This window comes from Hanstruepera marina, from assembly GCF_019880635.1.
GTDB classification, from domain to species: Bacteria; Bacteroidota; Bacteroidia; order Flavobacteriales; family Flavobacteriaceae; genus Hanstruepera; species Hanstruepera marina.
Map to the genome: position 1 here is coordinate 173014 of NZ_JAINVX010000001.1, position 230686 is coordinate 403699.

Sequence of the window (230686 nt, forward strand, 5' to 3'; positions counted from 1 at the left end):
ATTTCGTTATGAAAAACAAATACAAGCATATTGATGTTGATGCTTACTATTTATGTGGTCCAGAAGCCATGATTCATACCGTAAAAGATGTTTTAACGGAGCACAATGCACCAAGCGACCGTATTAATTATGAATTGTTTAAAGCAGCTAAACCTGCCGATGTGTCTAACGATAGTTCAATTCCTGAAGGTAGAACCCAAATTACTGTTGTTGTAGATGATGAAGAAAGCACTTTTGAAATGTCTCAAAAACAATCTATTCTTGAAGCGGCTTTAGATGAAGATTTAGATGCGCCTTATTCTTGCCAAGGTGGTATTTGCAGCAGTTGTTTGGCTCGTGTAAAAGAAGGTGAAGCCACCATGCGCCAAAATAACATTTTAACCGATAACGAAGTTGCCGAAGGGTTGATTTTAACCTGTCAAGCGCATCCTACCACACCAACAATTGTCGTGGATTATGATGATATTTAGATATCCTGTGAAAACAGGATTCTCTTGATTTAAAATAATGGATTCCTGCCTACGCAGGAATGACAGATTTCAACTTATTTACTATCGTTTCAACAGCAATACTTTCAGCGGCATTTTTATAACCTTCAGGAAATTTATTGCCATAAACAGAGGTTGGAATTTTTGGGTATTGGGTTCTGTCTGCCAGTAAGCAATAATCCGCTGGTTGGTTAAAAGGTGCAAAACCAGCATAAGGATGTGTCACTCCCCAAATGGTAATTACTGGAATTCCAAAAATAGCAGCCAGATGTGCATTGCCAGAATCCATAGATAGCATAACATCTAAATTGGAAATAACATCCAACTCCTCATCAAATGAAAGCTTACCTGCTAAGTTAATAATGCCTTTATCTTCGGATTCAAAATAGTTTAAAATCTGTATTTCCTTTTTACCACCTCCAAACAACAATACTTGATAATCTACAGATAGTTTTTCAATAACCTGTTCCATTTGCTCCAATGGATACATTTTGCTTTCATGAGCTGCAAATGGCGCAATGCCAATACGTTTTTTGTTTGGTTTTCCAATAAGTTTTAAGCAGTTTTCGTTAAGCCGTGAGGCGACAGGAAATGTTGGGCCGCTCAAATCAATTGGATAGCCTAAGGTTTTAAAAACATCGGCATAGCGTTGATGCGTAGTTTTCAATGGCTTGAAATCTTTGCCTTTTATTAATCGCTTTTTTTCTTTTCTGCCTTTGTTAATTGTAGCCACTTTGCGAATACCCAACAAAGGCTTTAATACCCTACTACGTAAAACCTTATGTAAATCGGCCACAGCATCGCAATTTAGTGGTCTAATTTCTCTAGATAGTTTATAAAGTCCTTTTAAGCCTTTATGTTGGTCTTTTACATGGGCAGGATAAACAGATACATTTTCTAAATCGCGGAACAGGGGTTTAAAAAAATCCCGAGTTAAAACGGTTAGTTTAACATCGGGATATTGTTTTGTAAAAGCCCGCAAAACAGGAACTGTCATAGCAACATCTCCCATAGCAGAGAGACGAATGACTAGAATGTGTTTTGGTTTTGGCATCTCAACTTATATGATGAGATTCCTGCTTTCGCAGGAATTTTATTTCTGTGAACGAAGCACTGGGTTCAGCTCATCGTCGTTGTACATTTTCATTTGCTTGTACACTTTCATATACTTATCGCCTTTTTCAATATCCGATAATAACGTGTCAATAGCTGTCGATAAATCTACGCGTTGTTCTAGTAGAACATCTAATTTTTTCTGACAAGCTTCACGATGCGCTTCAGCAGCATCGGTTCGTGTTGCTTCTTCATTCATGTGATAGATTTTTAAAGCTAGAATGGATAACCTGTCAATTCCCCAAGCTGGACTTTCTGTATTAATTGTAGCGTTAGTTTTAGGAGTAACATCTTTATATTTTTCTAAAAAATAACTGTCAATATACTCCACCATGTCAGTTCTGTCTTGATTAGAAGCATCAATTTGACGTTTCAGCTTTAAAGCCGCAACAGGATCGATTTGCGGGTCGCGAATAATATCTTCATAATGCCATTGAACCGTATCTATCCAACATTTTCTATATAGTAAATGCTCTAACAAATTAGAATCTTTATCGTAAGGGTTTGTAAAGGGCTGGTCAACTGTGTTGATAATGTGATATTTTTCAATAACATCTTGAAATATTTTGTTCGCTTGTTCTGTAAACATGATACTGGATTTTAAAACGCAAATATAAACCTATTTATTAACTTTACGATTCATCTTAAACATCAAAAGCAACCATGCATATTCATAACTTATCTGATAAAAATTCTATACTCAATACCTTTATTGCAGAAATGCGTGATGTAGACATACAAAAAGACGCTATGCGATTTAGGCGAAATATTGAGCGTACTGGTGAAATATTGGGTTATGAATTAAGTCAATCACTTCAATATAAACACATGTCAACAAAAACACCTTTAGGCGAAGCGAGCACGTTATTAATTTCAGATGATATTGTGTTATGTTCCATTCTACGCGCAGGTGTTCCCTTGCATAACGGATTGTTGAATTATTTTGACACTTCTGAAAATGCTTTTATTTCGGCTTACAGACATCATAAACATAATCCTGAAAGTTTTGAAATAATTGTGGAATATTTGGCTTGCCCAACCCTTGAAGGTAAAACATTAATTTTAGCCGATCCTATGTTGGCGACAGGACAATCTATGTTAGCTACTTTTGAAGCTCTAAAACCATTTGGAACACCAAAATCTGTTCATTTGGTAAGCGTTATAGGTGCGCAACAAGGTGTTGACTTTGTTTCTAAACACTTTAGCTCTGAAACGCATTTGTGGATTGCTACCATTGATGAAAAACTGAATGAAAAGGGCTATATTGTTCCTGGTTTGGGTGACGCTGGTGATTTGGCTTTTGGCGAGAAGCTACAAAATTAAATTAACCAAAGCGGCTACAATTAATACCCATATCAATACTTCCTTAAACCACTTTTCTGAAACAATTTCTATATAATTTGCAACTATAATAGCCAATGGCGCCATAACAAAGATAAATTCAGAACCTGATTTGTTAGATGTGATAATAACTATTACAAAAGCAATAAGCGCCGCAAATAAAATAAGTAAATATGACGGTCTGTAGCTTTTAGATTTGTTTTTTAGGTTGTTCAAGTAATAGAATAAAGACCATAAAAAATAACTGAATAAAATAGTTGCTCCAATAATAATATTTCTTTGATTAAGACTACTGAAATCGAAACTTATATAGGTGTTAAACCGCAAACTATAATCTGATAGGCTTATGTTAAATACGATTAATGTTGCATAAGCAATAACAGCTACTAATATGACTCCAATTAGCGGAATAAACCAATTTTTAATATCAGAAATTTTATAAAGAAATAAAGCTGCAAAAATCAAAATAAAAAACAGCACACTCCAAAAATAAAGTAGTGTTGCAAGGCTAATCCAAATGGCAGCATCTAGAATTTTCTTTTTTTGATATTTTTTTGATCGTAAGCTAATAATACGCCTTAAGGCAAAAAGCACTAACAAGTTTGCAAGTAGTAAATTAGACTTTAAAAAAACTTGGGGTATTAACGTGCAGAATAATGCAAAAAACAGAATTTGATAACTATTCTTTTTGGTAAGCTTATTTTTAGAGACCAAAAAGTCTAAAATAAAAACAGAAAACAGTACAATTCCAAAAAGAGCAATTTGTTTTAAAACATACCAAATATCAATGGTTACACCTTCTAAATAATCGATTTTTATTGCAGAAAAAACTAAAAAAAGCACCACAGCAACAATTACAAAATGTATGGGGTTTGATTTACTAAAAAACTTTGCAATCATATAATTGAACAGGTTTCTGAAATTCTAACTAGAATTAGCATCGGTAAATTACTAATATTCTTCTCAATTTATTAAAATTTAAATTTAAAAAAATGTAATTTTGCCCAACATTAGATAGTTAATTATACGCTTTACACTCAATAAAGCCATAAATTGAAATACAATGAAAGACTTTTTTTACGCTATACAAGATTTATTTGTTAATGTTTTATTTGCGCCTTTTGATGCCTTAAGAACATTAGAATTAGACAATTGGTTCGCAGCAAATTTTGTTAGCTGGCTATTTATAGTTGTAGGTTTTGTTGCCTTTGTATATTGGATGTTACAACTTAAGTCGTTTAACGATAATAACGAAGAAGATAAGAGCATTACATCACACTCTTATCTATAAATCAAAACCGATATCTCTACGATAATACATCTTATCAAAATGTAGTTTTTCTATATTTTGATAAGATTTTTTTATGGCCTCATCGTAGGTTTTACCATAACTAGTAATAGCCATAACACGACCTCCTGATGTTACAGTTTTTCCTTCATTAAGTATTGCTCCCGCATGAAACGGAATAGAACCTTCAATATTCTCCAAACCTGAAATTTCTTTTCCTTTTTCATAGCCCTCTGGGTAACCACCAGAAACTAACATAACTGTAGTTGCAGCACGTTCATCAATTTCAATATTAATACTATCTAGTGTTTGATTGGAGATTGCTTGAAAAATCTCAACTAAATCGTTTTTTAATCTCGGTAAAACGACTTCGGTTTCAGGATCTCCCATTCTAACATTGTACTCAATAACTTTTGGATCATCACCAACTTTTATCAAGCCAATAAACACAAAACCTTTATATGGCAAGTTGTCTTTTTGCAAACCAGATATAGTTGGCTTAACGATTTGTTCTTCAATTTTGTTTAAAAAATCTGGTGTTGCAAAAGGAACAGGAGAAACCGCTCCCATCCCACCAGTGTTTAAACCCGTATCTCCTTCTCCAATACGTTTGTAATCTTTTGCAGTAGGTAACATTTTATAGTTTTTCCCATCTGTTAAAACAAAACAACTTAACTCAATGCCGTCTAAAAATTCTTCAATGACAACTTTAGAACTTGCACTTCCAAATTTGGCATCAACCAACATGTTTTTTAATTCAGTTTTAGCTTCATCTAAATCATTGAGAATTAAAACGCCTTTACCTGCCGCTAGGCCATCTGCCTTCAACACATAAGGTGGTTTTAATGTCTCTAAAAATGCAACGCCTTCATTAACATTAGTAGCATTAAAGCTTTGGTATGCCGCAGTAGGAATATTATGGCGCATCATAAACTCTTTTGCAAATTCCTTGCTCCCTTCCAACTCCGCAGCAGCTTTTTCAGGACCTATAACGGCAACATGCTTTAAATCTGAATCGTTTAAAAAGAAGTCATGAATACCTTGAACCAAAGGGTCTTCTGGACCAACTACAACCATGTTTACTTGCTTGTTTAAAACCAACGCTTTAACTGCAGGGAAATCGGTTACTGAAACATTTATGTTTTCTGCTATTTCAGCTGTTCCAGAATTTCCGGGTGCTACATAAAGTTTGTCACATAAAGCACTTTGTGCTGTTTTCCAAGCAAATGTATGCTCTCTTCCTCCTGATCCTAGTATTAAAATATTCATGTTGTGTTTTGTTTGATGCAAAAATAATTGCTTTTACGCTGAAAAAATAATTAGTTTTGGAAAAAGATTTTATGCCTTTTTATAACGCTGTACTAAAACATCTTATCTTGCCAATTGGTGATGTGGTTTTTGGAGGCACCTATTTAAAGTACCTAAAGACTTGGAGTGAATACGACCAAAAATCGGAATCTGAATTACTATCAATCCAAGAGCAAAATTTAAGCGTTATTTTAGAATATGCAAAAAATCATGTCCCCTTTTACAAACAAAGTAAAGCAACAGATTTAAGCGAGTTTCCCATTCTTACAAAATCTATTTTAAGAGATTCAAGCAAGGAACTAATTTCTGATGAATATAAAGTTGAAAAATTAGATAAGCATTACAGTAGTGGTAGCTCTGGTATTCAATCATTTACATACATGACCAAAGACCATACGTTTTTTTTACGTGCCTTGCAGACACACTGGTGGCAATGGAGTGGTTACAGTATAGGAAACAACTTGCTGCAATTTGGAATTTCTCAAAAACGTTCTTTTTTAAAAACGCTAAAGGATGTATTTTATAAATGCACTTATGTTAAAGCTTTTGGATTATCTGAAACTGAATTGAAGGAAACACTTATAAAAACATCAGAAAAAAAGCAACTGTTTATTGCTGGGTATCCTTCAGTTATTAATCAGTTGGCCAAAGTTGCTATTTATGAAAATATAAAAACTGACATTTCGGGAATAATCTGCTTTGGTGATAAACTATTTGAGTCTTACAGAAAAAATATTCATGAGGCGTTTGGTAGTAACACTAAATTAGTGGATACTTATGGCTGTGCTGAAGGGTTGTTAATGGCTTGTAAGCATGAATTAGATTGTTATTACATTATGTCTCCTCATGTTTATCTGGAAATTGTTGATGACCTTGGCAATCCTGTTCAGGACGGCAACATGGGCCATGTTTTGGTAACTTGCCTAACCAATAAAGCTATGCCATTAATTCGCTATAAACTAGGTGATTTGGCCATTAAACTTCCAAAAGAACATTATCCTAAAAACAGAACTCTAAACTACCCGCTATTGCAAAAAGTAATAGGCAGAGAGACTGATGTTATTAAAACCAATAAAGGCATTACACTTAACGTACATAGTTTTACGGGTGTGTTAGAATATTATCAGTCTATAAAACAGTATAAAATAATTCAGGACAATTTAAAAAGCATCATTATTGAGTATATTGTTGATGAAAAATATAATTTTAATGATTCTGTTTTAGTTGATATAAAAAGTAAACTAAATTCGTTAACCCATAATTGTTTAGACATCAATTTTAAAAAGGTTTCAAAAATAAAGCCTACAAAATCTGGAAAACCTCAAATTATTGAATCAAATTTGACCTAAATGAATATTACTATAATAGCCGGAGCAAGACCTAACTTTATGAAGATAGCACCAATTATTGATGCTATTATACAAAAGCAAAATGAAGGTTTCAATATACATTATCGTTTAGTACACACTGGCCAACATTATGACAAAAATTTAAGTGGCACCTTTTTTGAAGAATTACAAATTCCCTATCCTGATATAAATCTTGAAACAAAAAGCGGGACACAAGCCGAACAAACTGCTGCTATTATGATTGGTTTTGAAAAGGAAATTAATCAAAATCCTTGTGATTTAGTTATGGTTGTAGGCGATGTCACCTCAACCATGGCATGTGCTATTGTTGCAAAGAAAGCAGAAATTAAAGTTGCTCACGTAGAAGCAGGAATTCGATCTGGCGATATGCGAATGCCTGAAGAAATTAATAGAATTGTAACCGATAGCCTTACAGACTATTACTTTACAACATCGCATCATGCTAATGAAAATTTATTGAACCTTGGTGTAAATAATGACCATGTTTTCTTTGTTGGAAATGTTATGATTGATACACTTTTAAAGAACATGCCGCGTTTTAAGAAACCAGATATTTGGAACCTGTTAAATCTAAAAAAGAAACATTACTTGGTAATGACTCTTCATAGGCCCAGTAATGTTGATGAAAAAAAGCAACTTAAATCACTAATTACACAAATTGCATCATTAGCAGAAAGCTATCCTATTGTCTTCCCTGTTCATCCTAGGACTAAAATAGTACTTGAAAAATTAAATCTAAAATTCCAAAATTTGCACTTTGTAGACCCTTTAGGGTATCTTGAATTCAATTTTTTAGTAAAAAATGCCCTAGCAGTAATAACCGATTCAGGAGGCATAACCGAAGAAGCAACAGTTATGAAGGTGCCTTGTATTACTCTTCGCGAAAATACAGAAAGACCTGAAACTTGTGAGATAGGAACAAATATCCTTGTTGGTTCGGATAATAAAAAAATAGAAAACGCATTCAAAACCTTACTTTCCAATAAATGGAAACAAGGACAAACGCCCGAACTTTGGGATGGTAATTCCGCCAATAGAATTGTAAATCATTTAGTTGAAATTTACAACTTACAATGAAAGAGGTTCTTATTATAACATCATATTATCCACCAGAAACTGGTGCTGCTTCCAATCGCATTTTTCAACTAGCAAAAGGCTTAAAAAAACATAATTTTAATGTTAGTATATTAACACCTTTGCCCAATTATCCAAAAGGCAAAGTTTTTGATGATTATAAAGGCAAAGTAAGGGTTACTGTAATAGAAAACAGTGTCACAGTTCATCGGTTATGGATTTATGCGAACAATTCAAAAAATAAGCTTTTGCGCTTGCTTTCAATGTCTTCTTACAGCTTAAGCCTAATTTGGTTTTTCGTTTGGAATAAAATTCCTGAAAAAGTTATTGTGCAATCACCTCCTTTACTTGTTGCGTTTACCTGTATGCTTTTTTTAAAGAAAAAAAAACGAAAACTAATTTTAAATGTAAGTGATTTGTGGCCAATGGCTGGTTTAGAATTAAGTGCTTTTAAAAAAAATTTCAGTTATAAATTGCTAGAAAAAATTGAATATTTCAATTATAAAACAGCCGATTTGATTTTAGGTCAAAGTGAAGAGATACTATCACATATTAAGAATAAATTTCCTAAAAAACGAACTTTTCTTTATAGGAACTACCCTGACTTTGTTCCTCCTAAAAATAGATTCCAACAACCTTCAGAAGGTAAAATAAAATTGGTTTATGCCGGCTTGTTAGGTATAGCTCAAGGTATTTATAAACTCTGTAAAGAATTGGATTACAGTAATTTAGAGTTTCATATTTTTGGCGCTGGTCCTGAACAAAAATTAATTGAAAGCTTTGTTCGTAAAAATGATAAAACGTCCATTTTTTATCATGGTGAAATATCAAGGAATGAATTACATTCCAAACTTGCTAAATATGATCTAGCTATTATTCCATTGCTCAATCGAATTTATGGTTCAGTACCTTCAAAAATATTTGAATACGCTACATTAGGGCTTCCTATGGTTTATTTTGGGGGTGGTGAAGGCGAAAGTATTATTAAAGAAAATGCTCTAGGTTGGGTTGCCGAGTCTGGAAATTATACACAATTAAATAAATTAATAGCTTCAATTAATACATCAGACCTTCAAATAAAAGCTAGGGTTCAAAAATCCGCTATCAGGACGTTTAATTTTAATGCTCAACTCGAGGAATTATCAAAAGAGATTTAATAAGCCTTATCCTCTCCTCTGACTGCATTAATAAAAGTTTTGAGTATGATTTTTAAATCTAGAAGCAAAGACCAGTTTTCTATGTAAAAAATATCATACTTCACACGACCAATAATATCTTTATCCGTTTCAACCTCGCCCCTAAATCCACTAATTTGAGCAAGCCCTGTTATACCTGGTTTCACAAAGTGGCGGACCATAAACTTATCTATTTTTTTAGCATACATATTAGTATGGCTAACCATATGTGGCCTTGGCCCTACTACGGACATATCACCAAACAATACATTAAAAAACTGAGGCAATTCGTCAATGCTAGTTTTTCTTATAAACTTACCCACTTTTGTTACGCGCTGATCACCTCGTGTAACTTGATATATATGGGCATCTTTATTAGGCATCATAGACCGAAATTTGTAACAATCAAACTCCTTGTAATTAAAACCGTTCCTGGACTGTTTAAAAAACACAGGCCCTTTTGATTCTATTTTGATTAAAATAGCAATAAGAGGTGTTAGCCATGAGAGAATGAAAATAATGACAAACAATGAAAACAAAATATCAAACGTCCTCTTTAAAAACTGATTTACAGAATCGTCTAAAGGGATGTCCCTTAACGAAAGTATTGGTATGTAATCGTAATACTCGTATTTAAGTTTTTTGGAATAAATCTCCTTATTATCTGGTAAAAATTTTAATATTTTTAAATTATTATCAGCAAAGTGAATTATTCTAGTCATCTGCTGGTTTGTGATTTCAGAAATTGAACAGTAAATTTCATCTATTGATTCTTCTATTAAAAATTTAAAACAAGTCTCTAAATCAAATTTATTTTTATCTCTTACATTAAACGTTTTTTTATGGGTATAACCGTATTCGGGGTTTTCATTAAAAAAATTTTCTAAAGCAATAGTTTGTTTGTTTTTTCCTATTATAGCTGTTATTCTATAATTTCCTCCAAAGGCAGTTCTATACTTTTGTAAAAGATAATAAAAGGTGAATTTAAATAGTCCAATTAAAGAAAATGCTAAAGCCACATACTTTAGAATGGTTTTGGGTTGAATATTTAGCTCATAATAAAACCCTGAATAAGCTAACATAATCATAGTGAACAAAACAAATTGCCGTAAAATTAAAGACAAGATTGTTATTTCTCTGGTATAGCGGTAAACCTCATAAAATTTTGAATATAGGGAGAGTAAAACCCATGATACAGATATAATAAGACAAAACTTAATTGGGTTAATAAAGTCAAAAAACCAAAAAACAGCCAAGCCATTTATAATGCCTAAATCTATTGTATAAGAAATAGGTCGAATATAAATGGAATATCTACCATGTCTTATTTGACTCATCAGTTCTTTATATGTTTTGAAAAATCTTTATGCTCCCTTTTGTTAAGTTCTTCAGGGGAAAGCTTTTTAAAATACTCAAATGTTTTTTGCATACCCTCTTCTCTACCAATTTTAGGGATCCACCCTAACAATTTTTTAGCTAAAGATATATTTGGTTGGCGTTGTAAAGGATCATCAACAGGTAATTCTTTATAAATTATTTTCTGTTTAGTTCCTGTTAATTTTATAATTTCTTCCGCAAAATCTTTAATTGAAATCTCATTAGGGTTCCCGATATTAACTGGATAAGAATAATCGCTTAAAAGCAATCTAAAAATACCTTCAACTTGATCATCGACATAACAAAACGATCGTGTTTGAGAACCATCACCAAAGACCGTCAAATCTTCACCTCTTAATGCTTGACCCATGAAGGCTGGAATAACCCTACCGTCATTAAGCCTCATTCTTGGGCCATAGGTGTTAAAAATCCTAACTATTCTGGTTTCTAAACCATGAAACCTATGATATGCCATGGTTATCGATTCTTGAAATCGCTTGGCTTCATCATAAACACCTCTGGGGCCAATGGTGTTAACGTTCCCATAATAGTCTTCCGCTTGCGGATGAACTAAAGGATCTCCATATACTTCAGATGTTGAAGCAATTAAAATTCTTGCCTTTTTAGATTTGGCTAGTCCAAGAAGGTTGTGTGTGCCTAAAGAGCCTACTTTAAGTGTCTGAATTGGAATTTTTAAATAGTCTATGGGGCTTGCCGGAGAGGCAAAATGCAGTATATAATCTAGATTACCGTCAACTTTGACAAACTCTGTAACATCATGTTCAAAAAATTCAAAATTAGGATTACTAAATAAGTGAGAAATATTTTTTGAGTCACCTGTTATAAAGTTATCCATACCAATGACTTGAAATCCTTCATTTAAAAATCGATCGCATAAATGCGAGCCCAAAAAACCGGCTGCTCCAGTAATTAATACTTTCTTCATTAACCTACTGTTTTTCTACCTATAGAACTGTAATAAAAGCCTTCTTTTTGCATATCGGAAATATCATAGAGATTTCTACCATCAAAAATAACTGTTTCACGCATAAGCTGTTTTAATCTATTAAAGTCGGGTGTTCTAAATATACTCCATTCTGTACAAATAATCAAGGCATCAACATCTTCAATAGCATGGTACATGTTTTCAGCAAATTCAATTCTATTTTCAAACTTACGTGCCACATTCTCCATAGCTTCAGGATCATAAACTTTTATTGAAGCTTCCCTGTTTAATAGTTCATCTATAATGTATAGTGCTGGGGCTTCTCTTATATCATCTGTCTCGGGTTTAAACGCCAAACCCCATACGGCTATTTTTTTGCCTTTTAAATTTCCTTTAAAATACGCATTAATACGGGGTACTAAAATACGTTTTTGCGTATCGTTTACCTTTATAACAGCATTCAATATGTCAAAATCAAAACTGTTTTCTTGACCTGATTTATAGAGTGCTTTGACATCCTTTGGAAAACAAGAACCTCCATAACCAATACCAGGAAATAAGAATCGCTTTCCTATTCTGGAATCAGTTCCCATTCCGATACGTACTTTATCAACATCAGCACCAACTTTTTCACAAAAGTTAGCTATTTCATTCATAAATGTAATTTTTGTTGCTAGAAAAGAATTAGCTGCGTATTTAGTTAATTCTGCTGATTTCTCATCCATTACAATAATTGGGTTTCCAGATCGAACAAAAGGTTTATAGAGCTTTTCCATAAGCTGTGTTGCTCTTTCAGAACTAGAACCAATAACAATGCGTTCAGGTTTTAAAAAATCATCAACAGCAAAGCCTTCACGTAGAAATTCAGGATTTGAGACCACATCAAATGGCACACTAGTTTCATTAGCAATAGTTTGTCTAACACGTTCTGCCGTTCCTACAGGTACGGTGCTTTTATCAACTATAACTTTGTATTCCTTAATAAGCTTGCCAATGTTTTTTGCTGCTCCTAATACGTAAGATAAATCAGCAGAACCATCCTCGTCTTCTGGCGTGGGCAAAGCTAAAAATATTATGTCGCCATGATCTAGACCTTTTTCTAACGATGTTGAAAACTTAAGCCTCTTAGCTTTGATATTTCTCTCAAACAATGAGTCTAAATGAGGCTCATATATAGGAACCTCTCCTGATTGCATTTTTTTGACTTTATCTTGGTCAATATCTATGCAAAGGACTTCATTTCCTGTTTCTGCCAAACAAGTTCCTGTTACCAAACCTACATAACCTGTACCAATTACTGATATTTTCATTTATGTTTTTTTGTTAATTTAAAAACCATTTTTTCAATGTCTTATCTAAACTACTTGAATAAATTATATTATTTTCTACCTTCTTTATCTTGATAATTGCTCTTTTATGAAGTTTATATGTTTTGTTCACAGAAAAGTTATCTAAAGTTACGATAAAAACTTCACCGCTCCATGCTCCACAAACTAATGTATTGTTATTAAACCGCATAAAAGTATTGATAAAAGTGTTTTTAATGTTTATTATTTCCTTTTGATTTGTTTTTAAATTTATTTTTATGATTTCACCATCTATATTTGCATAAACCAGTATACCGTTTTCAATTTTAAAATCTGTTATAAGCGCCTTGCTTCTGTAAATCAGTTTTTTTTCATAATTACGGTAGTCATATTCAAAAATATCTCCTTGATCTGTAGCAAAATAAAGTTTATTATCTTTATTTATTAGCTTTCTTGATAAGGTGTTTAAGTTTAGCTCAATTGTTCTATAAAACCTTGGTTTATCTTGATAATCAACAAAAATAATTTTTTTATTGGTTAAACTTAAAATGAAGAGTTTTGATTTAGGCAATAATAGAAAATCTAATATCTTACCTTGCTTATAATAAAATACATCATCAAATTTTCCTGTTTCTTTGTTGTAAAATCTTACAGATGAAACATTTCTTACCAGCTCGTTTGACGCTGTTATTATTTGATTTGTGTTTTTTGATGTAATCAGTTCTAGTCCATAACCTCCAATAAAATAATCTTTAGATAATTTGGTTTCAATGTCATATAAGTGAACATCCCGTTTTTTAATATAAATAATTGAATCTTGTTGTATGAAAAAATCTCGAATCACAAAATCAGCTTCTATAACAGTTTCTGCATTTTGACAAAACACTGGAAAAACTTGAGCTGATAGTATAAAAAAAAGTAATCTCTTAATTCTCATTATTCTCTATTTCAACTAGATAGTAATTATAAAAGAAAGTAATGTATACTATTCCATGATGTCTATCAAAAACGTTTTCAATATAACAAACCGATAAAGCAATAACCAAGAATCCTAAAAACTCTTTGATGCTCGTCTTACTGGTTCTTTCAGAAACCTTTTTATAAACATTTACTAAATAAAAAAATAGTATTGAAAAGCCTATCAATCCAAATTTCATAAGAATAGACAAGTACTGATTATGGCTATTTAAATCAGAATCTAAAAAATAGTATTTCCCATTTAAATAATGTTTATAGTTCAAAATATCTTTTTCGGGTGATGAAAGATTTCCAAAAAAAGGACTACTTTCAAATGTATTATAAGACACTTCCCATATCTGAAGCCTGAAATCTAATGCCTTTTCATAACTTACATTTAGCTGCTGGCTAAATGAGAAAACTATGGTAAGTAAAACCATGAACGCTGCTGCATAAATAGGAACATTGTTTTTTGAAACTACAGGAAATGCATGAACTATAAAAAGCAATAATATTATAAGCATAGATACTTTACTACCTAATATAAACATAACGCCCAAATAAACTAAAATCACCAAAAATAATCCTAATTTTATGGTCTCTTTAAGTTTCTTGAACTTACTGATTAATAACAGCATTGTAAAGTTTATGAATGCTAACAAATACATAGAAAGATAAGTATGGTGAATATCTAATGTGTTCAAGAAAGCCTGCCTATTATAAGTGGTTTTGGTAGCAATAGCGTAAAAAAAGACATACATGACTGCAATTACTGAACCCAAAAAAAATGAAAAAAGAAGTAGTTTGTTTTCTTTTTTACTTCTTAATAAAAAAGGAGTTAAAAAAAATAACGCATAATGTGCATAACTTTTTTCAAAATGCACAATGGTTATTTCGAACCCTACTTGAATAACAGAATTTACGATAATGTATATAAAAAAAACTAATCCGACAATGGATGAGTTTTTAAGCCCTTTTGTCGAAAAAAGCTTGTTTCGCTTCAACAATACCTGAACCATTTTAAGCAATAGAGATGCTAAAAATGTAAATGTGCTTAAGTTTATTGAAATTGGGAGCAAGAATAAAGAAAGAGAAAACATCAAAAAAGAAAAATCTCTTTTTGAAATTATTTCTTTTAAAATAACTCTTATGATCTTAAGCATTCTTTTGCTTGTTTTTTTTGTTGAAATATTTCAACCTATAAACTTCTATTAAAAATAAAGGTGTTGAGTACAGATAACGCTTTGTTAACCTCCAAGCGGTAAAACTTCTATACAACCACTCAAGTCTTAAATTAATTATCCATTTCGGAGCTCGCTTTTTAGTTTCGGCTACAAAGTCAAAAACGGCGCCAATTGAACATATAATATTAGCATGAATACTTTCCTTATTATCAAAAACCCATTTCTCTTGTTTAGGAGCCGTCATTCCAACGAACAACACATGAGGCTTAAAGTCATTAATTGCAGATATCATCTTATGGTTATCATCTTGAGAAAAGGTTTCCTTAAAAGGCGGGGAATAAAAACCAAAATCAATATTACTATACTTTTTGGTCTGTTTTTCTCTAATTATATTTAGTGTTTCTTCACTAGCTCCCAAGTAAAAACATTTAAATCCGTTTTCTTCAGATATGTTCAAAAGATAATCGTGAATATCTGCCCCTGCTATTTTTTTGATTACTTCTCCTTGTAATCTTTTTGCCATAAGGACAATACCTTCTCCATCAGGAAGTAAAATATCACTGTCTCTCAATGATTTTTTAAACTTCTTGTCCTTTTTTGCTACAATATATGAATGTGCATTTATGGTATTGACAATTGTTTTTTGTTTACTTTCAACACCAATTTCAGAAATGTTGGAAGCAAAAACAGAAAAGTCCTCTATTTGAACCAATTCATGCATTAATTATTTGTTAGTGTTGATAATAGATTTTTCTCAAAAACCTCAACAGTATAGTTGTTTAGGTATTCTTCTCTACAAGTTTTATAGCAGTTTTCTGTTTGACTATTTCCAATCATTCTCTTAAAATCATCAAAAATACGTTCTTTATTACTCATGACACCTATTTTGTCATTGATTATTTCAGAAATGGCACCTGTATTAAATGTTAAAATTGGCAACCCGTATGATAATGCTTCTAATAATGACAGCGGGAAAACTTCTTTTTTGTATTGGGAAGGAAAGACAAACAAGGTTGCTTGTGAAAATAATTTTATCTTTTGATTTCCATGTACTAAACCATTGTAACGAACAATATCATCAAGTTTGTTGTCAGCAACATATTTCATAAAGTATTTTTCATCTTCTTTAGTACCCCATCCTCCGGCAAAATTAAATTCAATATTGGTAATTTGATCTTTATAACATTGATTTGCAAGTTCTAAAACTGTATTATACCCTTTGTCCTTCATCATATTTGAAAGGTATAAAACCGAAATCATGTTATTAGCCTCTCTCTGCGACAAAATATTTTTAAAAAAATCTTCACTCAATGTGTTTTCCACACCGTTGTTTACATAAAATACGTTTCTAAAACTATTGATTTGATTGAGTTCATCTCGCATCAATTTAGAAATCAATAATACATTAGTATTTTTTAAAAGAAAATTAGTGAGTTTTAAGTTTCGGTTAGATTCAGATACGAAATCATTAATTCCTTTAGCGTGGTAGTGGTAAAAAATACTTGCTTTATTTAATTTAGTATAAATTTTTATGGGCAATGATACCAATAAGTCTCTATAGAATGCGAACCCAAAAGGAGATGCTGTATAATAAATTTTTCTTGGTCTAAACCATATTAATACCCAACAAACTTTAAAAAACAATTCTACGAAGTATATTATTTTTTTAAAATTGAATTTACCAATAACGTCGATACTATCAGATGATTTTATTTTGATGAATCTGGAGTTGAGATTTTCCTTAATTATTGAGCTATTTAAAATAGAATCACCAACTTTAGATGCACCATGAACTGGCGGTGATAGGTGTAGTATGAATAGGGCTTTATTCACTTAATAAATGTAAGGTTATCGTATTAATTTCTCCAAATATCTAAATTCTTATTTAATATCAACTCAAGGTTTTTAATATCTTTCTCAAAATAAGGATTTAACAAATCAATATCACTCTGCGTTATTTTGACCTCATTAATATTGGCATAAGAAATGCTTTCCTTTATTTGTTTTGGTATCATTTTTTTTACCAGCATAATAAGAGGGTTTTTGTTCAAAACTAACTTTTGCAAACCAACTGATTTGGGATTCCCTGATTTATTATGAACTTTTTCCAAGTTAATAGTTTCTTCTTCAAGACCAAGAAAATCTAAAAGATTTTTAAACTCATTATCTATGTCGCTTACAAATTCCTCAAAAATGATGATTTTAATGTTTTGAGGGTCAAAGCTTTTTAAAAAAAACTCTACTTGCTTTGAATACAAGGCCATTTTTGAGTATTGCCAAACCCATTCCCAATTACTTAATTGCCTTTCTTCTTGAGCTTTAAGGGCGTCTTCAAGTGATAATCTTTCCCGTAAATCTCGTTTTAAGTGAGTATACATTGAAAATGCACTTCTTACGGGGTTCCTTAAAAGTATAATCATTTTTGGTGGGTTGTTGCCGTAATACTTTTTTATATTTTTAGTTGTCTCCTTAAAAAAGTAAAAATAATCAACTGAAGCATCACACGAGATTTGGTTCGTTTTGGCTTTTCCAAAAAGATCGGAATAATCCTTGATGTTAGTAATCATTTCGTTATTTACAACATAATCACCTGGTCCCTGAAAATTTGGTTCCATTCCTGAAAGAAACCTGCATTCTTTTAATTTGGGTATATATACTTTAGAATGCTCGGACAAATACTGACTCAAGGAAGTTGTTCCGCATTTTGCAGCTCCTAAAATTAGAACATCAGGTAGTGTATAAATTGAGTTTTTAAAATTTACTTTCATGTGAAAAGATATTTATAGACTTCTGCATTTAATCTAAAAAACATTCCAAAAAGGCACTGAAAATGATTCATTCCTGATAAATGTCTGGCTTTGTAATTTTCAATTAAAACTTTTTTAAACTGTAAGCGACCACTTATACCTCCTAGTCTAAAATTTGAAATTACTTTTGGTACATAGTAAAAGACGTTTCCCTTATCGTTTAATACTTCTAAAACAAATTGATAATCTGATAAAGAGGTTAATTCAATATTATATTTATGATCTTTATATAATTCTTTATGGACAAACATGGTAGGATGGTTCATTATCATTGCATAGTATTTTAAAAAAAATGTTGAAGTTCTACCTTTTTTTACATGTATTCCACCTTTAGGTTCTATACAGTTTTTATCAGCATGAAAAATTAATTTACTTGGGTTGTTTTTAAATGCCTCAACAATTAATTCTACAGCATTATTTTCATACCAATCATCACTATTTATTGTACCTATTAAAATACCATTGGCCATTTCAGCGCCTTTATTCATAGCATCATAAAGGCCTTTATCAGGCTCACTAACCCATTTAGTCACGACATCATTGTTATCTTTAATTATGTTAACTGTGCCATCTGTTGAGCATCCGTCTACAATAATGTACTCAATGTTTTTATAGGTTTGATTTCTTATACTATCAATTGTTTGCTGAATATGTTGCTCTCCATTGTATACTACAGTTATAACACTTATTAGTGGGTTCTCTTTCATTAATTTATTTTAATTAAATTATTGACTTCTTCATCTGTCATTAAACGATTTTTTTTGTTCAAGACTGTTCCAATTGCCATCCATAATAAAATGAAGGTTGGTGTGAATGCTGGGCGGAATGATATTAAACTTAAAACAGATATAATAAATATGTACAAACCTAAACGTTTAACAAACTTGTTATTTGACTTAAAGATGCCTAAATAGCTAGCTTTTAACATGAAATAGGCTGTTAAAATAAAAAGTATTAAACCTCCTTTTAAAATCATTTGTAAATATCCTACCTCAATAGTAATTCTTGTTGAAGAGTCACCCCACCACTCATAGTTTAAAACATTTACGGTATAGTGTTTCGTGTGCTCCATAAAATAGCTATAATATGTGCCTAAAGAGCCTCTACCAGTGATTTTTTCAAAGGTATTCAGGTTTTCAAATAATTCATTATACAGAAAAACTCTTGTGTCTTGAAACTCTACTATGCTCATGATTAAATTATTTAAATTTTCATAACCATATGTAAATATTGCTATTGTTAATACCAATGCACTAAAAAAAGATAATTTAAGCAAATCCTTTCTTAATTTAACTTGAGATAACTTATCTATAAAAATTAACCCTAGCACCATTGTTAGATAAATGAATTCCAAGCGTTGTTCTGTTAGAACAGCAATTATAATGTATACTAAAAGTGTAATATAAATTAGAAATCTAATTGATGCTTTAAATCCAATAATCCCTCCTGTTAACAAAACAAAATTAATTGGTCTTAATAACCAAGACCATTCAGTCTTTAATTTTCCAGCAGTAAGATGGAAAGGCAAGAAGAAAAGACTAATAACCATTAAGCTAAACATAAAGAAAATTGCTTGAAAAAAGATTCTCCAATTATCAATCTTTTGACCTAGCACAATCAATATTGGTGTAAACCAAGCTAAAGCCATATATACATTGCCAAAATTTGTTACCCAATCTTGAATGCTTAAGGAAAAGCTCCTAAAAACAACAACAGTGCTCCAAAACATCAATAAGTAAAATAGTCTTCTAGTATTCTTTGACAAGTTTTTTAGAAGTTGGATGTTTCTAAAACAGATAGCAAAAGTTCCAAAAACTGAAAAAGCCAGAAAACTAGAAATAAATATCTTCTCTAAATTTATACCATCTGGTCTAAATAAAAATAAAAGAGATATATATATGGCATTACAGTATAACGCATATTTAAGCAATGTTTTTTCTTTTATATAAAGCATTTCTATGAAATAAATCGATTTTTAAACCACTTGTAATCCTTTATAAACAACAAGTTTAGCTTAAAAGTTGCAATTAAATAGCTTTTGAAAAAATCAACAACATCAATAAGAAAAAGTTTGTTGTTCTTATTATCAATTGATTTTAAATCTAGTATTAGCTCATGCTTGTTAAAACCTTGTATTTCAAAGTCTTCAGTATCAATATGTTTAAAAACGTTAAGAACTAATTTTTTTCTATAAATGGAATTTAAGGTTCTTTTCCATTTGTATAAACCTTCTTTAGAAATATTAGTATAAAATTTTGTCCCTGTAGGGTCACCTAGTTCACCTTTGGTGTTTTGTTTGCTAAAATTAATTAAGCTGCTAGTTTCAAGTTTCAAGTTTAAATATCTAGAAATTTTATCAAGCTCTTTTTCTGGGTTGGAAACAAACTCTTCATATTTAATACATATGCTTATATCTTCATGTTTTTTATAGCCATCACTCAAAGCACTAAACCCTTTTATTAAATCCCTATTGTTTCTATGAATCTTATTAAGCCTTTTGTTTCCCCAAGTGTCTATTATTGAAGCGTAAACATGCAATGGGTTCCTAAATAAAAAAATAAACTTTGCGTCAGGAAATAGTGCTATTATTTCATCAATAATTAAATAATATCTTGGTGTTTTGTCTAAAAAATATCTTTCACCATTTTTACATTGTTTGCTATATAAATCTAAAATGAAAGCTCTTAAAGAGTCATTATAATCTATATCTTTATTAGGTAAATTCTTAATGAAGTCCGTAATGGCTTGGTATGCTGTTAAACTTGAAAATTCAGAAATAGTTCCTTGTTTTTTTAACATGTATATTTGCGGTAAAAGCACCCAAGGCTCTGCAACACTACAAATTTCAGAATCTGTCATTAATACCCTTTGTAACAATGTGGAACCAGACCTAGGTAATGAAAAAATAAAAATAGGTGACTTCATTTTTTTCTATTTAACAATAAAAGGAATGTAAAAGGTCCAGAACCCTAAACGTTTTTTAATAATTATAACTAATGTAACATTCCAAAAAACTATAGCTATACATTTTGAAACCGCAGCACCTAATATGCCAAATCTAGGAATTAAAATTAAACTTAATATCAAATTAATGATAAATGCTAAAAACACAACATTTTGAAAAGTTTTTTGTTGTCCCGTCATTTGTAGCAAATAACCAACAGAGCCAGAAATAGAACTAATAAATCTTCCTAAACACAAAAAAACCAAACACCAATAGCCCACAATAAATTCTGATCCATACAGGCCTAATACAGGTTTGCCAAAAACTATTAAAATAAGTAAAAGCGGGGCTGTAATGAAAAAAATCATTTTTGTAGATTTTTGCATAACAGCTTTTAGTTCATGAATATTGTCCTTTGAATGGGCTTCAGCAAATTTAGGAGCTGCGATAGAATTTACCGCTATTAATGCAAGGTTTGACAATGCGGCTAACTTTTCAGCCGAATCATATATACCTACACCAAACTCACTTATAAAATACCCTAAAAGCAAAACATTGACCCACCCTAATAACAACGCAAATGAATTAGAGAACAACATAGGATAAGATATATTAAATATATCCCAATTTTTATAGTTAAATAGACGTCCTTTTTTAAACGGTATCTTTTTTAAACTAGTGAAAACAAAAAATACAGCAATAATTAAAGTAATATACGAGGCTCCACAATAAAGCATCATGATTTCGCCATAACTGTCAAGCAAAAAATAGTTTAAAACTAAAAATCCAACAAAAACAACATTTATCAATGCCGTCTTAAATAGCATGTGCTGGAAGGTTTTTTTTAAAGCTTGGTAAGTTCCACTAGCAATAACAAGTAGTGTCGTAGGCACAATTGCAAAAGATGTAGCAATTAAAGGGTTAGTTAAATTAACATTCTTAAAAATATGAGTAGAGATATAACCAGAACTAAAATATAATATGATAGAAGCTAGGATTGCCAAACCCAACGAAAATACTGATGTTCTCTTTAGCACTGAAATAAAATTTGTTTTATTTCCCTTTATAAGAACCTCATTAAGAATTTTTATTAATGAGTTATCAAACCCAAATTTAGGTATGAGAACCACTAAACTTAAAACTGTTAAGCATAATGAGTATATCCCTAACTCTTCCGCTCCATATTTATTTGCAATAAAAATTCCGGCAATGTAGCCAAAAGTCATTCCAAGTATTTTACCTAAAAAAGAAGTGAGGCTTCCTTTTATAAGTTCAATAAAATCAAAATCATTTTTTAAATGGCTTATTTTTTTTTTTAGCTTATACATTTATTTTTATAACCAAGGTTTTTTCATGTCAAAAATTTCCTCCTTATTGTAAAAATGCTTTATGATATTTGAATCATATAGTTTATCTAACATTTGGTGGGTTGGTTTATACTTGTTTTTAAACTCTTTATATAAATCTTTATACCATTTTTTATCTCCTATATTACTATTATTTAACTTAAAATCTTGAATTTCTAGAAAACCCCCTAATTCTTTTTCTAAATGATTTATTTTGTCTGTAACACATAAAAAAACTTGAATGTTATCTTTGTTTATTATAGAATAGCCTTTTTCTTTTTCAAAAGGAAAATTAAAAATATTTATCCCCAGTCTCTTATTAAACTCTAAATCAAACCAGTTGTTAGGTGTATTATGAATTTTGTGAGCCTTATTGAACCTCTCTTCTAAAATACTATAATCAAGGTTTTTTAATTCTGATCTTTTGAAATAAACATCTAAATTTTGAAAAAAAGATGAAATATTTCTAGATAATGGGTCTCTATAAAAAGTGATTATTTTTACTTTTTCACCTTTTAAAAACTTATTGAATGTTGATCTGTTTTTAAGTTTATGAGGAAGTAGTTTTAATTTCATAGGTCTCTCTAAATCTGTAAAAAAAAACCTGTGTATATGTAAAGCTGGAATATTATTCTCTTCCAAAGATTTTTTTAGAGTAGAAGAACCCACTTTTCCCATTTGGTATACAATAACTGGATTCATAACACTTTTTCCTATTATGCCTTGCTTCTTATTTGTTTTGGTAAAATATTATCAAAATTTATTTTTACTTGATTAGCTTTAAAAGTTGATCCTTTTTCAAAAAGACAACAGGATTTAGTTTTCCACCAACTTTTTTTGTTGTTATAATATTCGTATCCTTGTTATATGAAGTAAACCTATTAAATGTAAGATATTTGTTCATTTCATCTTGAGTGACATTTATATTCTTATCACCATAAGAAAATTTAATGTTGCTCAACTTTACCTCCTTCTCTTTTGTATTTCCTAAAGAAAGTGCTAAATTAAAATCTGGTTTCACATTTTCAGGAAACTCAAAAACAACATGCTTTGATGTTTCGTTACTGTTTATTTTTTGAATTACCCTTAAATTCATGAATTGACCGTTGTTTAAGAATATTTCATTGGAAAACAACACTAAATCTTCTGGTTGAGTCATCTCAACATCTAGTTCTAATACAAGCTTTTTAGGAGCTTCTTTTTTCTCAACACTAGTAGTGTTTTGAGGTTTTACCTCTGCTTTTTTTGGCTGCTCATCTTTACATGAAGTTATTGCGAATAGTATTGCAAATAATAATATTGTTTTTTTAATCATGATATAAGGTTTTATTTTATAAATGTTTTGCTAATATATAACTTCTATTTCTTAATGTTAGGTTTTTACTAACTATCCAATATAGTACAAATACTATCGGAAAAAATATCGCAAAATCTAATGAGTTAAATAGCATGCTTAAGCAGTATATTAAACAATCATCCCTGCGGCAACGGTCTCATTGGTCGCATCGTCTACGAGAATAATGCTTCCCGTTGTGCGATTTTCTCTGTAGGGATCTATCATTAAAGGCTTTGTAGTGCGAATTTTAACTTTAGCAATATCATTCATCGCTAAATCACTGTCTTCAGAGTTTCGCTCTAATGTATTGATATCATATTTGTAAACCACTTCCTTAATCATGGCTTTTTGATCATTAGATGTATGCTTAATCGTATATTTAGATCTTGGTTTTGCAGGGCTATTGTTTAACCAACAAAGCATTACTTCAATATCTTGAGAAGGCTCTGGTTTATTGTTAGAACGCACAATCATATCACCACGACTAATGTCTATATCGTCTTCTAAAGTAATAGAAACTGACATTGGTGCATAAGCTTCTTCTAATTCTTTATCATGAAGGTTTATGCTTTTTATTTTTGAAGTAAAGCCTGAAGGCATTACGGTAACGTCATCACCTCTTCTTAAAATACCACTTGCTACACGACCTGCATAACCTCTATAATCTATAAAACCTTCACGTTGTGGTCTTATTACAGTTTGTACAGGAAAACGCGCATCTACTTTATTAATATCACTACTAATATGCATAGTCTCTAAAGTATGTAGCATTGGAGCACCTTGATACCAAGGCATGTTTTCTGATTTGTTTACCACATTATCTCCTAAAAGCGCTGACATTGGTATAAAACGAACATCTTTAACCAGCATTTTTGAAGACACTTCTTCAAATTCAGAAACAATATTATTAAATACTTCTTCAGAAAAATCAACCAAATCCATTTTGTTTACACAAACAATAATATGTGGTATTTGCAATAACGACGCTATAAATGCGTGACGTTTAGTTTGCTCAATCACACCATGTCGTGCATCAATTAGAATAGTCGCTACGTTAGCTGTTGATGCTCCAGTAACCATGTTTCGCGTATATTGAATATGTCCTGGTGTATCAGCAATAATAAATTTACGCTTTGGTGTTGTAAAATATCTGTAAGCAACATCAATAGTAATACCTTGCTCTCTTTCGTCTCTTAAACCATCTGTAAAAAGTGCTAAATCTACACCTTCATGACCTTTTTTCTTACTTGTGTTTTCAATAGCTTCTAGTTGGTCTTCAAAAATAGATTTAGAATCATATAGCAAACGCCCTATTAATGTACTTTTTCCATCATCTACACTTCCTGCAGTTGTAAAACGTAATAATTGATTGTTGTCTAACATGTTATCTTTTTATGAGATGCCAAATTGTATTTGGCATGACAGTTAATTTTTTATTTAATTTTGATTAAAAGTATCCTTGGCGCTTACGATCTTCCATAGCAGATTCTGATCGCTTATCATCACTTCTGTTTCCTCGCTCTGTATTACGCATACCAGCAACTTCTGCAGCAATTTTCTCTAATGTATCAGCATCAGATTCTACACCACCAGTAATAGTAATATCACCTAACGTTCTAAAACGTATCTTTTTAGTCACTACTTCTTCATGGTCTTCTAACACTAAAAATTCAGAGTTAGGAATCCAAGAGTCTTGTCTCCAAACTACTTCGCGTTCATGTGCAAAGTATAATGATGGAATTGCAATATTTTCGCGTTTTATATAGTTCCAAACATCCATTTCTGTCCAGTTACTTATTGGGAATGCTCTAAAGTGCTCGCCTTCAAAGTGCTTTCCGTTGAAAATATTCCACAGTTCTGGTCTTTGGTTTTTAGGATCCCATTGTCCAAAATCATCTCTATGAGAGAAGAAACGCTCTTTGGCTCTTGCTTTTTCTTCGTCACGACGTCCACCTCCTATAGCACAATCTATCTTATTTGCCTCTATAGCATCAAGTAGTGTTGTAATTTGAAGTGCATTACGCGTAGCGTTTTTTCCTTTTTCTTCGGCAACACGACCTTCATCTATAGATTCTTGTACAGAACCAACAATAAGTTGTGCTCCTAATTCTTTAATAATATCATCTCTAAACTGAATAGTCTCTGGGAAATTATGACCAGTATCAACATGCATTAATGGAAATGGTATTTTAGCAGGGTAAAATGCTTTTTTCGCTAAATGCGTTACCAAGATTGAATCTTTTCCTCCTGAAAATAAAATTACTGGGTTTTCAAATTGTGCCCACACTTCGCGTAAAACAAAAATTGCTTCACTCTCTAATTCATCTAAATAGTTTAAATAGTACTTACTCATTGTTGCTTTGACAATTTTGGTGTAATATAATCTACGATTCGTTGTGCTGCAGCTTCAACCGATTCGCTTTCTGTTTTTATCTCAATATTAGGGTTTTCTGGTGCTTCATAAGGCGCTGAAACCCCTGTCATGTTTTTTATTTCTCCAGCGCGTGCTTTTTTATAGAGCCCTTTTACATCGCGTCTTTCACACTCTTCCACGCTAGTATTCACAAATATCTCAACAAAGTTAACATCTTTAACGATACTTCTAATGTTCTCTCGGTCTTTTTTGTAAGGCGAAACAAAAGCTGCAAGTGTCACTAAACCAGCATCAACCATTAAATTAGCCACTTCTGCAATTCTACGGATATTTTCAGTTCTATCTTCTGGAGCAAAGGTTAAGTCTTTATTAATTCCTTTTCTGATGTTGTCGCCATCTAGTGTGTAGGTTTTTATACCTAGCAGAAATAATTTTTGTTCAACAACATTTGCAATTGTGGATTTCCCAGAACCTGAAAGTCCTGTAAACCATAATAAAAAAGAGTTATGCCCATTTAACCTTCGTCTATCATCAAAAGAGATTTGATAATCGTGTGGAATAATGTTCTCTTCCATCTTATTCGTTATTTCTTTTACTTAAACCAAAGTTAATTTTATACCAAGTGCGCTCATGAAAATAATACAATATCATTTTGGTAATCACTTCAGCAAAACCTATTTGCAATGCCGCGAGTGGATTTCCTGAAATTATCCATGCTAACGTCATTGTGTCTAAAGTACCTATAAAACGCCATGTAATTGTTTTTGCAATATGTCTTTTTCTACTTTCAAGGAGAACACCATCTTTTGATAAGTTGATTTTGTACCAAACACGCTCATGCAAGTAATATAATACTGATTTAGTAGTTACTTCTGCAAAACCTATTTTAAGACCAGCTAAAGGGTCTCCTGTAATTATCCAAGAAAGAATTATTGTGTCTATTGTTCCAACAACTCTCCAAGTAATTGTTTTGGCTATATGTCTCTTATAAGATACGTCTGCCATTTACTTACTGACTAAAAAATAGCTGTTTAATAGATTTTGTTTATTATAGGCTAATGGTTTATTCGTTTCTTTTGAAATAACCTTTAAGCCCACGGCGTTACATATAGCTTGTCCTGCTGCTGTATCCCATTCCATTGTAGGCGCATAACGAGGATAAACATCGGCATTCCCTTCAGCTACCAGACAGAACTTTAAAGAGCTTCCTTTTGATACAATTTGAACTTCTTTACCCTCCGCCTTTAAGTTTTCTACAAAATCTAATGTTTCTTGATTCATATGAGAACGACTACCTACTACCTCAACCTTGTCTGAATTATATGTCTTTGGTTGTATTGGTTGTGCTAGTTGAAATATAGACCCGACTGCTGTATCATGAGACTCTAAATTTGCTTTAAATGCTTCGTTATTTTTAACATTGGCAAAATATATAGTCTTAATTACTGGTACATAGATAACACCTAAAACTGGTTCCCCATTGGTTACTAAAGCAATGTTTACGGTAAACTCTCCGTTGCGCTTTATAAACTCTTTGGTACCATCTACTGGATCGACAACCCAACACGTTTCCCATGTTTTTCTAACAGCGTAATCCGTTTGCTTGTTTTCTTCAGAAATAATTGGAATTTCCGTAGGAATCAGGTACGAATTAATAACATCATTAGCTTTCTTATCAGCCTCTGTTAAAGGTGATTTATCATCTTTTATTTCTACATCAAAAGCTGTATCATATACTTGCATGATTACTTTTCCTGCCTCTAATGAGGCTTTGATGGCTGTTTTTAGGTTTTCATTTATTAACATACCAATCGTATACTTTTTTAATTCCGTCTTCTAATTCAACTGAGTGTTTCCAACCTAAATTGTTCAGTTTAGAAACATCTGTTAATTTTCTCATGGTTCCGTCAGGTTTATCAGTATTAAATACCAAGTCTCCTTTAAATCCTATAGTGTTTTTTATGGTTTTAGCTAATTCTTTAATAGAAACTTCTTTTCCTGTACCTATGTTGATATGGGTATTTTTAATTTCGCTATCATTTTCGGAATACGTGTCTGAAAACTCTCTGTTTTCCATAATAAAAACACAAGCATCTGCCATATCTTTGGACCATAAAAATTCACGTTTTGGAGCTCCTGTTCCCCAAATTTCTACACTGTTTTCTGATACTCCAAATTTGGAAAGGTATGTTTTTGCTTCTTCAATAGTATCAAAACCAGTATCACTAATAACAGCATCTAAATTGTTTTCATTTAGCGCTTTTGCTAAATATATTTTTCTAATTAATGCTGGTAAAACATGTGATTTTTCTAAATCGAAATTATCGTTAGGACCATAAAGATTGGTTGGCATAACCGAAATAAAATTTGTACCATATTGAAGATTGTAACTTTCACAGGTTTTTATTCCAGCTATTTTTGCAATAGCATAAGGCTCATTTGTATATTCTAAAGTATCTGTCAATAAATACTCCTCTTTCATTGGTTGTGGAGCGTTTTTAGGATAAATACAGGTACTTCCTAAAAACAACAATTTTGACACGCCATTAAGATAACTTTGATGAATAACATTGTTTTGAATCATCATGTTTGCGTAAATAAAATCGGCTCTGTACACACTATTAGCAACAATACCCCCCACTTTGGCTGCAGCTAAAAAAACAAACTCTGGTTTTTCGTTATTAAAAAAGGTTTCAACAGCAACTTGATTGGTTAAATCTAATTCAGAATGTGTTCTAGTAATTAAGTTTGTATAACCTTTACTTTTTAGGTTTTCAACAATAGCACTGCCTACCAAACCTCGATGTCCAGCCACATATATTTTAGAATCTTTTTTCATAACTGCTTTTTATTCAAAGTAGTTATTGATTCTGTAACCTCCATCTTGCAAATATTGTTGTTTTTGCATTAGTTTTAAGTCACTAGACATCATATCATCAACTAAATTTTGAAGATCATATTTAGGAACCCATCCTAATTTTTCTTTAGCTTTAGTAGCATCTCCAATCAGTAAATCAACTTCTGTTGGTCTGTAATATTTTTCATCTACTGATACTATTTCTTTACCTATTTCAAGGTTGAAATCAGGATTAGTGCAAGACTTTACAAATCCTTTTTCGTTAGAACCTTCACCTTTAAACTCTAATTCTACACCAATATGCTTAAAACACATTCTTACAAAGTCCCTTACTGATGTTGTCTTACCTGTTGCTATTACCCAATCTTCTGCTTGATCAGCTTGAAGAATCATCCACATCATTCTGACATAATCTTTAGCATGTCCCCAATCTCTCTTTGCATCAAGATTTCCTAAATACATTTTATCTTGTAAACCTAATGCTATTCTTGATGTAGCTCTTGTTATTTTTCTAGTAACAAATGTTTCTCCTCGAATTGGAGATTCGTGATTAAATAAAATTCCATTACAAGCATACATACCATAAGCTTCACGATAGTTTACTGTGATCCAATAGGCATACATTTTTGCTACTGCATATGGGCTTCTAGGGTAGAAAGGTGTTGTTTCTGTTTGAGGCACCTCTTGTACTTTTCCGTATAATTCAGATGTTGATGCTTGGTAAATTCTTGTTTTATTTTCAAGGCCCAACATTCTAACAGCTTCAAGTATTCTTAATGTTCCTATTCCGTCTGCATTGGCTGTATATTCTGGTGTTTCAAAAGATACATGCACATGACTCATAGCCGCAAGGTTATATATCTCATCTGGCTGTACTTCCTGAACAATTCTAATAAGGTTTGTACTATCCGTTAAATCACCATAATGAAGAAAAAAGTTTTGATTTTCAACATGAGGGTCTTGATAAAGGTGGTCTATCCTATCCGTGTTAAATAATGAAGACCTTCTTTTAACACCATGGACTTCATACCCTTTTTTTAACAAGAATTCACTTAAATAAGCTCCGTCCTGTCCTGTTACACCTGTAATTAGAGCTACTTTTTTTTGCATATTATAAATTTATTGTGGTCTCAAGTATTATTAATTTTAAAATCAGTTGGCAAACATAAGTCATTTATGACTTACATTCAAGAACTTGAAAGATATATGGTTTGTTAATCTAATATAGAAACTAAATCATTAAGCCTTTCTTTCCAATCACTGATTCTTAAATTTAGACATTTTATTGTTTTTTCCTTATCTAAAACACTGTATGAGGGCCTTTTAGCCTTAACGGGGTATGCGTCTGAAGGTATTGGTTTTACTTGGCATTCTGACTTAATTTCTTGAATAATAGCTTTTGCAAACTCGAACCAACTAATACTCCCAGAATTACTGAAATGATAAATGCCAAACTTTTGTGGATCGCTTTTAATAATTTCAAGAATAGCTTGAGCCAAATCAAGAGCATAGGTTGGACATCCTACCTGATCGTCAACAACAGTAATTTTATTTGTTTCTTTTGATAGACGCAACATAGTCTTTACAAAATTGTTTCCAAATTCAGAATACACCCAAGAGGTTCTAATAATGTAGTATTTATCTAGAATATCTTGTGCAAATTTCTCTCCCAGAAGCTTTGAGGCACCATAAACGTTTATTGGGTTAACAGCGTCGGTTTCTATATAAGGTTCTTTTTTTAATCCATCAAAAACAAAGTCTGTTGAAACATGAACTAGTATTGTGTTATGCTCCTTACAATTTATGGCTAAAAGCCTAACTGACTCGGCATTAATTAAAAAAGCTTTTTCTTCTTCTTCTTCAGCTTTATCAACGGCTGTATAGGCTGCGCAATTTATACAATAATCGAAAGTGTTTTCTTTAAAAAAAACTTCTAATTCTTTTTCTTTTGTGATATCCAGTAAATCTTTGTTGGCAAATACAAAGTCTAGGTTATATTTATTTTCTTCAACTAGTTTTTGAATGCTTTTACCTAACTGACCATCAGATCCAGTAACCAATATCTTTTTATTCATTTAAAAATGATTCTAGTGATGGTAATACTTTATCTTTTTCAGACAGCAGTAATTGATCTTCGGGTAACTGCCAGTTAATATTTAAGCTCGTATCGTTGTAAATTATACCTCCTTCTGATTCTTTGTTGTAAAAATTATCACATTTATAAGCAAAAAGTGCAATTTCACTTAAAACAACAAATCCATGGGCAAATCCACGGGGAACAAAAAACTGTTTCTTGTTCTCACCTGATAATTCTACCGCTTCATATTGCCCAAAAGTTTGAGAATTTGGTCTTAAATCTACAGCTACGTCCAAAACCTGTCCTTTAATAACACGGACAAGTTTAGCTTGAGCGTGTTTGCCTTTTTGAAAGTGTAACCCTCTTAATACACCTTTTGAAGAATATGTTTCATTATCTTGAACAAAATTAACGTTAAACCCCGTTTTGTAATGGAATGTTTTTAGATTAAAGGTTTCAAAAAAATAACCGCGTGCATCTTCATGAACTTTTGGTTCAATAATAAAACAGTCTTTTAATTTTGTTTCTACTACGTTCATTTTTTATTGTTAAGCATTCCTAAAAGATTCTTACCATAACCACTTTTTAATAAGGGTTTAGCCAGGTCAATAAACTGCTCTTCTGTTATATACCCCATTTCGTAAGCTGCTGCTTCTATTGATCCGATCTTTAAACCTTGGCGCTCTTCAATAACCTCAACAAATTGCGCCGCCTGCATTAAAGAGTTAAATGTTCCTGTATCTAACCAGGCCGTTCCTCGATCTAGAATGCTTACACTTAAGTTTCCTTGGTTTAGATAAACTTTATTAACATCTGTAATCTCTAATTCACCTCTATGGCTTGGCTTAATGTTTTTGGCAATTTCAACAACAGAATTATCATAAAAATAAATGCCAGGTACCGCGAAGTTTGATTTTGGGTTTTGAGGTTTTTCTTCAATTGAAATAACTTGTCCATTTTCATCAAAATCTACAACTCCATATCGTTCTGGGTCTTGAACTCTGTAAGCATATATAATACCTCCAACAGGATTGTTATTGCTTTGCAAAAGGGATGATAACCCTGAACCATAAAAAATGTTGTCTCCTAAAATTAGAGCTACTTTATCATCTTTAATAAAATCTGCTCCAATTATAAACGCTTCGGCCAAGCCATTTGGTTCTTCTTGTATGGCATACTCAAACCTACAGCCAAATTTTTGCCCATCTCCCAACAAGTGTTTAAATAGCGGTAAATCTTTTGGTGTCGAAATAATTAGTATTTCATGAATACCTGCATACATTAAAGTAGAAAGCGGATAGTATATCATGGGCTTGTCATACACAGGCATGAGCTGCTTGCTCACTGACAAAGTTAATGGATGTAACCGGGTTCCCGATCCTCCCGCAAGAATAATTCCTTTCATGTTTTAACTATATTGCTTTTGATAATATTCTTGATAAGTACCACTAGTTACATTTTGTAGCCATTCTTCGTTATCTAAATACCAATCTATTGTTCTTGATAACCCTTCTTCAAATGTTACAGAGGGTTTCCAACCTAGTTCATTTTTAATTTTTCTTGCATCTATGGCATATCTCAAATCGTGACCTGGTCTGTCTTTTACATAGGTTATTAATGCTTCCGAAGCCCCTGTTTCTTGATTTAATTTTTTATCCATTTGCTCACAAAGAAGTTTAACTAAATCTATGTTTTTCCACTCATTAAACCCACCAATGTTATAAGTTTCTGCATTTTCTCCTTTGTGAAATACTAAATCTATTGCTCTGGCATGATCAATAACATATAACCAATCTCTAGTATAATTCCCATCACCATAGACAGGCAATGGTTTTTTATTTAGTATGTTGTTTATAAATAGTGGAATTAGTTTTTCTGGAAATTGATTTTGACCATAGTTGTTTGAGCAATTTGTGATAACATATGGAATTTTATATGTTTCTCCATAAGCTCTTACAAAATGGTCTGAACTGGCTTTTGAGGCGGAATAAGGTGAGTTTGGATCGTAAGGAGTGGTTTCAGTAAAAAGTCCTTCTTCTCCCAATGTACCATAAACCTCATCTGTACTAATATGATAAAAACGTTTTCCTGAAAAATTGCCTTCCCACGTTTTCTTAAAAGCATTAAGTAAGTTCATTGTCCCAATAACATTTGTTTTTACAAAAGCCAATGGATCTTTTATTGAACGATCAACATGCGATTCTGCTGCTAAATGAATGACTCCTTCAAACCTGTGCTCTTCAAAAAGAGAATTAATAACCTTTTCATTTACAATGTCAGCTTTTATAAATGTGTAATTAGGTTTCTCTTGAATGTCTTTTAAGTTTTCTAAATTACCTGCATATGTTAAGGCATCTAAATTAAAAATATGGGAGTTAGGGTATTTTTCAACAAATAACCTTACTACATGAGATCCAATAAATCCTGCCCCTCCTGTAATTAGGATTTTTTTATGACTCATAGTCTTTAGCATACTGAACTATCTTGTTAGTTAAATAAATCAGGCATAATAATACAAACGCAAGGATTGGAAACATTAGCATATACTTTTGATACCATTCTTCATGTTTTGTTCCAACTTCTTGAAAGCCAGAAATAACATCAAAAACCACATCCTCATCAACTTTCTTTTCATCTAGGCTTTTTAATTCATTTCTTAATTCAATTTCTTTATTTAACAACTCATACTCTCTTGTATTACTCTTATCATTACTTAAAGAAAAGCCTTCACCTCCTAGGGTGATTTCTGTTGGTTTGGATTTAGATTCCTCCTCTAAAACCCTAATATATATTTTTTGAAGTGAATCTACTTGCGATAATTGTTCTAGAATATTTTTTTTCTGAATAGTGATCAACGAATCTCTTTTTTTCATCTTTTTAGATGAATATTTATTAGAAAATGAATTACTTAATCCCTCTTCAATATCCTTGAAAATATTATTTTTAATTGAAAACACGCTTATTTGAAATAAATCTCCGCTGTAAATACTTCTATTTTCTACATAGTCTTCAAAGCTAATTTCTTGAGCTCGAACACTATCAATAGATTTAATAAAATTATCATATTGGACAATTTTGTCATTTTCAGTTTCAGGTCCGGACTCAACTTCAAACGCAATTATTTCCTTTGCCTCTTCTAAATCAATATCAAAAACCTCGGCAAGGGATTCATAATTACCATTGCCAATAAGCGCATTGTAATAACCAATTTTATTTATAAGCTCATATTTAGAATCAAAATAAGGTCTAACTAACATTGAAGACGTGTAAACATTAGGGCTATATTTCTGTAGGGCAAACCCTATCACTGCGGCCAAAACAATAGTTGCAAGAATTATTTTAAAATTATCTATAATTGCTTTTATAGCATAAATGACAATAGAAAAAATAGATCTAAATACATCTTTAATAAAATTGAATAGGTTATTAAATGCTCTTCCAATAAAATTAAAAATAACCACTAAATCTATTTCTTCTGAATTATTGATGTTTTCGTTTTTATTGATGCTTTTGCTCATAATAGTTGTTAGTTATTGAATATTTGTTGCAATATTTTTCTAGTTATTAAATAGGTAGGTTTTACTCCTGATGTTCCCAATCCGCCTGATGCCAAAGTACTTCCGGTTTCCAGTGGGTTGTCGCTTGCATAATATGCGTAACGGACTTTCACGTTTGGGTTTATTGTTTTTCTAACTCTTGATGCTGCCTGAACAGCTTTTTGGTAATGTGCGCCTTCCATTTCCAAACCAATAACATTCCAGGTTGAATTATGGAAAAACTTTAAAATATCTTTATTCTGTAATGAAGTTCCTAAAACCGTAATCATGGTACCTTCAAAAACATCAACTCCATTTCCTTCTAAATCTGATTTACAGAGTTCGTTTTCAAATGGATAATTGTCAGCTGTGCCTTCAAAAATATGAGCGGAAGGAATCATAATATCACCCTTGCCCCCTTCTAAAATACCAGCCTTACCCATTATGGAAATTGACTCTACATTTAAACACGTGCGTTCTCCTTGTATTGAAAACGGCTTAAGCAACTCATCTATAGTCTCATAAGCTTGCTCTCCAAAGGCATAATCCATAACAAATATAATAGGGCTTTTTGAAGGCTTTGCTTGCCCTTCTAGCCCTAAATCACACAAAGAAATATCTAATTGTTCAGTATCAAAAATTTGAACATCTATATTGGTTCCTGATGTGTCTTGAATATATATCATGCCTTTTTGCAACGCTTCTTTTGTCACTTTATTGCGCAATGCTTCATTTTCTTTTTTGCTCAATTCCTCATAAACTTGAAAAATTGATTTTTTAGATAACATACTCTTTAAAGCGGTAGGCGCAAACAGAGTATTCATTACACTGTGCATGTTGGCACTAATAATATGTATTGGCCGCTCTAAAAGGCCTTTTTTCTGTAATATGCTCTTTATGTTGTCTGACCAGATTTCACCATGAATATGATGCCCAAGTCGCTCTCGTAAAACCGGACTAAATGTTACGGTTCGTTTATTGTTGTTTATAACTTCTTCTATAGCTAATTTTCCTAACCAATAAACCAAATGAAGTAAGCGTTCTGGTTGATTTGGAGTTTTAAAATGTCCATAAACTGAACTTAACTCATTAAATGTCCTGCCCAAAATGTTTGCTGTATGCGTAATAGCAACTTCTCGTTCGTTTTGGGTTAATTTCTTTTTGGTTAAAACAGCTTCCTCTAATTTTATCCAATCGCGAGTTGTATTGCCTTTTTCATCAATTAATACGCGTTTTGAAATTTTATGTGACTCTACAAACAGGAAGGTTAAATGTGTTAAAATATCATATATCTCTGATCGTCCACGAGTGATTTCAATATTCATTTGTTCCTCATCTATACGGTAGCAATTACGCCTCCTCTTTGGTGGGATAATTGGTTTAAAATGAGAGTTGGCATAACCTTCATCACTAGTGAGGTTAATAAAGCGGCATTCTTCTATGCCTTGTGGCAACCTGTCAATCACATAAAGTAACCCATCCAATTCTGCTTTTTCATCACCTATGGAACCATAAATTTCTGGGCGCAATAATAATAAGGCTTCGCGAAGTGTTTCTCCTGAGACTCCCATGGGCTTGTAAAAGCCTCGATTAAATAAGTGTCTCATAGTAATATACATTCTTTCAATCGCATTCGAGCTCTCTTGAGCTCTTGTTCTCGCATGATGTTTTTTACTACTCATATATTAAATTTGGACTCCAAAGATACTATTATTTAGTCAATTTTAAATCGTTTAGCGCATCAGCTATTTTACGATCATTTGATAGTCTTGGTAATTTATTTTGTCCTCCTAATTTCCCTATAGACTTCATGTATTCTTGAAAACCATTTTTCTTCACTTTAGTAATAACCAATGGTCTTAATACTTGCCCATTAATCAAATCAAAATAATAGGTGTTTTGACGCTGTAGCGATTCGTCTATTTGTTTTGAAATTTCTGATAAATCATCTACTTCAGCCTCAAATTCTATAAACCATTCATGATAGGGTAATCCGTTTGATGGATTTATTTGTGGCGCAACTGTAAACTCTGAAACCTGAACTTTTGAATTCGTTAACCCTTCTTGTAAGGCTTGCTCTACTTCTTTTCCAATTACATGTTCGCCAAAAGCAGAAATATAATGTTTAATCCTTCCCGATACAATTACACGATAGGGCTTAATAGAAGTAAATATTACTGTATCACCAAGATTATAAGCCCAAAGCCCTGCATTGGTAGAAATAATCATTACATAGTTGATATCTAACTGAACATCTTTAACAGTATATCGTTTAGGGTTATCGTTGTAAAAGTCTTCAGCTTTTATAAATTCATAAAAAATACCCGAATTAAGCTGTAGCAACATGCCTTTCTCGCTTTGTTTATCTTGGAAAGCAAAAAACCCTTCGCTTGCAGGAAACAGCTCTATGCTATCAACCGGTCTACCAATAAGGTTTTCAAATTTAGAACGATAGGGTTCGTAATTTACGCCTCCGAAAATAAACAGATTGAAGTTTTTAAAAACATCGCCGACCTTTTTGCCTGTTTTTTCTTGAATCTTTTCAAAATACATTTGAACCCAAGATGGAATTCCAGAAATTACCGTCATGTTTTCCGGCAGGGTTTCTTCTACAATAGCATTTACTTTCGTTTCCCAATCTTCAATACAATTTGTATCCCATGAAGGCATCCTGTTTTGTTGAAGATACTTTGGCACATAATGCGCCACAATACCTGATAGTCTTCCTAATTGGACGCCATTCTTGTTTTCCAGAATGGGGCTACCTTGAAGGAAAATCATTTTTCCATCTACAAATTTGGCATTACCTGTTTCATGGATGTATAATAGAATGGCATTTCTTGCAGCCTCAACATGAGTTGGCATGCTCTCTTTGGTTATTGGAATATATTTAGAGCCCGAAGTAGTCCCTGAAGTCTTTGCAAAATAAATAGGCTTGCCTTTCCACAAAATATCTTCTTCGCCTTGGACAACTCTATCAACATAAGGTTTTAAGCCTTCATAATCTCTAACCGGTACACGTTTTATAAAATCGGCATGATTGTTAACGCTTAAAAAATCATGGTCTTTTCCAAATTCTGTGGCTGCAGCAGTCGATATGAGATCCTGAAATACTTTCTCTTGAGTTTCTACAGGATTATTAACCCAATTTTGAGTTTTTATATAAACCCATTTAGCAAAAAGCTTTGCTAAAACTGATTTTATTGTAGCCATTAATTAAAATCTATAAAATTAGTTGGATTAATAGGGTAGCCATCACTCCAAAGCTCAAAATGCAAATGTGGCCCAGTTGTTAAGTCTCCTGTATTTCCTGTTGTTGCAATAACTTCTCCAGATTTAACCAAATCACCTTGAGTTTTTGTTAATAAACTATTATGCTTATAAACCGAAATTAAGCCTTTGCTATGCTCTATAATTATTACATAACCCGCTTCTGTTGTCCATTCCGCAAAAATAACCGTACCATCGGCCGTTGCCTTTACTGGTGTTCCTTTTTCGGTTATAATATCTACTGCAAAATGCTTTTCTTTAATATTGTAGTCTTGCGATATGGTTCCGGTTACAGGTGGAAACAATACAAAGCTTGTGTTTAATTTGGCTGAATCAAACAAGTTGTATTTATCTTCCTTTTTTACTTTTTCACGCAAAAGTGAATCGGCTTTGTTTGGTATTAAATCTTGTTGATCCACTTCACTTTTTGTGGCTTCAATAATAGAGTCTCGATTAAAGTCTACAGAACTCACTTCACCATAAAGCACCTTTTTGATGGATGAATAGTACTGCTCGTTAACGGCTATAACCTGCATTAATGAGTCTGTTTTATAATTCAACTCTGTAGCTTGTTTTTTAAGCTCGGTTGATGAGTATCCAGGAATGTATTCCCGTAGCGAGGTAAAAGCAATGAGAATAATCGTAGCCACAACCAAAAAAATTGACGATAACGAGATTAACACAAAAACGTTAAGTCGAGTTAATCTGAATGACAGGCGCTCCTCAAAAGTATCTTCGTTTAGTATAACCAAACGGTATTTATTGAGTAGTTTTTTTGTGAATTTTTTTGGTTTTTTCTTTTTGTCGCTCATGTTGCAAACAAAATTAATTAAAAATAAATCATAAGCCTGCCAACTTCATACTAAAGTTCCTGAATAAACGATTATATTAAACTTTAATTATTAACTTTGTAGCCTAAATTTTTATAAAATGAGTTTATATATTTTACCATTAGCAATCGGACCTTGGCAAATTGCCCTTATTGTTGTTATTGTGCTATTGTTATTTGGCGGAAAAAAAATACCTGAATTAATGCGTGGTTTAGGTAGCGGAATTAAGGAATTTAAAGACGCCAGTAAAGATGAAGAAAAAGATAAAAAGGAGTAGAATATCTCCTTTAATAAAATAAAAACCCAACTAGTCTAGTTGGGTTTTTTTATGGTTTTAATTGTTTTTTCTACTCGAATTTTATGGATTTAATTATAGATTCCAATTCAAACATATAATCGCGTTTCTCAACTGATGGTGCAAAAGCAAACCCCTCAACAACTAACAATCTGTTGTTTGGTTGATCGTCAATTATATAATTCACAAACGGCCCAGACATAAACGCGTTTTTCACATCCCAAAGTCCTCTGGTTTCAAAGGCTGGTTTATCATCAATTGTTGTTTTGGAAATAAATGGCGCATATTTGTTTTCGGTAATCATAAAAGACCCATCTAAAGGTCCTGGTATATGAACTTGTCCTATAGAATCGCGCATTCTTATAATTTGATTTACTAAACTATCATTTTCTGTAATAGAGCCATAAGGCATTTCATAAACCATTAAATTGGTTGTTCCTGTAGTAATATCTTTTCTTATCCAGTAAAAATCATCGTCTTCTTTTGCTATACGGTAAGCCGAAGGAAACTCTATAGAAATACCTAAATTTTCTTTTATAGAATTGTTTTTGTGAAGGGATATTTTAGTGCGTCGTTGTCTTTCTTTTATTTCTTCACTTTTTAGGGCGGAAACTATTCTGTTGGCATTTTCTTTTAATTGGTCTACTATTTCATAATCTGTTGTTCCTGAAACCACAACAACTTTTTGAGGCCTTGCAAAAACATCTTTTGCTATTTTAACATCGGCTTCATCTCCTTTTTCAATTTTTAATACAATTCTACCGCGCTTTGCAAATCCAGTGAAAACTGAAGGAGGCATCTGGCTTAAGTGAAATAACGGCTCATCTTGAGGTAAACCATAAACTGGAGCAGCCAAAACATCACGAATACCTTCTCCTACAGCACCTTCCCATAAGTCATTATCAACCACTACCGCCAAATCGTTTATTTTGCCTGAAGATTCTGAAAGAATGCGTTGATTTTTAGATTTGTCTTTTCCGCAGGAAACAATAATAAAGATTGAGGCAATAGCAATTAGAATGTTGCGCATAATATTTGTGTTTTTATATGGAAGCTAACTCTTTGATATTTTAAGTTTCATTCCGGGTTTTAATTTGTTACCGCTAATATCGTTCCAATCTCGAATATTTTGAACAGAAACTCCTGGAAATTTTTGAGAAATACTCCAAAGGGAATCACCGCTTTTCACGGTATACGTTTTTGAAGAGCCCGTGCTGCTGGAATTAGATGAGCCTGAACTTGCAGTTTGGCTAACCGCTACAGGCTTTCTTGGATAAATAGTTAATCGTTGGCCAATTCTTAAATTATTACTTCGCAGCCCATTCCATTGTTTAATCTGACTTACTCTTACACCATACTTCCTTGCTATTTTACCCAAATAATCTCCAGACTTCACACGATAACGTACTTTGCTATCGCTATCAAAAAATTGCGGCAATGGTTTTTCTCGTGCGTCAAATTCAGCTTGGGCAGCTGCATAAATAGCATTTTCATTATTTACAAAAACACCCACAGCAGAACGTGGTAAACGTAATGCATAATTTTCGCCTTTTATAAATGGAATAATATCCAATTTATATGACGGGTTTAAAAATTGTAACTCTTCCATGTTTACGCCAGTGGCTTCAGAAACTTGATCTAACGTAATCATCTGCTTAACCACTATTGTGTCTGTTTCTATATGATGAAAGGCTGGTTTTTCAGAAACAAAACCATGCTCTTTTGCATACTCCATAATATACATGGTTGCCAAGAAAGCAGGGACGTAGCCAGCTGTTTCACGTGGAAGATTGTGCCTAATGTTCCAATAATTTTGATATCCACCAGAGCGCCTTATGGCTTTTGACACATTTCCAGGCCCAGAATTATAGGCGGCCAAAGCCAAATCCCAATCGCCAAAAATAGTATATAATGCTGCTAAATATTTAGCAGCTGCCTCTGTTGACTTAATGGGATCGGAACGTTCATCTACATAGCTGCTAACATTTAAACCGTACATTTTTCCAGTAGTAAACATAAATTGCCATAGGCCTGTAGCGCCAACTCGAGATTTAGCACGAGGTTTTAATGCCGACTCTACAATAGCCAAATATTTAACTTCTAAAGGAACGTTGTAGTTATCCAATTCTCTTTCAAACATGGGGAAATAAAAATGGCTCAAACCCATTAACCTCTCAAAATATTGCCTCCTGTTCTTTAAAAAAGATTTAATAACACTCTCTAGTGATGGGTTATATTCTATATTAAATGGTGTTTTCGCATTAAGCAATGCTAATCGCGCTTTAAGTGTATCGGTTGGTAGTTCTGGGTAGTAAACTTCTTTGTAATCTAGTTCATTAATGACGTTGTAAATGGTATCGAAAAGGTCATTACTATATAGTTCATCTAACCACTTTTGGTCCAATTCAAGAGCCAATTCATAATCTTCCAGAGCTTTCATTTTAATAGAATCGGCCGCAATTTTAATTTGTTTTTTATAGAATTCCTTACCATCAATAATCGTATCTAATTCGTATTGCTCACCAGCAACGAGTTTTTCTTGAGGAATTCTATTTGAACTAGGGATAGAATCTTGTGCCGACAAATGGAAAGTCAGAACAAAATATAAAATACAAATTAACGTAGGTCGATACATTGCTATTAATTTAATTAACCATTAAACGTTTATGCTTCATAATTCTTATAAACCTAACGCTACAATGGGTTTAGACTGTTGAGGCTGAACGAAATATACTAAATTATTCTAAAATGGCAGCAATTCCTGGTAAGATCTTACCCTCAAGGCTTTCTAGCATGGCTCCACCGCCAGTACTTACATAACTTACCTTGTCTTCAAAATCAAATTGCTTAACAGCCGCTACCGAATCGCCTCCTCCTACTAACGAAAATGCACCGTTTTCTGTTGCTTCAGCAATTGCATAACCTAAAGCAATTGTACCTTTTGCAAAATTTGGCATTTCAAAAACACCTAAAGGCCCGTTCCATAATATAGTTTTAGAATCGCGTATCACATCTGAAAACTGAGCTTCTGTATTTGGTCCAACATCAAGACCCATCCATCCATCAGGAATTTGGTTCACTGGACATGTGTTAGTTTTAGCATCATTACTAAATCCATCGGCTATAATGGCATCGACAGGTAAATGTACTTTTACATTTTTCGCTTTAGCTTTTTCTAAAATTGAGTTTGCTAAATCCAATTTATCTTCTTCAACTAAAGAATTTCCTATTGATCCGCCTTGCGCCTTAATAAACGTGAAGGTCATTCCTCCTCCAATTATTAAATGGTCTATTTTATCGAGAATGTTGTCAATAATAGTGATTTTAGAAGATACTTTAGCCCCACCCAAAACAGCGCACACAGGTTTCTCTCCTGTTTCCATAACCTTCTTGATACTTTCTATTTCTTGCTGTAACAGGTATCCAAAACATTTTTTATCTGGAAAAAATTGAGCAATAATTGTTGTTGAAGCATGTGCTCTATGCGCTGTACCAAAAGCATCGTTTACATAAATATCTCCCAATTCAGACAGTTGTTTGGCAAACACTTTGTCTCCTTGAGTTTCTTCTTCATGAAAACGAAGATTTTCTAACAATAGAATTTCACCTGGCTGTAAATTATCGGCAGCTTCTTGAGCTTTGTCACCTACACAGTCTTCAACAAATTGTATTTCCACTCCCAAAATATCTTCTGCTTTATCGACAATATGCTTAAGTGAATATTTGTCTTCTCGCCCTTTTGGACGCCCTAAATGCGACATTAAAATACAGCTTCCACCATCTTCCAAAATTTTAATAATAGTTGATTTGGCAGATTTAATTCGGGTTGCATCAGTTACTTTAAATTCGTCATTTAATGGTACGTTAAAATCTACACGAATAAGTGCTTTTTTATTTTCGAAATTAAAGTCGTTTAGGGTTTTCATGGTGTAATTAATTAGATTGACAAATATAATTTTTTCATTTCAGAAAAACAGTAGTAAATCTGTTATCTTTACCCCATGTTATTTACTGAAATTTTAGGACAAGAACATATAAAAGCACACCTCACCCAAAGCGTGAATAATGGGCGGATAGCACACGCACAACTATTTGTAGGGCCAGAAGGCTGCGGAACTTTACCAATGGCCATCGCCTATGCACAGTACCTTTTGTGCAAGAATACCGAAAATGAAAATACAGGCGGCAATGAATCTTGCAATTTGAAGTTTAACAATCTATCGCATCCCGACTTACATTTTGCTTTTCCAGTAGCCGCTAATGGCGTTATAAAAAGTCATCCCGTTTCTAGTCATTTTTTAGTGGAATGGCGAGAACTTATTGAAGAGCAACCTTATGGCAATTTGTTTGATTGGTACAAAAAAATTGGTATTGAAAAAAAGCAAGGTCAAATAGGTGTTGACGAAGCCCAAGACATTGTAAAGTCTTTATCACTAAAATCCTATGAGGGTGGTTATAAAGTTATGATTATTTGGATGGCCGAAAAAATTAACACACAAGCGGCCAATAAGCTCTTAAAATTAATTGAAGAGCCGCCTAACAAAACTGTTTTTGTTCTTATTACCGAAGACGAGGAACAAATAATCAATACCATTAAGTCACGTTGCCAAGTTTTACATTTTCCTCCCCTTTCAGAGGAAATCATAAAGCAAGGACTAATAAATAAATATTCTATTGCCGAGGATGTAGCGGGCAAAATAGCCCATCAAGCCAATGGAAATTTCAACAAAGCTTGTGATTTGGTTTACCAAGACACTGAAGACACCCAGTTTGAAGAATGGTTTATATTTTGGATTAGAAGTGCCTTTAAAGCAAGAGGGAATAAAAATGCTATTCACGATTTAATTTCCTGGAGTGAAGATATCGCGAAAACAGGTAGAGAAACACAAAAACAATTCTTGCAATTTTGCCTTAACTTTTTCAGACAAGCGCTATTAATGAATTATAATGCTAGCGAATTGGTTTTTATGGAGCCTAAATCTGAAAACTTTCAATTGGAGAAATTTGCACCTTTTGTACACGGTAATAACATTATAGAAATTTCCGATGAATTACAGGACGCCATATATCATATAGAGCGCAATGGTAATTCAAAAATCATTCTAACAGATTTATCTATAAAACTAACCCGATTATTACACAAAAAAGCCAGTTAAAAAACTGGTTTTCAAAATTTTGTGTTAATTTTTAGTCTTTTTTGTAATTTTCGTTCAAAGCTTTTAATATGGTTTCAGAAATATCGTTTTCTTCTTTCCCATATAATACACTTGATGCAGCGTCACTGGTTCCTAACACATAAGTATAATTGTTTTCCTTACCGTGATTTTTAATAAATGTTTTAACCTTTGAAATTAATGAATCTATTTCTGTTTGACTCTCTTTGGCAATTTGTTGTTCTTCCATTTGAAATTGCTGTTGATACATTTGCTGTTTTTGCAACAACATTTGATACTCGGTTTGAGCTTCTTTTTCTGGAATAGATTTAGACTTTAATTGAAAGGACTGGTACTCCATTTGAAGTGCTTGACCAATACTATCTCGTTTTTTATTATACGCTTCAACTTTTACTTTGTATTTAGCCTCAATATCTTTTCTTTCTTGATATTCATTAATAACATAACTGTTATTTACAAAAACTATCTTGTCTTGATTACAAGATGTCAAAACAATAAAGCCTAATAGTGTTAATATTATTTTTTTCATGTTTAAAAATTTTAGATGCGCAAATGTAGAAAAGTAATTAGTATTTCAAATTTTTATGAAGAAATAATTAACTATAAGAAATAATTATTCCATTTAACAATTACAATAAGTATTAGCTATGAAATATAACTTAAAATAAAGCGATTTAAACGCGTTTTAAAAATTCGTCAACGGTTTGTGTTGTTCTGTTTAATAAAAAGCAACACATGTTCTTAAAACAAAAATTATTGCTTTTTAAGAATATAAACATGCGACGAATACTCTTTTGTAGAGATTCCCTTGATGTTTGATAGTAATCCAACACAAAATGCCCGTATGAGATTCATGGATCCTGATTTGTATTTTTCGGACAAAAGACTCACATAAAACGAATCGAACAACATAGGTTTAACTTTAACGACTGAAAAATTTTCTCTTTCAAATAATTTTGAAATTGCTGTTTTAGAAAAATGCCACAAATGTCTAGGCACATCATAAGCAGCCCAAAACGCTTTGTAGTATTTCGCATCGTAACTATTAAAATTAGGAACTGCTATAATCAGAGTACCATTAGGCTTTAATAATTTGTTGAAAACAGAAATATGCTTTTCTAAATTTGGCAAGTGTTCTAATACATGCCATAAAGTAATAACATCAAACTGGTTGTTTTTTAATTCAAACAAACTATTCGATCCCAATACAACATTATCTGTTTTTGAATTGGCAATTGCTCTTGCATCTTCATCAGGCTCAATTCCGATAATTTGCCAGCCATTCTTTTTTGCGGTCTGTAAAAAGTCACCTGTGCCACAACCAATGTCCAAAAGTGATTTTCCCTTTTTGGAATATTTGTTTATTAGTTTCACCTTACGTTTTAATGTAAATTGGCGAACAGTATGATACATATGTTCCATAACATTTCGCTTGGAGTCGGTGTGCGAAATATAATCATCAGTTTTATAATAAAGTCCAAGCTGTTCTTCCAGAGGTTGTGGATGTGTCTCCAACATATCGAGAGCAATATTATAAATCAACTGAAATTCTTCTCCTGTGACAGAGTGATCTTTTACATTAAGAAATTGCTTTTTTTCTTTCATTTATAGAGATGTTCCACGTGAAACATTAACGCCCCATATAGACTAAAAGCACCGAAACATCACTCGGTGAAACACCACTAATTCGCGATGCCTGTGATATGGTTACAGGTTGAATTTTACTCAATTTTTCACGCGCTTCCATACTCATTGATTTGAGTTTAGAATAGTCAAAATCCTTGGGGATTTTAATATTTTCCAATCTCGAAAGCTTGTCGGCGTTGTTCTTTTCTTTCTCGATATACCCTGAATATTTAACCTGTATTTCGGTTTGTTCAATAACCTCATCATCTAATTGATGATCTACTATATAGTTATTGACCGACTCAACTTTACGCATATCGTCAATTGTAATATTTGGTCTAGCAAATATTTTAAACATCTTATCAGATTGCTTCATTAAAGATGAAGCATTCTCCTCAAGAATAGGGTTTATCTCTTCTGGTTTAACACTAGTATCTCTAAAAAATTCCACAAAATCATTTGAAGCTTGCTGCTTTTCCTCCATACGCTTTAAACGCTTTTCAGATGCCAATCCAATCTTATAGCCTTTTGGCGTTAATCTAAAATCAGCATTATCTTGACGTAACAATGTTCTGTATTCAGCGCGTGATGTAAACATTCGGTAAGGTTCTTCAGTCCCTTTTGTAATCAAATCATCAATTAATACACCTATATAAGCTTCGCTTCTAGATAATGTAAAAGGTTCTTTTTCTTGTACTTTTAAACTAGCATTTATTCCAGCAATCAATCCCTGTGACGCAGCTTCTTCATAGCCAGTAGTTCCGTTTATTTGCCCAGCAAAATATAAGCCGTCAATAAGCTTGGTTTCTAAAGTATGCTGTAATTGTGTTGGCGGAAAATAGTCATATTCAATGGCATATCCTGGCCTGAAAAACTTAACGTTTTCAAATCCAGAAACAGAACGCAATGCTTTAAATTGCACATCTTCTGGTAACGAGGTTGAAAAGCCATTAACATAAACTTCAACCGTATTCCATCCTTCTGGCTCTACAAACAATTGATGTCTATCCTTATCTGCAAAACGATTAATCTTATCCTCTATTGATGGGCAATAACGTGGGCCCAAACTTTTAATTCTACCATTAAACATCGGTGAGCGCTCAAAACCTTCACGAAGCAAATCATGAACTTCTGGACTCGTATAAGTCATATAACAAGACCGTTGTTCTTTTAATGGTTTTGTAACATCTAAATATGAAAATTTTTGCGGGTTTTCATCTCCTGGTTGTTCAACCATTTTAGCATAATCAAGAGACCTGCCATCAACTCTTGGAGGTGTTCCGGTTTTCATTCGTCCAGAATCGAAACCTATATCAACCAATTGTTCAGTAATTCCTGTTGCGGCTCTTTCTCCCGCTCTTCCTCCTCCAAAATTTTTGTCTCCAATATGGATCAAGCCATTTAAAAATGTTCCATTGGTAAGCACAACCGTTTTGGCCCTTACTTCAATTCCTAAAGACGTTTTGACGCCAACTACTTTTTGGTTTTCAATAAGAAGCCCCGAAACCATCTCCTGATAGAAATCTAAATTAGGTGTGTTTTCTAAAAGCAAACGCCAATCTTCTGCAAAACGCATACGGTCACTTTGAACCCTAGGGCTCCACATGGCGGGTCCTTTAGATTTATTTAGCATTTTAAATTGAATAGCCGAAGTATCGCTTACAATACCACTATAGCCACCAAGCGCATCAATCTCGCGAACTATTTGCCCTTTAGCAATTCCGCCCATAGCAGGATTGCAGGACATTTGCGCAATGTTCTGCAGGTTCATAGTAATTAACAATGTTTTACTGCCCATATTAGCAGCAGCAGCAGCAGCCTCGCTACCCGCATGACCTGCACCAACAACAATAACGTCATAAATCTCGTTAAACATATTATTAGGTTTAATTACTATACTCAAAATTGTTTCACGTGGAACAATTTTATTCGTTTTAATTTAAGTGTGCAAATATACGACGAATTAGTCAATTCGTTCCAAGAGTTCTAAATACTCGTTTTCCTTATTTCGCATTTGAGCTGCTTCTGCTTCAGATTTATCTTTGTACCCACAATAGTGTAATACGCCATGAACCATAACCCGATGCAATTCATCTTGAAATTGTTCATTAAAATCTTTGGCGTTATCACGAACACGTTCGACTGAAATATAAATATCTCCTTGTAATATTTTTCCTACTGAATAATCAAAACTGATAATATCAGTTAAGGTATCATGATTTAAAAATTCAACATTAATTTTATGCAAATAATCATCGTTGCAAAAAATGTAATTTATGTCTTCGTACTTAAATCCTTCCGTTTCAATAACAGTTGCAATCCAATTAGACAAACGTTTTTCATTATCTAATTCAAAATCGTTTTCGTAGTTAAAACTTATCATCGTTTTGCTTAAAGTATTCTTGCACTTTCTTTTTATAAACTGGCTGCAAAGGTAAGGTCTGTCTGTTTAATATTTCTGTTGTATTGAAATATTCTTTAGCGGTTGGTATTTTGTTATTGGTATTATTATCAAAATCTGTTTTGTTGGTTTCAGATTTTCGCTTGTTATCCTGACCTTGTTGAAATGTAGCATTTTCTAGTTTTAACAGTTGATGTTGCAAATTCATCATCTTTTGAAGAGTTTGATTGGTAAAGCCCCTGTTCAACAAATCTAATTCAATTTGCTCCATTTGCTTGATTAAATTTTGCCCTACACCATTCTTACCTTCTTTGGCTAATTTATCTTCTAGCGCTTGCCTAATTTGCTGTTGCTTTTGGTAAATTTTAAACAACTCACCATTTAGTTCTTCGGAACCTTCTCCGTCTCCTTGTTGTTTGCCATCTTCGCCTTGTTTGCCGTTTTCACCATTTGGCGATTCTGGTCCGTCTTGACCTTCTTTTTCGCCTTTATCCCCTTCTTTACCGTCATCACCATCTTTAGGTTTTCCATCTTGGCTTTTTTTCATGCCGTCCTGCATTTTCTTATTGAGCTCTTCTTGGCTCATTATAATGTCGGGCAGTCCAGGCTCTGGCTGTCCACCGCTTCCTGAACCTGAAGCGCTCATTTGCATTTGCATATTATTTAGCATCTCACTTAAAAAATCAGCTAAATTATTTGCTGCCGTGATGGTGTATTGCTGATTGGCAATACCTTGGTACATACGGTTTTCTGAAAATTGATCCAATGATTTATCTATATTAAAAAACACATCGGAGATTTCTTTGTTTATTTTTTCTGAAATTTTTGGCTGTCGCAAGGACAAGGCAAACAAGCTGTCGTCTATATGGGAAAAATGCTCTCTTAAATTACTTTGCTTAACTAAATAGCTTGCATATTTATTATGATTAATCTCAATGCTCTTAAACTGATCCATTAAAGCTTCCTGGTCAAATGAGAAGAGTACCAAATTGTCTAAAATTTGACGCAACATTTCCATATCCTCCTGCATTTGTTCCGCACCACCCATTTGCATAGAGGCTTGCATTTGCTGGCTCATTTGTTTCATTTTTTGAGCGGCTTGCTTTTGTTTTTGCTTTGCCTTGTTGCCGCTCTCATTAGCTTTTTCTTGATCATTTTGTTCTTGATTCTCTTCTTTCTTTCCTAGCTCGTCTGATGCTTCTTGTTGGTCTTTATCAATAGATTCCTGTTGTTTTTCGTTGTTAGGCACATCTATAGGTTGTTTAAGTTCCTGATTGTCTTTTTCAAGTTGTTCCAGCTCCTTTTTGAAATCGTTAAACTTTTGGTTTAATGAGTCTTGAGCTTCTTTGGTGTTTTTTTCATCGGTAGCTTCAGAAAGCTCCTCCTGCTCTTCTGCTAATTTATCGAGTTCTTGTTGCAGCTTTTCTAGCTTTTTAGCCACATAATACCGTTTGGTTAACTCTAATAGCTGCTCTAAACTACGCTTTTGGTTTTTGTTTTGTTTAGCAAGTTTCTCCAGTTTTTCCGTAAGTTCTTCCTTATTAATTTTCTCTTGAAGCTTTTCTAACTCCTCTAGTAATTTTTCATCTTCCTTAAGCTGTGCTTCGTTTTCTTCCAAACGTTCTTTTAAATCTTCCTTAAACTGGTCGTCTTCCTGGTTTTCTTTTTGGAAATCTTCTAAATTTTCTTTTAACTTCTTGTTGAAATTTTGCATCATTTCTTCTTGCTGTTTTTGACGCTTTAGGAAATTTTCAAATTTCTTTTTATCGTTGAAATTTAGCTCTGATTTTTCTTTCTGTGTTTTAGAAAACTCTTCTAGCTCTTTCTCTCTGGTTTCCATTTTTTCCAAAGACTCATTTAAATCTTGAATGGTTTCGTTTTGCTGTTGAAGCTGTTTTTCTTCTTCTTCAGATTGAGTGAGCTTTCTATAGGTATATATGTTACTTTTTGTACTCTTGTAATTATTAATCGCATCATTATCGAATACCTGAAAATACAATTCGTAACTAATACCTTCTTCTAAATTAAGGTTGTTGGGAAATGTGGAAATGAAATCATCAATATTATCATTCGCGATAGGGATGGCTTCGGTTTTTACATTTTCAACATTGTTTAGAGGATAATATACAAGTTGTAATCTTCGCAGTCCATAATCATCACTAGCCTGACCGTAAAAATACATCGTTTGCTGGTCTATACTATCCAGTTCCATTTTTACATTGAGTTCAGGAAAATCATCTTTTATAACATCGATATTAAAATTCAAGCGTTCATAATCCTGTACAAAATCATTGCTCGTGGCAATGGTGTAATCAAATGTCGAGGCAGCACGCTTGGTTGTTTCGTAAACGTTTTCTGTATCCATATTAAAAACAACCGTGTCATTAGCATAAAGATTAACAATATTGGTTGATTTTGTTTTAACACGCCACGTAATTTGCGTGCCCTGTGGAACCGTAGCGTTTCCGTTGCCCTTTAAAGTTTCGTCTGCTTTTTTAGTATAGTTTGGATAATCTAAAACCATTTCGAAACCTAAAATTGTCGGCACTTCCGAAACCTTAAGCGTATAAGGTTTTGAGACTACTGTATTGGCTGATAAATTAAACTCTATGTCATTTTTTGGTTTAGTAAACACATATTCAAATGCTCCTGGTGCAGTTTGTTGCAAGAAATATGTTTCGTTGCTGTATTGAATTTTTGCGTTTTCTGGAACAACATTCCCTGCTGTTTTTACAATCAGTTTAAAGTCTTTGTTTTCAGTGGCATCTAAGTTTTCGTTTACCACAAAAAACTGAAATGGTGCTGGTGGCTCATAGGCAGTTTTATAATTTACCACACGCTCGTAACTATCACTAAACCAATTGAACTTACCCGAAATTACCGAGAACAAAATTATCAGAATGGGAATCGCGGCATATTTTAAATATTTCAGGTTTTGCTTGAAATTAATAGCAAACTTGAACGGAATTGGCTGTAGCTCAGCCGATTTTTGATTGATACTGGCCATCAATAATTCCGATTCGGTTTTGTTTTGGTTTAACTGAAGGACATTAAGTAGCTTATCATTGATCTCTGGAAAATGTTGTCCAATAATTTTGGAGGCTTCTTGATAGTCTATGCCTTTCTTTAGTTTTAAAAGTTGTGCTAAAGGGAAAAGTATAAACTTGACGAACAATGCCGCTTCAACAGCAACAAAAACCCAAAATAACAAGGTTCTTAAACCAGGGCTTAACCAAAAAATATATTCTACCCATAGGGTGAATAGCAGATAGAGCAAGCCAATGGCAACAAATAAAATACCTCCTTTAATTAGTTCGTTAGCATAATACCTCCTAATAAAAGACTCTAGTTTTTCTACTATGTTGTCAAAGTTTGCCACGTTATAATCCATTTAACTTACTAATCTACAATTTTATTTTATACCCTATTTCCTTAAATTTGATAACATTCTGTTAAAAATATAGTACCCTAATGAAAGATTTAAAATATTTAGCAGCACTTTCTATTCCTTTAACCGCTTTAATTGGATTACATTTTAAAGGTCTTTTGTGTTTTTTAACTCCTGTATTTTCTTTTTGTATAATCCCTCTATTGGAATTAATTCTACCCGAGGACAATACCAACTATTCGGAGTCTGAATTACAAAACAAAAAGGTTAACAAACTCTTTGATTGGATGTTGTACCTAAACCTCCCCATTGTATATGGCCTTGTTATTTGGTCGTTGGCAACGGTTACAACTGTTCCTCTGGAGGCTTATGAAATTATTGGCTTTGTTTTAAGCTTAGGCATGGTTTTGGGCACTAATGGTATTAATGTTGCTCATGAACTAGGTCATCGCCAAACCACCAATGAGCGGTTTGTTGGCAAGGCATTACTACTCCCGTCATTATATATGCATTTTTATATTGAGCACAACTTTGGCCATCATTTACATGCCGCAACAAAAGAAGATCCTGCAACAGCGCGATACAACCAACATGTCTATTCCTTTTGGTTTACCTCAACTATAAGGCAATATATTAGCGCATGGCACATTCAAATGAAGTTGGTTAAGAACAGTAACAAGTCCTTTTTCTCTTTTAGGAACGACATGCTTTGGTATAGTGTTATTCAGACCATGTATTTAGCAACTGTGCTTTTTGTCTTCGGGAGCACAGGATTGTTATTTGCAATTGCTGCCGGAGTCACCGGGTTTTTACTACTTGAAACCGTAAATTACATTGAGCACTATGGGCTTTTGCGTTTAAAAACAGCTTCCGGTAGATACGAACGTGTAAAAGAAAACCATTCATGGAACTCCAACCATGTGGTTGGCAGAATTGTGCTTTACGAATTAACACGCCATAGTGACCACCATTACAAATCTTCAAAAAAATATCAACTATTGGAGTGCCATGAAGAAAGCCCACAAATGCCATTTGGTTACCCTACATCCATGGTTTTGGCACTTATTCCCCCTTTATGGTTTAAAATTATGAATAAACGCGTGCCAACTTATATGATTTCGGCTTAAAGTTGCTTTAAAACTAATTAAGGTTTTATCTTTGCGCAAAATTTATTTACATGAGTAATCCGGTTCGTGTGCGTTTCGCACCAAGTCCAACAGGACCTTTACATATTGGTGGTGTTCGCACTGCCCTATTTAATTATTTATTTGCCAAAAAACACAATGGAACCTTTGTACTTCGTATAGAAGATACTGACCAAAACCGTTATGTTGAAGGCGCTGAAGAATATATAATTGAATCGTTGAATTGGTGTAACATACCGTTTGATGAAGGTCCAGGAAAAGCAGGAAAATTTGGGCCGTACAGACAAAGCGAACGCAAGCATTTGTATAAGCAATATGCCGATGAGCTTATAGCTAAAGGCAAGGCTTATTATGCTTTTGATACCGCTGAACAACTGGATGCACATAGAAAGGACCATGAAGCCCAAGGCAAAACCTTTATTTACAATTGGCATAACCGTGAAAAAGGTAGATTAGTAAACTCTTTGGTGCTTTCTGCTGAAGAAACCCAAGCTAAAATTGACGCTGGTGAAGATTACGTGATTCGGTTTTTATCACCTCAAGACGAAACCCTGCATCTTAAAGATATTATCCGTGGTGACATTAAAATAGATACCAATATTTTAGACGACAAGGTGTTGTTTAAAAGCGATGGCATGCCAACCTATCACTTGGCTAATATTGTCGATGACCACTTAATGGAAATTACACACGTAATTCGTGGTGAGGAATGGCTGCCCTCATTGGCACTACACTATCAATTATACGAAGCTTTTGGGTGGCAAGCACCTGAATTTGCCCACCTTCCCTTAATTTTAAAACCAACAGGAAAAGGTAAATTAAGTAAGCGTGATGGTGACAAACTTGGTTTCCCAGTATTTCCTTTGGAGTATATATCTCCAGAAGGCGATGTATCCAAAGGTTATAGAGAAGATGGTTATTTTCAAGAAGCTGTTATAAACTTTTTAGTCTTTTTAGGGTGGAATCCTGGTACCGAACAGGAAATTTTCAGTCTTGAGGAATTGGTAAATGCCTTTGATTTATCTAAAGTCAATAAATCTGGAGCGCGATTTGATCCAGATAAAATTAAATGGTTTAACCACCATTATATGCAAGAACAAAAGAATGATGATTTAGCAATGGCTTTTCAAAAAAGTCATGACCAATTACAGGAAATTGATGTTAACTATATAGCTCTAGTAATTGGATTAATAAAGGAACGTGCTACGTTTGTAAATGATTTTTGGGACTTAGGCCATTTCTTTTTTGAGGCACCAAAAACCTATGAAGAGAAAGCCTTTAAAAAGGCCATTAAAGCCGACACAAAAGACATTATGGGCACCGTAAAATCCATTATTAACGGTGTAGACAATTTTGAAGTAGAAACGCTTCAGAGGGCTGTTAAAGGCTGGATTACAGAAAACGAAATTGGTTTCGGTAAGGTTATGATGCCTTTGCGTTTGGCCTTGGTTGGAGACTTAAAAGGTCCTGATGTGTTTGATATTATGTTTATGGTGGGTAAAAATGAAACGCTTAACCGTATTGAATGTTTGGTGAATTCGTTGGGTTAACTACCAATGGCACCATTAAGTGAATGAAATAATTTTTTAATTAGTGATTATCTAGTGGGCTATTTATTTGTTTTTATTCTCTTTTTGTTTTCGTAACTAAATTCGTCTAATTCCTTTAATTCGATTAAGATTTTTTCTTTCCATTCGGTAAGCTTCTCTATATTTTGTCCGCTTTCGGTTTCATTTACCAACTCTAATCGGCTTTCAGAGAATTCTGCCATAATTTCGTTGCTAATTTGATTAATAATGTCAAATCCTTTTGCTATTTGACCTTTGTTTTCTAGAGCTCTTTTTCTAAACTTTCTTGCGTGAATTTCAGCAAGGTCAAATTGTACCTGTTGAAAGTCGATTTGTTTTTGAATATTATCAACTTTTGTTGTGTCAATCCATGAGGCATTACCAAGAAATATGTTTTCAATTTTCTGATTGAAATTACGTTTCATAAAATCAAATCCACTTATCATATGAGAAATCATAAACTGACTGTAAACCGCATCATTATGTTCATCGCTGATTTTTATTCTAAAGTCTTCAACTGTCAATTTTTGGTCAGCTTTCCATCGTTTTTGTCCTTCTTGTAAGTTTTGAGCAAAATTTAGATGTATTGAACTAATAATAAAAATAAGTCCGATTATTTTTTTTATCATTTAATATTTTGTTTGGGGTTTTTATCCTTAAAAAAATTTTAATATAGGTGATTTGTTAGTTTGTTAAAGATTTTATTAAAACGAAACCATTAAAGAAAACACAAACATAGATTGGTTGCCCTTAAATTTATTAGTGTTGGTACCTACATTTAGGTTCTTGCCATTCAACTTATCAAACGTATTCAGAAAGCCGTAAATATATGCTGCTTTTACCCTAAAATGACTGATTCCAGCAGACAGACCTACAGTACCATCAATATTGAATTTTGAAATATCAGAAATATCTTGGGCCAGCAAAGCATCGTAGTTTTTTATAAAGTAGTTTTCTTTGGTATCATCCTTTAGCTCCATCTCGCCATTATATTGTAGCATAGGGCCTAAATCTAATGTTAAATAAGGCCCAATAATTTTTACATGCATTAACAAAGCAATTTGAGCTGTAAAAATTTTATAATCCAAAAACTCTTCAGTTCCTAAAGGAACTTGACTTGCGGCAATGCCCACATTATTTTCGGCTATTTGAATCATGTAACTGATGTTGTACCATTTGTGCGGAATATCAACCGTTGCAGAACCCGCAACAGCCCAACCGTTTCCGGCTTTGGTTTCAAAATTATCGGTTTGAAAATCAAATTGCGTGATTCCTCCTGAAATACCTATACCATTAACAATAGGAATGGTGCCATGAGGCCGTCTTTGTGCGTAACCAGTTGTAACAAAACCTATAGAAATAGCTACTAATAAAATAAGTCGTATAAATTGCATGCTTATGAGTATGTGATTGCAACAAATATAACTTAAATTAGTACAACTTATTTTTTAACCATTAAATCTCATTGCTATGCCTTTTTATTTAGTTCCATTTTTAGTTTTTGGTCTCCTTATTTTAATATCATCGTTCTTTATTGTTAAGCAACAATCTGCTGCTATAATTGAGCGTTTTGGGAAATTTCAAAGCATCCGTCATTCTGGGCTACAAATGAAAATTCCTTTAGTAGATCGTGTAGCTGGACGATTGAGTTTGAAAATCCAACAATTGGATGTAATTATTGAAACCAAAACATTAGACGATGTATTTGTGCGCTTAAAAGTATCGGTTCAATATAAAGTGATAAAAGACAAAGTTTATGATGCTTTTTATAAGCTGGATTATCCTCACGATCAAATTACATCCTACGTTTTTGATGTGGTTCGTGCCGAAGTGCCCAAAATGAAATTGGACGATGTTTTCGTTAAAAAAGATGATATTGCTTTAGCCGTAAAAGCTGAATTGAATGATGCTATGTTGGATTATGGTTTTGATATTATAAAAACCTTGGTTACAGACATTGATCCAGACGCCCAAGTAAAAGCTGCTATGAACCGAATTAATGCGTCTGAACGTGAAAAAATTGCAGCACAATTTGAAGGTGATGCAGCCAGAATCCTTATTGTGGAAAAAGCCAAAGCCGAAGCTGAAAGCAAGCGTTTGCAAGGTCAAGGTATTGCCGATCAACGCCGTGAAATTGCTCGTGGTTTAGAAGAGTCTGTTGAAGTTTTAAATCGCGTAGGTATTAACAGTCAAGAGGCTTCTGCATTGATAGTTGTAACACAACATTACGACACCTTACAATCGCTTGGTGAGGAAACCAATAGTAATCTTATTTTGTTACCTAACGCTCCCCAAGCCGGAAGCAATATGCTAAATGATATGGTGGCTAGTTTTGCCGCTAGTAACCAGATTGGTGAAGCTATGAAAGAAGCTAGAAACAATAAAAAAGAAAAATAATTGTTATTCCATTTACAAAATAGTAAGCCTCTTTTTTGAGAGGCTTTTTTTAATGCTCTGCCTTGTATTTTTTTATTAAGCCTTTTAAGCTTTCCAGATAATCTTTAAGTTCACTCGCTTCTACTTTTGGGTGCTCCATGTTAGGGATAGTGACAGGGTTTTCATCTAAATATTGATATACTTCGGGGTAGTTTGTTTCTATATCTCGAGTAACTTGTGTGATTTCGGTAAGTAATTCCTGAACATTTTTCATAATATCTGTTTATATTATAAATACTGAAAACTAACAGGATATCAAAATCGTGTTTTAAAAAAATCTTTATACTATTTAAAAGGGTGGCGCTCCTCCCAATCTTGCTTTGGGTTCATCAATTTAAAAATTGCCTTTAAAAGTGTATTCATAACCCAATTGGTATGTTTTAAATACATAATCATTCTTTTGGGCTTGGCTCCTACCGAACTTTTAATAGCCATGGCTGTTCGCGCGTAAACTACTGTTTTAAGCTGGTTATCTATAGCGAATAGGAGCATGTCATACAACATATTTAAATACAATTGGTGTTGATATTGATACTTAGGGTTGTAACCTAAAAAGTAAGTTTCAAGATTATCGCTGTTTAGAATAAGGGTGTAAAAGCCAACTATTTGATTATCCAAATAATAAGCATAGACCCTAAAAGCCTTTTCTAAATGTAACTTAAACTCTAAAAAATGATTTTCAGGAAGAATAAAAGTGTTTATTTTGGCATGATCCGAAACATTTTTATACAGTGTGTAGAGCTGTTTAGAGTGAGCTTCGATATCTTGAGTATGAAGTTCCTTTTTTAAAACTTGTCTTGCTTTTTTTCTGGCTGTTTTATAACGGTCGCGATATTTTTTGTTTAACTCTGAAATATAATCATCAAAAGTATTCCAATGTGGCTTAACATCTAAAATCATGTTAGGCTGAACCGCAAGTTTATGGAAACCAAAAGTCTCTAGTACATCTGAATGTGAAGTTATAGGGTCATCAATAAAATAGTCTTTCATCAAATAAGCCCGAATAGTCTTATTGTATTGCGTTTTAATATCCTTTTTTAATTCTAATAAGGCTTGAAGCAATGCATTAATAAAATCTGTAGTAGAATAATTTGTAGTGTTGAAATTCACACCATGCTGGCCGGTATGGGTAATATTGCCAGCAACAAGTATATTCCCTTTTAAAACCTTTGAAATAAGATTCTTAAATCGTTCTTTAAAGCACGTATCGTTATGGTTTCTAAAAATGTCGTTTAAATAAAGTTCTACGCGCTGTACTATTGTTATGCCAATTAGTTCTGAATTGCTGTAAAAACCAATATAATATAGCGTTATGTTGTTGGGAGAGGCCTTTTCAAGGGCGTCTAAATAGGTTGTTTGTAAAAACAAATCATGATATGCAATAGCATTCCAGTTATTCGGTAGTTCGTTAACATGTTTAAAAATCTGAAAATCTATCACAATATCATTAAAAAAGACTGATTGGTTCAATCAGTCTTTTATATTTAAAGTTCATTACAAATTATTTCCAGGCACAAATAATTCCGCCCATTACTCCTAAAGTTACAATCCAATAACCACTATTAATGAAAATATATTTTGCGCTTTTACGCTCAAACAAGGCATTGGTTCCTATAATAGGAAGCGCAATAAAAACACCCGTTAATACTCCGTGTAAAACACCATGTTTAAAGGTTCTAAAAGCATCTGAATAATCAGTAACAAAAGCTTCATAAGAAGGAAGTGCCGCGGCAGGGTCACCACCCACTAAACTAAAAGCACCCATTTGATGGATTACAATACCAGGCAAAGCCGTAGACAACATAAAAGCAAATAGCAACGCTAGGCCAAATATTTTAGCCATGTTTCCACCTTTAATCTGCTCGTCTGTCATACCTGCGGCTTGCATCCAAGCATTACCAAAAACTTTTGGATTGTACCATATAAAGCCTACAACTAAAGCTGAAACAGCTGCAGCCAACATGGCAAGAGGATTTAAATACTCCATAGTCAATAAATTTTAAGTTAGTGCAATAAATATAACTTAAAAAACTGATTTATAGGATTATTTAACGTTTACAACACTAAATTATACTTCTTGAGCTTCAAACACTAAAAGTTCATTTTTATCTTCTAAAGCTCTAGAAATAAAATCATTAATTGCATCATTACGCTCTTGACCACGGCTTAACAACACTTTTAAAGCTATTATAACAGCAATACGTGTTCCGGTCTTTTTAAGCGCTGTATTAAACAAAGGTTCCAATTCCTCATAGGTAACCTCATTGGCCAATTCTTGGATTTCAGCTTTTACCTTTTGTTGTTTATCTTCAGGGTAATTCGTGTATTTTTTTCCTAATTGCTGAATAACACTAATAGCTTTTCGTTGTTGTTGATTGTTATTCTGCTTGGGCTGATCGTTTTGAGGTTTTGGTTTTTGCTTTGCCCAAGAATCACGCAATCCAACTGTTTTGTTGAATACTAGATGTTCTGAAGTTGAATCGTTATCAACATTAAAATAGCCTAAACGCTGAAATTGAAAGCGCTCTGCTACTTTAGCATCTTTCAAGCTTGGCTCAACAAAAGCTTCAATTACTTTAAGCGAATCTGGGTTTAAAAACTCCATAAAGTCTTTACCTTCATGGCTATCTGGTGCTTCATCCATAAACAAACGGTCATACTCTCTTACTTCGGCTTTAATGGCATGTTTTATGGAAACCCAATGTAATGTGCCTTTAACCTTTTTGGAAGTGTCTTCTGAATACGTGCAATGAATTTCAACTATTGAACCGTCAGGATTTTTAACAACGTTTTCAGCTTTTATAATGTAAGCATTCTTCAAACGCACTTCACCCCCTAGCTTTAGTCGGAAAAATTTGCTACTGGCTTCTTCTTTAAAATCAGCTTTTTCAATATATAACTCTCTTGAAAACGGTACTTTTCTAAAGCCAGCTCTAGCATCTTCTTGATTATTTTCAGCTTCTAGCCATTCTTCCTTGTCTTCTGGATAATTAGTAATAACTACTTTTACAGGGTCTAAAACAGCCATAACCCGAGGTGCTGTTTTATTTAAATCCTCACGAATACAAAATTCCAAAAGCGAAACATCAATAACGTTTTCACGTTTGGCCACACCAACCTTTTCTATAAAATTACGAATAGATTCTGGTGTGTATCCACGACGTCTTAATCCCGATATCGTTGGCATTCTTGGGTCGTCCCAACCATTAACAATACCATCTTCAACCAATTTAAGAAGCTTACGCTTACTCATAATGGTATAACTTAAGTTTAAACGCGCAAATTCACGCTGTTTAGGAAGCATTGGTAAGGCTTCTGGCTGATACTTATACACTTGTTCCTTAAACCAGTCATAGAGTTCTCTGTGAGGCTTAAATTCAAGCGAGCACAAGGAGTGTGAAATTTGTTCAATATAATCGCTTTCGCCATGTGTCCAATCGTACATAGGGTAAATACACCAATCATTTCCTGTTCTATGATGTGATTTTTTTAAAATGCGGTACATAATGGGATCTCGCATCAACATATTAGGGTGCTGCATATCGATTTTAGCACGCAATACATGGGTTCCTTCATTAAACTCACCATTTTTCATGCGTTCGAATAAATCCAGGTTTTCTTCGATGCTTCGGTTACGATACGGCCCGTCTACACCTGGTTGCGTTGGTGTTCCCTTTTGTTCTGCCATAACATCACTAGATTGAGAATCAACATAGGCTTTGTTTTCTTTGATGAGTAATACAGCCCAATCGTACAATTGTTGAAAATAGTCTGAAGAATACAGTTCATTGGCCCACTTATAACCAAGCCAAGAAACATCTTCCTTAATAGCATCTACATACTCCTGCTCTTCTTTAGCAGGATTTGTATCATCAAAGCGTAAATTAACTGGCGCATTATATTTTTCACCCAAACCAAAACTAATGCCAATAGCTTTAGTGTGACCAATATGTAAATAACCATTAGGTTCTGGTGGAAAACGAAATCGTAAGGCTTTTTTATCCAACCCATTAGCTAAATCGTCTTCTATAATATGCTCAATAAAATTGAGTGATTTTGTTTCTTCTGACATCATAATTTCTGCATCTAAAATGAGACGCACAAAATTAGTCATTTTTAGGTGTAATTGTAACATCTGGAACGTTTTTCACACTAATTAATAAAACCCTTTAAACATGCAACATAGAAACTACGAATGTCCTAAATGTCACAACCGTACCTATCAAGTCGATCAAATGCAAGCTACTGGTGGTTTGTTCACAAAATTGTTCAATATTCAAAATAAGCGCTTTACTACTGTAACCTGCGAACGCTGCACGTATACTGAATTTTACAAAACCAAAACCAGTACCATTACGAATATTTTTGACTTTTTTACCAACTAATTTTTCAATGGGCTATAATGTGACTAATTAAATTTCTTTTATATTATTGTTTGCGGTGACAACAGGAGTATTATTTTTGCGCCATGGGAATAATTAAAGTTGAAAACATACGTGTTTTTGCCAATCATGGTTGCTTAAGTGAAGAAACCAAAATAGGCAGCGATTATCGTGTAGATTTAGAGGTTAAAGCCAATTTACAACCTTCAGCAAAATCAGATCTATTACGTGATACAGTAGATTATGTATTTCTAAATCGTGTTATTCGAGAGGAGATGCACAAACCCTCACATTTATTGGAAACAGTGGCCAGACGTATTTTAGACCGTATTTTTAATGAAGATGTATTAGTTAAAAAAGCAACAGTATCTATTAGCAAAGTCAATCCGCCAATTGGTGGTGATGTTGAAATGGTAACGATAAAAATGACCGACAAACGAAAAAACTATAAGTAAGTAGTGTAAAAAACTTATTTTTTTTACATTTGCTGTCGAACAAGGTGTCGTGGCCGAGTGGCTAGGCAGTGGTCTGCAACACCATCTACAGCGGTTCGAATCCGCTCGACACCTCAAAAAAAGAGTTACTTTTTAGTGGCTCTTTTTTTATTTCTAATTTTTAAGAAAAATAATTAAGATGTGGATCTTGTTCAAAAACTTAATCCAAAGGATTAATTTGCTCTAGTTTATCCTTAATCATTTCCTTTTCTTTAGGGAAGAAGCCTTGTATAAGTAGTAATATTCCAAAGCCTAAAATAACCAAGGCAACAATTTTTTTTGTTTTAAAGATGCGTCGTGGTGTTAATTTGTTTTTAAGTGTTTTGGCTGCTGCAATTTTTAACAAGTCAACTAAAAAATAAACCGCTAAAATAGTGGCTAAAAATACCCAAAGTTCTTGACTCGTTTCGGTTAGTGAATTTCCAATAACTATAAAACCCAACCAACCCAACAGCACACCTATATTGATAAAGTTTAATAAAAACCCCTTAATAAAGAGTTTACCAAACTTTTTCTTTATTTCTACTGTATGAAAGTCACGAACAATGGACCGAAATGATTTTGAGGTTTTAACAAATGAAATAAAACCATAAACCGCTAATAAAACACCTCCAAAAATAAGAAAACTTGGATCGTCCTTAACTTTGTCCAATAGTTTGCTGGTACTGTAAAAAGCAACCAAAATAAAAAAGGCATCGGCTAAAATAACGCCTAAATCGAACATAATGGCACTTTTAAAACCTTTAGTAGCACTGGTTTCTAAAAGCACAAAAAAAACAGGTCCTATAGTAAACGATAGAATTATTCCAAAAGGGATAGCCGCTAATATGGCGTCAAGCATAAACGTAATTAGTTTTCACAAATTTATGAAAACTTGTAAGATTAATCCATACGTTTTACGGTTCCGCCCATAGCTTTACTTTCGTTTACTTCTTTTGGGTTTCCATAAATATAAATGCTTCCTCCTGCAGTAATCTTAAGATCGGCTAATTCTGTAGCATGAACAGAAGCATCACCTCCTGCTTTTACCTTAACTTGAGTTGTTTCTGTAATTAAGTTTTTAGCTTCGTAAATACCACCAGCAGACACCGAAACAGTTTGATTTTTTGAAGTTCCTTTTGCTTTTATATGTCCACCTGTATACGCTTTAATAGTAGCATAGGAAGACTCTAATTCGACATCAATTTTAGCACCTTCTTGTGCGCTTAATTCAATATCAAATTGTTTGATAACATCGTTTGAGTAAATAGAAGCCCCTTCGTTTGCGTCAATAACATCGCAACTAGTATAATAGAGTATAACTTTAGTATCATCTCCGTTATAGGCTTCTTTTATATCCATCTTAATTTTTAATTTACCGTTTTTGTTCACAAAAACAACTTGGTCTTTATGTTCTCCTGTAATTTCTATTTTGTTTTCAGAAGATTGAACCAATTTTACCTGTATTAAATCGTAAACTTTAAGTTCTTTAAATTCACCTATTTGTTTTTCAACAATGTCTTGTGAAAATGATACTGTACTTATCATTAAAAAGATAACAATGAGGGAGTTCTTCATGGTACTATTTTTTTTTCAAAATTAAAAATTATTCTCCATGCTTTCCAATTAAATTGAAGTCTAAATGTTTTTTTACCAAATCGGTATTTTTAACCTTTACAACAACTTCATCTCCTAATTGGTACATGTTTTTTGTATTTCTTCCTATTAATGCAAATTCGGTTTCATCAAATTCATAATGGTCATCGGTAATATCACGAACACGAACCATACCCTCACATTTATTAGTAATAATTTCAACATAAATTCCCCAATCGGTAACACCAGAAATAACACCAATGAATTCTTCGTCTTGATGATCCTGCATAAACTTAATCTGCATATATTTTATAGAATCACGTTCGGCTTTTGTGGCTAAATATTCCATATTGCTCGAATGGTTACATTTATCTTCATAAACCTCTTCATTTGCAGATTTTCCTCCATCTAAATAATGCTGTAGCAAACGGTGTGCCATAACATCAGGATAACGACGAATTGGCGAAGTAAAGTGACTGTAGTAATCAAAAGCCAATCCGTAATGACCTATATTATGAGTTGTGTATTCAGCTTTACTCATACTACGAATAGCTAGAGTATCAACTAAATTCTGCTCTTTTTTACCAACAACATCCTTTAATAAATTATTAAGAGAAGCTGAAGTTGATTTTCTATCCTTAAAGTTAAGTTTATACCCAAAACGACCTACAATATTTTGAAGTGCTCCTAATTTACTATCGTCAGGTTCATCATGAACACGATATACAAAGGTTTTTGGCGGTTTTTGCTTTCCTATAAATTCTGCTACTTTTCTATTGGCCAACAACATGAATTCTTCAATAAGTTTATTGGCATCTTTAGATGTTTTAAAATAGACACCAGTTGGATTGTTGTCTTTATCTAAATTAAATTTAACTTCTACTTTATCAAACGAAATAGCACCAGAACTCATGCGTTTTCTACGCATAATTTTTGCTAGTTCATCAAGCTTTAACACTGCAAAGGCAATATTTTTATCGGTTTGATATTCTTTTCCGGTTAAGGATACTTCTTTTGGAATGGTTGAATTAATTTGAGACCTCTCGACTTCACTCGAGGTGACATTTGGATTATTTTCAATAATAGCTTGAGCCTCTTCATAAGCAAAACGTGCATCACTATACGTTACAGTCCTACCAAACCATTGGTTAATTACTTCGGCTTTATCATTCAGTTGAAAAACAGCCGAAAAGGTATATTTTTCTTCATGAGGTCTCAATGAACACGCATTATTAGATAAAATTTCAGGAAGCATAGGTACTACCCTATCCACTAAATATACAGATGTGGCGCGTTCATAAGCTTCATCGTCTAAAACCGTTTCTGGTTTTACATAATGGGATACATCAGCGATATGGATACCTATTTCGTACAAACCATTATCTAAAATTTGAAAGGATAGAGCATCATCAAAATCCTTGGCATCTTTAGGGTCTATTGTAAAGGTTAGCACATCACGCATATCGCGACGTTTTTTTATTTCTTCTTTAGTTATTGAAGTATCTAATTTATTGGCATAATCCTCTACTTCATGCGGAAATTCATACGGTAAACCATATTCGGCTAAAATAGAATGTATTTCGGTATTATGCTCGCCTGGCTTTCCTAAAACTTTAAGCACGCGACCGTGTGGTGAGTCTTGTTTTTCTGTCCAATCATCCAACGAAACCAATACTTTATCACCTTCTTCAGCTTTGTTTATTTTATTGATAGGTACAAAAATATCTTTATACATTTTTGTACTGTCTGGAATCACAAAAGCATAATTGTCATGTACTTGAATAACACCAACATATTCGTTTTTAGCCCGTTTTAAAACCTGGGTTATTTCGCCTTCACGCCTACCACGTTTTAAACGTTTATAAACATAAAATTCTACTTCGTCACCATTTAAAGCCCGATTAATATTATTTGAAGCAATGTAAATATCATCTTCAAATTCATCAGTTATTATATAACCAGATCCTTTATGGGAAAGGTCTAAAATTCCTGTGTGATAATCTGTAGTAACAATAGCTTTAAACTTGCCACGTTCTACTTCTTCTATTTCCTTTTTAACCTTTAATTGCTGTAGTTTTTTTATAATCTGATTACGGCTACTAGCATCGTTAACACCTAATTTAGCAGCAATTTGTTTATAGTTAAAGGATTTATTGCGTTCTTTTTTTAATATACTTAAGATTGTATTTGTAAGGTTGGAAATCTTGTTTTTTGATGATTTCCTTTTTTTCTTTCTTGTCATGTAATTCTTTTCATATTCTGGTTCCAAAAGTCAGGAACGTGTAATTAATAATTTAATACCAAGGCGAAGTAAACTGTATTAAACTTCTACAAAGCTACGGTTTTAAAATTAAATCATATTTAGGTAAGATTAATTTAGTGTAAAAATACTTATCCACATATATTATTATATAATCTTTTTCTTTTTAAAAATTTTAAAAAATAATTATGATTATTATAGTTTGTTAATAACACGTATAACTTTTTCAAAGTTTGCTTTGATATCCTATTATTTACAAAAAGTTGATACGTAATTAACAGTATTTTAAATTATAAATGGTTCATTATTAATACTATTTTAATAACTATTAACAGCTGTTTATAACCTTTGTTAATAGCTTAATATTAATAAAAAAATAAATTTTACTGTTTATAAACCTGAATTTGGATGCTTAAAAATTACCTAAAAAAATTACCTAAAATTTTTGTCTATTTCAAAGTGATTTTTGCTTGTAATTTTTATTGAATTTTAAAAGTTTTTCTTTTAGAAAACAATAAATAGATATTAACAAGTTATGAGACTGTATAACTTAATTTATAAACAAAATAATTTATATGATTTAAAATCTGGCATTTTGTACCTTTACATCATAAACAACACGACTTAAAATGAAAATATCCATAGGAAACGATCACGCAGGAACCGAGTATAAATTCGCTATAATTAAACATTTGGAAGATAAAGGTTATACCATTACAAATTACGGAACCAATAGTAGCGATAGTGTAGATTATCCAGATTTTGTTCATCCTGTTGCACAAGATGTTGATAGTAATTCAGTAGATTTTGGTATTTTGATTTGTGGCAGCGCAAATGGTGTAGCCATGACTGCTAATAAATACCAACATGTTCGCGCTGGAATTTGTTGGATGAATGAAATTACAGAACTTACGCGTCAACATAATAACGCTAATATTATTTGTATTCCTGCACGTTATACAGCTATTCCTCAAGCTATAAAAATGGTTGACACATTTTTAGAAACTAAATTTGAAGGTGGGCGCCATCAAAATCGTGTAGATAAAATTCCTGTGAGCTGTTAATTAGATATTAAATACCAATATAGTATTGGTATATTATGGGACATTCGCATTCACATAATCATAATCATCCACAATTAAAAGATAGGAATCTTATAATTTCTATTTTACTAAATGTACTTATAACGGCATCTCAAGTAATTGGTGGTTTACTTTCAGGAAGTTTAGCTTTATTAAGTGACGCCCTACATAATTTTTCTGATGTTATTTCATTGGTTGTTAGTTTTGGAGCTTCAAAATTATCAAAGCGAAAAGCTTCAATACATAGAACTTTTGGTTATAAACGTGCTGAAATATTAGCAGCTTTTATAAATGCCTCTACTCTAGTGATAGTTGGTGTACTGTTAATTATTGAAGCTGTTAAACGCTACCAATACCCACAAGAAATAGAGTCTAATTTAGTTATTTGGTTGTCAGCAATTGCTATTTTGGCAAACGGCTTTAGTGTATTATTATTGAAACGTGACGCCAATTCAAACCTTAATATGCGTTCGGCATATTTACATCTTTTAACCGATATGATGGCTAGTATAGCTGTTTTAATAGGTGGGTTATTAATGAAATATTATAAGGTTTTTTGGGTAGATAGTGTACTTACGTTTTTAATTGCATTGTACTTAGTTTGGGTTGGCTATGATTTATTGAAGAAATCAACCAAAATCCTCATGTTGTTTACGCCAGATCAGGTTAACATTAAAGAGGTATTACGCGTTGTACATAGAATTCCTAAAGTAAACAAATTGCACCATGTTCATGTTTGGTGTTTGAATGATGATGAATTACATTTAGAAGCGCATTTAGATTTAGTTGAAGATATATCAATAACTGAATTTAATTCAGTTTTAAAACGAATAGAGGATGTTTTGCATGATGAGTTTGAAATTAATCATGTGACCATTCAACCTGAATTCAACAAAGCAGACTCTAAAGACGTAATAGTACAAGATTAATAATTACTTTAATGCTCCAGATTTATACAAAAATATTTAACGAATTAACAACTCAAGAATTGTATGATGTCTTGCAATTACGCGCTGAAGTTTTTGTGGTTGAACAAGACTGTGTGTATCAAGACGTAGATGGAAAGGACAAAAAAGCATTACATGTTTTAGGTTACAAAAATGATACATTAGTGGCTTATACACGAATTTTTAAACCAGGTGATTACTTTAAAGAGGCTAGTATAGGTAGAGTAGTTGTTAAAGTTAATGAACGTAAACACAAATATGGTTATGCTATTATGGAAGCGTCAATTCAAGCTGTAAAAGAAAATTTTAATGAAACTTTAATTAAAATTTCGGCTCAAACCTATCTTAATACATTCTATAATAATTTAGGTTTTAAAGCCATAGGAGAGGAGTACCTTGAAGATGGCATTCCACATGTGGCTATGGTTAAATTTTAATTACCTTCACCTACGTAAGTAACCAGTATTTCAACACGTCTATCAAACTTTGGGTCACCGCCTAAAGGGAATTTACGACGCATACCTACATATTTCATGCGACGTTTATCAACCCCTTTTTTAGCTAAATAATCGTAGATATACTTTGCTCTGGCTACTGATAAATTACGCTGATTGGTTTTTCTATCTACAGCATCTCGACTGTTTTGCGTACAACATACATGACCTTGAATAGTGAAATAAATATCTTCACGTTCTAAAAGGGTTTTTGCAATTTTTTCAAGAGTTTTTTTAGATTCAGGTAAAAGTATGCTATAACCAGTTTTAAAAAGTATGTTTTGCAATAAAAACTTATCGCCTGCTTTAATATCGCCTTTTATGGCTTCGGTAAATTCTTTTTGTTTTGGTTTTTTTATTTCTGCTTCAGTACGTGGAGGCGAATAAGGCTTAACACGAATTTCTACCTTGCGGTTTAATCCTCTAATTTTAGCTACATCTTCTTCTTTTACTAGTGTTAGTAATACTTCACCTTTACCGTCCACGTTGGTAATAACAGATTCGTCAAATTCGTTTCTGGAAAACACTTCCTTAATAGAATTGGCTCTATATTGTGATAATTGTAGGTTATAATCATCACTTCCACGATCATCACAAAACCCGTAAATGGATATTTTTTCAATATCCAACGATTCAATTTCGGATAGGAATAGCATTAACCGACTTTCTTCAGTAGGTACAATATTGTACCTATCTGTTTCAAAAAAAACAATATGTGTTCGCTCTTTTTCCTGTTCAGTTTGAGACCAAGCAATAGAACTCAGGCATAAAAAGAAAAGTGCTATTAATTGTTTCATAGTAGGCATTGAAATATAAATACAATATACTTATTTTTTTAAAACGCCCGATATTGTGGTTTATTATCTTAAATAACCTTTGTATTTACTAGGGTTTGATAGAATTTCAATAGCTTTCTTTATTTCTTGGTTATGCTCAACGTAATAATCATAGAGACCTTCTCTATATACATAGCGTTTTACAATTTCGTCTGTTAGTAAAGCTAAAATTTCATCTTTATTCTCGTCAATAGCTAATGCTTTAGAGTTATTTAGATTTGAAATAAGTGTATTAAAGTCCTTTTCTATATTATCGTCTAACTCTTCTTTTTCTGCACTTTCCATAACTTTAGTAAGTGCTTTTTCGGTTTCAGTTTCAAATGTAAAGTTGTTAGATTTTAAATAGGTTTTAAAATCTTCAAAATCTGAATTACCCAATTCTAAATCAGCAACATTAAGGTTAGGATGTTTGTAATAATAGTTGGTTGCATAGTCAAAAATTAAAAAGTCTTTTTGAATGGCTTTGGTTATTTCGGAATTCTTGGTAATATCTAAAGATTCGTCGGGGAAAACACCACCTCCATCAAAAACTGGCCGTCCGTTTTTAGTTTTAAACTCGTTATAATTATCCTTTTTTATACGAACGGCATTGCCTTTCTCATCACGATTCCAATAATCCAAAGCCTGAATACATCTACCAGAAGGTGTATAATATCTAGAAATAGTTATTTTAAGCTGCGTTCCATAAGCCACTGGTTTTGGACGTTGAACCAAGCCTTTTCCAAAGCTTCTGGACCCCACTATTACAGCACGATCTAAATCTTGTAAAGAACCTGATACAATTTCGCTAGCCGATGCACTACTTCCATTAATTAACACAACAACAGGTATTTCAGTATCTAATGGTTCGCGTTGAGTATAATAGGAACGGTTAAATTTTTTAACTTTTGATTTTGTGGTGACAACTAATTGACCTTTTGGTACAAATAGATTAACAATGTTTACAGCCTCCAACAACAAACCACCTGGATTACCGCGTAAATCTAAAATAATACGTTCTGCACCCTGAGCTTTTAAATCTTTTAATGCGTAACCCGTTTGAGAAGAAGCTTTGTTATTAAACTTATCTAGAACAATATACCCAGTTTTATCATCTACCATTGAGAAATGAGGTACAGCATCTATCTCAATTTCTGATCGCGTAATAGAAGTTGTGTATTCTTGACCTTGACGCAAATATGTGACGTTAATTTTTGAATTATTAGAACCATTTAACAAATCACCAGCATCTTCTTTGTAATCAGCTATTACGGTATTTCCAATTTTAATAATTTCATCACCTGCTTTTAAACCCGCTTTATCTGCTGGATAATTTTTATAAGGCTCAATAATAACCAATTTATCTTTCATGGTACGTACGTTAGCACCAATACCTGTATAATCACCAGTTCGTCTAATTTTTTCAGCTTCTACATCCTGTTCGTTGTAAAATTGAGTGTAAGGATCTAAATCTTTAAGCATGCCTTTAATGGCTGTATTCATTAAATCGGCAGGATTGGTATCATCAACATAATTCATGTTAACCTCTTTATAAAGCGTAGTAAATATTTCTATTTGTTTAGCGATTTCAAAAAAATCGTTTTGAAAAGCTGTTCCCGTAAACAATACAATTACAGCTAAAACAGGAATTATAATTCTTTTTTTAAGAAATTTTTTCATCATCAGGAAGTTTTTTAGTAGCCTTAACAAATTTGTTAAAAAGCTTTACTGTTGCAGACTCTATGTCGCTATATTTGGGTTTATCGTTACCAATGTACAAAATCATTAACGCATATTGTGTTGTAATGTTGTTAAAAATAATGGTCTTATTTAAGCGATAGGCTTCTCGCATTAAGCGTTTTATTCGGTTTCTGTCAGGAGCCTTTTTAAAATGGCGTTTGGATACCGAAACCCCAATATTTAGTTCAGCACTAGCATTCAGTTCAGTAGCTAAATAAACCATACGGAGCGGATAAGATGAAACCGATTTTCCTTCAGAAAACAGTTTGTCTATTAACTTTTTGCTTTTAAGTTTCTCTTTTTTGGAATAAGTACCTTTCATACGAGTTTAACAGATTACGAAAATAATAATTCCATTTTATTGCAAGCCTATTTAAGCCATGACATAAATCATATTTTAGTAGATTGATATAATGTAACTTACATAATTATTATGTTTTAAATATCAGGTTATGGGTAATTTAAATGTTACAAGACTAATTTCTAAAACAGAAAAAGCTGCTTTTATTCATCAACTTACGCGAGATATTGAGGCTTTAGAAATTATGCTTAAAGAAGGTTTAATTGAAACAGAACCTATTCGAATTGGAGCAGAACAAGAATTTTGCATTGTTAACAACGATTTTTATCCTAATGACAATTCGTTGACTGTATTAAATGATATTCAGGATAATCATTTTACAACAGAAATAGGCAATTATAATCTTGAAATTAATTCTGATCCATTAATCCTAAATGATGACTGCTTTTCTCAATTACACAAACAATTATCCAATCTTTTAGACAAGGCTAAAACCGTTTGTGAAAAGCATGACACAAAAATTATTCTTACAGGTATATTACCCACACTATCACTTAAGTATATATCGGAAGACAACATGACTAAAATTCAACGTTACAGTGTACTAAATGAAGCTATTAAAGATTCTAGAAAACAAGATTTTAGCATTCACATAAAAGGTGTAGATGAACTCAATTTATTGCACGATTCTGTAATGTTGGAAGCCTGTAACACGAGCTTTCAGGCACATTTGCAAATTCACCCCAACAATTTTATTGACGACTACAATTGGGCGCAAGCTATTGCTGGACCCGTGTTGAGTATTTGTACCAATTCGCCGCTATTATTTGGTAAAGAATTATGGAATGAAACACGTATTGCTTTATTTACACAAAGTGTTGATACACGAGCAAACTCATTTATATTAAATGAAAAACAATCTCGAGTTAGCTTTGGAGCTGATTGGGAAACAGGAACAGTAGTCGATATTTTTCGTGATAGTGTTTCGCGATTTAGAAGCCTTGTAACATCTGAATATGATAAAGACAGTGTAGATATGCTTAAAGCGGGAGAAATACCTAAATTAAAAGCTTTAAGCCTTCATAATGGAACGGTTTACAGGTGGAATAGAGTGTGTTATGGGGTAGGAGACGGAAAACCACACCTGCGCATTGAAAATCGTTATATTCCATCGGGACCAACCTTAACTGATGAAATTGCTAATATGATGTTTTGGATAGGGATAATGTTAGGCAAACCCAAAGAATTTGAAAACATTCATGAAAAATGGGATTTTAAAGATGTTAAAACCAACTTTTTTAATGCTGCACGATATGGTATGGGTACACAGTTTATTTGGAACGGAGATTATATATCCAGTCATAATTTAATATTGGATCATTTATTACCAATGGCTTATAAGGGGTTATACAAAGCAGGAATTTCACCAAAAGATGTTGAAAAATATTTAACCATAATTGAAAATCGTGTAAAATCGCATTGTGGTTCCCAATGGATGGTAAAGAGCTATAGAAATTTACAACTGAACTATAAACTGTATTCGGCAGCCCAAGTTTTGTTAGCTAGTATGTACAAGAAACAAGAACAAGATTACCCAGTTGGGAGTTGGAGTATTTTAAGCGGCAATGAGTCGTTAGGTTTTGATTCTGAAAAAACAGTAAAACACGCCATGAGCACCAAAGTTTTTTCAGTTGAAAAACATGATAGTTTGAAATTGGTTTTGAGTATTATGAAGTGGAAAAACATTCATCATATGCCAGTAATTAACAAAAAATTGAAACTTGTTGGATTGCTGTCGTGGAATGATGTTTTAAAATATATTGACGATGCGAATATAAATTCTATATCAATCGAGGAAGTTATGCATAGAGATCTCATAACAGCAACAGAATGGATGCCATTATCAGAAGCAAAGGCTTTAATGGAAACGAACAATATAAATAGTCTTCCAGTAATTAAAAATGATAAACTAATAGGAATTATAACTTCAAAAGATATGTAATTGTATGGTAGAAGTTAGCAGTCCAGTATTAAATAAAACCGTTATCATAAACCGAATAATAAGCAAGATAAAAGGCAATAACAAAGGGCCTACAATGGTTTTTTTTGGAGGTATACACGGTAATGAAACAGCAGGAGTTTTTGCTTTAAAACATGTTTTTAACACACTTAACCCAAAGGATATTTCAGGAACACTCTACGCTATTACAGGAAACACTGAAGCTTTAAAACAAAATAAACGCTATTTAAATAATGATTTGAACAGACTATGGTTTGAAGAGCGTATTGATGGTATTAAAAGGAAAACAGATCTAAACCATGAAGAACATGAATTATTGGAACTACATAAACTTGTTCATCAGATTATAGAAACAGAATCTGGACCATTTTATTTTATCGATTTTCACACCACTTCAAGCAAAACCATACCATTTATTACCATTAACGATGCCTTAATAAACCGAAAGTTTTCATCGTTATTTCCTGTTCCCATTGTGCTTGGTATTGAAGAATATTTAGAAGGACCTTTGTTAAGTTATATTAATCAATTGGGTTATGTATCTCTAGGTTTTGAATCGGGCCAGCATGATGAGAAAGATGCTATAACAAATAGTCAGGCTTTTATTTATTTATCACTCGTTTATGCCAAAGCCATAAAAGCTGAATCTGTTCTTGGTTTTCAAATGCATTACAAACAGCTACAAGAGCAGAGTTATAATATTCAAGATGCTTTTGAAGTTACGTATTTACACCGTGTTAGACCCGAAGACCATTTTAAAATGGTTGAAGGGTTTAAAAGTTTTGAAAAAATAAATAAAAAAATGGTTCTTGCTAATGATAAAGAAGGAGAGATAACCTCAAAATATAATGGTCGAATATTTATGCCTTTATACCAAAAAATTGGTGAAGAAGGTTTTTTTGTAATCCAACCTATTAAACCATTTTTCCTAAACCTTTCAGAATTTTTAAGACGTATTAAATTTGATAGTTTTTTAGTGATTTTACCCGGTGTTTCCTGGGCAAACAAACAAAAACAAGTACTTCTTGTAAACTTAAAAATAGCGAAGTTTTTTGCCAAGTCTTTTTTTCATTTGTTAGGCTACAGAAGTCAAAAAATTGATGCGACACACTTAAGACTCTCCAATAGAGAGCGTGCATCCAAAAAGGATATGTACAAAAACGAGGACTGGTATTAAAAAAGCCACTCGTTAAAGTGGCTTTATAGTATATTCTTGTAGTTCTTTTAATTCTTGATTTATTTTATTTCGCCACTCCGAAATTTCGTTTTTAGATTCCCAGCCATGGTTGGTGGCTTTGCTAAATTCAGATTGATACTCTAAACAGGCTTTCCATAGCAAACCATATTCGTAATTATACATTGAAAAACGCCTTTCCTTCTTTTCTTTAAGTTCTTCAAAACGCTTTCTAATTTTTCGGGCATATAGTTCTGCAATATCAAAAGTTAATTGTTCAAAGGGCAAATATTCTGCTTCATAATCTGGATCAAAATGAGATTTATCCTTATGAAATTCTGCTACAACAGTTAAATCTTCATAACCCTGTATATAATCGTTGGCATCAACCAAAACTTCTGATGGATAAAACTCTATTTTATAGGCTGTATGCGAGTAGCTATCATTTGCTTTTCGCGGTTTTTGAAAATCTTCAACACGCAAGCTGTAGCCATCTTGCCATTGTAGCACATTTTCACTGTTAACCAATTTATTCTGCGCTAAAATAATTTGAACAGAAAACAACAAAGAAAATAAAACAGATAAACGCATTATTTTTCCATAAGGTTATTATCGCGATTAATATCAGCCATCCCTTGCTTAGGATCTATATTAACCGATTTTACAGCTTTAGAAGCTTCAAATGAATAGTTAGGGTTTGCCCAAGCCCAATCTGAAATAATGGTTGCAGAGGTTGGTTTTTCACCACGCATCATTTGTAGCGGAATGTAAAAGTCCTCGCTTGTCCCATCGGCATAAGTAACGGTAACATCTAAAGGCATTGGCATAAAGCCTATTCGTTCCAACTCAATCATTTTGTCATTTATACTTTTCACACCATAGTCAATTGTATTTGTGGTTTGAGCAAAATCAATTAAATACCAATCCAACTCAAAATCGGTTACTTTTTCAGCAGAGCGAATAATATCTATAGGTCTTGGATGTTTAAAAGCAAAGTCGTTAAAGTATTTTTTAATGGTTTTCTTTAAGTTGTCTTCACCAATTACATAACCCAATTGTGCCATAAAAACAGCTCCTTTTGCGTACGCCGAAATACTATATGACCTATTAAACTCATAACGGTCAGCATGTGTTGTTAGGGGTTGTTCGGTTCCAGATTTAGCTAAATATAAATAGGCTCTGTAAGAATTGGCAGAAGGATTTTCTTTGTTCTCCTGCATAATTTCGTTCATGGCTAAATCACTAATATAGCTAGTAAACCCTTCATCCATCCATTCGTGTTTAGATTCATTTGTGGCTAAAAGAAATTGAAACCATGTATGAGCCATTTCATGAGCCGTTACACCTACTAGACCGCCAAAATTGCGCCCTCCCGTTATAAGTGTACACATCGCATATTCCATACCACCATCACCACCTTGAATAACGGAATATTGATCGTAAGGATATTTGCCAATATGTTCACTGAAGTATTGCATAAGCTCAACCGTTTTTGGTTGTAGTTTTTTCCAATTCTCTAAACTTTCAGCATCCATAGTGCTCTTGTAGTAAAAATTAAGCACGGGACCATTTGGGACTTGCATGGTGTCGTGTATATATTCTGGATCTGCAGCCCAGGTAAAATCGTGCACTTTAGGCGCCACAAAATGAAGGGTTTTTTTATTGCCCTTTGTTTTAACATCGTCTTGAAGATAACCAGTACCACCAACAACATAATTTTTATCGATAGTTAATTTTACATCAAAATCACCCCAAACGCCATGGAATTCACGACCGATATAAGGATCTGCATGCCAACCTTCAAAATCGTATTCGGCTAACTTTGGATACCATTGCGTCATGGATAACGCAACACCTTCTTTATTATTACGTCCAGAACGACGGATTTGAACAGGCACTTGTGCATCAAAATCCATATTAAAAGTTACAGATTCACCAGGTTGAATAGGCTTTGCTAATTCAACTTCTAATACAGTACCCACTGTTTCGTGTTTTAATCGTGCTCCGTTTTGCTTTAATGAGTTTACTTTAATATAACCTATTTCATTGGGTTGAAGTTTGCTAATTCTGTCACCAACTCGTCCATCAGGATCGGCAATGGTTCTTGAGCGAATATCCATTTCACTTCCTGGTTGGAAGGCGTTAAAGTACAAGTGATAATACACCCGATTTAAAACATCTGGTGAATTATTGGTGTAAACCAAAGTCTGTTTTCCTTTATATTGATAGGATTCCACATCCATATCAATTTCCATTTTATAGTCTACATGTTGTTGCCAATAACAGGTGTTATTATCATTTGTTGAGCTTTGGGCTATAACTTGAGAATTACTCCCGCACGACAGCAAAAGCATTAACCCTAATGTTAGAAATACTATTTTTTTCATTTGATTGAAGTTTAAAAAAAATCCTATCACATGAGGATAGGATTTTTTAAGTTTTTGAATTGTTTTATTTCATTTGGCTAGCCATGATTAATGCGTTGTAAGCATTTACCATTTTGCCAGATTTTGTTAAATCACCAAACGGTCTAACATCTTCAGGGTTTCCACCTACAACAACGTTAGTTTTAACCGCAAGTCCTGAATCTAAAATAACCTGTTTAACTTGCTCGGCAGATAATTTTGGATAGTAAGAACGAATTAAAGCAGCAACACCAGCTACAGCAGGAGCAGCCATTGAAGTTCCTCCTTTTGTATCATATTCATTTTCTGGTGTAGTAGAATATACTTTTGCTCCAGGAGCAAAAACATCTACATTATACTTTCCATAATTTGAAAACCCTGCAATCATTCCTGAACCATATTTTGGCTCTAAAGCGCCTACTGTAATAAATGTTTTAGAAACCTCTGGCCCTGTACCTATGGCATCGTTAGGATACACATCTTTTTTGTCGATATCAATACCTTCATTTCCTGCAGCATTAATAAACAATACATCGTTATCACTTGCATATGCAATGGCATCACGTACCCAATCGCTGTGAGGCGAGTAGTATTTACCAAAACTACCATTGATAATTGTTGCACCATTATCAACAGCATAACGAATAGCTAAAGCGATGTCCTTGTCATATTCATCACCATTTGGTACAGCTCTTAAGCTCATAATTTGTACATTATTTGCTACTCCATTTGCGCCTAAACCATTATTGCGTTCAGCAGCAATAATACCAGCTACGTGTGTACCATGGCTTTCTCCTTTTTCTGAAGGCAAAACATTACCATTACCATAACCAACATCAGATAAATCATCTGGATCATCACCAGTTTTTCTACCTTTAAGGTCTTTGTTCAGGTTGGCATTTAACTGATCTGTAAAGTATTCTACACCACCCTTTATAGCTTCAAGCGCAGCTTCTGTATCATCAAAACCATTGGCATACATGTTTTGAAGCATGGCTTTTGCTTGGTTTACAGTAGCATCGTCAGATGTAATACCACTTACATCTTCTTTTGTGTAATCTTCTTTGTTTAGGTGTTTTGATATGGTTTCGTCAGCGCTTTTAACCATCTCGTAAATCTGGTCGTAACGTTGTTTGTTAGCAAGTGCTTCTTGGTGCTTTTCCTCGTATTCAGCAACCGCAGCATTGTATTGTGGATTGCTTTTATCGCCTTTTACAATAATACGAACAAACTCCAATTGCTCATCGTAAGCATCGCCTAAAAAGTTCCAGCCATGAATATCATCAACATAGCCATTTTTATCATCGTCAATTCCGTTACCAGGAATTTCATCTTCATTTGTCCAAACCACACCATCTAAATCTTCATGTTCGATATCGATTCCAGAGTCAATAACAGCAACTATAACCGCTTTTCCTTTTTTATCTTTTATTATTTCAGCGTAGGCTTTATCAACGCTCATTCCAGGAATAGTATCGGTTACTAGATCTAAATGTCCCCAATTATGCTTTTCTTTTTCGGTTAGTTCCGTTTCTTTTAAAGGAACGTTATCAATGTTTTCAACTGGAGTTGATACTATGGCTGAACCACCACAGCTAGTTAATACTGTTGCAGTAATTGCCGTCAGTAAACATGCTTTAATTAATTTCATTTTTCGTTTTTTAGTTAAAAATCTCATTACAAGTATAAACGTTATCCAAACGCACGCCTTTTTCTGTGTTTTTTACTGTAATAATTTCATTGTGTGCATCGTGCTCCAAAAATAAGTAATAATTATTATTTGCAGCTAAACTTAAGAATTTTTCTTTTTCGTCTAAAGTTAGCAGTGGTCTAGTATCGTAGCCCATTACAAAAGGAATTGGTAAGTGTCCGGCTGTTGGCAATAAATCTGCCATAAAGCAAATGGTTTTATTTTGGTATTGAACCATAGGAATCATTTGCTTGTCGGTATGACCATTGGCAAAGAAAATATCAAATCCTAAATCAGATTTTTCTATTAAATCATTATTCGGAAGTGAAGTAAATTTTAACTGTCCACTTTCTTCCATAGGCAAAATATTTTCTTTTAAAAAAGATGCTTTTTCACGTTTATTAGGCTGTGTTGCCCATTTCCAGTGATCTTCGTTGCTCCAAAAATTAGCGTTTTTAAAAGCAGGTTCATAACCCGTTCGGTCTTTGTTCCATTGTACACTGCCTCCACAATGGTCAAAATGTAAATGAGTCATAAAAACATCAGTTATATCATCACGATGAAAACCATACTTTTTTAATGATTTGTCAATGGTATCATCTCCCCAAAGGTAATAGTAGCCGAAAAATTTCTCACTTTGCTTATCACCCATTCCGGTATCAATAAGTATTAATCTGTTGCCGTCTTCAATTAGCAAACAACGAGCGGCAATATCAATCATGTTGTTGTTGTCTGCAGGATTGGTCCTGGTCCATAACGATTTTGGCACTACACCAAACATGGCGCCTCCATCTAGTTTAAAATTTCCTGCGTTTATGGGATATAAATTCATAGTATTGCAAATTACTAAAAGCGTTAATATTTAAGAAACGAAAGTTAAATCAATAACTTCATTTTAACATTTAGCCTTAATTGTAATTATTTAGTATTTTCACAAAAATTAAAAACATGATAGAATTAGCTGGAATAATCATTTTAGGAATTTTAGCGCAATGGGTTGCATGGCGATTAAAAATTCCTGCTATTTTACCATTAATACTAATAGGGCTTTTGGTGGGTCCAATATCAGCTGAATTTTTATCGGAAGACGGCACGAAATGGATTGAACCGATTTGGAATGGGGAAAAGGGTTTGTTTCCGGGAGATGGGCTGTATTATTTTGTTTCGCTTGCTATAAGTGTTATTCTATTTGAAGGTGGCTTGACTTTGAAACGTGATGAAATTAGAAATGTTGGGCCGGTCATAACCAAACTAATCACACTTGGGTCTATTATTACATTTTTTGGCGGAGCTATTGTGGCTCATTATGTGTTTTATTTAAGTTGGGAGGTTTGTTTTTTGTTTTCGGCTTTAATTATCGTTACTGGACCAACAGTTATTACGCCTATTTTACGAAATATACCACTAAAGAAGGATGTATCAGCTGTCTTGAAATGGGAAGGGATATTAATTGACCCAATAGGTGCTTTGGTTGCCGTATTGGTTTTTGAGTTTATAAGTGTTGGAGGGGATAGCGGATTTACAAAAACTGCCTTTATTGAATTTGGTAAAATTATACTTTTTGGAACAACGTTTGGGTTTACATTTGCCCATGCTTTAAAGTTTGTCATAAATAAAAACCTAATTCCCCACTATTTATTAAACGTTGTCTCATTATCAACGGTTTTATTGGTTTTTGTGGAGTCCGATATTTTTGCTCATGAATCAGGTTTGTTAGCTGTTGTGGTAATGGGAATGGTTTTAGGGAACAGCAAACTTCAAAACCGAAAGGAACTATTATATTTTAAGGAATCTTTAAGTGTATTGTTGATATCCATTTTATTCATTTTATTGGCGGCAAACATAAGTGTTGATGATATGATGCTTTTGTATAATTGGAACACTGCGGTACTTTTTGGAATAGTTGTTTTTGTAATTAGACCGCTAGCGGTTTTTTTAAGCACAGCAGGATCTAAATTAAAAACCAATGAAAAGACCTTTATAAGCTGGGTTGGGCCACGCGGTATTGTAGCGGCTGGTATAGCATCACTTTTTGGAACAAAACTTATAAAACAAGGTGTTGATGGCGCAGAATATATTACACCTTTGGTATTTATGATTGTGTTGGGTACTGTTTTATTGAATGCCACAACAGCTCGTTTTGTTGCTAAAATTTTAGGAGTTTTCTTAACAAAAAGCGAAGGTATTTTAATAATTGGAGCTTCAAAATTTGCACGTGTAATTGGGCACTATTTGGAGTCAAACGGTAGACATGTAGTTTTGATTGACAACAACCAAACCAATATCGATAAGTCTTTAGAGTTGGGTTTAGAAGCCCTTAACGTGAATATTTACTCTGAAACACTTACAGATAATATAGAACTAAACGATGTGGGGTATTTAATGGCCATGACAGCCAACTCTGATATCAATAAGTACGCAATTAATAAGTTTAGTAAACAGTTTGGAGAAAACGGTAGTTTTAGACTAGTAACACGTGAGGAAATAAAAAACATTCACGATAACCCTAAAGAAGGCCTTTTTTCCTACACGGATGATTTTGTAAAACTAACCGAAGTAACTCGAAAAAACCCCGTTATAAATGAAATGCCTCTTAAGGACAAAGGCCACTACGATAAACTTATAAAAATAACTAACAGTGACGATGATATAGTTCCGTTATTTGTTAAAGATGAAGAAGGCGAACTTCACATTATATCGTCTTATAACAAGGATGCTAATAAAATCAATAAAAACTGTAGCTTGGTCTATTTAGGAAAAATGCTGAAAGCCGAAGACGTTTCGTAATTTAATCGTTTAATTTTAATACCGCCATAAATGCTTGTTGTGGAATTTCAACATTTCCAACTTGGCGCATTTTCTTTTTACCCTTTTTCTGCTTTTCAAGAAGTTTACGTTTTCTTGAAATATCACCACCATAACATTTAGCCGTTACATCCTTACGCAACGCTTTTATGGTTTCGCGAGCAATAATTTTTGCTCCAATTGCTGCTTGAATAGGAATATCGAACTGCTGCCTTGGTATTAGCTCACGTAGTTTTTCTGTAATCTTTTTTCCAATAGTATAGGCATTATCAGCATGAATTAATGCCGAAAGCGCATCTACAGGTTGAGAATTCAAAAGAATATCTACACGAACTAATTTTGACGTTCTCATACCAATTGGTGAATAATCAAAAGAAGCATAACCTTTAGAAACCGTTTTTAACCTATCATAGAAATCAAAAACAATTTCAGCAAGTGGCATATCAAAAGATAGTTCAACACGTTCGGTTGTTAAATAGGTTTGATTGGTTATCACACCGCGCTTATCAATACACAAAGACATAACGTTGCCAACAAAATCTGCTTTTGTAATAATAGTGGCTTTTATGAAGGGTTCTTCAACACGATTTAAGGTTGAGGGTTCAGGTAAATCACTAGGATTATTTACTATAATAACATCATCAGGATGTTTATTGGTAAAGGCATGATACGATACGTTAGGAACCGTTGTGATAACCGTCATATCAAACTCACGTTCCAAACGTTCTTGAATGATTTCTAAATGCAACATGCCTAAAAATCCACAACGAAAGCCAAAGCCAAGAGCGGCAGAACTTTCTGGAGTAAATACTAAAGACGCATCATTCAATTGCAATTTTTCCATAGAAGCCCTTAAATCCTCATAATCTTCAGTGTCTACAGGATAAATTCCTGCGAAAACCATAGGTTTTACATCCTCAAACCCACTGATAGCATTTTTAGTCGGGTTTTTGGCATCGGTTATGGTATCACCAACCTTTATTTCTTTAGCTTCTTTTATACCTGTAATTAAATAGCCTACATCTCCTGCTTTTATTTCTTGTTTTGGTTGTTGCTTGAGCTTTAGAGTTCCAACTTCATCAGCATAATAATTTTTATCTGTTGCAATGAACTTGATTTGCTGGCCTTTTTTTATGGAACCGTTAATGACCCTAAAATAGGTTTCTACACCGCGAAAGGGGTTGTAAACAGAGTCAAAAATTAAGGCTTGAAGTGGCTCATCTACATTACCTTTTGGCGCAGGAACACGTTCAATAATAGCTGTTAAAATATCTTCAATACCCAAACCAGTTTTTGCGCTAGCAGGAATTACTTCAGAGGGGTCACACCCTAGTAGGTCAACAATATCATCAGTAACTTCTTCAGGGTTTGCACTAGGTAAGTCTACTTTATTTAAAACAGGGATTATTTCTAAATCGTTTTCTAATGCTAAATATAAATTTGAAATGGTCTGCGCTTGGATACTCTGTGCGGCATCAACAATTAGTAGGGCGCCTTCACAAGCTGCAATTGATCGTGAAACTTCATAAGAAAAATCGACATGACCAGGTGTGTCTATTAAGTTTAAAACGTATTGCTCACCATTATGGATATAATCCATTTGTATAGCATGCGATTTAATGGTAATACCACGCTCACGCTCCAAATCCATATTGTCTAATAGCTGATTTTGTTTTTCGCGTTCTGTCACCGAACCTGTAAAATCCAACAAACGGTCAGCAAGAGTACTTTTACCGTGATCAATATGTGCAATAATGCAAAAATTTCTAATGTGCTTCATAACCTGTAATCTAGCATAACATAACTAGTTTGCAAATATAATTGTTTTATTATGCTTTAAATATTTAAAACCAACAATATTGTTGTACAATTTTCATTTACGGTAAAACCGTAATTAAAAGTTTAAAACAATTTTTATATTGCAATTCCAAACTAACTCAATGAATTTCACTTTCAGAATCAGTCTTTTCATTATCAGTGTTTTAGCGTCTTCTATGCTTTATTCACAAGATTTTTTGGTTTCTGGAAATGTAACAGATTCTCAACAAAACCCTGTTAGTTTTGCTAATGTGGTGTTGCTCTCTGTAACCGATTCTACGGCAGTAAAAGGAAGTACTACAGACAACAAAGGTCTTTTTGAAATTAAAAATGTTAGTTCAGGTTCCTATATACTAAAGACAAGCTTTATAGGTTTTAAAGCTGTATATCAAAATATTTCAGTTGAAAATAACGACATTCAGCTTAACAATATTGTTTTAGAAGAATCAGCTGAATCGTTAGAAGAGGTCTCTATTATTGCTAAAAAGCCAACGGTTAAAAAAGAATCTGATAGATTGGTTTTTAATGTTGAAAATACGGCTTTAAGTGAAGGTAATGTTATGGAGGTTATGAGAAGTACGCCTGGTGTATTGGTTTTAGACGGCTCGTTATCGGTTAAAAATGCTACGCCAACAGTTTATATTAATGATAGAAAGGTGCAGCTTAGCAGCAGTGAGCTAATGAATTTATTAGAAGGTTCACCGGCTAGCAGTATTAAGTCTGTTGAGGTTATTACAAATCCTGGAGCAAAATATGACGCAACTGATGGGATTGTTATAAACATTGTGATGGGTAAAAATCTCATTACAGGATATCGCGGCACTGTGTTTAGCAATTACACTCAAGGGGTTTATCCTAGATATAATGCCGGAACCACTAATTTTTATAAGAACAATAAAATTAATGTTTTTGCAAGCTATAGTTATAATAACGATAAAATTGCTCGCGTAAGTGACGAACAGGTTAATTTTATTGATAACAATGATGCTATTTACGAACGATGGGAATCGAATTTTGATAGAACAACCAAGTCACAAACCCATACCATAAACACCAATTTTGATTATTTTATAAACAACAATAACACGTTAAGCTTTTCGTCTAACTTATTATTTCTGCCCAAGTTTGATTATAAAATTAATGGACAAACCAATGTTTTTGACCCTAGTTATAATCCGTTATATAATTTTGACAATACCAACAACTCTTCTGATAACAAGCATAATTTAGGTTTTGATTTAGATTATGTAAGCAATCTTAACAACGGCAGCAAACTGTCTTTAAACGCCCACTTAACAACTTATGATTATAACAGGGACCAAAAAGTTAATAGTAACTATTACTTCCCTGACAGTAATCTAAATTTTTCAAATGCATTTGAAACCGTATCTAAACAAAACACCTTAATCAATACCGCTCAAGCTGATTACAGTTTGCCATTATCAGAAAACACAGGATCACTTTCTTTTGGAGTGAAAGGGTCTTTTGTGAATACCGATAGCGAGATTAACCAATATAGTATTATAAACGGAAACCCTTCTTTCGACCCCAATAACTCAAATGCATTTGATTATAAAGAAAATGTATTGGCAGCTTATAGTGAATTTGACAAAAGTTGGGAGAGGTGGGATTTAAATTTAGGCTTACGGGTTGAACAATCAGATATTGAAGGAAAATCAATTGTAACAAACAACACCTTAACACAAGATTATTTCAATTGGTTTCCAACAGCAAGCTTAAGTTTCCAGGCTTCTGAAAAAATAAGTGTTTATTCAAATTACAAGCGTAGCATTAAACGTCCAGATTATCAGTCGTTAAACCCGTTTAGGTTCTTTTTAAATGATAATACCATTGTAGCCGGAAATCCTAATTTACAACCAGCCCTTACAGATCACTTTGTCGTAGGAGGGTCTTTAAATTACAGTTTTTTTGTTGAAGCCTATTATAAAGACATCCAATCTAATTTTATGGAATTACCATTGCAGGACAATGATAATAACCTATTAATTTATACACCCACAAACCTAGAAAGCACTATAGATTTTGGTTTTGATTTTCTGGCTTATTTTAATTTTACATCATGGTGGAATGTGTACTTTGCAACGTCATTTTATAATATTGAAGAACAGGCCAGAATTAATGGCAGTCTTTTAAAAATGGATACTTGGTCAAATTATTCCGAATGGAGCAATTCACTTTCATTTTTAGAGGACAATAGTTTATCGTTTACATTTACATTGGTATACATTAGTAAAAACCAACAAGGCTTTCAAATTGTAGATGCACAGCTTTACAGTGATTTGGCCATAAAAAAGACAATACTTAATAAGCGTGGTTCAATAAGCTTATCTGCTGGCGATTTATTTAATCAACAGGACTATAAAGTTAGGGCGAAATATTTAAGACAAGATAATTCACGGTTTTTAAATATTGACAACAGATACGTAAAGCTAGGCTTTAGCTACAAGTTTGGTAATACCGGTTTAGAAACTAATCAAAGGACCAAGGATAAATCTGAACGTGACCGTTTGGAAAAATCTGATAACTAATTAATCTTGCCATTCGGCAATAAACAAATTGGTGTCGTGACCACCACCGTTGTTTCGGTTTGAAGAGAATATCAACTTTTTTCCGTCGTTAGAAAACACAGGGAAGGCATCAAAGGTATCACTATGGGTCACACGTTCTAAATTCTTGCCGTCGATATCAATCAAGTACAAATTAAAAGGAAAACCCCTTTCCGATTCAAAATTTGAAGAGAATAAAATTTTCTCACCGCTAGGGTGAAAAAACGGGCTCCAATTGGCATTGCCCAAATCTGTAAGTTGGCGTAAATCACTACCATCGGCATTACAAATATAAAGTTCCATTTGTGTTGGTTGAACAAGTCCTTCGGCAAGTAAATCTTTGTATTCTTTAATTTCTTCTTCGGTTTTAGGTCTAGATGATCTGAAAATAATTTTTGTACCATCTGGTGAAAAGAAAGCGCCACCATCATAACCCAACTCGAAAGTAATTTGTTTCACATCACTACCGTCAAGATTCATAGTGTACAATTCTAAATCACCACTTCTATCTGATGTAAAAACTATTTTGTCGCCTTTAGGTGAAACCGTTGGTTCAGCGTCATACCCTTTTTCGTTGGTTAATTGTGCTGTAATATTACCTTCTAAATCGGCGACAAATATATCATAGGTGTCATAAATTGGCCATATGTACTTACCGTTTTTACGTAATGGTGTTTCGGGGCATTCGTCTCCTCCTAAATGGGTTGAGGCATAAATAATGTGTTTGTTATCTGGTAAAAAGTAAGCGCAGGTTGTTCGGCCCTTTCCAGTACTGACCATAGGAGGCATGTTATCTTTAAAAGTTTCGCCAACATTCATCAAAAACATTTGATCGCAATTAACATTCCACCCTTCATTATTCGATTGAAATACGAGTTGCTTGTCATCAAAACTCCAATAAGCTTCAGCGTTATCGCCACCAAAAGTAACCTGTTTAATAGATTTAAAATGCGTTTCTTCAGGATAAATTAGAGAATCAACCCATTTTGTAGCACCAGAATCAGCATCTGTAGTTTTGCTTTTGTCAGTTTTACAAGAAACGGTTATGAGTAATATTAAGATATAAATATAATTTTTCATAAGGTTTTCAATTGATATATGTGCCAATTATTGCTTAATTTCGCCAAAAATAAGATTATTACCATGAAGAAAATATCGCTATTGGTTCTTTTTATAACGCTACTAGGTTGTAAGAAAGAGCATTTATATGAAAGTAAAATACTGGAAGATGTTACGTTTTTGGCTGATGACAAATTAGAAGGGCGCGAAACAGGAACAGTAGGTGAGCAAAAAGCTGCCGAATATATAGCGAAACGGTTTGCTGAAATGGGAATTGAACCTAAAGGAACTGAAAAGTATTATCAAGCTTTTAGCTTTAAACCTTCAAACGATCCTCATGGTGAAGTCGCCTTTACTAATGTTGCTGAAGATGGTACCGTAACAGGGACAAATGTTGTTGGATATATTAATAACAATGCTCAAAATACTGTAATTATTGGAGCACATTATGACCATTTAGGGTATGGCGGAGAAGGCTCTTTACATAAAGGTAAAAAAGCTATCCACAATGGTGCTGATGATAACGCGAGCGGTGTTGCCGTAATGCTAGATTTAGCTGGAAAACTTAAGGGTGTAAATACGGCAAACAACTATGTTTTTATTGCCTTTTCTGGCGAGGAAATGGGTCTTCTAGGCTCTAACTACTTCGTTAAAAATCCAACAATAGATACCAAAGCGGTGAGTTATATGATTAATATGGATATGGTTGGGCGTTTAAAGCAAGACAGCACATTGGCCGTTTATGGAACGGGAACATCACCGATATTTAAGCAGACATTAAGTTCGCACAATAACAACTTTAAACTAATTGAAAAAGAATCTGGTGTAGGCCCAAGTGACCATACATCATTTTATCTGGCCGATATACCAGTATTACATTTTTTTACAGGCCAGCATGAGGATTACCACAAACCAGGAGACGATTTTGATAAGCTGAATTATAAAGGGATGGCAACCATTTCAAACTACATTTTTCAAATTATATCCGATTTAAATGATAACGGCAAACTAGCTTTTAGAAAAACAAAAAATGAAAGCGAGGAGACGCCTCGGTTTAAGGTTGGTTTAGGTGTGGTTCCAGATTATTTATACGATGGTAAAGGTATGCGCATAGATGGTATAAGCGAAGATAAACCAGCGCAAAAAGCAGGATTAATAAAAGGTGATGTAGTCGTACAATTAGGTGATAGCGCTATTGTAGACATGATGAGTTATATGCGAGCCTTATCGGTTTTTGAGTCAGGAGATTCTACAGTTGTTCGTGTTGAACGTAAAAAGGACACATTAGATTTTACTTTAACCTTTAAATAATTGATAAAAATAGGCGACATAGAACTTCCTGATTTTCCATTGCTTTTAGCACCAATGGAAGATGTAAGCGACCCGCCGTTTCGTGCACTATGCAAAGAACAAGGTGCTGATGTCGTTTACACGGAGTTTGTTTCTAGTGAAGGACTCATTCGTAATGCAGCTAAAAGCGTTATGAAGTTGGATATTTATGAGAAAGAAAGACCCGTGGGTATTCAGATTTTTGGTGCAAATCTGGATAGTATGCTGCAAACTATCGATATTGTAGAAAAGTCTAATCCCGATATTATTGATATTAATTTTGGCTGTCCTGTAAAAAAGGTAGTAAGTAAAGGTGCTGGAGCAGGTATATTAAAAGATGTTTGTTTAATGGAAAGCCTAACGGCCGAAATGGTCAAACGTACGAACCTACCTGTTACAGTAAAAACACGCCTGGGTTGGGATCATGACTCCATAAAAATTGTTGAGGTTGCAGAGCGCTTGCAAGATGTGGGCTGTAAAGCAATCTCTATTCATGGACGTACACGCGCTCAAATGTATAAAGGTAGTGCCGACTGGAAGCCTATAGCTGAAGTGAAAAATAATCCTAGAATGCATATTCCAGTTTTTGGCAACGGTGATGTAGATTCTCCCGAACGCGCTATGGAAATGCGCGACAGCTATGGATTGGATGGATGTATGATAGGCAGAGCAACAATTGGAAATCCGTGGTTTTTTAAACAAGTGAAACATTATTTTAAAACAGGTGAACATTTAGCGCCAATTTCGTTAGCAGAACGCGTTGAGGCAGCTAGGCGTCATTTACAAATGGCAATAGATTGGAAAGGGGAGAAGTTAGGTGTTTTTGAAACCAGACGCCATTATACCAATTATTTTAAAGGTATTCCAAACTTTAAAGAATATAGAATGCGTATGGTGACCAGTGATGACTCAAAAGATGTCTTTAAGGCTTTTGACGATGTTCTTGAAAATTTCTCCGATTACCAATTTATCTAATTAGACACTAGGGTTTTGGTAATTCTTGACGAGGCAATTTTTGAAGCACCTATTCCTAAAACACTTATGGTTACAAACACTAAAGTTATATTTTCTATTTTTATTGAAACAGGATAAGGCAAAGATTGGGTAAGCATAACAAACCCAAAAGTTTTTTGTAGCCAAACCAATAACAGTGCAATTATTAACCCAACAGCCCCACCAATTAAAGTCATTAAACTACCTTGAAGAAAAAATATCCTTTTGATATCCTTAATAGTTGCTCCTAGATTAAATAAAGTGTGTAGTGTTTTTTTCTTGTCCAGTATCATCATAATAATTGAGCCCACAAGGTTAAAAAGCGCAATGATTAGAATCAGGGTAAATATTAAATAAACAGCTAAGTTTTCGGTGTTTAGCATTTTATGAAGCGCATCATTAAGTTCTGATTTGTTTTTTAAAACAATAGTATCACCTAGAACATTTTGTATAGCTTCACGGGTTTGATTTTCATCGGCATTTGGCACCAACTTAAATTCAATGGCTGAAATTTGATTACTGTTATAGTTTACTAAATGCTGCGCCATTTCAATAGGTGCGTAAATATATTTATCATTTAGAGTTTCGTTTACATCAAAAACACCAACATTTACAGCATTTACGGAATTAAAGGCTTTTTTAATATCTGTAATCTGTCCCCTTCCGGGTTTTGGTATGTATAAATCTACAGTTTTACCATAATCTAAAACACCAATAGACAATCGGTTGGCAATTCCCCAACCCGTAACAATTTGGTTGGTCTGATGGGACAGCCAACTCCCAATAGGAACAACAGAATCTATTCGCGTAACTTTTTCGTAATTAGAATCTACACCTTTTATAAACGCATTGGGATAGCTTTTACCATCAAAAGAGATAAAGACGCGCTCTTCCACAATTTTTGAAAATGAAACTATTTGTGGGATGTCATTTAAGGCTTTAATTTCGGTTTCAGAGAGGTTAAATGATTTGCCCATAGCAGATTCAGCCTTAAGATCCGGGTCGATTAAAGAAGTGAATTGCAACGTGAAATCTTTTAGCCCAGCAAATCCAGATAATACAACAAATAAAGATAACGCACCAATAATAACACTAAAAGCTGTTATAAGCGTAATAAAGTTTATAGCATTGTTACTGCTTTTTGAAAGCAAATAACGTTTAGCTATATATAAAGAGAAATTCAATTACGATTTTTTTCGTTTATCTAAAAGGTCAGGGTCATCAATTGGGTTGTCTGTGCCTTTTAGGGATTGCTCTATTTTGTCAATATATTCTAAAGAATCGTCAACAAAAAACTCCAAGTGAGGCATGCGTCTTAATTGATTTTTTGTACGCTGGGCTAGTTCGTGTCTAATTAAAGGGGCATTGGAACGAATACCAACTATTAGCTCTTGGGCCTTTTGGTTAGGAAAAATGCTTAGGTAAACTTTTGCCACAGACAAATCAACTGTAACTTTTACTTTAGAAACAGATATAAGAACGCCATGCATACCCCCTTGTGTGGCAGCTTTCTGTAGAATATCTACAAGGTCGTGCTGTAAAACCGATGCTATTTTCTTTTGTCTTTGACTTTCTTCCATGATGCAAAAATAACGGATATTTGAAGATTATCTTACTTTTGCAATCAAAATTCGTAACTTACTTATCATGAATAAGATTGAACATATTGGAATTGCAGTTAAAGATTTGAAAAACTCTAACGATTTATTCAAGAAATTGTTTGGAGAATCGCACTATAAAATAGAAGAGGTGGTAAGCGAAGGGGTGAACACCTCTTTTTTTAAGATTGGTGAAAACAAAATTGAACTTTTAGAAGGCACTAATCCAGACAGTCCAATTTCTAAATTTATAGAAAAACGAGGTGAGGGCATTCATCATATTGCATTTGATGTTGATGATATTGAATCTGAAATTAAAAGATTGGAAAACGAAGGATTTACAGTACTTAATAAAACCCCGAAACAAGGAGCAGACAACAAGTTGGTTACATTTTTGCACCCAAAGTCAACCAATGGTGTTTTAATCGAGTTGTGCCAAGATATAAAGAAATAAAAATTCTTGTAGAGTTTTAAAATATGTAGTAATATTGCACACTCTTTTAAGCAAGAGTGTATTAGCAAATAGCTAATAGGTCCTATAACTCAGTTGGTTAGAGTATCTGACTCATAATCAGAAAGTCCCTGGTTCGAGCCCAGGTGGGACCACTTCTTAAAGATTGTAAAGCCTTGATTGTCAAAAAGATATTCAAGGCTTTTTTGTTAATATCAAATAAATATAACACCTACATAAAATATTTGTTGGGTTTTTTTGGAGGCATCGAAAGAGTTGGAGAAACATTAGGTAAAATCTTGTCTTATGAGAGAATTGTATGTTATTTAACTAAAAGCCATATTTTTCTTTGCAGATAGAATTTTAACTAACAATTGATTAAAAAAAACAATTATGAGTAAAATATGGAATGCCTATAAGTATATTTATTACAGATTGTATAGTTTTAGTAAAAATAAAATAGGAGAGCGAGAATTGGCACCTTACAGCGCAATGTTTTTAATGTCTTTTTCATCGCTAGTAATTTTATTCATAATAAATGTTTCATTAATAATTTTTTTAAATATCGAAATCATAACTTCAAACAATGTAAGTATAATTGAAGTTGTAATAATTGCTTTAGTTTTACTTGCTATTCATTTTTTTCTGTTTATTCCAAATAAAAAGTATTTAAAAATCGAGAATGAATTTGTTAATGAATCTAAAAAATTGAGATTTAGAAATGGCGTATTTGTTCTCTTTTATCCTATTGGCTCTTTAGTGATTTATGCTATATTGCTTTTCTATTTAGCTAGTATAAATAGTATTTGAGTTATTTTAGGTTAATTCAAACTGTGAATAACATATCGACGATTAAGCTATAGTAATATTTTAAAACGCTTATTTAAGTTTTAATGAGAGTTATCACAATTTATTGATCCTTATAAAGTTTTTATAAAGACCATGATTACAATTATTTAAAACTTAAAAGGAAAATGTTATTTAAAAAAAATATATATTTGGATACGAATAGTATTAATAGCGAATTTAACAACAAAAATGCATTTAATCGATGTTTTTTACACTTAAAAGACATTAAGACTGTTTTTTTGTTTTGTTAAATCGCTTTTTTTTATACATTTACCGACCAATGAAAATGCAAAACAAAAAAATAGTTGCCTCAATCTTATTTTTGCTAATAAGCTTTGTTTGCGTTGCCCAAACTGGTCCACCACCACCACAGCCACCACCACCACCGGGATTACCTATTGATGGAGGTGTGATTTTCACTTTAATTTTAGGGTTATTTTATGGCGCTTTTAGAGTTTTAAAAGCAAAATAAGTATATCTTTAGTTATTAAGCTCAAACAGCTTTTTTACATATTTGCCCACAACATCAAATTCTAAATTTACAATACTGCCAATTTTTAAGTGTTTAAATGTAGTGTGTTCATAGGTGTAAGGAATAATAGCTACACTAAACATGTTTGTTTTTGAGTTTAATACAGTAAGACTAACGCCGTTTACGGTAATAGACCCTTTTTCAATGGTGATGTTATGAAGGGATTTATCGTAAGAAAACGTAAACAACCAACTTCCATTGGATGCTTCAATATGCTCACAAACAGCTGTCTGATCCACGTGACCCTGAACAATGTGCCCATCTAGCCTATCGCCTAATTTCATAGCCCGTTCTAAATTAATTGAGTCTCCAATAAGAAGACTATTTAAATTTGTTTTAGCTAAAGTTTCTTCAATTGCTGTTACAGTATATAATTTGTCTTTAATAGAAACGACAGTTAGGCATACTCCATTATGGGCAACACTTTGATCAATTTTAAGTTCAGGTGTAATATCCGACTCAATAGTTAGATGTACATTTGATTGGTCTTGAATCAATTCTTTTACTTTTCCAATAGTTTCAATTATTCCTGTAAACATCTGTTGAGATTATTTAGTTAAATTTGCGAAACAAAATTACAAACTTAAGTTACAATCTAAATGAAGAAAGACGAAAATGTTATTGTAGGTATTTCAATAGGAGATTTGAATGGTATTGGAGGCGAGATAATTTTAAAAACCCTTCAAGACAATAGAACACTTGAGCTTTTTACGCCTGTTATATTTGCTTCTGTAAAAACCATATCATTTTTGAAAAACCATTTTAAGTTTGATGTCTCTTTCAATGGAATTAATAAGTTAAGCGAAGTTATTCATGGTAAAATAAATGTATTTAACGCTTGGCAAGAACGCGTTGAAATTAATTTTGGCGAAGAAGATGTTAAAATGGGAGAACTCGCCATTAAGTCCTTAGAAAAAGCAACAAAAGCTTTAAAGGCAAATGAAATTGATGTTTTGGTTACTGCTCCAATTAACAAACACAACATACAGTCCGAAAAATTTAAATTTCCAGGCCATACCGATTATTTGACGCAAGAACTGGAAGGTGATAGTTTAATGTTTATGGTCTCTAACAACTTAAGGGTGGGTTTGTTAACGGACCATGTTCCTGTTAAAGATGTGGCTAATTACATTACAAAGGAACTTATTGATAAAAAAATTAATACAATTTATAATGCGCTTCAAGCCGATTTCAACATAAGAAGACCTAAAATTGCTGTTTTGGGCATAAATCCTCATACGGGTGATAATGGCGTAATCGGCAAAGAAGACGATGAGGTATTAAGACCAGCATTGCAAGCTTTAGTCGACAATGGCAAACTGGTATATGGGCCCTATGCAGCAGACAGTTTTTTTGGTTCAGAAAATTATAAAAATTTTGATGCTATTGTTGCGGCCTATCATGACCAAGGATTAATTCCGTTTAAGACACTTTCTTTTGGAAAAGGGGTAAATTACACTGCTGGTTTATCAAAAATCCGCACGTCTCCAGATCATGGTACAGCTTATGAAATTGCAGGAAAAGGTGAAGCTAACGAAAATTCGTTTAAAGAAGCAATTTTTTTAGCTATTCAACTTTACAATAACCGATTAGAAAACAAACGATTGAGTGAAAATCCTTTAAAAACAGGTCAAAAAAAGATATAAACAAAAAAATGTTTATAAGTAAGCATAAGCTAAAGAATATTTTATATATTTGCAGGCTCAAAATAGATGGAGAATGAAGGAATTGAAAACATTTACAATACCTTTTGTAGGGCTTAAAGAAGGAAAACATCAATTTGAGTATAAAATAGACAAAACGTTCTTTGATTTTTTTGATTATCAAGACTTTAATGACGCTTCACTAGAAGTCAAATTAGGGTTAAACAAAAAAACAACCTTGTTGGAACTGAACTTTGATATTTCTGGATATGTAAATGTACATTGCGATTTAACCAATGAACCCTACAATCAAGATGTAAAAAGTGATTTTGATTTAGTAGTTAAATTTGGTGAAGAATTTAATGATGAGGAAATAGATCTCTTGGTTTTGCCACATGGAGCATATGAAGTAAATATTCAGCAATATATTTATGAACTTATTGTTTTAGCTGTACCAGGTAAAAGAATTCATCCCGGAGTTGAAGATGGCACATTTGGTTCAGAAATACTTGATAAATTGGAAGAATTAAGTCCTAAAACGGATAAAATAAAAGATTCGGATTCTGAAACGGATCCAAGATGGAATACATTAAAGAAACTATTAACGGATAAACAATAATAAAAATGGCACATCCTAAAAGAAAAATCTCGAAAACAAGAAGAGATAAAAGAAGAACACATTACAAGGCAACTGCTCCGCAAATTGCAACGTGTCCTACTACAGGAGAAGCGCACTTATACCACAGAGCGCATTGGCATGAAGGAAAACTTTATTATAGAGGTCAAGTATTAATTGATAACTCTGAAGAGGTTGAAAATTTAGCATAAGTATTATGCATGCATATAATAAAACGCTCATTTATGGGCGTTTTTTTTATGATAAATTTTTAAGTAACGCAAAAACCACTTAATTTGCATTAAATTAGACTAGAATCTAGCTGGTTTTGTTGTTTTTCAAACGAAATCAGTGTTTTTTTACGATTTTAGTGAAATATTTATTTTAGTATGAGTAAAATCTCAGCGGCCATTACAGCTGTAGGTGGCTATGTACCAGAATATGTATTAACCAACCAAATTTTGGAAACTATGGTTGATACTAATGACGAATGGATAACTACAAGAACTGGTATAAAAGAAAGACGTATTTTAAAGGAAGATGGAAAAGGCACTTCATTCCTTGCCATTAATGCAGCAAACGACCTTATTAACAAAACAGGTTTAGACCCTAAAGAAATAGATTTGGTTATTGTTGCAACAGCTTCTCCAGATATGAAAGCTGCATCAACAGCGGCTTACACTGCAACTCAAATTGGAGCAACAAACGCTTTTTCTTTTGATTTGGAAGCGGCTTGTTCAAGCTTTTTGTTCGGTATGTCTACTGCTTCCAGCTATATTGAGTCTGGAAAATACAAGAAAATACTACTTATAGGTGCTGATAAAAACTCTTCATTTATAAACTATAAAGACAGGGCTACCTGTATAATTTTTGGGGATGGCGCTGGAGCCGTACTGTTTGAACCTAATGAAGAAGGTTTAGGGCTACAAGACGAATATTTGCGTAGCGATGGGGCAGGTAGAGAGTTTCTACAAGCAACATATGGAGGGTCGTCTTATCCATCAACACCTGAAGCTGTTGCTGAAGGCAAGCATTTTGTGTTTCAAGACGGAAAGACAGTATTTAAAAATGCCGTATTTAATATGGCAGATGTTGCCGATAAGATAATGGGTCGTAATAATCTTTCAAAAGATGATGTAGCTTGGTTGGTAGCGCACCAAGCGAACAAACGTATTATTGATGCTACGGCGAACAGAATGGGTTTAGATGAGAAAAAAGTAATGATGAATATAGAAAAGTACGGCAATACAACATCTGCAACCTTACCTTTATTACTCAACGATTATGAATCTCAATTAAAAAAAGGCGATAATCTTATTTTTGCTGCTTTTGGTGGCGGATTTACTTGGGGTTCTATATATTTAAAATGGGCATATAATTCCTAACTAACAAACACTAACAATTTCTAAAAATTGAATTATTATGGATTTAAAAGATATTCAAAATTTAATAAAATTTGTTGCTAAATCTGGCGCAAGTGAAGTCAAGTTAGAAACTGACGATATTAAAATTACCATCAGAACGGGTAGTGATGAAAAAGAAACTACAACATTTGTTCAGCAAGTTCCTGTTAATGCACCGGTTGCCCAAGCTCAAGCAGCGCCTGCTCCAGTTGCACAAGCAACACCAGCAGCTGAAACACCAGCAGCATCTGATGATTCAAAATACATTACCGTTAAATCACCTATAATTGGGACGCTTTACCGTAAACCTTCTCCTGACAAACCTGTGTTTGTAGAAGTTGGTCAAACCGTTAAAGAAGGAGATGTGCTTTGTATAATTGAGGCCATGAAGCTATTTAACGAAATTGAATCTGAAGTTTCAGGTAAGATTGTTAAAGTATTGGTAGACGATTCGTCACCAGTAGAATTCGATCAGCCACTTTTCTTAATAGACCCGTCATAACCATTTAAAGATTCCAATTCTTATCCCAAATTTTAGGCCAAAAATCCTACTTACGGAGTTTGGAACTTGGAATTTGAAATTTTTAATACAGCAAGTTATGTTTAAAAAAATATTAATAGCCAATAGAGGGGAAATAGCTTTAAGAGTTATTAGAACCTGTAAAGAAATGGGTATAAAAACCGTAGCGGTTTACTCAACAGCAGATGCCGAAAGCCTTCATGTAAAGTTTGCAGATGAAGCGGTTTGTATTGGTCCTGCGCCAAGTAGTGAGTCGTATTTAAAAATGTCGAATGTTATAGCTGCCGCAGAAATTACTAATGCGGATGCTGTTCATCCAGGCTACGGGTTTTTATCAGAAAATGCCAAGTTTTCAAAAATCTGTGAAGAGCACGGTATAAAGTTTATTGGAGCATCAGAAGAAATGATCTCCAAAATGGGAGACAAAGCAACTGCTAAAGCTACTATGAAGGCTGCAGGAGTGCCTTGTGTACCAGGAAGCGATGGAATCATAGCTGATTTTGAAGAGTGTGAAAAATTAGCTGTCGAGGTAGGTTATCCAGTGATGTTAAAAGCTACTGCTGGAGGTGGTGGAAAAGGAATGCGCGCTGTTTGGAAACCAGAAAATTTAAAAGCCGCTTGGGATTCAGCAAGACAAGAATCTAAAGCCGCATTTGGGAATGATGATATGTATATGGAAAAACTTATTGAAGAGCCAAGACATATTGAAATTCAGATTGTAGGCGATTCAACCGGTAGAGCATGTCACTTATCTGAAAGAGATTGCTCGGTACAGCGTAGGCATCAAAAACTAACGGAAGAGGTGCCATCACCATTTATGACAGATGAACTTCGCGAAAAAATGGGTTTAGCAGCGGTAAAAGCCGCCGAATACATTAAATACGAAGGTGCTGGGACAGTAGAATTTTTAGTTGATAAGCACAGGAACTTCTACTTTATGGAAATGAATACGCGTATTCAAGTAGAGCACCCAATTACAGAACAAGTTATTGATTTTGATTTAATTAGAGAGCAAATTTTAGTTGCAGCAGGTGTGCCTATTTCGGGTAAAAACTATACGCCTAATTTACATTCCATTGAATGTAGAATTAATGCAGAAGATCCTTTTAACGATTTTAGGCCTTCTCCTGGACGCATTACAACATTACATGCGCCAGGTGGACATGGTGTTCGTTTAGATACGCATGTTTATGCAGGTTACATGATACCGCCTAATTATGATTCAATGATTGCAAAACTTATTACTACTGCTCAAACAAGAGAAGAAGCAATAAATAAAATGAAACGTGCTCTAGATGAGTTTGTTATAGAAGGAGTGAAAACAACTATTCCATTTCACAGACAACTCATGGAAAACCCAGACTATTTAGCAGGTAATTATACCACAAAGTTCATGGAAGATTTTGTGATTGAACAATCACAAGAAGAATAAAAAAAGCCCCTAATATTAGGGGCTTTTTTTATTTAAACTCCTATACTGTTTATTGTTTGAGGAACTCTATCATTACTAAAGCTAATAGAAATAAAATATTTGTCTTTATAAGCAATGAAGCTTAAAGAACAGATTAAATAGATCTAAATTTTCATATTATTAAAATATATAATTTGTTTTAGACTTTAATTCTTGTTAATTAAGGCATCAAGCATTATTTTTATAGCACATTATTAACAAACACCTTAATCAGTTATGAAAAAGAAATACATTAGAGCTTTGTCAGCTTTAGCGTTACTGTTAGTTTTCACTACGTTGAGTTTTTCTCAAAACAGAGAAAGCTTGTGGACTAAAACCTCAAAAGAACGTTTTGTAAACGCTAAACTAGTTGAACGAAAAGCTATTCCGCAACAAGCCCAATTTTATGAGTTAAATTTAGAGCTGTTGAAACAAGAGCTAACAAATGCTCCTAATAGAGAGGTTTCAAATGAGCTATCAAACTTAATTTTAGATTTCCCTGATTCAGATGGAAAGTTGGAATCGTTTAGAATTAAAGAAGCTTCAATACTGGCTCCAGAACTACAACGGCAAGTACCAAATATTAGATCTTACGTAGGAGTAAGTGTTGAAAACCCTTCTACAGTTATCCGTTTTAGTGTAACACCTCAAGGCTTGCATACTATGACGCTTTCTTCAGAAAAAGGCACGCAATATATCGATCCTTATGTAAAAAACACTAATGTGTATGCTGTTTATTCACGTAAAGACTTGCCTATTGAAAACAAGAGCTTTGAATGTCAGTTTGAAGAAGAAGGGTTACAAATTGATATTCCAAACGTTAGTGAATCTGAATTCAGAAATGCAAATGATGGTAAGATGAGAAATTTCAGATTGGCTCTAGCTTGTACTGTAGAATATGCTGAGTTTCATTGGACAGCAGCAGGTTTAACAATAGCAACACCTATTGCAGAACGTAAGAATGCTGTATTGGCGGCTATGGTAGTTACTATGACTCGTGTTAATGCTTTGTATGAAAGAGAGTTGTCATTAAACATGACGATAATACCTAACAATTTGGATATTATATATATAACAACTGATCCTTATACAAATGATAATGGCGGTATGATGCTTGGTCAAAACCAAACCAATTTAGATAATGTAATTGGATCTGCAAACTACGATATTGGACATGTATTTAGTACAGGAGGAGGAGGAGTAGCAACCTTAAACTCACCTTGTTTAACAGGGTCTAAAGCCAGAGGAGTAACAGGGTTGCCAGCACCAGTAGGTGATATTTTTGATTATGAATATGTTGCGCATGAAATGGGCCACCAATATGGGTCACCTCACACATGGAATTCTGATGTCAATAACGGGTCTTGCCCCCTTAGCCAAAGATCATCTGCAGATGCCTATGAGCCAGGTAGCGGTTCTACTATTATGGGCTATGCAGGATTATGTGGCGACCAGAACGTTCAAACATTTACTGATATTTATTTTCATCAAAGAAGTATACAAAGAATTTGGTTTAATCTTATAAGCGGAAACAGTCAATGTGGAGATCAAACAGATACAGGAAATTCTGCCCCAACTGCTGATGCTGGAGCGGATTATGTAATTCCAAGGTTGACACCTTATAAATTAACAGGCTCTGCTACTGATTCAGATGGAACAGGTTCATTAACATACACATGGGAACAATTTGATTTGGGTTCTGCAGGTGTGCCAACAGAATCGACATCATCTGGCCCACTTGTTCGTTCATTTGAAGGGACATCGAACCCAGTAAGATATGTGCCAAACCTTCCTGATTTGATGGATAGTAATGGTTCGACAGATTGGGAAAAATTACCAGGAACGTCGAGAAGTATGAATTTTCAATTAACAGTTCGAGACAATGATGCTCGCGGTGGTCAATCAGATTCTGACGCTATGTTAATTGATGTTGCAGCAGCAGCAGGACCATTTATGGTTACTTCTCAAGCTGTAGCAAATTCAATTGTATGGACTCCTGGAGAAACGGAAACTATAACTTGGAATGTAGCTGGGACAACAGGATTGGGTGTTAATACTGCCAATGTTAATATTCTATTATCTACAGACGAAGGACAAACTTTTGATACTGTTTTAGCCTCTAATGTACCTAATGATGGTAGTCATGATATTAGCGTGCCTAATGTAACAGCTCCATATTGTAGAGTAATGGTAGAGGCTGTTGGCAACATTTTCTTTTCGGTAAATGAACAATTCTTTGCTGTTGGAGACTATACTTATGGGCCAATTGATCAGTGTACTGACTATACATTTAACGCTGGAATTACTATTCCAGAAAGTGACACCCAATATTCTGGGTGGTTATTGACTATTAATGATTCTTTTACAATTACAGATTTAAACGTTAATGTAGACATTACCCATAATGATAATGCGGATTTATATTATGGAATTAGAGCACCTTTTCAAGCGGACGGTGTTGAACGCCTAGCTTCTGGTATATGTCCTGGAAGTGCAGACGTGAATTTAACTTTTGATGACGAAGGTAATGCCGTAGATTGTGGTAATACAACTAGTGGCGCAGATACTTTACCATTAGACCCGTTAAGCTTTGCAGATGGTCAAAATTCTGATGGGCAGTGGATATTTTTTGCAACCGACATAAATGTAGGGGACGGTAATCAAGCAACATGGAATACGATTACGTTAACCTTATGCCAAAGTGGTACTGGACCAATTTTAAGTGTAGACGAAATTAGTTTAGAAGATACTTTTTTTGTTTATCCTAATCCAAACAATGGACAATTTACAATTAAGCTAAAGTCTAATTCAGGAAAGGATATTAATGTTGAAGTGTTTGATATTAGAGGGCGTTCTATACTGAATCAATCTTATAGAAATACCGGTGATTTTAATCAAACTATAAGTTTAGATAATGCACAATCTGGTATGTACTTATTAAACATAAATGATGGTGATAAAAAAGTAACCAAGAAAATTATAGTAAACTAACTGCTATTTAATCTTTATAAAGCTCCTAATTTCTAGGAGCTTTTTTTATTACATTTAATGAGTTAATAAATACAAAGATGTGAGTTTATCCTATTGGGAAATAAAATCTTGGCTTACCAATGTTGATTATACTATAGTTGGAAGTGGCATAGTGGGTTTAAATTGTGCCCTTCAATTAAAAAAAAACAATCCAAAAGCCAGGGTATTGGTATTGGAACGCGGCGTGTTACCTCAAGGCGCTAGCACTAAAAATGCTGGATTTGCCTGTTTTGGTAGTGTAAGTGAGATACTTGATGACCTTAAATCACATACTGAAGATGAGGTTTTTAATCTTGTAAGAAAACGAAAAGAAGGACTTGATTTGTTGCGGCACAACCTATCGGATACTAATATTGATTATAAACAGTATGGAGGGTATGAATTGTTCAATAATAATGATCAAGAGCTCTATGAAATTTGCTTATTAAAAAAAGATTACGTTAATAGCTTGTTGGATCCAATTTTCCAAGAACCTGTTTATAGTTTACAGCCCAATCATTTTAAGTTTAAAAGTATAAAGTCAAACTATATTTATAATCAGTTTGAAGGCCAAATCAATACTGGAAAGATGATGGAGGCTCTACTTTTCAAGGTTCAGTCTAAAGGAATTAAAATTTTAAACAACATAACAGTTGAAAATTATTTAGAAACAAATACCCAAGTTGAAATACAGACAAATCACTTTACTTTTAAAACAAAAAAACTCTGTATTGCCACCAATGGATTTGCAAAACAACTTTTAAATGAAGCCGTTAAACCTGCTAGGGCACAAGTTTTAATTACCAAGCCTATTAAAGGCTTGCATATAAAAGGAACATTTCATTTAGACGAAGGCTATTATTACTTCAGAAATATTGACAATAGAATATTGCTGGGCGGTGGTAGAAATTTGGATTTTGCAGGTGAGGAAACCACTGTAATGGCTGAAACTGATTTAATTCAAAACAAACTAGAAAAGCTTTTAAAAACAACCATTCTACCGAGTACTTCTTTTGAAATCGAGCACAGATGGAGTGGTGTTATGGGAGTGGGTAATCAGAAAAAACCCATTGTAAAACAAATTAGTAATCATGTGTTTTGTGGTGTTAGATTAGGAGGTATGGGTGTTGCTATTGGTAGCTCTGTTGGAATTGATTTAGCAAATTTAGTAGGTTAAGAATGGGAAGACTATTTAGATTTATTTGGAGGTTTTTTTTAGGATTAATTCTACTCTCTCTTTTTCTTGTTTTTCTGTATAAATGGGTTCCAGTAAAAATAACACCTTTAATGATTATTAGAAGTGTTGAAAATTATCAAAGAGGTGATAAAATCAGCATTTATCACGATTGGGAACCACTAGAAAATATATCTAAAAATTTACAGTTAGCGGTTATTTGTAGTGAAGATCAAAACTTCTTGACTCATAATGGTTTTGATTTAAAGGCTATTGAAAAAGCAATTGAAAACAACAAAAAAGGAAAGCGGATAAAAGGAGGAAGTACTATTAGTCAACAAACTGCTAAAAATGTTTTTTTATGGCCAGAACGTTCTTGGTTAAGGAAAGGCCTTGAGGTTTATTTTACATTTTTAATTGAACATATTTGGGGTAAAGAACGTATTATGGAAGTGTATTTAAACAGTATTGAAATGGGCAAAGATGTTTATGGAGCAGAAGCCGCATCACAATATTGGTTTAAAAAATCAGCCTCGATATTATCGGCTTCAGAGGCCGCGGCAATAGCTGCTATATTGCCTAATCCAAGAAAATATAAAGCAAGACCTACATCGCGTTATATTCAAGGGCGAGTGAACTGGGTTGTCAGACAAATGGGATATTTTGGAAAACTAAATTATGGGATAAACCATGTCAAATAGTTTAGAAATCAAGACAAAATTACTTGAACAATGCAATGTGTTTTGTCAAGCCAAGCTAAAAACGATTCAATTTCAAATAGAAGAAATAAATAAGGCCTTAACCAACGAAACAAAAAGCAGTGCTGGTGATAAACATGAAACAGGGCGAGCTATGTTGCAATTGGAACGTGAAAAGCTAGGAACTCAATTAGCTGAACAACAAAAGCTTCAAAAAGTTCTTTCAAGAATACAGATTAACAAAACCTCCCAGGTTATTGGTTTGGGCAGTGTGGTTTATACTACTCAAGCCAATTATTTTTTAGCAATAAGCGCAGGAGAATTACAGGTAAAAGGAACTGTTTATTATGGAATTTCTATTCAAACACCAATAGGCAAACTATTGCTTGGCAAAACAACTGGCTGTGAAGTTGAGTTTAGGGAAGAAATATTTACAATCGAAAAGGTTACCTAAATATTTCAAGAAAAACTTTAGATTGATTTTCTAATTTTGAATTGTGATTAAAAAACATGGTTTCACCATTTAATTCTGCTTCAATTAAATAGTAATTACCTTTAAAATAACTGTTGCTTATCACTACCTCAATATCAGAATTCCCAACCACTTTCAGTTGATGAGCATAAACAATACCATAAGGTTCAAGGGTACTGTATTCACCAAAAAAAGCAGCAATTAAAGACTGTCTTGGATTTTCATAAAGCGTTTCAGGCGTTTTGTTTGCAATTATTTTAGAATCATTTAAAACGATTATGTTGTCTGAATATCCCAAAACATCTTCTTTATCGTGAGTGGCTACCACACAAGTAATTTTTTTTTGTTTTAAGTATTTAAAGAGCCGTCGTCTTAAATGGTGTTTTTTAAAATTGTCAATATGACTGAAAGGCTCATCCAGTAAGATCAATTCGGGGTCTTTAGCTAAAGCCCTGGCTAAAGCAACACGCTGCTTTTGCCCACCACTTAACAATTTTACTTTGATTTTAGCAAAGTCCGTTAGTTCTACTACATCAAGAAGTTCAGATATTCGCTCTTCTTTTTCTTCGGGGAAGAAATTAGACAAAAACTGACCAACATTTTCAGAAACACTAGTAAAAGGCATTAAGTCGAATTCTTGAGCGACATATTTAATAAAATCATAACCAATGACAAGATTATATTTTGGGCCTAGAATTTCAGTTTTATTCCAAAAAATTTGGCCCTTATTTAAATCATGCTCGCCATAGATAAGTTTTAATAAAGTGCTTTTTCCAGAACCACTTGCACCTATAATAGAAACATGCTCGCCTTTTTCTATCGAAAAATTAAGATTTTTTAAAACGGGCTTACTGGTATAAGCAAACGTTAAATTTTTTACATGAAGCATTATGCAAAAATAAGGCAAAAAAAATTCGCTCAAATAATGAGCGAATTTTTTATTTATAGAATCTTTTTATTCTTTTATTAACTTTCTAGTGATTGTTTTTCCTTGATATTCCAATCGTAACATATAAATACCTGTTTGTAGTTTAGATACATTTAAGGCATTTTCTTCAAGCTTTTTGTTTAATACTTTTCTTCCATTAATATCAAAAACCGTTGCGATACGATTGTTAAGATTAATTGGGGTTTCAAAATAAAGAATGTCCCCTACAGGATTTGGATGAATAACTAGGTTAACTAAAGCTTCATCTTCAACAGATAATGATTGCCCTTCAATAATAACAAGATGTTCATTTATGTTTGGATTTTGTATATTATCAACAACACCGGATGGCCAGTAAATAACAATATTGTCAATTGTTGTTTCGGTACCTAGCCCAAAATGCGTATTTAATGTACTCATGTATCGGAATCCTTCACCACTTCTCACATCTCTTATTTGAATCCCTGAAGGAGTATGTACTTCAACTCGAGCGCCAATACCGTTAATATTACTATCAGTTCCAACAGTTGAAATACTGGTCCAATTGTTAGCATTGCCATCGTTGTAATGAATGGTATTGCCATTAAAACCGTCTATAAAGCCGTCGTTATTTAAATCGCCAAAAGACCCAACAGAAATTTGATTTGTAAAAACAGAGAAGGTCATATCACCGTTTCCAAACAAAATATTGCCGTTAGATGCAATATCTAAATTACCATCATTATCAAAATCATAGGTGGCATTTTCTATTCCAGTAGCTGTTAATGTTGTAACACCTGAAGCTGCAGTTACATCAACATAATTGCCAGCGTCATTACGCATTAATTTGTGTGTTCCAGAACTAGCTCCTACAAAGACATCCATATCTCCATCATTGTCAAAATCACCCCAAGCAGAAGACCAAGTTTGCATAGGATCGTCAAGTCCAATAAGGCCGGCTATTTCTGTATAGGTACCATCACCATTATTAATATGCATTTGGTTAGTACGCCTAGCTTCTTCTCCACCACATTTTGCTATAAACATATCTAGATTTCGGTCATTATTAAAGTCAATCCATATTGAACCATAATTACCACCCGAAGAATAATCTCCTAACCCTCCTTGATTGAAGGTTAAATTGCCGTTACCATCATTTATATAATAAACATTTGGTGCCACATCATGACAAACAAAAGCATCTAAATGCCCATCGTTATTAATATCGGCAAAATTTGACCGTTGTGAGAACACATATTCACTTCCAGAAACTTCGGTAAATGTTCCGTCTCCATTCGAGCGCATAAAAGTTACTCCAGAGCCACTACCATATAACAAATCGGTATAGCCATCGGCATTGTAATCTGCAGCAGCTAAACTCCAAGAAGGTGAAAAATCAGCGGTTGTGGTGCCAACATTTGTCTCTTGAAAACCACCACCAGATTGTTGCTCCTGAATATTAATATTAGTACTTGATATAGAAACTATGTCATCTAAATAATCACCATTCATATCTACAATGGCTCTATTTGTTCCAGTGGTAGATATATTTTGAGTTGTAAATTCTACTGGAGCGGTTGGAGGCGGAGGTGGAGGGTCTCCTTCTATTAGCTCGAAATCAAATCCATTAGCATTCCATCTGTCGTCAAAAACAATATAATACGTTTGACCACCAGTAACATTAAGTGAGGCGATAGATAAGTAACCATTTCCAATAAAGCCACCATCATCGTCACCGCCTTCACAAACTAGCGCACCACATGTTCCACTATAAATGTGAACACGAGTATCGCCACCTGAATTTTGAGGGAGATCTGTGGTTATTGTCATATAAGTGTCTTCTGCAGGAATATATCTATACCATTCGCTAACAGTTACATTTGTGGCATTACCAACGCAATAAGTTGGAGGTGTTTCACTACCATTAATTACATCCACTGTAAACAAGCCAGGAGCAGTAATTGCAGTTGCTTCTTCAGCCAATTGACAAGTATCGGAACTGTTTTGAGCTGAAAAAAACGTAGTAGAAAAAAGAAATAAAATGAGTAAAGTTTTTTTCATAATTGTTAAAAATTAATCAGGGGTTCATTTATTAAGTTTCCTAAAATAGTGATTTTTAACAAAATACCAGCTAAAAGTTTACTGTAAAAAACAAAAAGCCTCTAAACAGTTATAGTTTAGAGGCTCATTTGGAATTAAAACTTCTTCTATTTTTTTAAAAATTTACGATTTAAAACCTTTCCATTAGATTCTATTCTTAAAAAATAAAGACCGCTTTGTAAGATAGAAACATCAATTTGGCTTGTTAATCTCTTATTTAGAACGCGCTTACCGTTAATGTCAAAAATTGTTGCAATTCTATCAGAAATATCATGGGTAGATTTGATATTTAAAGTATTTCCAACAGGATTTGGATAGATAACTAAATCTGAAATAGTATTATCTTCAACACTTAAAGGGTTGTCTCCTTCAACAATTGTTATAGCTTGATTTATTGTTGGGTTTGTTATTTCATCAATAAATCCTGAAGGCCAACGTACGATTATTTTTTGGATGGCTGTATTGTCTCCAATACCAAAGTGAGTATTTATGGTACTCATAAAAGCAAAACCTTCTCCACTCCTTACATCGCGAATTTGTATTCCAGAAGATGTATGAATTTCAACCCTTGCTCCAATACCATTAATATTACTTAAAGTTCCTTTTGTGTGAATTTTTATCCAATTATTAGTGACAGTATTGTTAAAGTAAATGGTTCCTGTGCTACCTTGTGTTACCGCATCTATGAATCCATCATTATTTAGATCACCAAATGATCCGTTGACATAAGGGAAAATGTTTTCGTATGAGGTAAAGGTTAAATCACCGTTTCCAAATAGAAGATTTCCATTTGAAACAATATCCAAATTACCATCATTATCAAAATCAAAAGCCAGGTTTTCATGGCCTGTTGTGGTTAAATCTAGCACATTTGAGCTTGCTGTAACATCGGTAAAATTACCAGCAGTATTTACATCGTTTCGCATTAATTTATGGGTTCCAGAGCTAGCACCTACAAATAAATCCATGTCACCATCATTGTCAAAATCGCCCCATGCAGAGGACCAGGTTTGCATTGGATCATCCAATCCAAGGCTTGCTGCAATTTCAGAATAAGTGCCGTCTCCGTTATTGCGAAGCATTTGATTTTTGCGTCGCGCTTCTTCCCCGCCACATTTAGCAATAAACATATCCAAATCACCATCATTGTCATAATCTATCCAAATAGAACCATAGTTTCCTCCAGAAGAGTAATCTCCTAAACCGCCTTGATTGAAGGATAAGTTTCCAGAACCATCGTTAATGTAAAAAACATTAGGAGCAACATCATGACAGACAAAGGCATCTAAATGTCCATCATTATTAATGTCTGCAAAATTTGACCGTTGAGAAAAAACATATTCACCCCCTGAAACTTCAGTAAAACTGGTTACATCATCAAAAGGATTACCATTATTCAAATTACCTGAATTAATTTCGGCCCTCATAAAGGTAACACCGCTACCCGATCCGTATAAAAGATCTGTATAACCATTTTTGTCATAATCTGCGGCAGCTATACTCCAAGATGGCGAATAATCAGGTAAAGGCGTAGTTATATTTACAGACGTAAAACCGCCACCGTCATTTTGGTATTGTACATTTATAGTTGATGAACTACTTGTTCTAACAGTCACGATATCATCTAAATAATCTCCATTCATATCAACTACGGCCCAATTTATTGAAGGAGAGCCTAGTGAGTTAAAAGATTGTGTCGAAAAAGTTACTGGAGCAGGTGGAGGCGGTGTAATATCTTTTAATTCTAAACAAAAAGCAACATCAGACAAACTAGTTCCTTGATAATCATAAATTTGAATGAGTAAATTATCACCTAATTCCCATCCCATTAATGTTTCATTAGCAAATGTAGAGGCACAAGTAATCTGTGTTGTTCCTGTTGCGTCCCAAATAGCAATCCCAGGATTTCCAGGGCTTTGAGAATTAAAATCTAATCCTAAAGTTGTGGCGGTCCATGTAAAAAACTGGTCTAAACCAGAAGCATTACAAGTACTTTGTAGGTTGCTATCTGTAGTACCATCAGTCGAAAACGGTAACGTGAATTGAGCAGTCGTACAGCCTGTTCCTTCAGGAGAAGGGGTAATTGGTATGGCGCCTCCAGGATTATCATTGCCTGGTTGAGCAAAAATAGACATACTTGTAATGAAACAAGCAATTAGTAAAATGTGTTTTTTTGATTTCATGATTAATAGTATTATTGACATCTGTCAGTTAATGAATTCATCCATTCACGGACTAATTCAACACCTTCAGTATGTTGTAAGGTTCTGCCCAAAAGAGGCATTCTGTATTGTTCTTGTATTGAGCTTATTCTAAATATAACTACAGAAGCATCTGCATCACCAGGGTTCATTATAAATGGATATTCATTTCCGATATTAGTGTCTGGCTCTACGCAAACGCCCATATTAGTTAAATTGTCGTTAGAATTAAACGCAAAGCGCATAGGTCTGTATTCACAATAACTTTGTTCGGAATGGCAGTGCGCACAATTAATATCGATATATGATCGAACTCTTAAGTCAAGTGGTTGTGACTCGTCATCCCAGGCAACAGTAGTGACTATATTATCTGGGTAATCTTCATCTAGATAACCAAACTCGGCCCATTTGGTAAGTTGATTTTTTGTACCCTCAATATAGTCGTAATTTTTATTTAAATTTTGTGGCTTTGGTCCAATAGGAATTGGCTCTCCAAATTTATTATGACAGGTAAAGCATTCTTGCCTAGAAGGCACACGATAGTTTACACTTTTTGTTTCATTGTTATCATCAATCCAATCGAAACTTACAAAACTTCCTTCGTTGGTGAAAAAAGCTTCGGTTAAATCATTGTTCCATACATATTTTGCAAATTCCCATCGATCTTCTAACTTATACATCAAACGCGTTTCAATTATTTTGGTATTTCCAGAAGGCAATACATTATCATAATAAAAGGATTTGATTATAATTGTTCCAACAGGAAAATCTAGAGGGGAATAATCATTTTCATAAACGGCTTTTGTGCCATTTGGCATCCAAACAAAACGTTTTTTATGAGCATAGTCTGTAAACAGAGCAGAATTAATATCATAAGGAATAACGCCATAAACCGGGTTTAGGTCTTTTAAGGCGCCTTCAAAGAAATTGTATTCACTTAAGGTGTTATAAGGAAAAGCATCAAGGTCATAGTTAACAGGAGAAACATGTAAAACGTTAATGGTCACATTTGCAGTAGAGCACCTGTTTTCAGCTGAACATATTGTGTATTGAAAGATGTCTGTTCCAGAAAATATACCATCAGGAGTGTACAAAATCGTATCGTCACTTGGATCGTTAGGGGTGTTGTTGTCCAGAACTTCAATTTGTGCATGTTGAGAGCTACTTACAGTTAACGTGCCCGAATTAGGTATGTTTAGATCATTAGCTAAAACATCAATTTCTAAAAAAGTATTTTGAAATACTTCTCCAGAATCAGGCTTGGCATCTATAGTAACTGGTGAATAATCGTCGTCAGATTTACAAGAATTAAGGATTACTGCAAAACAAACGACAATTTGGAGTAAGTAATTTTTTTTCATAGTAGGTTTTAAAACGCCTACTAAAATAGAAAAAAGCTATAAATTACTTATTATTAATTAGTTGTAAGGTTATAATTAATCTATAAAAAGCACTTAATTATTTATACTAATTGATTGTTTATGAGATATTCAGCAATTTGAATGGTGTTGGTAGCTGCTCCTTTTCTCAAATTATCACTAACAATCCACATATTTAATGAATTGGGCTGTGATTCGTCGCGTCTAATTCTGCCAACAAAAACATCGTCTTTTCCATTTGCGTAAATTGGCATAGGGTACGTGTTTGTATCGGTGTTATCTTGGACAACAACTCCTGGGGTATTGTGCAAAATTTGTCTTACATCATTAATTGCGTAATCATTCTCAAAAGCAATGTTAACCGATTCACTATGTCCACCAGCCGTCGGAATCCTTACGGCAGTTGCTGTAACCGCAATTGTTTTATCGTTAAGAATTTTTTGAGTCTCACGCACGAGTTTCATTTCTTCTTTGGTATAACCATTGTCCTCAAACACATCGCAATGTGGTAGGGCATTTTTATGAATAGGATATGGATACGCCATTTCACCAGCAACACCAGCTAATTCGTTTTCTAATTGGTTAACGGCTTTAATACCTGTTCCTGAAATAGATTGATAGGTTGAGACAACAATACGGTTTATTTTATATTGTTTGTGCAACGGAGCTAAAGCCATCACCATTTGTATGGTTGAGCAGTTTGGGTTGGCGATTATTTTATCGGTTTTGGTTAGGGTATTGGCATTGATTTCCGGAACAATTAGTTTCTTGTCCAAATCCATGCGCCAAGCAGAAGAGTTATCTATTACCGTGGTACCCACTTCTGCAAATTTAGGAGCCCATTCAAGAGATGTGCTGCCACCCGCCGAAAACAAAGCAATTTGAGGCTTTAAACTAACAGCAGTTTCTAACCCAACTACTGGTAGTTCTTCTTCTTTGAATGGAATTTTTTTTCCAACAGATCTTTTAGAAGCTACTAGAATTAATTCTGAAACGGGAAAATCACGTTCTTCAAGAACTTTTAACATAACCTCTCCTACCATTCCAGTAGCGCCAATAACTGCTATTTTCATATTTTTTATTTGCTACAAAAGTAAATAATTAATCAACGTTTGAAATTAAAAAAAACATAAAAAAACCACTTCTATAAAGAAGTGGTTTAAGGTTTATACTATGAAGTGTAGCGGTGAGCTATCTTACTTTTTAAGCGAATCTCTAATTTCAGTTAATAAATCTATTTCAGAAGGACCAGCTGGTTCCTCTGGAGCAGGCTCCTCTTTTTTCTTCATCTTGTTAATGCCTTTTATAAGCATAAACATCACAAATGCTACAATAATGAAATCTATTACATTAGTTACAAAAGCGCCCCAAAGCACAGCAACCTCACCTTCAACAACACCTTCGGCATTCATTGTGCCTTCGGTAATAATGTACTTGAGATCTTTGAAATCGGCGTTAAAAATTAAACCAATTAATGGTGAGACAATCCCTCCTGTAAAAGCAGTAACCACTTCTTTAAAAGCGGCACCCATTACAAAACCTACTGCAATATCAACAAGGTTTCCCTTCATTGCAAACTCCTTAAATTCTTTTAGCATATTAATAGTTTTTAGTTAATGTTCTGATTCCTAATTTAGAAAAAAGTTTTTAGATTCGATATATGCGATAAGCTATTTTAAATACACACGTTTAATACGCTGTGAAATAGCAGTAATTATTTCATAAGAAATACTGTTAACCGTTTTTGATAACGCTACAGCAGTTGGCGATTTTCCAAAAATTATTACTTCATCGCCTTCTTGACAATCAATATCGGTTACATCTACCATAATCATATCCATACAAACATTTCCCAAAAAATATGCAGGTTGATTATTGATGGTTACAAACCCTTTGCCATTGCCATATTGCCTGCCAATTCCATCGGCATGGCCAATAGGTATTGTTGCCGATCGCATAACTTTGTTTGCTGTAAAAGCACGGTTATAGCCAACATTTTCACCAGGTTCAATGGTGTGGATTTGTGAAATAATCGATTTTAATGTGGCGACAGGTATAAAATTAGAATCTTCCTGTTCAGAATTTCCAAAACCATAAAGACCTATTCCTGTGCGAACCATATCTAAATGAGCATTGGGATAATTTAAAATACCAGACGTATTACAAATATGATAAATAGGCTTGTAGTTTAATTTCGATTCTATTTTGGAAATGATGGTATTGAAACTATTAATTTGATTGTTAGAGTATGCGGTTTCATTTAAATCCTCACTGGCACCAAGATGTGAAAAAACCGATTTTACTTGAACAGAACCTGAATGGCCTACTTTAGAAATTAATGTTTCTACATCTGGTGTTTTAAAACCCAACCTGTTTAAACCGGTATTAAACTTTAAGTGAACCGGGTAATTGTTTTGATTGTTTTGTTCTGCAACACCAATAAACGCATTTAAAATATTGAAACTATAAATACTAGGCTCCAAACAACGCTCAATTATAGTCTTAAAATTAATAGGTTGCGGATGAAGAACCAATATAGGTGTTCGTATTCCTGCATCGCGTAAAGCAACACCCTCGCATGTATAGGCTACGGCAAAGTAATCGACACCTAATACCTCAAGATACTTGGCCACTTCGTTGGCGTCACTACCATAGGCAAAGGCTTTAACCACGGCCAGCAATTTGGTGTTAGATTGTAGTTTAGATTTTAAGAAATTAAAATTGTGCTTTAAGGCCTTTAAATCTATTTCAAGAATGGTTTCATGCGCTTTTCCCATTCGCTTTTTCAGTATTGGAGTCTATTTCTTCGGGATCGTTTACCTTCATATTACGTACTTTATCACGAAGCATGGACTTATAAAATGCAGCACGACTCAAGGGTTCGTATTCGTCAACTTCACCCAGCAGGACTAAATCGTCACTTTTGGATTTACGGTAACTGTATTGTGCTAAATTTCCTGTTTTAGTACAAATGGCATGTACTTTTGTAACATATTCGGCTGTAGCCATAAGGTTGGGCATTGGTCCAAACGGATTGCCTTTAAAATCCATATCCAATCCAGCTACAATAACACGGATACCTTTATTGGCTAAATCATTACATACACGTACAATCTCATCATCAAAAAACTGGGCTTCATCAATACCAACTACATCACAACCATCGGCCAAAATAGGGATGTTGGCTGCCGCTGGAACAGGTGTAGAGCGAATTTCATTGGCATCGTGAGATACAACCATATCTTCATCATATCGCACATCAACAGCAGGTTTAAAAATCTCTACTTTCTGCCTAGCAAATTGTGCGCGTTTAAGCCTGCGAATCAATTCTTCTGTTTTACCAGAGAACATGGAACCACAAATGACTTCAATCCAACCAAATTGTTCTTTATGATTTACTGTATTTTCGAGAAACATTTTGTAATTTTAACACTAAAACAATGCAATCTTTCGTTTTGTATAAAGGTGGCGTAAATTTATTAAAAATCAAAAGCATAAATTCGTTTTTAAAATAAAAAGTTATGAAGAAGAAGTTGGAATCAGAATTAATTAGCATAGCGCACAGGATTCTGAAGTTAAAGGGAAAGGAAGATGTTATAAAAATGCACCAAGAAGTTTCGGTTTTATTCGAAAAACTTTCTGTTTTAAAATTTGCTCAAGAAAATTTTGAGGACGATTTGCCTACCATTGGTAATGATTCTTCTTTCTTTGATATGTTGGATGTTGCCTTTAACAATAAGGTTAGTGATAATATTGAAATTGAAGACAAAATATATATCAATTTAGACGAGAGAGAGCATGAAGCCATTATGGAACCTGCCATTGAAAAGATTAAGGACATGGTTGCACAAATGCCACATGAAACACAGATTGTGGATACCATGATTGAAAAAGCAGTTGCCACGAAACCACAAGTTCATAAAGAGGATTTAGACGAGTTAACAGCAGGTTTTATTGACGAACCTATTTTTGAGCCCGTAAAAAAACCAGATTCAGAAGGCAAAAAATCTTTAAATGACAAACTGAAGTCCGGAGGGCTTCAAATTGGATTAAATGATAAACTAGCATTTATAAAACACTTATTTAACGGTGAAACAGCAGATTACGATCGTGTGTTATCGCAATTAAATACAGTATCCAGCTTTAACGAAGCAAAAATGTTTATTGATAACATGGTTAAACCCGATTATAATAATTGGCAGGATAAAGAAGACTATGAAACGCGCTTTATGGAAATAGTTGAGAGTAAGTTTGATATATAAGTAATTAATAATTTAAATAGACCCATCCAATAATTGGTTTTTCATTTTCTAATGTAAGAATATAATAATAGGTTCCAACTGGAAGAGGTTTGTTTTTATCATGGATAAAGCCTCTATTTGGTTTGCCAGCCCAATCATTAGTATAATTTTCAGCTTCGAATAACAATGCTCCATAACGATTATAAATTAATAGTTTATTTGATTGAAAGTCCTCTAAACACTCAATATTAAAATAATCATTAATACCGTCATTATTGGGCGTAAAAACTTGAGGAATTTTTACACAATTAAGACCTTCATTAGGATTTTGCAGCACTTCAAGTTCGGCATAAACTTGGGAAGTATCTATATTATTTTGGTTTGTAAAGTTTGATGTACTATTTACAAATATTCCTGGCTCACTCGATGTTACATCTACAGAAAAACTACAACTTGATACTCCAATAGGAATATTAAGATTTTCAATTCCTACGAAATTGTTTCCAATATCACCTAAAAAGTTTCCAGAACTACCATTACTAGAAACCCATTCAGGAGAAGAAGTCAGAATCAATCCATTTGGAAGATTGTCAATAAATGCTACATCTGTTTCAGGTGTATTTATATTTGGATTGAAAATGGTAAAGGTAAGTGTGCTTATTTCATTTGTAAAAATAATATCTGGATTAAAACTTTTTTCCAATGTAGGCGCTAGAACTTGAACACTACTAATTGAAATATTGGTTTCTGGTGTTAACTCTTCATTGTTTTGAGGGCTTGGTATGGCTTCTGCCGTATTTGTAAAAGCTCCACCATAACTTGGAGCCTCTACTGGAATAATAATTCTTATCGTTGAACCTTCCTCCATATTAGAAATATTACCTGATATAAAATTACCATCAATATCAAAAAGAGTTATACAATCAGCATTACCAAAAGTTGTCTGGCAGCTTGGAATTCCATTAAGAGTAAATTCTGAACCTAAAAGGTTTTCGAATGTTACATCTTGTGCAGAAACACTTGTTCCACTATTAGTTATATCTACTATCCAATTAAAAGATTGGTTGGCTAACACTGTAGGAAATTCTGGAAATGTCTGTACCACAAGATCTATACAAGGGGCAAAGTATGTGGTTACAGAACTGTTATTGTTGCCTTCAACAGTATCAATAAATGAACTATCAGGATAAAGACTAACATTGTTTATTGTTGGTATCACATCAAAGGAACATTCAGGAATCCAATTAATTACCACTTCAAATGTAATTGAACTATTTCCTGGTAAAAGCCAATTATCATCTAATATAATTTCCCAAAAAACATCTGGAGTATCTTCATCATTATCTGATACACCATCTAATTCAACACCAATATTTGTGTGTTGCAAATCTTGACAAGTAGCATTTCCAGTACTTGAAACACAGCTAACTGATTCTAAAACAGCTGTAGCAGTAGAAATATCAACTAACGGCATGAAATCAATTAACTCTATAAAGGTGTCATCAGGACTTAAATTGGAAGCTGTTATTTGATAGGTTATTGGTCCCCAAGAAGTTGTTTGGTCCTCTGTGCTACCTTCTGGTAATTCTGGAGAAATTTGTGTTTTTATAATTTCAAGATCAACAATATCACATAATTCTGCTGTGGGTAATTGAACAATATCAGCATCGTTATTGTTGTTTAAATCAGAATCAGTTATACCGTTAGATAAGATGGTGATATTAGATCTCATATTGCCATATTCAGGATCTGAATTTGGCGAACATTCGGGTTCTAAAAATTTGAGCTCGGTATGAATGACTAAAATCTCACCAACTGGCATGTTAAAAGTATTACTAACCCAATACTGTCCAGCATTAGCAAAATTAATATCATTACAGGGCATAGTTGATGAACCTGCAATACATGTTATAGATTGTATTTCCCAAATTAAATCAACTGTATAGTTTCTTAGGCTAACTAGAACATCAGCGTCAAGTGGGCCATTATTACAAACTGTAGTTTCAAGGGTTATAATTTGGTTATAATTAATAGGTGTTCCAAATATAGGGTCAATTTGAACAGTATCTATACAAACATCAGTTTCTTGACAAAAATCAGAAGTAAGTAATTCTGTAATAATTTCATTTGAAGTGTTTGAGGATTCATTATCATGATTTATCTCAATTGCTCCTGAACTTAAAGTCTCAATAATACCAATTTCAGTAGCACATTCTGGTTCATGATATTTATAAATTAGCTCCAAAGTTAATGTCCCGTTAGAAGTTATATCATGAGATTCAGTGAATTCAAAAAGTGGCTCTGGCGATGTAGAATCTATTAACTGTAAACCAGGAGTGAAGTCTAAATCTTCAATACAGGCTGTTCCATTTGTAGATTCAATACACATAACAGAAATCAATTCAACATAAGCGGAACCATAACTTAACGGTGAATTTAGAGACAAGTGATGTCTAAAAGCATTTAAAGAAAAACTAATAGCGCTATTGTTGGTTATTGTAAAATGATACGTTACGGAATCATTCCATGCTGAAATTGCTGTTCCTTGAGGAGGCGATACCTGCTCTTGAAAAATTGTAAAATCAATAGCAACATCAGTGATATCAATAGAAATAATAGAAACATTATTTGATGGATTAGTATCCGTTATATTATCTGGCGGAGAAATATTGACAGACGTAGCAATACCACCTATATTTTCCGGTGCTTTTACGACCACCTTTATTTCTATACTTGATGACGCTGGAAAGCTAGCAATTGTTCCAGTTATCTCATTGCCAGAAATTGATAAGTCGGTTATTAATGACGTTCCACCAACAGGATTTTGACTTATAAAAGACAACACAGAAACATTCTGGTTAATGGTTTGAGAAAAAAAAGCATTTTCAACAGCATTACCAGAATTTGTAATTGTCACTAAATATTGGAATTCTTCGTATATATGTGCTTGCGAAATATCGCTGCCATCTAAATCTTGAGCCTCTACAGAAATGGCTAAATCTGTTGATTGCGAATAACATACCAGAAGAGATAAAAAAGCAAAAAGTTGTAAAAGTGTTTGCTTTAGCATAGGTTAGTTTTATAGTAGATGCCTGAAACCAAAAATGGTTGCGTGAATATACTTGAAAAGATTGTAAATTTGGAAATAAATAGACCAACCTTATGAAACTCTTCATTGTTCCCACACCTATAGGAAATCTTAAAGATATAACTTTTAGAGCTATTGAAGTTTTAAAGGACGTCGATTTAATTTTAGCTGAAGACACACGAACATCAGGCAAACTCCTGAAGCATTTTGAAATTAACACGCCTTCACAGTCGCACCACATGCATAATGAGCACAAAACGGTTGAAGGGTTAATAAACAAATTAAAGAGCGGAACAACCATAGCTTTAATCAGCGATGCTGGAACACCAGCCATTTCCGATCCTGGTTTTTTATTGACAAGGGCTTGTATTGAAAATAGTATTGACGTAGAATGTTTACCTGGCGCAACCGCTTTTGTACCTGCTTTGGTAAATAGCGGTTTGCCAAACGATAAGTTTGTATTTGAAGGCTTTTTGCCAGTTAAAAAAGGGCGCCAAACAAGGCTGAAACTATTGGCAGAAGAAACCAGAACCATGATTTTTTATGAATCTCCCCACAAGCTTTTAAAAACGCTTTCCCATTTTTGCGAGTATTTTGGAGAAGATAGACCCGTTTCTGTTTCCCGTGAATTGACGAAGCTTTATGAAGAAACCATTCGCGGGACAGCCAAAGACGTTTTGGAACATTACACCAATAAACCACCCAAAGGCGAGATTGTGATTGTAGTTGGTGGGAGAAAATAATTTGTCATTCTGAACGGACGTTGAGGTGTCACATTGAGCTTGTCGAAATGCTCTCGAAACGCGTTCAGAATCTAAAAAACAATATGCAAAATCTTTTAGAGGACATAAAACACTGCACTATCTGCAAAGACCATTTACCATTAGGTCCACGACCTGTGGTTTCAGCTGATATAGATTCTAAAATTGTAATTGTTGGTCAAGCGCCTGGAACCAAGGTCCATGAATCAGGAATTCCCTGGGATGATGCTAGCGGCAGACAATTACGAAATTGGCTAGATGTTACTAACGAGCAATTTTACAACCCCAAAAACTTTGCCATTATACCGATGGGGTTTTGTTACCCTGGAAAAGGGAAAACAGGTGACTTGCCTCCAAGACCAGAATGTGCACCACAATGGCACCAACCCTTATTTGATAGCATGAAACAGGTTGAATTGATGCTTTTAATTGGGATGTATGCACAGCGTTACTATTTAAAAGAGCAAACTAAAAACACCTTGACCGAAACAGTTAAAAATTACAAAGATTATTTACCAAATTATTTACCCTTACCGCATCCAAGTCCCAGAAATCGGTTTTGGCTTACCAAAAACCCTTGGTTTGAGATTGAAGTTTTACCAGAATTAAAACAACGTGTACATCAATTGCTTACTTAAAAAAAACTACATTTATCTTTTTAAAACGTATTTCCAAAATTTATGATTAATACAAAGTCGCTAGTCACTGTTTTAATTTGTTTGATAGTTAGCTTATTATCGGCCCAAGAGCAAAAAGAAAGTTATTATTCCGATGTTTTAAACGAACAATTCACAGGCAATTTAGCTTACGAAACGACTGCTTTTGTTGAACAGTATTGGCGTGTAGTGGGAAATACAGGCTTTAATAATAGCATTACTTTTATTGCTGAACATTTAGAGGAGGCGGGTTTTGTTTTAGAAGAAAAAGCCTCATCAACAAATCGATTAACTTACAGAATAGAAAAACGCCCTTTGGAAAAACCAACTTGGGAAGTTGTTGATGCCAATCTTTCAATTGAAGGTGAAGATAAACCACTGTTAACACAAGCTACCAATAGTAATATGGTGGCTTTAAATTCTTATAGCACTCCAAAAGAAGGCACTACCGCTGAAGTTATTTATGTAAAAGACCTTAAGAAAATTAATAAGCTTGATGTAAAAGGAAAAATTGTTTTTGCAGAAACCAATCCATGGCGATTATTTAATGCAGCAATTGTTCAAGGTGGTGCAATAGGAATTCTTACTTATGATATGCCTTCATATTTACAACCAGAAAAGAACACCACATCTATTCAGTTTCGCTCTATTCAATTACAACCCAAATTAAAACCTTGGGCAATAGCCTTGTCTTATGAAGCCAAAGAGCGATTAAAAAAACGTTTAGAAAACGGGAAAGTCAATTTAAAAGTTAACATAGAAACAAACATATACGAATCGGAGGAATTAACTATAGTAGCGGACATTAAAGGGGCCATTTTGCCAAAGGAACGTCTTGTATTTAGTGCCCATGTTCAAGAGCCGGGTGCAAATGACAACGCTACCGGAGTTGGTGTGGCATTAGAAATGGCCACTCTTACTTCTAAACTTATACAAGAAAACAAAATAAATCCTAAACGAACATTAACGTTTCTTTGGGGCGACGAAATAGTATCTACAGGGCGTTATGTTGAAGAAGATAAAGCACGTGCTAAAAACATAAAATGGGGAATTAGTCTCGATATGGTAGGCGAAAATACGGCTATAACTGGAGGGACGTTTTTAATAGAAAAAATGCCAGATCCAAGCGCTATTTGGACACGAGGTAATGATAAGCATACAGAATGGGGCGGAAGTAAAATGACATTAAGCCAAATGAAACCTCATTATTTAAACGACTTTTTAATTGGTGAATTTAAGGCTCAAGGGAAACAAGCCAATTGGGTAGTTGAAACAAATCCGTTTGAAGGCGGTAGCGATCACGTCCCATTTTTAAAAGGCAATATTCCGAGTGTCTTGTTTTGGCATTTTACAGACCAGTTTTACCACACCGATAATGATAGACTGGATAAGGTTTCAAAGGAAACCCTCAAAAATGTAGGTACAGCATCTTTAGTTTCGGCTTATAAATTATTGAATGCTGATGAAACTACAGCAAAAGTTGTTATAAAGAATATTGAAACAGCTGCGATTTCTAGATTGAATGACGAGTTAAAACAAGGTCAATTGGCCATAAAAAATGGCGACAACCGTTCTACTCAAATTGAGATAATAAAAGCTTGGGAAGACTGGTATCTTAAGGCATTAGATTCTACAAATGATATGGTTTCTGATAAAGTTGGTATTGCTGTAGATATTGAAGCATCACGCACAATAATTATAGCGACAGCAAGTAACATCCTCAAAAAGTTAAAAGAGTAAGCTCAATCAATCTTCGATTTTCTGTAAAATCGCGAAAAAGCATATTTTATTTTTGATTTTTTCTCATAGCTTCCAATAGATTCAATTTTAGAACTTTCAGTCTTTTTTAATTGATAAATTCTTATTGACTTTCCAATGTTATTAATTAATACTACTGCAATAATTGCCTGACTTATGCTTGTTAAATAATCCATAATTTATATTTCAAGCTAAAGTATATTACCGGTTTAGTTTGTGCTGTGACACGGTTTCATGTAAAAATTATACTTTAGTTTAATTCTTATATTTCAAAAGTGAGTATTTTATCATTTTTAAAATAGGACAGTAAAATTTACCTTCAGAAATAAATTTTTATGAATATAAAAGTAAAGGACCCTTACTAACGCAAGGTTTATAGGGTTTGGTTTATCAAAAAATAAAACCTTACTATTTCTAGCAAGGTTTTAATAAATTAAAAAAGAAAAATATTATTTTCTCATTCTTTTTTTAATAATCACAAAGGTAAAAACACCAATAATTATTAAGGGCCAAATATTTATAAGAACAATAACAAAGGCCTCTATAAAATGCCAACCGTTGGAAAGACCTTCTTTAGTTTTATCTAAAAATGTTTTGGTGTAACTTTTAGGCTCTTCAACATAGTCAACGGTTTCATATAAATCAATTTGAATAGTGCTAAATGCCACTTTGTTTGTTAAGTATTTTAAACGTCCTTGAGCCGCTTCAATTTCTTCTTGAATTACACCTAATCTATCTTCAGTTTTTAAAATATCCTCAACTGTTTTTGCATTTTTACGAAGTATATCCTCATACCTTTTTTTGATTTCTAATTTAGTTTTTAGTCTAGTTTCTAAATCAATGTATTCTTCGGAAACATCTTTTGTTGTTATATTTTCATATTCAACAAAATCCACAACTGTATAAACAGAATCCATTATTTTATCAAAATACCGATGAGGCACTTTAATTGTAAAACGATTCTCTTTTTTATAAAGGTCATTTTGAAATCTTAAGTCAGATATGTAAGCACCATGTTTTTGAGCGATGATTTTAATTTTATGAGTCGCTTCTTTTACATCGTTTACTTTGTATCGAGCAGATGCAGATTTAATAATTTTTAAATCAATTGGAACAGCATTTTGTTTTACAGCAAAATTAGTTATTGTTTCTTCTGCGCTGATACTTTCATAATCTTCAGATAGATCAACTGCTTCAGTAACAACAGATTCTTTATAAGAGTTGTCATTGCATGACACACTAATTAAACAAATAACTAGAGCTGAAATTTTAAATATAGTTTTAAATACGTTTGCTTTCATAATTTTTTATTTTTAAGAATTATATAAGCAAACATATTAAGTTGGGTAAGCCTTTTTTTGAAAAGCTCTTGTAAAACTTTTGTAAAGTATTTTACAATTCTCAAATAGCTATTATTCAGACAAATAACTACAATTGAACAAAGTAGATAGACATCTTTTTAATACATTAAAGCAAGAAGTAGAAACTACTTTCTTGCGAAGTAATAGTATTTCAAGTTCAATTGAACATTGGAAAGGAGATGAAATTGAAGCTTTTCAAGAAGATTTATTTAATAGAGTTAAAGGTAAAGTCAGTGAAAAATGGTTTTATACTTATATAAAAAACACACCAGAAAAGTTACCTAGAATTGATGTACTAAATTTGTTGAGTATTTATGTTGGTTTTGATAGCTGGAATGCTTTTAAAGCCAAACATCAATCTAACGTAAAGAGAAAATCAAAAAATAAATTTTTTAAGTATTGGATTTTAATTCCAATTCCAATTTGTTTTTTTGTTTATCACTTGAATTCTAAAAACAACTTTGAGTTTTGTTTTGTCGACACTGTAAAGAATGAAAAAATTACTACCCCACATTTAGACATTAAAATTCTTCAAGAAAACGAATCTCCAATTCATCTTAAAACGGATAGTATGGGTTGTTTTAGTTTTAAAACAAAACATGATATTATTAAATTCATTATTCAATCGCCATATCATAAAACTGATACTATAATAAGAAATATAAAGTCTAATTATAACCAAGTTGTTGAGGTTAAAACAGACGACTATGCACTAATGTTAAATTACTATGCAAATGGTAACATAAAAGATTGGAAGAATCATGTTAATGAATTAAAAGCTCTCTTCTCAAAGGATGTAAAGATTTATAGACTGTTTAAAAACAGTATGGATATTGAGTTGTACTCTAAAGATGAATTTATTAGAATGCTTACAATTCCCACAAAAAGTTTAAAACGCATAGAAATTTTAGATAAGAAAATAGAGGAAGGAAAGATAGTATCGTTAAAATTCATAGTAAAATGAAAAAACTAATCTATATTTTTATTATTATAATTATTATTTCTTGTAATAATAACGAAACAAAAAGCATAAGCACCGAATCAATAGATTTTGAAGAAGCTACTATTGATGAAGAATATGCCATTCCTGAGACTTATGCAGTTTCAAAAACCACACGTTTTGAGCATCAAAAGTTGAGTATAGAAAAATTACAAGAATTTTATGACTTATTAGTTTTGAAACAGAAACATCCAGAGTTCAATGAAGACATATCTATTCAGCTAAAGAAATATACCGACGAAACCTTATTGAACTTCAAAAAGAAAGAAGCAATAATAAAAAATGTAAAGCTATTAGAAAACCCAATTCAAGTATCTGATTCAACTCAAAGAATAAAATTAGGTTTTGATTTGGTGTCCAATGAACTAATTACAAAAGATACTATTTGGGCAACAATCTTTACAAAAAACATCATTGTTGAGGGTAATACCAAAAAATCAATCAAAATAAAGTTTAGTAGGCATTAAACATGCTTCCCTTTTTCCCAACCATGCTTCCCTAAATACTGTTCGCCACTTTCTACAGCGCCATCTTCAATAGATGTTCCCATGCTGTCATTCCAACGGTTCAGATATCCAAACAATGAAATCACTCCTAGCATTTCAACAATTTCACCTTCGTTCCAATATTCATACAAGCGTTTTTTAATGGTTTCATCAACAGCATTAGGTACTTGACTGGCAGCCAAACTAAAATCGAGGGCAGCACGTTCGGCATCACTAAAAGCAGGATGGGTTCTATATTCCCAAATGTTATTCAGTTGTTCCTGTTCAGCACCATAGCGTTCTGCGGCACGAATAGCATGTGCTTGACAATAGCGACAACCCGTAGCATTACTACTCACCCAAGCAATCATACGTTTTAAAGCAGAGGTTACACGACCTTCGTTGGCCATTACGGCTTTGTTGAGGTTTATAAACGCTTTAGAAATAGCAGGTCTGCGTTGCATGGTGAGCACTGAATTTGGACAGAAACCAAGCGTTTCGTTAAAGAATTCCGCCAATTCCTTGGTCTCTAAATCGTGCTCGGGTGATAATGGTGTTACTAGTGGCATAGTCTATTTTTTATTGGTATTTTTGATATGACACAATAAACGAAAAATCTATAGCAATGGCAACAAATAAAGTTACAACACATTGGAAAGGGAATATGCTTTTTGAATCCGACAACCCAAACGGAAAAACGGTATTAATGGACACCAGTCCAGAGCATGGAGGACACAACTCGGGCCTATCACCAAAGGCCATGATGCTTTCGGCGCTTGCTGGTTGTTCGGGTTTAGACGTGGTGTCGATTCTAGATAAAATGAAAGTAAAACTAGCCGATTTTAGAATGGATACCTATGGCGAATTGACCGAGGAACACCCAAAATATTATCACAGCGTTACCGTTGAATATCATTTTTATGGGGAAAATTTAAACGAAGCTAAAATTAAAAAAGCTGTTGACTTATCCATTGAAAAATACTGTGGTGTCATGGAAATGTTTCGAAAGTTTGCCAATGTAAAAACATCTGTTCACTATCATAATAAATAGTATGCGCTGGACGCTTAAACCAAATCCAAACCCAGAAAAAGTCAAGGTTCTCAAAGAAGCTTTACAGGTTGATGATATTGTGGCTATACTCTTGTTGCAACGTGGTATTGAAACCTATGATGACGCCAAAACGTTTTTTCGCCCCAGTTTAAATGATTTACATGACCCATTCTTGATGCAGGATATGGACAAAGCCGTATCACGTATTGAACAGGCTCTGGAGAATGGTGAAAATATTTTGGTTTATGGCGATTATGATGTAGATGGAACGACTTCTGTAGCCTTAATGAGCTCCTATTTAAAAACTCGAACAGAAAAAGTAGCAACTTACATTCCAGATCGCTATGAAGAAGGTTACGGTGTATCCTATCAAGGTATTGATTTTGCAGAAGACAATGGGTTTACCCTTATTATTGCTTTGGATTGTGGCATTAAGGCGATTGAAAAAGTGGCTTATGCCCAAGAAAAAGGTATTGATTTTATCATCTGCGACCATCACAGACCAGGTAATTCCTTACCGAATGCGGTTGCCGTTTTAGATCCTAAACAACAAGATTGTGAATATCCTTATAAAGAACTTTGTGGTTGTGGTGTTGGGTTTAAACTTATTCAGGCATTAGCATCCAAACAAGGGAAATCGGTTGAGGATTTAGTCGCATATTTAGATTTGGTAGCTACTGCCATTGGAGCTGATATTGTTCCCATTACTGGAGAAAATCGGGTCTTGGCATATTTTGGATTGCAAGTGATTAATGGTAATCCACGTCCAGGTATCAAAGCTATTATAGCCGAAGTTAAAAAAGAAGAACTCACCATTACCGATGTGGTGTTTATTGTGGCACCAAGAATTAATGCAGCAGGTCGTATGAAGCATGGCAATCATGCCGTAACCTTATTAACCGAAACCGATTTTAATACAGCTGTTGAATATGCTGTTGAAATAGACACTTTTAATACTGATAGACGTGAAACAGATAGACAAATTACAGAAGAAGCTCTACAACAAATTGAAGAACAAAAGGAACAGGAACGTTTTACTACTGTTGTTTACCATGAAACTTGGCATAAAGGTGTTATTGGTATTGTGGCTTCTCGATTAACCGAAACTTACTACAGACCCACCTTGGTTTTTACGAAAAGCGGCGATAAGTTAGCCGCTTCGGCACGTTCGGTGTCTGGTTTTGATGTGTATAATGCCTTGGAAGCCTGTAGTGAGCATATCGAACAGTTTGGCGGACATAAATATGCAGCTGGACTAACATTAAAGGAAGAAAACTACGAAGCTTTCAAACAAGCTTTTGAAGATGTGGTTTCAAAAACTATTGACATCAAATTATTGACTCCAGAAATTAAGGTTGATTTATCCATTGAATTATCTGAAGTTGATGCGAAGTTATGGCGCATCATAAAACAATTTGCACCTTTTGGACCAGGGAATATGACTCCTGTTTTTATGAGTGAGAATATTCGCGATACCGGTTATGGTAAATGTGTGGGCGAAGATGAATCCCATTTACGAGTCACTGTAACCGACGGCACACAGCAGATTGTGGGTATTGGTTTTGGTCTAGGCGATAAATACGATTTGATTTCAGATAGAAAACCGTTTAAAGCGGTTTATACCATTGACGAAAATCATTGGAATGGAACCGTATCACTTCAATTGAAATTACGGGATTTAAAATAGTGAATAGACGATTTTTCATACTGCTTATCCTGTGTTTTCAACTCACGATGTCACAAAATTTGGTTTTAAACCCGAGTTTTGAGGAGTATAAAAGATGCCCATCAATAATAGGAAATTTTAATCATAATGTCACTGATTGGAACACCCCAAATTTTGGCTCAACCGATTATTTTAATGCGTGTAGTAAGGACGTTGGAGAAACTAATTTTTTTGGCGAACAAAGTTCTAGATCAGGAAATGGTTTTGCTGGGATGTACGTTTTGGCACCTGAAAATTATCGAGAATATGTTCAAGGGCAATTATCAAGGCCATTGATTATTGGTGATACTTATACGATGACGTTTTACATCAGTTTGGCCGAAAAGTGTAGCCATGCCATTCGGGATTTGGGTGTTTTGTTTTTAAAAGAGCCCTTTAAGCGGGAATCAGATGAATACATAAACTTAAATAAGATTTTGAATGAAATTTCTGATAGTTATTTTGTGTTGATCAATAGTCAAAGTCACTACATTGAAAAAACAGGTTGGGAAAAAATAACGTTTGAATACACGGCCAAGGGATTTGAATCAAATTTTATTATTGGAAACTTCGATAAAAACAGTAAAATTTCCAAAATAAAGATGCACAGCACAAAAGATCCAGATGCTTCCTATTACTTTATTGATGATGTCAGTATCGAGCCTTTACATTCTGAAACAATATCTTATTCAGAGTCACAAACTATAGAAAAAGACCAAGTATTAGAGAACGATAAAGTGTATACCTTAAAGAATGTTCTTTACGATTTTGACAAACATGAATTATTGGAATCTTCTAAAGCAGAATTAAATCAGCTTTATAAATATTTAGATGCCAATAAGCGCCTGCAAATTGAAATTTATGGTCATACCGATGATGTAGGCACTCAAAAACGAAATGATGAACTGTCCTTATTACGTGCCAAGGAAGTTGCTTTATATTTAATTTCAAAAGGCTTAAGGCCAGAGCGTATTACAGCAACAGGATACGGCAACAAATTTCCAGTCGCCGACAACGACTCTGAAGAAGGTCGCGCACTGAACAGGCGTGTGGAGTTCAAACTAATTTTTAAATAATCTATGCAGAAAAATGACCCTTACGCAGCATTACGAATCAAAGAATTCAACATCTTTTTGGTTTTGCGTTTTGCTTTGGTTTTGGCTTGGTCCATGCAATTTGTCGTTATTGAATGGCAAGTCTATGCATTAACTGAAGATCCTCTAGCTCTTGGGATCATTGGTCTTTGTGAATTTTTACCTGCGTTTTTATTAGCACCATTTGCAGGCCATATTGTCGATAAAAAGGAAAAGCGAAACCTATTTATGCGCTGCATTGCGTTGTTTTCATTGATAAGTTTTGGGCTGTTTTGGCTGACCTCTGAAACCATTGAATTGTCATGGAGTACCAAAACTATTTTGTTTGGCATTTATAGCTTGGTGTTTTTTGGAGGAGTTTTAAGGGCCTTTTTTGGTCCAACTATTTTTTCGCTCATTGCCTTATTGGTTCCAAAAAGGGTGTATCCAAATGCTGCCACATGGAGTAGTAGTACTTGGAAAGGTGCCAATGTTTTTGGTGCGCTATTGGGTGGCTTTTTAATTGCCTGGATTGGAGTTCACATTACATTGGGCATTATATTTCTATTGGTGCTATTAGCCTTGTTTTTGGTTTTTCAAATAAAGAAGAAACCCATTTTAAATAAAGAAGTTTATGAATCTGTAAGAGATAGTTTGGAAGCCGGAATACGGTTTGTGTTTAATGACAAAGTTATTTTAGGCGCACTAACTTTAGATATGATCGCCGTTTTGTTTGGTGGTGCTGTTGCTATTTTTGCTGTGTTTGCAAAAGATATTTTAGATGCAGGACCCAAAGGATTCGGCATACTAAATGCCGCACTGTCCTCTGGGAGCATTATTACTATGTTAGCAACAACCTATATTCCCATTACCAAGAATACTGGAAAAAAATTACTGGTTTCGGTTTTTGGATTTGGTGTCTGCATGATAATTTTTGGAGCATCAAAACTGATGTGGTTAAGTGTTTTGGCCTTGTTCTTTTCCGGTGTTTTTGATGGCATTTCTATGGTGGTTCGACAAACCATACTACAACTCAAAACACCTGATGATATGCGAGGTCGTGTAGGCGCTGTTAACTCTATGTTTGTTGGATCTTCTAACGAACTAGGAGCACTGGAAAGCGGAATTGCTGCCAGGTTGTTTGGAGCGCCCTTAGCGGTGATGTTAGGAGGCACTGTGACAATGATAGTGGTTGCTATAATAGGCACCAAAAACAAACCATTAAGAGAGTTAGACTTGACAAAAGATATAGAGGAGCATGAAAAAGAAGAAATTTAAAACTTCTTCAACTCAAAATTGTCACCATCAAAAACACCATAGGTATAATAGTTTATCCAATCGCCCAAGTTGATATATTTAGATGTTTGGTTGAGGTCTATTTCAAGCGGTAAATGTCTGTGTCCAAATACAAAATAATCTCGGTGTTTGTCTTCCAATTTACGTTTGCAGTATTGTACCAACCACTCATTATCCTCGCCTAAAAACTTGGCATCTTCATCACCGGAAATCAATCTGTTTTTTACGGACAAATGTTGTGCTAGTCTAACACCTAAATCAGGATGCAACCATCTGAAGAGCCATTTACTAAACGGGTTGGTAAAAACCTTTTTCATGCGCTTATAACCCTTGTCACCAGGACCTAACCCATCACCATGACCAATAAAAAAGGTTTTGTTGTTAAAGGTGTATTCTTGCGGTTTATGGTACACAGGAATATTGAGTTCTTTTTCAAAATAACCATTCATCCATAAATCGTGATTGCCCACAAAGTAATAAATGGGAATGCCCGAATCTGTGATTTCGGCCAATTTACCAAGAGTCCTTGTAAAGCCCTTTGGAACTACGGTTTTGTATTCAAACCAAAAATCGAATAAATCGCCCATTAGGAAAACAGCTGCTGCATCTTGTTTGATTTCGTCCAACCAAGCTACAAATTTAAGCTCTCGAGGGCGAGAAGCTTCTTGTGTTGGCGCACCCAAATGGTTGTCTGATGCGAAGTAAATCTTTTTTCCTTGTGGGATATTCATGTAGTAAATATAATAGATGCTGAAGCAAGTTCAGCATGACAAATTAAATTAATTATCACTAGCATACCATTCAGCAAAACTGGTTTCGGTTTCTTGTAATTTTAATGAATGTAATACAATGTGATTAGGTAAATGCTTTTTTATCTTTTCAGCAAAATCAATAACCATCATCTCACTTGTTGGCTGGTAGTCTACTAATAGGATATTATGCCCTCGGTCTTTTAATTCTTTTGCCAACTCTACATGGGGTGTGTTTTTGTTAAACACAGTGGCATGATCAAACACGTCCACAATTTCATGTTTTACAATCTTCTTTAAGTCACCAAAGTCTATTACCATACCGTATTTTACATTATCGTTGTCTGATATGGGTTCTCCAATAACTGTTACCGACAATTTATAACTGTGGCCATGCACATTTTTGCATTTCCCATCATAGCCATAAAGTGCATGTCCTGTCTCGAAAGAGAATTGTTTGGTGATTCGAATATTACTCATAATATAATTTTTCATTGCAAAGATAATTGTTTTGTAAAAGCAATTGATTTTTAGATTACATTTGCGCACTTTTTTTAAAACCAGCGACCTATGGATCAATTATTTGAAGCCATTGATTTTGTTGAAAACCCACTTTATGAAAAGATTATAAGTGATATTTCAACGCAACAATACAGTATTGTTGAGAATTTTTTTTCGTACGATGAAGTTTCTATTTTAAGAGGGTCGTTATTAAGCAAACAAGAAGAAGACAACTTTAAAAAGGCGGCTATTGGAAATCGCGTAAATGAAACTATTGCAAAATCTATTAGAGGCGATATGATTCTGTGGATGGATGAATCTAAAGCGGATGATAAAGAGAAGCTATTTTTTAACAAAATAAATGATTTGGTTTCGTATTTAAACAAAACCTGTTTCATGGGTATTTTGCAAAAGGAGTTTCATTATGCTTTATATCCTGAAGGGACGTTTTACAGGAGACATTTAGATACATTTCAAAATGATGATAGACGAAAATTGTCCTTTGTATGCTATTTAAATGAAGATGGTTGGCTTCCAGAAAATGGCGGTGAATTGGTATTGTATTTCTATGAAAATGGACAGGAAGTGGAAAAGGTTATCTATCCGTTTCCTGGACGGGTTGTTATTTTTGAAAGTCAGGTTTTAGAGCACGAAGTAAAACCTGTTAAAACAGAACGCATGAGTATTACAGGCTGGCTGAAAACCCGATAATTAACGACGTTTGTTGCGATTGTAAACGTAAATGATAATCAGTACTATTGCCAGTACCAAAAAAAGCATGTTTCCTCCCATTATTAGTCTTTATTAAGTTTGTTTTTGTTGTATCTGTAAATGACGTAAGCAATAATTACCAATACAACAAAAGGCAACATAGAACCTATAAACACACCAATTTCATAGGAGTTGTCAGGTGCCTCTTTTATTTTTTCTTCAATATTTGCACCTTGTAGTATGGGTAACAGTGTTAACATATACAACTATTTACTAGTCAAAGTTAACGGTTTTGGGAGAGTGGCAAAAATTCTTTTCTAAATTTTACGATAAGCGGTAAACCTCTTGCAATAATCCATAACGTAAAAGCCGTAAAAATAGCGTACAACTTGTAATCCATTGAATCCAACCAAAACAATACCGGTACAAAAACTAAAAATGTTGAAAACAGAAGTATGTTTCGTAATGTTTTCATCTTACCCATGCCTTTAAACATGCCGTCAAAAATAAAGGCCACTGCACATAAGGGTTGCATAGCCAACACTATCCAAAAGACCTTGTAAAATTCGTTTAAAACAGCTTCGTCCTTTGTAAATAGTGTGCCAATAGGATAGTATATAAATGTACCCAATATTGCCATTGTAATGCCTACTACAATACCATATTTAATAAGCTGGTTGCTTAATTTCAACAATTTACCATAATCTTTGGCGCCATATAATTTACCAGAAAGTATATTGCCTGCACTTGCATAGCCATCAATAATAAAAGCGCCCAAAAACCAAAGATTAATAGCAATGGTATAAGCAGCAATATATTCCTTGCCGTAACTAGTTGAAAAAGCACTTGCATAATATAGGGTAACATTAAGAGCTAAAGTTCTAATAAAGAGGTTCATAATCATAAGTAGGAATCGCTTTATTTCGCTGTTAAAAGGCAAACTGAAACGCAAAGGAATTGTGGTTTTGGTCAACAAATAATAAGCGGAAACCAATGCCATTAATAATTGCGCGATAACACTAGCATAAGCTGCTCCTTTGATATTCATAGCAGGTATAAAGCCTTCAATACCAAATACTAATATAAAATCCAAAACTATATTTGTTGTTGCGCCAACAATAGCGATTATCATAGGATAAAAGGTGTTTTGCAGCCCTCTAAAAGTACCGAATACAGCTATTGTGAATAGCGTGAACGGAAATCCAAATACACGAATTCTATAATAGTCCACACTGTAGTCTAATATTAAATGAGAAGCATTATAGAGTTTAAAAATGTGTTCCGCTAAAGGATAGGTAATAAGAATAATGAGAATACTTAAAGAAGTAATTATGAAAATGGCTTGAGCTGGTAGGTTTTTTACCTTGTCCAAATTGTCGGCACCAACATATTGTGAGACAATGGATGAAATGGCGCTACGCGTTTGCCCCAATACCCAAATGAGCATGGAAATAAATGCGCCCACTATTCCAACAGCAGCCAAGGATTCGGTTGCGTCTACTGGCATGTTTCCAACTATGGCTGTATCAGTAATTGATAAAATAGGTTCAGACACTCCTGAAATTAATGCAGGAATGGCCAATTTATTAATATGTTTTAAACTGATGCTTGTACTCAAATCACTAATTCATAACAATAAAAAGGATGTTCACTTTGATTGGGAAAATAAACAATCCCTAGTTTTTTGTAACCGCGAATTTCGTAAAACTTTTGGTTTCTTTTGTTCTGCGAAAACGTATCTAATCTTATAGTGGAATAGCTATTATCTATTGCTTGTTTTTCGGCAAAGTCCATTAAAGATCGTGCATAACCCTTTCCTTGGTGTTTAGGATGAATGGCCAACCTATGAATATATACACTATTATTATTTTCAATTAACCATTGAATTGTTTTGTATTCTTCATCCATAAAAGTTGATATAGCTATACAGCCCACAACTTCATTGTCAATTTCAATAACGTAAAGCTCTCCTCTTGAAACATCATTTTCAAATGCTTTACGGTTAGGATAAGATGCATTCCATTGATAAATACCATTCTTTATCATAAACAAGGCGCAAGCATTTGTAATACCTAATATGGTATCAATATCAAGATTTGTTGCTTTACGAATCATATTTAATGTTTACTTTTGCATAGATTTCTCGTAAATTTAGTTTTAAATTATTGATTATGAAGAATATTTTAGTTCCAGTTGGATCATCCAAAAATGCGGTTAGTCATTTACAATATGCAGTTGATTTTGCACAGGCATTTGGAGCCAAACTGTATGTTGTTCAGGTATATAATGTTTACACCAAAGCAGGAACTATGATTAAAGTAGATCATATTTTAGAACGTGAAAGCTATGAATTTCTTAAAGTTCATGTCGCTAAAGTTGATACTAAGAATGTTGATGTTGTTATTAAAACGTTTAAAGGGAAATTAGTAGACACCCTTGAATTGGTTTGCCAATCGTTAGATATAGATTTAATTATGATTGAGCCGCGAACAAATTCTGTTAAAGATGAAGTGTATTTAGGCAAGACCTCAGGTAAAATTATTAAGCAAACTAATATTCCTGCACTTATCGTTCCAGAAGGTTTAAAATATAGGCCTATTGTATATATATTAATGGCGTTGAAATCGGCTATTATGAAAAAGCAAGGTGCTTTAACACCATTGATTGATATTAAAAACCAATATAAGTCCATAGTAAATTTGTTGTTGGTAAAAACACCTTTCTATAATGAAGGCGATTTTGAAATTAATGAAGCTTTACAAAGCATTATTACCAATACAACATATTCTGAAAATGCTACAACATTCCAAGGTGTTTTAGAACATTATAAAGATAACGACCCCGATATGTTATGTGTTGTTAGACGTAAGCGCGGATTTTTCAGTAAATTGTGGGAGAAAAATACTATATTAAAAAAAGATTTTCAAAGTACAACCCTTCCTGTTTTAGTATTAAGCGGGTTGAAATAAAATGGGGCATTAGCTCAGTTGGCTAGAGCGCTACGCTGGCAGCGTAGAGGCCATCGGTTCGAATCCGATATGCTCCACATGAAAGACCGTTCTTTTTTAGAACGGTTTTTTTATGAGAGTTGTTTTTTTAAAGCAGTAATGGAATTGACATTGTTCAGGTCTTTATTGTCAATTTCATATAAGTCTGCAAAGGTTGTAAATGTTGTTTTGTCAAAGCGAGTTCTTGTACTCCCTTTAGGATAGAAACGGCGTTTTTTTATAAATTCCTCTTTTGAAATCCAACCGCAAACCGTTAACATATGTTTGGTTTTGTGATAACTGCAAAAAATATAGATGTTGGTTTTAAAGTAATCTTGGAGTTTTAAAAAATTATTAGTGTAACCAGGCTTTACAGATGTTGTTCTTCCCATAGTTTTAATATCAATAGTTTTGTTGGCAAAAACAATATCTACACCATCATCAAAACCCGAAGAGCCATTTACATAACCTTTATCAAAGAGTTCCATGACTACTGATTGGCCAATCAAACCAGTAAGTTGTTGCTCCTTGGTTCCATTTGCTGTAAAACGTTTGCCAAAGTCATGCATGGAAACCATGGTTTTGCAATGCTCAATCAGTTTTGGTTTTACGGCTATAGTGAACATAGTTTTTAAATCTCTTTTTCTATAAAGGGAACTTTTGGATTACAAATTTCTATTATGAGTTGTTTAAGTTCTCTAGTGAAGTCAGCTAAAATTTCTTGGTCAATGTATTCTATTTTTTTTGCGTACGAACCCGCTCTATCTTTCTTCGCGAACTTTAAAAACCCTTGATTTAGATTTTTAAAGGAAATAATTCCAGCTTCTACCTGCTCTTGTGGCTTCTTGTAGGCTTCCATCATAAGGGCATACGATAGCACCTGAAATGATTTGCTGTATTTATCATAATCGGTTGTTATATCTTCCCAATTAACAACTTCAACTTTCCCTTTATCTACTTTTCCAGATTTATAGTCAATAATTCTAATTACACCATTTCTTTTATCTACACGGTCAACAGTTCCTTTAAGAAACACAGGAAAATCAATTTCGGGAAAATCCAATGGTATTTTGTTCTCCGATTCAATGGCCAGTATTTTAATAGTGTTGCCATTTTTCAAATCGGTTAACTCCAAATCTAAAAAGTTTAAAATATAGCGTTTTGCAATTTCAAAAATAATTAAATTTTTCCCTTTTGAAATATAGCCTTCCATATACAAGCTTTTAAAATGTCTTGTAACAGTTTCCTCAATTTGAGGCTTCATGAGTTCAACATCTTGAACGTGTATTTCAAGACCAACAAAAGGGGCGTAAAAATCTTCAAGGGTATTATGTATAACGGTTCCTAAAGTATTAGCCGCAATGGTTTCCTCAACATCATCATACTCCTTTATTTTCAATATTTTTTTATAATAAAAGTCTAAAGGGTTTCTAACATAAGTTGTTAGAGATGATGGAGAAAAGCCATCTTCGGAAATTTGTTTTAGGCGACTTAAGACATCTGGTGTTTTGTAAATTTTGTTTGGGTCTTTTTTTGTTTTTGGAACTTTAGGAGCGACTAAACTATGTTTTATGTTGTGTATATTTTCTATTTCAAGTTGCTTAATGAATCTGCTTTTTTCACCTCCAGAGAGGGTATCAATTTCAGTATTATATAAGATAAACACATTTTTAGCACGATTTAATATCTTATAAAAATGATACGCATAAATAGCATCCTTTTCTTTATAAGTAGGAAGCTTGTTTTCTACTTTAACATCAAAAGGGATAAATGAATTTTGGGTTTTCCCTGAAGGCAAAATACCTTCATTTACTGATGAAATAATTACCGTTTCAAAATCTAAAACGCGACTTTCTAACATGCCCATTATCTGTAAGCCTTCAAGAGGCTCCCCTTTAAAGTCTAAAGTTTCTGAACTCAACAACTCATTATAAACACTATGTAATGTGCCGATATCGTTTACGTAGTTATGAGATTCATTAAGTTGCTCAATTTCGTTGAACAACTCATGAAATCGAAATAAATATTCTAAAGCTAATACATGGTCTTGTTTATTGTTTTTGAAACTTGATTTTATTAATAAAATAAGGTCTTGGCATTTTTGTAAACCAGTTTTTGCGTTGTCCTGCCAAAAACTAAACAGAACAGAAATAATATGCTCATTTTTAGGAGATAGTTTTTGGAGTCGCTCTTCATCTAAATAAACTATGTTATTTGATTGAATAGTATATATTATTTCTGAAACTTTATTAGAATTCCCTACATTAAATAATGGATTTACAAACTCATGAGAAAGGATGCTAATAATATCTTTATAATAGAATGAAGCACTTTTTTTCTTTTGAATAGAGAATAGCTTTTCAAAAAGAGAAGCTAAAGGGACTGTTTTTAATTCTAATCCCATTGTGACATTTAGAGCGTTTACATTTTTTGGTATAGAGTTAAGCACAGGTAATAATAAGGTTTCATCTGAAAGAATTATGGCTGTACTATTCAATGAATTATTTGATTTTTGTAGATCACTTAAAATGGTTCCTATATATTTGGCTTGACCTACGTTTTTAGGGATGCCATAGACTTGGATGTTTTTCTCTTTTGAATAATTATTTGATACCCAATTAAAAGGCTTGTTTTTAAAGAAATTCCATTTTCTTGAGTACTGCTTAATAAATAAAGCAACATCATGATTTTTTGACTCGTAAAATACGTGGTCTATATCCCAATATATATATCCTAAATCATTTTGAAGTATTTCTTGTATTATAGTTTCTTCAGCCGTGTTTAATGCATTAAACCCTAAAAACACGTGTTTTTTTGTTGAACTGTTTTCAATATAACTTTGAATATTCTCTACAGCTTCTCTGTAAATTAAACCTTGATAAGCTTTACCTTCTGAAATTAAAGCGTCCTTAAATTCAAAATAGTAATTTTTTAGACGTTTCCAGAATGTCAAATAGCGGTTAATAAGTTCTGTTTTATTGGATTCTACAGACCAATGATTAACTTCTTTAATGGCGCTTAAATAATCGAAAATATTATTTTGAGGGATTAGGTGTCGATCAATTTCATTAAAATCTTGAATTAAAACTTGAGCCCATTTTGAAAACTCTTCAAATGAATAAACGTTATTAGTTGTATGGACTTTAAGGTAGCTTTTATAGAAGTTAAAAAGCAATTCTATATTTGAAACTGATTTTAAATCGGAGAGCTCTTCAACAAATTCTTCAATGCTGTATATAGATGGTGAAAAAACAGGCTGCTCTATGGATTGAGAGATATAGTATTTTAAAAATGTGCCTGCGCGTTTACTTGGAAGAATAAAGACTAACTCTGAAAATTCGAGTTTTTTACGTTTTAAATCATTTAGTACATCTTCAATAAACGTTGTCATATTATAAAAATAAAAAACGCCTCGAAATATCGAGGCGTTTTTCTATAAATTAAGTTGATTAATTATTTAATTAAATTAATTTCAACTCTTCTGTTATTAGCTCTACCAGCTCTAGTCTTGTTAGAATCAATTGGTCTTGACTCACCGTAACCTGCATGCTCTAATCTGTTAGAAGCAATTCCGTTTGTGATTAGGTAATTCATAACAGAACTAGCTCTTTCTTTAGAAAGTTTTTCATTAGTAGCTTCACTACCAACGCTATCTGTATGACCTTCAATCATGAATCTTGCATTAGGATATTCTTTTAAGATATCAATGATGTTTTGTAATACTTCAGCTGAAGAATCTTTAATAGTTGATTTACCTGTATCGAATAAGATAGTTTTAGCGTAAGCATTTAAAGCTTTCTTAACAGCTTCAGTTACTTCAGGACATCCGTTGTTAGCAACTGTACCAACTTTGTCTGGACATAAGTCATCTTTGTCTGGAACACCGTCACCATCTCTGTCTGGCCAAGGGCAACCTTTGTTAGCTGCAGGACCAGCAACAGTTGGGCACTCATCATCTTTATCAGCAACACCGTCACCATCTGAATCTGGGCAACCATTTAATTCTTTAGGACCAGCTTCTGTTGGACAAGCATCATCTTTGTCTGGAATACCATCACCATCAGTATCAGGACAACCATTGAATTCAGCAGGACCAGCTTCGTTTGGACAAGAATCTTTACTATCTTCTATACCATCACCATCAGTATCAGGACAACCGTTAAATTCAGCTAAACCAAATACTTCTGGACAAGCATCGTCTTTATCATAAATGCCATCACCATCAGTATCTTTTCCACCAAACTGAACAGTAACACCTACAGTGTGTTGGAAGTGAGTAGATAAGTAATCTTCGAATGCATGCTTATAAGCAGATTGAGCAGTAAGACCAATATTTTCTGTAATCCAGAAATTGATACCAATAGTACCATTTAATGTTCCAGCTCCAATTGAGTCAACCCAAGTGTAACCACCACCAACTCCTAAATAAGGATCTAGCCATGAATTATTAATCATTGAGCCAAACTTGTACATAACAACACCGTCTAAACCAAAATAAGAAGCTCCATTGTAAGTAGTGTCATCATCACCAAAATAATCTATTTTGTTGATAGAAGCAGTAGCACCTACAGTAAAACCACTATTGATATAACGATAAACTGAAAGTGTAGATAATGAAGGTAAAATATTCCAATGGTCTTCAGCATTAAAATACTCATCTAAAAAGTCACCTAGTGGAGGATCTTCACCAGTTGGATAGAAATCAACCGCGTTTATTCCAAAGGTAACAGCCCAAGGGTTGTTTTCATCTTGTGCGTAAGTGTTGCTTAAACCTAACATAAGCAACAAAGCGAACAATAATCTGCTAAGATTTTTCATATTCAAAAATTTAATTTTTAAGTGTTAATTGTAAGCAAAAGTAAGTTGTTAAATATTATTAACAAAGACAAATATAGAAAAATATTGGATATTTCCCCTAAAATGTAGCACTTTGTCAAAAAAAATCAAATAATTTCTAAAGCCTTTCCAACTTTTTTAAAAGCGGCAATTGCTTTGTCAAGATGTGTTTTATTATGGGCTGCTGAAAGTTGAACTCGTATTCTTGCTTTTTCTTTTGGGACAACTGGAAAAAAGAAGCCAATAACATATATGCCTTCGTCTAACAACATATTAGCCATGGTCTGTGAGAGCTTTGCATCGTAAAGCATGATGGGCACAATGGCAGAATCACCATCAATAATATCAAAGCCGGCAGTTTGCATTTCGGATTTAAAGTAGTTGGTATTCCATTCTAACTTGTCTCGCAATGACGTGTCATTTTTTAACAAATCGAATACTTTTATGGATGCACCAACAATTGCAGGGGCCAAAGAGTTTGAAAACAAGTAAGGTCTTGAGCGCTGTCTTAACATTTCAATAATCTCTTTCTTGCCTGTGGTGTAGCCTCCCATAGCCCCACCCAATGCTTTTCCTAATGTTCCGGTAATGATATCTATTCGGGCCATCACTCCTTTTTCTTCTAATGTTCCACGACCTGTTTCGCCAATAAACCCGGCAGCGTGGCACTCGTCTATCATGACTAATGCATCATATTTATCGGCTAAATCGCAAATCTGATCTAAAGGTGCTACTAGACCATCCATAGAAAAGACACCATCAGTAACTATAATTTTAAATCGAGCACCATTTTTGTTGGCTTCAACAAGCTGTTTTTCCAAATCAGCCATGTCGTTATTTTGATAACGATAGCGCGCTGCCTTACACAAGCGAACACCATCGATAATTGAAGCGTGATTTAAGGAGTCTGAAATAATAGCATCTTCAGGGCCCAATAACGGTTCAAAAACACCGCCATTGGCATCAAAAGCAGCTGCGTAAAGAATGGTATCTTCGGTTCCATAAAAATCGGCGATTTTACTTTCAAGTTCTTTGTGAATATCTTGTGTTCCGCAAATAAAACGAACCGAAGACATCCCAAAGCCATGGGTGTCCATAACGTCTTTTGCAGCTTGAATAACTTCGGGGTGAGCAGATAATCCTAAATAATTGTTGGCACAAAAATTCAATACTTTTTCGCCAGTATTTAATGTGATTTCTGCTCCTTGTGCTGATGTAATTATGCGTTCGGTTTTAAATAAACCATTATCTTTTATGGCTTGTAATTCGTTTTCTAAATGTTCTTGTATTTTGCCGTACATGAGTTTTGTTTTTTGCAAATTTAAAATTCTTTTACTTCAATTCCATCATTTATATAAACAAGTATTTGTTTGATAACTTTATACTTCATTTTAGTTAAAACAGCTTTGTAATCGTCTAGTTGAGATATATGTTTGTTGTCAGATTGACCCGATTTGTAATCAATTATTACAACTTCATTTTTGTCATTAATATTCAATCTGTCTGGGCGTAATATTTTTCCAGATTTTGAAATAATATCCAGTTCATTATAAACGTTGTAATCAGCTGTAAAATAACCAGCTAATTTCGAGTGGTTTACAATGCTTTTCACCAAAGGTTCTAACAGAGTTATTTGACTAATGTTGTAGGTTTTATCGTCTTTAAATTTACTAATAGCTAGATTAACATCGTCTGAAGTTTTTATAAATGACATAATTTGATGTACAAGGTTTCCTTTTTCAATAGCTTTGCCTTGGGCTGTATCCCATAAATAACCCGAATTAGTTATTATTTTAATATCATGACTTTCTTTAGAAACACTTATATATTTTAATTCTTCTAAATCGCTAGAGACATTTTCTAGTGGTGATGGTTTCCTTTTCTTTGTACCAAAACCATAATTTAGTTTTGCTTCATCCCATAAGTTTAGTTCTTTAAGATAGCTTATAAAGAAACCTGCATAAGTATTCGGGTTTACATCTCCTTTTGAGTTTATGTCCTTTTTTGAAATAATATGTAGCTGTTCAACAGGTCTTGTTAATGCAACGTATAACAGATTGAGATTGTCTAATTCTAATTCAGACTGATGCCTATTGAATATAGCTTGGCCTTTAGTTCCAAAATGGTCAAACTGTTTTGAATAGTTTAGGAGCGCATAATTAAATCCGTTATATTGTTCTGAATCTAGTTGAAACCACTCTTTAGGTTCTTTTTCTTGATAAATATTGAGGTCTGCATAAGGAAAAATAACAACAGGGAATTCCAAACCTTTAGATTTGTGAATGGTCATGATTTGTACTGCATTAAAACCTTGTGGAGAAACAATACTTAATTGTGATTTTTTAGATTCATAATAGTCTAAAAAGCTAATAATATCTGCTTGCTTTTTGCGAGTGAAATCTAAAACTACATCCATAAAATATTGAACAAAAGCATCAGAATCAGGTGCGAGGTTAAATTCTCTTATGAGTGTTTCTGCGAGTTCGAATAGAGAAAGCTGGGATAAATAGGCAATACTCGTTTTGTGCCCTAAAGCTTCAAACAATTCAGGATTGGCAATGTTTAAATATTTTTTAAAAAAGGTATGCTTGTCTGTAATGTTGTTTTGGTTTGCAATGAAGTTGAGTACTTCAACTTTAGTTTCAATATTTTCTGGTTGCGTAATTAATTGTAAGACGTGAATTATAAAACGGATTTTTGGAGAATTATTGATGAGCAAGGTTTCAGAAGACATAATAGAAATATCGTTAGCGCTTAAGTATTCTGAAACCGCAATGCCTTCTTTCTTTTTTCGTACAAGAACACAAATATCATTTAATTCAAAACCATTGCCAAGGCAATTTAAAATGGCTTCATACACCTGTTTAGAGTAGAGTTCATTTTTGTCAAATTCGGTATTAGAGTCTATATCAAGAAAGCTCAAGTTAACACAACCAGCATGCTTTTTTTCAATATTTTGATCAATGGATGTGTAAAGATTTTGATAATATGTATTGCTAAATACAGAAGAGGAAAGAAACCTAAAAAAACCATTGTTAAAAGTTACAATTTCATGATAACTTCTAAAATTTGACGCCAATGATATAACTTTCGGCTCAACAGGAAACGGGTTTTTGGTCTTGTTGAATAAATCAATAAACTGTTCTGCTTGGCCTCCTCGCCATCGATAAATAGCTTGTTTAGCATCTCCAACCAACATGGCTGTACCGTTTTCTGCCGATAAAGCATTGTCTAAAAGAGGGATTAAATTTTCCCACTGTAATTGCGAAGTATCTTGAAACTCGTCGATAAAATAATGTTTGAATTTTTCACCTAAACGTTCATAGATAAAAGGCGTGGGTTGACCTTTAATTTCGTTGCTAATCAAAGTATTGAATTCTGAAATAAGGAGCAGGCTCTCTTCAGTTTTTAATTGGGTTACTTCTTTTTGAATTTCGTTTAAAACCGATAATGGTGTGATGTTGCTGTAAATGCTTTTTAAAAATTTATGTAAATAAAATAAATTCCGTGTTTCATTAAATTTATCAACAAGTGTGGGTTTTACATCATCTAAAATAGCTTTAATGTTTTCAGGTGTTTTAGATTCAGGGTATAATGGTTTTTCTTCTAATTTTAGAACCCAAGTTTTATCATAATCATATTCCAGATTTAAATCTTTTAATTTTAAAAAATAATTGGGTAGATAAGCTCTGCTCCCACCAAGAAAGTCGTTAAACTCGAGTCCGCATTCAGAAATAAGTGTAAGTGCAGACCGGCAGGTGTTTACTAGGTTTTGCTCAACGTCTTGAATTTTAATTCTAATAGATTTTTTAAATACTTTAAAGTCTTGAGATGTTTTACCTTTTAAGCTGTTGAGAAATGCCCAATCATTTTCATTGGTTAAGAGCTTGGCAATCTTGTTAAAGTCAAAGGAAATATCCCAGCTTTTGTCATCATCTGCTTTTTCAATAGCAAAGTCTACAAGTAGTTTGGTTAATTCCTTTTCTGTTCCCGCTTTTGATATAAGTCTGTCTACAGCCTCATTAAGTACGCGGTCGGTATCCAGTTCAACCTCAAAATTTAAAGGGAGTTTTAAATCGTAGGCAAAGGTTCTTATTAATTTGTGCGTGAGACCATCTATGGTTGAAACGTCGAAAGCGGCATAATTATGCAAAATTTCATCGAGTATTATCTTGCTTTTTTCATGGATGTTTCGCGCAGAAAGATGCAGCTCATCACGTATTAAATTGAATAAATCTGTCGGGCTTTCTAAAATTGAAGGCGAAGAAAATTCAGTTAAGGCTTCAAGAATTCTAGACTTCATTTCGCCAGCTGCTTTATTGGTAAATGTAATGGCTAAAATGTGCTTAAAATGAGAAGGCAATTTGGCTTGAAATAAAAGCGACAAATACGATTTAACAAGTGTAAAGGTTTTACCACTTCCTGCCGATGCGTTATAAATTAAAAACGAGTTGCCTTCAGACATTAAATAAATTTTGATACAAGATAAAAACTATCAATGATTTGATAGGTATTTATTATTTTTAATTGCTACCTATTATCCTTAAATTTGATGGAATTTAATATTAACAAATAAAAATAGAAATTATGGCTTTCGAATTACCGAAATTAAAATATGCTTATGATGCTTTAGAGCCTCATATAGACGCACGTACAATGGAAATACACCACTCAAAGCACCATGCTGGTTATACGTCTAAATTAAATGCCGCGGTAGAGGGAACCGATTTAGAAGGTAAGACCATTGAAAATATTCTAACCAATTTAGATTTGGCAAACATGGGTGTTAGAAATAATGGCGGAGGTTTTTACAACCATTCCTTATTCTGGGACGTTATGAATCCAGATGATAGAGGTTATCTTTCTGGCGAGTTAAAAGATGCTATAGAAGCAGAGTATGGTTCTAAAGATACTTTTGTTGAGGCTTTTAGTAAAGCAGCCGCTACACAATTTGGTTCTGGTTGGGCTTGGCTGTGTGTTCACAAAGGAGGAAAAGTTGAAGTGTGTTCAACACCTAATCAAGATAATCCTTTAATGCCTGGGGTTGGCTGTGGCGGAACGCCTATTTTAGGTTTAGATGTTTGGGAGCACGCCTATTATCTTAACTATCAAAATAGACGTCCTGATTATATTGATGCGTTCTTTAAAGTCATTAATTGGAACGAAGTTGAAAGACGTTATGCAGAAGCAAAATAAACCTAATGCATAAAACAACAAAAAAGGCGAGCAGAAGTTCGCCTTTTTTGTTGTTTTATGGTTTTGAAAAAGAGGAAAAAGTTTAGAGTGTTTTTATATTGAAAATGAAAAAAGGTGAACAGAAGTTCACCTTTTTTGCCCCAAATCTACCATAAACTTAACCTACTTATGTTATGGTGGAGCAAATATAACGTTGCTTTTCTTAAATGAAAAAAATTAATAGATAAACGACTAATAAATTGGCTAAAGGAAACAAAATGAAGTTTTTAAGTGGTGTTATAGGGCAAAAATAGAAGTCAAATAAAAAAAGGCGAACGATAGTTCACCTTTTTTTGCCCCAAATCTACCATGAACTTAACCTACTTATGTTATGGTAGTACTAATGTAGATTTTATTTATTTAGAAACGTATAAAAAATAGATAAACTGCATTTTTTTTAGCTTAAAAGCATATTTTATCAGATAAACTGCATATTTTCAACAACTTAATAAGCCCGTTCTTTATTCCCTTCAAAGAAATTAATGAACGCTTTATTTACTACTCTGTTTCCACCAGAAGTTGGGTAATCTCCGGTAAAATACCAATCGCCTAAATTTTTAGGGCAGGCTTTATGTAAATTCTCTACAGATTGAAAAATAGTTTGCACTTCGGCATTAACAGTATCATCACAAATTAATTCTGCAATTTTGTTGGAGATTTCTTCATCTGTAAATTCTGCATATAAATCCTTAACAAAATTCCTAACATCCTTATCTTCCAAATCTACTTGCGCTTTACATTTATTGTATACTTCTTGTACCAAGTAATATTTATTGTTTTCTTCCAATAAATCTAACATAGCCCTAAAGGCAATTAAATCTTCTAATCGCGCCATATCAATCCCATAGCAATCAGGATATCGTATTTGTGGGGCTGATGATACTACAACTATCTTTTTAGGATTTAGGCGATCCATCATTTTAATAATACTCTTTTTTAAGGTTGTGCCTCTAACAATACTGTCATCAATAATAACTAGATTGTCTGTGGGTTTAATTACGCCATAGGTCACATCATAAACGTGAGCAACCAAATCGTCACGACTACTATCCTCTGTTATAAATGTTCGTAGTTTAACATCCTTTATTGCTATTTTTTCAATACGTGGTCGTTCAGACAAAATATCGGTAACAGTCTCGGCACTTAAGCCACCTTTTCCATCTAAAATGGCTTGTGTTTTCTTTTGGTTTAAATAATCTTCAACGGTTTCAATCATGCCAAAAAATGAGGTTTCGGCAGTATTTGGTATAAAAGAAAACACTGTATTTCTTGTGTCGTTATCTATGGCTTCAAGTACTTTCGGCATTAACAGCTTTCCAAGTTCTTTGCGCTCCTGATAGATTTCGGCATCACTCCCTCTTGAAAAATAAATACGTTCAAACGAGCAGGCTTTGCGTTCCAAAGGTTCTATAATTTTATGAATAGAAACTTCTCCAGATTTTTTAGTAATAATGGCATGGCCGGGTTCCAATTCTTTTACATCATCAAAATCCACATTGAAAACGGTTTGTATAACTGGTCTTTCTGATGCTACCACCACCACTTCATCGTCTTTATAATAATATGCTGGTCTGATGCCTGCAGGATCACGTAACACAAACGAATCGCCATGACCCAATAAACCGGCCATGGCATAACCACCATCCCAATTTTTGGAAGCTTTTTTCAATATTTTGGCAACGTTTAAACGCTCTGCAATTAAGGGTGAGCATTCGCTTTTGCTATAGCCTTCCTTTTTTAACTTTTTGTATGCTTTAGATACGGCATCATCAAGGAAATGACCAATTTTTTCCATAATGGTTATAGTATCGGCTTTTTCCTTAGGGTGTTGCCCTAATTTTACTAAACCATCAAACAACTGATTTACATTGGTCATATTAAAATTTCCGGCAACAATAAGATTACGATGCATCCAATTATTTTGACGTAAGAAAGGATGCACGCTTTCAACGCTGTTTTTGCCAAAAGTTCCGTATCGCACATGCCCCAATAAAACTTCACCTATGTATGGGATGTGTTTTTTTTGTAAGGCTACATCATTGGCATATTCAGGGTGTTCTGTAAGGTCTTTATTAATGCGGTCATTAATTTGGGCAAAAATATCTTGTATTGGTTGTTGTGCAATAGATCGTACACGGCTTATATAACGCTCACCTGGCTTGGTGTCTAATTTAATACTTGCAAATCCTGCACCATCTTGACCACGATTGTGCTGTTTTTCCATCATTAAATACATTTTGTTTACACCATAAAAGGCACTGCCATATTTCTCCTTGTAATATTCTAATGGCTTAAGGAGTCTTATTTGTGCAATTCCGCATTCGTGTTTTAAAGCGTCACTCATTGTTTTAGTTATGTAATTAAAAAACGCGCTCGTTTTTGAGCGCGTTAGTTTATGTTAATTCAATTTCAAATTGTGTCAAATTTTTAAACTGCTGTAGGCGTTTAAGAACTTCAGGATCATTTAAATCCTTCATACGTTCTGTTCCAAATTTTTCTACGCAAAACGAGGCTAATGCCGAACCAAAAACAACTGCATTTTTCATGTTTTCGAAAGAGACATTATCTGTTCTTGCAAGATAACCAATGAAGCCACCAGCAAAGGTGTCGCCAGCTCCGGTGGGATCAAATACTTCTTCTAGTGGCAACGCAGGCGCATAAAACACATTGTCATCATGAAACAATAAAGCACCGTGTTCACCTTTTTTTATAACCACATATTTTGGTCCCATTTCATGAATTTTTTTAGCAGCAACAACCAAAGAGTATTCGCCGGTTAGTTGTCTGGCCTCTTCATCATTAATGGTAATAACATCTACTTTACGTATTACTTTATGTAAATCTTCAAGAGCATTGTCCATCCAAAAATTCATGGTGTCTAAAACCACGAGTTTAGGTTTGCGGGTCATTTGCTCTAAAACACTCAATTGAACAATAGGGTGCAGATTGCCTAACATAACATATTCTGCATCTTTATAATCTTGAGGAACAATGGGGTTAAAATCGGCAAGTACGTTCAATTCTGTTGCCAATGTATCGCGTGTGTTCATGTCGTTATGATAGCGTCCGCTCCAAAAAAAGGTTTTACCATCTTTTACAATTTCAACACCAGAAATATCAATGTTTTTCTTTTCTAATAAATTAAGATATTCTTCAGGAAAATCACCTCCAACAACAGAAACAACAGAAGTATTAATATCAAATTGTGATGCAGCAAGACCAATAAAAGTGGCAGCGCCACCAAGTATTTTATCGGTTTTTCCAAAAGGCGTTTCAATGGCATCAAAAGCAACGGTTCCTACAATAACTAGCTTGCTCATAAAATAGTTTCAAAATTTGCTGCAAATATACGGTTTTTTAACAGTCCACTATTATAAATTGTCAACTCACTATTTTTTATTTTCAAATAAGGAAGAAAATGTTGAGGTTTGATTAGAACAAATAAAAAACAATAAATGAAAAGTTTAAAAAAAGCATTGTTGTATGCCTTTACTGTAAGTTTAATAATTAATGGTTTTGGTTTTCTAATCGCAGTTTTAAATGCGAATATGGAAAGTGCATTGACAGACTTTAAAAGGATAGCCCCAATAAGTATTTCAATTTTGTTTATTCCATGTTTTTTGTCAGGCGTATTTTATAGGGCCGATTTATTCAGTAATAAATTAAAAGCATTAAAATACTTTTTTCTACCTGCAGTCATTTCATTTGGTTTTATTTACGCAATTGTCTTTTTTACTTTACTTCCTGACTCAAAACCAACTCATAAGAGCCTTTATATTGTTGCATTGTTTAATGGTGTTTTATCTATGGTAATAACAGTGTTTAGTATATTGATTTATTATCTGTTAAACAAAAAGAAAGACAAAAGAAAAGACATGAAGAAATTAAAGCCTTCGTTTTTGAAAGTCTTGTTAATCTTCTTCTCAATCGCTTTAATGTTCAACGTTCTTGTTTTTTCTTTTGGAAATTCCTCTTGGGTAAATTTTAAAGTGCCTTTTTTGATAGTTACGAAGGGGTTTGTGATAACAATATTTTCATTTTTTGCTTTTCAATATGCTTTCAACAAAAACAAAGAATCGTATGTATTTGTCTTAATATACATTGTAGGGATTTTGGTTATACCATTTGTGTTTACGGAACTTTATTCTGATTTTTCCTTTGAGGTTTTTGTTAAGAAACTGAATATTGTCTTAACAGTAATAGCTCCTTATTTTTTGTTGATAATGTTAGCTGTTCATGTGTATTTTATTTATCTAAAGAATGAAAAAGAAAAAGAATCCTTAAGGCAAACAAGCGCATCAACCAATTTAAAATATCAACAATTAAAAGCACAATTGAGTCCGCATTTCTTGTTTAATAACATTAGTGTGTTAACTGGTTTAATTGAAGAAAGTTCAGAACGAGCTATAGAATTTTCAGAAAAACTATCATCTATATACAGGTATCTTTTAGATCAGGAGAAAAACGATTTGGTGTTATTAGATCATGAAATCGTTTTTGGTAAGCAGTACATGGATTTGTTACAAGTGCGGTATGATAATTCCTTGGCGGTAACCTTTAATCTAGATGTAATTTCTGAATATTATATATTACCTTTTTCTTTGCAAATTGTATTTGAAAATATCATAAAGCACAATGTAGTATCAATGGATAAACCTATGAAAGTAAATGTTAGCTGTATAAATGATTTTTTGATTATAGAGAATACCCTTCATTTAAAGTCAGTAAATAATTCGAATACGAAGATAGGTTTGGAAAATTTAAAAAAGCGTTATGCATTTTTTACAGATAAAAAAGTAGAAGTAAGTTCTGACGATTCTATTTATTGTATAAAATTACCTTTGCTAAAAATGCAAGACTAATGAAAGTTGTAATTGTTGAAGACGAGTTGTTGTCTAGTAGACGCCTTGAACGCATGCTTACAAGCTTAAAATGCGAAGTTCAAGTATCCTTGCCTTCGGTAGGGTTAGCTGTAGAATGGTTGCAAAATCATACTCATCCCGAAATTTTATTTTTAGATATTCAATTGTCTGATGGCATGTGTTTTGAAATTTTTAATTGTGTTGAAGTAGAAAGTGCTATTATTTTTACAACAGCTTTTAGTAATTACAGTTTAAAAGCTTTTAACTATAAAAGTATTTCCTATTTATTAAAACCAATTAATAAACAGGAATTGCAACATGCCATATTGAAAACAAGAACGTTTTTAAAAAATAAACATGAAATAGAGGCTCTAAAAGATATTGTAACAAAACAAAACTTTAAAGACTATAAACAATCATTCTTCATAAAACTAGGAAACAAAATAAAAATCATTAATGTTACCGATGTTACATGCTTTTATAGTTTTGATAATGCAACCTATTTGTATAATGGAAGAGGTAATTATATTGTTAACTACTCGCTTTTAAATTTAAACGACCTGATAGACCCTTCAGATTTTTTTCAGGTCAGCCGAAAATGTATCATTAATAGAAAAAAGGTCGTGAGTTATAACCGTTATAATGTAAATCGTTTAAAAGTTGTTTTACAGAATTTTAATGAGTTTGATGTAATAGTCAGTAGGGAGCGGGTAAAAGCTTTTAAGGACTGGATTGAAGCTTAGTTATTTTCTCCCAAAATCTGCTGGAATTTCACCCCAAGCTTTGGTTTCCCATTTTACAACAGTTGTTGTGTAGTTGTTGGTTTTTAACCAAGTGACGGCACGGTCTACCAGTTCAAAAAGAGGTTTGTTTTTATCTGTCCGTTCCAACTTGGTATTAGCTATTTTCTTTTTTACCCAGCTTATGGCCGTTTTGGAGTCGGTGTAGATAATACGATTGCTGTTTTGTTTTTTAAGGAATGCCAACGCGTGTACAATAGCCAAAAACTCCCCAATATTATTGGTGCCCTCTTCAAAAGGCCCTTGATGAAACAGGCGTTTTTTGGTTTTGGTATCAACACCTTGGTATTCCATTTTTCCTGGGTTACCACTAACGGCAGCATCAACTGCTATAGAGTTATAATTAGGCTGACCAATTTTTTTTAGTTGTTCGTCAGAGAGTTCGCTTACAAACTTTTTGCTTTTCCCAATATAGTCTTTGTAATTGCCTTTGTATGCTTTTTTAGCGGCTTCAAAAGAGGTGAACGATTTGTATTGGGCACCCTCAAAATCTTTTGTTTGAGCCTTACAATCGTCCCAACTTTCAAAAACACCTGTGTGATGCCCTTTCCAAACAGTGTAGTATTTTTTCTTTTTTTTACTCATTTTTGGAAAGAAGAGATTCAACCACTTTAGGAAAATGTTCCATTTCCAGCTCATGAATTTTTGCAGCTACATCATCGGCTGAATCATTTGAAGAAACTTCACATTTTGCTTGAAAAATAATAGTGCCTTCATCATAATGTTCATTCACATAATGAATGGTAATACCGGTTTCCGTTTCATTGTTTGCGACTACAGCTTCATGCACATGCATACCGTACATGCCTTTGCCGCCATATTTAGGTAATAAAGCAGGGTGAACATTAATGACCCTGTTTGGGAATTCATTTAAAATATGCTCTGGAAACTTCCATAAAAAACCCGCTAATACAATTAAATCGGGGTTGTTGCTTTTTAAAATGTTCAACACATCATCAGTTTCTGTAAAGGCTACTCTGTTGAAAGACAGTGCGCTAACATTAAGATTTTTGGCCCTGTCAAGAACTTTGGCACGAGGATTGTTAGTAAGCACTTGAATAACAGACACATTATCGCTGTTGTGAAAAAACTTAATTAAATTTTCAGCATTAGTACCACTTCCGGACGCAAAAATTACAACTCGTTTCATTTTACAGATAATAATGTTCAATAGTTCGAACAAAAAAAAGAATAAATATTAACAATTAGAAGGCAAAATTGAAATACTTCAATCTAATTTTAGTAAATTACAATCACATTTTTAAACTAAAGGTGTGTTTTAAAAATAAAGTTTTTTATTTTTGCCCACTAATTAAAACTTAAAATTAAAAGATTATGTCAGACATTGCATCAAGAGTAAAAGCGATTATCGTAGACAAATTAGGTGTTGATGAGAACGAAGTTGTTACTGAAGCAAGCTTCACTAACGATTTAGGAGCAGATTCATTAGACACTGTAGAATTAATTATGGAATTCGAAAAGGAATTTGATATTCAAATCCCAGATGATCAAGCTGAAAATATTGCAACAGTTGGTCAAGCTATCTCTTACATAGAAGGCGCAAAATAATTCAAAAACAATTTATGGAGTTAAGGCGAGTAGTAGTTACTGGTTTAGGAGCATTAACACCTATAGGCAATACCAAAGATGAATATTGGAATGCGCTTATAAGTGGTAAAAGTGGTGCTGCGCCAATAACGTATTTTGATACTGAAAAGTTCAAAACAAAATTTGCTTGTGAGCTTAAGAACTTTAACGCAACTGATTTTCTAGATAGAAAAGAGGCTCGTAAAATGGATAGGTTTACACAATACGCTATGGTAGCATCTGATGAAGCTATTGCAGACTCAAAACTAGACCTTGACAAAATAAATAAATTACGTGTAGGCGTTATTTGGGGTGCCGGAATTGGTGGATTGGAAACGTTCCAACAGGAAGTTTTAAATTTTGCCGATGGTGATGGTACACCTAGATTCAACCCCTTCTTTATCCCAAAAATGATTGCGGATATAGCACCTGGAAATATTTCCATAAAACATGGTTTTATGGGTCCAAATTACACAACAGTTTCAGCATGCGCCTCTTCGGCAAATGCTATGATAGATGCTTTAAACACTATACGTTTAGGACATTGCGATGTTGTTGTAACAGGTGGTAGCGAAGCTGCTGTTACTATTGCGGGAATGGGAGGTTTTAATGCCATGCACGCTTTATCGACTAGAAATGAAAGTCCAGAAACAGCCTCAAGGCCTTTTGATGCAACCAGAGATGGTTTTGTATTGGGTGAAGGTGCTGGAGCAATAATTCTAGAAGATTACGAACATGCAAAAGCTAGAGGTGCAAAAATATATGCTGAAGTTATTGGAGGAGGTTTATCTTCTGATGCATATCATATGACTGCTCCTCATCCAGATGGTATTGGTGTTATTGCTGTAATGAAAAATTGTTTAGAAAACGCAGGTATTCAACCAGAAGAAGTGGATCATATTAATACCCACGGAACATCAACACCATTAGGTGATGTTGCAGAGCTAAAGGCCATTTCTGAAGTGTTTGGAAACCATGCTAAAAACATTAGTATTAACTCAACAAAATCTATGACAGGTCACTTGCTAGGTGCTGCAGGAGCTATTGAATCCATTGCTTCAATTTTAGCTATGGAACACGGTATGGTGCCACCTACAATAAACCATGAGGTTGTTGATGAAAATATTGATCCAGAACTTAATTTAACATTAAACAAAGCACAAAAACGAGATGTAAAAGTTGCTATGAGTAACACATTTGGTTTTGGAGGACATAACGCTTGCGTACTGTTCAAGAAATTAGATTAATTATCGAATGAAAAACATTCGTAACATATTGAATTCCCGTTCTAAAAAAGGCGGGAATTTTTTTGTATCTGTTCAAAACATTTTAGGGTTTAAGCCTAAAAACATACATTATTACAAAACAGCCTTCACGCATCGCTCAATGAATATAAAGGATGATGAAGGTCACCCTATTAATTACGAACGGTTGGAATTTTTGGGAGACGCTATGTTGGGTTCGGTTATTGCATCGCATTTGTATATGGAGGTTCCTAGTGGAGACGAAGGCTATCTTACAAAAATGCGTTCTAAAATTGTTAGCCGCGAGCATCTAAACGAGTTGGGTAAAGACCTTAAATTAGTCGATTTGGTTGAGAGTAAAATTCCTAAAGGTCAATTTGGCGATAACATTTACGGTAATTTGTTCGAAGCTTTAATAGGTGCTATTTTTTTAGACAGAGGGTATAAGTACTGTGAGAAGTTTATCTATAAAAAAGTTATTATACCATATGTTGATATTGAAAAATTGGAAGGCAAGGTTATTAGCTATAAAAGCTTGCTGATAGAATGGTGTCAAAAAGAAAAAAACACTTTTGATTATAATGTTTATGAAGATACTGGGAATGATGATATTCGCCATTTTTCAGTAAAACTATCCATAAATGATAAAATTGTATCAAAAGCACGAGCCACTTCAAAAAAGAAAGCCGAGGAGAAAGCTTCCAAACGTGCTTATTTTGTTTTCCAAAATCAAATTTCGCGAGCAATTTAGAATTTTTGGTCTATCTGTAAAATTGCTCTCAACTATAACGTTTTCGTAATATTTAGGCATTAACTTTAAACAAAAGTTAATTTATTTATAGGTTTAATGCATTATATTTACAATTAATTATAACCTATAATGGCAACTCAAAAGTTAGTTCTAGACGATTTTATTGACGAACAGGAATTTACTTTAATAGGAATTCATTGTGCTATTGAAAATTACCGATTGGCTTATTTATTAAATCAATATTGCAATTTAAAATTAGTGCGAAAATCTAAAGATTTAGATTTTATAAATAAGGCTCAATACCCTATTTATGAATGGTGTGATACCAAGAAGCTAACAACTTGGAGTTTAGTATCAAACAATTGTAAGGTTCGTGTAAATTTAAATCAAGGATCTGGAACACTTTTTACAGAATCGGGCTCGGTAAAGAATTATTATTTAATTCCTGAATATCAAAAAGTCAATTATTTTTTGAAGATAAGTTCAGATACGATAAATGATAGAAAACTAAAACTCATTTTAAACAAGATTCAAAACATACCTCAAATAGTTACTGCCTACTCGGTTAAGCCAGATACATTAAAGTCAAAAAACAACTTAATATTTTATTAATGCCTAAAAGAAAGAAAACAAAAATAGTAGCCACATTAGGACCGGCAACAAGTTCTAAATCTGTTTTAAAAAGCATGTTGGATGAAGGAGCCAATGTATTTCGAATTAATTTTTCGCATGCTAATTATGACGATGTAAAAGAACGCATAAATATGATTCGTGAGTTAAACGATGAGTTCGATTACAATGCAGCTATTCTTGCCGATTTACAAGGCCCTAAATTAAGGGTCGGCACTATGAAAGGTGAAGTTGTTGTTAATGAAGGAGACGAAATAGTTTTTGCTACAGGCAAACGTTTTGAAGGCACCAAAGAACGTGTGTACATGACCTATGAAAGCTTTCCTCAAGACGCAAAACCTGGTGAGCGAATTCTTTTAGATGATGGTAAGCTAATTTTTGAAGTGGTGTCAACCGATAAAAAGAGTGAAGTAAAAGCACGTGTTATTCAAGGCGGACCCTTACGTTCCAAAAAAGGAGTGAATTTACCAAACACTAATATTTCACAGCCGGCATTAACCGAAAAGGATATTGAAGATGCCCTATTTGCCATTGAACAAAAAGTGGATTGGATTGCCTTATCCTTTGTGCGTCACGCCGAAGACCTTATGCAATTGGAAGAACTCATAAGTGAGCACAGCAATCATAAAATCCCTATTATCGCCAAGATTGAAAAACCTGAAGCTGTTGAAAACATTGACAAAATAGTTGCTTACTGCGATGGGCTAATGGTTGCTCGTGGCGACTTGGGTGTAGAAATTCCAGCTGAAGAGGTTCCGCTAATTCAAAAAAAATTAGTGCTTCGTGCCAAACAAGCCAGAATACCTGTGATTATTGCCACGCAAATGATGGAAACCATGATTTCCAGTTTAACACCAACACGAGCCGAAGTTAACGATGTTGCCAACTCGGTTATGGATGGAGCAGATGCCGTTATGCTTTCGGGTGAAACCTCTGTTGGGAGTTACCCTGTACAGGTTATTAAGCAAATGTCTGATATTATTAAAAGCGTGGAAGATTCAGAATTAATAAAAGTACCACAAATACCACCACATATTCGTACCAAACGTTACATTACAAAATCTATCTGTTATCATGCAGCCAATATGGCAAACGAAATTGATGCCAAAGCTATTTCTACATTAACAAACAGTGGATATACAGCATTTCAAATTTCGGCTTGGCGACCAAGTGCCCACATTTTGGTGTTTACCTCTAACCGTAGAATATTAACCCAACTTAATTTACTCTGGGGCGTTAAAGCGTTTTATTACGATAAGTTTGTAAGTACCGATGAAACCATTGAAGACGTTAATGCCATTGCCTGCAAAAAAGGCTATTTAGAAGAAGGTGATATGTTGGTAAGTTTAGCTGCCATGCCAATTCAAGACAAAGGTATGGTAAATACGTTGCGGGTTACCGAGATTACAACCTGTAGTTTTTAGGGTTTCGTTTTCGGTTAAGATATGGTCAGTTCGGGAATTGATTATATCGTCCTAAAGCTAAGTTCGTCTATTTTTATCACAAAGTCAAATCACTAAAACTCAAACTGCAATTGCACGCTGACTTCTTTTTTGGGCTCAATCTGTTTCGGTTTTTTTTCTGTGTTGAGATTTGATAGTGAAATGCCTAAAAGCCTCACAGAGTTTTGTAGTTTTTCTTGGTACAGTAAGTCCTTTGCGGTTTCAAGAATAATGCTTTTATCACTAATATAGTAGGGCAATGTTTTGCTACGGGTTTGAAGTGTAAAATCACTGTATTTAATTTTTAAGGTCACGGTTTTTCCGGCAACGTTACTTTTATGTAAACGCCGAGAAACTTCTTCGGCAATATGGTCCAATTTTTCCAACATAAAAACCTCGGAAGATAGGTTTTCACTAAAGGTGCGCTCTGCAGCCAATGATTTTCGTGTACGATTGGGTTTGACATCACTGGTGTGGATACCGCGTACGACATAATAATAGTACCTACCCGATTTGCCAAAATTCTCGTCAAGGTATTCTAAAGATTTGCTTTTTAAATCCTTGCCTGTAAAAATGCCTTTTTGGTACATGCGTTCAGCGGTCACTTTGCCAACGCCATAAAATTTTCGAATGTCTAATTCCTCTAAAAACTGAAGCACCTCTTCTGGATTAACTGTTTTTTGTCCGTTGGGTTTGTTGTAGTCACTGGCAACTTTGGCAATGAATTTATTGATGGAAATTCCAGCCGATGCTGTTAGTCCGACATCATTAAAAATGCGTTCACGAATTTCTTTGGCAATAAGTGTTGCACTAGGGTTTCCTTTTTTGTTTTTGGTGACGTCTAAATAGGCTTCATCCAAAGAAAGTGGTTCTACCAAATCTGTATAATCGTAAAATATCTTGCGAATTTTTTTTGAGATATCATGATATCTATCAAAACGAGGCCTTACAAATATTAATTCTGGGCACAAGCGTCTGGCTTTGACGCCACTCATGGCACTTCGCACACCAAATTTACGTGCCTCATAACTAGCCGCACTCACTACGCCACGCTTACTACTTCCTCCAACAGCAATAGGTTTACCCTTTAAATCTGGATTGTCCATTTGCTCTACAGAAGCATAAAAGGCATCCATATCCACATGAATAATTTTTCTAATTGGTAAATCGTTTGGCATGATGTAAATTTAGACATTAAATGTCTTTTATTTTTATGATTGAGATAGAACGTAAATTTTTAGTTGTATCAGATGATTATAAGGCCGAAGCGGAACATACGATTCGTATTATTCAAGGTTTTTTAAACACAGATCCAGAGCGAACGGTTAGAGTGCGATTAAAGGGTCAGCAAGGATTTATAACCGTAAAAGGAAAATCCTCTAAAGATGGTTTGTCACGTTTTGAATGGGAAAAAGAAATTTCAGAAACCGATGCAAAGGCACTCTTGAAACTGTGTGTTGAGGGTGTTATTGACAAGGTTCGTTATGAGATTCCCTATGGAAATCATACCTTTGAAGTAGATGAGTTTTTTGGAGACAATGAAGGATTAATTGTAGCCGAAGTCGAATTAAATCACACCACCGAAGTTTTTAAAAAGCCACAATGGCTGGGAGAAGAAGTCACTGGACAAGTTAAATATTACAATGCTCAATTGAGCAAAAAACCTTTTAATACTTGGTAACTATGAAACAAATATTGTTGATAACACTATTGCTTTTTGCATTTAGTTGTAAAGAAGATAAACGAACTGATTTAAAAACAGAAACTATTATTAAAACGGATACAGTTTTTGTTGAAACCTTTAAAGGAGAACTGGTAAAATCAGCTAAAGCACTTAAAGCTGAACTTACAGAAAAGGGTTATCAAACCTTTGACTATGTTGATGAAAAAACACAGGACACTATTTTGATGCAGCAATATTTTATAGCGTTTTTAAAGTCTGGACCTATACGTTCTCAAAATGAAGAGGAAGCTTCAAAACTTCAGGCAGAACATTTAGCGCATTTAGGTAGAATGTATGAAGAAGGTTATGCCGATATTTCAGGGCCTTTTGGAGATAACGGTGAGATTCGTGGTATTACCATCTATAATGTGCCTACTTTAAAAATGGCTGATAGTCTAGCTAATTTGGATCCTATGGTAAAAGCAGGTCGATTGGTTATTGAAATACACCCATGGTGGGCAGCAAAAGGATTTCCGTTACGCTAATTATTCTGAAATTGTAATTTGGCATTTGGCTTGTGCTCCAAACTCATCAACAACGGTAATGGAATGTTCTCCAAGAGTTGGGGTAATAGCTAGATCATGAATGTTTGTTGTTGAGCCAACAAATGTATTGTCTACATACCAAAACAAGGTGGTGTTGGGTTTAGAATGCGCTATTTTTAATACGAGCTCATTGGTTTGTCCATCAAAATCCTTTGGTAAAAAAATGATGTTACTGTCTTTCGGATATATAAATTCCATTGTGGTTTCAGAATCACTTATGCAATCCGCTCTAAATTTTGGCAAAGGTTTATAAAACGGATTTTTAGTTTTATAATAATAAGCCATAAGAGGCGGCAATACAAACCAAGATTTGTGTTTAATAGCATTTATAACTTCACATTCTGAATTGACCTGATATCTTTCAGAATTATCAAGATGTACAAGTATATGGTATGGGCATGGTTTTGTTTTTAATCCACTTATTTGAACAAAAGTTTCCACAACCTCATTGCAGTTTTGAGACGCTCTATAACCACTTTGTTTGCAGATGTCTATTTGTTGCATTTCATCAAAAGGCTGAGCAAACCAATCGCTTTGAGGTAATATTTCAAATACGTCGAATAAAATAGGCGCAGCAGTTTGAACACCAACCAAACCTGGGCGACCTTCACCGTCGGCATTGCCAACCCAAACACCAACAACATAATCTTTAGTTGTACCAATAGCCCAAGCATCGCGAAAACCAAAACTCGTACCGGTTTTCCAGGCTATTTGTTTTGAACTATCAAAAAACTCCCAGCTCTCATCGCTTTCAGGTCTATTTACCTCCTTTAAGCTTTCATAGGTGAGGTAAATGGATGCTGCATCATATAAGATTTTGCCATCAACGGTTTTTCCCTTATCGATTTTATCTGAAGTAAGCAAAGAGGGTTCGCGAAATTCATTTGAAAAATAGTTGCTGGAACTTTCGGTATAGTGATTTAAAGTAGCAGACATGGCAGCATAACTTTTACATAAATCCCAAAGATTACTTTCTGCACCTCCTAAAATTATAGATAATCCGTAGTGGTCTGTTTTATATTTTAAATCTTTTAAGTCAAGTTGTTTTAAATAGTGTCGGAATTTATCTAACCCAAACTCTTGAAGCATTCGTACTGCTGGAACATTTAACGAACGCGATAAGGCGTGACTTGCGGGAACAGCTCCATCAAACGATTTGTGATAATTCTCTGGATAATAACTGCCAAATTGTGTTGGAATATCTGCTACTAGGGTGTTTGGCAATAAATCTCCAGAATCTAACATGGCAGCATATAAAAATGGTTTTAAAATACTGCCTGTGCTTCTGGGTTTATTAATGATATCAACATCTTTTTGATGTTTTGCATTAGTTGGAGTATTGCCAACATAAGCTAAAACGTGTCTTGTTTCAATATCTAAAACCAAAACAGCAGCATTGTAAATTTCGTTTTGTTGTAATTTGTTGTAGTGATTTTTTACAATGGTATTCACTTGATTTTGTAATTGGATATCGACCGTTGTTTGTTTTCGTTGTCCTTTATGCGATTGGGCAATCCGTTGTAATAAGTGAGGAGCTGTTTGTGGTAAAGGATAAGGTTTTTGGGGTAAGGATTCTTCAATAGATAATTGATAAGTTAAGGAATCAATCTTTTTTGAATCGAGGAGTTTTTTTAAAAGGCGATTTCTTTTTTGCAGTAATTTCTCTTTATTTTTTCCTGGATATATTAAACTTGGTGCATTAGGAAGCACTGCTAATGTGGCGCTTTCTGCCCAAGACAATTGATGGGGGCTTCTGCTAAAATAACGCCATGAAGCCGCATCAACTCCAACAACATTTCCGCCAAAAGGCGCATGACTTGCATAAAGGGCTAGAATGGTTTCTTTAGATTCCCTAAATTCCAATCGGGTTGCTAGAATAATTTCAATGCCTTTCTCAAAGTAGGTGCGCGACTTGCCTTTTCTGGAAAGCCTAATCACCTGCTGTGTAATAGTGCTGCCTCCTCTTTTTATATCTCCGGAACTTATATTTTCTTTTAGCGCCTTTACTATAGAAATAGGATTAAATCCAGGATGCTTATAAAAATAGGCGTCTTCAAATTGAATAATACAGGTTTTAAATTTTTCTGGAATGCTATCGTTTTGTGGAAATCGCCATTGGCCATCAGTAGCTATTTGGGCACCAAGTAATTCGTTGCTTGAACTTGTAATGACTGTTGCCGTTGGATCTTTAAACAATTGTTTTGGCAAACAGAAATAATAAGCTATTAGCAATATTAAAACTATTGCCGATTTAATTTTATTGCGTTTTATATAGCTTATTGTTTTGTTCACGAATTAAATTCATACTCACGTTCTACTTTGCAAATTCTTACATGATACCAACTATACCATTCTTCACGGCCTTTTTGTTGCGCTATTAAATGGTCGCTTTGTTGCTTCCAATTTTTTATCGCCTCAAGACTTTCCCAATAACTAACGGTAATACCAAGTTCATTTCTGGCGCTTTCAATTCCTAAAAACCCCTCCTGTTTTTTGGCGAGTCCTTCCATCAGGTTTGCCACTTCAGCATAACCTTTAATGTTTTCCTTTTGTTTTGAGGTGAAAATGACTGCGTAATATGATGGTTTGCTCAATTTTTTCATTTTTTACGAAAACGATTTCGTTGGGTTTTTAACGTTAATCATTTACTAATATAAAATTTTGCAAGCTTAATATCTATCTTTATAACGTGAAACATTGCACTATTTTTCTTAAAGTTATCCTAATTCTGTGTTTTTATTTTTCCTCTAATAAAAGTAGTGCACAGTTAGGGTTTTGTGGTGGTAATTCTGGTGATCCTATTTTTAATGAAACATTTGGCACAGGAATGTCCTTTAGCTCTTTGCCAATAGGAACAACTACTTATCCTTTTGCAAATCAATTTCCTGGAGACGGGTTTTATACTGTTTCAAATGGCACATTTGGCAATGCATTTGATTGGCATCAAATTCAAGATCACACTGAAGAAGACAGTAATGGAAAATGTTTAATTGTTAATGCAGGGTTTTCTGCTGGAGAGTTTTATAGTACAAACATTTCTGGTTTATGTGAGAATACAACTTATGAATTCTCTGCTTGGTTGATTAATCTAGTTATAGCAAATAGTTTTTGCTCTACTCAGCCAACAGGAACAATACCTATAAATGTTAGGTTTGAAATTTGGGATAACACTAACACAAATTTATTAGCATCAGGAAATACGGGAGACATTTATGAAACAGATAATCCTATTTGGGAGCAATATGCTTTGGTTTTTCAAACACTTCCAAATCAGACATCTGTAATTCTAAAAATGATAAACAACGGTGTTGGTGGCTGTGGAAACGATTTAGCTATTGATGATATTGTTTTTAAAACCTGTGGTGATTTTATATCGATTGAAGATACTTTTTCTAACACAAGCATTTCAGTTTGCCCTTCTGAAATACCATATTCAACTACTCTTGAAGCTATACCAGATTTTTCAGTTTTTAATTCACATTTTTATCAATGGCAGGAGAGTATTGATGGAACTAATTGGTCCGATATACCCAGTGAAACCAATCAAACATATCAAGTAAATACTGTTTTAACAACTCAATATTATCGTGTAAAAGTAGCAGAAAGCCCTATTAATTTAGCTAATAATTCTTGTAATACTATTTCAGAAGTTTTTGAAATTGTTGTTCAGCCTGATATTGATCCACCTGCTAGTAATGGAGATGTTTTGTTTAATTGTGATATCAATCAAGCGATATTATCAGTTTCTGTTCCCAATGGCTTTACTGTAGATTGGTACGACTCGCCAATAAACGGAACTCTTTTACAGGTCAATAATACCGTGTTTTTTACAGCAAGTGAAACAGGTGTGTTTTATGCTGAAACGGTAAATGTTTCGACAGGTTGTAGATCTCAAACACGAACAGCAGTAAGTATTAGTCGTATAGATCCAGATCCTCCTATAAGTAATGGTAATATTGAATTTAATTGCGCAACTAATCAAGCAGAATTATCGGTAACAGTTCCAAATGGAATTACTGTAGACTGGTATGACGCACCAATAGATGGCATTCTGCTATTAGCAGATAGTTCAACTTTTATAACCTCTGATGAAAATGCCACGTATTATGCTGAAGCTTTAGATAGCACAACTGGTTGCATTTCTTTAATTAGAACTCCAGTTTCGGTTTCAATTGTCAGACCTAATGCCCCAACAAGCAATGGCGATGTGGAACTAAATTGTATAACAAATGAAGCTATTTTATCTGTTACAGTACCTTCTGGGGTTTCTGTAAATTGGTATGATAATAATGGTGTTTTATTGTTATCTGACAGCTCTACTTATTCAGCAATAGGTGCAGGCTTTTATTTTGCTGAATCTATTATATTAAGTAGTGGATGTACGTCAATTAGTAGAGTACAAATTGAAGCTTTAAACACTAATCCAAACCCACCAATTAGTGAAGGGGATGTTGATGTAAGTTGTAATACGTCTATGGGAGTTTTAAGTGTTTCAACTCCATTTGGTGTGAGAGTAGATTGGTTTGATTCAGCAACAGGAGGGACACTTTTAACAAGTAATAGTGCAACATATAACACAAGCGCTCCAGGAACCTATTATGCCGAAGCAATTGATGAAGGAACAAACTGTAAATCACTAACAAGAACAGCTGTAAGCCTGATTGCTGGTAACGAATTTCCTGATGTAGAAGATGAATTTCTAACATTTTGTGAAGATGATACCATTATTTTAAATGCAAACATATCAAATGTTACTTATTTGTGGAGTACTGGAGAAACTACTCCACAAATAGAAGTAGCCACACCAGGCACTTATACTGTAGTAGTAACTGACAGTAATAATTGCTCTTCAACAAAAACAATTGAATTAACTCAAATAAATAATCCAGTAATAGAATCTATAAATTCAAATGGATTTCAAATTGAAATTTTAACGACAGAGGACGGGGACTTCGAATATTCTTTAGACGATATTTCCTATCAAACGAGTAATATTTTTGAAGTTGAAGGGGGCTTATATACTGTTTATGTTCGTGGGCGTGATGATTGTGGTCAAGATTCAATTTCGTACTTGCATTTTGTGATTCCAAAATTTTTTACACCTAACGGTGATGGTCAAAACGATATTTTTATCCTTAAAGGAATTGAAAACCACCCAAATTCTGAAGTTAGTATTTATGACAGATATGGAAAGCTTATTAAGCGTTCTGTAAACCAAGCTTTTTCTTGGGATGGAACTTACAAAAATACCGAATTACCAACATCTGATTATTGGTATATTATAAAAATTAACGGACAAAAAATATCAGGTCATTTTACCCTTAAACGTTAAAATTATTTTTTTACAGTAATCCATTGCCCTTTTGTTCTTACTAAATAGTCATTATCATACATGGCTTCAGCTTGAATACCAGGCAAATAATAGTCACCTAAATATGAAGCATTAAGCATGACTTGGAACGTTTTGCTACCATGTTTTCCTTTTTTAGGAAGGTCGAAATAGAAATTAACACGATCGTCTCTTATATCTGTATATCGCGCTTGACTTACAGTCGAGTCGCCAAAATCGGTAAAACGAGTATTGACAATTTCCCAACCTGAAGGAAATATTTGCGTTAAAGCAACATCATTCACAGCATTGTTTTTCAAATTATTTACAGTTACAATAGCGACAAAATCTTGGCCTTGGTTAAGGCTGGAAATGTTTAAGGAATTACCTTGTAAATCCCTGTATTTAACAGATACGCTCAAGCCTCTTTGTTCAGTAAGTTCTTTACCTAAAGGTAATTTTCCAGAGCTTAGCACTCTAACATAAACTACATTATCTTGATTGTTTTTTAAACTTACGGTATTTGTTCCTTCTTCTATGGTTAATTCTCTTTGTGCAATTGCTGTATTTGATGTAATGGTTTCCCTTTTGCCATTAATATTATAATCGATATTTAAAGACTTTCCACCATTACGCTCTACCATTTTTGCTATGGACAATAAACTGTATGCAGTTGTTTGAGTGCTCATCCAATGATTACTGGACAAATCTTTTGCAATAGAAACAGCAAGATCTCTGGCTTGAGAATCATTGGTGATAATCATGGTCTCCAAAGCCATGGCACGGTTTCTATCTACTGAACCATAGGTGTAATAGTTGTTCCCATTGGGTGTGAATTCAATGTTAGCCGTTCTTGAAATTTTTTCACTGGCTTCTTTTTGTCCAACAAGTGCATAAGCTGCTGCCAATCGCCATTTGGCTTCATTGGAAAGTTCTGAAAACTCTCTTAAACGATTCATGGATGCTAAATCAGGACTTCCAGCCAATGCTAATGTATAAAGTCTATAGGCTTGTGCTAAATCTGAATTATGATGTTGATAGCTAGGTCGCCAATTCCTTGCGGCTTGTTTTTGATATTTAACCCAATTGTTCTTGAATGTAAGCGGTAATACAAAACCTTTCTTTTCAGCTTCAATCATAAAGTGTCCTGCGTAACTGGTTCCCCAATCGTTAGCTGTATTTTCGCCAATCCAATAACTTAAACCACCATTTGGGTTTTGGAAATGGCCCAATCGTTTAATACCATTTTTAATGTTGTTTTGTATGTCTTGTTTCTTCTTCTGGTTTAGATCGAAAATATCATTGAGAAATAATTGAGGAAACACACTGGATGTTGTTTGTTCTACACAGCCATGAGGATATTGTATTAGGTATTGTAAGCGTCTCGAAAAATCTATTGGAGGAATAGTAGATAACTCAATAGTTGCTGAATTCGTACCAATAACACCAAAGGTAGAAAAGTTAATGTTTCCAGAAGTATTAGCCTGTATGGTTTTGTCAATAGAAACAGATGTTATTGGGTTTGTGTTTTCAACATCTAGTTCTACTTTGTAGGTTGATTTTTCTCCATTTCCACTAGCAATAACTTCAACAGTGTTGATACCTTTGGCTTTGCTGACATCTAATGTAAAATAGACCATTTTTTCATCAGGTTGCGTAAATGTTAGGGATTTGGATTGTTCTCCTATTATTTCAATACCATCGCTTAACTTTAAACTTATATTAACCTGCTTTACTTTTTCTTCCATTGCGAAAACAGTAACAGGAAGTGTTACTTTTTCTCCAGGACTTAATTTGCGAGGCAAAGTAGCTAAAACCATTAAAGGTTTTTTTACTTCTACAGATTTGTCGGTACTGCCATAGGCTTCACTAGAACTATTTCCGGCAACAACCATTGTTCGTACAGAACCTATATAATTTGGCATTTTTATCTTATGGGCGCGTTTTTCACCAGCTTTTAAAGTAAAAGGCCCTAAATAAGTTACAACAGGCTTAAAACGGTTTGCTTTTTTGTTTTTACCTGCCAAAGCATTACCATCACCACCAATAGCGAACACTTGATCTATGCTTCCGCTGTAAGCGCCAATAACATCATCAAATACATCCCAAGTTTTAACACCTAAAGCCTCACGAGCATAAAAGGCATGCCAGGCGTTTGGTGTTTTGAAACGTGTTAAATCTAACAGTCCATCTTCTACCATGGCAATGGTATATGTCATGGTTTTGCTATTTTTTTCAGCTACTTGAACCTCAAATTCCTGTTCGGGTTTTAAGGAATTTGGCATCTGTAAAACAGGTTCCAGTTTAGTGTTTGGGTCTTCTACAAGTATAGGAATAACACCATAAAGCCTTATAGGTAAATCGTTTGCAGAAATGGCATGAGGTTGTAATAATGAAATATTTACAAAGATATTTGGAGCCATTTCCTTAGTGATAGGAATATCAACCACAGTTTCTCCTTTTGTCGTTTTAACCCAAGTATGATTTAATACTTCGGTTCCGTTTTCAATACTAATTAAGGCACGTCCTTCTTCTCCAGATTGGAATGTTACTTTAGCTATTTCGCCGACATTGTAATTTTCCTTATCTGCAGAAAACACTAACATTTTAGCAGCTTCTTTGTCTGCTGTAGGCGCCTTTTGCCACCAATTTTTATAGAAATAGGCAGTTCGTCCTGTTGCATGACCACTAATAGGATCGGATATTCTAATAAGGTAACGACCACGCTCGTTATCTGGAATGTTAAGATTAAAGCTACCCTCTCCTTTTAAATTGGTGCTGACAGTGGTATCTAAATAGGGCTTATGGTATGTGCTGGACACATAGCTAGACAAATTATCGTATGATGAGTTCCACCACCAACGCCATTCTATTTTGTAAATTTTCACTTCAAGGCCATCGCGTTTTACAGCATTTCCTTTGGCATCAACCACCACAACATCGAACGTATTTTTTTCATCTGTAAAATAGGACCCATAGGCGTTACCTTTAGGTGATCGTAAACCAACAAACGATTCGTATGGCGCATAGGTTTTAGTAAAGGCATCCATAGAGAAGTCACCACCATTTTCAAATGCACGTGTTAAAAAGTGAATATTGAGCATACCAGGTGCATTGTCGCTGACTTCAATTTTTGTGTTTATTTTGGCAATGCCATTACTATTTACAGAACCCTCAAAAACGGTAATCTCTTCAGATTTGAATTCGCGGGTTGGATCGTTAAACACATAATTTGGATATTTTTTAAAACTTGAATTTTGGTTAGTGAATTTTGCCTTTATTTCAGCTTTTAAGTTTTTAGCCGGAGCACCATGTAGCCATTTAACATCTAGTGTTCCTGTTTGTAATGTATTGCCTGTTAGAATATCATTTTTAAAATCTAGTTTTATTTTTAAGCGATTTGGTTTAACGGTTTCAACCTTTAAGCCTTTATAGAATGAAGCGCCACCAACAGATACTTTAGCATTATAATTTCCAGTTTTATCATTAGTTGAAGTAGGTACGGTGAATTTATAAAAGTTATTAGTGTTATGGTTTGTAACCTCTTTAAAAACAAGTTTTCCGTTAGGGTCTGTAACTTCCATTTTTACGGGATGATTTTCAGGAAGTTTATTATTGTTGTCGTTTAAAATAAAAGTTAAGTGAAGTGAATCGCCAGGCCTCCAGACACCTCGCTCACCATAAATATAACCTTTAAGACCCCTCTGTAGTTTATTTCCAGAAACATCAAATTTGCTTAATGATAAGGAGTTGCCATCGGCTAGTTTAACATAAGTTTTGTTTTTGCCTTTTGAAACGATTGCAAACGCAGCATGTTTATCAGAATCGATAATAGTTAATCCTTGTTCATCTGTGTTTGCATGGCCTATTGGTTGCTGTTGGAAGTTGTATAGCGTGATTTTAGCATTAGGTTCAGGGTTTGTATTTAACATATTGGTCACAGCAAAATAATATGAATTGTTTGCGCCTTGTTTAGCAATAATACCTAAATCTGATGCTAATAAATTTTGAGAAACTATTCGGTTTTCATTGTAGTAGGCATCATGGCATGGATTGTTTCTTTCACGCCAATTATAGTTATAGTCTTTATATCTGTAAGCTAAATTATCCCAATACGCTTCTTCACGCAGTTCATCATCTTCAAGAGATAGCTCGTTATAACCATAATAGTCTTCTTCGTAATAATCATCATATTCATCTTCATCTGAAGAGACATTGTTTTCATCACAAGAATAGAGAGAGTAACTTCGATTATAACTTAATTCTACACGATAAATGGCGCCTGGATCGGCTTTAAAGAATTTAGATAGGTCAATGCTATAGGCTTTCCATTTTCTTGAATTATTATTTTCGTCTTCCAGTAAAATAGTTTGTTTTGCAATGCGTCTACCAACTTTTTTTATGTTGTAAGAGTTATTGCTGTTAAGTGTATTGTCCTGTAAAAATTGAAGTATATTATCTTCAAATATTTTGATGATTCTAACATCAACAGCTTTTAGGTTAACAGCTTCAAAGTTGAATTTCAGCTCTTTGGAATTTGGTAAAATGGTTCCGTTATTTATAAGCCTTACTTGGGGTTTTAAATCTTCAAAAGATATGGTTTGAGAAAACGGGTTTTTAAGTTTGAAGTTTTCTGTATTTAAGATACCTTGAAAAACATCTACTTTAACTTCGCCAATTAATCGGCTGTCTGGATATATTTTTAAAACATTGCCATCTACAATATATTTAGGTTTTTCCACATTTTGAATGGTTACTAAACCCTCTAAATTTTGTTGTTTTTTAAGCGGATCTGAAAAATTTATAGACAGGTATTGTTCAGGGTACTGCACAATACTTACATCTACAACCGAAAAATTATTGATACCAGGAATTTCAAATGTTTGCTCGCCATTATTTTTTGCTTGAATGGCTTTGCCAGACCATTTTATTAAAATTTCAGAATCGTCCAGTGCTCTGTGAATACTATCAATTTTAAATTCAAAAACTTTTGCATTGTCTTCAATTTCGTTAAATACAATAGAAAGTTTTTTATTGCTTTGTAATGCATTAACCAATTGTTTGGCATTATTTAATGAAATGACATCGGCAGAATGAATAGCAGCATTTAAGTATTGCCATTCTTTAGCTTCATAGGATTGTAAGTTGTTCAGTTCAATTTTAAAATTTGGTGCAATGGTTTTAAATTGAAAAGAATAGGATTTAAAATCATTGGATATGTTTTTGTGAAGTTTTTCTAAATCAACAGTTACCGTATATTCTGTGTCGGGTTCTAGATACTCATCTGGTGTAAAAAGAAGTGTTTGACTGTTTTCTAAAGTAAGCGTGCCTTCAACATGTGGTGTAATAGATATAATTTTGTCATTAATTGCTTCGCCTGCGTTATACCCTTCAACTACATTAGCCAAATTAATTGTTATAGGTTCTGCAATTGAAGTTAGACCAGAAGAGGTATAACTAATATAATCTCGGTATTTAAATAGGTTGTCAACTTCTACAGTTTTCTTTTTACATGATGAAGCTATTGCAAAAAACAATACAATAGCCATGAGGTTTTTTAATGACATAAGCGATGGTTTATTTTAAATGAACTTTAGAAAAAAGAAAGTGTAGGTTGTTTCTTATACTTATAACTACGCTTTGAGTGAGATATTTAGTCTTTTAAAAATGTTAAAAAACACTTAAATTTTAGTTTTTGTAAATCCCAATGGTCAATTTGCCTTCATCATTCATTGATGCACGGTACATGCCGGCAGTGTTAAATTCCATAACCATGTTTCCATATTTATCTACAGCTATAATGCCGCCATCACCTCCTAAATGGGGTACTTTTTCCTGAATAACTTCTTTAGCAGCTTCTTTCAAAGACAAAGCTTTATATTCCATTAAAGCTGAAATATCATGAGCAACCATGGCCCGAATAAAAAACTCGCCCCAACCTGTGCTGGATACTGCACAAGTATTATTATTGGCGTAAGTTCCTGCACCAATAATTGGAGCGTCGCCAATTCTTCCCCAACGTTTATTAGTCATGCCGCCTGTTGAGGTTCCGGCCGCAAGATTTCCATGTTTGTCTAATGCAACGCAACCTACGGTTCCAAATTTGGAGTCTTTAATAGTTGAATCGTAAAAAGCGGTTTTATCATCTGTTTGTTTTTTTGCTTCGTACTCTTTAACATGCTGTAGTGATTGAAACCGATCTTCTGTATAAAAATAACTAGAGTCAACAATTTCCAAATCATGTTCCTTGGCAAAAGTTTCTGCACCAGCTCCGGACAGCATAACATGAGGGGAGTTTTCCATAATAGTACGTGCTAAGTTTATGGGGTTTCGTACGGTTTTAGTTCCGGCTGATGCTCCAGCGTTGAGAGTACTACCATCCATAATAGAGGCATCTAGTTCATTAGTGCCAGCATTGGTGAAAACAGCTCCTTTTCCTGCATTAAAAAGCGGCGAATCCTCCATAACGTTTATGGTTTTTTCAACCGCATCTAAACTCGATCCGCCATGTCTTAAAATGTTATATCCTACTCGAATGGCTTCTTCTAGTTTGGCTAAATAAGCAGCCTCTTTTTCGGGAGTCATGTTCTTTTTTAAGATAGTTCCGGCACCACCATGAATAACAATAGAAAATTCAGAGGTTTTTTGAACTTCAGTTGAATCTGAAGCGGTTTCTTTTTTAGAAATAGCACGTAATTCCTCTTTGTTTTTACAACTTGAAAAGGCAATAATTATAGTAAATAGCAGGATGACTTTTTTCATTTTTTCAGTGAATTTAAGCATCAATAAAGTTACAGTTTTTAGGAAAAAAGAGCTTAATTAAAAACAACATTTTATTGCTATCTTTGCAACTCAATTTATAAATCGTTAAAAACAAATATATATGGAAGCAATTGCTACCGATTTTGGAATAGATCAAGCCTTACAACAATTGGGTTTAAAAGAAATTAATGACGGAACATCTACGGGTTCCAATAGTTTTTCGAACGGAGAAATTATTGAGAGCTATTCACCTGTTGATGGTAAGTTAATTGGAAAAGTCAAAGCCACTACAAGAGCGGATTATGAAAAAGTTATGGATGCAGCAACAAAAGCATTTTTATCTTGGAGAGATGTGCCTGCGCCTCAACGTGGTGAAATAGTTCGTCAGTTTGGAAATAAGTTAAGAGACCTAAAGGAGCCACTTGGTAAGTTAGTGTCGTATGAAATGGGAAAATCACTACAAGAAGGTTACGGTGAAGTTCAGGAAATGATTGACATTTGTGATTTTGCAGTGGGATTATCAAGACAGTTAAACGGTCAAACTATTCCATCTGAACGCCCAGGTCACGTTATGAGAGAACAATGGCATCCAATAGGCGTTGTTGGTATTATTTCAGCATTTAATTTCCCTGTTGCCGTTTGGTCATGGAATACTGCTTTAGCGTGGATTTGCGGAGATGTTTGTGTATGGAAAGCATCAGAAAAAGCACCTTTGTGCTCCGTTGCCTGTCAGAATATTATTGCTGAAATTTTAAAAGAAAATAATTTACCTGAGGGTATATCTTGTATTATTAATGGTGATTACAAAGTTGGTGAATTCTTAACAACCGATTCTAGAATTCCGCTAGTATCAGCTACAGGGTCGACAAGAATGGGACGCATTGTTGGTAAAACCGTTGCTGAACGTTTTGGAAAATCGTTATTGGAATTAGGAGGAAATAATGCTATAATCATCACGCCAACGGCTGACTTAAAAGTTGTTGTTCCTGGTGCTGTTTTTGGTGCAGTCGGGACATGTGGTCAGCGTTGCACTTCTACACGACGTTTAATTATTCACGAATCTGTTTATGATAAAGTAAGGGATGCCATTGTTGGTGCTTATGGGCAGTTAACTATTGGAAATCCTTTAGATGAAACAAATCACATAGGGCCATTAATCGACCATGATGCCGTAAATACGTATTTAGCTGCTATTGAAAAAGCTAAAGCTGAAGGCGGAAATGTGTTGGTTGAAGGTGGTGTTTTAGAAGGCGAGGGTTATGACAGCGGGTGTTATGTGAAGCCAGCCATTATTGAAGCCGAAAACCATTTTGAAATTGTGCAGCATGAAACATTTGCTCCAATTTTATACTTGATGAAATATTCTGGAGATGTTGAAAATGCTATTGAGAAACAGAATGGTGTGGCTCAAGGTTTGTCGTCTGCAATTATGACAAATGAAATGAAAGAAGCTGAAAAATTCTTGTCTTATGCCGGTTCAGATTGTGGAATTGCCAACGTTAATATTGGAACATCTGGAGCTGAAATTGGCGGTGCCTTTGGTGGTGAAAAGGAAACTGGTGGCGGACGTGAGTCTGGATCTGATGCTTGGAAAGTTTATATGAGACGCCAAACAAACACAATTAATTATTCAGATGAATTACCTCTTGCACAAGGAATTAAATTCGATTTGTAAAAAGTAGTTTAATAAATATTAAAAAGCCACATTATTTAATGTGGCTTTTTTCGTATAACACAAAGGCCATTTTATTTTTTACATTTCTAATAGCACAACTTGCTTTTTTTTAATATCTTAATGCTCACTAACTAAAAACTACTAACTAATGAGCAAAAAAACACTATATCTTTTAGGTATTTTGTTCACAATTGTTGTTGGCACAATTCTGTATTATAAACTATGTGATGAAGCTTGTTTCTTTTCTTCAAGTAATACAGAAGATTCTAAAATAGCAGATGAGCCAATAGATAATTCTACCAAAACACCTTTTGTTTTAAAAGACAATTCCGGAAATTTAAATGTTAACATTAATGAAAGCTTAAATTTTAAAGCTTCAAATTTTGAAATTTTAGAACCGCTTTCTAACGATGTAAATGGCGGTATTATTGAAATTAAAAATTATATGCTTGAAGATTCTCTTAAGACACTTCATATCACCGGACTTTACACTGGAAAAGAGGTTAACAATTCTGCCTTTCCAAATTTAGGTTTAGCCAGAGCAAGTGCTATTAAAAACTATTTTATCTCTACAGGTATTCCCGCAAAGCGAATTGATGTTTACAGTGAGATTGATAATAATTTAATACCAGATAATTCGGGTATTTATTACGGGCCATTAAAATTATCTATGTCTGATATTGATGAAGAACATTTAGCTAAACAAGAAGCGATATTGGCATTAGGTGAAAATATAAAAAACAACCCTATTGTGTTGCACTTTGATACGGCATCATCATCTGTAGCGCTTACTCCAGAACAGCGGATCAAATTCATTAATATATCAAGATATGTTGATAAAGCAGATAATGCACAAATTCATATTATTGGACATACAGATAATACGGGAGATGCAGCCAGTAACGAAAAACTGGGTCAAAAACGTGCCGACTTTATCAAGCGTTATTTTATGGGTAATGCTATTTTAGAAAGCCATATTATAACCTCCTCTAAAGGGCAAACAGAACCTGTCGCTGATAATTCTACAGAAGAAGGACGACTGCAGAACAGACGGGTTGTCATTACAATTACTAACTAACTTAAAAAACTTATTATTTATGAACTGGTGTATATTAATTCCTTTATTAGTAGGCGCAATTTGTGCGATATTAGGATACTTATTAGGCAAGTATCTAGGAAAAGAAGAAAATAAAAAGATTGATGTAGATGTTTGGAAAAACAAAGTTGCGAAATTAGAATCCGATTTAAAGGCCTGTAAAGAGCAGCACGACCTAATTCCTTTTAATGCGTCTGAAGCCAATGCTATTTTTGGTAGAAAAATAAGAGAAAACGATTTAACCGTTATAGAAGGTATTGGGCCTAAAATTGAAGAGTTGTTTAACAACCAAGGTGTAAAAACTTGGAAAGAACTGTCTGAAATGAGTGTACAAAAATGCCAACAAGTTTTAGATGATGGTGGCGAACGATTTAAAGTTCACAATCCAGGCACTTGGCCAGAGCAGGCAAAAATGGCTTACGAAGGCAATTGGAAAAAGCTCTTGGAGTGGCAAGACGAACTTGAAGGAGGCAGATAGCAACTATTTAAACTAATTTGACGAAAAAATCGTTTTGGAAACAAAACGATTTTTTTTAATCAGGATATACACTACTCAAATCAAAAAAACGATTACACTTGTAAAATGGAACTGTTTTTGATGTTGATAATTAAACCTTTATAATAAAGTGTTGTCAAAATATTATGGACTCCAAAGAATTAAAGCATCTTTATTGGCGATCTGGATTTGGAATAAATCTGCAGGAACTTAATGTGCTTACAAATTTTAGTAAAAAAGAGACTGTAGATAAATTGATAACGAACTCTAAGCCAGTTGTTCCATTAAAAATAGATGTTAATTCGCTAAAAAACCTATCATTTCAAGAGATTAATAGAAACGAAGTTTTAAAACGTGATTTCTTAAAAAAAAGCCGTGAAAAATTAAAGATTTTTAATTTAGAGTGGGTTTATAGAATGACAAATTCAACAGCAATGTTAAGAGAACGCATGACGTTGTTTTGGGCGAATCATTTTGTAGTAGAGGACCATAACATAATTCATTTTCAAAAATATAATAATACACTTAGAGAATATGCTTTAGGAGATTTTAGAGCGTTTGTAAAAGCTATATCCAAAGAAGCTTCAATGATTAAATATTTAGATTTGAAGCAAAACAAAAAGAATTCTCCTAACGAAAACTTTTCAAGAGAACTTATGGAATTGTTTACTTTAGGAGTGGGGAATTATACAAGTTATGATATAAAAGAAGCTTCAAAAGCATTTACAGGATACAGTTTTGAATTTAACGGTAAGTTTAAGTACGATGTTCGCAACCATGATGATGGATTTAAGCATCTTTTTGGAAGATCAGGTCGTTATGATGGTGATGACGTTATTGATATTATTCTAGACCAAAAACAATGTGCAGAATTTATATGCAGAAAAATATATGCCTATTTCGTCAATAAAAATATAGTTCAAGAGTATATTGATGAAATGACGTCTGTGTTTTATCCAGGTTATAATATTGAAGAACTTATGCGCTTTATTTTTATGTCAGACTGGTTTTATAATAAAGAAAATATAGGAACTAAAATAAAATCACCAACAGAACTGTTAATAGGGATCCAAAAAATTATTCCAATTGCTTATGAGAATCCTGTAGAATTGGTTAAAATTCAACGCTTGCTTGGGCAGCCCTTATTGAACCCACCAAATGTTTCAGGTTGGGAAGGTGGCAAATCTTGGATTACAAGCAACACCATTTTATTGCGACTAAAAACAGCATCTCTTCTATTAAATAATGGCCTTATTTCTGTTAAAGAGAAGGGTGATTTTTATGATAGGTATTCTGAAGCATACAAAAAACGTAATAAAGGGCGATTTTTTAAGGCATCAGTAAATTGGGAAGATTTTGATAAAAACTACCAAAAGGCATCGTTTGAAGATATTAAAAACCAACTCATTTTAACCAACTTAAATCTAGAAGTAGAGCAGGTAGTAGATAACTTAAATCATGCCTCTAATCGTGATAGTTGTATTCAAATTATGTCGTTGCCAGAATATCAAATGTGTTAGTATGAAAAGAAGAAGTTTCATAAAAACCACATCGTTAGCTAGCGGATTACTATTCGTCCCTAGTTTTATTCAAGCCTTCGAAAACACCTTATCGTCAAAATTTGGCTATAAAAGATTGGTGATTGTTCAATTAAGTGGTGGCAACGATGGGCTAAATACCGTAGTACCATATAGAGATGATATATATTTTAAATCCAGGCCAAATTTAGGTTTAAAACCTGAAGCAGATTTGCACCTGACCGATGACTTAAGGTTGCATCCCAGTCTTTTACCATTAAAGGATTTATATGATAACGGTTATCTTACCATTGTTAACAATGTAGGTTACCCAAATCCCAATAGATCTCATTTTAGAGCGATGGATATATGGCAAACCGCCAGTGATTCTGATTCCTATTATCAAAATGGGTGGTTGGGCAGATATTTAGACGCTGAAGGAGAGCATCCTTATAATGCTATTGAAATTAGTGAGAATCTTTCACTAGCATTAAAAGGAAAAGAATTAAGTGGCATAGCAGTTAAAAACCCAGAAATGTTGTATAGGTTGTCACAAGATCCTTTTTTAAAACGAATATCAAAGAATTTTAATGACGCTCACCTTAATGAACATAATCTAGGGTACTTATACAAAACTATGATTACGGCAGAATCATCGGCAAAGTATATACATGAAACAAATAAGATTCAATCGTCAAAGGCTACTTACCCTAAAACCGATTTTGGAAATCAATTAAAACTTATTGCTTCATTTATTAATTCTCGTTTAAAAACAAAAGTATTTTATGCTTCGTTAGATGGTTTTGACACTCATGTAAACCAGCTCAAAGTGCACAATCGTTTATTAAGTAATTATGCAGATTCAATATCGACATTTGTTAATGACCTTAAATCTCAAGGCACATTTGATGATACGTTAATTCTAACTTTTTCAGAATTTGGACGACGTGTAAAACAAAATTCGGGTAGAGGTACAGACCACGGTTCCGCTAATAATTTATTTGTTATCGGCAAGCATTTGAAAAAACCAGGAGTTTATAACCAATTGGCAAGCTTGAGTAATTTAGACGATAATGGTGATATTAAGTATGAAATAGATTTCAGAGCTATTTATACTACAGTGTTGAACAGGTGGTTGGATGCAGACACCTCTAAAATTCTGAAAGGAAGTTTTAAACCGTTAGACTTTTTGTGAAATAAAAAAGCCTTGAAAACAATAGAAACTACTGTTATGATCAAGGCTGATTTGGTTTTTGATTAATAGCAATACAAAAATACAGAATTAGAAGTTTCAAGTTTTAATTAATTTATAATTGGTATTATATTTAGTGTGGATGGTATCTTTTTATGTATAGACAACAAGCTAGCTATACTTTACTTTTCTTAAAATTCTCATCGCTTCCTTATACAATTGATATACATCGGTATTATGTGCTTTTAATAGTGTTTTAGCTTCCTCTAATTTTGTCAAGACGTCTGAAAAATCATTCAAGTAACAAATGAGGTAGGTAGCCGGTAAGTTTTTTAAATCGGCTTCTTCATTCGAATTAAGCTGCAACCCCTTTTTTAACTTTCTAAGTAGGGTGTTGTTGGCATTAAAGATATGATGCAATACTTTTTTATCGTACTGTGGCGGTTCAAAAATAAGATTGGTCTCAATATTGTAATTGACGTTTTCAGCAAAGTGAATAGTTGTCTCTTCCAACGGATAATATTTAAATGCATTTTGCAACCCCAGATTTACAAATTCGACGATTTTGAATGAGTTTTGTGTAATGTCTATTGAAACTTCATCTAAAGCAGAATAAAAAAGCTTAACCTGTTCATTAATAAGCTCGATGTCAACTCTGGAATAAAACGTTTTGTTTTTGACCACCTTTTTTTTTCCTGCCCAACAAACCACAAAATACTCTTTAAACACTTTATATTGAGGTTCGTAATCCTGACGTTTGTTCATAAAATCAAAAACACCATCAAGGGTGTGCTCCATATTGTTTTGGGCATGGGCTTCGATGGCTTCAACAAGTTTTGAATTAACGTCCTTTATTTCAATATCAAACACTTTGGGCATACTCATACTACCATCTCTAAAAAACACCGAACCACCATAATATTTCCAGATGTTTTTGCGCAATGAAGTTATCTCGTTATTTGGGCGAATAGTTACCAAGCCCACAACTTTGTCATCTGGCAAATGCGGAAATGAAATATTCTCGTATTGAACAATAGGCGGATTGGTTAAATAGGCATTGATGAGGTTTTGAATTTTACTATCGTCAAAGAAATCGACTCCAACAATATTGTTGTCTTCATCTTCAACACCAATTACGATATAAGAATTGTTTTTAGGATTGCTATTCGATAGCGCACAAATATGCTTCAGAAATTTAGCCTTTCCCTCTTTAAAGCTAATATCAATTTTTCGCTTTTTATCATAAAAACTGTTCTCATCATTGTGAGCGAGCAAATTTTTAATAAGTAAGCGTTTATTAATCATACTAATTTCCTGCGAAGGCAGGAATCTATTTTGTTAAACCTCTTTTTTCACAATCGTACTACTGGCTTGAGCTGTACAAAACATTAAAACATCGGCAATATTTACATGGTTGGGTCTGGAAATAGCAAAATAAATAACTTCGGCCACATCTTCGGGCTGTAAGGCTTTGTAGCCTTTGTAAACGTCGTCAGCTTTAGCATCACCTTTAAAACGGACTTTTGAAAATTCAGTTTCTACCAGTCCAGGATTGATGGCTGAAACTTTTATACCATGCGGATTCAAATCCATGCGCATCCCTTCAGTTATTGCCAAAACCGCATGCTTACTGGCACAATACACATTGCCTTTAGGGTACACTTCTTTTCCAGCTGATGAACCTATATTAATAATGTGTCCTGATTTTCGTTTAATCATTTCAGGCATTATGGACTTGCTTACGTAAAGCAACCCTTTTACGTTGATATCCATCATGGCGTCCCAATCTTCTAGATTTCCATCGTTTATAGGATCTAATCCATGCGCATTTCCAGCATTATTTATAAGGATATCAATGGATTTGAATGCTTCGGGTAAACTATTGATAGCTTCTATGGTTTTTTCTTTATCCCGAACATCAAAGTTTAAAGTATGCACGTCTACTTTTTTACTTAAGGCATTTTTAATGGTGTTTAACCGTTCCTGTCGTCTACCACATAAAACGAGGTTAATACCATGCTTTGCAAATTCATGCGCAGTTGCACGACCAATGCCACTTGTGGCTCCAGTAATTAAAGCTGTTTTTGTCATATATATATTGTTTAGGGTACTTTATGGCCTTGTGATGCTACTAAAAGTTTAAACCAATCTTCTAATTCTAAATCAATATCTACTGCTTTAATTGCAGAGGAAAGACGTTCAGTATTAGTGGTTCCGACAACAGGTTGAATATTGGATGGATGTTTTAAAATCCAAGCCAACAGTAGTTGGTCTTTAGTAGTATTGTATGTTTCGGTTAATGTATTTAATAGGTCATGTATGCGATTGGTTTGTTCGGTTTCTTCTTTAAAAACGCTACCCAAAGGCGACCAAGCCATAGGTGTAATGTCATTGGTCATCATATAATCCAAAGTACCATCATGCATAGCTTGGTGTGCGGTTAATGAAAATTCAATTTGATTGACAGCGATTTTTTGATATTTTGAAATGAGTTCCATTTGACTTATTGTAAAATTAGAAACGCCAAAATCACGAATTTTCCCAGAGGATTTTAAAATTGAAATGGCTTCAGCAATTTCTTCAGGGTTCATTAAGGGGCTTGGTCTATGCAGCAGTAACAAATCTAAATAATCGGTTTGCAATTTTTTTAAGGATTCTTCAACGGACCAAATAATGTAATCTTTACTATAGTTATAATGTTTAACCGTATTGGTTCTATTCTCACTTAAATACTGAATACCGCATTTTGAAATAATTTGAATTCTATCCCTCTTGAGGTCTGACTCATTTAAAGCGTGACCAAAATCAGTTTCTGTTGTATAGCCACCATAAATATCAGCATGGTCAAAAGATGTAATATTATTATCAATGCAATGATGCATTAATGCTATCATTTCTTTTTTAGAAAGTTGTTTGCCCCAACTTCCCCAAGTCATTGTTCCAGCAATTATTTTTGAATATGTCATGAACAGTTTTAAATTTCTGTATAAAAATACTTATTAGCGCCTTAAAAATAGTCTCGATTAACAATTATTTATTGCCTGTATATAGGTTGTCGCATTAATATAATTTATGTGTCGCGAATGGGTTTAACAAAATTTTATGAGATTTAAACCATATGCATAACAAATTGTATTACAGTTTTTTAACAAGTGCTGTGTGTAAATATTTAAAAGGAAAAAGTATAATTTTTATGACTGAAACATCTATATATGGTCCTATTTCGTAAATAATAATGAACCAAAAACTTAAATATTTATGAATACATTAAAACAGCTTAAATTAGTTCTACTAACAATTTTAACAATCACTTTTTATAATTGTAGTGATGACGATAGTAGTACACCTGAACAAGGAACTTCTACTATATCAGTTAAACTAATGGATAGACCTGGAGAATACGAACATGTTTATGTGGATGTAGTAGACGTAATGGTAAAAGTAAATGATGCAAGTGATGATGATAATTGGGTGAGTTTAGAAGCCATAAACACTGGTGTTTATGATTTACTTGAACTAACTGGAGGCATTAATGTGTTATTGGTTGATGATTTTGTTATTCCATCTGGAACTTTAAATCAAATACGTTTGGTTTTAGGTGATGACAATTCTATTGTCATGGATGGTGAAACGTTACCATTAAACACGCCAAGCGCTCAACAGTCTGGTTTAAAAATTCAAGTTAATGAAGCATTGGCACCTAATATAGCCTATACATTTTTATTAGATTTTGATGTAGACGAATCTATCGTAGAGGCAGGATCATCAGGTAATTATAATTTAAAACCTGTTATTAGAGCTAGTGTTGAAGCTCAAACAGGAGCTTTAAGCGGTAGCATAACACCAATTGACATTCAAACAGAAGTTACAGCAACAAATGGTATTGAAACGGTTTCGGCCTATGCAGATGCCGAAGGTAATTTTATGTTAGTTGGCTTGTCAGGAGGGGCATACACGGTAACCGTTACACCAGATCCAGATTCTGGATTGCCAATTCAAGTTTTTGAAGATGTTGAAATTGTGGTTGGATCCACAACCGAATTAGGCATAATTTCCCTAGAGTAGTAATAAAAATATTTAAAAATACTTAAGAGCAGCACTGATAAGTGCTGCTTTTATTTTTTAACCAATTGTTAACAGCAATCAAGCAAAAATTTTAACAATTTAGCCGTGCTAAAATAAATCCTATTTTAAATAGAATTTTTAAACACACAAATGATGGAAGAAACGAGTGCTATTGATATTAAAGCAATTAACGAAAAAATTGAAAAAGAGAGTGCTTTTGTTGATTTACTAACGTTAGAAATGAACAAAGTAATCGTAGGTCAAAAACATATGGTCGAACGGTTACTTATTGGACTGTTGGGTCAAGGGCACATTTTATTGGAAGGTGTTCCTGGTTTAGCAAAAACATTAGCTATTAATACGTTAGCTCAAGCAGTCGACGGGTCGTTTAGCAGGATACAGTTTACGCCAGATTTGTTGCCAGCCGATGTAGTGGGAACATTGATTTATAATATCAAGGAGAACGATTTTACAATAAAAAAAGGACCAATTTTTGCTAATTTCGTTTTAGCCGATGAGATAAACCGTGCACCTGCTAAAGTACAATCGGCGTTACTGGAAGCCATGCAGGAAAAACAAGTAACTATTGGAGATGAAACCTTTGTTTTGGACAAACCCTTTTTGGTTATGGCAACCCAAAACCCAGTAGAGCAAGAAGGGACCTATCCTTTACCAGAAGCTCAAGTAGACCGTTTTATGCTAAAAACAGTTATTGATTATCCTAAACTAGATGAAGAGCAGTTAATAGTTCGTGCGAATTTAAAAGGTGCTTTTGATAAGGTTAATCCAGTGGTTTCCGTTACACAAATCTTGAATGCTCAAAAAGCGGTAAGAGAAGTGTACATGGACGAAAAAATTGAAAAGTATATTCTGGATATCATATTTGCTACACGTTATCCTGAAAAATATAAATTGGCAGACTTAAAACCATTAATTTCCTTTGGAGCTTCGCCTCGTGGTAGTATTAACTTGGCAACAGCTGCCAAATGCTATGCGTTTATCAAACGTCGTGGTTATGTAATTCCTGAAGATGTTCGTGCGGTTGTACATGATGTGCTTCGCCATAGAATAGGTATTACTTACGAAGCCGAAGCAGAAAATGTCACTTCAGAAGACATTATCAACAAAATTGTAAACGAGATTGAAGTACCATAGCATTGTCATTTCTGTCTTTAACATCGAGTTCGTCGAAATAAAGGCAGGAATCTAATTATTTTTTGAGTAGATATAGTCAAATAGATTCCGCATCAAGTGCGGAATGACAAAAAACAAAAATGGATACTAAAGAATTACTAAAAAAAGTTCGAAAAATTGAGATCAAGACACGTCGATTGTCTGATCATATTTTTGGAGGAGAATACCATTCAACCTTCAAAGGTCGTGGTATGACTTTTAGTGAAGTACGGCAGTATCAATATGGTGACGATGTTAGGAATATTGACTGGAATGTTACTGCAAGAACCAACGAACCACACATTAAAGTTTTTGAAGAAGAACGAGAATTGACCATGATGCTTATGGTTGATGTTTCAGGTTCTGAATTTTTTGGAACGGTTTCGCAATTCAAAAATGAAGTGGTTACTGAAATTGCTGCAACACTGGCGTTTTCAGCAACTCAAAACAATGATAAGATTGGGCTGATATTATTTTCCGATGATATAGAACTTTACATTCCACCCAAAAAAGGGCGCTCGCACGTATTGCGGATTATTCGGGAACTCATAGAATTTCAACCAAAAAGCAAACAAACAAATGTTGCTGAAGCCTTGAAATTTCTATCGAATGTTATGAAGAAAAAGGCCATTGTGTTTGTGCTCTCAGATTTTATTGCAGATGATTATCAACACACATTAAAAATTGCATCTGGTCGTCATGATGTTACGGGAATTCGTGTGTATGACAAACATGAAGAGAGCATCCCAAATTTAGGTATGGTTCAAATGCAAGATGAAGAAACAGGTGAGTACATGTTGGTCAATACAGCTTCCAAAAAAGTACGAATGAATTATGGTAAATACTACAACCAAAAAGTAGATTATTATAAAGATAGCTTTTCAAAATCGGGTGCAGGAACCATTAACTGCCGGGTAGATGAGAGTTATGTCAAAAAGTTATTGGGCTATTTTAAACGAAGAGGGTAAAAACGAATTATGAATTACGAATTACGAATTATGAACATAAAAAAGAAGGAATCAAGACGTCTTGTATTGTCTCTTTTCTGTGTTCTCTTTTCTGTGCTCTCTCATGCTCAAGTCAAATCGTCAATCGATACCACAAACATTAAAATAGGCGAACAAATAACCTATAAAATTGAAGTGGATACTGATTCCACAAACTTGGTGGTTTTTCCAGAAGGACAAACGTTTATGCCTTTGGAAGTTATTGATTCTTATGATGTTGATACCACAAAGCAGGATGCTAAATTTAATCTGATAAAAAAATATGGTCTTACACAGTTTGACTCTGGAGCCTTTACCATTCCTAGACAGAAAATAGTCATTGGCGACAAGACCTTTTTTACAGATTCTTTAAAAGTTATAGTAAACCCTGTAGTCGTTGACACTACCAAACAAGGGCTTTACGATATAAAACCAATTATTGAAGTTGAAAAAGGTAAAAGCAATTGGCTTCGTAATGTATTAATTGCTTTATTGACCATTGGTTTAATAGCCTCATTAATATATTGGTTTGTTTGGCGTAAAAAACCATTGACTGAAGAAGAAAAAATAGCCTTGTTGCCACCTTATGATAGAGCTAAACTGGCACTTGAAAAACTGGACGAAAGCAATTATCTGGAATATGACGAATTTAAAGCCTACTATTCTGAATTGACCTTAGCAATCCGGAAATATCTAGATGAAAAGGTTTATGACCATGCTTTGGAAAGCACAACAGACGAACTGATATCTAGATTACGGTTGTTGAAAGATGGTAACCAAATAGATTTAAGTCAGGAAACCATAAAAAATTTAGAAAGTATCTTCAAACGTGCCGATTTGGTAAAGTTTGCAAAATCGGCCCCAGATAAAGAGTTGGCAAAACTCGACAGACAAACAGTTGCTGTTGAAATAGATCATGTTAAAGAGGTATTACCAGAGCCAACTGAAGAAGAAAAACTTTTAGACCAACAGTATAAAGAAGCACAAGAACGTAGAAAGAAACGCAAAAAAATGATGATTACAACTGTTCTTGTAATTGGAATTATTGCAGCTACATTTGTTGGTTTTGGAATAAAATACGGGTTCAAATATGTTACTGATACATTACTAGGAAATGATAATTTGGAACTATTGGAAGGCGAATGGGTACAAAGTGCCTATGGTTACCCACCAATTACCGTTTCAACACCTAAAGTTTTAAAGCGTATAGAAACTGACAGTCTTAATATTGTTGATGCACCAGTTAGTTTTACAGAATTTAGATATGGCAATGTGTTGGATGATTTGAGTGTTAGCTTAACAACAGCTAGTTTAAAGAACCATGAAGCAAACGAAACTATTGATTTAGGAGAAGTTTCAGAGAAAGCCATTACACAGCTAGAGGATAAGGGTGTTGAAAACATTTTTGTGAAGACAGATAAATTTGTCACACCCAATGGCGCTGAAGGTCTCAAAACACATGGATCAGCGAGTTTTCCTTATCCAAATTCTGATAAGTTTGTTGATGGTGAATATATTATGCTGCATTTCACTTCTCAAAATATCATACAGCAGATTATGATTACGTATCACAAGGAAGATGAATATGCTCAGGAAATTGTAAATAGAATTTTGAATTCAGTCGAACTTAAACCAGCTGCCGAATGATGTTTGAAGGAATTGAATTTTTAAATAAAGAGTTTTTCTGGCTGCTGTTATTATTACCATTGGCAATTCTTTGGTACGTTTTCAAGTTTCAAAAACAAACGGCAGAATTAAAAATATCCAGCTTAAAAGGGTTTAAAGTAACACCATCCATACTCCCTAAATTCAGACACTTTTTGTTTTTGTTGCGTCTATTGGTTTTGGCTGCTTTAATTACAGCTTTAGCTAGGCCAAGAACAGTTGATGTAAGTACCAAGACCAAAACAACACGAGGTATAGATATTGTCATGGCAATTGATGTGTCTGCCAGTATGTTGGCAAGAGATTTAAAACCAAATAGATTGGAGGCTCTTAAAGAGGTTGCTGCCGAATTTATAAAAGGCCGTCCAAACGATAGAATTGGCTTGGTTGAATACGCAGGTGAAAGTTACACAAAAACGCCTATTACAAGCGACAAAGCTATTGTATTACGGTCTTTAGATGACATTCAATACAATACCATTATTGAAGGCGGTACAGCTATTGGTATGGGATTGGCTACTTCTGTTAACCGCTTAAAAGACAGTAAAGCCATAAGTAAGGTTATCATTTTACTTACGGATGGTGTGAACAATACAGGGTTTATCGACCCTAAAATTGCTAGTGAATTAGCTGTAGAATATGGTATAAAAGTCTACACTATTGGTTTAGGAACCAATGGTATGGCATTATCTCCAATAGGAATAAAGAATAATAATCAGTTTCAATATGGTCGAGTTCAAGTTGAGATTGATGAAGAACTGCTCAAGGAAATTGCCGATGCAACAGGCGGAAAATATTTTAGGGCAACAAATAACCAAAAACTTGCTGAAATTTATGAGGAGATCAACAAGTTAGAGAAAACCGAAATTGAAGAATTTAAGTATTATAATTACGAAGAAAAATATAGGCCATTAGTCATTTTAGCTGGATTGTTATTATGTCTTGAATTGTTAATGCGTGTCACAATTTTTAGAAGTTTTATTTAAGCATGTATCAATTAGAAGAAAAAATATGGTTTTGGATTTTAGCAGCGATACCTGTAATATGGCTGATATACATCGTTTTGCACATTTGGAAAAAAAGTGCCCAACGAAAGTTTGCCGATAAAGACCTATTAAAGCGGCTAAGTCCAAATCAATCGGTATTTAAAACAGTACTAAAATTGGCAGTTGTAAGTTTAGCAATAGCGGCTTTGGCAATTGCACTGGTAAATCCCAAAATAGGCACGAAATTGGAAACTGTAAAACGCGAAGGTGTTGATATTGTTTTTGCAGTTGATGTTTCTAAAAGTATGTTGGCAGAAGATATTGCACCAAACCGGTTGGAAAAATCAAAACAATTGGTTACCCAAATCATTAATAATTTAGCAAGTGATAGAATTGGCATAATAGCTTATGCTGGAAAAGCCTTTCCGCAATTACCAATTACAACGGATTACGCCTCTGCTAAAATGTTCTTACAGAGTATGAATACCGATATGTTATCGTCTCAAGGAACAGCCATTAACGAAGCTATAGAATTGGCAAAAACCTATTATGATGATGAAGAGCAAACCAATAGGGTGTTGATAATCATTTCTGATGGTGAAGATCATAGCGAAGTGTCGGCGAGTATTGCTGAAGAAGCCAGTGAAGAAGGTATTCGCATATTTACCATAGGTGTAGGTGATACAAAAGGAGGCCCTATTCCAATAAAGCGCAATGGTATAGTTCTAAATTACAAGAAAGATCAAAATGGCGAAACGGTTATTACCAAGCTTAATGAAAAAACACTTATGGACATTGCTGAGGAAGCCAATGGTGTTTATATCAACGGACAGAATACTAATGAAGTGGTAGAATCTATAAGAGACATTTTAAACAATATGGATAAAAAGGAATTTGAAGCCAAACAATTTGCTGATTTTAAAGATCAATTTCAGTGGTTCGTTGGCTTGGCAATTTTTTTGCTATTCATAGATGTTTTCCTTTTAGAACGAAAAACAGCATGGTTAAAGAAGCTTAACCTGTTTAACGAGAATCTTTAAGAATAATAATTTTATAAAATTATTAACGCATTCAAAACCAGTAGTTTTATAATTTAGTTGTTTGTATGAAACACATATTATTATACATAGTAACTTTTTGCACATTTAATGCCTTTTCTCAAGACCATGAAAAAGAGCAGTTTAAGGCTGTTGAGCAAGCTAAAGAATTGGTTTACGAAGCCAATCAATTAGCTTCAAGCGATGATTATGTTAGTGCTGAGATGGAATACCGTAAGGCTATTTCGAAAGAGCCCAATATGGCTGTTGGAAATTATAACCTTGCCAATTCCTATTACGAAAAAGGCAATTTTGATGAAGCCTTTTACAGATTACAGCAAGCTGCTAAAGTTGCCAAAACCAAAGAGGAAAAACATAAAGCCTATCATAACATAGGTAATGTGTTAATGCAGAATAAAAAGTGTAAAGAAGCCGTTGAGGCATTTAAAAATGCGTTGAGAAACAATCCTTCAGATGAAGAAACCCGTTATAATTTTGCTTTAGCAAAGCAATGTGCTGAAGAACAGCAGGATCAACAAGATCAAGAAGACGAAAATAAAGATCAGAACGATAAGAACAACGAGAACAAGGATCAAGACGAGAATAAAGAAGATCAAAAGGAAAACGAAGACGAAAATAAGGAAGACCAAAAAGATAAGGGAGATCAAGATAAGAAAGAAGGCGAAGACGAAAAAGATGATAAAGGCGACCCAAAAGACGAGAAAGATAAAGACGGAAACCAGGAAAATAAAGAGCAAGACCAAAAAAAGCCTCAACCTAAACCAGGGCAATTGTCGCCTCAACAAATAAAGAACTTATTGGAGGCCATGAATAACCAAGAAGAAAAAGTTCAAGAAAAGATAAATGCAGAAAAAACAAAAGGAGCTAAAGTAAGATCTGAAAAAGATTGGTAAAACACCATTTTAGATTGTATTGAAGTTTATTTTGATTTAGAGAATTATGAAACCATTAAAACACTTCCAAATACTTATATTTATGCTTGCCACAACCTTGGTAAGTGCACAAGTAACATTTGAAGCTAAGGTTAGCAAAAAGAAATTGGGTATAAACGAACGTCTTCGTGTTGATTTTGAAATGAACAAGGATGGCGATAATTTTAATCCACCAGATTTTGCAAATTTTATGGTGGTTGGCGGACCTAACCAAGCGGTCAGTAATTCATGGATAAATGGAAAACGTTCGTATTCTAAAACCTATAGTTATTTTTTGGCGCCAAAGCGCCAAGGTACGTTTACCATTAAACAAGCTACAATAGAAATTGATGGTGAAATTTATAAAACAACACCAGTTCAAATTACGGTAACATCGGCTGTAGAAAAACCCAAAGATGGTAACAATGCAGAATATATTGCTTCTGAAAACATTCATTTAGTAGCTGAAGTATCGAAATCCAATCCGTATCTCAATGAAGCTATTACAGTAGTTTATAAACTATATGTGTCACCAAACACAGGTGTTAGTAATTGGCGTGAGATAGATAATCCAAAATACAGTGATTTTTGGAGCCAAAATATAGATATTAAAGGTCTTAAAGTTCTTAATGGAACTTATAAAGGAGAAGACTACCGCTATGTAGTCTTAAGAAAAACGGTACTATATCCACAAAAAACAGGAAAATTGGAGATAGAACCTTTAAGTCTTGATATAACAGTTGATGTGCCTACCAATAGGCGTGATATTTTTGGAGCACGATTATTGAATCAGGTTCATAAAACGGTATCAGCCGGTAAAAGGACAATTAATGTAAAGCCACTGCCTGAACATGGCAAGCCAATGGATTTCACAGGGGCAGTTGGCGATTTTAATTTTAGGGTTACAACTTCAAAATATGAACTTAAGGCTTCAGAATCGCTACAAGCAAAAGTTGAGGTCTCTGGAACTGGAAACTTAAAACTCTTTGAGCTCCCTAAATTGAATTTACCAAGTTCATTAGAGGTTTATGAACCCGAACATTCCGAAAATGTCCATACAAATTTAGACGGCATGAAGGGCTCAATTTTAGACAGTTATACGATTGTGCCTCAATATAAAGGAAAGTACCCAATACCTAGTATTTCTTTTTCGTATTTCGATTTAAAAACAGAATCATACAAAACCATTAATTCCAACGAAATTGTAATAGATGTTCTAGAAGGTCCAACTAGCAATAGCGCTCAAGATATTACATCAGTTAACGGGAATAAACAACGTGTTGTACTAAATGACAATCAATTTGCCTTTGTTAAAACAAATACAGCTTTTACGTCTATAAAACCAAAGCACTTTTTTAAATCAACCGCTTTTTGGTCGGCTATGATATTACCATTTTTGGCCATTCCATTAGTAATAGTCTTTAAAAAGGAAAAAGAAAAGAGGCAAGCCGATGTCTTTGGGAATAAAATTAGAAAAGCTGATAAGTTGGCCAAGAAATATTTGAGCGAGGCGAAAAAAGAACTAGGAAATAAAGAAGCCTTTTACATTGCTTTAGAGAGAGCACTACATAACTATTTAAAGGCTAAACTTCATATTGAAACAAGTGAGTTTGCAAAAGACAAGATTACCAATTTACTGAACGAAAAAGGTGTTGACCATAATGCAATAAGGGACTTCATAGGTATTCTAGAAAGTTGTGAGTTGGCAAGATACACGCCAATTAATCAGGTAGAAATGCAGAAAGATTACGATTTAGCTGCTAAAACTATTACAGTTATTGATAAAGAGGTTAAGTAGGTATGATGAAACAGTATTTTTACATAACAGTATTTTTATTCAGTGTTTTAGGCTTTTCTCAAAACAAAACCTTGTTTGAACAGGGAAATGCTTTTTATAATGATGGAAAATATCAAGAGGCCATTAAAAAGTATGAGGCTATTTTAGAGACTGATATGCACTCGGCAGAATTATATTTCAATTTAGGTAATGCCCATTATAAGCTTAACAATATTGCGCCTAGCGTTTATTATTATGAAAAGGCGTTACAATTAAAACCAAATGATTCGGAAATAAAAAACAACTTAAATTTTGCCCAAAATATGACTTTAGACGCGATTGACGTTATTCCAGAAGTAGGCATGTCTAAAGTTTTAAACAACGTGTCAAGTATTTTAAGTTTTGATGTTTGGGCAATTTTAGCCATTTGCTTTGTGGTGTTAAGCGTTATGTTGTTTATTAATTATATTATGTCAGAAGGAACTAAAACCAAACGATTTTCGTTCACTTTTGGTTTTGCCTGTTTGTTTTTAATGCTAGGTTCATTAGTGTCGGCTTTTCATAAATATAATTTAGATCAATCTAATAATCCTGCCATAGTTTTTACACAAGAATCAAAAGTAAAAAGTGAACCTAACTTACGAAGTGAAGAAGCTTTTAGACTTCACGAAGGGACTAAAGTACAAGTATTGGATACTGTTGAAAATTGGAAGAAAATTAAACTCACTGACGGTAAAATGGGATGGATTCCTTCAAGCGATATTAAATTGTTGAATAGATTTTAAAGGATATTTAACAGAATTACCATGCTGAAATAGTATATTTGCATTTCAAGTTTACTGTATGAGTAAGAAAACTATTGCAATTTTATTTTCTATTTTGTTTTTGGCATTTATAACAGCGCCTACAATAATTATTGCAGTAGATGATTCAGTAGATGTATCCATTTTCTATAGCGTTACTGAAGAAGAAAACGAAAATTTAAAATTGGCATTTACCGATAATAATTTTGAATCAGAGAACATATCAATTGAAGTTGTTCAAGAAAATTCAAGGTATTTTTTTAAAAAATACCAGAAACCTCATCTTAATTTAGTTTCTCCACCTCCCGAATTAAGCATTTTATAATTTCGTTTTTAAGAAAGGTTTAATCCCTTTCTATTTTTTAATTATGTCAGTCTAAATAATAGGTTGACTCAAATCTTTGTTATAAAATGTTTAAATATATTAAAAGTGACTTGCCAGCGAGTATAGTCGTATTTTTTGTTGCCTTGCCGTTGTGTTTAGGTATTGCTCTTGCCAGTGGAGCACCATTGTTTTCAGGTTTAATTGCCGGTATTATTGGAGGAATTGTAGTTGGAGGATTAAGTGGGTCTAACATTGGAGTAAGTGGCCCAGCAGCTGGTTTAGCAGCTATTGTACTAACTGCAATAGGTACATTAGGAGGTTATCAAAACTTTTTGGTTGCCGTTGTTTTAGGTGGTGCAATACAGTTGTTATTAGGGGTGCTTAAAGCAGGAGTTATAGGGTATTACTTTCCATCATCTGTAATTAAAGGCATGCTTACAGGAATTGGAATCATTATTATTTTAAAGCAAATACCGCACTTTTTTGGGTATGATGCAGAACCAGAAGGGGCAGATAGTTTCATTGAAATGTCAGGTGAAAACACGTTTTCAGCTCTTTTCAATATTTTTGATAATCTTATTATAGGCTCATTAATAGTTGGTGTAATTGGATTGGCAATTATTTTAATTTGGGATACTATTTTGGCTAAAAAGTCAAAGTTTTTTAAAGTAATACAAGGGCCTTTGGTGGCTGTAGTTTTAGGTATAATTTTCTACATTCTAACAAAGTCCAATGAGTCGTTATCCATAGCACAATCACATTTGGTAAGTGTTCCAATACCGGACGATGCTGCTTCCTTTTTTGCACAGTTTAGCTTTCCTAATTTTAGCGCCATTACAAATCCAGAAGTATGGATTGTGGCCTTTACAATTGCACTGGTAGCTAGTTTAGAAACATTACTTTGTGTAGAAGCAACAGATAAGCTTGATCCTCATAAAAATGTAACACCAACCAACAGAGAGTTATTGGCTCAAGGCACTGGAAACATTATTTCTGGTTTAATTGGAGGGCTGCCAATTACGCAGGTTATTGTTAGAAGTTCAGCTAATATTCAATCTGGTGGGCGCACAAAACTATCTGCAATTATTCACGGATTTTTGTTATTGATATCAGTTATTTTAATACCAAGACTGTTAAATATGATTCCACTTTCAGTATTAGCGGCAATCCTATTGGTAGTAGGTTATAAACTAGCAAAACCGCAACTATTTAAACAAATGTATAAGCAAGGATGGAAACAGTTTGTGCCTTTTGTGGTAACTGTTGTTGGAATTGTTTTTACAGATCTATTGGTTGGTATAAGTTTAGGGCTTGCCGTTGGTATTGTTGTTATTCTTTTAAAAAGCTACCAAAATTCACATTTCTTGCATATTGAAGATAAGAGTAATGGTAAACATAAAATTAAAATGACTCTTGCCGAGGAAGTTACATTCTTTAACAAAGGAGCTATTTTGAAGGAGTTAAATAGTTTACCTATGGACACGTATCTGGAATTAGATGTAAGAAATACAAGATATTTAGACAATGATATTATTGAAATTTTAGATGATTTTGCTTACAAAGCAAAAGAAAGAAACATAGATATTCAATTGGTGTCTGAACGTGGTGTTGTTGAAAACCCTGAAAGCTTTATCGAATTTTTTAAGTTAAGGCCAAAAAGTGCATAAATCTATTGACAATGAAAAACAATAAATATAAAATTTTGGTATTGTCAGATTTAAAGGACGCTACCAATAATGTACTAAAAAACACGGCCAGTTTATCAAAAATGATAAATGGTGAGATTAGTTTTTTTCATGTAAAAAAACCAACAGACATTATTGAAAGAGAAAGCCAGCTATCGGCTTTTAGAACAATTAATGAAAATCATACTACCGTAAAAAAGCGTATAGAACATTTTGTAGGCTCTTTAAAAGATCAAGGAATTCCTGTTGACTTTAGTTATGCTTTTGGTAACGTTAAGAATGAAATAGAGAATTATATTGCTAAAAATAAACCTGATATAATTGTTTTGGGCAAACGAAATTCAAATCCTGTTAATTTAATGGGGGACAACATTACAGATTTCGTATTGAAAGTGCACAATGGTTTTGTAATGATTGCCGATAGCGAGAATATTCTAGAGGCCGACAAATCTTTGTCGGTTGGATTGCTTAATGGCAAAGAATGGTTTAAAAATGTGAGTTTTTCAGAAAATTTACTCAAGTATGTTAAAACTCCAATAAAGTCATTCAGGGTTGTCAATAATAATGTTGTAACTGAAGAGAACAAACAATCAGATATAAAAACTGTTGAATATGTTTTTGAACGAAATGACAATACTATTCAGAATTTATCTAACTACTTATCAAAGAGCAATGTAAATTTATTACTGGTAGATAGTAATTTTAAGAATACAAACCCAAAAGAAGGTTTAAAACCATCAGATATCAAAAGTGTTATTAACCAACTTAATATTCCACTTTTAATATCAAATAATAAAATTTAGTAAATTAAAAAGATAAAACGAAATAATTATGAAAGCACATACTAGAGAAACACAAGCAACAATGACTCCTGAAAAGTCATTGCAATTTTTACAAGAAGGAAACTTAAGATTTCAAAATAATTTAAAAGCAAACAGAAATTTACTGGAGCAAGTTAATGATACAAGTGATGGTCAATTTCCTTTTGCAACTATTTTAAGCTGTATAGATTCGCGAGTGTCAGCCGAGTTGGTTTTTGACCAAGGTTTAGGAGATATTTTTAGTGTAAGAATAGCGGGAAATTTTGTGAACGAAGATATTTTAGGAAGTATGGAGTTTGCCTGCAAATTAGCTGGCACAAAACTAATTGTAGTGTTGGGGCATACAAGCTGTGGTGCTGTAAAAGGGGCTTGTGACGATGCTAAATTAGGAAATTTAACAGGCATGTTAAGTAAGATTAAACCAGCAGTAAATGCAGTAGTCGAGCCGCAGGATACAAGTTTAAGAAACTCTAAAAATTTGGAATTTGTAGATAATGTTTCAGCTAAAAATGTCCAACTAACAATTGATAGAATTGTAGAAGAAAGTGAAGTTTTAGCCGATATGCAGAACAACGGCGAAATTATGATTATTGGCGCAATGTATGATATCAATACAGGCGAAGTAACTTTTTATGAATAAGGAGTTCATTTTTTAAAGCTTTTAAAATAAAAAATATTTGGCAGAGACAGCCTTTTTGGTTGTCTTTGCCTTTTTTTATTTAAGAAAGAGTTTTAAAATAAAAAACTGTAAATTAGGGCAAGACCAAAATCAATAGAATTTACCATGAAAAAATTATTTTCGAATTTACGAGGCGATGCTTTTGGTGGAATTACCGCTGGGATAGTTGCTTTGCCATTGGCGCTAGCTTTTGGAGTGTCTTCGGGTCTTGGGCCTAGCGCTGGACTTTATGGCGCTATTTTTATAAGCTTTTTTGCTGCCCTTTTTGGAGGTACAAACACCCAAATTTCTGGGCCTACTGCTCCAATGACAGCTGTAAGTATGGTGGTTATCGCTGGTATAATAGCAACTAATGATGGAGATGTAAATAAAGCACTTCCTGCTATTTTAACGGTTTTTTTATTGGCTGGTCTCATGCAAATAGGACTTGGTGCAATTGGGTTAGGAAAGTATATTAGGTATATTCCTTATCCTGTTGTTTCTGGTTTTATGACAGCTATTGGAGTTATTATACTGCTTACTCAAGTACTCCCTTCTTTAGGATATTATCCAAGAGAGGATATGGAATTTGTTCAACAATTTAAACCTGAAGCCGAGGAGTTGATTTTAGAAAACATCTTACGAGAAGAAGCGGGCGAGGGTATTTTGGTACTTGAAGATTTCAAGGAAACCATAAATCGGGCACATCTTATAACGGAAGACGATATTTTAAAGGAATCGCAAACGTTGGCAGCTAAAGAAGCTTCAGGGGCATTGGGCGCTTTAAAGGTTATTCCTAGAGCATTACAGAATATTAGTTGGTTGGAACTGCTTTTAGCTTTAGGAACCATAGTTATTATATATGGCTTTAAGCGTATAACTACGGTTATACCGAGCACGTTGGTAGCATTAGTGTTGATGTCTGGTATTGCAATGGGCTTTGCTTTGGATTATAGACCAATTGAAAAGATTCCAGAAGGTTTACCAATCCCTAATTTAGACATTATAACCAGTTTTAAACTAAAAGCTATTGCGCCTTACATATTTACTGCACTTACTTTGGCATTGTTGGGAGCTATAGATTCTTTACTAACAAGTGTTGTTGCAGATAATATGACCAAGACCAAACATAAACCTAATAAAGAGTTAGTTGGGCAAGGTATAGGCAATTCTATAGCTGCTTTATTTGGAGGTATACCAGGTGCAGGAGCAACCATTAGAACAGTAGTTAACATTAATTCTGGAGGAAAAACCAAGCTTTCAGGAATGATAGCAGGTATACTGTTATTGTGTATTTTGTTGATTCCTGGATTACCTAACTTAGCTTCAAAAATCCCAGCAGCAGTATTGGCAGGAATTTTAATTACCGTTGGTATAGGTGTAATGGACTATAAAGGCTTGAAGGCCATTCCTAGTTTACCAAAAGACATTAGGTTAGGGCCTATCAAATTCAGTTCAGAAGTTGTTATAATGTTAGTGGTTCTTATACTATCTACTTTTTGGAATCTAGTGTATGCCGTAGGTATTGGGCTTGTATTTGCATCGCTTATGTTCATGAAAAAAATAGGAGATTTAACAGCAGAACGTTCCGATGTAAAACCTTTAAAAGAAGAAGCTTGGGCAGATGAATCTGAATTTCCAAGCAATCTTAAAGAGGAAGTGTTTATTAAACACTTAAAAGGGCCTTTGTTTTTTGGTTCTACAAGTGATTTTCAGCAGCTCGCACTTCAAATTCCCAATACGGCTAAGACCGTAATTTTAAGATTGGGGCGCATGCAATATATGGACCAGTCAGGGTTGTACGCTATGGAAGATATGCTACAAGATTTAAGTAGTAAAGGTATTACTGTTTTATTTGTAGACTTACTCAAGCAGCCAAAGTATATGATGGAACGTATTGACATTATTCCTGATATGATACCCAAAGAACATATTTTTAAGAATTTTAAATCCTGTTTAAACTGGATAAAGGAAAATATTAAAGACACATATTAAGTTAGAAAAAACATGAACATTGACAAAGCTTTTGATAATAACAAAACTTGGATAAAGGAAAAGTTATCTATAGATAGCAACTATTTTGATGAATTGGGAAAAGGCCAGAGCCCAGATTTATTGTACATAGGTTGTTCGGATAGTCGTGTGACGGCCGAAGAGCTTATGGGAGCCGAACCAGGCGAAGTGTTTGTACATCGTAATATTGCAAACATGGTTTCAGGAACAGATTTGAATGCCATGTCAGTTGTAGAGTACGCTGTTTCACATTTAAAAGTAAATCATGTTGTAGTATGTGGGCATTATGCATGCGGAGGTGTTAAGGCTGCTATGCAATCTGCAGATTTGGGTGTTTTAAATGGTTGGTTGAGAAATATTAGAGATGTATATAGGCTTCATAAAGATGAGTTAAATGCAATTCAAAATGATGAAAGGAAGTATGACAGACTGGTTGAACTTAATGTTAAGGAACAATGTGTCAACCTTATTAAAACTGCAGCTGTTCAAAAAGCGTATAGAGATCGAGGTTTAAAAGTCCATGGGTGGGTTTTTGATGTTCACACCGGAAAACTAATTGACCTTAATATTGATTTTGTAAAGTACTTGAAAGATATTATGGAGATTTATCATTTAGAATAATTTAAAAGTTATTAATAAATAGCTTTTTTTATTCGGTTTCAATTTCGCCTTGATTGTCTATGTCATCAGCCTTTATAATGGTTGGGAACAACATGGGAGCTAAAGATTTTATAGGTTCGTATAAAATGGAGTCTTGAGTGTGTTCCTCGTCCACAAATGTAATGGTGCTATTCATCTTATCGAAAATAATGAGTAAGATGCTTAATATTAAACCTATTTTTAGAATACCAAAAATACCTCCAAGCAACTTATTCAAAAACCCTAGAGCAGCAAAATCGGCTAATTTGGTAAGTGCTTTACCGGCTAAGGCAATTACCAATACTATAATAATAAAAGTGATAGCAAAAGCTGTTATGTTTATGGTTTTCTCACTCCAATCCACATGCTCAATTAACAAATCTGCAACATAGTAGCTAAAATGAATTGCACCATAAATTCCTGCAATAAGTGCAACTAACGATGCTACTTCAACAAAAAAACCTTTGAAAAAGCCTCGAATTAGTCCGAAACCCAATAATGCAACTAGTACAATGTCTATTATAGCCATAACTCAAAACATTTTAAGCAAATATAAAGTATTGCTATCTATCTACTTTGTAACTTTGCTTTTTTAAAATTATTATGTCCAGAGACGAAGAATTAAAACAACGATGGGAATTGGTAGTTAGCAAGTTATCCAAACAATTTGCTGATGGTGACATACTGGATTTAGACGCTATAATTTATTTAATAGGTGTTCAGGAACTAGGGCAATTTAATAGAAAATTTAAAAAAGACCACAAGCTCGATCTCATGCACATTGCCATTTGTAGGTTGCTAGAGCCTTATGGTTACTATGAATTTGATTATTATGATGATGATAAATGGCCACATTACAAAGTAAAAGAACAACTACCAAACTTAAAAGCAGGTGAGCAAAGCGTGCTTATGAAAGAAGCCATTGTAAACTATTTTCTTGAAGCCGAGTTTATAGAATAAAGATTTATTAAATTTGCACGCATTTTAGAGATATCATGATAGATAAATTAAAAGAATTAATTGCTGAGGCCGAAGCGTTTAGCACACAATCTAAAGAAGAGGTTGAAGCTTTTCGTATTAAGTATTTAGGAAAAAAAGGGTTGCTTAATGATTATTTTAAGGAATTCAAAAACGTGGCTAACGATCAAAAAAAGGAATTTGGTCAGGTAATTAATACCTTAAAGAAAACAGCTGAAGACAAGGTAAATGCCTTAAAGGAAGAACTAGAGAGTAAGGAAGAAGTCAAAGGTGTTTATGGTGATTTGTCACGTCCTGGTGAACCAATTGAAATTGGAGCCAGACATCCCATCTCCATTGTTAAAAACCAAATTATTGATATCTTTTCGCGAATTGGATTTAATGTGAGTGAAGGCCCAGAAATTGAGGATGACTGGCACAATTTTACAGCATTGAATTTACCGGAATATCATCCTGCGCGTGATATGCAGGATACCTTTTTTATTCAAACCAATCCAGATATTTTATTGCGTACACACACCAGTTCGGTACAAGTGCGTTATATGGAAAACAACAAACCACCTATTCGTACCATTTCTCCTGGACGTGTTTACAGAAATGAAGCGATTTCAGCACGATCACACTGCTTTTTCCACCAAGTAGAAGGTTTATATATTGATAAAGACGTTAGCTTTGCCGATTTAAAGCAAACCTTGCAATATTTCACTACTGAAATGTTTGGTAAGTCTAAAATCAGATTGCGTCCATCCTATTTTCCATTTACCGAGCCAAGTGCTGAAGTAGATGTATATTGGGGGCTTGAGACAGAGACTGATTATAGAATAACGAAGGGAACAGGATGGCTTGAAATTATGGGCTGTGGTATGGTTGATCCCAATGTTTTGGAAAACTGCGGTATAGATTCTAAAACCTATTCAGGTTTTGCTTTTGGTATGGGTATTGATCGTATAGCCATGCTCTTGCATCAAATTGGCGATATTCGTCTGTTGAGCGAGAATGATGTACGCTTTTTAGAGCAGTTTAAGTCGGCACTTTAAGGCGTAATGAAAAAAGACATCCAAATTCCAAAAGTTACTGACGTTTATGTAGCTGTTGTCAACGAGTTTAATAAGGAGCACCAAACGTACGATTGGAATGCCTACATTATCAACAACAAGGAAGTTGATTTAGATACCATTTTAATTACTACTAAGGGCTATAGCGCCGATAAAATAACACCTGTTATGCGGCATACCATCAAAATGCTACCTGCCAGAAGCTTCGCCAAAATAGAATATTTGCAAGAAGCGGTGTTAAAGCTTAATAACGAGTTTAAAGTTACTTTTTTTGAAGGCAATACGATGTACGACAAGACCTACTTGTTTAGAAAAAATACCATTAACAAAAATGCCCTGCAAAACTTACCTTTAATGCAGGAAAAAGGGGTGTTGGTGAAATAGTTTCGTTTACGTTCTGATATGAATTGTTTATATCAGTTGTGAACGAATTTCGACTATTTTTTTGGGAATGTAAAAATCAGCAATTAAAATCTTGTGTTAAATTTTATGGGTTCGGGGCAATCTCCTAATATCATTATTTTCTTGTCAATATTATGATATGATTGTAAAATTTCAGTAGCATGTGGCTGATTAAGCAAATCGATTTGAAGTTGTTGATTATAAATTCCATTAGGCATGTTTTCGTATTTCAACCATCTTTCATAACCATAAATACCTTCAAATACAGGCAAGTGATTAACCGAAGTTTTACTAATAATATAATATTTAGTAATTAATCCTTTTTTTCTTTTTTCTTTTTTTGGTTTGTTTTTCAGTTCTATTTTATGCAAATAGTAGTTGTTACCTTCTATTAAAGTATCCTTTGTAGATTCAAGTATGTTATCTTTAATTTTAATTTTTTTTGTTTGTATTTCGACATTTTTACATGAAATGTTTATAAATCTTGATTTATAAAATTCTGATTTTAAAAGTTTTACTTTAGAATATGCCTTGCCATGATGCCTAAGCACTAACTCAAAAAATGAGCTATCAGCTTCTTTTAATATTCCTACATAACTATTGTCTTTTGAATTGGTTAAGTAATATTTAGCTTCAGTAAAATTCTGTTTGTGAAAAGTTATTTCATATTCAAGTAAATAATCAAAAACAAATTCACGTTTTTGAGAAAAACTTAAGGCAGTTATAAATAGTAGATTTAGTAAAATATATTTCATATTGCTCTAATCTAGCTTCTCGGTTAGTTTTTTAAACACCTTTTTGGCATCTTTCCCATCGTAAAGAATATCGTAGACGGCATTAATAATTGGTAATCGGGTTTTCTTTTTGTTCTTCTCGTTGAGTAAATGCGCGCTTTTGGTAGCATAATAGCCTTCGGCAACCATATTCATTTCCATCATGGCACTTTTTACGGTGTAACCTTTACCTATCATATTGCCAAACATGCGGTTTCTGGAAAACACCGAGTAACCCGTAACCAATAAGTCACCCAAATATGCCGAGTTGTTAATGTTGCGTTTCATTTTGTGCATTTTCTTAATAAAACGCTTCATTTCGCGTATGGCATTACTCATCAACACACTCTGAAAATTATCACCATAACCCAAGCCATGAGCTATTCCTGCGGCAATAGCATATATGTTTTTTAGCATCACCGCATATTCAGTACCAATAATATCATCGCTTATTTTGGTCTTTATATAGTCGCTTGATAAGGCATTGGCAATGGTTTGTGCTTTTTTGGCATCGGCACAAGAAATGGTTAAATACGATAAGCGCTCCAGAGCCACCTCTTCGGCATGACAAGGACCAGCAATCACCGCAATGTTTTCAAAAGGAATGTGGTAAATGTCATGAAAATGCTCACCAACCAATAAACCCGATTCAGGAATAATACCTTTTACGGCTGAAACGATTATTTTACCCGTAATATCGACAGTGAGTTTTTCCAACTCACTATGCATAAAAGCCGATGGAATAACAAAAATCAATACATCGGCATAGCTGGCCATTTCATTAATATCATTACTCAACTTAAGCTGATCGACCTTAAACTCAACCGAACTTAAATAACTGGGGTTATGGTACTCTTTTAAAATGTGTTCTTTAGCATAAACACTGCGCATGTACCAACCAACTTCCTTTAAATTTTCCGATAACATTTTTACAATAGCTGTTGCCCAGCTACCTGCTCCAAATACCGCATACTTTAAAGGTTTGTCCATAAACTCTTAATTGTTTTACAAATCAAAAGTACACAAAAAATGCCGCTTTAAAAACATCTGATTTAGAGAAGCTTTTGGTTTTTGGCACATGTTTTGAAATGTGTTAAGTAATAACTTTAAAACGAGAGCCCTATGAAGACTTTAAAATTACTTTTGATTTTTGCGGTTTCAGGAACACTATTTACGTCTTGCTATACAGAAGAGATAATAGTTGATACCTACAACCCACAACCAGCACCTTCTATTTCGTTAAATCAGTTATTGAGTTCTTACGAGCTATGGTATGTTGATATTAATGAAACCATAGGTTATGGAGAAACTCCTTTTTTACAAATTGCTTTTACCGTTTCGTTTAGAAACGGAACACTTTGGGCAAATAACAACCTAGTAGGTATTGGCAGTCAAGGAAATGGTTATGGAATACCGGTTGGAGATTACGATGCCTATAATATGATTTTGGATGTTTATCATGACATTGATGGCTATCAAACATTTGATGTGTACCAAATAAACAATAATACCATTGAGTTATATAACCCAAATAACGATACATCCTATTTTTTAAATGGATATCAACGCTCCAATTTTGATTATGACTTTGTGTTTTACGACAATATACATTACTTCCTTCAAGAATATCAAGCTTGGGAGAAAACCTATACGAGTCCTACAGGAACCGTAAATGATTTTGATTATGAAAACTATTTGCAGTTTTTAGCTGGAGGCAATGATTCTGAATTTAGAAGCTCGCAGGATGTGAATATTAGTAATCCTAATAATATTTACTGGGATTATACTGGAGTTTATGGCGTAGGTAATATACCAGGAAATATGTATCTAAAAAGATTGACACTTAACTACGATTATTATGGAAATGAAATATTTGAGTTAAGCGTACTTAACGATGGCTTGATTGAATTGTATCATCCAGCATCGCAAACTATATATGAGTTTAGAGGTAGAGGTTATATTCAGTTTATGAGAAATTCTGAAGGCAAACAAACCAAAGAATTAAAAAAACGAAAGTTTAAAGCTGAACGTAAGGATAACCCTAGAGACAGTAAGCGTATTTAATTTTTAAAATTTAAATGTGACCTTTTAGAAAATATTGTGTCAAAATAGATATAAGGTTGAAATAAAAAACAAGTTATTGTTTAAATTAAGGATTTAGTTGGTAGAAATTGTCTGTGAAATTAGTAGCAGGCAGTTTCTTTTTTATTAACTTTAATAGAAATTAAAATTTACATTTATTAACTATAAACAGAAGACGAACTATGGGATTATTTTCATTCATTAAAGATGCAGGAGCCAAAATTTTTGGAATAGGAAAAACATCAGCTGAAGAAGCTGCTGAAGCAGCGGCAGATGCTGCAGCAGCAAAACTACGCAGGGAAGAGGCCGCAGCCAATCGTTTGGAGGAAACAGTTAGCGATTTACAACTGCAAGTTGAAGATTTAAATATTAAAATTGAAGACGATACAGCCACAATATGCGGAATGGCTTTTGATCAAGCTACGCGAGAGAAAGTGGTTTTAGTTGTTGGAAATTCAAATGGAATAGCAACTGTTGATGATCAAATGACGGTAGAGCATACAGAACCCGAAGCACAATTTCATACTGTTGTGAGTGGAGACACACTTGGCAAAATTGCTAAACACTATTATGGTAACGCTATGAAGTATCCCGTAATTTTTGAAGCAAATAAACCGATGCTTAAAGACCCAGATTTAATTTATCCTGGTCAAGTATTGCGTATTCCCGCTTTAGATTAAGAACTCTAAAATAAATTTTGTTAAGCCAACTATTAAGTTGGCTTTTTTTGTTTCAGATAGTACCGTTATTAGGGTTATGGTTTTTAAAAACAGCTAAATATTCAGTGTAATAAATTGTAAATCAATAATATGTGAAATTTCATCCTTAAAAAATGTGTTTCATCTATTTTTTATTTTTTAAACGAAAAAAGTAAGGGAAACATCGAAAATTTATGGTGTCAATACCGATTGCCTATAATTTAGTCTTCGTAACCCAAATAACTATTATCATGAAAAAACTTAATTTATCATCAGCTGTTTTGGCATTTATTACCTTGTTTAGTTGTAATACAGAAGAACTTCAACTAAATGATTTAGAGACAAGTAAAACGCCAGATTTCAGAGTTCAAGAGTTTAATAACCAATCTCAAAGAAATCCGTTATACGACACTTGTATTTATGTACAGCTAATTGCTGGGCAACAATATGAAGCAGGACAGGTAACGGTTGATATTGAAGGAGATGATTTAATTTTAAAATATTCAACCCATGAAGATTGGGTTATTAACGCCACTCATTTAAGCATAGGTAATTGTGGAGAGCAAGACATACCAACTACAGGTTCTGGAAATCCAACAATTGGAAGATTTGAACACGGTACGACGCATAGTGAAGGTGTAAATGAAGTTGTTTACTATGTCAATAGGCAAGCTTTAAACGACGTTTATTGTTTTGCTGCTCATGCTGTGGTAACTGGTCCAAACGGTGAAGAGACTGCTTGGGCAGAAGGTTTAGACTTTGGCGGAAATAGCTGGGCTATGTATGTTGAAGCGACTCAATCTGAATGTTATTTCTCGGACGAAAAATAATAATCGCTTATAATTTAGAAAGCCAACTTAAAACAGTTGGCTTTTTTTATTCTTATGAAAGTTATTATAGGCTATTTACTTGTAAAAATTCATTTCATCAACATATTCCCAAACATGTTCAGGCAACATAGGTCTTATATTTTGCCCTGCTTTTATAGCCTTTCTAATAAACGTAGATGATAGTTGAATAATAGGAGCATTTATATGATGTATACTTTCGTGATTATCAAATTGTGTCTCAATGGTGCCTTCAGAAATACGCGGGTATACATATATCTCATGACTGTCCAGAATAAGCTTATAGTTTTTCCATTTGTGAAAGCTTTTTAAATTATCTTCTCCCATTATTAGAGAAAACGTTTTATCTGGATATTTTTCTTGTAGATATGTTAGAGTGTTAATGGTATAGTTAGGTTGTGGTAGATTAAATTCAATATCGCTCGGGTATAAGTTATTGTAATCTTTTGTGGCGCGATAAACCATTTCCAACCGTTGGTAATTGTCAAGCATAGACTGCTTTTTCTTAAACGGACTTTGAGGCGTAACAACCAACCATATTTGGTCTAAATCACTGTTTTCAGCCAGGTGATTGGCAATAATTAAATGGCCAACATGAATAGGGTTAAACGTTCCGAAGTATAAACCAACCTTCATAGTATTTTAACTATTTATAAATTCTGACACAACGGATTCAGCTTCTTTAAGCGCTTTTTCTAAATTGTCGTTTTCTATTATAACATCAAACAAAGGAGCGGTTGCCAATTCAGCAGAGGCTTTGGCTATACGCATGTTAATTTTATCTGCACTTTCGGTTTTACGTTTTTTAAGCCTAATTTTTAACTCGTCTATACTTGGAGGCTTTACAAAAACAGCTAAAGTTTGCTCTGGAAATTTACGTTTAATACGTAAGCCACCAGAAACATCAATGTCAAAAATAACATGCTTACCAAGTGCCCAAATACGTTCGACTTCTGTTTTTAAAGTACCGTAAAAATTATCGCGGTATACTTCTTCCCATTCTAAAAACTCATCGTTTTTAATTTTGGTTTTAAAGTCTTTGGCAGATAAAAAGTAATAATCTTTAGAATGTACTTCTTCGCCACGTTTTTCACGCGATGTAGCTGAAATTGAAAATTCCAGATTCAGCTCTTTTATACCCAATAAATGTCTAACAATAGTTGTTTTTCCTGACCCTGAAGGTGCCGAGAACACAATTAATTTTCCTTTATTCATATTTATAAAACATTCAATAATTGTTCCTTAATTTTCTCGAGTTCATCTTTCATTTGAACAACCAATTTTTGCATAGGCGCATAATTACTTTTAGAACCTATGGTGTTTATTTCGCGACCAATTTCTTGACTAATAAACCCTAATTTTTTACCATTGGAATCTACGGAATCAAGTGATTTTATAAAGTATTCCAGATGATTTTTCAAACGCACTTTTTCTTCAGTTATGTCAAACTTTTCAATATAGAAAACCAATTCTTGTTCAAAACGGTTCTCGTCTACTTTTTCTTTAAGTTCCTCCACACCTTTTCGCAAGCGTTCGCGAACGGCTTCAATGCGTTCAGGATCCATAGTTATTACCCGATCCAATAATTCATCAATATTTTGAATACGGTCTCTAAAATCTGCTTCTAAAACTTTTCCCTCATCCAACCGATAGGTGTCAATGCGTTTTAACGCAGCTTTAATTTCGTCTAAAATGGCTTGCCATTCATTTTCATCAATATCTTCTCGGGCTGTACTTAAAGCATCAGGAAAGCGAACAGCCATTTTCAATAATTCGGTGTCATCACCATTAACTACGTTCTTGAGTTGTTTTATGTATTGTTTTACAACAGGTTCATTAACTTCAGAAGTGGTTTCTTCTCCTGTAGATTCCACATAAATAGAGAAATCTATCTTACCACGTTCCAATTGTTTGCCAATCAGTTTACGGAGACTTAACTCTTTTTCACGATAAATTGAAGGCATTCTAGCATTCAAATCAAGGTTTTTGCTGTTAAGCGATTTAATTTCGATAGTTACTTTTTTGGTAGGTAACTGCAAAACAGATTTACCATATCCTGTCATTGAATGTATCATAAGTATATTTAAAGTGATACAAAGGTAACTAAAACTGAAGGTTTTGAAAACAGAATTAAGATTAATGCGTTCAGCCTTAAAATTGTATTTTTGAAGTATAAAAATGGTAAGATGTTTACAAAACAATTTGAAATACGATGGAATGATTTAGATGCTAATATGCATTTGGCCAATTCATCTTATGTGAATTTTATGAGCCATACACGAATGGCTTTTTTTGAAGAATATGGATTTTCACTTCATGAAATTGCAAAACACGATTTGGCACCTGTAGTTTTTTATGAGCATATTTATTATTTTAAAGAAGCCCATATAGGTGATTTAATAACTGTTGGATTAGAGGTTACGGGTTTAAGTGAAGATGGTATGTTTTTTAGTTTTAACCATAATTTTTATGATGGTAAAGGTAAAAACATAGCGCATTGCGAGATGCTTGGGGCTTGGATGAGTTTTAAGACTAGAAAACTAACCCATTTGAATGATGAATTGATGGCTTGCGCCAACCGGTTTCCAAAATCAAAAGATTTTAAAACGTTAACAAAAGCCGATACACGTAAATACCAAAAACGCCCAGTAGATTTAAGTCTTTAGTCTAGGTTTTTTGGTTACCAAATATACACCTGTAAATATTAAAGCTGCAGCAATTAACTTTATTGAGTTTACAGTGTCACTGCCCATAATTATGGCAAATATACCTGCAATTACAGGTTGAATATATAAAAATGTACTAACTGTTGAAGCCTTTAAATGTCTTAAAGCTAAAGGGTTTAATAAATAGGTTGCAAAAGTGGCACCAAGTATTACGAATATTACCGAAAATACAATATAAGGCGGGAATGATGACCAAACAACATCTGATAGTTCGCCAAAACCAAACGGAATTACCATAATTAATCCAAATAAAAACAGCCAACGTATAAAAGTGAACGGATGGTATTTATCGGTTAACTTCTTTATTAAAATAAGATATAAACTAAACGAGACCGCATTAATAAAAACAAGAGTGTTGCCTAGTAATATGTTGTCGCCAATTTGTGTGGATTTTCCGTAAATACTTAATATAATAGCACCAGAAAACCCTAGAAGAATTCCTAGAAATTTGAGATGTGTAATGCGTTCTTTTAAAAAAATAGCAGAAAGCACCAATACAACAATGGGAACTACCGTCATAATAACCGAAGCGTGAATAGGTGTGGTAAATTCCAAACCTTTAAAAAAGGTTAGCATGTTTAATGCAATACCAAAAATTGAAGCAACAAAGAACTTAATATAGTCTTTACGTTCAATTTTTTCAATGGGAGTAAATAGACTTAATAACCAGAAAAGACATGCTGCGCCAATAATGCGAAGGAGAATAAAACCATAAGGTTTAATATAACCAGCATCAATAACATCGTTTGCAAAAGTAAACGATAGGCCGTAAATAACTTGGACCAAAAAAGCCGCAACAAGGGCAAAAATTCGATTGCTATTCACTAATAGTTGCTTTAGCTAGGGCTATTGTTTTTTTAGAATTTCCAATAAAAATGTGCTTGTCGAAAATTATTACAGGGCGTTTTAAAAACGTATAATGGTCTAAAATATAATGTTTGTAATCTGCTTCTGTAAGATTGGCATTTTTTAAGTCCATTTCTTTGTATAGCTTAGCTCGTTTACTAAACAACGATTCGTAACTTCCCGATAGTTCTTGCATTTCTTCAAGTTGTTTAACAGTTATAGCTTCGCTTTTTATATCCTGTAGAACAAAATCAGAATCAAGCTGCAATTCGTTTAAAATACGTAGACACGTATTGCAGGTTTTGAGATAATATATTTTTTTCATGTGCTGAAATTAAGTTGCAAAGTAAGTTCATTTTACTATAAATTAGTAATTTTAAACAAAATAAAACCTATGGATTGGGCATTTGATATTACCTTAAAAAACCGAAATATTCTAGAGTCTATTTTAGATAGTTGCTCTTTAGATCAATTAAATAAAGTTCCAAAGGGGTTTGGCAATAACATTATTTGGAATATAGCCCATGTTATTGCGACGCAACAGATTTTAATTTACAGATTGTCTGGATTGCCCTATGTTGTTTCAAACGAGTTTATTGAGCGATTTAAAAAAGGCACAAAACCCGAAAGAGATTTATCACAGGTTGAAGTTGATGAAATTAAAAGCTTGTTATTTACACCAATTGAAAAAACAAAAATGGATTATAATAATAATGTTTTTAAAGATTTTGAAGAATATACAGTGAGTACAAAAAGCACCTTAACCTGTGTTCAGGAAGCTATAGATTTTAATAATTTTCATGAGGGTATTCATTTAGGTAGTATTTTGGCCCTCAGAAAATTGGTATAGTTTTTACATGTAATTTAGTAGTATACTCACTTGGTCAAAAGGAATATGTATTTCAGTTAACCCAGTAGAATAGGGCGCAATTTCGTAAGTATTATAAAGCAGAAAAACACCCTCATCATCAAAACCAATATTTGCTGGCATGGTGAATTTTTCGGGTTCAAAATATTGGTCTTCGTTACCCGCTATTTCTTTTTTAAAATACTCTTTGGCAAATTCTTTAAAAGCAGAAAAATCTGAAAATAGATTTTCATTACTAATTAATTTTCCGGTCTCGACATCAAAATTTAAGAAGCTAATATTCAAAATACCATGCGCCCCTCCAGTATTCTGGTAAGCTGTAAGAGCAATTGAAATTACTACTTCAGAATGATACATGACCTCTCCATCAATTTGCGCATCCCATTCTATAGCACTTTCAGGAAAATCTGTTTTAAAATTTTCATATTCGTTGTTAAAAGTATTAATAGCGTCTTCCACACTAGATTTAGGGATGGTATCTAAATCGCCAACTTTTAAATAATCAATAATTCCCGATGTAATAGTGGAATTAATATTTTGGGCTACAGTTTTAACACCTGAAGCTTTAGGTATGTTTATTTCTACAATATTGTTTTTAGGAGTCGTAATGTTTATTTCAGAAAATTCAACTTTTGTATCGTCTATGCATGAAATAAAACTTATAACAACAAAAGCAAGTAGGAATATATATTTAAAACGCATTATCAATTTCAATTTTGGTGAATTAAAGATAATTATTGCATTTGAATAGACCGAATTAAAATCTAACTTTGTGAAAATAAATAATACCTATGAAATTTAATACAAAAACAATACACGGCGGCCAAGAACATGATAAGGCTTATGGAGCTGTTATGCCGCCTATTTATCAAACTTCAACTTATGCGCAAAGTACACCTGGAGGCCACAAAGGTTTTGAATATTCAAGAACTCACAACCCAACTCGACAGGCTTTAGAAAAAGCATTAGCAAGTATCGAGAATGGTAAGTTTGGATTGGCTTTTGGTTCTGGTTTGGCAGCAATAGATGCTGTAATAAAACTTTTAGAACCAGGTGATGAGGTTGTTTCAACAAATGATTTGTATGGAGGGTCATACAGGCTATTTACCTCTATTTTCAAGAAATTTGGGATAAAGTTTCATTTTATTGGCATGGAGAATGCCGATAATATAGAATCTTACATTAACAACAATACCAAATTAATTTGGGTTGAAACACCAACTAACCCAATGATGAATATTATAGATATTAAAGCCTGTTCTGAAATTGCCAAAAAGCATAACCTGTTATTGGCCGTCGATAATACATTTGCTACACCTTATTTACAGCAACCTTTAGATTTGGGAGCCGATATCGTGATGCATTCTGCTACTAAATATTTAGGAGGCCATAGCGATGTGGTTATGGGAGCCTTAATTGTTAAAGATCAAGAACTTGCCGATAAATTATACTTTATTCAAAATGCTAGTGGGGCGGTTTGTGGTCCTCAAGATAGCTTTTTGGTTTTAAGAGGTATCAAAACCTTGCATATAAGAATGCAACGTCATTGTGAGAATGGTAAAGCCATTGCAGAGTATTTAGCAAATCATCCTAAAGTTGAAAATGTATATTGGCCAGGATTTGAGAATCATCCTAACCACCATATTGCAAAAGAACAAATGAATGGTTTTAGCGGTATGATATCCTTCACGACTAAAGGCAACAATTATGAAGAAGCCATTAAAATAGTAGAAAATTTAAAGATTTTTACTTTGGCTGAATCATTAGGAGGTGTAGAATCTCTTGCTGGTCACCCAGCTAGTATGACACATGCCAGTATTCCAAAAGAAGAACGTGAAAAAACAGGTGTTGTAGATTCGCTTATTCGATTAAGTGTTGGTATTGAAGATATTGACGATTTGATTAATGATTTAAGACTAGCAATTGGATAATTCTTCATTAAGACTGATTAAAAACAAAAAGCCCAAGAAAATTAATCCTTGGGCTTTTTTATGTTTATAGCTTTTTTAATCTAAATAATAAATATAGCCAAAGTTCAGCCAAACTAACCAATCGTTAACTTTGTCAGAAGGTAATTGATGGCTTAATCCGTCAATCCAATTGCTGAAATAATATTGCCAACGCAAATCAAGCATTAAATCTGAAAGAGGCGCTATTTTGTAACGAAAACCAATACTGGCAACAGTAGACCACGTACTCCCGGATTCAGGGTTAATGGAGCCAGGTTCCCAATACGAGTAGAAATTAGTGGAATTTAGAATATTACCATCAGCTATTCCAGTATCTGGATTAACATAATTTGTATAAGCTTTTGGATTGAAAGATGTATAATGCACACCCAAACTAATAAAAGGCGCTAAACGATAACTAAAGGCTTGAAACGCACGAATACTTTTAGGAAAGTATTCAATTTGCATACCTATATCAAAGTTATTAGCTTCACCGCTATGGGCTCTTAACTTATCGGCATTTGCACTTGTTTTATCAGGGGCAACCCATTCGCCATAATGGTTTAGCTTTGTGGTATTATACGAAATTTCACTTCGTAATTTAAAGTGATCATTAAAATAAGTGTCTGTAGAATAACAATTACAATCAGCTCGATAAGCAAAGTTGATATAATGAACTATACCAATACCAATACCTGTATTACCAAAATTGGTACCCTCATGACCTCTTTGGCCAAAATCAGACCTGAATTGAACTGGACCAATAATAGCTCCAATTTCATGAGAAAATCCAAGCTGTGAAAATCCCGATTGCATTCCAACAATCAAGATTAGTACTAGGGTTAATTGTTTCAAATTGAACATAATATGATTTTCACGATTTAGAGCAAACTGTTAACAAATATATAAAATCACCATTACCTACCAAATAAATTAGATAAAACAACATATTAGCAAATCATTAAATTAATACTTTGTTAAACATTAAAAGTATTTTTAATTACACATTACGAAATATAAAAAAAACAGTATTCTTTTTTAAAGATAACGTATATTTGTGCCCATAAATTTTAATATTATTGATTTCTTAAACAAACAAAGAAATGAAACAAAAAATTGACGCATTTTTAGATAGTGTTAAACAAAAGAACGGTCACGAATCTGAATTCATGCAAGCTGTTCATGAAGTGGCAGAAACAGTTATTCCTTTTATTGAGGAAAACCCAAAATATCAAGGAAAAATGTTATTGGAACGTATGGTTGAACCAGAACGTACTATAATATTTAGAGTACCTTGGATTGATGACAACGGAAATACTCAAGTAAATAGAGGTTATAGAGTAGAGTTTAACTCTGCAATTGGTCCATATAAAGGCGGTTTGCGTTTTCACCCTTCAGTAAATTTAAGCATTCTTAAGTTTTTAGGATTTGAGCAAGTTTTCAAAAACTCACTAACTACGCTTCCTATGGGTGGCGGAAAAGGAGGTAGTGATTTTGATCCTAAAGGAAAAAGTGATAATGAAGTTATGCGTTTTTGCCAATCGTTTATGTCAGAATTATTCAGACATATCGGTGCAAATACTGATGTCCCTGCAGGTGACATTGGTGTAGGAGCAAGAGAGATAGGATATATGTTTGGACAATATAAAAGACTACGTAATGAGTTTACAGGTGTTTTAACCGGTAAAGGGATGTCTTATGGAGGATCGTTAATTCGTCCTGAAGCTACAGGCTATGGTTGTGTGTATTTTGCGAAAAATATGTTGGCTACAAAAGGTGATTCATTTGAAGGTAAAACGGTAGTTGTTTCAGGTTCTGGAAATGTTGCCCAATACGCTTGTGAAAAAGCGACTGAATTAGGTGGAAAAGTTGTTACTATGTCTGATTCTTCAGGATATATTCACGACCCAGAAGGAATAAATGCTGAAAAACTAGCATTTATTATGGAGCTTAAAAATGTTAAAAGAGGAAGAATTAATGAATATGCTGAAATGTATTCTTCAGCTACGTTTTACGCTAATGAAAGACCATGGAGTGTAAATTGTGATATTGCATTGCCATGTGCTACTCAAAACGAGCTAAATGAGGAGGAAGCTAAAGCATTAATCTCAAACAATGTTATTGCGGTTGCAGAAGGAGCAAATATGCCAACTACACCAGAAGCAATTGAAACATTCCAAAAAGCTAAAATTTTATTTTCGCCAGGTAAAGCATCTAATGCAGGAGGTGTAGCTACTTCAGGTTTAGAAATGAGTCAAAATTCATTACGATTGAATTGGACACGTGAAGAGGTAGACGCTAAATTAAATCAGATTATGAATGATATCCACGAGTCTTGTGTTACTTATGGTAAACAATCTGATGGCTATATAGATTACGTAAAAGGAGCAAATGTTGCAGGATTTGTTAAAGTTGCAGATGCTATGATGGCACAAGGAGTTGTGTAAATTCAATTATTATAATTAAAAAAGCTTTCTAATTTTAGAAAGCTTTTTTTGTTTAAATCATATTAAATCTATTCTAAACTCGTTACTATTAAATATATTTGACTGTTTAAAAAGCCACTATGATTAAGAAAATCTGCATATTACTAATCTTATTATTACCATGTCTGGGATTTTCTCAAGATTTTTCAAATTTTTGGGAGGGTCATTTTTCGTATTTAAATATCAAAGACGTTTCACAAGGTAATGGTAAGTTGTATGCCGCAGCAGAGAACGCCGTGTTTATTTATGATCCCGTTACATTAGAAATGGAAACACTGTCTACTATTAATGGACTTTCTGGCGAGACAATTTCACAAATATACTATAGTGAGCTTTATGAGACACTTGTAATTGGTTATGAAAATGGATTAATGGATCTTGTCTTTGATAATGATGATGATGTTTTAACGGTAATTGACATTCTTGAAAAGCCAACAATACCGCCGACTAACAAGCGAATAAATCATTTTAACGAGTATAATGGTTATATATACATATCTACTGATTATGGGATTTCTGTTTACGATTTAGCACGTTTGGAATTTGGAGACACTTATTTTATTGGAAATGGAGGCGCTCAAATAAGAATTACTCAAACTACAATCTTTAATGAGTTTATATACGCCTCTTGTTTAGATAATAACGGTGTTAAAAGAGCTTTAGTTGCGAGTTCTGATTTAGTGGATTTTAATGAATGGGATAATGTGAGAGCTGGAAATTTCTTAGCAATAGAAAGTTTAAATGATAAATTATTTGCTTTAAGATTTGACAGACGCCTTTTTGAAATTAATAACACCAATTTTATAGAATTAACGAGATTTGATACTCGTCCAAATGATGTAAGAAGTGTTCAAAACTTTTTATTAATAATATTAATAGACAGAGTATTTGTTTATGATTCTAATTTCGCTTTGATAAGCGAAATAATTATAGATAGTACATATGATACTGAATTGTTAAATGCAACAATCATTGGTGATTATATGTATATAGGCACAAATAACCACGGGATACTCAAAGTTGAATATCTCAACCCAATTGAATTTGAAATTACTCATCCATCAGGTCCATTACTTAATGACTCTTTTTCAATAAAAGCTTTGCAGAATAACTTATGGTTAACTTATGGTGATTATTCGTTAACATTTCACCCTTCACCATTACAAAGTCGAGGGTTAAGTCATTTGCAAGGTGAAACATGGGTAAACATTCCTTTTGATAGTGTTTTAGGAGCCAAAAATTTAAATAAAATAGCAATTAACCCTTTTAATTTGAATCAAATATTTGTTAGTTCTTTTCAGGATGGTCTGTTGGAAGTAAATAATGACTCTCCCACCATTTTGTACAATGAAGATAATAGCGGATTAGAATCTTTAGTGGTACCCTCAAACCCTAATTTTAAAAGTATCAGGCAATGTGCATCCAATTTTGATAGAAATGGTATTTTATGGACAATGACAGGTCGTGTTGATAGGCCTTTAAAATCCTATGATCCTTCAACTGGACAATGGCAAGGTTATGATTTTACTAGTCTAATTCAAGATGGGTTGTCTGGTGAGTGGGGTTATGATGAAGTAGTGATTGACAATAATGGTACAAAGTGGATAGGAGGATATAACTATGGACTAATAGGGTTTAATGAAACCAATAGCGGAACACAATTAAAAAGTATTAACAGTGAAGAGGACAACATGCCTTCTAGTTTTGTGACAGCTCTTGCATTGGATAGAAGAAATCAAATATGGTTGGGAACACCCAATGGACTCCGAGTTTTATACAATACATCCAATTTTTTTAACGATGATGTAAATGTTGAGTCTATTATTATTTTGGAAGAAGGCGTGCCTAAAGAATTACTTTTTCAGCAATTTGTTTCAGATATTGAAGTCGATGGTTCTAATAATAAATGGGTGGCAACTATTGGTTCTGGGATTTTTTATTTTTCATCAGATGGTCAGGAAACAATTTATCACTTCACTAAAGATAATTCTCCACTACCATCAAATAATATTGTAGATGTGTCAATTGATGACGCTTCAGGTGAAGTTTACATAGCAACTGATAAAGGTTTAGTTTCATACCGAGCAGGAGGTTCTGAACCTCAAGATAACTTTGAAAGCGCATTTATTTATCCCAATCCTGTTAGGCCTAACTTCAATATAATTGAAGAAAAAGTAAAAATTAATGGCCTTTCTGACAATGTCAACGTGAAGATTTTAGATATTGAAGGTAATTTGGTAGCCGAAGCAACATCTAATACAAACTTAAGGTATAGAGGATATAACCTTGAAATTGATGGGGGTACTGCCTTTTGGAATGGAAAAAACCTATATAATAATGTGGTGAGTTCAGGAGTGTATTTAGTGATGCTGTATGATTTGGATACGTTTGAAACCAAAGTATTAAAAGTTATGGTGGTTAGGTAATGCGAACCTCAAATAAAGCTATAGTCCTTTCAAAGATTAAATATCGTGACAACGATTTAATCGTAAAATGCTATACAGAAAAACGCGGTGTAGTTAGTTATTTAGTTAAAAATGCTTTTAAGAAAAAAAATACAGTTGCTTATTTTCAGCTACTATCTCAGCTACTTATAGAAGAAAACTACAGAAACAACCAAAACCTTCATTATATTTCAGAAGTTAAGCTTAATAATACATACAGCACACTGCATTCTAATGTTCTAAAGAGCTCGATAGTTATTTTTCTGACAGAAGTACTCTCAATTATCCTTAAGGAAGAAGAGCAAAATCAAGACTTATATGATTTTTTAGAAAACGCATTGCTGTGGCTGGACAATGACAACCAATTTGCAAATTTCCACATTCTATTTCTTCTTAAGTTAACAAAGCATTTGGGATTTTATCCAGAAGAGTCAGTAAACAATCACTTCATTTTTAATTTAGAAACTGGGCAGTTTGAAAAAGACTTAAATAAACACTCTTTATCGGTAAAAAATAATGATATTTTAAAACACCTATTAGGCATGAAATTTGATGGTTTAAATACATTAAAATTAAACGCTAACCAAAGGCAATCCTTTTTAAATGCTCTTTTGTTGTATTTTGAATTACATTTAGGGAACTTTAAGAAGCCGAAGTCTTTATTAGTGTTAAACCAAGTTTTTAATTAACCAACTAAAGACCTATTTGTTTTCATTCATGAAACTAAAGATACTCTTGTGTTTGTTTTTATTGAGCACATTCTATATGCAAGCACAGCAAATTACAGTAATTGAGAAAGATTCTGAAATCCCGTTAGCTGGTGTAATTATATCATCGAAAAATAAATCTGTTATAACGAATCTAGATGGACAAGCGACTCTAGATAATTTTACCGAAAATGCACTATTATTATTCGAAAGGGAAGGACATAAACCTATTGAATTAACTAAAGAAGAAATTACAGCAGCTAATAATTTAGTTTACTTAAACGCTAGAGTAAATTTGGATGAGGTGGTTATATCTGCATCTAAATTCGAGCAAAGTAAACGAGATGTACCTCAAAAAATTATTAGTCTAACTTCAAAGGAAATAACATTTTTTAATCCCCAAACTAGTGCAGATTTATTAGAAAACACAGGAAATGTTTATATTCAAAAGAGCCAATTAGGTGGCGGAAGCCCTATGATTAGGGGGTTTTCTACTAACCGCTTATTGATTACAGTTGATGGTGTTAGGATGAACAATGCTATTTTTAGAAGTGGCAATCTGCAAAATGTTGTTTCAATAGATCCGTTAAGTATTCAAAATACCGAAATTACTTTAGGTGCGGGTTCAGTTGTTTATGGAAGCGATGCCATTGGTGGTGTCATGAGTTTTTATACTAAAAAGCCACAGTTATCCTATAAAGACGACTTATATTTTAAAGCCAATGCATTTGCTCGATATGCTTCGGCAAATAACGAAAAAACAGGGCATCTTGATGTAAATTTTGGTCTTAAAAAATGGGCCTTTCTAACCAGTATAAGTTTTAGTGATTTTGATGATTTAAGAATGGGCTCGCATGGTCCAGATGTTTATTTACGGCCTGAATACGTTCAGACAGTTAATGGTGTAGATGAAATTATCCCTAACAGCAACCCGGAATCGCAAGTCCCAACAGGATTTAACCAATTAAATGTCATGCAAAAAGCACGTTATGAGCATCATGATAATTTGCATTTTGATTTAGGAGTTTACTATAGCACAACATCAGATTATTCTAGATACGACAGACTTATAAGGTATAGAGACGAAAACCTTCGTTCAGCTGAATGGTATTATGGACCTCAACAATGGTTTATGGCTAATTTTCAATTAACAAAATTAAGTAGCAGCTCTAATTTATATGATAAAATTCAAACGACTATAGCTTATCAAAACTTTAAGGAAAGTCGTCATGATAGAAATTTTCAATCTGAAATTAAAAATAATAGAGAAGAGTCTGTAGATGCTCTTTCGACCAATTTTGATTTTGAAAAACAATTAAGTGTAAAAACAGAACTGTTTTATGGTTTCGAATACATTTTTAATTTGGTACACTCCAAAGGGGATGAAGAAGATATTGTTTCAGGAGTCAAAAAACCTACCGTTTCACGTTACCCTAACCATTCCAATTGGCAATCTGTAGCAGCTTATACCAGTTTAAAATATAAACCTAAATCGAATTTTATTTTTCAAACAGGATTACGTTATAATCAAGTATTTTCAAAAGCAGATTTTACTGAAAATAACATCTATTTGAATCTGCCTTTCAATGAATCTAAAATTAATTCTGGAGCCCTGACTGGGACTGCAGGTGTAAGCTGGAATCCAAATGAAATGTTACAATGGAAGTTTAATCTTTCAACGGCATTTAGAGCACCAAATATAGATGACGTGGGTAAGGTATTTGATTCCGAACCGGGTTCTGTTGTAGTACCTAACGATCACTTAAAACCAGAATACGCTTATGGAGGTGAACTGGGATTATTATTGAATTTTGACAACGTTGTATTATTGGATTTAGCGACATATTATACCTATTTAGACAATTCTTTAGTAAGACAAGACTATACTTTAAACGGTGAGTCAGAAGTAATATATGACGGTGAATTGAGTACAGTTCAAGCTATTCAAAATGCTTCAGAAGCTCATATTTATGGTTTTGAACTGGGATTAAAAATCAATTTTTCTGATGCCTTTAGATTAACATCACAATATAATGTTACAGGTGGTACAGAAGATGATCATGGTGTTGATGTTCCTGTTAGGCATGTGACGCCTAATTTCGGTAATACCCATTTAATATGGAGCAAGAATAGATTGAAAGTAGATTTATTTGCGAATTATAACGGCGAGTTATCATACAATCAATTGGCACCTTCTGAACAAAGTAAAGATTATATTTATGCTAAAGACTCTGATGGGAATCCTTATGCGCCATCTTGGTATACTTTAAACTTAAGAGCACAATATAACTTTAATAAAGGTTTATTGGTTTCTGGAGGATTAGAAAATATAACCGATCAGCGCTATAAAACCTATTCCTCCGGGATAGCATCACCAGGAAGAAACCTTGTTATTTCATTAACATATACCCTATAAGCTATTTTTTAATAGCTTTTTTAACTATGACTTGATTATTGGATAAAGTTACACGAGCTGAATAGGCTGAACTACTTAAGTTTGATAGCGAGAAGGTTTCTGAACGACTTGAGCCATTAAAGCGATAAATGGTTCTTCCTAATAAATCAATAATTTCAATCGTTTTAATAGTTAGATTTTGAGAGTCTAAAGAGAACTTAACTTGGTCGCTATCCAACTCAATAATTTGTAATTGATTACTATTGGCAACAACTTCATCTACAGAAAGTGCATCTGTTCTAAACACAATTTCAAAGCGGTTGTTAAAAGTCCCAGCTTCTGAATTAAAAGAATAAGGCGCTTCAATTAGATTATGGAAATAACCAAATTCATTATCTTTTAAATAAAGAATTTGACCTTCTGTCTCAAATAAGCCATCGATTTCGGCTAAAGCAATATAATGACTTCCTTGTGTATTAATTTTAATACCAAGAGGAATAATATCATTATCATTAAAAGGAAGACCTCTGCCTTGAATCACAAAACTTTTATCATCTATTAGAGAATAAAAGGCTTGATCATCAGTTATCGCATCATACATGCGGTCTCTTTCATTAGTGGCAGCTTCTGCATACCCAACTAAAATACGACTTGTAGGTTGATCATCTGAAACTAAATCTAACCAAATACGATGTTTATCTTCGTTTAGAGTATTTGAATTTCTATAAAATTGAGAATTATCAAAATCTTTACGGCGCATATCGTTTTTAAACTCTACAGGTAACGAAGCTGCAGACGGTCCATCATTTATGTTAACCATAAAACTCTGTCCAGCAGCAATAAAAACGTCTCCAATTCCTGCTGAAGACCCTAAACCATTGTAGGTAATGTAATCTGATGCTGTATAATTTGAACCAAAATCATCATAAAAAGGGTTAGAATAACCAGAATTAGGTAAGTTGCCATGTGTCCACAGATTAACAAACCCATCTATAGAAGACATATTGGTGGTATTTCTTAAAAATAAAAATGCATCAATGGCCGAAGGATAAGGATTACCTAATAAATTCCAGTCGTCATCATCAGGGTCAAAACCAATAGGATTGTCTCCACGGTACACATTAACGGTGAATTGACCATTAAACGGTTTCCCTGTGTTAAAAGTAGCTGTTTCTGTAGTTGCGGATCCATTCATGTGGTCGTTTGGACCTCTAACAATATATCCTTTCCCTTTTTGCATGGTTGAAATAGAAGGAGGTACCCAATTGCCTTGCCCGCCATTAGGGTTTGCTATTGTTGTGTTCCACTCATAAATATATCCTGTTGGTGTTTGGGAGCCGTAAATAGTGTTAATATTAAAATTTTCAACAGGCGATGACCAATATACATAATCTAAACGTCTAACATTAGTATTACGTTTCATTGAAATTGATCCACTATTTGTATCTGTCTCATTGATCTGAACTAAACTACCGGAATCTTCAATATTAAAATTACCACCAGCTATTTTTACACCTTCATCAACCGTTATGGCCTCATTACTATCAACAATCAAGGTACTGGAGTTAATGTTTAGGTCTTCACCTACCAATATATCTGTTGTGTGTCCTAATACTTTAGTTCCTGTTCCGGAAATTGTGACATTTTTATATTCAGGAGAAAACTCTGTGATGGTTTGGTTTGCACCTTGGTATTCAACAGTAGATTCATCAAGTAATGTGATTGAAGGGTTGTTAATATTGCTTATAGATGTGTTGACCAAACCAGAAAAACCGTTAGCGTTCGATTGTTTAAACACTCCCGTTCCTGTTACTGTAAAAGTACCACTAGCTTGAAATTGAATAAATGAATTTGGACCAGACCCATCAGCAATTGTTCCAACATTATCTCCTGAAACAACAATATTTGCATAAGCAGGGACGGGGTTTGTTAATCTAATAGATTCAAAACCACCATTATTATTAAATTCAATGACTGTGTCTGGGCCAAGAGAATATGTTCCTGTAGCATCAGGTTTTGTACCTGTTCCGGCCATTATAAACCTAGATTGGTCTTCCATAATTAAGTTAGTACCCGAACCGCCTAAACTCCAATTTTGGATATCTACAATGGCATCTTCTGTTATAGTGATGTTATTACTAACTCCTGTTCCATTACTAATACCTTTATAGTTTGGGATATTAGGAGGTAATGGAGGCAAAGTAGCTAAAACATTTGATCCACTAAATTTTAAATTAACGTAATTAGGCGTACCAGACAAAATTTGGGTCTCATTGTTGCCGTTTAAATGTACAGTTCCGCCAGTTAAAGAATAACTACTGTATTTTCGTAATTGTGGTAGATGGTCAGTAAGTGGGTCGGCCGTAATAGTACTTATGCGATATTCACCACCTGTCATAATAAGCTGTCCGTCTGGACCGTAAAAATCGTTGTCATTTACTCCAGCTTCTTCACCTATTACAATCCCTTGTTGTATTTCTAATTTTCCACCATCAGATATACCTGTTCGATTGGTTAGGCGTAATTCTAAATTATCATTGTCTAGAATTACATAGATATTCTTAACAGTTGAACCAACCGTAAGAGCATCTCCTGTTACTTGATTTTCTTTTCCTGTATAGTAGAAGTTTGCTGTTTGATTGTATGTAGTATTGGTTGCTGCAAAATCTTGAACGTTTCCTTGGGAGCTACTATCCCAAATTCCTCCGGGATGAGTTATGTATAAGGTAGAATTGGTATTGGAAATAAACTTGTTCCCTGATCCTGAAATATCTTGAACTTTAAGTGCTGTTGAGCCATTAAAACTAAAATTAAATGTTGCACCACTTTCAATTTCTAAACTAGAGTCCCCTGTAAACTTTAAGTTTTCATTTAATAATACTCCAGTATCACCACTTTCAATTATAAAAGGAACATTTGTGCAATTAGGAGCTATTTCAAGAGTATGGTTATTGTCTCCACTGAATAAAATTTCCTTTGTTGTAACATCACTGTTAACTGTATTGACTGAAGAGCCAATTTCAAGGTTGCCTTCAATAATAACAGGAGCAGTTCCTGAAGAAATAGTAGGACTTCCATTTAATGTCTTATGAACATAAAAATCGTCATCAGTATTAATTAAAACATCTCCTATTATTCTAATATCTTGATTGAATGTATCGTTAGAATACGATGTCCCGAAATAAAAATCGCCATCATTGACTATTAAATTACCACCAAAAGTAGCTGATACGTTGGGATCTTTATTTGATGTCCCGCCAATGTAAGAACTAGATGCGTTATTTATTATAAAATCGTTTTCAGTAACATTTACACTTATAGGTCCTCCAACTATAGTCCAGCCATCTACTATTCCATTAGTATCTAAAATAACATTTCCAAACTTGTACCCATTATCATTATCAGCAATTGTTGTATAAACATTTACTAAACTTCTACTTCCAGGTGTAATGGTCCAATCCCATTCATTAATTTCAAGAGTAGAGCCTCCTTCAAATTTTTCAATACCATCCCACATGGGGTGGTTATTATTCATGGAATTTTGATCAATTGTCATGTATCCCCCACTTCGCACAAATAGGTTTGCAGAGCTTGGAAAATCTATATCTCCTCTAATAATTAAATGCGCCCCATCTCGTACTTCTAGAGTATTTCCAGCAGATAAAAATTCAGAAGCAACAGGAGGGTTGTCGTTTTCTAAAAGTTCAAGTGTACCACCTGATAATAATAAAATATCACAATCATAATTATTACTAGCACTTCCACCTCCAGTTACATATTTGTCAATTAAAATGCGAGAAATGCTTACAGATGTATTTTGCGGAGCATTGCCATCTGGAACATTTACCCAAGCAGACCCATCAAAATATTCCCAATCGCCATTATATGAAAAATCAGTTGCATATTTGGGTCTGAAATCTCCAGCATTGAAAGAAAACAATATAATATCAAATGTGCTTGATACAGCATTTATTAACCCAGTAGCACTAGCAGTTAAAGTAAGCCCTGTTCCAGCTGCAGTGTGAATAATATTGTTGAAGGTCGAAACACTGGATGAAGAGGCTACTGTTATTGGGTCGCCTGTCATGGTTCCAGTAGAAGAAATGGATATATTGCCAACCCAATCTAAATCTCTATTTCCATTATTGTCAGTTGCTTCAACTTGAACAGCTGGAGTCATTATTGCACTAGTACTGGTTGTACTAGGCTGCTGCAAAAAATGTAACCTATCTGCTATAACCTCAATTCTGTTTCTGTTGTTAAGAGTACTTGAAGTAGCACCACCAGCGTTACTTGTTCCAAAAACAGAACCAGAAACATTTGCGGTGGCAGAACTTATTGTAAATTGTAATTGATCATTATCAGTTACAGTTGTTAAAAATGTGACCCGTAATGTTAGTGATGACATACTATCATCTGGTGCGGAATACGATAAACCTGAAAAAGATATTGTATTTCCAGCTATTACAGGATTGTTTGCGACCATAGCATTTCCATTAAATAAGGCCGCGCTTCTAATATTTGCAATATTAACAACATCAAAAATTATATCTGTTAATTCAGTTGCTAAATTATCACTATCATTTGTTCCGCCACCATCACGAATGTCAAATTTAAAAACATCAATAGATTGTCCTGTGTTAGTAATGGTTGCTGCTTGATATGCTGTGTAGTCAATATTGGAATTGTAAGTAAATGTACTATTTACAATAATATCAGATGTTGAACTATTCGTTCCATTCCCTTGAATTACAAAAGTATAAGGGTCTTCATCGGTATCATCATTGGCGATAGATACGGTTGCGGTTTTAGTTCCTGTAGAAGCAGGATCAAAGGTTATTTCAAAAGTTGTATAGTTCGTTCCTGTATCTGGAATGGTAGTAAGCGTAGGTTGAGCACTGACACTAAAATCAGTTGTGTTAGAAACGGTTACATAATTAGGCGCAGTACCATTTAATGTTAGATTAGCACCACCAATATTATAAATGGTAAATGAATGTACTACTGAACCGCCCGTAACGGCAACATTTCCAAAATCGGTATCGTCACTAATATCAGGCATTGTGTCACCATCTACTATTTCAGTGCTATTTCCTTGTATTTCTATTTCGGGTTCTGGCGTTGGGTTGTAGCAAGTCCATTCAATATCATCCACGATTACTTGCTTACCAGTAATGTTTCTAATTTCAATGGTTACACTTCCTGCAATATTAATCCCACTAACACTAAATGTCTGTACAGACGTATTATCCCAAGCAATAGATGTTCCTTGTGAAATGCCATTGACAAATAATTCAACTTGTCTATTCCCTGAACCAGTAAAAGCTTTAAGTAATTTACATGTAAAACTTTCTATGCCTCCAGAAACACTTGAAGACAATAATGAGCTATTAGTATCTCTTAACATTAGGCCGTTTCCAGTAATTTGATAGCCAGCATCATCTCTTGACTCTGTGTAAGACCAGTTAACTCCATTATCTCCGACATAATTGTTGTCTCCGTAAGATCCAGTAGCATTAGAATTACTAAAACTCTCTGCTCCACAATTACCACTAGCAGTAGTCACCTCTCCATTTAAAGCTACAGTTTGCGTTGTAGCTCCAGTACTGATTGCGGTTATGTTACCTGAATACGTGTTAACAGCCAGTCCACTTATTAGCCTTGTGTAAATAGTTGTGTTGTTTACAGTACCACCACTTTGGGTTAAAGTTATGCTATTGCCAAAACCACTACCCGAAGTTGTGGATATTTCAAAATTTGTTGGTGCCGTAAGTGTAATATTGTTTGTTAGGTTACTGCCTTCAACTGTAAAAGTTTGTTCGGCTGATGGGCCAAGGGTTTCAACATAATCTAAACCTGATATGGTAGTTGGTGTGGCTGTGATGGTTGGACCAGCAGAAACCGTACCTGTTAATAAAAAATCCCTTAACCTTTTTTGAGAATTACTATTGGTTCTAATAAATCGTATTCTTACATTACTGCTTAATGTTGTTATTGTAGTTGGACCAGAAGTAACATAAGTAGAGCTAGTTGGTGTTGGAGAATTAAATATTTGAGCAGTCCAAGTAGTTCCTCCATCATCAGAAACTTCAACAGTAATAGGGCCATCTGAACCACTGCCATATTTAGCAACATCAAAAGAAAGTGTTACATTAGTGTAAGAAGACAAGTCAAAAATAGGGCTTGTTAACACAGAATATGTTTGAGTAAAAAGAGCATATCCTTCTGCAGATGTGATTAAGTTTACACTAGTTCTAGACCAACCAGTAGGTAATAAGCCATCTCTAAATGGCTCATCTGATATCTGCCCAAACCCAGATACGGTTAGGCATAAAAACGTTATTAATACTATATAGTATTTCTTTATCATAGAAAAATTAAATTTTACTTACTTTAAAAAGTAAGCCTACAAATATACACGAAATTAGATATAATGCTATGACTTTCAGTTTCTTAATTATTAACAAATTGTTACTAATTTTACAGCATGCTAAAACAAAAAAGTTATACTGTAGACCAAGCTAAAAGAGCACTTGAAAGCTACTGTGCTTATCAAGAGCGTTGCCATCAAGATGTGTGTAAAAAACTACGCAGTATGAATATGATTCCTGATGCTATAGACTTGGTAGTTGTACATTTAATAGACAACGACTTTTTAAATGAAACCCGTTTTGCTAGATCTTATACTAGAGGTAAGTTTAGGGTGAAAAAATGGGGTCGTAAGCGTATTGAATTGGAGCTAAAAAAACGAGATATTAGTGCCTACAATATCAAGGAAGCTTTTAAAGAGATTTCAGATGCCGATTACTTACAAACCTTTCATGAATTGGCAGAAAAAAAATGGCATAGCATAAACGAATCTAACTTATATAAGAAAAAAAAGAAACTAGCTAATTATTTGTTGTATCGTGGTTGGGAAAGTCATTTGGTGTATGACAAAATAAACGGTTTAAGCCAATAAAAAAACCTTTCTTGATTAAGAAAGGCTTTATGTTTTATAATGGACTGTTTTTAAAGGTTAAAAACAGCGCCAACATTTACTGAAAATTGATTGTGTAATTTTTCAGCAGGCTCTAAATTACTACTGTACTTGGCAATAGGGAATTGTGCTTCCGAATAAATACCAAACCCAGAAGATAAGAAATATCGTGCTCCCACATGTCCACCAAAGTTTTTTAAACTCAAGTTTATACCTGGATATAAATCAAAATTATCGCTGATATTTAAAACATTTCCAATGTTGGCATTAAATCGTGCTTTTAAGTCAAAACGATCTAGAAAATCGGCTTTTTCAACAATGTTCTGACCATTAACTTCAACACCATTTTTAATATCTCCAGTTACACCAAGCGCATAGCTTGAAGAGACACCTATTGAGATGTTTTCACCCAAGCCGTAATCATAACTCAAATTTATGCCTGTAGCGTGACTCTGAAAATTAGCTCCGAGTTGAAGTTTTTGATCACCTTTTCCAGAAAAGGCTTGAGCATTTGCAAATGATATGTACAATAAGGCTATAACTAGCAATAAATTTTTCATAATAAAGTTTTTTAGTTTGCGGCTGCAAATATATTATAAGTTTTTAATATGGGCTTGGGTACGTAATATAGCTTGATTGTTTTTCCAATCTATCCATTTTTGACCATTCAGGCGCCTCATTAAATTATCAAAATTTCTCATAATGAAAACATTATAAATAGCTTTACCTAAATTCTTTGGGTGTCGTGCTATGGCTCTTAAGCTCATTGAGAATCCGGGAGTTTTATACTTCATATAATGCCAGTAGCCTTCAGGCATATAAAGCATTTCGCCATGTGTTAAAGTGGTTTTATAACCTACTACATTTTTCAAAGCTGGCCACTTTTCAAAATCTGGATTTGAAAAATCTATGTCCTCTCTTGTTATTAAAGAATGTGGTATTTTATAGAGATAATCGTTTTGCTTTTGATCGAATAAAATAATCTCCTTTTCACCTTGAAAATGAAAATGGAAAATATTGGCTAGATCAATATCATAATGCATAAACGTATGCGACTCTGTACCTCCAAAGAACAACATAGGCAATTTTTTCATAAGCTTCAAGCCTATATCCGGAAAATAAAAGTCATTTTGAAGTTCAGGAACTTCTTTTAAAATGTTCCAAAGAAAAATACGATATTTTGTTGGTTCTGATTTTAGTAAATCAATGTACTCGCTCATTTTCATTGTGGCATGAGCTTCATTAAATCCATCTTTATAATCTACAGGTCTATCATCATAAAGAGGAACAACTTTATCTCCTGCAATGCGTTTAATATAATCTAAATTCCATTTGGTATATGCAGGCCAATTTTCAATAAATTGTTCCACAACCACAGGCTTTTGTGGTCTGAAATAGTTTTTTATGAAATCCTCTTTAGTAATACTTTTTAAACGAGGAATATCCTTGAGGTTTAATGACAAAGTTAAAACGATTTAAACGCTAAATTTACGAAAAATGAAAGGATAAAAGACTTAAATTATTTTGCGATTTTTGCCTTTTGTTTAGCATCTTCGTTTCTTTCAATTTTATGATCAGGTCTTGACCATTTGGGTTTTTCTCCCAATGATTGAAATTGAGAATCTTCAGCCTCAACCGTTTGTGGCTGCATTTTTTTGATAAATGGCTTCTGCGGATTTAAACCCAATAATTTGAACATTTCCATATCCTCATTGACATCAGGATTTGGAGTAGTCAGTAATTTATCGCCAGCAAAAATTGAATTTGCTCCTGCAAAGAAACACATGGCTTGACCTTCACGACTCATTTGGGTTCTACCAGCACTTAAACGGACTTGAGTTTCAGGCATAACAATACGCGTTGTAGCAACCATACGAACCATATCCCAAATAGAAACAGGTTCTTGATCTTCTAATGGTGTGCCGTCAACAGCAACTAAAGCATTAATAGGAACCGATTCGGGTTGCGGGTTTAATGTTGCCAATGCTACAAGCATACCAGCGCGGTCTTCAGTTTGTTCTCCCATACCAATTATTCCACCAGAGCAAACGGTAACGTTGGTTTTTCTAACATTATCAATGGTTTCCAAGCGGTCTTCAAAACCACGGGTGGAAATAACCTCTTTATAATATTCTTCAGAAGAATCTAAATTATGGTTATAAGCATACAATCCAGCTTCTGCTAAACGTTGCGCTTGATTTTCCGTAAGCATACCTAGGGTACAGCATACTTCCATATCAAGTTTGTTAATGGTACGAACCATTTCTAAAACATCATCAAATTCTTGACCATCTTTAACGTTGCGCCATGCAGCTCCCATACACACACGTGAGCTACCAGAAGCTTTTGCGCGAAGCGCTTGTGCCTTTACTTGTTGCACAGACATTAAATCATTGCCTTCAATATCAGTATGGTAACGGGCTGCTTGAGGACAGTAACCACAGTCTTCTGGGCAGCCTCCTGTTTTTATGGATAGTAATGTAGAAACCTGTACTGTGTTTGGGTCATGGTATTTTCTATGGACTGTTGCTGCTTCATACAACAGTTCCATAAATGGCTTATTATATATATCTAAAATTTCTTCTTTTGTCCAATTGTGTCTTGTATCACTCATAGTCCTGATTAAAGTTGTAAAAGTAGAAAATTCCGCAGCTACTGCGGAATTTTCGTTCTATTATTTATCCTCATTGTCTTGAGAATTATCAACATCCTTATTAGGAGGTAATTCTTTAGATTCGTCAGCTTTTACTTCTGAATCCTCTACTTTTTTAGGTTTTTTTTCATCTTTCACTTCAACCTCTTTACCACTTAAATATTCTGGCAACTGCATTCCCGCCATATTAAACATATCTTGTAGCGGAGGTACAGATTTATACATGCCTGATAAGAAATTGGCTGTAGATGATTTACCATCTTTATTACCACCGTTTTCCCAAACAGTAACTTTGTCTATTTTGATGTTTTTAATAGCTTCGGCTTGTGTTTTTACTAATTCTGGCAATTTATCTGCGATTAAAAGCAATACAGCATCTTTTGAGTCATTACCAGCAGCTTTAACAATTTGATCTAAACCGGCAGCCTGTTTGGTTAATATCTCGTAAAGACCTTCAGCTTCAGCTTGGGCTTTTAACAATATGGCATCAGCTTCACCTTTAGCTATTCTTCTAATATTTTCAGCTTCAGCTTCTGCATCTATTTCAACTTTTTGTTTATCAATTTCTGCTGGTACAATAATATCAGCTAATTGTGAAGAGCGCTCACGTTCAGCTCTTGCTATTTCGGCTTGTTTTTCGGCAGCATAGGCCTCCTCTAAAGCTTTTGCAGCTTGAACTTTTTCAGCAGCAATAGCACGTTTTTCAGCTTCAGCTTCTCGCTCTCTTCTTTGAGCGTCAGATTCGGCAATAGAAATTTTAGCTATATTTTCTCCATCAATAGCTCTTGCGTTGGCTTCAGAAGTTTTAATACGTTCTTCTTTTAAAGCTTCGGCTTCACCAATCTTGGCTTGAGCAATAGCACTAGCAGTTTGAACACGTTCTGTTTGGCTTGCATTAGCTTCACCAATTTTAGCTTGCGCATTAGCTGCTGCCACCTGAGTTCGCTCTGTTTGCATAGCGTTGGCCTCACCAATTTTAGCTTTGGCATTTAACTCGGCGACTTGGGTTCTTTCATCTTGTACAGCATTAGCTTCGCCAATAGAACCATCTCTATTTTTTTCTGCAACCGATTTACGTGCAGCGTTTATAGCGTGTGCAGCGGCTTCCTTACCTAAAGCTTCAATGTATCCAGATTCATCAACTATATCGGTAATGTTTACGTTGATTAATTTTAAACCTACTTTCTTAAGTTCCGATTCAACACTTTGTGAGATATTGGTTAAAAATTTATCCCTATCTGAATTGATCTCTTCAATATCCATTGAAGCTACAACCAATCGTAGCTGTCCAAAAATAATTTCTTTTGCCAATTCCTGAACATCACTCATGGAAAGCCCTAGTAAACGTTCAGCAGCATTTTGCATGACACCAGGTTCTGTAGAAACACCAATTGTAAAACGCGAAGGCACATTAACACGAATGTTTTGTTTACTTAAGGCATTTATAAGATTAACTTCAATAGAAATAGGTGTTAAATCCAAAAATTCATAGTCCTGAATAACTGGAAAAATAAAGGCGGCACCACCATGAATACATTTGGCCGACTGACCACCACCAACTTTACCGTAAACCACTAAAATACGGTCTGAAGGACAACGTTTATAGCGTTTAATTAATACAATAAGGAAGATGAATATAAACAGCACACCAAAAATGAGTGCCATGGGCAAGCCTAAATCAAAAGCTTGTTGGGTAATTAGTAACATAAGTATTATTTATTTAATGGTTCTACAATTAATATTCCGTTATCGGTAACATCTTTTACTTTAATAACGGTTCCTGATTTTAATTCTATTTCAGCATCAGTTAAAGCTTCAAGTTCACGCAATGCACCTTGAATTCGCACATGGGCCTTACCCATTTTACTTCGGCTGGCTCCAATGGTTAAATACACTTCGCCAACAGCATCTTTAGCATTTTTAAAATCTAATGTGCCACTGTCATTTAGTTTTCGCATATAGAAAAACATGGCAGCCATAATAGTCATCATAATTAATCCGCATACAACAGAAATAATTATGGTAATAGGTTTAGATAAGCCAGCATCTATACATGCAATACCACTCCACCCAAAAATGGTAAAAAACCCAACGAGATTTTTAAATGTGATAAATTGAAAACCAATTCCAGTGTCAGCATCAATTTCGGCATCAACATCGCCAATATCATCAACATCACCACCAACAAAGGTTAGTACTAATGTGATAACAAAAATTAATGAGCCTACCAGGGCAATACTCCAATATATTTTTGGAAAGAATTCTAAATTTGAAAACCATTCTAGCATTGTTTTGAAGTTTTAAAAGTTCATGAAATATATGACCTTTATAATTGTCATACAATATTTATTTTGAAAGTAAAATGCTTACCGCATTTCCTCCAAATCCAACAGCATTAACTAGTATTTTACTTGTGTTTTTTGGTGTTGTACTTTCAATAAAAGGAACAGAAATGAATTGTTGTTTGTTTAACATGTGAATTGCCATTTCTATATTTAACATACCTGAAGCGCCTAGTGTATGCCCTACCTTCCATTTATTAGTAGTCAATGCAGGAATTTTGTTACAAAATATTTTTTCGATGGCATTTATCTCGGCTAGATCGCCTTTTAGGGTTCCTGGTGTGTGAGTGACAATAATATCAACTTCATTGAGATTGATATCTTCTAAAGCCATTTTCATGGAACGTTGAAAACATAAAGCATCGGTTGATAATGAGGCATTATGTTCCAATACTTCAGTTGCATAGCCAACACCTATTATTTTGGCTAAAGCATGTTTTGAGTTGCCCGCCTCTAAACAGGCCATAGAAGCACCTTCACCAAGAATCATGGAGTTTCTTTTTTTGTTAGAATCTAATGCACGGCAAGGAAAGTCTGTGCTTTTTTTGGCATAAATTTTAAGCGCTTGCATCTGCGCTATGGTAAATGGTGTCAATGGCGCTTCGCTGCCACCTACTAAAAATTTGTCGCACATACCTGAATTTATCCATGCAATACCGTTGAGCATCGCATGTAGTGCTGTAGAGCAAGTAATGGAATGACTGATTTCTGGGCCTTGGGTTTGTAAATCATGAGCTACCCAAGACGATATATTCCCCAATGTGGTGGTTGGGGAACTCAACGGTTTTGTTTTTTCCTTTTTAAGAAACTCCTTAAAGTATGATTCAAACAAATGAGTTGCTCCTCTGGACGAGCCAATATTAATTCCAAAATTGTCCGAAGCTTTCCACTTGGCTTCATGAATAGCTTTTCTTGAGCTGTAAATAGCAAATAAAACACTATCGTCTAACGATTTATATTTGCTGTCAGATAATCGTAGCTTTTTAATTTCATCTTGAGATTCTTGTGATAAACGTGCTACTAAATTCCCGTTTTGTTCAGAAAAACAATGTTGGTTATTTTGATAGGAATGCCAACTTTCCTCTAGAGTTTTGCCTAGCGGAGAGATAGATTGAAGAGCAACAATGGAAATTGGTTTTTGCAACAAAAAAACTTTTGACAAAAGTAAGTTTTATTGAAATGTAACAAAAGCTAATTTCTAAATACTTATATTTAGTAAAGCTTAATATTATGGAAACAGTACAACAAAAAAGTTGGTTCGCAAGAAATTGGTCTTGGGTTATTCCTGTAGGCGGTTGTTTAACCGTTATATTACTTTTTGTGTTTGGTGTAGGTGCAGCTGTTTTTGGTGTGAGTAAAGCTTTAAAAAACAGTACACCTTATGCCCATGCTATTGAATTGGCGAATGACCATCCCGATGTTATTGCTGCTTTAGGCCATGATATTGAACCAGATGGTATGTTTAAAGGTAATATATCCTTAAAAAATGGAGAAGGTCATGCTGATTTAAAAATACCTGTTGAAGGTGAGAAAGGAAAAGCAACCATTGTTGTTAAAGGAGATAAGTATGATGGTGATTGGAGTTATGAAGAACTTTACGTCATTATAAAAGACACACAAGAAGAAATTAATCTACTTGACAAATCGTTAGAGGGCATCTAACGCTTCTTGAATTACCCTATAAACCTTTTCCAATTCAATTTTTGAAATTACGTAAGGTACTTGAATATAGATGGTGTTGCCAAGTGGTCTTAGAAACACGCCGCGTTCCATAAAAAATTTCAGTAGCTTATCGCGTAAATCACCATAGCGTTCCATTTTTGTATCAAGATCGATGGCAAAGACAACACCCAGTTGTCGTGTGGACTTTACTTTTGGATGCGCCTTTATAGTTTCATTAAACTCTTGATGCGCTTTTATGATTCGTTTTATATTATTTTGAATGGTTTCCGATTGTAACAATTCTATTCCAGCAATAGCTGTTGCACACGCAATAGGGTTTCCAGAATAGGTATGACAATGAAAAAAGCCTTTTACCATTTCATCACTCAAAAAGGCATTAAAAACAGCTTGCGTACACGATGTAATTGCCATAGGAATTAAACCAGCAGTTAGGGCCTTGCTCAAGCACATTATGTCTGGTTTGGTTTCGATGTAATCAGAAGCAAAATACTTTCCGGTTTTGCCAAAACCTGTCATAACCTCGTCCGCAATGGTTAAAATATCAGTTTGTTTACAAAACTCTAAAATTTCATTTAAGCCATCAGCATTATGAATAGTCATACCTGCCGCACCTTGAAGCAAAGGCTCATATATAAATCCAGCAACTTGATGGGTAGATGTGATTTCTTTTAACTGGTTTAAAACGCCCTCATGGTTTTTGCCATTTGGTGTGGGTATACGTTTCACATCAATCAGGAAATCTTCAAAAGGACCATTATAAACTGACAACCCAGATACGCTCATGGCACCAAAGGTATCCCCATGAAAACCGTTTTCAAAAGCTATAAATGTTGACCGTTTTTCGCCGTTATTAAAGTAATACTGTAAAGCCATTTTTATTCCAGCTTCAACTGCTGTAGAACCATTATCATTAAAGAAAATTTTATTCTGGCCTTCGGGAAGCATTCTGATAAGCTCTTCGGAAAGTTTAACAGCGGGTTCATGCGTAAAATCGCTAAACATGATTTGGTCTAGCTGTTGCATTTGCTGATATGTTTTTTCTATGATATAATCGTTGCAATGTCCGTACATACAAGTGTACCAAGATGAAATAGCATCAATGTATTCATTACCATTTTCATCAGTTAGTATGCAGCCTTTAGCTTTTATGATTGCAATGCTTTCGGGTTGCAATTGATGTTGCTTTAAAGGATGCCAAAGATGCTTTTTGTCGCGTTTGCTTAAATTCATAGTTTTTTTAAAGCCGATTTAAAGCGATTCGCATATTCCTTAATCACGTTTTTATCAAAATAAGGTTCCTCATCTATTCTTCCAACAACAGGAACTTTTGCCATTTTTGAAATAATATCTTCTGTCGTAGGATGCTCGTTTCCACTGTAAATTAATGACACATCTAACCCTTTTTCTTTTAATAGGTTAATTGTTAACAAGGTGTGATTGATACTTCCTAAATAATGTCTGGAAACCACAATTACCTTATAATCGGATTGTATTAAATCGAAAACGGTTTGTTCATCATTAAAAGGAACCAATAACCCACCAGCACCTTCAATAACCAAATGGTTTTTGGTTTTAGGTTCTTTGATATCCGATAGGTTTATTTTCAAGCCATCAATTTCAGCTGCTGCATGTGGACTCATAGGAGTGTTTAATGCAAAGCTGTTAGTGTGGAATTTAGATTTTGAGTTTGAAACTAACCTTTGTACTTTTTTAGTATCACAATTATCTAAATCGCCGGCCTGAATGGGTTTCCAATAATCGGACTCCAAAGC

Annotated in this window: 208 protein-coding genes and 3 tRNA genes (2 of these 211 running past the window's edge); 96 read left to right on the top strand and 115 right to left on the bottom strand. The window is 33.8% G+C overall.

Annotated features, from left to right (window positions below; translation table 11 throughout):
- A protein-coding gene (locus K7G76_RS00780; protein WP_223032301.1) for a ferredoxin--NADP reductase crosses the window boundary here: on the top strand, positions 1–470 show its 3' portion. The gene continues 589 nt to the left of window position 1, outside the view; only the last 470 of its 1059 coding nucleotides appear in the window; its start codon lies beyond the left edge, outside the window; the stop codon is at positions 468–470.
- A gap of 49 nt (positions 471–519) precedes the next feature.
- Here K7G76_RS00780 and K7G76_RS00785 read toward each other — a convergent pair whose 3' ends face one another.
- Positions 520–1542, bottom strand: coding sequence for a glycosyltransferase family 9 protein (locus K7G76_RS00785; protein ID WP_255572890.1), 1023 nt, complete (start codon positions 1540–1542; stop codon positions 520–522).
- A 39-nt stretch (positions 1543–1581) separates the two neighbouring features.
- Positions 1582–2190, bottom strand: a complete 609-nt coding sequence (locus K7G76_RS00790; protein WP_223032302.1) for a DUF4254 domain-containing protein — start codon at positions 2188–2190, stop codon at positions 1582–1584.
- 74 nt (positions 2191–2264) lie between these two features.
- On the opposite strand from K7G76_RS00790, the gene upp reads away from it, so the two are divergent.
- Positions 2265–2924, top strand: coding sequence for a uracil phosphoribosyltransferase (upp, locus tag K7G76_RS00795; protein ID WP_223032303.1), 660 nt, complete (start codon positions 2265–2267; stop codon positions 2922–2924).
- On the opposite strand, the gene K7G76_RS00800 is transcribed toward upp, so the two are convergent.
- Positions 2913–3842 carry a DUF6427 family protein gene (locus K7G76_RS00800; RefSeq protein WP_223032304.1) on the bottom strand — a complete coding sequence of 310 codons (930 nt, stop codon included), beginning with the start codon at positions 3840–3842 and terminating at the stop codon, positions 2913–2915. The two genes, upp and K7G76_RS00800, sit on opposite strands and share 12 nt — an antisense overlap.
- Before the next feature lie 163 nt (positions 3843–4005).
- On the opposite strand from K7G76_RS00800, the gene K7G76_RS00805 reads away from it, so the two are divergent.
- A complete protein-coding gene (locus tag K7G76_RS00805) occupies positions 4006–4233 on the top strand; it encodes a DUF6341 family protein (RefSeq protein WP_223032305.1) in 228 nt (75 codons plus the stop codon).
- Here K7G76_RS00805 and purD read toward each other — a convergent pair.
- Entirely contained in the window at positions 4228–5499 is a 1272-nt protein-coding gene (gene purD, locus K7G76_RS00810) for a phosphoribosylamine--glycine ligase (protein WP_223032306.1), read from the bottom strand. The genes K7G76_RS00805 and purD overlap by 6 nt on opposite strands.
- A gap of 56 nt (positions 5500–5555) precedes the next feature.
- Here purD and K7G76_RS00815 point away from each other — a divergent pair, with 56 nt between their 5' ends.
- From K7G76_RS00815 to K7G76_RS00825, 3 genes are read left to right on the top strand one after another with little or no spacing between them, the layout of a single operon-like run.
- Positions 5556–6887, top strand: a complete 1332-nt coding sequence (locus tag K7G76_RS00815) for a phenylacetate--CoA ligase family protein (protein ID WP_223032307.1) — start codon at positions 5556–5558, stop codon at positions 6885–6887.
- Positions 6888–7985: a non-hydrolyzing UDP-N-acetylglucosamine 2-epimerase gene (gene wecB / locus K7G76_RS00820; protein WP_223032308.1), complete on the top strand. Its 1098-nt coding sequence runs from the start codon at positions 6888–6890 to the stop codon at positions 7983–7985.
- Positions 7982–9139, top strand: coding sequence for a glycosyltransferase family 4 protein (locus K7G76_RS00825; RefSeq protein ID WP_223032309.1), 1158 nt, complete (start codon positions 7982–7984; stop codon positions 9137–9139). The genes wecB and K7G76_RS00825 overlap by 4 nt, the downstream gene beginning before the upstream one ends.
- On the opposite strand, the gene K7G76_RS00830 is transcribed toward K7G76_RS00825, so the two are convergent.
- The 29 genes from K7G76_RS00830 to K7G76_RS00970 form a co-directional block, all read right to left on the bottom strand.
- Positions 9136–10494, bottom strand: coding sequence for an undecaprenyl-phosphate glucose phosphotransferase (locus K7G76_RS00830; RefSeq protein WP_223032310.1), 1359 nt, complete (start codon positions 10492–10494; stop codon positions 9136–9138). The two genes, K7G76_RS00825 and K7G76_RS00830, sit on opposite strands and share 4 nt — an antisense overlap.
- A complete protein-coding gene (locus tag K7G76_RS00835) occupies positions 10494–11480 on the bottom strand; it encodes a UDP-glucuronic acid decarboxylase family protein (protein WP_223032311.1) in 987 nt (328 codons plus the stop codon). The genes K7G76_RS00830 and K7G76_RS00835 overlap by 1 nt, the downstream gene beginning before the upstream one ends.
- Positions 11480–12790 (bottom strand): UDP-glucose dehydrogenase family protein, encoded by a 1311-nt coding sequence (locus K7G76_RS00840; protein WP_223032312.1) that lies wholly within the window; start codon positions 12788–12790, stop codon positions 11480–11482. The genes K7G76_RS00835 and K7G76_RS00840 overlap by 1 nt, the downstream gene beginning before the upstream one ends.
- Positions 12791–12803: 13 nt before the next feature.
- Positions 12804–13724, bottom strand: coding sequence for a WD40 repeat domain-containing protein (locus K7G76_RS00845; protein WP_223032313.1), 921 nt, complete (start codon positions 13722–13724; stop codon positions 12804–12806).
- The gene (locus K7G76_RS00850; protein ID WP_223032314.1) at positions 13714–14907 is read right to left on the bottom strand and encodes an O-antigen ligase family protein; all 1194 of its coding nucleotides are present in this window, start codon (positions 14905–14907) and stop codon (positions 13714–13716) included. The genes K7G76_RS00845 and K7G76_RS00850 overlap by 11 nt, the downstream gene beginning before the upstream one ends.
- The gene (locus tag K7G76_RS00855; protein WP_223032315.1) at positions 14900–15649 is read right to left on the bottom strand and encodes a WecB/TagA/CpsF family glycosyltransferase; all 750 of its coding nucleotides are present in this window, start codon (positions 15647–15649) and stop codon (positions 14900–14902) included. The genes K7G76_RS00850 and K7G76_RS00855 overlap by 8 nt, the downstream gene beginning before the upstream one ends.
- On the bottom strand, positions 15649–16761 hold the full coding sequence (locus K7G76_RS15465) for a glycosyltransferase family 4 protein (RefSeq protein ID WP_223032316.1): 1113 nt from the start codon (positions 16759–16761) through the stop codon (positions 15649–15651). Before K7G76_RS15465 ends, K7G76_RS00855 begins: the two co-directional genes overlap by 1 nt.
- A gap of 23 nt (positions 16762–16784) precedes the next feature.
- Complete coding sequence (locus K7G76_RS00865) at positions 16785–17696, bottom strand: sulfotransferase family protein (RefSeq protein ID WP_223032317.1); 912 nt, start codon at positions 17694–17696, stop codon at positions 16785–16787.
- Positions 17693–18442 (bottom strand): glycosyltransferase family 2 protein, encoded by a 750-nt coding sequence (locus K7G76_RS00870; protein ID WP_223032318.1) that lies wholly within the window; start codon positions 18440–18442, stop codon positions 17693–17695. The genes K7G76_RS00865 and K7G76_RS00870 overlap by 4 nt, the downstream gene beginning before the upstream one ends.
- Complete coding sequence (locus tag K7G76_RS00875) at positions 18442–19689, bottom strand: hypothetical protein (RefSeq protein ID WP_223032319.1); 1248 nt, start codon at positions 19687–19689, stop codon at positions 18442–18444. Before K7G76_RS00875 ends, K7G76_RS00870 begins: the two co-directional genes overlap by 1 nt.
- 2 nt (positions 19690–19691) lie before the next feature.
- Positions 19692–20660: a sulfotransferase family protein gene (locus K7G76_RS00880; RefSeq protein WP_223032320.1), complete on the bottom strand. Its 969-nt coding sequence runs from the start codon at positions 20658–20660 to the stop codon at positions 19692–19694.
- A 6-nt stretch (positions 20661–20666) separates the two neighbouring features.
- Complete coding sequence (locus K7G76_RS00885; protein ID WP_223032321.1) at positions 20667–22007, bottom strand: flippase; 1341 nt, start codon at positions 22005–22007, stop codon at positions 20667–20669.
- A 6-nt stretch (positions 22008–22013) separates the two neighbouring features.
- The gene (locus K7G76_RS00890) at positions 22014–22727 is read right to left on the bottom strand and encodes a putative capsular polysaccharide synthesis family protein (protein WP_223032322.1); all 714 of its coding nucleotides are present in this window, start codon (positions 22725–22727) and stop codon (positions 22014–22016) included.
- Positions 22728–22791: 64 nt separating this feature from the next.
- Positions 22792–23340: a hypothetical protein gene (locus K7G76_RS00895; protein WP_223032323.1), complete on the bottom strand. Its 549-nt coding sequence runs from the start codon at positions 23338–23340 to the stop codon at positions 22792–22794.
- Positions 23341–23490: 150 nt separating this feature from the next.
- Positions 23491–24744 (bottom strand): sulfate adenylyltransferase subunit CysN, encoded by a 1254-nt coding sequence (gene cysN / locus K7G76_RS00900; protein WP_223032324.1) that lies wholly within the window; start codon positions 24742–24744, stop codon positions 23491–23493.
- Between the two features lie 64 nt (positions 24745–24808).
- A complete protein-coding gene (gene cysD / locus K7G76_RS00905; protein WP_131506372.1) occupies positions 24809–25714 on the bottom strand; it encodes a sulfate adenylyltransferase subunit CysD in 906 nt (301 codons plus the stop codon).
- Positions 25711–26310, bottom strand: a complete 600-nt coding sequence (cysC, locus tag K7G76_RS00910; RefSeq protein WP_223032325.1) for an adenylyl-sulfate kinase — start codon at positions 26308–26310, stop codon at positions 25711–25713. The genes cysD and cysC overlap by 4 nt, the downstream gene beginning before the upstream one ends.
- 1 nt (position 26311) lies before the next feature.
- Positions 26312–26740, bottom strand: a complete 429-nt coding sequence (locus tag K7G76_RS00915; RefSeq protein ID WP_223032326.1) for a DUF2061 domain-containing protein — start codon at positions 26738–26740, stop codon at positions 26312–26314.
- On the bottom strand, positions 26741–27541 hold the full coding sequence (gene cysQ, locus K7G76_RS00920; RefSeq protein ID WP_255572891.1) for a 3'(2'),5'-bisphosphate nucleotidase CysQ: 801 nt from the start codon (positions 27539–27541) through the stop codon (positions 26741–26743).
- A complete protein-coding gene (locus tag K7G76_RS00925; RefSeq protein ID WP_223032327.1) occupies positions 27528–28574 on the bottom strand; it encodes a GDP-L-fucose synthase family protein in 1047 nt (348 codons plus the stop codon). The genes cysQ and K7G76_RS00925 overlap by 14 nt, the downstream gene beginning before the upstream one ends.
- A gap of 9 nt (positions 28575–28583) precedes the next feature.
- Positions 28584–29702 carry a GDP-mannose 4,6-dehydratase gene (gmd, locus tag K7G76_RS00930; RefSeq protein ID WP_223032328.1) on the bottom strand — a complete coding sequence of 373 codons (1119 nt, stop codon included), beginning with the start codon at positions 29700–29702 and terminating at the stop codon, positions 28584–28586.
- Positions 29703–29806: 104 nt separating this feature from the next.
- Positions 29807–30667: a dTDP-4-dehydrorhamnose reductase gene (gene rfbD, locus K7G76_RS00935; RefSeq protein WP_223032329.1), complete on the bottom strand. Its 861-nt coding sequence runs from the start codon at positions 30665–30667 to the stop codon at positions 29807–29809.
- A complete protein-coding gene (gene rfbC / locus K7G76_RS00940; protein ID WP_223032330.1) occupies positions 30660–31208 on the bottom strand; it encodes a dTDP-4-dehydrorhamnose 3,5-epimerase in 549 nt (182 codons plus the stop codon). Before rfbC ends, rfbD begins: the two co-directional genes overlap by 8 nt.
- Positions 31205–32074, bottom strand: coding sequence for a glucose-1-phosphate thymidylyltransferase RfbA (gene rfbA, locus K7G76_RS00945; RefSeq protein ID WP_223032331.1), 870 nt, complete (start codon positions 32072–32074; stop codon positions 31205–31207). Before rfbA ends, rfbC begins: the two co-directional genes overlap by 4 nt.
- Before the next feature lie 3 nt (positions 32075–32077).
- Positions 32078–33130, bottom strand: coding sequence for a dTDP-glucose 4,6-dehydratase (gene rfbB / locus K7G76_RS00950; RefSeq protein WP_223032332.1), 1053 nt, complete (start codon positions 33128–33130; stop codon positions 32078–32080).
- Complete coding sequence (locus K7G76_RS00955) at positions 33120–34187, bottom strand: hypothetical protein (RefSeq protein ID WP_223032333.1); 1068 nt, start codon at positions 34185–34187, stop codon at positions 33120–33122. Before K7G76_RS00955 ends, rfbB begins: the two co-directional genes overlap by 11 nt.
- Positions 34188–34195: 8 nt before the next feature.
- On the bottom strand, positions 34196–35887 hold the full coding sequence (locus tag K7G76_RS00960) for a DUF6909 family protein (protein ID WP_223032334.1): 1692 nt from the start codon (positions 35885–35887) through the stop codon (positions 34196–34198).
- Positions 35888–35915: 28 nt separating this feature from the next.
- A complete protein-coding gene (locus tag K7G76_RS00965; RefSeq protein WP_223032335.1) occupies positions 35916–37418 on the bottom strand; it encodes a GH3 family domain-containing protein in 1503 nt (500 codons plus the stop codon).
- Positions 37418–38287: a M23 family metallopeptidase gene (locus K7G76_RS00970; RefSeq protein ID WP_223032336.1), complete on the bottom strand. Its 870-nt coding sequence runs from the start codon at positions 38285–38287 to the stop codon at positions 37418–37420. Before K7G76_RS00970 ends, K7G76_RS00965 begins: the two co-directional genes overlap by 1 nt.
- Positions 38288–38405: 118 nt before the next feature.
- Between K7G76_RS00970 and K7G76_RS00975 the strand changes: the two genes are divergently transcribed.
- On the top strand, positions 38406–38582 hold the full coding sequence (locus K7G76_RS00975) for a Sec-independent protein translocase subunit TatA/TatB (RefSeq protein ID WP_223032337.1): 177 nt from the start codon (positions 38406–38408) through the stop codon (positions 38580–38582).
- A gap of 70 nt (positions 38583–38652) precedes the next feature.
- On the opposite strand, the gene K7G76_RS00980 is transcribed toward K7G76_RS00975, so the two are convergent.
- The 3 genes from K7G76_RS00980 to K7G76_RS00990 form a co-directional block, all read right to left on the bottom strand.
- Positions 38653–39630 (bottom strand): DUF4837 family protein, encoded by a 978-nt coding sequence (locus K7G76_RS00980; protein ID WP_223032338.1) that lies wholly within the window; start codon positions 39628–39630, stop codon positions 38653–38655.
- 24 nt (positions 39631–39654) lie between these two features.
- Positions 39655–41235: a LysM peptidoglycan-binding domain-containing protein gene (locus K7G76_RS00985; RefSeq protein WP_223032339.1), complete on the bottom strand. Its 1581-nt coding sequence runs from the start codon at positions 41233–41235 to the stop codon at positions 39655–39657.
- Positions 41236–41338: 103 nt separating this feature from the next.
- Entirely contained in the window at positions 41339–42526 is a 1188-nt protein-coding gene (locus K7G76_RS00990) for a phosphoglycerate kinase (RefSeq protein ID WP_223032340.1), read from the bottom strand.
- A gap of 75 nt (positions 42527–42601) precedes the next feature.
- Here K7G76_RS00990 and K7G76_RS00995 point away from each other — a divergent pair, with 75 nt between their 5' ends.
- On the top strand, positions 42602–43756 hold the full coding sequence (locus K7G76_RS00995) for a DNA polymerase III subunit (RefSeq protein ID WP_223032341.1): 1155 nt from the start codon (positions 42602–42604) through the stop codon (positions 43754–43756).
- A gap of 31 nt (positions 43757–43787) precedes the next feature.
- Here K7G76_RS00995 and K7G76_RS01000 read toward each other — a convergent pair whose 3' ends face one another.
- From K7G76_RS01000 to K7G76_RS01020, 5 genes are all read right to left on the bottom strand, one after another.
- On the bottom strand, positions 43788–44303 hold the full coding sequence (locus K7G76_RS01000; protein ID WP_223032342.1) for an OmpH family outer membrane protein: 516 nt from the start codon (positions 44301–44303) through the stop codon (positions 43788–43790).
- Positions 44304–44527: 224 nt separating this feature from the next.
- On the bottom strand, positions 44528–45379 hold the full coding sequence (locus K7G76_RS01005) for a class I SAM-dependent methyltransferase (RefSeq protein ID WP_223032343.1): 852 nt from the start codon (positions 45377–45379) through the stop codon (positions 44528–44530).
- A 25-nt stretch (positions 45380–45404) separates the two neighbouring features.
- The gene (mnmG, locus tag K7G76_RS01010) at positions 45405–47276 is read right to left on the bottom strand and encodes a tRNA uridine-5-carboxymethylaminomethyl(34) synthesis enzyme MnmG (RefSeq protein ID WP_223032344.1); all 1872 of its coding nucleotides are present in this window, start codon (positions 47274–47276) and stop codon (positions 45405–45407) included.
- A gap of 87 nt (positions 47277–47363) precedes the next feature.
- Positions 47364–47783 (bottom strand): rRNA maturation RNase YbeY, encoded by a 420-nt coding sequence (gene ybeY, locus K7G76_RS01015; protein ID WP_223032345.1) that lies wholly within the window; start codon positions 47781–47783, stop codon positions 47364–47366.
- The gene (locus K7G76_RS01020) at positions 47770–51180 is read right to left on the bottom strand and encodes a DUF4175 family protein (protein ID WP_223032346.1); all 3411 of its coding nucleotides are present in this window, start codon (positions 51178–51180) and stop codon (positions 47770–47772) included. The genes ybeY and K7G76_RS01020 overlap by 14 nt, the downstream gene beginning before the upstream one ends.
- 92 nt (positions 51181–51272) lie before the next feature.
- On the opposite strand from K7G76_RS01020, the gene K7G76_RS01025 reads away from it, so the two are divergent.
- Positions 51273–52316 carry an alkane 1-monooxygenase gene (locus tag K7G76_RS01025; RefSeq protein ID WP_223032347.1) on the top strand — a complete coding sequence of 348 codons (1044 nt, stop codon included), beginning with the start codon at positions 51273–51275 and terminating at the stop codon, positions 52314–52316.
- A gap of 50 nt (positions 52317–52366) precedes the next feature.
- Positions 52367–53884, top strand: a complete 1518-nt coding sequence (gene gltX / locus K7G76_RS01030) for a glutamate--tRNA ligase (protein WP_223032348.1) — start codon at positions 52367–52369, stop codon at positions 53882–53884.
- 59 nt (positions 53885–53943) lie between these two features.
- Here gltX and K7G76_RS01035 read toward each other — a convergent pair whose 3' ends face one another.
- Positions 53944–54531, bottom strand: coding sequence for a hypothetical protein (locus K7G76_RS01035; RefSeq protein ID WP_223032349.1), 588 nt, complete (start codon positions 54529–54531; stop codon positions 53944–53946).
- Positions 54532–54606: 75 nt separating this feature from the next.
- Positions 54607–55296, bottom strand: a complete 690-nt coding sequence (locus K7G76_RS01040) for a hypothetical protein (RefSeq protein ID WP_223032350.1) — start codon at positions 55294–55296, stop codon at positions 54607–54609.
- 76 nt (positions 55297–55372) lie between these two features.
- Between K7G76_RS01040 and K7G76_RS01045 the strand changes: the two genes are divergently transcribed.
- Positions 55373–56299: an SPFH domain-containing protein gene (locus K7G76_RS01045; RefSeq protein ID WP_223032351.1), complete on the top strand. Its 927-nt coding sequence runs from the start codon at positions 55373–55375 to the stop codon at positions 56297–56299.
- A gap of 49 nt (positions 56300–56348) precedes the next feature.
- Here the strand turns inward: K7G76_RS01045 and K7G76_RS01050 are convergent, their stop codons facing one another.
- The 4 genes from K7G76_RS01050 to K7G76_RS01065 all read right to left on the bottom strand — a co-directional run bounded on the left by K7G76_RS01050 (position 56349) and on the right by K7G76_RS01065 (position 60410).
- Positions 56349–56552, bottom strand: a complete 204-nt coding sequence (locus K7G76_RS01050; protein WP_223032352.1) for a hypothetical protein — start codon at positions 56550–56552, stop codon at positions 56349–56351.
- Positions 56553–56623: 71 nt separating this feature from the next.
- The gene (locus K7G76_RS01055; RefSeq protein ID WP_255572892.1) at positions 56624–57808 is read right to left on the bottom strand and encodes a GNAT family N-acetyltransferase; all 1185 of its coding nucleotides are present in this window, start codon (positions 57806–57808) and stop codon (positions 56624–56626) included.
- A gap of 31 nt (positions 57809–57839) precedes the next feature.
- Positions 57840–58325: a DUF1761 domain-containing protein gene (locus tag K7G76_RS01060; protein WP_223032353.1), complete on the bottom strand. Its 486-nt coding sequence runs from the start codon at positions 58323–58325 to the stop codon at positions 57840–57842.
- A gap of 81 nt (positions 58326–58406) precedes the next feature.
- Positions 58407–60410, bottom strand: coding sequence for a glutamine--tRNA ligase/YqeY domain fusion protein (locus tag K7G76_RS01065; protein WP_223033577.1), 2004 nt, complete (start codon positions 60408–60410; stop codon positions 58407–58409).
- Between the two features lie 103 nt (positions 60411–60513).
- Here K7G76_RS01065 and K7G76_RS01070 point away from each other — a divergent pair, with 103 nt between their 5' ends.
- The 3 genes from K7G76_RS01070 to K7G76_RS01080 all read left to right on the top strand — a co-directional run bounded on the left by K7G76_RS01070 (position 60514) and on the right by K7G76_RS01080 (position 61289).
- Positions 60514–60723, top strand: coding sequence for a zinc ribbon domain-containing protein (locus tag K7G76_RS01070; RefSeq protein ID WP_223032354.1), 210 nt, complete (start codon positions 60514–60516; stop codon positions 60721–60723).
- Positions 60724–60806: 83 nt separating this feature from the next.
- The gene (gene folB, locus K7G76_RS01075; protein WP_223032355.1) at positions 60807–61175 is read left to right on the top strand and encodes a dihydroneopterin aldolase; all 369 of its coding nucleotides are present in this window, start codon (positions 60807–60809) and stop codon (positions 61173–61175) included.
- A 43-nt stretch (positions 61176–61218) separates the two neighbouring features.
- Positions 61219–61289, top strand: a tRNA-Cys gene (locus K7G76_RS01080).
- Between the two features lie 85 nt (positions 61290–61374).
- On the opposite strand, the gene K7G76_RS01085 is transcribed toward K7G76_RS01080, so the two are convergent.
- Genes K7G76_RS01085 through rnr form a run of 3 tightly spaced genes read right to left on the bottom strand, consistent with a single transcriptional unit; the run spans position 61375 to position 65031 of the window.
- Positions 61375–62055 (bottom strand): LysE family translocator, encoded by a 681-nt coding sequence (locus K7G76_RS01085; protein ID WP_223032356.1) that lies wholly within the window; start codon positions 62053–62055, stop codon positions 61375–61377.
- A gap of 41 nt (positions 62056–62096) precedes the next feature.
- On the bottom strand, positions 62097–62771 hold the full coding sequence (locus K7G76_RS01090) for a head GIN domain-containing protein (protein ID WP_255572893.1): 675 nt from the start codon (positions 62769–62771) through the stop codon (positions 62097–62099).
- Positions 62772–62799: 28 nt separating this feature from the next.
- A complete protein-coding gene (gene rnr / locus K7G76_RS01095) occupies positions 62800–65031 on the bottom strand; it encodes a ribonuclease R (protein ID WP_223032357.1) in 2232 nt (743 codons plus the stop codon).
- A 647-nt stretch (positions 65032–65678) separates the two neighbouring features.
- On the opposite strand from rnr, the gene rpiB reads away from it, so the two are divergent.
- From rpiB to K7G76_RS01110, 3 genes are read left to right on the top strand one after another with little or no spacing between them, the layout of a single operon-like run.
- Positions 65679–66113, top strand: coding sequence for a ribose 5-phosphate isomerase B (gene rpiB, locus K7G76_RS01100; protein WP_223032358.1), 435 nt, complete (start codon positions 65679–65681; stop codon positions 66111–66113).
- Positions 66114–66148: 35 nt separating this feature from the next.
- The gene (locus tag K7G76_RS01105) at positions 66149–67060 is read left to right on the top strand and encodes a cation diffusion facilitator family transporter (RefSeq protein ID WP_223032359.1); all 912 of its coding nucleotides are present in this window, start codon (positions 66149–66151) and stop codon (positions 67058–67060) included.
- An 11-nt stretch (positions 67061–67071) separates the two neighbouring features.
- Positions 67072–67515, top strand: a complete 444-nt coding sequence (locus K7G76_RS01110; RefSeq protein ID WP_223032360.1) for a GNAT family N-acetyltransferase — start codon at positions 67072–67074, stop codon at positions 67513–67515.
- On the opposite strand, the gene K7G76_RS01115 is transcribed toward K7G76_RS01110, so the two are convergent.
- The 3 genes from K7G76_RS01115 to rnpA form a co-directional block, all read right to left on the bottom strand.
- Complete coding sequence (locus K7G76_RS01115) at positions 67512–68369, bottom strand: OmpA family protein (protein ID WP_223032361.1); 858 nt, start codon at positions 68367–68369, stop codon at positions 67512–67514. The two genes, K7G76_RS01110 and K7G76_RS01115, sit on opposite strands and share 4 nt — an antisense overlap.
- Positions 68370–68432: 63 nt before the next feature.
- Positions 68433–70067 carry a S41 family peptidase gene (locus K7G76_RS01120; protein ID WP_223032362.1) on the bottom strand — a complete coding sequence of 545 codons (1635 nt, stop codon included), beginning with the start codon at positions 70065–70067 and terminating at the stop codon, positions 68433–68435.
- Positions 70051–70449 carry a ribonuclease P protein component gene (gene rnpA, locus K7G76_RS01125; protein ID WP_223032363.1) on the bottom strand — a complete coding sequence of 133 codons (399 nt, stop codon included), beginning with the start codon at positions 70447–70449 and terminating at the stop codon, positions 70051–70053. Before rnpA ends, K7G76_RS01120 begins: the two co-directional genes overlap by 17 nt.
- Positions 70450–70579: 130 nt before the next feature.
- Between rnpA and K7G76_RS01130 the strand changes: the two genes are divergently transcribed.
- On the top strand, positions 70580–72430 hold the full coding sequence (locus tag K7G76_RS01130) for a CBS domain-containing protein (RefSeq protein WP_223032364.1): 1851 nt from the start codon (positions 70580–70582) through the stop codon (positions 72428–72430).
- 4 nt (positions 72431–72434) lie between these two features.
- Positions 72435–73625, top strand: coding sequence for a succinylglutamate desuccinylase/aspartoacylase family protein (locus K7G76_RS01135; protein WP_223032365.1), 1191 nt, complete (start codon positions 72435–72437; stop codon positions 73623–73625).
- A gap of 12 nt (positions 73626–73637) precedes the next feature.
- On the opposite strand, the gene K7G76_RS01140 is transcribed toward K7G76_RS01135, so the two are convergent.
- The 4 genes from K7G76_RS01140 to K7G76_RS01155 form a co-directional block, all read right to left on the bottom strand.
- Positions 73638–74213 (bottom strand): hypothetical protein, encoded by a 576-nt coding sequence (locus tag K7G76_RS01140; RefSeq protein ID WP_223032366.1) that lies wholly within the window; start codon positions 74211–74213, stop codon positions 73638–73640.
- Positions 74213–76009, bottom strand: coding sequence for a M1 family metallopeptidase (locus K7G76_RS01145; protein ID WP_223032367.1), 1797 nt, complete (start codon positions 76007–76009; stop codon positions 74213–74215). The genes K7G76_RS01140 and K7G76_RS01145 overlap by 1 nt, the downstream gene beginning before the upstream one ends.
- A 64-nt stretch (positions 76010–76073) precedes the next feature.
- Positions 76074–77678: a S8 family peptidase gene (locus K7G76_RS01150; protein ID WP_223032368.1), complete on the bottom strand. Its 1605-nt coding sequence runs from the start codon at positions 77676–77678 to the stop codon at positions 76074–76076.
- Positions 77679–77688: 10 nt separating this feature from the next.
- A complete protein-coding gene (locus K7G76_RS01155) occupies positions 77689–78549 on the bottom strand; it encodes an MBL fold metallo-hydrolase (protein ID WP_223032369.1) in 861 nt (286 codons plus the stop codon).
- A gap of 116 nt (positions 78550–78665) precedes the next feature.
- On the opposite strand from K7G76_RS01155, the gene K7G76_RS01160 reads away from it, so the two are divergent.
- Positions 78666–80504 (top strand): cation:proton antiporter, encoded by a 1839-nt coding sequence (locus tag K7G76_RS01160; RefSeq protein ID WP_223032370.1) that lies wholly within the window; start codon positions 78666–78668, stop codon positions 80502–80504.
- A gap of 1 nt (position 80505) precedes the next feature.
- Here the strand turns inward: K7G76_RS01160 and lepA are convergent, their stop codons facing one another.
- Entirely contained in the window at positions 80506–82302 is a 1797-nt protein-coding gene (gene lepA, locus K7G76_RS01165) for a translation elongation factor 4 (protein ID WP_223032371.1), read from the bottom strand.
- A 160-nt stretch (positions 82303–82462) separates the two neighbouring features.
- On the opposite strand from lepA, the gene K7G76_RS01170 reads away from it, so the two are divergent.
- Positions 82463–84889 carry an outer membrane beta-barrel family protein gene (locus K7G76_RS01170; RefSeq protein WP_223032372.1) on the top strand — a complete coding sequence of 809 codons (2427 nt, stop codon included), beginning with the start codon at positions 82463–82465 and terminating at the stop codon, positions 84887–84889.
- On the opposite strand, the gene K7G76_RS01175 is transcribed toward K7G76_RS01170, so the two are convergent.
- Positions 84890–85987 (bottom strand): TolB family protein, encoded by a 1098-nt coding sequence (locus K7G76_RS01175; RefSeq protein ID WP_223032373.1) that lies wholly within the window; start codon positions 85985–85987, stop codon positions 84890–84892.
- Between the two features lie 63 nt (positions 85988–86050).
- On the opposite strand from K7G76_RS01175, the gene K7G76_RS01180 reads away from it, so the two are divergent.
- Entirely contained in the window at positions 86051–87277 is a 1227-nt protein-coding gene (locus K7G76_RS01180; protein WP_223032374.1) for a M28 family peptidase, read from the top strand.
- Positions 87278–88270, top strand: coding sequence for a tRNA dihydrouridine synthase DusB (gene dusB / locus K7G76_RS01185; protein WP_223032375.1), 993 nt, complete (start codon positions 87278–87280; stop codon positions 88268–88270). It begins immediately after the preceding gene.
- Here the strand turns inward: dusB and K7G76_RS01190 are convergent.
- Together K7G76_RS01190 and rbfA are read right to left on the bottom strand one after the other, a co-directional pair.
- Complete coding sequence (locus tag K7G76_RS01190; protein ID WP_223032376.1) at positions 88267–89472, bottom strand: ABC transporter permease; 1206 nt, start codon at positions 89470–89472, stop codon at positions 88267–88269. The genes dusB and K7G76_RS01190 overlap by 4 nt on opposite strands.
- Positions 89473–89868, bottom strand: coding sequence for a 30S ribosome-binding factor RbfA (gene rbfA, locus K7G76_RS01195; protein ID WP_223032377.1), 396 nt, complete (start codon positions 89866–89868; stop codon positions 89473–89475).
- 67 nt (positions 89869–89935) lie between these two features.
- Here rbfA and mce point away from each other — a divergent pair, with 67 nt between their 5' ends.
- The 4 genes from mce to K7G76_RS01215 all read left to right on the top strand — a co-directional run bounded on the left by mce (position 89936) and on the right by K7G76_RS01215 (position 91658).
- Positions 89936–90340 (top strand): methylmalonyl-CoA epimerase, encoded by a 405-nt coding sequence (gene mce / locus K7G76_RS01200; RefSeq protein WP_223032378.1) that lies wholly within the window; start codon positions 89936–89938, stop codon positions 90338–90340.
- Between the two features lie 78 nt (positions 90341–90418).
- Positions 90419–90492 (top strand) — tRNA-Ile (locus tag K7G76_RS01205).
- A 238-nt stretch (positions 90493–90730) separates the two neighbouring features.
- Positions 90731–91147, top strand: a complete 417-nt coding sequence (locus K7G76_RS01210; protein WP_223032379.1) for a hypothetical protein — start codon at positions 90731–90733, stop codon at positions 91145–91147.
- A 325-nt stretch (positions 91148–91472) separates the two neighbouring features.
- Positions 91473–91658: a PID-CTERM protein-sorting domain-containing protein gene (locus K7G76_RS01215; RefSeq protein WP_255572894.1), complete on the top strand. Its 186-nt coding sequence runs from the start codon at positions 91473–91475 to the stop codon at positions 91656–91658.
- Positions 91659–91666: 8 nt separating this feature from the next.
- Here the strand turns inward: K7G76_RS01215 and K7G76_RS01220 are convergent, their stop codons facing one another.
- Positions 91667–92257 (bottom strand): riboflavin synthase, encoded by a 591-nt coding sequence (locus K7G76_RS01220; RefSeq protein WP_223032381.1) that lies wholly within the window; start codon positions 92255–92257, stop codon positions 91667–91669.
- Between the two features lie 60 nt (positions 92258–92317).
- Between K7G76_RS01220 and pdxA the strand changes: the two genes are divergently transcribed.
- The 10 genes from pdxA to K7G76_RS01270 all read left to right on the top strand — a co-directional run bounded on the left by pdxA (position 92318) and on the right by K7G76_RS01270 (position 102685).
- Complete coding sequence (pdxA, locus tag K7G76_RS01225; RefSeq protein ID WP_223032382.1) at positions 92318–93364, top strand: 4-hydroxythreonine-4-phosphate dehydrogenase PdxA; 1047 nt, start codon at positions 92318–92320, stop codon at positions 93362–93364.
- 73 nt (positions 93365–93437) lie between these two features.
- A complete protein-coding gene (locus K7G76_RS01230) occupies positions 93438–93980 on the top strand; it encodes a YceD family protein (RefSeq protein ID WP_223032383.1) in 543 nt (180 codons plus the stop codon).
- Between the two features lie 5 nt (positions 93981–93985).
- The gene (rpmF, locus tag K7G76_RS01235; protein ID WP_103050696.1) at positions 93986–94189 is read left to right on the top strand and encodes a 50S ribosomal protein L32; all 204 of its coding nucleotides are present in this window, start codon (positions 93986–93988) and stop codon (positions 94187–94189) included.
- Positions 94190–94366: 177 nt separating this feature from the next.
- Positions 94367–95362: a beta-ketoacyl-ACP synthase III gene (locus tag K7G76_RS01240; RefSeq protein WP_223032384.1), complete on the top strand. Its 996-nt coding sequence runs from the start codon at positions 94367–94369 to the stop codon at positions 95360–95362.
- 37 nt (positions 95363–95399) lie between these two features.
- The gene (gene accB, locus K7G76_RS01245; protein ID WP_223032385.1) at positions 95400–95882 is read left to right on the top strand and encodes an acetyl-CoA carboxylase biotin carboxyl carrier protein; all 483 of its coding nucleotides are present in this window, start codon (positions 95400–95402) and stop codon (positions 95880–95882) included.
- A gap of 97 nt (positions 95883–95979) precedes the next feature.
- A complete protein-coding gene (accC, locus tag K7G76_RS01250; RefSeq protein ID WP_223032386.1) occupies positions 95980–97332 on the top strand; it encodes an acetyl-CoA carboxylase biotin carboxylase subunit in 1353 nt (450 codons plus the stop codon).
- A gap of 255 nt (positions 97333–97587) precedes the next feature.
- The gene (locus K7G76_RS01255) at positions 97588–100341 is read left to right on the top strand and encodes a zinc-dependent metalloprotease (protein WP_223032387.1); all 2754 of its coding nucleotides are present in this window, start codon (positions 97588–97590) and stop codon (positions 100339–100341) included.
- 79 nt (positions 100342–100420) lie between these two features.
- Complete coding sequence (locus tag K7G76_RS01260; RefSeq protein ID WP_223032388.1) at positions 100421–101536, top strand: NAD(P)/FAD-dependent oxidoreductase; 1116 nt, start codon at positions 100421–100423, stop codon at positions 101534–101536.
- Positions 101537–101538: 2 nt separating this feature from the next.
- Positions 101539–102234: a monofunctional biosynthetic peptidoglycan transglycosylase gene (mtgA, locus tag K7G76_RS01265; RefSeq protein ID WP_223032389.1), complete on the top strand. Its 696-nt coding sequence runs from the start codon at positions 101539–101541 to the stop codon at positions 102232–102234.
- Complete coding sequence (locus tag K7G76_RS01270; protein ID WP_223032390.1) at positions 102224–102685, top strand: GreA/GreB family elongation factor; 462 nt, start codon at positions 102224–102226, stop codon at positions 102683–102685. The genes mtgA and K7G76_RS01270 overlap by 11 nt, the downstream gene beginning before the upstream one ends.
- Here the strand turns inward: K7G76_RS01270 and K7G76_RS01275 are convergent.
- The 8 genes from K7G76_RS01275 to K7G76_RS01310 form a co-directional block, all read right to left on the bottom strand.
- The gene (locus tag K7G76_RS01275) at positions 102678–103592 is read right to left on the bottom strand and encodes an ABC transporter ATP-binding protein (protein ID WP_223032391.1); all 915 of its coding nucleotides are present in this window, start codon (positions 103590–103592) and stop codon (positions 102678–102680) included. The genes K7G76_RS01270 and K7G76_RS01275 overlap by 8 nt on opposite strands.
- A 66-nt stretch (positions 103593–103658) precedes the next feature.
- Positions 103659–105671, bottom strand: coding sequence for an FG-GAP-like repeat-containing protein (locus tag K7G76_RS01280; protein ID WP_223032392.1), 2013 nt, complete (start codon positions 105669–105671; stop codon positions 103659–103661).
- A 146-nt stretch (positions 105672–105817) separates the two neighbouring features.
- On the bottom strand, positions 105818–107893 hold the full coding sequence (locus K7G76_RS01285) for an FG-GAP-like repeat-containing protein (protein WP_255572895.1): 2076 nt from the start codon (positions 107891–107893) through the stop codon (positions 105818–105820).
- Positions 107894–107904: 11 nt separating this feature from the next.
- Positions 107905–109272 (bottom strand): Ig-like domain-containing protein, encoded by a 1368-nt coding sequence (locus K7G76_RS01290; protein ID WP_223032394.1) that lies wholly within the window; start codon positions 109270–109272, stop codon positions 107905–107907.
- Positions 109273–109373: 101 nt separating this feature from the next.
- Entirely contained in the window at positions 109374–110363 is a 990-nt protein-coding gene (locus K7G76_RS01295; protein WP_223032395.1) for an aspartate-semialdehyde dehydrogenase, read from the bottom strand.
- A gap of 123 nt (positions 110364–110486) precedes the next feature.
- Positions 110487–110888 carry a large conductance mechanosensitive channel protein MscL gene (gene mscL, locus K7G76_RS01300; protein WP_223032396.1) on the bottom strand — a complete coding sequence of 134 codons (402 nt, stop codon included), beginning with the start codon at positions 110886–110888 and terminating at the stop codon, positions 110487–110489.
- A 72-nt stretch (positions 110889–110960) separates the two neighbouring features.
- Positions 110961–112067, bottom strand: a complete 1107-nt coding sequence (alr, locus tag K7G76_RS01305; protein ID WP_223032397.1) for an alanine racemase — start codon at positions 112065–112067, stop codon at positions 110961–110963.
- A complete protein-coding gene (locus K7G76_RS01310; RefSeq protein ID WP_223032398.1) occupies positions 112051–112707 on the bottom strand; it encodes a thymidine kinase in 657 nt (218 codons plus the stop codon). Before K7G76_RS01310 ends, alr begins: the two co-directional genes overlap by 17 nt.
- 104 nt (positions 112708–112811) lie before the next feature.
- On the opposite strand from K7G76_RS01310, the gene K7G76_RS01315 reads away from it, so the two are divergent.
- Positions 112812–113552: a hypothetical protein gene (locus K7G76_RS01315; RefSeq protein WP_223032399.1), complete on the top strand. Its 741-nt coding sequence runs from the start codon at positions 112812–112814 to the stop codon at positions 113550–113552.
- Positions 113553–113556: 4 nt separating this feature from the next.
- On the opposite strand, the gene K7G76_RS01320 is transcribed toward K7G76_RS01315, so the two are convergent.
- Entirely contained in the window at positions 113557–116601 is a 3045-nt protein-coding gene (locus K7G76_RS01320; protein WP_223032400.1) for a gliding motility-associated C-terminal domain-containing protein, read from the bottom strand.
- Between the two features lie 92 nt (positions 116602–116693).
- On the opposite strand from K7G76_RS01320, the gene rsmI reads away from it, so the two are divergent.
- The 3 genes from rsmI to K7G76_RS01335 all read left to right on the top strand — a co-directional run bounded on the left by rsmI (position 116694) and on the right by K7G76_RS01335 (position 119776).
- The gene (rsmI, locus tag K7G76_RS01325; protein WP_223032401.1) at positions 116694–117362 is read left to right on the top strand and encodes a 16S rRNA (cytidine(1402)-2'-O)-methyltransferase; all 669 of its coding nucleotides are present in this window, start codon (positions 116694–116696) and stop codon (positions 117360–117362) included.
- Between the two features lie 83 nt (positions 117363–117445).
- Positions 117446–118018 (top strand): uracil-DNA glycosylase family protein, encoded by a 573-nt coding sequence (locus tag K7G76_RS01330; protein ID WP_223032402.1) that lies wholly within the window; start codon positions 117446–117448, stop codon positions 118016–118018.
- A gap of 42 nt (positions 118019–118060) precedes the next feature.
- Complete coding sequence (locus K7G76_RS01335; RefSeq protein ID WP_223032403.1) at positions 118061–119776, top strand: M28 family peptidase; 1716 nt, start codon at positions 118061–118063, stop codon at positions 119774–119776.
- 2 nt (positions 119777–119778) lie between these two features.
- On the opposite strand, the gene K7G76_RS01340 is transcribed toward K7G76_RS01335, so the two are convergent.
- Both K7G76_RS01340 and K7G76_RS01345 read right to left on the bottom strand, forming a co-directional pair.
- Positions 119779–119970 carry a hypothetical protein gene (locus K7G76_RS01340; RefSeq protein ID WP_223032404.1) on the bottom strand — a complete coding sequence of 64 codons (192 nt, stop codon included), beginning with the start codon at positions 119968–119970 and terminating at the stop codon, positions 119779–119781.
- Positions 119971–120243: 273 nt separating this feature from the next.
- The gene (locus tag K7G76_RS01345; protein ID WP_223032405.1) at positions 120244–121095 is read right to left on the bottom strand and encodes a DUF4349 domain-containing protein; all 852 of its coding nucleotides are present in this window, start codon (positions 121093–121095) and stop codon (positions 120244–120246) included.
- A 133-nt stretch (positions 121096–121228) separates the two neighbouring features.
- On the opposite strand from K7G76_RS01345, the gene K7G76_RS01350 reads away from it, so the two are divergent.
- The gene (locus K7G76_RS01350) at positions 121229–122119 is read left to right on the top strand and encodes a hypothetical protein (protein ID WP_223032406.1); all 891 of its coding nucleotides are present in this window, start codon (positions 121229–121231) and stop codon (positions 122117–122119) included.
- Complete coding sequence (locus tag K7G76_RS01355) at positions 122116–122622, top strand: hypothetical protein (protein ID WP_223032407.1); 507 nt, start codon at positions 122116–122118, stop codon at positions 122620–122622. Before K7G76_RS01350 ends, K7G76_RS01355 begins: the two co-directional genes overlap by 4 nt.
- On the opposite strand, the gene K7G76_RS01360 is transcribed toward K7G76_RS01355, so the two are convergent.
- On the bottom strand, positions 122619–123209 hold the full coding sequence (locus K7G76_RS01360) for a carboxymuconolactone decarboxylase family protein (protein ID WP_223032408.1): 591 nt from the start codon (positions 123207–123209) through the stop codon (positions 122619–122621). The genes K7G76_RS01355 and K7G76_RS01360 overlap by 4 nt on opposite strands.
- A 56-nt stretch (positions 123210–123265) precedes the next feature.
- Here K7G76_RS01360 and K7G76_RS01365 point away from each other — a divergent pair, with 56 nt between their 5' ends.
- From K7G76_RS01365 to K7G76_RS01380, 4 genes are read left to right on the top strand one after another with little or no spacing between them, the layout of a single operon-like run.
- A complete protein-coding gene (locus tag K7G76_RS01365) occupies positions 123266–123691 on the top strand; it encodes an OsmC family protein (RefSeq protein ID WP_223032409.1) in 426 nt (141 codons plus the stop codon).
- Between the two features lies 1 nt (position 123692).
- Positions 123693–125378, top strand: a complete 1686-nt coding sequence (recJ, locus tag K7G76_RS01370; RefSeq protein WP_223032410.1) for a single-stranded-DNA-specific exonuclease RecJ — start codon at positions 123693–123695, stop codon at positions 125376–125378.
- Between the two features lie 47 nt (positions 125379–125425).
- Positions 125426–126472, top strand: a complete 1047-nt coding sequence (locus K7G76_RS01375) for an OmpA family protein (RefSeq protein WP_223032411.1) — start codon at positions 125426–125428, stop codon at positions 126470–126472.
- Positions 126473–126475: 3 nt separating this feature from the next.
- Positions 126476–127747 carry an MFS transporter gene (locus tag K7G76_RS01380; RefSeq protein WP_223032412.1) on the top strand — a complete coding sequence of 424 codons (1272 nt, stop codon included), beginning with the start codon at positions 126476–126478 and terminating at the stop codon, positions 127745–127747.
- Here the strand turns inward: K7G76_RS01380 and K7G76_RS01385 are convergent.
- Together K7G76_RS01385 and K7G76_RS01390 are read right to left on the bottom strand one after the other, a co-directional pair.
- On the bottom strand, positions 127744–128496 hold the full coding sequence (locus K7G76_RS01385; protein ID WP_223032413.1) for a UDP-2,3-diacylglucosamine diphosphatase: 753 nt from the start codon (positions 128494–128496) through the stop codon (positions 127744–127746). The two genes, K7G76_RS01380 and K7G76_RS01385, sit on opposite strands and share 4 nt — an antisense overlap.
- Before the next feature lie 48 nt (positions 128497–128544).
- A complete protein-coding gene (locus K7G76_RS01390; protein WP_223032414.1) occupies positions 128545–128994 on the bottom strand; it encodes a 6-pyruvoyl trahydropterin synthase family protein in 450 nt (149 codons plus the stop codon).
- A gap of 90 nt (positions 128995–129084) precedes the next feature.
- Here K7G76_RS01390 and K7G76_RS01395 point away from each other — a divergent pair, with 90 nt between their 5' ends.
- Positions 129085–129726 carry a 2OG-Fe(II) oxygenase gene (locus tag K7G76_RS01395; RefSeq protein WP_223032415.1) on the top strand — a complete coding sequence of 214 codons (642 nt, stop codon included), beginning with the start codon at positions 129085–129087 and terminating at the stop codon, positions 129724–129726.
- Between the two features lie 83 nt (positions 129727–129809).
- Here the strand turns inward: K7G76_RS01395 and K7G76_RS01400 are convergent, their stop codons facing one another.
- From K7G76_RS01400 to K7G76_RS01410, 3 genes are read right to left on the bottom strand one after another with little or no spacing between them, the layout of a single operon-like run.
- Entirely contained in the window at positions 129810–129986 is a 177-nt protein-coding gene (locus K7G76_RS01400; RefSeq protein ID WP_223032416.1) for a hypothetical protein, read from the bottom strand.
- 23 nt (positions 129987–130009) lie between these two features.
- Positions 130010–131344 carry an MATE family efflux transporter gene (locus K7G76_RS01405; protein ID WP_223032417.1) on the bottom strand — a complete coding sequence of 445 codons (1335 nt, stop codon included), beginning with the start codon at positions 131342–131344 and terminating at the stop codon, positions 130010–130012.
- Positions 131341–131841 (bottom strand): GNAT family N-acetyltransferase, encoded by a 501-nt coding sequence (locus tag K7G76_RS01410; RefSeq protein WP_223032418.1) that lies wholly within the window; start codon positions 131839–131841, stop codon positions 131341–131343. The genes K7G76_RS01405 and K7G76_RS01410 overlap by 4 nt, the downstream gene beginning before the upstream one ends.
- A 56-nt stretch (positions 131842–131897) precedes the next feature.
- Between K7G76_RS01410 and K7G76_RS01415 the strand changes: the two genes are divergently transcribed.
- A complete protein-coding gene (locus K7G76_RS01415; RefSeq protein ID WP_223032419.1) occupies positions 131898–132695 on the top strand; it encodes a universal stress protein in 798 nt (265 codons plus the stop codon).
- Positions 132696–132698: 3 nt separating this feature from the next.
- Positions 132699–132772: transfer RNA gene (locus tag K7G76_RS01420), tRNA-Ala, on the top strand.
- A gap of 33 nt (positions 132773–132805) precedes the next feature.
- On the opposite strand, the gene K7G76_RS01425 is transcribed toward K7G76_RS01420, so the two are convergent.
- The 5 genes from K7G76_RS01425 to K7G76_RS01445 all read right to left on the bottom strand — a co-directional run bounded on the left by K7G76_RS01425 (position 132806) and on the right by K7G76_RS01445 (position 142014).
- Positions 132806–133339: a hypothetical protein gene (locus K7G76_RS01425; RefSeq protein ID WP_223032420.1), complete on the bottom strand. Its 534-nt coding sequence runs from the start codon at positions 133337–133339 to the stop codon at positions 132806–132808.
- A gap of 5 nt (positions 133340–133344) precedes the next feature.
- Positions 133345–136104: a PD-(D/E)XK nuclease family protein gene (locus tag K7G76_RS01430; protein ID WP_223032421.1), complete on the bottom strand. Its 2760-nt coding sequence runs from the start codon at positions 136102–136104 to the stop codon at positions 133345–133347.
- A gap of 62 nt (positions 136105–136166) precedes the next feature.
- The gene (locus tag K7G76_RS01435; protein WP_223032422.1) at positions 136167–137531 is read right to left on the bottom strand and encodes an OmpA family protein; all 1365 of its coding nucleotides are present in this window, start codon (positions 137529–137531) and stop codon (positions 136167–136169) included.
- A gap of 125 nt (positions 137532–137656) precedes the next feature.
- Entirely contained in the window at positions 137657–138850 is a 1194-nt protein-coding gene (gene kbl, locus K7G76_RS01440) for a glycine C-acetyltransferase (RefSeq protein ID WP_223032423.1), read from the bottom strand.
- A gap of 20 nt (positions 138851–138870) precedes the next feature.
- Positions 138871–142014: a UvrD-helicase domain-containing protein gene (locus tag K7G76_RS01445; protein ID WP_223032424.1), complete on the bottom strand. Its 3144-nt coding sequence runs from the start codon at positions 142012–142014 to the stop codon at positions 138871–138873.
- 122 nt (positions 142015–142136) lie between these two features.
- On the opposite strand from K7G76_RS01445, the gene K7G76_RS01450 reads away from it, so the two are divergent.
- Positions 142137–142745, top strand: a complete 609-nt coding sequence (locus K7G76_RS01450) for a superoxide dismutase (RefSeq protein ID WP_223032425.1) — start codon at positions 142137–142139, stop codon at positions 142743–142745.
- A 484-nt stretch (positions 142746–143229) separates the two neighbouring features.
- Here K7G76_RS01450 and K7G76_RS01455 read toward each other — a convergent pair whose 3' ends face one another.
- The gene (locus K7G76_RS01455) at positions 143230–145128 is read right to left on the bottom strand and encodes an amidophosphoribosyltransferase (protein ID WP_223032426.1); all 1899 of its coding nucleotides are present in this window, start codon (positions 145126–145128) and stop codon (positions 143230–143232) included.
- A 49-nt stretch (positions 145129–145177) separates the two neighbouring features.
- On the bottom strand, positions 145178–146104 hold the full coding sequence (locus K7G76_RS01460; RefSeq protein ID WP_223032427.1) for a PfkB family carbohydrate kinase: 927 nt from the start codon (positions 146102–146104) through the stop codon (positions 145178–145180).
- Between the two features lie 135 nt (positions 146105–146239).
- Between K7G76_RS01460 and K7G76_RS01465 the strand changes: the two genes are divergently transcribed.
- Together K7G76_RS01465 and K7G76_RS01470 are read left to right on the top strand one after the other, a co-directional pair.
- A complete protein-coding gene (locus K7G76_RS01465) occupies positions 146240–147646 on the top strand; it encodes a sensor histidine kinase (protein ID WP_223032428.1) in 1407 nt (468 codons plus the stop codon).
- The gene (locus K7G76_RS01470) at positions 147646–148389 is read left to right on the top strand and encodes a LytR/AlgR family response regulator transcription factor (protein WP_223032429.1); all 744 of its coding nucleotides are present in this window, start codon (positions 147646–147648) and stop codon (positions 148387–148389) included. Before K7G76_RS01465 ends, K7G76_RS01470 begins: the two co-directional genes overlap by 1 nt.
- On the opposite strand, the gene K7G76_RS01475 is transcribed toward K7G76_RS01470, so the two are convergent.
- Both K7G76_RS01475 and purN read right to left on the bottom strand, forming a co-directional pair.
- Positions 148390–149031: a ribonuclease H1 domain-containing protein gene (locus K7G76_RS01475; RefSeq protein ID WP_223032430.1), complete on the bottom strand. Its 642-nt coding sequence runs from the start codon at positions 149029–149031 to the stop codon at positions 148390–148392.
- Complete coding sequence (gene purN, locus K7G76_RS01480) at positions 149024–149596, bottom strand: phosphoribosylglycinamide formyltransferase (RefSeq protein ID WP_223032431.1); 573 nt, start codon at positions 149594–149596, stop codon at positions 149024–149026. The genes K7G76_RS01475 and purN overlap by 8 nt, the downstream gene beginning before the upstream one ends.
- Positions 149597–149781: 185 nt before the next feature.
- Between purN and K7G76_RS01485 the strand changes: the two genes are divergently transcribed.
- From K7G76_RS01485 to pyk, 5 genes are all read left to right on the top strand, one after another.
- Positions 149782–150015, top strand: a complete 234-nt coding sequence (locus K7G76_RS01485; protein WP_223032432.1) for an acyl carrier protein — start codon at positions 149782–149784, stop codon at positions 150013–150015.
- Between the two features lie 14 nt (positions 150016–150029).
- Positions 150030–151280 carry a beta-ketoacyl-ACP synthase II gene (fabF, locus tag K7G76_RS01490; protein ID WP_223032433.1) on the top strand — a complete coding sequence of 417 codons (1251 nt, stop codon included), beginning with the start codon at positions 150030–150032 and terminating at the stop codon, positions 151278–151280.
- 7 nt (positions 151281–151287) lie between these two features.
- Positions 151288–152028 carry a ribonuclease III gene (gene rnc / locus K7G76_RS01495; protein ID WP_223032434.1) on the top strand — a complete coding sequence of 247 codons (741 nt, stop codon included), beginning with the start codon at positions 151288–151290 and terminating at the stop codon, positions 152026–152028.
- Between the two features lie 129 nt (positions 152029–152157).
- Complete coding sequence (locus K7G76_RS01500) at positions 152158–152640, top strand: IPExxxVDY family protein (RefSeq protein ID WP_223032435.1); 483 nt, start codon at positions 152158–152160, stop codon at positions 152638–152640.
- Positions 152640–154082 (top strand): pyruvate kinase, encoded by a 1443-nt coding sequence (pyk, locus tag K7G76_RS01505; RefSeq protein WP_223032436.1) that lies wholly within the window; start codon positions 152640–152642, stop codon positions 154080–154082. Before K7G76_RS01500 ends, pyk begins: the two co-directional genes overlap by 1 nt.
- Positions 154083–154174: 92 nt before the next feature.
- On the opposite strand, the gene dinB is transcribed toward pyk, so the two are convergent.
- Positions 154175–155278 carry a DNA polymerase IV gene (gene dinB / locus K7G76_RS01510; RefSeq protein ID WP_223032437.1) on the bottom strand — a complete coding sequence of 368 codons (1104 nt, stop codon included), beginning with the start codon at positions 155276–155278 and terminating at the stop codon, positions 154175–154177.
- Between the two features lie 35 nt (positions 155279–155313).
- Here dinB and K7G76_RS01515 point away from each other — a divergent pair, with 35 nt between their 5' ends.
- Together K7G76_RS01515 and K7G76_RS01520 are read left to right on the top strand one after the other, a co-directional pair.
- On the top strand, positions 155314–155781 hold the full coding sequence (locus tag K7G76_RS01515; RefSeq protein ID WP_223033579.1) for a CYTH domain-containing protein: 468 nt from the start codon (positions 155314–155316) through the stop codon (positions 155779–155781).
- 2 nt (positions 155782–155783) lie between these two features.
- The gene (locus tag K7G76_RS01520; RefSeq protein WP_223032438.1) at positions 155784–156308 is read left to right on the top strand and encodes a YciI family protein; all 525 of its coding nucleotides are present in this window, start codon (positions 155784–155786) and stop codon (positions 156306–156308) included.
- On the opposite strand, the gene pbpC is transcribed toward K7G76_RS01520, so the two are convergent.
- Both pbpC and K7G76_RS01530 read right to left on the bottom strand, forming a co-directional pair.
- On the bottom strand, positions 156309–158660 hold the full coding sequence (gene pbpC / locus K7G76_RS01525; RefSeq protein WP_223032439.1) for a penicillin-binding protein 1C: 2352 nt from the start codon (positions 158658–158660) through the stop codon (positions 156309–156311).
- Entirely contained in the window at positions 158657–158971 is a 315-nt protein-coding gene (locus K7G76_RS01530; protein ID WP_223032440.1) for an antibiotic biosynthesis monooxygenase family protein, read from the bottom strand. Before K7G76_RS01530 ends, pbpC begins: the two co-directional genes overlap by 4 nt.
- Positions 158972–159057: 86 nt before the next feature.
- On the opposite strand from K7G76_RS01530, the gene K7G76_RS01535 reads away from it, so the two are divergent.
- Positions 159058–161700, top strand: coding sequence for a T9SS type B sorting domain-containing protein (locus K7G76_RS01535; protein ID WP_223032441.1), 2643 nt, complete (start codon positions 159058–159060; stop codon positions 161698–161700).
- A gap of 2 nt (positions 161701–161702) precedes the next feature.
- On the opposite strand, the gene K7G76_RS01540 is transcribed toward K7G76_RS01535, so the two are convergent.
- Both K7G76_RS01540 and K7G76_RS01545 read right to left on the bottom strand, forming a co-directional pair.
- The gene (locus K7G76_RS01540; RefSeq protein ID WP_223032442.1) at positions 161703–167264 is read right to left on the bottom strand and encodes an alpha-2-macroglobulin family protein; all 5562 of its coding nucleotides are present in this window, start codon (positions 167262–167264) and stop codon (positions 161703–161705) included.
- Between the two features lie 121 nt (positions 167265–167385).
- Positions 167386–168459 (bottom strand): isoaspartyl peptidase/L-asparaginase family protein, encoded by a 1074-nt coding sequence (locus K7G76_RS01545; protein ID WP_223032443.1) that lies wholly within the window; start codon positions 168457–168459, stop codon positions 167386–167388.
- A 121-nt stretch (positions 168460–168580) separates the two neighbouring features.
- Between K7G76_RS01545 and amaB the strand changes: the two genes are divergently transcribed.
- The 5 genes from amaB to K7G76_RS01570 all read left to right on the top strand — a co-directional run bounded on the left by amaB (position 168581) and on the right by K7G76_RS01570 (position 174438).
- Positions 168581–170134: an L-piperidine-6-carboxylate dehydrogenase gene (gene amaB / locus K7G76_RS01550; protein WP_223032444.1), complete on the top strand. Its 1554-nt coding sequence runs from the start codon at positions 168581–168583 to the stop codon at positions 170132–170134.
- A 148-nt stretch (positions 170135–170282) separates the two neighbouring features.
- A complete protein-coding gene (locus tag K7G76_RS01555; protein ID WP_223032445.1) occupies positions 170283–171212 on the top strand; it encodes an OmpA family protein in 930 nt (309 codons plus the stop codon).
- A gap of 19 nt (positions 171213–171231) precedes the next feature.
- Positions 171232–171708 (top strand): hypothetical protein, encoded by a 477-nt coding sequence (locus K7G76_RS01560; RefSeq protein ID WP_223032446.1) that lies wholly within the window; start codon positions 171232–171234, stop codon positions 171706–171708.
- A 164-nt stretch (positions 171709–171872) separates the two neighbouring features.
- A complete protein-coding gene (locus tag K7G76_RS01565) occupies positions 171873–173246 on the top strand; it encodes a DUF1800 domain-containing protein (protein ID WP_223032447.1) in 1374 nt (457 codons plus the stop codon).
- Between the two features lies 1 nt (position 173247).
- Entirely contained in the window at positions 173248–174438 is a 1191-nt protein-coding gene (locus K7G76_RS01570) for a DUF1501 domain-containing protein (protein ID WP_223032448.1), read from the top strand.
- A 168-nt stretch (positions 174439–174606) separates the two neighbouring features.
- Here K7G76_RS01570 and K7G76_RS01575 read toward each other — a convergent pair whose 3' ends face one another.
- The 3 genes from K7G76_RS01575 to K7G76_RS01585 are packed head-to-tail and all read right to left on the bottom strand — an operon-like array spanning position 174607 to position 177401.
- The gene (locus tag K7G76_RS01575) at positions 174607–175740 is read right to left on the bottom strand and encodes an ATP-binding protein (protein WP_223032449.1); all 1134 of its coding nucleotides are present in this window, start codon (positions 175738–175740) and stop codon (positions 174607–174609) included.
- A 33-nt stretch (positions 175741–175773) separates the two neighbouring features.
- On the bottom strand, positions 175774–176526 hold the full coding sequence (locus K7G76_RS01580) for an SDR family NAD(P)-dependent oxidoreductase (RefSeq protein WP_223032450.1): 753 nt from the start codon (positions 176524–176526) through the stop codon (positions 175774–175776).
- An 11-nt stretch (positions 176527–176537) separates the two neighbouring features.
- Positions 176538–177401 carry an aldo/keto reductase gene (locus K7G76_RS01585; RefSeq protein ID WP_223032451.1) on the bottom strand — a complete coding sequence of 288 codons (864 nt, stop codon included), beginning with the start codon at positions 177399–177401 and terminating at the stop codon, positions 176538–176540.
- Between the two features lie 292 nt (positions 177402–177693).
- Between K7G76_RS01585 and K7G76_RS01590 the strand changes: the two genes are divergently transcribed.
- The 15 genes from K7G76_RS01590 to K7G76_RS01660 all read left to right on the top strand — a co-directional run bounded on the left by K7G76_RS01590 (position 177694) and on the right by K7G76_RS01660 (position 193982).
- Entirely contained in the window at positions 177694–178500 is an 807-nt protein-coding gene (locus K7G76_RS01590; protein WP_223032452.1) for a DUF4382 domain-containing protein, read from the top strand.
- Positions 178501–178653: 153 nt separating this feature from the next.
- The gene (locus tag K7G76_RS01595; RefSeq protein ID WP_223033580.1) at positions 178654–179655 is read left to right on the top strand and encodes an AAA family ATPase; all 1002 of its coding nucleotides are present in this window, start codon (positions 178654–178656) and stop codon (positions 179653–179655) included.
- A 119-nt stretch (positions 179656–179774) separates the two neighbouring features.
- On the top strand, positions 179775–180641 hold the full coding sequence (locus K7G76_RS01600; protein ID WP_223032453.1) for a DUF58 domain-containing protein: 867 nt from the start codon (positions 179775–179777) through the stop codon (positions 180639–180641).
- 9 nt (positions 180642–180650) lie between these two features.
- Positions 180651–182306: a hypothetical protein gene (locus tag K7G76_RS01605; RefSeq protein WP_223032454.1), complete on the top strand. Its 1656-nt coding sequence runs from the start codon at positions 180651–180653 to the stop codon at positions 182304–182306.
- The gene (locus tag K7G76_RS01610; protein WP_223033581.1) at positions 182306–183310 is read left to right on the top strand and encodes a vWA domain-containing protein; all 1005 of its coding nucleotides are present in this window, start codon (positions 182306–182308) and stop codon (positions 183308–183310) included. The genes K7G76_RS01605 and K7G76_RS01610 overlap by 1 nt, the downstream gene beginning before the upstream one ends.
- Before the next feature lie 2 nt (positions 183311–183312).
- On the top strand, positions 183313–184350 hold the full coding sequence (locus tag K7G76_RS01615) for a VWA domain-containing protein (RefSeq protein ID WP_223032455.1): 1038 nt from the start codon (positions 183313–183315) through the stop codon (positions 184348–184350).
- A gap of 65 nt (positions 184351–184415) precedes the next feature.
- Positions 184416–185261 (top strand): tetratricopeptide repeat protein, encoded by an 846-nt coding sequence (locus K7G76_RS01620; RefSeq protein ID WP_223032456.1) that lies wholly within the window; start codon positions 184416–184418, stop codon positions 185259–185261.
- A gap of 46 nt (positions 185262–185307) precedes the next feature.
- A complete protein-coding gene (locus K7G76_RS01625; protein ID WP_223032457.1) occupies positions 185308–187077 on the top strand; it encodes a BatD family protein in 1770 nt (589 codons plus the stop codon).
- Between the two features lie 5 nt (positions 187078–187082).
- Positions 187083–187841 carry a tetratricopeptide repeat protein gene (locus K7G76_RS01630; protein WP_223032458.1) on the top strand — a complete coding sequence of 253 codons (759 nt, stop codon included), beginning with the start codon at positions 187083–187085 and terminating at the stop codon, positions 187839–187841.
- A 58-nt stretch (positions 187842–187899) separates the two neighbouring features.
- Positions 187900–188184: a hypothetical protein gene (locus tag K7G76_RS01635; protein ID WP_223032459.1), complete on the top strand. Its 285-nt coding sequence runs from the start codon at positions 187900–187902 to the stop codon at positions 188182–188184.
- A gap of 86 nt (positions 188185–188270) precedes the next feature.
- Complete coding sequence (locus K7G76_RS01640) at positions 188271–189851, top strand: SulP family inorganic anion transporter (RefSeq protein ID WP_223032460.1); 1581 nt, start codon at positions 188271–188273, stop codon at positions 189849–189851.
- An 11-nt stretch (positions 189852–189862) separates the two neighbouring features.
- Entirely contained in the window at positions 189863–190672 is an 810-nt protein-coding gene (locus tag K7G76_RS01645) for a universal stress protein (RefSeq protein ID WP_223032461.1), read from the top strand.
- Positions 190673–190700: 28 nt separating this feature from the next.
- Positions 190701–191330: a carbonic anhydrase family protein gene (locus K7G76_RS01650; protein WP_223032462.1), complete on the top strand. Its 630-nt coding sequence runs from the start codon at positions 190701–190703 to the stop codon at positions 191328–191330.
- A gap of 144 nt (positions 191331–191474) precedes the next feature.
- Positions 191475–193343, top strand: coding sequence for a SulP family inorganic anion transporter (locus tag K7G76_RS01655; RefSeq protein ID WP_223032463.1), 1869 nt, complete (start codon positions 191475–191477; stop codon positions 193341–193343).
- Between the two features lie 12 nt (positions 193344–193355).
- Positions 193356–193982 carry a carbonic anhydrase gene (locus K7G76_RS01660; protein ID WP_223032464.1) on the top strand — a complete coding sequence of 209 codons (627 nt, stop codon included), beginning with the start codon at positions 193356–193358 and terminating at the stop codon, positions 193980–193982.
- Positions 193983–194010: 28 nt separating this feature from the next.
- On the opposite strand, the gene K7G76_RS01665 is transcribed toward K7G76_RS01660, so the two are convergent.
- Positions 194011–194529, bottom strand: a complete 519-nt coding sequence (locus tag K7G76_RS01665; protein ID WP_223032465.1) for a CvpA family protein — start codon at positions 194527–194529, stop codon at positions 194011–194013.
- A gap of 74 nt (positions 194530–194603) precedes the next feature.
- On the opposite strand from K7G76_RS01665, the gene K7G76_RS01670 reads away from it, so the two are divergent.
- From K7G76_RS01670 to K7G76_RS01680, 3 genes are read left to right on the top strand one after another with little or no spacing between them, the layout of a single operon-like run.
- On the top strand, positions 194604–194960 hold the full coding sequence (locus K7G76_RS01670; RefSeq protein ID WP_223032466.1) for a hypothetical protein: 357 nt from the start codon (positions 194604–194606) through the stop codon (positions 194958–194960).
- Positions 194961–194995: 35 nt separating this feature from the next.
- Positions 194996–196015, top strand: a complete 1020-nt coding sequence (gene pheS, locus K7G76_RS01675) for a phenylalanine--tRNA ligase subunit alpha (protein ID WP_223032467.1) — start codon at positions 194996–194998, stop codon at positions 196013–196015.
- A gap of 6 nt (positions 196016–196021) precedes the next feature.
- Positions 196022–196417 carry a hypothetical protein gene (locus K7G76_RS01680; protein ID WP_223032468.1) on the top strand — a complete coding sequence of 132 codons (396 nt, stop codon included), beginning with the start codon at positions 196022–196024 and terminating at the stop codon, positions 196415–196417.
- A gap of 83 nt (positions 196418–196500) precedes the next feature.
- Here the strand turns inward: K7G76_RS01680 and K7G76_RS01685 are convergent, their stop codons facing one another.
- Positions 196501–197190 (bottom strand): hypothetical protein, encoded by a 690-nt coding sequence (locus K7G76_RS01685; RefSeq protein WP_223032469.1) that lies wholly within the window; start codon positions 197188–197190, stop codon positions 196501–196503.
- A 6-nt stretch (positions 197191–197196) separates the two neighbouring features.
- Positions 197197–198198 (bottom strand): NAD(P)H-dependent glycerol-3-phosphate dehydrogenase, encoded by a 1002-nt coding sequence (locus K7G76_RS01690; RefSeq protein WP_223032470.1) that lies wholly within the window; start codon positions 198196–198198, stop codon positions 197197–197199.
- Positions 198199–198330: 132 nt separating this feature from the next.
- Here K7G76_RS01690 and K7G76_RS01695 point away from each other — a divergent pair, with 132 nt between their 5' ends.
- The 3 genes from K7G76_RS01695 to K7G76_RS01705 all read left to right on the top strand — a co-directional run bounded on the left by K7G76_RS01695 (position 198331) and on the right by K7G76_RS01705 (position 200818).
- Positions 198331–199272, top strand: a complete 942-nt coding sequence (locus K7G76_RS01695) for a nicotinic acid mononucleotide adenyltransferase (protein WP_223032471.1) — start codon at positions 198331–198333, stop codon at positions 199270–199272.
- A 200-nt stretch (positions 199273–199472) separates the two neighbouring features.
- Positions 199473–199970, top strand: coding sequence for a peptidoglycan-binding protein LysM (lysM, locus tag K7G76_RS01700; protein WP_223032472.1), 498 nt, complete (start codon positions 199473–199475; stop codon positions 199968–199970).
- Positions 199971–200239: 269 nt separating this feature from the next.
- Positions 200240–200818 (top strand): hypothetical protein, encoded by a 579-nt coding sequence (locus tag K7G76_RS01705; RefSeq protein ID WP_223032473.1) that lies wholly within the window; start codon positions 200240–200242, stop codon positions 200816–200818.
- Positions 200819–200893: 75 nt separating this feature from the next.
- Here K7G76_RS01705 and nadD read toward each other — a convergent pair whose 3' ends face one another.
- The 3 genes from nadD to K7G76_RS01720 are packed head-to-tail and all read right to left on the bottom strand — an operon-like array spanning position 200894 to position 202911.
- Entirely contained in the window at positions 200894–201472 is a 579-nt protein-coding gene (gene nadD, locus K7G76_RS01710) for a nicotinate (nicotinamide) nucleotide adenylyltransferase (protein ID WP_223032474.1), read from the bottom strand.
- 6 nt (positions 201473–201478) lie between these two features.
- Positions 201479–202051, bottom strand: coding sequence for a guanylate kinase (gene gmk, locus K7G76_RS01715; RefSeq protein WP_223032475.1), 573 nt, complete (start codon positions 202049–202051; stop codon positions 201479–201481).
- Between the two features lie 2 nt (positions 202052–202053).
- The gene (locus K7G76_RS01720; RefSeq protein ID WP_223032476.1) at positions 202054–202911 is read right to left on the bottom strand and encodes a YicC/YloC family endoribonuclease; all 858 of its coding nucleotides are present in this window, start codon (positions 202909–202911) and stop codon (positions 202054–202056) included.
- A 111-nt stretch (positions 202912–203022) separates the two neighbouring features.
- On the opposite strand from K7G76_RS01720, the gene K7G76_RS01725 reads away from it, so the two are divergent.
- The gene (locus tag K7G76_RS01725; RefSeq protein ID WP_223033582.1) at positions 203023–203502 is read left to right on the top strand and encodes an acyl-CoA thioesterase; all 480 of its coding nucleotides are present in this window, start codon (positions 203023–203025) and stop codon (positions 203500–203502) included.
- Here K7G76_RS01725 and K7G76_RS01730 read toward each other — a convergent pair.
- Both K7G76_RS01730 and K7G76_RS01735 read right to left on the bottom strand, forming a co-directional pair.
- Positions 203491–204387, bottom strand: coding sequence for a DMT family transporter (locus tag K7G76_RS01730; protein WP_223032477.1), 897 nt, complete (start codon positions 204385–204387; stop codon positions 203491–203493). The two genes, K7G76_RS01725 and K7G76_RS01730, sit on opposite strands and share 12 nt — an antisense overlap.
- Positions 204380–204733 (bottom strand): arsenate reductase family protein, encoded by a 354-nt coding sequence (locus K7G76_RS01735; protein ID WP_223032478.1) that lies wholly within the window; start codon positions 204731–204733, stop codon positions 204380–204382. The genes K7G76_RS01730 and K7G76_RS01735 overlap by 8 nt, the downstream gene beginning before the upstream one ends.
- Positions 204734–204802: 69 nt before the next feature.
- Here K7G76_RS01735 and K7G76_RS01740 point away from each other — a divergent pair, with 69 nt between their 5' ends.
- Entirely contained in the window at positions 204803–205258 is a 456-nt protein-coding gene (locus tag K7G76_RS01740) for a DinB family protein (protein WP_223032479.1), read from the top strand.
- Between the two features lie 3 nt (positions 205259–205261).
- Here K7G76_RS01740 and K7G76_RS01745 read toward each other — a convergent pair whose 3' ends face one another.
- Entirely contained in the window at positions 205262–205978 is a 717-nt protein-coding gene (locus tag K7G76_RS01745) for a DUF3298 and DUF4163 domain-containing protein (RefSeq protein WP_223032480.1), read from the bottom strand.
- An 89-nt stretch (positions 205979–206067) separates the two neighbouring features.
- Between K7G76_RS01745 and K7G76_RS01750 the strand changes: the two genes are divergently transcribed.
- Positions 206068–207207 carry a cystathionine gamma-synthase gene (locus K7G76_RS01750; RefSeq protein ID WP_223032481.1) on the top strand — a complete coding sequence of 380 codons (1140 nt, stop codon included), beginning with the start codon at positions 206068–206070 and terminating at the stop codon, positions 207205–207207.
- A 75-nt stretch (positions 207208–207282) separates the two neighbouring features.
- Here the strand turns inward: K7G76_RS01750 and K7G76_RS01755 are convergent, their stop codons facing one another.
- Complete coding sequence (locus K7G76_RS01755; protein ID WP_223032482.1) at positions 207283–208089, bottom strand: THC0290_0291 family protein; 807 nt, start codon at positions 208087–208089, stop codon at positions 207283–207285.
- Between the two features lie 239 nt (positions 208090–208328).
- On the opposite strand from K7G76_RS01755, the gene gdhA reads away from it, so the two are divergent.
- The 4 genes from gdhA to K7G76_RS01775 all read left to right on the top strand — a co-directional run bounded on the left by gdhA (position 208329) and on the right by K7G76_RS01775 (position 215278).
- Complete coding sequence (gdhA, locus tag K7G76_RS01760) at positions 208329–209672, top strand: NADP-specific glutamate dehydrogenase (protein ID WP_223032483.1); 1344 nt, start codon at positions 208329–208331, stop codon at positions 209670–209672.
- Positions 209673–209791: 119 nt separating this feature from the next.
- Positions 209792–212137, top strand: a complete 2346-nt coding sequence (gene porZ / locus K7G76_RS01765; RefSeq protein WP_223032484.1) for a type IX secretion system anionic LPS delivery protein PorZ — start codon at positions 209792–209794, stop codon at positions 212135–212137.
- Positions 212137–212844 carry a DNA repair protein RecO gene (gene recO, locus K7G76_RS01770; RefSeq protein ID WP_223032485.1) on the top strand — a complete coding sequence of 236 codons (708 nt, stop codon included), beginning with the start codon at positions 212137–212139 and terminating at the stop codon, positions 212842–212844. The genes porZ and recO overlap by 1 nt, the downstream gene beginning before the upstream one ends.
- Before the next feature lie 28 nt (positions 212845–212872).
- Positions 212873–215278, top strand: a complete 2406-nt coding sequence (locus K7G76_RS01775) for a TonB-dependent receptor (RefSeq protein WP_223032486.1) — start codon at positions 212873–212875, stop codon at positions 215276–215278.
- Between the two features lies 1 nt (position 215279).
- On the opposite strand, the gene K7G76_RS01780 is transcribed toward K7G76_RS01775, so the two are convergent.
- On the bottom strand, positions 215280–221627 hold the full coding sequence (locus K7G76_RS01780; RefSeq protein WP_223032487.1) for a choice-of-anchor D domain-containing protein: 6348 nt from the start codon (positions 221625–221627) through the stop codon (positions 215280–215282).
- Between the two features lie 117 nt (positions 221628–221744).
- Here K7G76_RS01780 and K7G76_RS01785 point away from each other — a divergent pair, with 117 nt between their 5' ends.
- Positions 221745–222218, top strand: a complete 474-nt coding sequence (locus tag K7G76_RS01785) for a regulatory protein RecX (protein ID WP_223032488.1) — start codon at positions 221745–221747, stop codon at positions 222216–222218.
- Between the two features lie 50 nt (positions 222219–222268).
- Here K7G76_RS01785 and K7G76_RS01790 read toward each other — a convergent pair whose 3' ends face one another.
- From K7G76_RS01790 to K7G76_RS01815, 6 genes are read right to left on the bottom strand one after another with little or no spacing between them, the layout of a single operon-like run.
- Positions 222269–222796 (bottom strand): DUF6646 family protein, encoded by a 528-nt coding sequence (locus K7G76_RS01790; RefSeq protein WP_223032489.1) that lies wholly within the window; start codon positions 222794–222796, stop codon positions 222269–222271.
- A 33-nt stretch (positions 222797–222829) separates the two neighbouring features.
- Positions 222830–223699 (bottom strand): cupin-like domain-containing protein, encoded by an 870-nt coding sequence (locus tag K7G76_RS01795; protein ID WP_223032490.1) that lies wholly within the window; start codon positions 223697–223699, stop codon positions 222830–222832.
- Between the two features lie 56 nt (positions 223700–223755).
- Positions 223756–224850, bottom strand: a complete 1095-nt coding sequence (bioB, locus tag K7G76_RS01800; RefSeq protein ID WP_223032491.1) for a biotin synthase BioB — start codon at positions 224848–224850, stop codon at positions 223756–223758.
- A 60-nt stretch (positions 224851–224910) separates the two neighbouring features.
- Positions 224911–226596: a flotillin family protein gene (locus tag K7G76_RS01805; RefSeq protein WP_223032492.1), complete on the bottom strand. Its 1686-nt coding sequence runs from the start codon at positions 226594–226596 to the stop codon at positions 224911–224913.
- Between the two features lie 5 nt (positions 226597–226601).
- Complete coding sequence (locus tag K7G76_RS01810; protein WP_223032493.1) at positions 226602–227177, bottom strand: hypothetical protein; 576 nt, start codon at positions 227175–227177, stop codon at positions 226602–226604.
- 58 nt (positions 227178–227235) lie between these two features.
- The gene (locus tag K7G76_RS01815; protein ID WP_223033583.1) at positions 227236–228375 is read right to left on the bottom strand and encodes a beta-ketoacyl synthase N-terminal-like domain-containing protein; all 1140 of its coding nucleotides are present in this window, start codon (positions 228373–228375) and stop codon (positions 227236–227238) included.
- Between the two features lie 86 nt (positions 228376–228461).
- On the opposite strand from K7G76_RS01815, the gene K7G76_RS01820 reads away from it, so the two are divergent.
- Entirely contained in the window at positions 228462–228893 is a 432-nt protein-coding gene (locus K7G76_RS01820; protein WP_223032494.1) for a cytochrome c oxidase assembly factor Coa1 family protein, read from the top strand.
- Here K7G76_RS01820 and bioA read toward each other — a convergent pair.
- On the bottom strand, positions 228879–230144 hold the full coding sequence (gene bioA / locus K7G76_RS01825) for an adenosylmethionine--8-amino-7-oxononanoate transaminase (protein ID WP_223032495.1): 1266 nt from the start codon (positions 230142–230144) through the stop codon (positions 228879–228881). The two genes, K7G76_RS01820 and bioA, sit on opposite strands and share 15 nt — an antisense overlap.
- A protein-coding gene (gene bioD / locus K7G76_RS01830; RefSeq protein ID WP_223032496.1) for a dethiobiotin synthase crosses the window boundary here: on the bottom strand, positions 230141–230686 show its 3' portion. The gene runs 72 nt beyond the window's last position; 546 of the gene's 618 nt are visible here — the last part of the coding sequence; its start codon lies beyond the right edge, outside the window — the gene reads right to left on this strand; it ends in the stop codon at positions 230141–230143. Before bioD ends, bioA begins: the two co-directional genes overlap by 4 nt.

Coding starts and splice junctions, on each gene's coding strand:
- porZ (WP_223032484.1), top strand. CDS start 209,792: ATGATTAAGAAAATCTGCATATTACTAATCTTATTATTACCATGTCTG.
- upp (WP_223032303.1), top strand. CDS start 2,265: ATGCATATTCATAACTTATCTGATAAAAATTCTATACTCAATACCTTT.
- K7G76_RS01450 (WP_223032425.1), top strand. CDS start 142,137: ATGGCTTTCGAATTACCGAAATTAAAATATGCTTATGATGCTTTAGAG.
- K7G76_RS01695 (WP_223032471.1), top strand. CDS start 198,331: ATGAAGACTTTAAAATTACTTTTGATTTTTGCGGTTTCAGGAACACTA.
- K7G76_RS01455 (WP_223032426.1), bottom strand. CDS start 145,128: ATGAGTGACGCTTTAAAACACGAATGCGGAATTGCACAAATAAGACTC.
- K7G76_RS01355 (WP_223032407.1), top strand. CDS start 122,116: ATGAAAAAACTAATCTATATTTTTATTATTATAATTATTATTTCTTGT.
- cysD (WP_131506372.1), bottom strand. CDS start 25,714: ATGAGTAAGTACTATTTAAACTATTTAGATGAATTAGAGAGTGAAGCA.
- kbl (WP_223032423.1), bottom strand. CDS start 138,850: ATGTACGGCAAAATACAAGAACATTTAGAAAACGAATTACAAGCCATA.
- K7G76_RS00845 (WP_223032313.1), bottom strand. CDS start 13,724: ATGAGAATTAAGAGATTACTTTTTTTTATACTATCAGCTCAAGTTTTT.
- pyk (WP_223032436.1), top strand. CDS start 152,640: ATGCCTAAAAGAAAGAAAACAAAAATAGTAGCCACATTAGGACCGGCA.
- K7G76_RS01045 (WP_223032351.1), top strand. CDS start 55,373: ATGCCTTTTTATTTAGTTCCATTTTTAGTTTTTGGTCTCCTTATTTTA.
- K7G76_RS01170 (WP_223032372.1), top strand. CDS start 82,463: ATGAATTTCACTTTCAGAATCAGTCTTTTCATTATCAGTGTTTTAGCG.
- K7G76_RS01570 (WP_223032448.1), top strand. CDS start 173,248: ATGAAAAGAAGAAGTTTCATAAAAACCACATCGTTAGCTAGCGGATTA.
- K7G76_RS01330 (WP_223032402.1), top strand. CDS start 117,446: ATGCAAAATCTTTTAGAGGACATAAAACACTGCACTATCTGCAAAGAC.
- K7G76_RS01665 (WP_223032465.1), bottom strand. CDS start 194,529: ATGGCTATAATAGACATTGTACTAGTTGCATTATTGGGTTTCGGACTA.
- K7G76_RS01425 (WP_223032420.1), bottom strand. CDS start 133,339: ATGTTCACTATAGCCGTAAAACCAAAACTGATTGAGCATTGCAAAACC.
- K7G76_RS01000 (WP_223032342.1), bottom strand. CDS start 44,303: ATGAAAAAAATAATATTAACACTATTAGGCTTTATTGTTTTGACATCT.
- K7G76_RS01820 (WP_223032494.1), top strand. CDS start 228,462: ATGGAAACAGTACAACAAAAAAGTTGGTTCGCAAGAAATTGGTCTTGG.
- rpmF (WP_103050696.1), top strand. CDS start 93,986: ATGGCACATCCTAAAAGAAAAATCTCGAAAACAAGAAGAGATAAAAGA.
- K7G76_RS01120 (WP_223032362.1), bottom strand. CDS start 70,067: ATGAAAAAATTTCTTAAAAAAAGAATTATAATTCCTGTTTTAGCTGTA.
- rnpA (WP_223032363.1), bottom strand. CDS start 70,449: ATGAAAGGTACTTATTCCAAAAAAGAGAAACTTAAAAGCAAAAAGTTA.
- K7G76_RS01085 (WP_223032356.1), bottom strand. CDS start 62,055: ATGCTTGACGCCATATTAGCGGCTATCCCTTTTGGAATAATTCTATCG.
- K7G76_RS01115 (WP_223032361.1), bottom strand. CDS start 68,369: ATGAAACAATTAATAGCACTTTTCTTTTTATGCCTGAGTTCTATTGCT.
- K7G76_RS01365 (WP_223032409.1), top strand. CDS start 123,266: ATGGCAACAAATAAAGTTACAACACATTGGAAAGGGAATATGCTTTTT.
- K7G76_RS00960 (WP_223032334.1), bottom strand. CDS start 35,887: ATGAGTAGTAAAAAACATCATGCGAGAACAAGAGCTCAAGAGAGCTCG.
- bioA (WP_223032495.1), bottom strand. CDS start 230,144: ATGAATTTAAGCAAACGCGACAAAAAGCATCTTTGGCATCCTTTAAAG.
- K7G76_RS01545 (WP_223032443.1), bottom strand. CDS start 168,459: ATGAAAAAAGTCATCCTGCTATTTACTATAATTATTGCCTTTTCAAGT.
- K7G76_RS01615 (WP_223032455.1), top strand. CDS start 183,313: ATGTATCAATTAGAAGAAAAAATATGGTTTTGGATTTTAGCAGCGATA.
- K7G76_RS01025 (WP_223032347.1), top strand. CDS start 51,273: ATGAAAGATTTAAAATATTTAGCAGCACTTTCTATTCCTTTAACCGCT.
- K7G76_RS00925 (WP_223032327.1), bottom strand. CDS start 28,574: ATGAAAAAAGATTCTAAAATATATGTGGCTGGACATCGAGGTTTGGTA.
- K7G76_RS01555 (WP_223032445.1), top strand. CDS start 170,283: ATGAGCAAAAAAACACTATATCTTTTAGGTATTTTGTTCACAATTGTT.
- K7G76_RS00995 (WP_223032341.1), top strand. CDS start 42,602: ATGTTATTTACTGAAATTTTAGGACAAGAACATATAAAAGCACACCTC.
- K7G76_RS01285 (WP_255572895.1), bottom strand. CDS start 107,893: ATGAAATCAAAAAAACACATTTTACTAATTGCTTGTTTCATTACAAGT.
- cysQ (WP_255572891.1), bottom strand. CDS start 27,541: ATGTTAATAAATGAAAACCTAAAAACAGCCATCAAAGCCTCATTAGAG.
- K7G76_RS01640 (WP_223032460.1), top strand. CDS start 188,271: ATGTTTAAATATATTAAAAGTGACTTGCCAGCGAGTATAGTCGTATTT.
- K7G76_RS00915 (WP_223032326.1), bottom strand. CDS start 26,740: ATGGCAGACGTATCTTATAAGAGACATATAGCCAAAACAATTACTTGG.
- K7G76_RS01140 (WP_223032366.1), bottom strand. CDS start 74,213: ATGCGTTTATCTGTTTTATTTTCTTTGTTGTTTTCTGTTCAAATTATT.
- K7G76_RS00800 (WP_223032304.1), bottom strand. CDS start 3,842: ATGATTGCAAAGTTTTTTAGTAAATCAAACCCCATACATTTTGTAATT.
- K7G76_RS01060 (WP_223032353.1), bottom strand. CDS start 58,325: ATGGAGTATTTAAATCCTCTTGCCATGTTGGCTGCAGCTGTTTCAGCT.
- K7G76_RS01745 (WP_223032480.1), bottom strand. CDS start 205,978: ATGCGTTTTAAATATATATTCCTACTTGCTTTTGTTGTTATAAGTTTT.
- K7G76_RS01315 (WP_223032399.1), top strand. CDS start 112,812: ATGAAGAAGAAGTTGGAATCAGAATTAATTAGCATAGCGCACAGGATT.
- K7G76_RS01410 (WP_223032418.1), bottom strand. CDS start 131,841: ATGATTCGTAAAGCAACAAATCTTGATATTGATACCATATTAGGTATT.
- K7G76_RS00970 (WP_223032336.1), bottom strand. CDS start 38,287: ATGAGCGACAAAAAGAAAAAACCAAAAAAATTCACAAAAAAACTACTC.
- K7G76_RS01210 (WP_223032379.1), top strand. CDS start 90,731: ATGAGTAAAATATGGAATGCCTATAAGTATATTTATTACAGATTGTAT.
- K7G76_RS01175 (WP_223032373.1), bottom strand. CDS start 85,987: ATGAAAAATTATATTTATATCTTAATATTACTCATAACCGTTTCTTGT.
- nadD (WP_223032474.1), bottom strand. CDS start 201,472: ATGAAGGTTGGTTTATACTTCGGAACGTTTAACCCTATTCATGTTGGC.
- K7G76_RS01105 (WP_223032359.1), top strand. CDS start 66,149: ATGGGACATTCGCATTCACATAATCATAATCATCCACAATTAAAAGAT.
- K7G76_RS01470 (WP_223032429.1), top strand. CDS start 147,646: ATGAAAGTTGTAATTGTTGAAGACGAGTTGTTGTCTAGTAGACGCCTT.
- K7G76_RS01680 (WP_223032468.1), top strand. CDS start 196,022: ATGAAAAAAGACATCCAAATTCCAAAAGTTACTGACGTTTATGTAGCT.
- K7G76_RS01320 (WP_223032400.1), bottom strand. CDS start 116,601: ATGCTAAAGCAAACACTTTTACAACTTTTTGCTTTTTTATCTCTTCTG.
- K7G76_RS01580 (WP_223032450.1), bottom strand. CDS start 176,526: ATGACAAAAACAGCTTTAATTACTGGAGCCACAAGTGGCATTGGTCGT.
- K7G76_RS00990 (WP_223032340.1), bottom strand. CDS start 42,526: ATGAAAACCCTAAACGACTTTAATTTCGAAAATAAAAAAGCACTTATT.
- K7G76_RS01790 (WP_223032489.1), bottom strand. CDS start 222,796: ATGAAAAATTTATTGCTAGTTATAGCCTTATTGTACATATCATTTGCA.
- K7G76_RS00980 (WP_223032338.1), bottom strand. CDS start 39,630: ATGCGCAACATTCTAATTGCTATTGCCTCAATCTTTATTATTGTTTCC.
- K7G76_RS01645 (WP_223032461.1), top strand. CDS start 189,863: ATGAAAAACAATAAATATAAAATTTTGGTATTGTCAGATTTAAAGGAC.
- K7G76_RS01540 (WP_223032442.1), bottom strand. CDS start 167,264: ATGTCATTAAAAAACCTCATGGCTATTGTATTGTTTTTTGCAATAGCT.
- gmk (WP_223032475.1), bottom strand. CDS start 202,051: ATGAATAAAGGAAAATTAATTGTGTTCTCGGCACCTTCAGGGTCAGGA.
- K7G76_RS01805 (WP_223032492.1), bottom strand. CDS start 226,596: ATGTTACTAATTACCCAACAAGCTTTTGATTTAGGCTTGCCCATGGCA.
- K7G76_RS01130 (WP_223032364.1), top strand. CDS start 70,580: ATGGGTAATTTAAATGTTACAAGACTAATTTCTAAAACAGAAAAAGCT.
- K7G76_RS01720 (WP_223032476.1), bottom strand. CDS start 202,911: ATGATACATTCAATGACAGGATATGGTAAATCTGTTTTGCAGTTACCT.
- K7G76_RS00850 (WP_223032314.1), bottom strand. CDS start 14,907: ATGCTTAAGATCATAAGAGTTATTTTAAAAGAAATAATTTCAAAAAGA.
- K7G76_RS01685 (WP_223032469.1), bottom strand. CDS start 197,190: ATGAAATATATTTTACTAAATCTACTATTTATAACTGCCTTAAGTTTT.
- K7G76_RS01240 (WP_223032384.1), top strand. CDS start 94,367: ATGAGTAAAATCTCAGCGGCCATTACAGCTGTAGGTGGCTATGTACCA.
- K7G76_RS00855 (WP_223032315.1), bottom strand. CDS start 15,649: ATGCATGAATTGGTTCAAATAGAGGACTTTTCTGTTTTTGCTTCCAAC.
- K7G76_RS00805 (WP_223032305.1), top strand. CDS start 4,006: ATGAAAGACTTTTTTTACGCTATACAAGATTTATTTGTTAATGTTTTA.
- K7G76_RS01310 (WP_223032398.1), bottom strand. CDS start 112,707: ATGTTTCTCGAAAATACAGTAAATCATAAAGAACAATTTGGTTGGATT.
- K7G76_RS01775 (WP_223032486.1), top strand. CDS start 212,873: ATGAAACTAAAGATACTCTTGTGTTTGTTTTTATTGAGCACATTCTAT.
- K7G76_RS01395 (WP_223032415.1), top strand. CDS start 129,085: ATGGATCAATTATTTGAAGCCATTGATTTTGTTGAAAACCCACTTTAT.
- K7G76_RS01415 (WP_223032419.1), top strand. CDS start 131,898: ATGAAGAATATTTTAGTTCCAGTTGGATCATCCAAAAATGCGGTTAGT.
- K7G76_RS01290 (WP_223032394.1), bottom strand. CDS start 109,272: ATGAAAAAAAATTACTTACTCCAAATTGTCGTTTGTTTTGCAGTAATC.
- rfbB (WP_223032332.1), bottom strand. CDS start 33,130: ATGAGTCATAAAAAAATCCTAATTACAGGAGGGGCAGGATTTATTGGA.
- amaB (WP_223032444.1), top strand. CDS start 168,581: ATGGAAGCAATTGCTACCGATTTTGGAATAGATCAAGCCTTACAACAA.
- rnc (WP_223032434.1), top strand. CDS start 151,288: ATGAAAAACATTCGTAACATATTGAATTCCCGTTCTAAAAAAGGCGGG.
- K7G76_RS01435 (WP_223032422.1), bottom strand. CDS start 137,531: ATGAAAAATCTTAGCAGATTATTGTTCGCTTTGTTGCTTATGTTAGGT.
- K7G76_RS01595 (WP_223033580.1), top strand. CDS start 178,654: ATGGAAGAAACGAGTGCTATTGATATTAAAGCAATTAACGAAAAAATT.
- mscL (WP_223032396.1), bottom strand. CDS start 110,888: ATGCTAAAAGAATTTAAGGAGTTTGCAATGAAGGGAAACCTTGTTGAT.
- ybeY (WP_223032345.1), bottom strand. CDS start 47,783: ATGATAAGTTTTAACTACGAAAACGATTTTGAATTAGATAATGAAAAA.
- K7G76_RS01340 (WP_223032404.1), bottom strand. CDS start 119,970: ATGGATTATTTAACAAGCATAAGTCAGGCAATTATTGCAGTAGTATTA.
- rpiB (WP_223032358.1), top strand. CDS start 65,679: ATGAAAATATCCATAGGAAACGATCACGCAGGAACCGAGTATAAATTC.
- rbfA (WP_223032377.1), bottom strand. CDS start 89,868: ATGGAAGAAAGTCAAAGACAAAAGAAAATAGCATCGGTTTTACAGCAC.
- K7G76_RS01110 (WP_223032360.1), top strand. CDS start 67,072: ATGCTCCAGATTTATACAAAAATATTTAACGAATTAACAACTCAAGAA.
- K7G76_RS01295 (WP_223032395.1), bottom strand. CDS start 110,363: ATGAAAATAGCAGTTATTGGCGCTACTGGAATGGTAGGAGAGGTTATG.
- accC (WP_223032386.1), top strand. CDS start 95,980: ATGTTTAAAAAAATATTAATAGCCAATAGAGGGGAAATAGCTTTAAGA.
- accB (WP_223032385.1), top strand. CDS start 95,400: ATGGATTTAAAAGATATTCAAAATTTAATAAAATTTGTTGCTAAATCT.
- K7G76_RS00875 (WP_223032319.1), bottom strand. CDS start 19,689: ATGCTTTATATAAAAGAAAAAACATTGCTTAAATATGCGTTATACTGT.
- K7G76_RS00790 (WP_223032302.1), bottom strand. CDS start 2,190: ATGTTTACAGAACAAGCGAACAAAATATTTCAAGATGTTATTGAAAAA.
- K7G76_RS01625 (WP_223032457.1), top strand. CDS start 185,308: ATGAAACCATTAAAACACTTCCAAATACTTATATTTATGCTTGCCACA.
- K7G76_RS01530 (WP_223032440.1), bottom strand. CDS start 158,971: ATGAAAAAATTGAGCAAACCATCATATTACGCAGTCATTTTCACCTCA.
- recO (WP_223032485.1), top strand. CDS start 212,137: ATGCGAACCTCAAATAAAGCTATAGTCCTTTCAAAGATTAAATATCGT.
- K7G76_RS00785 (WP_255572890.1), bottom strand. CDS start 1,542: ATGCCAAAACCAAAACACATTCTAGTCATTCGTCTCTCTGCTATGGGA.
- K7G76_RS01560 (WP_223032446.1), top strand. CDS start 171,232: ATGAACTGGTGTATATTAATTCCTTTATTAGTAGGCGCAATTTGTGCG.
- cysC (WP_223032325.1), bottom strand. CDS start 26,310: ATGGAAGAGAACATTATTCCACACGATTATCAAATCTCTTTTGATGAT.
- dinB (WP_223032437.1), bottom strand. CDS start 155,278: ATGCCAAACGATTTACCAATTAGAAAAATTATTCATGTGGATATGGAT.
- K7G76_RS01360 (WP_223032408.1), bottom strand. CDS start 123,209: ATGCCACTAGTAACACCATTATCACCCGAGCACGATTTAGAGACCAAG.
- K7G76_RS01465 (WP_223032428.1), top strand. CDS start 146,240: ATGAAAAGTTTAAAAAAAGCATTGTTGTATGCCTTTACTGTAAGTTTA.
- K7G76_RS01380 (WP_223032412.1), top strand. CDS start 126,476: ATGCAGAAAAATGACCCTTACGCAGCATTACGAATCAAAGAATTCAAC.
- K7G76_RS01660 (WP_223032464.1), top strand. CDS start 193,356: ATGAACATTGACAAAGCTTTTGATAATAACAAAACTTGGATAAAGGAA.
- K7G76_RS01635 (WP_223032459.1), top strand. CDS start 187,900: ATGAGTAAGAAAACTATTGCAATTTTATTTTCTATTTTGTTTTTGGCA.
- K7G76_RS01810 (WP_223032493.1), bottom strand. CDS start 227,177: ATGCTAGAATGGTTTTCAAATTTAGAATTCTTTCCAAAAATATATTGG.
- K7G76_RS01780 (WP_223032487.1), bottom strand. CDS start 221,627: ATGATAAAGAAATACTATATAGTATTAATAACGTTTTTATGCCTAACC.
- K7G76_RS01280 (WP_223032392.1), bottom strand. CDS start 105,671: ATGAAAAAAACTTTACTCATTTTATTTCTTTTTTCTACTACGTTTTTT.
- K7G76_RS01725 (WP_223033582.1), top strand. CDS start 203,023: ATGTTTACAAAACAATTTGAAATACGATGGAATGATTTAGATGCTAAT.
- K7G76_RS01050 (WP_223032352.1), bottom strand. CDS start 56,552: ATGAAAAATGTTCAGGAATTACTTACCGAAATCACACAAGTTACTCGA.
- mtgA (WP_223032389.1), top strand. CDS start 101,539: ATGGGAAGACTATTTAGATTTATTTGGAGGTTTTTTTTAGGATTAATT.
- K7G76_RS01145 (WP_223032367.1), bottom strand. CDS start 76,009: ATGAAAAAAATAGTATTTCTAACATTAGGGTTAATGCTTTTGCTGTCG.
- K7G76_RS00890 (WP_223032322.1), bottom strand. CDS start 22,727: ATGAATCCAGTTATTGTATACCAAATGGGAAAAGTGGGTTCTTCTACT.
- pheS (WP_223032467.1), top strand. CDS start 194,996: ATGATAGATAAATTAAAAGAATTAATTGCTGAGGCCGAAGCGTTTAGC.
- K7G76_RS00830 (WP_223032310.1), bottom strand. CDS start 10,494: ATGAGTCAAATAAGACATGGTAGATATTCCATTTATATTCGACCTATT.
- K7G76_RS01090 (WP_255572893.1), bottom strand. CDS start 62,771: ATGAAGAACTCCCTCATTGTTATCTTTTTAATGATAAGTACAGTATCA.
- alr (WP_223032397.1), bottom strand. CDS start 112,067: ATGGGAAAAGCGCATGAAACCATTCTTGAAATAGATTTAAAGGCCTTA.
- K7G76_RS01565 (WP_223032447.1), top strand. CDS start 171,873: ATGGACTCCAAAGAATTAAAGCATCTTTATTGGCGATCTGGATTTGGA.
- rnr (WP_223032357.1), bottom strand. CDS start 65,031: ATGACAAGAAAGAAAAAAAGGAAATCATCAAAAAACAAGATTTCCAAC.
- K7G76_RS01065 (WP_223033577.1), bottom strand. CDS start 60,410: ATGTCAGAAGAAACAAAATCACTCAATTTTATTGAGCATATTATAGAA.
- K7G76_RS01690 (WP_223032470.1), bottom strand. CDS start 198,198: ATGGACAAACCTTTAAAGTATGCGGTATTTGGAGCAGGTAGCTGGGCA.
- K7G76_RS01610 (WP_223033581.1), top strand. CDS start 182,306: ATGTTTGAAGGAATTGAATTTTTAAATAAAGAGTTTTTCTGGCTGCTG.
- K7G76_RS01515 (WP_223033579.1), top strand. CDS start 155,314: ATGATTGAGATAGAACGTAAATTTTTAGTTGTATCAGATGATTATAAG.
- K7G76_RS00865 (WP_223032317.1), bottom strand. CDS start 17,696: ATGAAAGTAAATTTTAAAAACTCAATTTATACACTACCTGATGTTCTA.
- rfbA (WP_223032331.1), bottom strand. CDS start 32,074: ATGAAAGGAATTATTCTTGCGGGAGGATCGGGAACCCGGTTACATCCA.
- K7G76_RS01040 (WP_223032350.1), bottom strand. CDS start 55,296: ATGCAATTTATACGACTTATTTTATTAGTAGCTATTTCTATAGGTTTT.
- K7G76_RS01475 (WP_223032430.1), bottom strand. CDS start 149,031: ATGAGTAAAAAAAAGAAAAAATACTACACTGTTTGGAAAGGGCATCAC.
- K7G76_RS01605 (WP_223032454.1), top strand. CDS start 180,651: ATGAATTACGAATTACGAATTATGAACATAAAAAAGAAGGAATCAAGA.
- K7G76_RS00870 (WP_223032318.1), bottom strand. CDS start 18,442: ATGAAAGAGAACCCACTAATAAGTGTTATAACTGTAGTATACAATGGA.
- rsmI (WP_223032401.1), top strand. CDS start 116,694: ATGAAACTCTTCATTGTTCCCACACCTATAGGAAATCTTAAAGATATA.
- bioB (WP_223032491.1), bottom strand. CDS start 224,850: ATGAGTGATACAAGACACAATTGGACAAAAGAAGAAATTTTAGATATA.
- K7G76_RS01520 (WP_223032438.1), top strand. CDS start 155,784: ATGAAACAAATATTGTTGATAACACTATTGCTTTTTGCATTTAGTTGT.
- pdxA (WP_223032382.1), top strand. CDS start 92,318: ATGAAGAAAGACGAAAATGTTATTGTAGGTATTTCAATAGGAGATTTG.
- K7G76_RS01275 (WP_223032391.1), bottom strand. CDS start 103,592: ATGCTTCATGTAAAAAATTTAACGTTTGCTTATACCAGTAAGCCCGTT.
- K7G76_RS01430 (WP_223032421.1), bottom strand. CDS start 136,104: ATGACAACGTTTATTGAAGATGTACTAAATGATTTAAAACGTAAAAAA.
- K7G76_RS01655 (WP_223032463.1), top strand. CDS start 191,475: ATGAAAAAATTATTTTCGAATTTACGAGGCGATGCTTTTGGTGGAATT.
- K7G76_RS01755 (WP_223032482.1), bottom strand. CDS start 208,089: ATGTTCAATTTGAAACAATTAACCCTAGTACTAATCTTGATTGTTGGA.
- gmd (WP_223032328.1), bottom strand. CDS start 29,702: ATGCAAAAAAAAGTAGCTCTAATTACAGGTGTAACAGGACAGGACGGA.
- K7G76_RS00985 (WP_223032339.1), bottom strand. CDS start 41,235: ATGTATCGACCTACGTTAATTTGTATTTTATATTTTGTTCTGACTTTC.
- K7G76_RS00975 (WP_223032337.1), top strand. CDS start 38,406: ATGAGTTTATATATTTTACCATTAGCAATCGGACCTTGGCAAATTGCC.
- gdhA (WP_223032483.1), top strand. CDS start 208,329: ATGAAACAAAAAATTGACGCATTTTTAGATAGTGTTAAACAAAAGAAC.
- K7G76_RS01220 (WP_223032381.1), bottom strand. CDS start 92,257: ATGTTTACAGGAATAATTGAAACTATTGGAAAAGTAAAAGAATTGATT.
- K7G76_RS01590 (WP_223032452.1), top strand. CDS start 177,694: ATGAATACATTAAAACAGCTTAAATTAGTTCTACTAACAATTTTAACA.
- K7G76_RS00880 (WP_223032320.1), bottom strand. CDS start 20,660: ATGAAGTCACCTATTTTTATTTTTTCATTACCTAGGTCTGGTTCCACA.
- folB (WP_223032355.1), top strand. CDS start 60,807: ATGGGAATAATTAAAGTTGAAAACATACGTGTTTTTGCCAATCATGGT.
- K7G76_RS01500 (WP_223032435.1), top strand. CDS start 152,158: ATGGCAACTCAAAAGTTAGTTCTAGACGATTTTATTGACGAACAGGAA.
- K7G76_RS01750 (WP_223032481.1), top strand. CDS start 206,068: ATGAAATTTAATACAAAAACAATACACGGCGGCCAAGAACATGATAAG.
- K7G76_RS00955 (WP_223032333.1), bottom strand. CDS start 34,187: ATGAGCAAAAGCATCAATAAAAACGAAAACATCAATAATTCAGAAGAA.
- K7G76_RS01135 (WP_223032365.1), top strand. CDS start 72,435: ATGGTAGAAGTTAGCAGTCCAGTATTAAATAAAACCGTTATCATAAAC.
- purN (WP_223032431.1), bottom strand. CDS start 149,596: ATGAAACGAGTTGTAATTTTTGCGTCCGGAAGTGGTACTAATGCTGAA.
- K7G76_RS01215 (WP_255572894.1), top strand. CDS start 91,473: ATGCAAAACAAAAAAATAGTTGCCTCAATCTTATTTTTGCTAATAAGC.
- K7G76_RS01585 (WP_223032451.1), bottom strand. CDS start 177,401: ATGACATATTCAAAAATAATTGCTGGAACAATGACTTGGGGAAGTTGG.
- K7G76_RS01620 (WP_223032456.1), top strand. CDS start 184,416: ATGAAACACATATTATTATACATAGTAACTTTTTGCACATTTAATGCC.
- K7G76_RS00835 (WP_223032311.1), bottom strand. CDS start 11,480: ATGAAGAAAGTATTAATTACTGGAGCAGCCGGTTTTTTGGGCTCGCAT.
- K7G76_RS01160 (WP_223032370.1), top strand. CDS start 78,666: ATGATAGAATTAGCTGGAATAATCATTTTAGGAATTTTAGCGCAATGG.
- lysM (WP_223032472.1), top strand. CDS start 199,473: ATGGGATTATTTTCATTCATTAAAGATGCAGGAGCCAAAATTTTTGGA.
- K7G76_RS01650 (WP_223032462.1), top strand. CDS start 190,701: ATGAAAGCACATACTAGAGAAACACAAGCAACAATGACTCCTGAAAAG.
- K7G76_RS01155 (WP_223032369.1), bottom strand. CDS start 78,549: ATGAATTTATATCCCATAAACGCAGGAAATTTTAAACTAGATGGAGGC.
- K7G76_RS01460 (WP_223032427.1), bottom strand. CDS start 146,104: ATGAGCAAGCTAGTTATTGTAGGAACCGTTGCTTTTGATGCCATTGAA.
- K7G76_RS01670 (WP_223032466.1), top strand. CDS start 194,604: ATGTCCAGAGACGAAGAATTAAAACAACGATGGGAATTGGTAGTTAGC.
- mce (WP_223032378.1), top strand. CDS start 89,936: ATGAATAAGATTGAACATATTGGAATTGCAGTTAAAGATTTGAAAAAC.
- K7G76_RS01575 (WP_223032449.1), bottom strand. CDS start 175,740: ATGATTAATAAACGCTTACTTATTAAAAATTTGCTCGCTCACAATGAT.
- cysN (WP_223032324.1), bottom strand. CDS start 24,744: ATGTTAGACAACAATCAATTATTACGTTTTACAACTGCAGGAAGTGTA.
- K7G76_RS01070 (WP_223032354.1), top strand. CDS start 60,514: ATGCAACATAGAAACTACGAATGTCCTAAATGTCACAACCGTACCTAT.
- K7G76_RS00895 (WP_223032323.1), bottom strand. CDS start 23,340: ATGATTAAAAAAACAATATTATTATTTGCAATACTATTCGCAATAACT.
- K7G76_RS01630 (WP_223032458.1), top strand. CDS start 187,083: ATGAAACAGTATTTTTACATAACAGTATTTTTATTCAGTGTTTTAGGC.
- K7G76_RS01385 (WP_223032413.1), bottom strand. CDS start 128,496: ATGAATATCCCACAAGGAAAAAAGATTTACTTCGCATCAGACAACCAT.
- wecB (WP_223032308.1), top strand. CDS start 6,888: ATGAATATTACTATAATAGCCGGAGCAAGACCTAACTTTATGAAGATA.
- K7G76_RS00965 (WP_223032335.1), bottom strand. CDS start 37,418: ATGGCTACAATAAAATCAGTTTTAGCAAAGCTTTTTGCTAAATGGGTT.
- K7G76_RS01230 (WP_223032383.1), top strand. CDS start 93,438: ATGAAGGAATTGAAAACATTTACAATACCTTTTGTAGGGCTTAAAGAA.
- K7G76_RS00885 (WP_223032321.1), bottom strand. CDS start 22,007: ATGTATAAGCTAAAAAAAAAAATAAGCCATTTAAAAAATGATTTTGAT.
- K7G76_RS01390 (WP_223032414.1), bottom strand. CDS start 128,994: ATGAGTAATATTCGAATCACCAAACAATTCTCTTTCGAGACAGGACAT.
- lepA (WP_223032371.1), bottom strand. CDS start 82,302: ATGAAGCACATTAGAAATTTTTGCATTATTGCACATATTGATCACGGT.
- K7G76_RS01180 (WP_223032374.1), top strand. CDS start 86,051: ATGAAGAAAATATCGCTATTGGTTCTTTTTATAACGCTACTAGGTTGT.
- purD (WP_223032306.1), bottom strand. CDS start 5,499: ATGAATATTTTAATACTAGGATCAGGAGGAAGAGAGCATACATTTGCT.
- K7G76_RS00825 (WP_223032309.1), top strand. CDS start 7,982: ATGAAAGAGGTTCTTATTATAACATCATATTATCCACCAGAAACTGGT.
- K7G76_RS00840 (WP_223032312.1), bottom strand. CDS start 12,790: ATGAAAATATCAGTAATTGGTACAGGTTATGTAGGTTTGGTAACAGGA.
- K7G76_RS01035 (WP_223032349.1), bottom strand. CDS start 54,531: ATGATAAAAAAAATAATCGGACTTATTTTTATTATTAGTTCAATACAT.
- K7G76_RS01255 (WP_223032387.1), top strand. CDS start 97,588: ATGAAAAAGAAATACATTAGAGCTTTGTCAGCTTTAGCGTTACTGTTA.
- fabF (WP_223032433.1), top strand. CDS start 150,030: ATGGAGTTAAGGCGAGTAGTAGTTACTGGTTTAGGAGCATTAACACCT.
- K7G76_RS01740 (WP_223032479.1), top strand. CDS start 204,803: ATGGATTGGGCATTTGATATTACCTTAAAAAACCGAAATATTCTAGAG.
- K7G76_RS01600 (WP_223032453.1), top strand. CDS start 179,775: ATGGATACTAAAGAATTACTAAAAAAAGTTCGAAAAATTGAGATCAAG.
- rfbC (WP_223032330.1), bottom strand. CDS start 31,208: ATGAACGTAGTAGAAACAAAATTAAAAGACTGTTTTATTATTGAACCA.
- K7G76_RS01705 (WP_223032473.1), top strand. CDS start 200,240: ATGAAAAAACTTAATTTATCATCAGCTGTTTTGGCATTTATTACCTTG.
- K7G76_RS01445 (WP_223032424.1), bottom strand. CDS start 142,014: ATGTCTGAAGGCAACTCGTTTTTAATTTATAACGCATCGGCAGGAAGT.
- rfbD (WP_223032329.1), bottom strand. CDS start 30,667: ATGAATAAAAAGATATTGGTTACTGGATCTGATGGTCAGTTAGGTAAA.
- K7G76_RS01150 (WP_223032368.1), bottom strand. CDS start 77,678: ATGAAATTAATTAAAGCATGTTTACTGACGGCAATTACTGCAACAGTA.
- gltX (WP_223032348.1), top strand. CDS start 52,367: ATGAGTAATCCGGTTCGTGTGCGTTTCGCACCAAGTCCAACAGGACCT.
- K7G76_RS01785 (WP_223032488.1), top strand. CDS start 221,745: ATGCTAAAACAAAAAAGTTATACTGTAGACCAAGCTAAAAGAGCACTT.
- mnmG (WP_223032344.1), bottom strand. CDS start 47,276: ATGTTTAACGAGATTTATGACGTTATTGTTGTTGGTGCAGGTCATGCG.
- K7G76_RS01345 (WP_223032405.1), bottom strand. CDS start 121,095: ATGAAAGCAAACGTATTTAAAACTATATTTAAAATTTCAGCTCTAGTT.
- K7G76_RS01400 (WP_223032416.1), bottom strand. CDS start 129,986: ATGTTAACACTGTTACCCATACTACAAGGTGCAAATATTGAAGAAAAA.
- K7G76_RS01005 (WP_223032343.1), bottom strand. CDS start 45,379: ATGAAAGAAAAAAAGCAATTTCTTAATGTAAAAGATCACTCTGTCACA.
- K7G76_RS01335 (WP_223032403.1), top strand. CDS start 118,061: ATGATTAATACAAAGTCGCTAGTCACTGTTTTAATTTGTTTGATAGTT.
- K7G76_RS01485 (WP_223032432.1), top strand. CDS start 149,782: ATGTCAGACATTGCATCAAGAGTAAAAGCGATTATCGTAGACAAATTA.
- K7G76_RS01375 (WP_223032411.1), top strand. CDS start 125,426: ATGTCACAAAATTTGGTTTTAAACCCGAGTTTTGAGGAGTATAAAAGA.
- recJ (WP_223032410.1), top strand. CDS start 123,693: ATGCGCTGGACGCTTAAACCAAATCCAAACCCAGAAAAAGTCAAGGTT.
- K7G76_RS01735 (WP_223032478.1), bottom strand. CDS start 204,733: ATGAAAAAAATATATTATCTCAAAACCTGCAATACGTGTCTACGTATT.
- K7G76_RS01270 (WP_223032390.1), top strand. CDS start 102,224: ATGTCAAATAGTTTAGAAATCAAGACAAAATTACTTGAACAATGCAAT.